The sequence below is a fragment of the Pseudomonas sp. PDM26 genome (assembly GCF_019219185.1).
GTDB lineage: Bacteria > Pseudomonadota > Gammaproteobacteria > Pseudomonadales > Pseudomonadaceae > Aquipseudomonas.
The window spans coordinates 686,351-880,000 of sequence record NZ_JAHUWC010000001.1 but is presented as its reverse complement, the minus strand read 5'-3'; the positions used below and the strand labels follow the sequence as shown (position 1 = coordinate 880,000).

Here is a 193,650-nt window from a genome sequence, read left to right as displayed (position 1 = left end):
CCCGCTGGGCATCGCGGTGGCGCTTGAATTCACCGGCCCACTGGCCGTGGCGATCTATGCCTCGCGTCGCGCGATCGACTTTTTGTGGATCGCCCTGGCTGCCGTCGGCTTGCTGTTACTGATACCAACGGGAGAAGCGACCACAGGAATCGATCTGGTAGGCGCCGGTTATGCCTTGGGTGCAGGGGTCTGCTGGGCACTGTACATTCTGTTTGGCCAAAAGGCCGGGGCCGATAATGGCGTGCAAACCGCCGCACTGGGGGTAATGATCGCTGCGCTCTTTGTAGCCCCTATCGGTATTGTCCATGCTGGCTCCGCATTGCTGACCCCGTCACTGATCCCCGTGGCCCTTGGCGTCGCCGTCTTGTCCACTGCCCTCCCCTACACCCTGGAGATGGTCGCTCTGACCCGCATGCCGGCCAGAACCTTCGGCACATTGATGAGCATTGAGCCTGCCTTCGGTGCGTTATCGGGCTTGCTGTTCCTGCATGAATACCTCTCACTGTCGCAGTGGATGGCAATCCTGTGCATCATCCTGGCCTCCGTCGGCGCAACCATGACCATGAGCACTGCCGCCAGGCCAGCAGTAGCGGCAGATTGAGCGCGGATATGACACGGGTCTGGTATTTGCCGCTCAACTAGGCCATGTTTAGCCCCGCAACCCAAGGTCATGCCATGGACAAATCCAGATAGGGACATCGGTACGCGTCAAGCGAAAGCGAATGCAGCCAGACCCGGGCACAAGATCCGGGGACGCTATAAGGACAGTAATGAGACGATTTTTGATACTGGTCGCCGTACTTGCAATTGCAGGCTGCGCAGCGACCTCGGAAACACAGATCAAGCACGGCAGGAAAGGGCTGCACATCAACTGTTCCGGACTGTCTTCATCCTGGGACAAGTGCTACGCCAGCGCCGCCAATTCCTGCGCCCCCAAGGGATACAAGGTCATCGCCAAGTCGGGAGATGCCGTGGAAGAGCCCGGCGATTACCCGTTTGGCCTCAATCCTGCGGGCTATACCAGCCGTAGCATGATTGTCATCTGCAAATAGGCAGGGCCGTTGCGTCAGGTTCTCGGACTTGCGATCTGACGGCCGATTTCCTCATAGCTGGACTTCAGCACTGTGCGCTGGATATCCGGGCTAGCCAGCATGCGCGCCACGACCAGCGCGCCAATACATTGCGACAGAATCGCCCACGCCAGGCTGTCGCTTTGCAAAACACCCGCCCAACGTTCCTGAAGCCGACAAATCCAGTGCTCTGCCTGTTGGCGGACTGTCAGGTCGGCACGGGCAATTTCCGCCCCCAATGCCGGTAATGCACAACCGGTTTCCGGATTCTCGACGTGAGACATGCTCAGGTACTGTTTCAAGCAGCGCTCAAGCTTGTCACGGTCCTGCCCTTCTCCCAGTCGCGCCAGACTTTGACCCAACTCACGCTCGACTATGCTTGCGAACAACTCGTCTTTCGACGAGAAGTGGCTATAGAAGGCGCCGCCACTCAAGCCAATCGCTTTCATCAGGCCGTCCACGCCCACCGTTGAAAATCCGGACTTCTTGGCCGATACCGCACTGCTTTCCAGCAGCCTTTGCCTGGTTTCCAGCTTGTGACTGGCCGAATAGCGCATTGCCCTTCCCCTTGAATTGCTCACCTTGACGTCTGTCGAATCATAGCATAACGTTCGTTTAGTTAACGATCGTTTACCAAAAGGGATCTACCCATGAATAACAAGAAGGTCGTACTGGTTGTCGGTGCAGGTGATGCCACGGGCGGCGCCATTGCCAAGCGTTTTGCCCAGGAGGGTTTTGTCGCCTGCGTCACTCGCCGCAGTGCGGACAAACTCCAGCCATTGGTGGATGCCATCAAGGCCGATGGTGGCGAGGCCCACGGTTTTGCCTGCGATGCACGCAAGGAGGAAGACGTGATCGCGCTGGTCGAGCGGATCGAAAGCGAGATCGGCCCCATCGAGGCGTTCGTGTTCAACATCGGCGCCAACGTGCCGTGCAGCATTCTCGAAGAAACCGCCCGCAAGTATTTCAAGATTTGGGAAATGGCCTGTTTTTCCGGCTTTCTCAACGCGCGTGAAGTAGCCAAGCGCATGGCCAGGCGCCAACGGGGTACGATCCTGTTCACCGGCGCCACTGCAGGCCTGCGTGGCGCTGCCGGGTTCGCCGCATTTGCCGGTGCCAAGCACGGCATTCGTGCACTGGCGCAAAGCATGGCCCGAGAGCTCGGCCCGATGAACATTCACGTTGCCCATGTCGTCGTCGACGGCGCCATCGATACCGATTTCATCCGCGACAGCTTCCCCGAGAAATACGCGACCAAGGGTCAGGACGGCATCCTCAACCCCGAACACATTGCCGAGAATTACTGGTACCTGCACAGCCAGCCCCGCGACGCCTGGACTTTCGAACTGGACCTTCGCCCCTGGAGCGAACGCTGGTAAGACATTCCCTACAACAATAAGCAGAGCGCATCGACCATGAGCAAAACCGTGGAATTCCTTTTTGACCTGGGCAGCCCCACCACTTACCTGGCGTATACCCAGCTACCGGCAATCTGTGAGCAAACCGACAGCCAACTGATCTACATCCCGATCCTGCTCGGCGGTGTGTTCAAGGCCACCGGCAATGCTTCCCCGGCGACCATTCCGGCCAAAGGCCGCCACATGATTCAGGACCTGGACCGTTATGCCCGGCGCTACGGCGTGCCACTGAAGTTCAATCCGCATTTCCCGATCAACACCCTGGTGCTGATGCGTGCCGTGACCGGCATTCAGTTGCACCAGCCCGAGCGCTTTGTCGCCTTCATTGACTGCCTGTTCAAGGCCCTGTGGGTCGAAGGCTGCAACCTCAATGACCCGGCAACCGTGGCGGCGGTACTGAGAGGCAACGGTTTCGACCCTAATGAGGTGCTGGCACTGACCGCCGACGAAACTGTAAAGGCAACGCTCAAGGACAACACCGAAAAAGCCGTGCAGCGAGGAGTGTTCGGTGCGCCAAGCATGTTCGTCGATGACCAACTGTACTTCGGCCAGGATCGACTGGACTTCGTACTCGAGGCCCTGAGTTAAACCTCGACCACCAACCGCCCCTTTGCCGCTCCTGACAAGAGCAGTACATGGGCGGCTTCTGCCGATTCCAGCGTGAACGAGTGCGGGTCAAGCAACGGCGCGATCTTGCCAGCTTCAATCAACTGCGCCGCCTCGTGCAGAATCTCGCCGTGATGCTCACGCCCCTTGCCGGTCAGGAGCGGCAGCAAAGTGAAGACACCGGAGTAAGTCGCCCCGCGGAAGGAAAGCGGTGCCAGGCTGTGCTGCCCCCACCCCAGGCAACTGAGCACATGACCGTGATACATCCGTGCTGCCTTGAATGACGCATCCAGCGTTTCACCCCCCACTGTGTCATAGACAATGTCGAAGCCCTCACCGGCCGTATGCTCGGCCACATAGTCTTCAACCGAAGACTTGCGGTAATCGATAAACGTCGCGCCGAACCCTTCGATAATCGACTGCTGCCCGGCAGAGCCCGTGGCAAAAACTTCTGCGCCAAAAGCGCGGGCGATTTGCACCGCGACATGGCCAACGCCACCGGCGCCACCATGGATCAATACCTTCTGCCCGAGCCGAACGCGAGCCCGGTCGACCAGACCTTCCCAAGCGGTGATCAGCACCAGCGGCAAACCGGCAGCCTCACGCATGCTCAAGTTGTGTGGTTTGCGAGCCAACAGTCGCGCGTCGACCACCGCGTACTCGGCCAATGAACCTTGAATACCACCAATACCGGTGGCCATGGCATATACGTCATCCCCCGGCAGCCAGCCACTGACGCCCTCCCCTAACGCCTCTACAGTCCCGGCCAGATCCATCCCCACTATCGCCGGTAATGGTTGAGCCGCATGGGTCGCCTGCCCGGAGCGGATTTTGCCGTCCAGCGGATTGACACCGCTGGCCTTGATCCTGACCAGTACCTGCCCCGCCTGCGGCACGGGCCGTGCAATGGAAACCAAACGTAACGGCGCATTGGCCGAGTCGACCATCAGAGCGCGCATATTCAGTGAGTCAGTCATTTCGCCATGTCCCATCAGTAGTGAATGCAGGACCGATTTTGTCTTGCTCAACTCATGCCGATAAGACGCCATGCCGCTATAGTGACCATTCCATTACGGCATCAATGAGCGATCCCGTGGACAAACTCAATGCAATGGCGATTTTCGTGCGGGTGGTCGAACGGGGCAGTTTTTCCGCCGTTGCCCGGGAGTTGCAGACCAGCCAGCCGACCATCAGCAAAGTGTTGCAAACACTGGAAACCCGATTGGGCGGAAAGCTGATTGCCCGCAGTACCCGCAAGTTATCCCTGACAGACGAAGGTCAGCGTTATTACAACGAATGCCGGACCATCCTCGCCGCCGTGGATGCGGCAGAACATAGCTTCCAGTCCGGTCGGGAAAAGGTCGCCGGACCTCTGAAAATCGGCTCGTCGGTGAGTTTCGGACGCCTGCAGATCGCCCCCCGGTTGCCGGACTTTCTCAAACACTACCCTGACGTACAGATAGACCTGCAACTGAGCGACCAAAACCTGGATCTGGTCGGCGAAGGGCTGGACGTCACATTCCGGATCGGTGCCCTGAACGACAGCGGCCTGATCGCTCGCCATGTCGGCAGTACCCACCGTGTGACCGTCGCATCACCTGACTACCTCAGGCAAAACGGCCAACCGCAAACGCCGCAGGAACTGGGCAGGCACAACTGCCTGATGTTCAACCTGCTGAGCAGTCAAAACCTGTGGGTGTACACAAAAGACGCCCAACGCCACGAAGTGCGGATCAAGGGCAATGCGCAGAGCAACAATTCCGAGGCGATCCGCGAAATGGTGCTGGGGGGATTGGGGATTGCACTGTCACCGGTGTGGCTATTCAGCGAAGACCTGAGCGCCGGCCGGGTGAGCGCGATTTTGCAGGACTACAGTACGTTGTCGCTGCCAATTTATGCCGTATCCCTGGCGAATCGTCGCCAATCCGCCAGGGTCAAAGCCTTTGTCGACTATATGGCTCAGGCGCTGGATAAAGCGCCTGAGCTACACAGAAACCAATAGCTGCACCCGATCAGATCGCCGCAGTGCGAGTGTTCAGCCACTCAAGTGCAGCACCCTCGACCAACGGACTCAGACGCTCACGCACTTCGGCGTGGTAGGCGTTGAACCACTGTTTTTCCTCGTCCGACAGCAACGATGTTTCCAGACAACCTGTGTCGATCGGGCAAAGGGTCAGCGTTTCGAACTTCAGGAACTCGCCGAATTCGCTCTTGCCTGCCTCACGGTTCATCGCCAGGTTTTCGATCCGCACACCCCAACGACCCGGACGATAGGTGCCCGGCTCAATGGAGGTGATCATGCCCGGTTGCATCGCGGTTTGCGGTGCAGGTGCGGCCTGATAGGCGATGACTTGCGGACCTTCGTGGACGTTCAGGAAGTAACCGACGCCATGACCGGTGCCGTGACCGTAATCGACACTTTCCGCCCAGATGGGCGCACGGGCGATGGCATCGAGCAACGGCGACAGAATGCCTTTGGGGAATTGCGCGCGGGACAAGGCAATCACCCCCTTGAGCACGCGGGTGCAATCGCGCTTTTGCTCGTCGGTCGGTGTGCCCACCGCCACCATCCGCGTGATGTCGGTAGTGCCGCCCAGGTACTGGCCACCGGAGTCGATCAGCAGCAGGCCGTCCCCTTCGATCACCGCGTGTTCTTCTTCGGTGGCGTGGTAGTGCGGCATCGCGCCATTGGCGTTGAACGCGGCGATGGTGTTGAAACTCAGCGACACATAATCCGGACGGCGCTCACGGGCCGCGGTGAGTTTTTCGTCGATGGTCAGTTCGGTGATGCGCTCGCGCCCCAGCGCCGAGTCCAGCCAGGCGAAGAATTCGCACAGCGCTGCGCCGTCCTGCTCCATGGCCTTACGAATGTGTTCGGCATCGGCCAGGCTTTTTTGCGATTTGGCCAGGGTAGTCGGGTTCAGGCCCTCGATCAGCTTCACCCCGCTGTCGAGGTTGTCCAGCAACCCCGCCGTGACCCGCGCCGGGTCGACTTGCAGGCTCGCACCGCTCGGCACGGCACGCAGAGCGGCGGCGACCTCGCTGTAATCGCGCAAGGTCACGCCGTCCTGTTCGAGGATGGCGCGCAGTTCGGTGCTGACTTTGCTCAAGGCAACGAACAGCGTGGCCTGTTGCTGATTGATCAAGGCGAAGGAAACAAACACCGGGTTGAACGACACGTCGCCGCCACGCAGGTTGAACAGCCAGGCGATGTCATCCAGGGTGGCGATGAAATGCCAGTCGGCACCTCGCGCCTGAAGGGTTTCACGCAGTTTGGCGAGTTTTTCGCCACGGCTGACGGTCGCCTGTGGTGGCAAGTGCTGATAGATCGGTTCGTTCGGCAGGCCTGGGCGGTCGTTCCAGACTCCGCTCAGCAGGTCGATGTCGGTGCGCAGACGGGCGCCACGTTCTTCAAGCTTGCTGCCCAGGGTCCGTGCCGAAGCCACGGCCATGACCGCGCCATCGACCGCGACAACGCCACCCTCGGGGGTTTGCTCGGCCAGCCATTCCAGCGGTCCGGGTTGACCCGGTTGCAGCTTGACCAGATCAATGCCGCTGCCCTTGAGCTCCTTGGTCGCCTGCTCCCAGTAACGGCTGTCGGCCCAGACGCCGGCAAAATCCGGGGTCACGATCAAGGTGCCGACCGAACCATGGAAACCCGACAGCCACTGGCGCCCTTGCCAATAGCCCGGCAGGTATTCGGACAAGTGCGGGTCGGCCGAAGGCACCAGCAAGGCGTGAATGCCCTCCCGGCTCATCAATTCGCGGGTTTGCGCCAGGCGCTGAGGCACCGATCCATTGATCGAAAGCTGCGTATTCATCGAATCTCCTGCTAACCACTTCATCATTATTGTTGGGTGCCGATCAGCGCCGGCGCTTCGTCGCCTTATTGCCAGAATGCCGGAGCACTGGCGCAGGCTGCCTTGATCAGTTGAACCGCCTGGTCGATGTCCTGCTCGGTGGTGAAGCGCCCGAGGCTCAAGCGGATGGTGCGACTGGCCGAGCGGGAATCATGCCCCAGGGCCAGCAGTACATGAGATGGGGTATTGCTCGCGGAATTGCAGGCCGAGGTCGCGGAAAACGCGATCGAGGCCAGCAACGCTGCCGAGTTGAACTCACCTTCGTCGAAGGTCAGGCTCAGCGTATGGGGGATGCGCCGGGTCGGGCTGCCATTGAGCCGCACACCGGGAATGCTCAATAACTGCTCGAGCAAGCGTTCACGCAAACGCACGATGACTGCTTTCTCTTCATCGAAGGACGCTGCCGCCAGGGCGAAAGCCAAGCCCATGGCCACGATCTGATGGGTCGCCAGGGTGCCGGAACGCAAACCGCCCTCATGCCCGCCGCCATGGATCTGCGCCTGCAAACGCTGTTGTGCACGCGGACCGACGTACAACGCACCAATGCCTTTGGGGCCATAGAGTTTGTGCGCGGAAAACGACATCAGGTCCACCGGCCACTGCCCGAGATCGATGGCCACTTTGCCCGCGCCCTGTGCTGCGTCGACATGGAACAACGCCCCGCGATCACGCACGACCTGACCGATGGCGGGAATGTCGTTGAGGGTGCCCAGTTCGTTGTTGACCAGCATCAGTGACACCAGGAAGGTGTCTTCGCGCATGGCGCGGCTGACCGCTTGCGCCGTGATCAGTCCCTCGGCGTCCGGCACCAGATAAGTCACCGCGACACCGGCATCCTGCAGTTGCTTCGCAGTATCGAGAATGGCCTTGTGTTCGATCTGGCTGGTGATGATATGGCCGCCGCCAATGCCACGGGCCTGAGCCACGCCTTTGAGCGCGAGGTTGTTGGATTCGGTGGCGCCGGAGGTCCAGACGATCTGCTCGGGCGTCGCGCCGACCAGTTCAGCGACCTGGCGTCGCGCCTGCTCCACCGATTGCCGGGCCTGCTGGCCGAATGCGTGGGAGCTGGAGGCCGGGTTGCCGAAATTGCCGGTAAAGCCCAGACACTCGACCATCACCTTGATGACCCGCTCATCCACTGGCGTGGTGGCGGCGTAATCGAAATACAACGGACGTTTATTCATAAAAGACTCGCAGAGCGTGTTCCGGGATCAGGAAGCTCGTAACTGCAAACGGCAAAGCGCAGCCTTGTGAGCTGCGCGCTGTTTTCAGAACGTACCAATACCCGATCGGATGCCGTTAAAGAAGAACTACTTCATTTAAAAGTGCGTAGGAACGCTCCTGAAAAGTCAGCTTAACAGGCATCGGGCAACCGGTTGAAGCAATGCATCAGCTAAAGCTTTCGAGCAACAGCGGATACAGCGAACCCACGAGCAGCGCAGCCATGCCCCAATTGAACAGGCGCAGCCAGCGGCGATCCTTCAGAACGTTGCGCAACAGCGTGCCGCAAGCGGCCCAGACACCGACACTCGGCAGGTTGATGATCGCAAAGACAGCCGCGATCACGATCACATTGGTGAAGTAACCCTGCATCGGTGTGTAGGTGCTGATGGCGCCAATGGCCATGATCCAGGCTTTGGGATTGACCCACTGGAACGCGGCGGCGCCCAGATAACTGATCGGTTTCGCCTCGCCCTGCTGGCTCTCCGACATTGGCCCGGAATGGGCGATTTTCCACGCCAGATACAGCAAATACGCCGCCCCCACATAACGCAGTACGGTGTAGAGCAAAGGATAAGTCTGGAACACCGCGCCAAGGCCAAAACCAACCGCCACCACGAGTACAAAGAAGCCACAAGTGATGCCGAGCATGTGCGGAATCGTGCGGTTGAAGCCGAAGTTCACCCCGGATGCCAGCAACATGGTGTTGTTCGGGCCGGGTGTGATCGAGGTGACGAGGGCAAACAGGGCGAAGCCCAGCAGCAGGTCGAGAGAGAGCGTCATGGGTGGTAGTCCGTCAGGGTCGGTCAGGTGTTGACCCTATCGCACACCCAGGGCGAAACCCATGGACAGTTACGCGAAACTTGGAGCAGTACAGTTTCGCCTCAGCTTGGACGACCGTGAAGCTGTACAGATCGCCCGGCGTTCATTTCACCCTGGTTGTCGAAGTTGAACGACTTTTGCGGCTGGCCGAGCAGTTCGGCTTTTTTCGCGTGGTATTCGTCGAAGGACAGTCCACGGCGGTTCAGCGCTTCCAGCGCCAGTTCCTGGCTTTCTTCAGCGGTGTAAGGGCGAAGCTCGGGGGAAACATGGCTGGCACATCCGGCGAGTACGGAGACGGCGAGCATCAGCATCGTTGCGATCATCGGTTTCATTTTTGGCGTCCTGGCGACTGGGTTCGAGGCAATGAACACAGGCTACCCGCGCCTCCCGGACAGCAGAAATCAACGCTTTCAATAGTGGCTATCAAGAAATGGCGATCATTGTCGATGTGCCGGGGGAACGCGAGCCGGAGACGCACCGGTGGGAGCCGGCTTGATGGCAGTTGAATGGCATTGCTGCTCGTCGGACACTCGCTGAGTACGAAACAGGCTGACCTATATTTATTCGGTCGTATAACGGCAGAGGTACTTTCTATTCTCACAATCGGAACAGGGAGATCCATCATGAGCGTCAAACCCATTCCAGAGGGGTATCACAGCATCACCCCCTACCTGGGCATCAACAAAGCCGCCGAAGCCATCGCCTTCTACAAAAAAGCCTTCGGCGCCATTGAAGTCATGCGCCTGAACATGCCCGATGGCGGTGTCGGCCACGCCGAACTGCGCATCGGCGATTGCCCGATCATGCTGGGCACACCGTGCGATCAAGGGCCGCTGAGCAACCCGGACAATTCCCCGTCCGTGGGTCTGCATTTGTACGTGCAGGATGTCGACAAGTCCTACAAACAGGCGATCGATGCCGGCGCAACCGTTGTATCGCAGGTCAAGGATCAGTTTTACGGCGACCGTTCAGGGACCTTGAAGGATCCCTACGGGCACCTGTGGTTCCTGGCCACGCGCAAGGAAGACCTGACCCAGGCGCAGATCGAGCAACGGGCGAAGGAGATGTTTGCCCAGGGTTGAAATCCTTGGTGTTGGAGCGGGCCTCTTCGCGAGCAGGCTCGTTCCAACTGGGGCCCCGCCTTCAACAGCACCGCCGATTTGCTGATCACTTGCGCAAGCATGCCCGCCCCTGACCTGTCGGCAATGCGAAACATTTTCTTTCATTTCCCCTTTCGGGATTTCCCCTGCTCATCCGTCCTACCTAGATGCAGTCCTGTCGCGCAGGCAAAAGCCACGACCGGACCTTCAGGGCGCTCATCCCTGCGAAGCCCGCAGCCGAGCGGCCTCTCATCTAGCCAAGACCTTCAACATGTCAAAGAAGTCCCGTTCAAAAATCTGGTTCCTGGTCCATAGCTGGCTGGCATTGCCGATCTGGTTTTTCGTGCTGATCGTCTGTGTGACCGGGACCCTGGCCGTCATCAGCCAGGAAATCGTCTGGCTGGCCAACCCGCCAATGCGCGCCAGCCAGCCCTCGGACGATGCTCCGCTGCTCAGCTATCAGCAGGTCATCGAGGCCATCAACAGCGCCGAACCGCAGACCGTAGTGCAGAGCATCAGTCGCCCCGACGAATCGCACTTCGCCCTGGATGTCGAAGTCAGCTACCCCGACGGGCGCTCGGTGGTGATTTATGTCAATCCGTACAGCGGCGTGATCCAGGGTGTCGCGCCGGAGTTCAACTTCCGCGCCTTCACCCGCGCGCTGCACGCTTGGTGGCTGGTGCCTTTTACCAATGGCTATAGCTGGGGCTGGTACCTCGTGTCGTTTCTCGGTTTGCCATTGCTGGCGTCGCTGATCACCGGGCTAGTGGTCTACAAACGTTTCTGGAAAGGTTTTTTCCGCCCGACCCTGCGCATTCGCCACGGCGCGCGGATTTTCTGGGGCGACTTTCACCGCTTGAGCGGTATCTGGTCGATCTGGTTCATCGCAGTGATTTCCATCACCGGCACCTGGTTCCTGATCCAGGCATTGCTGTCCGACAACCAGATTTCAATTTCCACGGAAAAGATCATTCCGGCGATGGCCCGAGAAGCGGTACCGCTGTCGCCCGATGGCTCGCCCCCGCCGCGGATCGACCTGGACCGCGCGGTTGAAATCGCCACGCAGAAAATCTCCGGGCTGGAGGCCAGTTTCGTCAGCCTGCCGGGCAATGCCTACAGCCATCTGGATGTCGGGGGACGCGGTTGGTATCCGTTGATGTTCCAGACCGCGACCCTCAACCCGTACAACGGCGAAGTCGCCGCCTCGCGCCTGATTTCCGACCGTTCGGCCCTGGAGTTCGTCACCGAGTCCATGCGCCCGCTGCACACCGGTGATTTCGGCGGACTGTGGATCAAGCTGATCTGGGCGTTCTTCGGCCTGCTGCTGAGCATGATGGTGCTCAGCGGTCTGCTGATCTGGACCAAGCGCACGGCACTGGCCACGGCCAATGCCTTCAAGCGCAGCAACAAGAAACCGCGTGGTTCCACTGCGCAACCGGCCACGAGCAACGAAGTGTCGGAGGTCAATCTGTGAGTAAAGACACTGCGGTCTCACAACCCTCGCGCCTTAGCCTGTTCTGGCACAAATGGCGCTATCACCTGAACGTCCTGTTGCTGCTGATTCCTCTCGGCTTAATGCCCAGGTATTTCGCCGACGAGTCGCTGATGCGTGGCGACAGTGGTTTGGGCGAACGGGAAGTCGGCGAAGTCCAGGTCGGTCCCTGGAGCCTGCGCCTGGCGGAATTGCGTAACGCCGCGCCCATGCTCGATGGCCCGGCCGGTTACATGAAGGGCTTCAACGCCGCGCTGTGCGAAGCCTGCATCGGCCAGGTCAAGGCCACTTACCTGCGCATCGGCAAGCCCCGCAGCCTGCGCGCCGCCGGGGTGATTTTCTTTGGCACCCCGTACCGCATGGGCGCTTCGTTGCCCGTCCCGGAAAAGACCACGGCCGACGCCGAACTGTGGATCACCATGGAAGGCTGGGATGGCGCCATGCATCAGGCATCCATTCCTTTGAGCCAGGCCTCCCCCGCCACCATCGCCTGGTTGAACAAACCAGGAGGCAAACCATGATCAAACCTCTTCGCTCGCTCAACGCCCTGTTGTTGGTGCTCTGCGCCGGCTTCAGCGCCAGCGCCCTGGCCCACAACCCGATGTGCGAATGCAAGGCCATCGACACGGAGCAGATCAAGTGCACCGGCGGTTTTTCCGACGGCAGCGGCGCGCCGGGCGTGACTCTCGATGTGATCGGCTACGACGAAACCATTCTGCTGCCGGGCAAGCTCGGGCCTGATTCGACCCTGACTTTCAAGAAACCCGGCGCCGAGTTCTATGTGCTGTTCGATGCCGGCCCCGGTCACGTCGTGGAAATCGACCAAGCGGACATCGAGGCACCATGAGCACTCCAACGACCCAAGTCGTGCGCCCGGCGGGTGCCGGGCACGAAACCCTCTACGTTCTGCTGCTGTGCCTGATGATCCTGGCGGTGGCAGGCTCGGTGGTGCTCTGGCGCGGTGAATCCCATGAGGCGAGCAGCGTCGGCAGCCATCAACTGGATGCGCGGCGTGACCTCAGTGCCTCCGAGCAAGGTATCTACGCCGATTTGCGGGTGACGCTGGACGAAATTCATTTGCTGCGCCAGGAACAGCAAGCGCTGCCGACGCCCGAGGTGCTCGCCGAGGAAGGTCTTGCGCCGTTTGCCCGGGATGCCAGCGCCGTCAGCCGTGGCGGTCATGCCTGGCAATTGCTCGAGGCCAAGGCCTATTTCGGCCAGAGCCAGACCCCAACGGTCGCCGGTTCATTCCTGATGCGCTTGACCGCAACCGATGACGCCCCGGACATCTGGCTCAACCGCGCCGGCACGCTCACGGCACCGACCGACCTTAGCGACGCCGCGCTCGAAAGCGCTGGCTGGCAACAGATCGTCGCGCAATTCGATGCCGGCGTGACCCGCCAGCACCGGCACTGAACCCTCGCCTTAACCCGAGAGAAGCCCGCTTCCCATGCTCATTTCATCTCAACGTTCTTACTTGCGCCTGCTGCTGATCGGCCTGCTGGCGTGCCTGCTGCCATCACTGGCCAACGCCGAAGAGGCCAAGCGCCTGCGCATCGGCATCACCCTGCATCCTTACTACAGCTACGTGGCGAACATCGTCGGCGACAAGGCCGAGGTGGTGCCGCTGATTCCGGCCGGTTTCAACCCGCATGCCTACGAGCCCCGCGCCGAAGACATCAAGCGCATCGGCGGGCTGGACGTGATCGTGCTCAACGGCGTCGGCCATGACGACTTCGCCGACCGCATGATCGCCGCCAGCGAAACCCCGAATGTGCCGGTGATCGAGGCCAACGAAAACGTGCCGCTGCTGGCCGCCACCGGCGTCGCCGCCCGCGGTGCCGGCAAAGTGGTGAACCCGCACACCTTCCTGTCGATCAGCGCCTCCATCGCCCAGGTCAACAACATCGCCCGGGAGCTGGGCAAGCGCGACCCAGCCAACGCCAGGACCTACACCGAGAACGCCCGCGCCTACAGCAAGCGCCTGCGCAAGATGCGCGCCGACGCCCTGGCCAAACTGACCCAGGCACCGAACGCGGAACTGCGGGTGGCCACGGTGCACGCGGCCTACGACTATCTGCTGCGTGAATTCGGCCTGGAAGTGACAGCCGTGGTCGAACCGGCCCATGGCATCGAACCGAGCCCGAGCCAATTGAAAAAAACCATCGATCAACTGCGCGAGCTGGACGTGAAGGTGATCTTCTCGGAGATGGATTTTCCTTCCACTTACGTCGAGACCATTCAGCGCGAGTCCGGGGTGACGCTGTATCCGCTGTCGCACATCTCTTACGGGGATTACACCGCCGACAAGTACGAAAAGGAAATGACCGGCAACCTCGACACCGTGGTGCGGGCGATTCAGGAGTCGGGCGCATGACATCGAAAGAAACGCTCAACGCCAATAACGCCGAATACCCTGTAGGAGCGAGCTTGCTCGCGAAGGCGTCCGGTCAGTCAGCATCATCGTCAACTGACATACCGCATTCGCGAGCAAGTCGAATCGTCGCACCGCCGCTCCCACAGGTTTCGGGCCCGGCGCTGGATTTTGCCGATGTCAGCCTGACCCTCGGACGCACGACGATCCTCGACAAGGTGACCTTCAAGGTCCGCCCCGGCAGCGTGCATGCACTGGTCGGCCCCAACGGCGGCGGCAAGAGCTCACTGATCAAGACCCTGCTCGGGCAAATGCCCCATCAGGGCCGCTTGAGCCTGCATTGGCCGGGCGAACCCGGCACCATCGGCTATGTGCCGCAGGCGCTGGAGTTCGACCGGGGCTTGCCGATGACGGTCGACGATTTCATGGCCGCCATGTGCCAGCGTCGCCCGGCCTTCCTCGGTTTGAGCAAACACTACGCGACGGCGATTGGCGAGGCCCTCGGACGGGTCGGCATGCAGGACAAACGCAAGCGCCGCATGGGCGCGCTGTCCGGCGGCGAACGGCAACGGGTGTTGCTGGCCCAGGGGCTGATTCCACCCCCGCAATTGCTGGTGCTCGATGAGCCGATGTCGGCCCTCGATGAGGCCGGCATCCGGGTGTTCGAACGCCTGCTCGGTGACTGGCGAGCGGCGGGGATTACCGTGCTGTGGATCGAGCACGACCTGGAAGCGGTCGGGCGCCTGGCCGATCACGTTACCGGGCTCAATCGCCGGGTGCTGTTCGACGCCAAGCCGCAACAGGCGCTGACACCGGAGCGTCTGTTGACGCTGTTCTCGACTCACCCGCGGAGTCTTGCCTGATGAGTTACGAAGCTTTTCGCCTGATGGTCCAGAGCTGGGCGTCGTCGGGTTATCTGCCCGAGGCGCTGGCCTATGGGTTCGTGGTCAACGCCTTGATCGCCGGCCTGCTGATCGGCCCGGTGCTAGGGGGCCTGGGCACGCTGGTGGTGGTCAAGCGCTTCGCGTTTTTCTCCGAGGCGGTCGGTCATGCTGCGCTGACCGGCGTGGCCATCGGCATCCTGCTCGGTGAACCCTACACCGGGCCTTACGGCAGCCTGTTCGGCTACTGCCTGCTGTTCGGCATTTTGCTCAACTACCTGCGCAACCGCACCGGCCTGGCGCCAGACACCTTGATCGGTGTGTTTCTCTCGGTATCGCTTGCCCTGGGCGCGAGCCTGCTGCTGATTCTGGCGGGCAAGATCAACGTGCACATCCTGGAAAACGTGCTGTTCGGTTCGGTGCTGACGGTCAACGGCAATGACCTGCTGGTGCTGGCCATCGTCGGTTCATTGGTGATGGCCCTGGCCTTGCCGCTGTACAACCGCATCATGCTCGCCAGTTTCAATCCGCAACTGGCGGCGGTGCGCGGGGTGGCGGTGAAGACCCTGGATTATCTGTTCGTGATTCTGGTGACGCTGATCACCGTCGCCGCCGTGAAGGTCATCGGCGCGATTCTGGTCGGCGCCCTGTTGGTGATCCCGGCCGCGGCGGCACGCTTGCTCAGCCAGTCGCTGAAAGGCTTTTTCTGGTGTTCGGTGCTGATCGCCACCGTCAGCACACTGTGCGGGATTCTCGCACCGATTGTCTTCGATCTGCCGATTCCGTCCGGCGCCGCGATCATTCTGGTGGCCGGTATCGCCTTTGCTCTGGCCGCTCTCGCGCGCGGCGTTGTCCCCAGCCTGAAAGGGAACCTTGGATAAATGATTCTTTCACTGCGCCGACTGACCCTCGCCGTTGCCCTGTGCGGGTTGACCACCTCGACCTTCGCCGCTGGCAGCGGCAGATCGCTGCGCGTGCTGGCCTCCTTGCCCATAACTTATGGTCTCGGTGAGGTGCTGCTCAAAGGTACCGATGTCAGCCTCGAACGCGCTGCGCCGGCCAACCTGCCCGGCAGCCGCCAGACCGCCTACTTCACCGGCCGGGGTGCCCCGGCGCTGGCCGGACTGGCGAACGATGCCGACGCGGTGATCGGCCTGCGCTCACTGTGGCCGGATGACCCGCTGTACCCGATCTCCCGGCGCAGCAATATCCGCATCGTCGAAGTCGATGCCGCACGCCCGGTGGATGGCGCCCTGCCCGGCATTGCCGTGCAACCCGACAACAAGGTCGACGGGCTGAACAGCCAGCCGTGGTTCTCCAGCAATAACATGGGGCGCATGGCCGATGTGATGGCGGCGGATCTGGTACGCCTGGCTCCCGAATCCAAGCCGAAAATCGAGGCGAACCTGGCGGCGCTCAAGCAGCGGTTGCTCAAACTCAGCGCCGACAGCGAAGCGCGGCTGGCCAATGCGGATAACCTCAGTGTGATGAGCCTCAGCGATCATTTCGGCTACCTGATCGGCAGCCTCAACCTGGAATCGATTGGCCAGGACACACGCCCGGATGCCGAATGGACAGCCGAGGCGCTCGAGCAACTGGGCACAACGCTCAAGGACAATGACGTGGCGGTAGTGCTGCATCACCGGCAGCCGCCGGACGCGCTGAAAGCGGTGATTGCCGGGTCGGGTAGCCGGTTGGTGGTGTTGAGTACCGATGCCGAGGATCCGGTGGCGGAGCTGGAGGGGAATGTGGACTTGCTGATCAAGGGGCTGAGTGGTGCGTAATCCTGTAGGAGCTGGCTTGCCAGCGAAGGACGTTAACGAAGACAAGTACTTGATGGATGAACGCGGTGCCTATGAGCCCATCGCTGGCAAGCCAGCTCCTACAGGATTACGCGCCGCATACAAGTTTCTTGTGCACAAAACTCCAGATATGAAAAAGCCCGCTGACTGTCACCAGTCCAGCGGGCTTCTTTTTGCATGACGAATCAGCGCGCCACAGCCGCCTGCTCATCCATTTTCTGCCGCAGGCTCAATGGGCGCATGTCGGTCCAGGTTTCTTCGATGTAGGCCAGGCATTCTTTTTTCAGCCCGCTTTTGCCCACGGTGCGCCAGCCTTGTGGCACGGCTTTGTAGTCGGGCCAGATCGAGTACTGCTCTTCGTGGTTGACCACGACCTGAAAGAGGATGTCCTCGCGGTCGAATACTGACGTCATGGTGTCTCTCCATCGTTATCGGGCGGACTGCGCCGTGTGCACAGCCGTTATGTAGAAGGAACGGTCCGCAGGGCGGAAAATTTAAAGACTGATGGTGGCGGCGGTCAGGGCCCGGCCGAAAATCTCGGCCACACGATCGATTTCGACTGCGGTAATCACCAGTGGCGGCAGGAAACGCACCACCGCGCCATGGCGACCACCGAGTTCCAGGATCAAGCCACGCTTGAGGCATTCGCGCTGAACCAGCGGTGCCAGGCGGGCGAAAGCCGGCGGATGACCTTGGGCATCCAGCACGCCCGACGGGTCGACCAACTCGACACCGAGCATCAAGCCACGACCACGAATGTCACCCAGTTGCGGGAAGTCCCGTTGCAGGATACGCAGGTGTTCGGCCAGCCGATCGCCCATGGCGGCGGCATGTTCGCAGACCTTGTGTTCGACCAGATAACGCATCACTGCGGAACCGGCGGCCATGGCCATCAGGTTGCCACGGAACGTCCCCGCATGGGCACCCGGCAGCCAGGTGTCGAGCCAGTCACGGTAGACCACCACCGCCAGCGGCAGGCTGCCGCCGATGGCCTTGGACATCACCACGACATCGGGAGTGATCCCGGCGTGCTCGAAGGCGAACATCTTGCCGGTGCGAGCGAAACCGCTCTGGATTTCATCGACGATCAGCGCGACACCCGCCTGTTCGGTGATCCGCCGCACACCGCGCAACCAGTCCAGATCCGCCGGGATCACCCCGCCCTCGCCCTGCACCACTTCCACGATCACCGCCGCCGGCAATTGCACGCCGGCCTCGGGATCGTTGAGCAGGTTTTCCAGGTAACTCAGGTTGGCCTTGACCCCTTGCGCGCCGCCGAGCCCGAACGGGCAGCGGTAATCGTATGGGTACGGCATGAACTGCACGCCGCTGCCGAGCAAGGCGCCCAAGGGCTTTTTCGGCCCGAGGCTGCCCATCAGGCTCAACGCGCCCTGACTCATGCCGTGATAACCGCCCTGGAACGAGATCATGGTGCTACGGCCGGTGGCGGTGCGCACCAGTTTCAGTGCAGCTTCCACGGCGTCGGTGCCAGTGGGGCCACAGAACTGGATCTTCGCTTCGCCAGCCAGCGCTGGCGGCAACAGGCCGAACAGGTCCTGAACGAACTGGTCTTTGACCGGCGTGGTCAGGTCCAGGGTATGCAGCGGCAGTTCATCGGCCAGCACTTGTTGAATGGCTTCGATCACCACCGGGTGGTTATGCCCCAGGGCCAGGGTCCCGGCACCGGCCAGGCAGTCGATGAACGTGCGGCCTTCGACATCCTCGACGTAAATGCCCTTGGCGCGCTTGAGCGCCAGGGGAATGCGTCGCGGATAGCTGCGGGCGTTGGATTCCTGCCGGCTCTGACGCGCGAGCAATGGCGATTCGTTGAATTGATAAAGCGTCTCGGCGGGCGTCGCCGGCTGCTCTTCGATAAGGCTGGTAGCGACTGACATCTCTCGACCCCTCAATAAGGTTTTCCTGTTCTGGAAACGCATCAGCGCTTGAGGGATTTAGGCGGTAACACGGAAACCTCTGTAGGAGCGAGCTCTGCTCGCGATGGACTCAAGAACACCGCGTGCATTCAGAAAGCACGCGTTATCGTTATCGATCATCGCGAGCGAGCTCGCTCCTACAGTGGTATGTGGTGTTTTTCAGACGGGTTGCAACGGCATCGTCAGCTCAACCCGCAAGCCGTCTGGCCGGCTATCGAATTGCAACGTACAACCGCAACGCTGAACGATGGCCTGGACAATCGCCAGCCCCAGACCACAACCGGTGCTCTGGCCGTTGCGCCAGAAACGCTGGGTCAGGTGTTGCAGATCTTCTTCGGCAATCCCCGGCCCATGGTCGCGCACCACGAACTGCACACGATTGCCGGTGGTTTCCAGGCTCAACTCCACCGCTTTGTCGGCGGGGGTATGGCGCAGTGCGTTGTCGAGCAAGTTGCGCAGCGCGGCAATCGACAGCACGGCGGGCATTTGTACCGGCGCGGCGGAAACCTTGCCCGGGGCCTGAAACCTGATGCGCTGGCGATCGCCGCTCGCCGCGTCCTGGATCGCCAGTTTCGCCACTTGCTCGGCGTTGCATTGCACACCGTCGTCAAACGACAGACTGCCCTCGACGCGCGCCAGCAACAGCAATTGTTCGAGGGTCCGGTGCATGCGGTCGGCGCCCTCTTCGGCCCGGGCCAGGGACTGGTCCCGGGCGCTGCCGTCAGTCATGCGCGCCACTTGCAGGTGGGTCTTGATCGCGGTCAGCGGGCTGCGCAGTTCGTGGGCCGCGTCCCCGGTCAGGCGACGTTCGCGCTCGATGGTCTTGCCAATGCGCTGGAGCAACTGGTTCTGGGTTTCCAGAAGGGGTTGCAACTCGCTGGGCAACGGCTGGATCTGCAAGGGTTCGAGGGAGTCGGCGCTGCGGCGCATCAAGGCGTCGCGCATGCGGTTGAGCGGCGCCAGCCCCTGGCCGATGCCCAGCCAGAGCAAACACAGGCAACCGAGCAGCGCCACGCCCACCGGCACCGAAGCGGCCAGCAGGATCGACATGTTCAACGCCTCGCGCTCGATCTGCCGGTCGGCGGTGGTGATGCGCAGATCGCCCCGGGCCAAGGTGAAACTGCGCCATGGCGCGCCGTCGATCATCTGATCGTGAAAACCGAGTTTCTCGGCCTCCAGGGCCTGCTGCGGATCGGTGTGACTACGGGCGAGGATTTCACCGCGCAATGAGCTGACCTGGCACGCCATGCCACCCGGAATGTTCAGTTGTTCGGCGCTGAAATGAGTGCCCTCGCCCTTGTTCGACACAGGTGGCAATTGCTCCATCAGGCCGGCGACCATGCGTGCCGACGCCACCAGGCGCTGGTCGAGGGAAAACATCATTTGATTGCGCAGATCACTGAGCATCCAGGCCGCAGCCAGGGCCCAGATCAAGGCAAATGCGGCGCCGAGCGTCAGGCTCAGGCGCAAACGCAGACTCATCACTTCGGTTCTTCTCCGCCATCAGCCGGCCCCAGGCGATAACCCAGGCCGCGCACGGTCTCGACAATGCCATTGCCGAGCTTACGCCGCAGGTGATGGATATGGACGTTAAGGGCATTGCTTTCCAGTTCGTCGTTGAAGCCATAGACGCTGTCCTTGAGTTGCTCGGTGGACAGCACCCGCCCACGGTTGTGCAACAAGGCTTGCAGCAGCGACTGTTCGCGGCGCGACAGGTCCACCGGTTGTCCCGCGAGCGTGGTTTCGCGGCTGCTCGGGTCGTAGGTCAGGGCACCGTGTTCGATCAGGTTGACGCTGCGCCCCGCCACCCGCCGCAACAGCGTGTGCAAGCGTGCAGCGAGTTCACGCAAGTCGAACGGCTTGAGCAGATAGTCGTCCGCACCGGCTTGCAGGCCATCGACGCGGTCGGTGACCGAGTCCCGGGCGGTGAGGATCAAAACCGGCAACTCCAGGCCTTGATGGCGCAACTGTTGCAGCAGCTTGAGGCCATCTTCGTCCGGCAACCCGAGATCGAGCACCATGACATCGAACTCCGCCACCTTGAGCATCGCCCGGGCGGCGGACGCCGTGGCGACGTGCTCCACGGTCAGACCCTGGGCGGTCAGGCCGGCGACAATGCCGCTGGCAATCAGCTCATCGTCTTCGCAAACCAGTACGTGCATGGGGAGCCTCGTAGAAATAAAGCCTATTAAGCCGTTGACCGATTAAGTCGACATTATGCCGCAAGCGCCACCGCCACAAGGCCGGGGCGGTTAATCATCGGTTAATCACCATCCGCCACTGTGCACCTCATTAGCACAGGGCAAAGGCTTATCCATGCATCGTCTTTTTTTACTTTTTACCCTTTTGATCGCGGGCCTGGCCCAGGCGGGAACCAATCCGTTCGACACCAAACCTGAATTTCTCCCGGTTGATAAAGCATTCACGTTTACCTCCGAACGTCTGGAATCCGGTGAAACCCAGCTCTATTGGCAGATCAGCGACGGCTATTACCTGTACCAGAAACGCTTGAAGTACGACGGGTTGCCTGTCGGGCAGCATCCCGCGTTGCCGGAAGGTGAAGCCCACAGCGACGAGTTTTTCGGTGAACAGCAAGTCTACCGTCAGGGTCTGGAACTGAAGATTCCGGCGGGTGCCAGCGGCACGGTCAAGGTCAGTTACCAGGGTTGTGCCGATGCCGGTTTGTGTTATCCGCCGCAAACCAGAGTCGTGGACCTGGGCAATGCCAATGCGTTGAATACGGCCACTGAAGCACCGGACCAGGCGCTGGCCAGCAGCCTGCAACAACGGGCGCTGGGCTGGAGCCTTTTGCTGTTCTTCGGCCTGGGCCTGCTGCTGGCCTTCACGCCATGTTCGTTGCCGATGCTGCCGATTCTGGCCGGGTTGATCGTCGGCAGCGGCGCCACGCCCAAACGCGGTTTCGCCCTGGCCAGCAGTTACGTGGTCAGCATGGCGCTGGTGTATGCGGCGATGGGTGTGCTGGCCGCCTCCCTCGGGGCCAATCTGCAAGCCTGGCTGCAGAACCCTTGGTTGCTGGGCAGTTTCGCAGCGGTTTTCGTGGTGCTGGCTCTGCCGATGTTCGGCTTCTTCGAACTGCAACTGCCGGTGGCCGTACGCGATCGCCTGGAAAACGTTTCGCGCAATCAACGCGGCGGCAATCTGATCGGCGCCGGGGTGCTGGGGGCGCTGTCCGGCCTGCTGGTCGGCCCGTGCATGACCGCACCGCTGGCCGGTGCCCTGCTCTACATCGCGCAAAGCGGTAACGCGTTGCATGGCGGATTGATTCTGTTCGCCATGGGCATCGGTATCGGCGTGCCGCTGCTGTTGCTGGTGACCGTCGGCAATCGCTTCATGCCCAAACCCGGCGCCTGGATGAACCTGGTCAAAGGCATTTTTGGCTTTCTGTTCCTCGCCACCGCGTTGCTGATGCTGCGTCCGGTGCTGGACGAATCCCTGTGGGTCGGATTGTGCGGGGCGCTGCTGTTGATCACGGCCTACAGCGCCTGGAAACAGTCGAAAGATTTCGGCCGTATCGCGCACCTGTTTGGCGCCAGCTCGTTGCTGCTCGGTTTATGGGGTGGCCTGTTGGTGATCGGTGCGGCGGGTGGCGGCGATGATCCATTCAAACCACTGCAGGTCTACCGCGCCTCGAACCAGGCGGTGGCCGCCGTGCCGGTTGGCCACGATGCCTTCACCACCCTCAAGGATCCGCAGGCACTGCAACGGGAACTCGACGCCGCGCAGGCTCAGGGCCAATGGGTGCTGCTGGACTACTACGCCGACTGGTGCGTGTCGTGCAAGGTCATGGAAAAACAGGTGTTCGGCAAAGCCAATGTCATGGAGGCCCTGAGCGACGTGCGCTTGCTCCGACTGGACGTCACCGCCGACAATGCAGCCAGCCGCGAACTGCTCGGCCGTTACAAAGTGCCAGGGCCGCCGAGCCTGTTGTGGATCGGTGCTGACGGTGAAGAGCGGCGCAGCCAGCGCATCACTGGCGAGGTCGATGCCGATACTTTCCTGCAACGCTGGACCAACACCCGAGACGCCCGTTAATGCTGACCTTCACCCTCGGCACCTTTGCCATTGCGCTTAATCATCTGCTGCTGATCAGTGCGCTGGCACTGGCCACGTTTGTCGGCTGGCGGGTGGCCAAACGTGGCGGTGACAACCCCGAGTCGGCACTGTTCAGCCTGTTTCTACTGGGCATGCTGGCGGCCCGAGTTGGTTTCGTGGTGGTCTATTGGGCCCACTATCGCAACGATCCGTGGCAGGTCATAGACCTGCGCGATGGCGGTTTCCTCGCCTGGCCGGGGGTGATTGTGGTTTTGCTTGCCACACTGTATAGCGGCTGGCGTCGCCCGGGTTTGCGCCGTCCATTGGGCATTGGCGTGGCCAGTGGCCTGGCGTTCTGGTTGTTGGCGACGTTCTCCCTGTCGATTTATGAACAAGGCACACGCCTGCCGGAAATCGCCCTGCGCAACGCCGCCGGCGAAACCGTGCAACTGACCGACTACAAGGGCGGCCCGTTGGTGATCAATCTCTGGGCCACCTGGTGCCCGCCGTGCCGCCGGGAAATGCCGGTACTGGAAAACGCCCAGCAACACCGGCCAGACCTGACCTTCCTGTTCGTCAATCAGGCGGAAAGCATGCAAAGCGTCGCGACCTTTCTGGAAACCCAGGGCCTGAGCCTGTCCAACGTGCTGTTCGACGGCGGCGGGCGTCTGAGCCAGGCCGTCGGCTCCATGGCATTGCCGACTACTCTGTTCTACAGCCCCGAAGGTCGCCTGCTGGGCAGCCATTTGGGCGAATTGTCGGACGCCAGCCTGGCCCGCGCACTGGAAAACTTCGATACCGTACCCGCCACCTCTTCAAGGAAATTGCCATGTCCCGCCTCCGCCACCTGCTGACCCTGAGCCTCGGTGCGGCCCTGATTCACCTGCCAACGGTGCAGGCCGAAGAGTTGCCCGATGCCATCAAGAAAATCGAGGCCAAGGGCGCGAAAATCGTCGGCCAGTTCGACGCCCCCGACGGCTTGCGCGGTTATGCCGCGCAATACCAGAGCCGCGGCATGGCGCTGTACCTGACCCCGGATGGCAAACACGTGTTGCTGGGCAATCTGTATGACGCCGAGGGCAATGACCTGAGCAGCGCACCGTTGCAGAAACTGGTGTATGCCCCGATGGCAAAGGAAGTCTGGGCCAAGTTCGAAACCAGCAACTGGATCGGCGACGGCAAGAAGGATGCGCCGCGCGTGGTGTACCTGTTCAGTGACCCGAACTGCCCGTACTGCAACATGTTCTGGGAACAGGCCCGGCCGTGGGTCAAGGCCGGCAAGGTGCAGTTGCGCCACATCATGGTGGGCATCATCCGCGAGGACAGCCCGGGGAAATCCGCTGCACTGCTCGCCGCCAAAGACCCGGAAAAAGCCCTGCAGGATCACGAAGCTGCTGGCAAGGGCAGCTCGCTCAAGGCCTTGAAGGAAGTGCCGCCGGTGATTCAGGCAAAGTTCACGGCCAACATGCAATTGATGGAAGATCTGGAGTTGCAGGCGACACCGGCGATTTTCTACATGGACGACAAGGGTAATCTGCAACAGCAGCAAGGTGCACCGTCGCCGGACAAACTGGTGAAGATTCTCGGACCGAAATAAGCAAGATCAAAAGATCGTCCGAAGGCTCGGACCGCGTTCGGACGATCTTTTACGCTAACCCTGTGCCGGATTGCGCTCAGCTAAAAATGCCAGCAGCGCTTGGGTGACAAACTCCGGGTTTTCCAGACTGGAAATATGCCCCGCCTCCGGCACCAGCACACACGGGCAGCCAATCAATTCAGCCATTTCCCGGGCTTCACTCGGTGGCCGGGGCTTGTCCTGGTCACCGCACATTACCAGCGTGTTCACTGCGTCCAATTCGCCCAGACGCGATAACAGATCATCACGCCCAAATGTAATCCGCCCCATCGGCACGATGCTTTCACGCAGGCGATCCAACGGTAGAGCCGCCAGGGAAGCACGAAAATCCCGGTAGAGCGCCGACTGCGGGTCAATGCCCGCCCGGAAGAAAATCGGCACCACGATATCCAGCAGCGCCGGAGTGATGAAACCCGCCTCCTCGATCTGCTTCAACAGTGAAAAGTAATACTGGCGAGTCGGCTCCGGTTCAGCGCCAACGTAGGTGTCCATCAGCACCAGGCCGTTGATCCGCTGCTCTGCCGATAAGGCCAGGCGCGCACCCCACATGCCTCCGACCGACAGGCCGACCAGCGTAACCCGGTCGATGTCCAGATGGTCGAGCAAGACCAATGCCTGACGCGCCACGTCATCCAGCGATGCAGTACCGACAGGCAACGTCCCGGATTCACCGTGCCCCCACAGGTCCAGGGCTATCACTCGATACTGTTGCGACAGCGCGGCAATCTGCGGCGCCCACATGGCCTGGTCCCACAGGTAACTACCGGCCAGCAGTACAGCCGGGCCGGTACCTTGATCAATGTAGTGAAGGGCTTGTCCGTCTATCGTTACGAAGGGCATCGACTGTCTCCGCGAGCAAAAATTGAGCCGGAAGACTGAGTGGCTGAGGGACAGCCGTCAATCGCCAGAATGTATGCGTTTGTACAATCGCCATCGCGGGCAAGCCGTTGGAGATTACAAGCCCTCCAACTCCGCCATCAGATCATTCAAGCGATCCACCTTTTCCTCGGTGATATCACTGGCCGCCAACCCGTCGATGTACCCGGCCAATTCTTCCACCGTGCTGCACTCGAACATCGCCCGCAACGGCACATCTCGTTGCAGGGTTTTCTGCACCCGCGAGGCGATTTGCGTGGCCAGCAGCGAATGCCCGCCCAATTCGAAGAAGTTGTCGCGAACGCCCACTTGCTCGACCTTCAACACCTCGGCCCAAATATCGGCCAGGGTCTGCTCAAGTTCATTGCGCGGCGCCTGATAGTCCTGGCTTTGCAAATGGCCGATCTCCAGTGCCGGCAACGCCTTGCGATCCAGCTTGCCGTTGGCATTGAGCGGCAGCTTGTCTAGCCATAGCCAGTGCAGCGGCACCATGTATTCCGGCAGTTCGGCGCGAAGGCGTTGCTTGATGCGCTCCAGGCGATCTGCGGGATCGAGCGCTGAATCGACCGCCACCAGATAGCCAACCAAGTGCTTGCCGTTCGCCCCGTCCTGTACACCCACTGCAGCATCGCGGACTTGCGCTTGTTCATGCAGGCGAGCCTCGATTTCACCCAGTTCGATGCGGTAACCACGGATCTTCACCTGATGGTCGACCCGGCCGACGTATTCCAGCACGCCGTCACTGCGACGACGGGCCAGGTCGCCAGTGCGATACAGGCGCTCACCCGGTGCGCCGAACGGGTTCGGTACAAACACCGGTGCGGTGCGCAACGGATCGCTGACATAGCCACGGCCGACCCCGGTCCCCGCCACGCACAGTTCACCCACCGCGCCCAGTGGCACCAGTTCCAGCGCTCCGTCGAGCAGGTACAAACGGTTGTTGTCGGTCGGCGTGCCGATCGGCAGGTAGCTGCCGCGAGTCGAAGCCATATCAACGCGGAAGAACGCCACGTCATCCGAGCACTCCGCCGGACCGTAGGCATTCACCAGGCCGATCTGCGGATAGCGCAGTAACCATTGATGCGCCAGTTCCGGCGGCATCGCCTCACCCGTCGGCAGCATCCAGCGCAAACCGTCGAGGCTCATGCGCTCCTGGGCGAGCATGCCCTGGATCAGCGACGGCACGCTTTCCAGCAAGGTGATGCCCTGGCTCTGCACATGGGCCAGCAAGCCCCGGGGATCGTGGGCGATGGTGTTCGGCACGATCTCCACCTGTGCGCCGAACAACGGCGCGGCGAGGAACTGCCACACGGAAATATCGAAGCTTTGCGACGCGGTTTGCGCAATCACATCGGCGTCGCTGAGGTTCAGGTATGGCACCTTGCTCAACTGGTTGTTGAGCATGCCGCGCTGTTCGACCATCACGCCCTTCGGCAAACCGGTGGAGCCGGAGGTGTAGATCACGTAGGCCAGGTTGTCCGGGGTGCTGTAGAGACCGGGATTGTCCGCCGACAGCGCAAGGGCCTGAACTTCTTCCCAGACCAGCAGCCGTGGCCGGCTGGCGCAGGCGAACTCGTCGAGCAAGGCCTGCGCCTGCTCTCGGCACGCTTGCGTGCACACCAGCAATGGCGTGCGGCTCAGATCGATGATCCGGCTCAGACGCTGGCTCGGCAAACCCGGGTCCAGCGGCAGGTAACCCGCTCCCGCCTTGAAGCTGCCAATGATCATGCCCAGTAATTCGAGGCTGCGCTCGGCCAGCAACGCCACCGGTTGATCGCGCCCGACACCGGCGGCGGTCAACGCATGACCGAGGCGGTTACTGCGTTGGTTCAGCTCCAGATAACTGTACTGCCGGTCCAGACAGCTGGCGGCAATCCGCTGCGGGTGCCGGGCGACCCGGGTTTCGAACAATGCAACGTAGCTCTGCTCCAGCGGGTAATCCTGTTCGCTCTGGTTGCAGCCATGGATGAGGAAATCCTGCTCCTCGGCCCCCAGCAACGGCAGGTCGGCCATGTCGCCATGGAAACCCTCCACCAGCGCCAGCAGCAGACGCTTGAACTCACCGAGCATGCGCTCGACCGTGGCCTCATCGAAGTAGCGCTGGTCGTAGGACAGGTGCAAGCCCAGGTCATCCCCCGGATAGCACACCGCCGTGAGCGGGAAGTTGGTATGCGTGCGGCCCGAATCCGAGGTCGCGTTGAGGCTCTGCGCACGATCCAGCACCGAGACTTCCACCGGGGCGTTTTCGAACACGAACAGGCTGTCGAACAGCGGCTGGCCTTTGGGCAGCTCGCTTTGCTCCTGGATGTTCACCAGCGGCAGGTATTCGTATTCACGCAGTTGCATGTTGTGGTCGAGCAGACCGGTGAGCCACTGGCGCACGCTGCAACACTGGCCGTCCTCGGGCATTTTCACCCGCAGCGCGATGCTGTTGATGAATAGACCAACGGTGCGCTGCATCTGCGGCATGTCCACCGGACGCCCGGCCACGGTGACGCCGAACAGCACGTCGCGATCCCCGCTCAAGCGCCATAGCACCAGTGCCCATGCCGCCTGGGCGAAGGTATTGATGGTCAGCTGATGGGCCTGGGCCAGTTCGCGCAATCGCGCGCTGTCACGGGCATCGAGCCTTGTATAGCGGTCGCCGACGATCATGCCGCCGCTGTCGCCGGCATGTTCGCGCAGCAATGGCCGGTCGCTCGGGATCGGCGTGGTCCGTTCGAAACCCTGCAGGTTGGTTTTCCACCATTGCCGCGCTTCGGCCAGGCTCTGGCGTTGCAGCCAGCCGATGTAGTCGCGATAGCGCGACACAAGCCCAAGCTGCGCTTCCAGGCCTTCGCCGAGGGCGCTGTAGATCTCGAAGAAATCGTTCATCAGCAGCGAACGGCACCAGGCATCGATGAGGATGTGATGGTTGCTCATCACGAACCAATAGAGCGACGCGCCGACCCGGATCAAACGCAAGTGGAACGGCGCCTGGTCGAGCAGATCGAAACCCGCCTCGCGTTCGGTCTTGAGCAGGGCTTGCAGCTTCGGCTCTTGCTCGGCTTCGGCGATGTCGCTCCAGTCGAGATACTCGATCGGCGTGCCACCCGGTTTGTGGATCACTTGCAGCATCTCTTGGCCGACGTTCCAGCAGAACGACGCGCGCAACGCTTCGTGGCGGGCGATCACCGCTTGCCAGGCCTGGGCGAAACGCTGCGGGTCGAGTTCGCTGTTGATGCGGTAGCGATCCTGCATGTAGTACAGGCCGGTGCCCGGCTCCAGCAAGGTGTGCAACAGCATGCCTTCCTGCATCGGGGTCAACGGGTAGACGTCTTCAATGACGGCGGCCGGGACCGGCAGTGCATCCAGTTGCGTCTGGCTGAGATTCGCCAGCGGGAAGTCCGACGGCGTCAGGCCACCCGCGTCGTCGCGCAGGCAATGCTCGATCAGGCTGCTCAACTCACCGAGATAGGCATCGGCCAACTCGTCGATGGTTTGCGCATCGAAGCGTTCGGCGCTGAAAGTCCAGCGCAGCACCAGTTCACCGCCATACACCTGACCGTCGACGCTCAGCTCGTTGGCCAGCGGGGCATTGGCATCGTGGGCCGCGCCGATGGCTTCATCCAGCGGATGGAACAGCGCGTCCGTCCCGAAACTCTGGTCGAACTGGCCGAGGTAGTTGAAGGTGATCGGCGCCACCGGCAACTGCGCCATGCTGTGGCGACTCTGCTCATCGGCGAGATAGCGCAGCACGCCATAGCCCAGGCCTTTGTGCGGCACGGCACGCAGTTGCTCCTTGATTGCCTTGATCGACGCGCCCTGCCCGGCAGCTTCTTCGATGTTCGAGGGGGTCAGGCGCAGCGGGTAGGCGCTGGTGAACCAGCCAACAGTGCGGGTCAGGTCGATGTCGTCGAACAGTGCTTCGCGACCGTGGCCTTCCAATTGAATCAGCGCCGATGCGTGCCCGCTCCAGCGGCACAACACGCGGGCCAATGCGGTCAGCAGCAAGTCGTTGACCTGGGTGCGATAGGCACTCGGCGCCTGTTGCAGCAATTGCCGGGTGCGCTCGCTGTCGAGGCGCACGCTGACGGTTTGCGCATGGCGGATCTGCTGTCCGCCGTCGGGGTGATCACAAGGCAAGTCGGCACTTGGCCCGGCCAGTTGCGTCTGCCACCAGCCCAGCTCTTCGCGCAGGGATTCGCTGCCGGCGTAGGCTTGCAAACGTGCGGCCCAGTCCTTGAAGGCGCTGGTTTTCACTGGCAGCTTCACCGACTGCTGCGCGTCCAGTTGGCGATACACGGTTTGCAGGTCATCCAGCAGTACCCGCCACGACACGCCGTCCACCACCAAGTGGTGAACGGCGATGAACAAGCGCTGCTGACCTTCAGGACCATCGACCAGTAACACCCGCAGCAATGGCCCTTCTTCAAGGTCGAGACTGCGCTGGGCATCGGCGAACAAGGCCGCGCACTTGTCCATGGACGCAATGCGCACCTGCCACAGCACCGGTGCATCGGAAATCGGCTGGTGCAAGGCCTGCCACTGGCCGGCAACGCGGCTGAAACGCAGGCGCAAGGCGTCGTGCTGTTCGATCACTGCCAGCAGCGCTTGCTCCAGACGATGAGGTTCCAGGGCGACAGTCGGTTGCAGCAACAACGCCTGGTTCCAGTGCTGGCGTTGCGGGATGTCGGTGTCGAAGAACCAGTGCTGGATCGGCGTCAGTCGCGACTCACCCATGATCAGGCCTTGTTCGGCGCTGACCTGCTCGCTGCGGGTGGCCACGGCGGCGAGGGTCTGCACGGTCTGGTGCTGGAACAGGTCGCGGGGGCTGAAGTGAATGCCCTGCTGCCGCGCCCGGCTGACCACCTGGATCGACAGGATCGAGTCACCGCCCAGTTCAAAGAAGTTGTCGTTGAGGCCGACCTGTCCGACGTTAAGCACTTCGCACCAGATCTGCGCGAGTGTGATTTCGAGCTCATTGCCGGGCGCCACGTAGTGTTGGCGATTCAGCTCCGGGTCCGGTGTCGGCAGTGCACGACGGTCGAGCTTGCCGTTGGCAGTCAGCGGCATGCTGGCCAGCAGGATCAGGTGCGTGGGCACCATGTAGTCTGGCAGTTGCGATTTCAGATGTGCCTTGAGGTCTTCGCGCAATGCAGCCTGTTGCGCTTCGCCTTGCTCCGCGACATCGGTCAGCAGATAGCCGACCAGTTGTTTGCCGCTCGGTGCATCCAGCGCCAGCACCACCGCTTCACGGACCGATTCGTGCTCCAGCAAACGGGTTTCGATCTCGCCCAATTCGATGCGGAAACCGCGAATCTTCACCTGATGGTCGATCCGCCCGAGGTATTCCACCAGGCCGTCGGCGCGCTGGCGCACCAGGTCGCCGGTGCGGTAGATACGCCCGCCGCTGGCGACAAACGGGTCGGCCACGAAGCGTTCCGCGGTCATGCCCGGACGCTGGTGATAACCCTGGGCCAGGCCCGCGCCACCGACGTACAACTCGCCCGTCGCGCCTGGCGGCACCAACGCCAGGTCGGCGTCCAGAATGTAGGCCACACGGTCGCCGATCACACTGCCGATCGGCACGCTAGCGGCGCCCTCCTCCAGCACTTCAGGGGCAAGACCGGCCAGCGGCATGACCACGGTTTCGGTCGGGCCATAGGCGTTGAAGAACAGGCTCGGCTGGAACGCTGCACGAATACGCGCCAGGTGTTCACCCGTCAGTGCTTCGCCGCCGGTGATGATCATGCGCACCGGCAGGGTTTCCTTTTGCGTTGCCAGCCATTGCGCCAACTGGCTGCCGTAGCTCGGCGTGAAACCGAGGACGTTGATGTGATGACGACGGATCAGGCCACAGATTTTTTCCGCGTCCCATTGCCCTTGAGCCCGCAGCACCACTTGCGCACCGCTGAGCAACGGCACCAGCAAACGCTCGGTCGCGGCGTCGAAGTTGATCGAATAGAAGTGCAGCTCACAGTCGTCGGCGCGCATGCCGAAGCGCTCGATCACCGCACGGCAGTGCATGGCGATTTCGCCATGAGACACCACCACGCCTTTCGGTTTTCCGGTCGAGCCCGAGGTGTAGATCAGGTAGGCCTGATGCTGCGGCAGGCTGACCGATGGCAGCTCGGTGGCCGGGTAGCTGGCCAGTGCAGTGGCGTCTTCTTCAAGGCACCAGCGGCCGACGATCGCCGGCAACTCGCCCAAAGCCTTGAACATCGCCGCATCGCTGAGCAGCAAACCGATGCCGCTGTCTTCGATCATGTAATGCAAGCGATCCAGCGGGTACTCCGGATCCAGCGGCACATAGGCGCCACCGGCCTTGAGGATCGCCAGCAGGCCGACGACCATCTCCAGCGAGCGCTCCAGCGCCAGGCCCACGCGCACCTGCGGCCCGACGCCACGCTCGCGCAGCATCCAGGCCAGGCGGTTGGCGCGGCTGTCGAGTTCGGCGTAGCTCAAAGTCTGCCCGGCGAAGCTCAGGGCCGGAGCGTCCTGGCGCATCAAGGCCTGCTCGGCGAACAGCTGATGAATGCACTGATCCAGCCGATGTTCGCCCGGTTCGACACCAAGGCTGTCGAGCAGATGTTGTTGTTCGCCACACGCCAGCAGCGGCAGCTCGCTCAAGCGCTGCTGCGAATCGGCAATCAGCGCCTCCAGCAGATTGCGCCAATGCCCGGCCATGCGCGCAATGCGCGGTTCGTCGAACAGGTCGGTGCTGTAGGTCAGGCAGCAACCGAGGCGATGGTCGAGGTCGGTGACTTCCAGGTTGAGGTCGAACTTGGTCGCACGGGCATCGTTGGCCAGGTACTCCACCGTCATGCCGGCCAGGCTGCGGCTTTGCTGGAACTCCCAGCGCTGCACGTTGCACATCACCTGGAACAACGGGTTGTAGGCCGCGCTGCGGGGTGGTTGCAAGGCTTCCACCAGATGATCGAACGGCAGGTCCTGATGGGACTGGCCTTCGATCACCGTGTGCCGCACCTGCTCGAACAACTCGCCCACGGACATCTGTCCGTCGAGCTGGCAACGCAGCACTTGGGTGTTGAGGAACGCGCCGATCAGCCCTTCGCTTTCCGGACGAATGCGGTTGGCCACCGGCGCGCCGATGCGCAGATCGGTCTGGCCGCTGTAGCGGTACAACAGCGTAGCCAGGGCGGCGGTCATGGTCATGAACAGTGTCAGGCCATTTTGTGCGTTGAAGGCGCGGACCTTTGTCGCGAGGTCGTCGCTCAGGTCAAAACGATACAACTCACCCTGATGGCTTTGCACCGGCGGACGCGGCCGGTCGGCCGGCAACTCCAGCAGCGGGTGTTCGCGGCCCAGTTGCGTGGTCCAGTAATCGAGCTGGCGCTGACGCTCGCCGGACTCCAGCCACTGACGTTGCCACACGCTGTAATCCAGGTACTGCACCGGCAATGGCGCGAGCGGCGATTCACGGTCATCGACAAACGCTTCGTACAGTGCGCTGAGTTCCCGGGCAAAGATGTCCATCGCCCAGCCTTCGGTGACGATGTGGTGCAAGGTCAGCACCAGGTAGTGTTCCTGCTCGGCGGTCTTGACCAGGCATGCGCGCAGCAGCGGTCCGGTTTCCAGATCGAATGGCTTGTGCGCTTCGTCGTCGGCCAGTTGCCGGATCTGCCGCTCGCGGCCTTCGGCATCCAGCGCGGTGAAATCCTTCCACGCCATGCGCACACAGGTTTGCGCGTGTACTTGCTGGCGGGCGACGCCGTCGTTGCTCGGGAACGTGGTGCGCAGGGTTTCGTGACGCAGGATCAGGGCTTGCAGCGCAGCCTCGAAACGCGCCACGTCGAGCACGCCGCGCAACCGCGCCATGCCGCCGACGTTGTAGGCAGGGCTGTCGGGCTCCATCTGCCAGAGGAACCACATGCGCTGCTGGGAATAGGACAGCGGCACCGGCTGGCTGCGGTCGACTTTTTCAATCGGCGGCTGCTCGTTGGTACTGCCGCTGGCCTGGATCAGGCGAACCTGCTCGGCAAATGCACCGAGCTCGCTGTGTTCGAACAGCGTCCGCAGCGGCAACTCGACGTCGCAGGCCTGGCGGGTGCGGGAGATGATTTGCGTGGCCAGCAGCGAGTGGCCGCCGAGGGCAAAAAAGTCATCGCGCAGGCCGACTTGCGCCAGGCCCAGCACTTCGCGCCAGATGCTGGCGATGCGTCGTTCCAGTTCAGTCACCGGTTCGACGTGTTCGCGAACCTGCCACTGCGGCTCCGGCAAGGCCCGGCGGTCGAGCTTGCCGCTCGGGCTGAGGGGCATCGCCTCCAGGCGCATTAGATGCGCGGGGACCATGTATTCCGGCAGTTCGGCGGCCAGTGCGCTTTTCAGGTGTGCTATTTGATCGGCTTCGTCCCCGGCATTGCCCGCCGTGGTGTAGTAGCCGATCAACTGTGCACCGGCCACGGTTTCGCGCACCAGCACTACGGCTTGTGCAACCCCCTCCCGGGCCAGCAGCCGCGCTTCGATTTCTTGCGGCTCGACCCGGAACCCGCGCAGTTTGACCTGCTGATCGAGGCGACCGAGGTATTCGATCACGCCGTCCGCCGTCCAGCGTGCCCGGTCACCGCTGCGGTACAGGCGCGTGCCTGGCTCGCCCAGCGGATCGACCACGAATCGTTCGGCGGTCAACGCCGGACGACCGAGGTAGCCACGGGCCAGGCCGATACCGCTGATACACAGCTCACCCGGCACACCGGCCGGAACCGGATTGAGATCGCTGTCGAGCACGCGGCAGATCACATTGCCCAGCGGCCGGCCAATCGGCGAGCGTTCGCCATCGGCGCTGGAGCAATGCCAGTGGGTGACGTTGATCGCGGTTTCAGTCGGTCCGTAGCGGTTGTGCAGTTGCACCGCCGGCAGCAGCGCCAGCACCCGATTGCGCAGCTCCGCCGACAAGGCTTCGCCCCCAGAGAAAACCCGGCGCAGGCTGGTGCATTCAGCGCTGAGCGGTTCGTCGATGAACAACGAAAGCAACGGCGGCACGAAGTGCAACGTGGTCACGCCATACGCTTGCACAAGCTGCGCGATGCGATGCGGATCGCGGTGTTCGCCGGGACCGGCGATCAACAGGCGTGCGCCAGTGATCAGCGGCCAGAAGCACTCCCAAACCGATACGTCGAAACTGATCGGCGCCTTTTGCATCAGCACGTCGGTTTCGTTCAGTTGATAGGTTTGCTGCATCCACTGCAGGCGCTCGGCCAGCGCCGCGTGGGTGTTGCCGACGCCTTTGGGCTGGCCGGTGGAACCGGAGGTGTAAATCACATACGCGAGGTTGTCACCGTGCAGGCGCAGCCCCGGCGCATGGCTCGGCCAGCTCTCCAGGTGCAAGGCATCCATGGCGATGACGCTGACGCCGTCGCTGGCCGGTAAACGGTCGAGCAATTCAGTCTGGCTCAGCAGCAGTTCAACGCCGCTGTCGCTGAGCATGTAGGCCAAGCGGTCAGCCGGGGAATCCGGGTCCAGCGGTACATAGGCGCCACCGGCCTTGATGATCGCCAGCAGGCCGATCAGCAGTTGCGGCGAACGCTCGCAGGCGATCGCCACGCAGACGTCCGGACCGACGCCTTTGTCGCGCAGGTAATGGGCCAGACGATTGGACTGAGCGTGCAGTCCGGCGAAGTCGAGGCTGCCGCCGTCCCACAGCAACGCGGTGCGTTCCGGGGTCAGGCGTGCCTGTTCGCTGAGCTGTTCCGGCAGCCATTGTTGTGCTGGAGCGCACGGGGCAACACTCCAGACTTTTTGCTGATCGTGCTCGTTGACGGTGAGCAGTTGCAGGTCGCCGATGGCTTGTTGCGCACGCTCGCAGACTTCACGCAAGAGGTTGGTGAAGTGCTCGGCCAGACGCTCGATGGTTGCGGCGTCGAACAGCTCGCTGGCATAGTCGAAGGACAGCGTCAGACGACCGTTTCGGTCTTCTTCGCTGTGCAGTTGCAGATCGAACTTGGCTTCGCGACTGTGCCACGGCAGCTCTTCGGCGAGCAGGCCCGGCAGACGTTTTAGCGCACTCAGGTCACGTTGCTGATGGTTGAACATGACCTGGAACAGACCTTGCTCGCGCGCCTGGGGGAAGGCTTCGAGCAGTTGTTCGAACGGCAGGTCCTGATTCGCTTGCGCACCCAACGCGGCCTGCCGGGTCTGCGCCAGCAACTCAACGAATGGCAGGCGTGAGTCCACCTCGGCTCGCAGCACCTGGGTATTGATGAAGAAACCGATCAGGCCCTGGGTTTCCAGGCGCGGACGGTTGGCGTTGGGCACGCCGATGCGGATGTCGCGCTGGCCGCTGTAGCGGTGCAGCAGGCTCTGGAGTGCCGAGAGCAACAACATGAACGGTGTCGATTCGTGGGCCTGCGCAGTGTTGTGAATCCTATCGCTGAGGCTGGCGCCCAGGCGCACAGTGTGTCGTGCGGCGCTGTGAATTTGCTGGACGGAAAGTGGATGATCGGTGGCCAATTCCAGCGTCGGATGTTCTTCACCCAACTGTGCTTTCCAGTAGGCCAGTTGCCGCTCGCCCTCACCTTGCGCCAGCCATTGGCGCTGCCAACTGCCGTAGTCGGCATATTGGGTCGACAGCGGCGCGAGATTGGCCGGCGCGCCTTGCGATGCAGCGGCGTACAAACGCGAGAGCTCATCGATCAGCACATTCAGCGACCAGCCGTCCGCAATGATGTGGTGCAGGGTCACCAACAGTTGATGGTCTTCGTTATCGAGGCGTACGAGTGTCACCCACAGCAACGGACCTTTTTCCAGATTGAACTGAGTGCGGGCTTCGTCTTCGCGGATCTGCTGCGCGCGGGCTTCTCGCTCGGCAGCCGGCAGGTCGCTGATGTCGATCATTTGCAAATTGAACTCAGCGGCCGGATCGACCTGTTGCAACGCCACGCCGTCACGCTCGAAGAACCGCGTACGCAGGGATTCATGGCGCTCGATCAACTGCTGAAAACTGATGCGCAACGCCTCTTCATCCAACTCGCCGCGCAGACGCAAGCCACCGGGAATGTTGTAGGCGCTGCTGTGCGGGTCGAGCTGCCAGGTGATCCACAGACGGTTTTGTGCCAGGGATTGCGGCATCGGTTGCTGGCGCGACAGCGCAGTGATCCCGCCCTGGGCCAGGCCACCGTCCTGTTGCTGGCGGGCCACGACATCGGCGAATGCGTCGAGGGTCGGGGCTTCGAACAGCAAGCGCAGGTTCAATTCCAGACCCAACTCTTCCCGCAGGCGCGCCACTACCTGCGTCGCTGCGATAGAGTTACCGCCGAGCAGGAAGAAATGATCGTCGGCGCCGACGTGCCTCACTTGCAACTGCTCACGCCAGATACGCGCGATCAAGCTTTGCAGTGCCGATCCCGGCGCGCTATTACTCGTGCTTTCATTGGCGGCCGACGGGAACACCGCGTAGCTGTCGAGACTGCCGTCCGCCAGGCGATTGCGACACGCCGAGCGTTGCAATTTGCCGCTGGACGTCTTGGGCAGCGCGCCCGGATTGAGCAGCGCCACCACGCTCGGTGCCTCCTGATAAACCTCGGCGACGGCCTGGCGAATGGCTTTGATCAAGGACTCCGGTGGCAGGATTTTCTGCACGCTGCGGCTGATTTCGGCGGCGATGCCGATGCCATCCTGACCCTCGACCGTGACGGCGAAAGCGGCGACGCGGCCCTTGCGCACCACTTCCACTTCACGTTCGACGGTCTGTTCGATGTCCTGCGGGTACAGGTTGTGCCCGCGCACGATCAGCATGTCCTTCAGGCGCCCGGTGATGAACAGCTCGCCGTTGCGCAGGAAGCCCAGGTCCCCGGTGCGCAGCCAGGTCTGGCCGGCGTGCTGGACGAAGGTCTTGGCGGATGCCTCGGGGTTGCGCCAGTAGCCTGAGGCGATGCTCGGCCCACTGGCCCAGACTTCGCCGACGACATTGTCGGCCTGTTCGCTGAGCGAGACCGGGTCTACGATCAGCACCGCGTGATCCGGTTGGCTGATACCACAGTTCATGATCGGGCTGCCCTCGCCTGCTTCGACACGGTTCTGCGCCAGGGCCTGATCGTTTACCCGCAGGTTGCCGATGCCTTGGCCGCGGGTTGTGCCGGCCACGAATAGCGTGGCTTCGGCCAGGCCGTAGGAGGCCATGAAACTGTCCGAAGTGAAGCCGCAGGTAGCGAACTTCTCGGCGAAGCGTTCCAGGGTGTCGAGGCGAATCGGTTCGGAACCGGAATACGCCACGCGCCAGCCACTCAGGTCGAGCCGTTCCAGGGCTGACTCGCTGACTCGCTCGCTGCACAAGCGATAGGCAAAATCCGGCCCGCCGCTGATGGTACCGCCGTATTCGCTGATCGCTTCCAGCCAGCGCAACGGCCGGCCGAGGAAGTATGAAGGTGACATCAACACGCAAGGCACGCCGCTGAAAATCGGCTGTAGCAGACCGCCGATCAGGCCCATGTCGTGGTACAGCGGCAGCCAGCTGACGATGACGTCGTCGGGGTTCAGGTCAATACCGAAACCGTGGCGGATCAGCAATTCGTTGGCCACCAGATTGCCGTGGCTGATTTGCACGCCTTTGGGCAGCGCGGTAGAGCCGGAGGTGTATTGCAGGAAGGCGATGTGATCGTTCTGCAAATCCGCCGCGACCCAGCGCTCGGCCAGTGCACTGTCGAGGGTATCGACACACAGCATCGGCGGCGCCCCTTCGATTTGTTGCAACGCATCGCGCAGCCCGGCGCTGGTCAGCAGCAAGCGCGGCTGGGCATCGCTGATAATCGACAACAGGCGTTCCTGGTGATGACGGCGTGTCGACTCCGGCGGGTAGGCCGGCACCGCGATCACGCCCGCGTACAGGCAACCAAAGAATGCCGCGACGTAATCAGGGCCACTGGGGAACAGCAACACGGCGCGGTCGCCGAAATCCGCTTGAGCCTGCAACGCGCCGGCAATCGTCCGCGCCCGTTGATCCAGCTCGCGATAACTGAGCACTACAGCCTGATCCAGGGTCTCGGCGAGAAAACGCAGGGCCACCCGATCCGGCGTCAGGGCCGCGCGGCGCTGAAGGGCTTGGACCATTGTGCTGGGGAGTTCGAACGCGTCGGTCATGAGGTTTCCTGCCTGATTTCGGCTGTAGGAGCGAGCTTGCTCGCGATGGACGTTAACAATGACGCGTTGTCATTGGAGAAACGCGGCGCCAATGAGCCCATCGCGAGCAAGCTCGCTCCTACAGGGTTATGAGAATTGCGCTGTTCCATTCACCAATGAGAACGGATGACGTCTTGAAATAATTAGGCGTCGACAGGAACACAAGGCGCACTGAAGTGAGTCAGCGTGTCGCCGCTCTCACTCTGCACCGTTGCGACGAATTAGTTATTTTTCTCATTTGACAATAATTATCATTAAGCCTAATTTGTCGCTCGATCTGTAGGACGGTTCCCCCGGTTTGTCCACCGTCCCACTAACCTTTTGGCAGCAGGGTGATTTCCATGATGGAACCAGTATCCACAAGCAGGTGCGATACACCGCTACTTCAGGCATTCGTCGACAATCGATTGATTCTGGTGAAGATCGCCGCCCGAATTACCGGTTGCCGCTCACGTGCCGAAGATGTTGTGCAGGACGCATTCTTCCGGTTGCAATCGGCCCCACCCATCACCAGTTCGATCAAGGCTCAGCTGAGCTACCTGTTCCAGATCGTGCGCAACCTGGCGATCGACCACTACCGCAAGCAGGCGCTGGAACAGAAGTATTCCGGTCCTGAAGAGGAAGGGCTGAATGTGGTGATCCAGGGTGCGTCACCGGAAACTTCGCACATCAATTTCTCGACACTCGAGCACATTGCCGATGCGTTGACCGAGCTGCCGAGCCGCACCCGCTACGCCTTCGAGATGTATCGCCTGCATGGCGTACCGCAAAAAGACATCGCCAAGGAGCTCGGCGTCTCGCCGACCCTGGTGAACTTCATGATCCGGGATGCGCTGGTGCACTGCCGCAAGGTGTCGGGCAAGCGTGGGGATACGGCTGCTCGCCACTAAGATCCGAGATCTGCAGCGCTCCCATCGCGAGCAAGCTCGCCCCCACAGGGTCCTGCGAACACAGGGAAAATGTGGGAGCGGCGGTGCGACGATTCGACTTGCTCGCGAAGAGGCACTCAAGACCGCCAAAGATCTTGAGCCTCAAGCCTCAGGTCAGCCTGCAACGATCAAAAAACCGCTCCCGCCCCAACACCATCAACGCCGCGCGCTTGTGCGGGAAGTCGAACTCTTTCTCGCAGTGAAAGCGCTGCGCCTGCATGTACCCGATCATCTTCGCGTTATCGGCACGCGGTTCGGCCACCACCCGCTGCGTGCGCGGATCATCGAGAAACAGGTAATGCACCAGCGCCGATAACCAGCTCGCCACCTTGTGCGGACCGCGGTAGTTTTCTTCGCCCACCAGCATGTGGATGCCACGGTCGTAATCGCCTGCCTCATAGAACGGTGCGATGCGATCTTCCCTGGCCCAGTAGGCTTCGAAGTAAGCGAACGGCTGATCGTCGAAACACCCGATCAACGTCAGGGTGTGCGGGTCGGCTACGAGTTTGCTCAGGTATTGGCGATGCTGTTGGAGGCTGCCCTCCTCCTGCCAGGAACTCGCGACCCGCGGGTTGTTTTGCCAGCGGTTGAAGCGTGCCAGGTCTTGCTCGATTTCCACGGTACGCAGGGAAACCCAGGCGCCCAGTCGTGCATCGAAGCGTCGATACACTTCACCACCAGGTTTGACCGGCCGCCGTGGATGACGCTTGCCGTCGGTCATGAGCATTTGCTGCGGGTACCTGCCGGTCAATGAATGCCCCAGCCACGGCTGCGGCAACTGCCAGAACAAAGTGCGCTCGCAGAGATACTGGCCGCTGACGTGAGTCGCAATCAGCAGGCCGCTGAACAAGGCTTCGGTTGGCACGTCTTGCAGTTGCCAGACCAGGCGCTGACAGTCGGGGTCGCGAGCGAACAGCCAGTAACAGGCCGCCCACAATGCCTGCCCTTCAGGGCGACTGAAACGCTCCTCCAGTTGCACGTGCAACTCTGGGCCACGAGTCAGCCACAGGGCGGGCAGCGGTTGCCCTTCCAGGCTCAAGCTCAGGCGGCAATCGGTTTCATCAGCGGCAAGACGACTGCCTGTCGGCAGACACAGGGCAGTCAGGTCATTCAGATTGGACATGGGTCGGGCTCACGATAGTCGTCGACAGTTCAACGAAGTGACGTGAGCCGTGGCAGGAAATTTAGCAAAAGACCGTCAATTGGCGAGTTGTGGCGCCGGTTTGTTGTGCGGGATCGGCACCAACGCAATCTTGTACGGATCGAAAATCTTCAGCATCTGGCCGTTGTCCCGCAAGCCTTGCAACAACTTGCCGAAGGCCTCACCAGTGATGGGCGCGGTCGGACGGAGAATGGCGTAGTGATGATAAATCTGGTCAACGCGCTGGGACACCAGCAACTCGTCAGCGACTTTTTTATTGCGTAACAAGTAGTCGAACAGATAAGAGCGCGTGACCAGGGCAATGTCGGCCCGGTCGCGTAACACCATCAGCAGATTGCTGTCGTGGGAATAGGTCAGCGTGGCGTTGTAGTTTTTCGCGAGGTACTGGGGGTCGGCATTGAAATTGGCGAACTCGTAGTGATAGCCACTGAACAACGCCAGACGCTTGCCGCTCAGGTCGGCAAAATAGCTTTGCTGTCGATCGGGCAGGCGTTGCGCGACAAAAATCTCGGCGTCTTCCAGCCCCATGTCGACGGCAGTATGGGGAATGTCTTCCCAACCCCAGGCCGGATTTTCGAAGATGGCCATATCGACCCGGCCCTGCTTGAAGTCACCGAAGCGCCGGGGAATGGAGGTGGGCACCAGGACAAACTGGTAGTCAGTTTGCGACGCATTCAGAGCCTCGACCAGTTGCGGCAGCAACCCGGTATCGGCCCCGGATTCCGGGCGCACGGTATAGGGCGGAAAGTGCGCGGCACCAATGCGCACCAGTTGCGCAGCCTGGGACGGCATCACCGTTGACGCTGCAAGCATCGCCAGCAAAAGCTGCGAGGCTGTCCGAATTGGCGAATCCATCAAAACAACCCCACTCCCCAATAAAACGGCATCAATGCATTCAAGCTAGGCGGTTTCGTCCAGTTAGCCAGTTTAATGCTGGCCAATACAACTTTATTGCCGGTCTTCCAGCACCAGAATCAACGCTTCATCAGCCAACTGATCGAGGCTCATGTTGCCGTCGGCGCGAAACCAGGTGGTGGTCCAGGACAATGCGCCGGTCAGGAACCGCCGAGTGATGAACACATCGCCGCGGATAAACCCGGCGGTCTTGGCTTCGCCCAGTACTTGCAGCCAGATGTCTTCGTAGATATCGCGCAGCGCCAGGACTTTGGCCTGGCCCTCTTCGGACAGCGAGCGCCATTCGTAGACCAGCACGGCCATGGCCTCGCCGCTGCCGCCCATGATCGACTGCAATTCACAGCGGATCAGCGCCAGCACCCGCTCGCGCACATTGCCGGCCTCGGCGACGGCCGCACGCATCAACGCGGTGTTGTAGCGTATGGTTTCCTCCATCACGGCGCGCAGGATTTCGTCCTTGCTTTTGAAGTGGTGGAAAATGCTCCCGGACTGAATACCCACGGCGCCAGCCAGATCGCGCACGGTCGTGCGTTCATAGCCTTTATTGCGGAACAGGTGGGCCGCGACTTGCAGCAGCTTGCCACGGGCGCTGTCCGGGTCGGTCAATTGGCCGTCGTCCACCAATTCACGCATGACCCTCAGGGCTTTTTGCTCGTCCACCCGTTATCTCCTACAGTCGATCTATCAATAACGCCGATCCCCCGAAAACACCGGAGTTGCGCGGGCAATTTAAGCTCATGGATGCAACCAAGCAAGCGCTTGGGCAGAAGATAACCAAGTCATTTACAAACCAAGCGCTTGCTTGGTAATGTCGACGCACTTCGGTTGGAGGTGGCTATGGAATGGACTGCACCTAAATCAATTCGCATCGGTTGCGCCAGCGCCTTCTGGGGCGATACCTCGACCGCTGCCGCGCAACTTGTGGAACACGGGCATCTGGACTATCTGGTCTTCGATTATCTGGCCGAAATCACCTTGTCGATCATGGCCGGCGCACGGATGAAAGATCCCCAGGCCGGCTATGCGGGCGACTTCATCGAAGTGCTCGCGCCCTTGCTGCCGCAACTCGCACAGCAGAACATCCGGGTCATCAGCAATGCCGGCGGGGTCAATCCCCAAGCCTGCGCCGCCGCCCTGCAAGCGGCCTGCGACAAGGCCGGGGTGGCCCTGAAGATCGCCGTGCTGCTGGGCGATGACTTGCAGCCGCAATTCAAGCAGCTGGGCAACCTGGGCATTCATGAAATGTTCAGCGGCGCGCCCCTGCCATCGATGTGCATCTCGACCAATGCCTACCTCGGCGCACCCGGTATCGTCGAAGCCCTGCGCCTGGGGGCGGACATCGTGATCACCGGGCGCGTGGTCGACAGTGCGGTGGTCAGCGCTGCGCTGGTGCATGAGTTCGGCTGGTCGTGGCACGACTACGACAAGCTCGCCCAGGCGGCATTGGCCGGGCACATCATCGAATGCGGCGCCCAATGCACCGGCGGCAACTTCACGGATTGGCGCGACGTCCCCGACTACGAACACATCGGCTTTCCCATCGTCGAAGTCAGCGCCGACAGCCAGTTCATCGTCAGCAAACCCGAAGGTACCGGCGGGCTGGTCACGCCACTGACGGTGGGCGAGCAGATGTTGTACGAAATCGGTGACCCCCGGGCGTATCTGCTGCCCGATGTGGTGTGCGATTTCACTCAGGTCAAACTGCTGCAACAAGGCAGGAACGCGGTGCAGGTGCACGGCGCCAAAGGCTTGCCGCCGACCGCTCAATACAAGGTCAGCGCCACCTGCCCCGATGGTTTCCGCTGCACCGCCAGTTGCCTGATCGCCGGTATCGATGCCGTCGACAAGGCGCGGCGGGTCAGCGATGCGATCATCAACAAGACCTCGGAAATGTTCCGCCTGCGTGGCTGGGCGCCCTACAGCGACGTGAGTATCGAGTTACTGGGCAGCGAGGCCACCTACGGCCCCCACGGCCAGCGTCAGGACACCCGCGAAGTGGTGATCAAACTCGCGGTACGCCATCCGGACAAGCAGGCCTTGATCGTGTTCTCCCGGGAAATCGCCCAGGCCGCCACCGGCATGGCGCCGGGGCTGACCGGCATTGTCGGTGGCCGGCCGACGGTGTATCCGCTGATCAGGCTGTTCTCGTTCCTGATCGACAAAACCGCCTGCACGCTGGACATTGATTGCATGGGCCAGCGCCACCGGTGTGCCCTGCCCGCCCTCGATGTGCTCGACCCGCTGGACCTGCCGGCCCCGCTCGCGCCACCGAAACCGACGGGCCTGGCCGACGCCAGCGTGGCCCTGGTCAAACTGGCGGTCGCTCGTTCCGGCGACAAGGGCAACCACGGCAACATCGGCGTCATGGCCCGCGAGCCCGGGTTCCTGCCATGGATCGCCGAAGCCTTGACCCCGGAAGTGATCGTCGACTGGATGGGCCACGTTCTCGATCCCATCCACGGGCGAGTCGAACGCTGGTACTTGCCCGCCAGCCACAGCCTGAATTTCCTGCTGGAAAACGCCCTCGGCGGCGGCGGTGTCGCCAGCTTGCGAATCGATCCGCAAGGTAAAGCCTTCGCCCAGCAACTGCTGGAAATCCAGATTCCGGTGCCGCAGCGCATCGCCGACCAGTTCACCTAGAGGATTGCCGCCATGGCCTACGATTCGATTTTCAAAGCCGATTTGTTTGCCGGCAAAAACATCATCGTCACCGGTGGTGGCAGTGGCATCGGCCGCTGCACCGCCCACGAACTGGCGGCCCTCGGCGCCCATGTGCTGCTGGTCGGGCGCAAGGCCGACAAGCTCAAAACCGTTGCGGCAGAGATCGCCGAAGACGGCGGCAAGGCCGATTGGGCGGTTTGCGACATCCGCGAGGAAGAACCGGTGGAGCACCTGGTCAGCGAATTGATTCGCAAGCATGGCCCCATTCATGGCCTGGTCAATAATGCGGGCGGGCAGTACCCCTCGCCCCTGGCCTCGATCAATCAGAAGGGGTTTGAAACCGTGATGCGCACCAATCTGGTGGGCGGTTTCCTGATGGCCCGGGAAGTGTTCAACCAGTCCATGAGCAAGCACGGCGGCGCGATCGTCAACATGCTCGCCGACATGTGGGGCGGCATGCCCGGTATGGGCCACTCCGGCGCGGCACGTTCGGGCATGGACAACCTGACCAAGACCGCCGCGTACGAATGGGGTCATGCCGGGGTGCGGGTCAACGCCGTGGCACCGGGCTGGATTGCCTCCAGTGGCATGGACACCTACGAAGGCGCCTTCAAGGCGGCGATTCCGACGTTGCGCGAACACGTACCGCTCAAGCGCATCGGCACCGAATCGGAAGTCAGCGCGGCGATTGTATTCCTGCTCAGCCCGGCAGCGACGTTCGTCAGCGGCGCCACCTTGCGCATCGACGGCGCCGCCAGCCTTGGCGGGCGCGCCTGGCCGATTCACAAGGCGACCAACAGCGAGTCGTATAACGGCTTTCACCGCGCCTACGTACCAGACGTGTTGAAGGACAAGGAATAACCCATGCCGGTGATTCAGTCGTTGCTCGATCCCCACAGCGAGCCGTTCACCCGGAACCGCGCGGCGATGCTGAACGCCATCGAGCAGGTTCGCGTGCTCGAACAGAACCTGCTGAACAAGGCTGCCGAAGCCAAACCCAGGTTCGAAAAACGCGGTCAGTTATTGCCCCGTGATCGCCTTAATCTACTGCTGGACCCCGGCGCGCCGTTTCTTGAACTGGCGAGCCTGGCCGGCTACAAGCTGCACGACGACAAGGACGGCAGCTGCGCCGGTGGCGGTTTGATCGCCGGCATCGGCTATGTCTGCGGCGTGCGGGTGCTGGTGGTGGCGAACAACAGCGCGATCAGGGGTGGAACCATCTCCCCCAGCGGTTTGAAGAAATCCCTGCGCCTGCAACAGATCGCCATGGAAAACAAACTGCCGGTGATCACCCTCGCCGAAAGCGGCGGCGCCAACCTCAATTACGCGGCGGAGATTTTCGTCGAAGGCGCGCGCAGCTTTGCCAATCAGGCACGGATGTCGGCCATGGGGTTGCCGCAGATCACCGTGGTGCACGGCTCAGCCACGGCGGGCGGTGCCTATCAGCCGGGGCTGTCGGATTACGTGGTGGTGGTGCGCGGCAAGGCCAAGCTGTTTCTCGCCGGCCCGCCGTTGCTCAAGGCCGCCACCGGCGAAGTCGCCACCGATGAAGAACTGGGCGGCGCCGAGATGCACGCACAAACCGCCGGTACCGCCGAATACCTGGCTGAAAACGACGCCGATGGTGTGCGTCAGGTACGCGAGATTGTCAGCCTGCTGCCGTGGAACGAGCAGTTGCCCCGCCAGCCCGAACGGCATTGGGAAGAACCGCTTTACCCCATCGACGAACTGCTGGGCCTGATCCCGGATGACCCGAAAAGACCCTACGACGTGCGCGAAATCATCGCCCGTCTCGCCGACGCTTCGAACTTTCTTGAATTCAAAGGCGAGTTCGATCAGCAGACGGTGTGCGGTCACCTGAAAATTCAGGGGCGCGCCTGTGGCTTCATCGGCAACAACGGCCCGATCACGCCAAAAGGCGCGAGCAAGGCTGCCCAGTTCATCCAGCTGTGCGACCAGAGCCGCACGCCGCTGCTGTTTTTCCATAACACCACCGGGTTCATGGTCGGCACCGAATCGGAACAACAAGGCGTGATCAAACACGGCGCGAAGATGATCCAGGCAGTGGCCAACGCCCGGGTGCCGAAGCTGACCATCGTGGTTGGCGGCTCCTATGGCGCCGGCAACTATGCGATGTGCGGACGCGGCCTCGACCCGCGCTTCATCTTCGCCTGGCCCAACAGCCGCACCGCCGTGATGGGCGGTGCACAAGCGGGCAAAGTGCTGCGCATCGTCACCGAGGCCAAACAGGCCAAGGACGGCCTGGTGCCCGACCCGAAAATGCTCGACATGCTCGAACAGGTCACCGCGCAGAAACTCGACAGCCAGTCCACGGCGCTCTACGGCAGCGCCAATCTATGGGACGACGGATTGATCGACCCGCGCGATACCCGGACTTTGCTGGGTTACTTGCTGGACATCTGTCACGAGGCCGAGGTGCGGCCATTGCAAGCCAACAGTTTTGGCGTAGCCCGCTTCTAAGGGCGATCAGAGGAGAACAATAAAAATGATCTTCACCCAGGAACACGAAGCACTGCGCCGCACCGTTCGCCAGTTCGTCGAGCATGAGATCAACCCGCACGTTGAGGAATGGGAAAAGGCCGGGCGCTTCCCCATCCACGACATCTTCCGCAAGGCTGGCGACCTCGGCTTGTTGGGTATTTCCAAACCGGAAAAATTCGGTGGCATGGGGCTCGACTACAGTTATTCGATCGTCGCCGCCGAAGAGTTCGGCACCATTCATTGCGGCGGCATCCCGATGTCCATCGGCGTGCAGACCGACATGTGCACCCCGGCCCTGGCACGGTTCGGCTCCGATGAGTTGCGCGAGGAATTCCTGCGCCCGGCCATCACCGGTGAGCAGGTCGGCTGCATCGGTGTCTCCGAAGTCGGCGCAGGTTCTGACGTTGCCGGATTGAAAACCACCGCCCGCAAGGACGGCGACGACTACGTGATCAACGGCAGCAAAATGTGGATCACCAACTCGCCGAGCGCCGACTTCATCTGCCTGCTGGCCAACACTTCGGACGACAAGCCGCACATCAACAAGTCGCTGATCATGGTGCCAATGAACACGCCGGGCATCAGCTTGAGTTCACACCTGGACAAGCTCGGCATGCGCAGCTCGGAAACCGCACAGGTGTTTTTCGACAACGTGCGCGTACCGCAGCGCAACCGCATCGGTCATGAAGGCGCGGGGTTCATGATGCAGATGCTGCAGTTCCAGGAGGAACGCCTGTTCGGTGCGGCCAACATGATCAAAGGCCTGGAGTACTGTGTCGACAGCACCATCGAATACTGCAAGGAGCGCAAGACCTTCGGCAACGCGCTGATCGACAATCAGGTGATCCACTTCCGCCTGGCGGAACTGCAAACCGAAATCGAATGCCTGCGGGCACTGGTCTATCAGGCCACCGAGCAGTACATCAAAGGCCAGGACGTCACGCGCCTGGCCTCCATGGCCAAGCTCAAGGCCGGGCGGCTGGGCCGCGAAGTCAGTGACAGTTGCCTGCAATATTGGGGCGGCATGGGTTTCATGTGGGACAACCCGGTGGCCCGCGCCTACCGTGATGTGAGGCTGGTATCGATTGGCGGCGGCGCCGACGAAATCATGCTGGGGATCATCTGCAAACTCATGGGCATTCTGCCGGGGAAAAAGAAATGAACAACCTGCCGGTTTGCCAGACCTTACTGCTGGAACTGCACAACGGCGTGTTGCACATCACCCTCAACCGCCCGGAATGCCGCAATGCGATGAGCTTGCAGATGGTCGCCGAGTTGCACTCGGTGCTGGCAGCCGTGCGCGATGACCGAGGCGTCCGGGCGCTGGTGATCGGCGGTGCCGGCGGTCACTTTTGCGCTGGCGGCGATCTCAAGGATATGGCCAACGCCCATACTCAGGGTTCGAGCGCACACCGCGACTCGAATCGGTTGTTCGGTGCGCTGCTGCAAGAGGTGCAGAACACACCGCAAGTGGTGATCACGATACTGCAGGGCGCGGTGCTCGGAGGAGGTCTCGGCCTGGCTTGTGTCAGCGATGTCGCCCTGGCCGATCACCAGGCGCAATTCGGCCTTCCGGAAACCAGCCTCGGATTGCTACCGGCGCAGATCGCACCCTTCGTGGTGCAGCGCATCGGCTTGACCCAGGCCCGGCGCCTGGCCCTGACGGCGGCGCGTTTCGACGGTACCCAGGCGCGCCGCATGGGGCTGGTGCATTTTGTCGAGCATGATCCGCAGGCCCTGGCCGAGCGTCTCGATGAGGTGTTGGCCCATGTGTTGTGTTGTGCGCCCGAGGCGAATGCGATGACCAAGAAACTCTTGCTGGCGAGCGCTGGGCAGCCCTCGGATGCCCTGCTCGATCAGGCTGCCGAATGGTTCAGCGAAGCGGTGACCGGGGCGGAAGGCGTCGAGGGAGCGATGGCTTTCGTGCAAAAACGCAAACCGGGGTGGGCCTCTTAAAAGCTTCGCTGGCAAGCCAGCTCCTACAGTGGATTTATGCACACACAATCCCTGTAGGAGCTGGCTTGCCAGCGAAGAGGCCCGACCAGACACCGCTAAAAACCAGAGAACCTACCCATGCCCGGACTCAAGAAAATCCTCATCGCCAACCGCGGTGAAATTGCCTGCCGTATCCAGCGCACGGCCCAGGCGCTGGGCTATCGCACGGTCGCCGTGTTCAGCGACGCCGACGCCGATGCACTCCACGTGCAGATGGCCGACGAGGCCGTCAACATCGGTCCGGCCCCGGTGCACCAGTCTTATTTGAACGTCCAGGCCATCCTCGACGCGGCCCGGCGCACGGGCGCGGATGCGATCCATCCGGGCTACGGCTTCCTCTCGGAAAACGCCGGGTTTGCCCTTGCGTGCCAGGACGCCAGCATCACCTTCATTGGCCCCAGCCCCGCGGCCATCGAACTGATGGGCAGCAAGCGCCTGTCGAAGCTCGCCATGCTCGAAGCCGGAGTGCCCTGCATCAAAGGCTATCAAGGCGCCGAACAGGACGACGCCACCCTGAGCCGCGAAGCCGGGCGCATCGGCTATCCGTTGATGATCAAGGCCAGCGCTGGGGGCGGTGGACGCGGCATGCGCCTGGTGCACAACGCCAGCGACTTGCTGGAACAGATTCGCACCGCACGCTCCGAAGCCCTGAACGGTTTTGGCAGCGGCGAGCTGATTCTCGAACAGGCATTGGTCGAACCCCGTCACGTCGAGGTTCAGCTGTTCGGTGACCGGCATGGCAACCTGATTTACCTCGGCGAGCGCGACTGTTCGGTGCAGCGCCGGCATCAGAAAGTCATCGAGGAAGCACCCTGCCCGGTGATGACGCCGGAACTGCGGCAAGCCATGGGCGAAGCGGCGCTCAAGGCCGGGCGCGCGGTGCAGTACGTCGGTGCGGGCACGGTGGAGTTTTTGCTGGATGCACGCGGGCAATTCTATTTCCTGGAGATGAACACCCGGCTGCAAGTGGAGCACCCGGTGACCGAACTGATCACCGGCCTGGACCTGGTGGCCTGGCAGTTGAACATCGCCGAAGGGCAGCCGCTGCCCTTGCGCCAGGAGCAGGTGCAACTCCACGGGCACGCCATGGAAGTACGCCTGTATGCCGAAGATCCGGCTCGGGGTTTTCTGCCGCAAACCGGGCGCGTCGTGGCCTGGGAACCGGGGTTGCAGGACGGCGTGCGGATCGACCACGGCCTGATCGAAGGCCAGATCATCAGCCCCTTCTACGACCCGATGCTCGGCAAGCTCATCGCCCACGGCGCCACCCGCGAGCAAGCCCGACGCAAATTGCTGCGGGCGGTACAAGACAGCGTGCTGCTGGGCGTGCAAAGCAATCAGCGCTTGCTCGCCAGCCTGCTGGAACACCCGCAGTTCGCCGGCGGGGACTTCAGCACCGGGTTCATCGCGCAGCATTTTTCCGAGCATGCCTGCCTGCAATCCCATGCCCCGGGCGCGCATCACCTGGCCATCGCCACCGCCCTTTTCTATCAGGCCTCAGCGCAGGCTCATCCGGCCGCGCTTTGCGGTTGGCGCAACAACGCCAGCGTGCCGCTGCACTATCGCATCGGTCTTGAGGATCAGGATTGGCCGGTAGCGTTGCGGGCAATCCCCGGCGAGCCGTTGCACATTCAGGTCGCCGGGCACAACCTCGCGCTGCAGATCATCCACAACGACGGACGCTGGGCCACCCTTGAGATTGATGGCATCCGTCAGCGCCACGCTTATCGCCTGGAGGGCGGGCAGCTCTGGCTGTTTACCCGCCCAGGCAGCCTGCAGTTTGAGGATCGCACCCAGGCACAGGTGACCGGCCAGGCCGGTGTCAGCTCCGGCACCCTCAAGGCACCGATGGACGGGGCGATTGTCGACGTCCTGGTCAATGAAGGCAGCCCCGTGAGCAAGGGCCAGTTGCTGGTGGTACTGGAGGCGATGAAAATGGAGCACCCGTTGAAATCGGGCATCGACGGTGTGCTCAAACGCCTGCAAGTCAAAGTCGGGGATCAGGTAAAAAACCGGCAGATTCTGTTGGAGGTCGAATAAGCCGCTAGGCGGAACCGCCGGGTTTGGCTACGCTCAAACCCTACAGGACGCGGATACCAGGAAACCTGCAATGCCTCACTGGCTGGTCATCGATCTGGAGGCCACCACCGATGAAGGTGGTTGGCCCGTAACGGATATGGAAATCATTGAAATCGGCGCCACCCTGGTGGACCGCAAGGGACGCGAACTGGACCAGTTCCAGCGTTTCGTCCGGCCCTCGCGACGGCCGTTGTTGACGCCATTTTGCCGCGAGCTGACACACATCACCCAAGCCAACATCGATGCCGCGCAACCGCTGGGCGAAGTCTGGCCGGCATTTGAACGCTGGCTCGGCCAACACCACACACGACTTGAGGGCTGGGCCAGTTGGGGCGATTACGATCGCAAACAATTGCTTCAGGATTGGCAGCAACTGGGACTCGCCAGCATGCTGGCCAACGTGCCGCACATGAACCTCAAACAGCGCTTTGCCAAGGCCCGACGCCTGGAACGTCCGCTGGGGTTGAACGGCGCCTTGCAACTGGCCGGCTTGCAGTTCACCGGCCAGCAACACCGGGCGCTGGAAGATGCGCGCAATACCGCACGCCTGCTGCCGCTGGTTCTGCCGCTTTAGACAGGTGACGACGCCAAGAGCCTTGTGCATACTGGCCGGCCCTTTTTAGCCCTTTTCGAGGAATCGCCCATGTTTAAAGTCAACGAGTACTTCGACGGCACCGTCAAGTCGATCGCCTTTGGCACCGCAGAAGGTCCAGCGACCATCGGCGTCATGGCTCCGGGCGAGTACGAATTCGGCACCAGCCAGCGTGAAATCATGCACGTGGTCAGCGGTGCACTGACCGTCAAGCTGCCGGACAGCAGCGACTGGGAAACCTTCGCCGCCGGCAGCCAGTTCAATGTGCCGGCCAACAGCAAGTTCCAGCTGAAAGTAGCCGTCGACACTGCCTACCTGTGCGAATACCGCGGCTAAACCTGCGCGACCTCAACCAAAAAAAGTCGCCGCAATAAAAATGCCCGTGTTTTTCGACACGGGCATTTTTATTGCGGCGCAAAGTTACTCGAGGATCTCCACCGGCATGCCGACTTCGAGTCGACCGTTGCCGTCGTTGACCAGGTTCTGGCCGAACATGGCGCCGTCCGCCTGGGCACGGTATTTCTGCAAGGTGGCCAAGGGTTCGCGGTCGTCGCTGCGCTCCCCTGTCTGCGGGTCGATGGTGGTCAGGATGCAGCGTGAACAGGACTTGACCACGCGGAACTCGACCTCGCCGATTCGGATACGCTTCCAGTCGTCCTCGGCGAACGCTGCACTGCCTTCGATCACCAGGTTGGGCCGGAAACGCAGCATCTCCAACGGACGCCCGACCCGTTGCGACAGGTCCTCGAGAGAAGCCTGGCCGATCAGCAACAGCGGATAGCCATCGGCGAACGCCACCTGATCGTCATCCTTGCCGTAGCCAGCCTCCGTCATCCGCGCCCGATCGAGCGGCACTTGCACCAGGCGTGTCGGTTTGCCGATGAACTGGCTGACCCAGGCCCCAGCTTCATCGCCTGCATCGGGCACTCGCAAGGTATCGCGCCAGATCGTCACGCCTCGCAGTTGTGCATCGCTACCTGGCAAGGCAATGTCGATCGGCGAATGGCCGGGCGCACTGAGGGTCAAGCCACCTTCGACATTCCACAACGCCGACAACTGGCTCATCTGCGCCACCGCACGCTGGGTCAGGAAACGACCGCTGGCCTCATCCACCAGCATCCAGCGGCGATCGCCGTCCAGCCCAAGTTTATCGAGACCGGTCTGTTGCAGCGTCTCGCCCCTGGCGGACTTCAACGGATAACGATACAGCGCGCTCAGACGCAACATGGCCAGCTCCCTGTTAGGCAAAACGCCACCCTATACGAGCTTGATCACCGAATCAAAGAGCAAAAAAACTGACCGTGGTCTTGATCAGGCCGGCACTTCGTCAAGCATCAGGCGCTGGCGCACCACGTCGACGAGTTTGTCCGGCTGGAATTTGGAGAGGAAATTGTCGCAGCCGACCTTTTTGACCATCGAGTCGTTGAAACTACCGGACAAAGAGGTGTGCAGCACCACGTACAAGCCGCGCAGGCGCGGATCGTTGCGAATTTCGGTGGTCAGGCGATAGCCATCCATTTCCGGCATTTCCGCATCGGTGAAGACCATCAGCAGTTTGTCGGTCATGTCCACGCCGGTATCGGCCCAGGCCTTGAGCATGTTCAAGGCCTTCAGCCCGTCGCTGGCGATGTGCATCTTCACGCCGAGCTGTCCCAGGGTATCGCGCAATTGCGCCAGGGCCACGTTCGAATCATCCACCAGCAGCACCTCACGGCCACGGGCACGTTCCAGTACCGGATCTTCGAGCTTGTCGCGGGAGACTTTGGCGTTGTACGGGACGATTTCGGCCAGGACCTTTTCGACATCAATGATTTCCACCAGTTGATCATCGACTTTGCTGATGGCCGTCAGGTAGTGCTGGCGGCCGGCACTGCTCGGTGGCGGCAGGATGGCTTCCCAGTTCATGTTGACGATCCGGTCCACACCACCGACCAGGAAGGCCTGCACCGAACGGTTGTATTCGGTGACGATAATCGTGCTGCCAGGCCCCGGCACCAACGGGCGCATACCAATGGCCTGGGACAGGTCGATCACTGGCAGGGTCTGGCCACGCAGGTTGACCACGCCGCACACAAAAGGATGACGCTGCGGCATCAGCGTCAACTTTGGCAGTTGCAAGACTTCCTGTACTTTAAAGACGTTGATCGCGAACAATTGCCGTCCGGCGAGCCGGAACATGAGAATTTCCAGGCGATTCTCACCCACCAGTTGCGTGCGTTGGTCTACCGTGTCGAGAATGCCGGCCATCAATGACTCCTGGTCTTGTTCGGATGAATTCACTCAAGGAAGGTTATCGGCTGTTTTTGCCGAAGCTTGACCCTCTCTAAAATGCCACGCTCGGCCATTGATGTCACATTAACATCATGCTTTACTGGCTCCGTGATGACATCCGCCGCACTTCTGCGCCACACGACCTTTGTTCGTTCGAAAGGTTCCCCTGTGTAAGGGATTCCCCTATCAACAATCAGGCGCAACCTGATATTCGCAATATCCAATAGCCATTAATGTGACGCCATTCTCATTGCATGAACGGAGTCAGGCTTGTGTGTGCGATCGCAAGTAAGTGGCCAACCACCCTCCCGTGTTCCCCGGCCTGCCTGCGAGCCAGCCGCAGTTCGTTCACCCGACGACTCGACAATGCCGGGGCCCCGACCGCCCTCGTCGACACACTCGATATCCCCTCATTTGACATGACGTTGTGGAGATAAGTATGCCGAACGACCGTAAAGAGTGGGCCCGGCGGCTCCCGGAATTCCTCGTCGAGGCTGAAACACTCCTGGCTAAAACCGAGGAATGCCTGAGTCATCTGCAGCTGATCAGCAATGACAAGGACGCCATCGACTGCCTGCTCAGCACACTACTCAAGCTGGCCAACAAGGCCGATGCCCTGGCGTTGGCGACCGTGTCTGAATTCTCCCTGCATATTCATGGCCTGCTGAACCACGCACAGAACACCATGAGCCTGCACGACGAGGCACTGGGCGCCCTGAAAGACTGCCTGACCCTGATTGCCTGGCAACTCGAACTCATCGACCAGACCACCGGACAGCTCAGTCTCGACGACAGCGAACAGGCCACCCTGATCGAAGCCTTTGCCTTTCAGGTCGGGCAAAGCCGGTTTCAACCACCGGTCAACTCCAGGCCGTTCACCCTCGTGTCCTATTCGCAGCGACAGGCCTGAACTTGCCGAACCATGCCCCATGGCGTGTTTCGGTTATCAATACCGCGCTGTAACTTGAGTGCGCACGTGTCGCAATTGATTTTCTCATCGCTATAAACGACCTCATTTAACAAACACATCAACCAACTTGTTCCTTTATGGAACCATCGCCGAACGACTGGACTCCTGACTTTTCGGACATATATGCGGACGCGACCAACGGTATCTTAAGTGCTACTATGCCGCCTGTTAGTTGACGCCAATTAGTGGCAGTGTGGTTGCAGCCGGACGGTTTGGGGCTGATTTCTCCAAAAAAGTACACCCCGTTGAAGTCGACGCTCCAGATTAAAAAACAGGGGCCTGTCAGTCAGCATGACCGGTCTGCCCGCAGCGAACATCCATTGGCTCCATCCGCTATGCACGCCAGCCTCAAGTCAATCGCCACGTGGCCACCTTCTCGAGAAAGTGCACGCACATTCACGCTGTTGTTATGCGCCTGCTCGACGCTCGGCAGTCTTTTGGCCTATGGCTTGTCCATCCCGTTGCCCCTGTCATTGCTGGTGCTCAACGTTGCGGCGCTGACCAGTGCGGCCGTGCAGTACTGCCTCTCGCGCAAATCCATCAAATTCCAGCCCCAGGAACTGGCCGACCGGCTGTTGCAGGTTCAGGAAAACGAGCGTCACCGGCTGAGCCGGGAACTGCATGACGACATCGGTCAATTGCTGACCGCCGCAAAACTGCAAAGTGACTGGCTCAAACGCCGAATGCCCGAAGAACTCCAGGAGCAATGCTCGGTCCTCTGCGACACGCTGGAAGAAACCCTGACCAAAGTTCGTGACGTATCCGCCATTCTCAATCCCCGGCAGTTGACCAGCCTCGGGCTGGAGGCCAGTCTGCGCGCGCACCTGCTCAAGACCCTGACCAACACCTCGGTGCACTGGAGCCTGGAATGCCAGCAGCGCCTGACCGGCATACCGGAGGAAATGGCCGTGGCGGCTTTCCGTATCACTCAGGAAGCGGTCACCAACATCCTGCGACATGCCCAGGCCAAGAACCTGGTGGTATGCCTGCAGCGCCTGCCACAAGGCCTGAAGTTGCAAATCAGCGATGACGGTCAGGGCTTCGCGCCTGCAACCGACCCCGGTCGTGAAGGGCAACGCGGTATGGCCGGGATGTCGGAACGGATCGATCAACTGGGCGGCACGCTGACCGTGACCAGCGAGCCGGGCAAAGGCACCCAGATCGAAGCTCTTTTTCCCTGGGCGCCCCGTGCGCTCGAACGGGCCAGTTCGAATAAGGTTATGCATTGACTTGTAATTTACTACTGGTGGATGACCACTCGCTGATCAGGGCTGGCGTGCGCGCTCTGGTAATGGATCTGCCGGGCTATGCCGTCATCGGTGAGGCCAGTGACGGCTCGCAGTTGCTGGAAATGGTCGGGCAGCTGTCGCCGGATATTGTCCTGCTGGATATTTCGATGCGCCAGACCGGCGGCCTCGAAGCCTTGCAGCAACTCAAGCGGGTGCGCCCGCAGAGCAAGGTCCTGATCCTCTCGATGCACACCGACCCGGCCCTGATCATGCAGGCGCTGGAATCCGGAGCCCATGGCTACCTGCTCAAGGACACCACGGCGACCGAACTCGAGCACGCGCTGGAGGCCTTGCGCAACAACGAGCGCTATCTGAGCCCGGCCATTGCCCACACGGTGATCACCCAGGCGCTGACCCGAAACCAGAAGCACCCACCCGAACCTGCCGGCTCGCACAACCTGACGGCACGTCAGCTGGAAATCCTGCGGTTGATCGTTCGCGGAAAATCCACTCGAGAGATCGCAAATGGCCTGGGGCTGAGCGTCAAGACCGTAGAAACCCACCGTTCGCAGATCATGAAGCGTCTGCAGATCTACGACGTGGCCGGCCTGGTGCTGTTTGCCGTGCGCGAACAAATCATCAGCCTTGACGACTAGTTCGTACCAGCGGCGAATCCTCAGGCAGATGCACGAGTAACGCCGCCGGGCGAACCGAGAAACGCAAGTTGTCCCCTTCCAGGGCAGGCGCGCACGAATAAACATGCTGTCGACGCCAGAAGCCCCCCCGTTAAAAGTCGCAAGAAAACGAATGACTTCCAGTCGGACAGTCTTGATCCCCCCCACACGGCAGGATTTTTCTTACAAAACGTGAGGAATCGGCTCAATTGACCGGAAACCTGAATTGGTAGACTTTTGGGGGCTAGAGCAGGACACCACAAGGACGTGCCATGCAAAGCCAAAACCTCGGATCACCGGCCATTTCGGTCTTGCCGCTCACAGATAATAAAAATGCAGGCCTTCGAGCTGAATACCGCAACAGAACAAAAGCCACGGGAGAAGTTGATATGGAACCTCGCGTCACCGAGCTGGAAACACACCTCAAGAGCTTACGCAGGGACATGGACGAAGTCCTGGATGACGTCAAATCCATCAAGCACAGGCTTGCCTATTCCGCCTGCGGAACAGCCGTGATCCTCGGCCTCCTTGGCTGGATCGCCAACAGCCGTTTCGAGCAGGTTATTTCATTGCTTCTGGCGCATTGAGTGGCCTTCAGCACAAAACCCGGTTCAATCAACCGGGTTTTGTGTGACCAGCCGCTGAAACTATCAGCTCAGAACTTCACTCAGCGGAATGAAGAAAACGCTATCGCCCTGAACCAGCGTGCGACCTTCCAGTACTTCTACCAATCCATCAGCCCAGGCGGCGCTACGCAGTACGCCAGAACTCTGGTTTTTGTAGATCGTCGCCCTGCCGTTTTCCAGCCGTGCGCGCAAATACTCACGCCGATTACCGGGTTTGAGCCAGTCAAACCCGGCCGGCACCTGCACCTTCAGCGGCTCGACTTCTTTTACACCCTGACGGCGCAGGAGATAGGGCCTGGTCAACAATGCAAAAGTCACGAGGGTCGATGCCGGATTGCCCGGCAAGCCAATCACCGGCACACCGCGAAAATGTCCGAAGGTCAGCGGTTTACCGGGCTTGATGGCAAGTTTCCACAGCGTCAATTCGCCCTCTTCGCGCAAGGCGATACCCAGAAAATCGGCTTCCCCTACCGATACGCCACCGGTCGAGAGGATCAGGTCGACATCCTTCAACTCACCCAATCGGGAACGAGTGGTTTGCAGATTGTCAGGAAGAATGCCCGCGTCGACGACCTCACACCCCAAACGCTGCAACCAGCTGCACAACAACACCCGGTTGCTGTTGTAGATCTGTCCCGGCCCCAACGTCTGCCCGGGCTCAATCAATTCGTCGCCGGTGGACAGCACAGCCACTCGCACCTTGCGAACCACCTCCAGTTCAGCGCGCCCCAATGAGGCAGCCAATCCTTGCTCGATCGGCCCCAACCGCGTACCTGCCGGCAGAATCAGCTCGCCGACGGTGGTTTCCTGGCCTTGCGGACGGATGTTCTGACCTTGGGTCAAGGTTTCAGTGAAACGTACTCGCTCATCCGCCTGAACCTCGACATTTTCCTGCATCTCGACGCAATCGGCACCGGCGGGAACAGGCGCCCCGGTGAAAATGCGCGCACAGGTTCCTGGCTGCAACGGATCGGGGGCCTGGCCGGCAAACACCTTCTGACTGACCACCAACGGCTCTCCCGTCCAGTCAGCCATGCGCAAGGCAAAACCATCCATGGCACTGTTGGGCCAGGGTGGCAGATCAAGGGTCGACACCAGGTCTTCAGCCAGTACACGCCCCTGTACCTGTGCCAACGGCAAGCGTTCGCGCTCGACAATCCTTGAGGCCTCGGCCATTTCCAGCAAGCGTGCCAACGCCAGCTCGACGGGCATCAGGCTGCCAGTCTTGCCAGGCTTACCCACGGGATTCACAAGGCGCTGCCTGTTTCAAGTGAGGCACGAAATTGCACGGGCGATGCCGCGAATCCAGCTGCTCGGCCAGTATGCCGTCCCAACCGGTGCGCACGGCATTGGTCGAGCCCGGCAAGCAGCAAACCAACGTGCCGTTGGCCAGACCGGCCAACGTCCGGGACTGAACGGTCGAGGTGCCGATATCGGCAACCGAGATCTGGCGAAACAGCTCACCAAATCCATCAACCTGTTTGTCCAGCAGGCAACTGACGGCTTCCGGCGTGCTATCACGCCCGGTAAAACCGGTTCCGCCGGTGATCAGCACAACCTGCACGACATCATCGGCAATCCAGTTGGCGACTTGCGCGCGAATTTTGTACAGGTCATCTTTGAGCAACACCCGGGCTGCCAGGTTATGACCGGCAGCGGTCAAGCGGTCGACAAAGAGCTGGCCTGAGGTGTCGGTTTCCAGTGTGCGGGTATCGCTGACAGTCAGCACTGCAATGTTCAGCGGTGCGAAAGGTACATCAGCCTTGGCTTTCATAGGCTCGTCCAGTTGTAGGAGAAACAGCCCGGTGTTATATCACAGCGCTCGGTTTTTTCGCCGCTCCCATGGAGACCTGCCATGACCTCGAATTCACAATTGCCACCCTGCTCCATTCTGCTCCTGGCGGGCGGGCGCGGCCAACGTATGGGCGGGCGGGATAAAGGATTGCTGGACTGGCACGGCGAACCGCTGATTGCACACTTGCATCGCAAGACCCGTCCACTGACCGATGACCTGATCATCTCCTGCAATCGCAACCTTGAAAAGTACGAGCCCTACGCCGACCAGTTGGTCCACGATGATGAAGGTGACTTCCCCGGGCCGCTGGCCGGTATTCGCGCAGGCCTGAAAGCGGCTCGTCATACCCATCTGCTGGTCCTGCCCTGCGACGTTCCCGGCATTGATGCGGCGCTGATCGGCAATATGCGCGAGGCCGCCAACCTGCATCCGGACAAGCCGCTGATGGTGCGGCATGATGGCCACTGGGAACCGTTGTTGTGTGTGATTCCTGTGCTACACAGGGCAGCATTTGAAAACGCCTGGAACGAAGGTGAGCGCAGCCCTGGCCGGTTGATGCGCAAGCTCGGTGCGACCGCACTGCAATGCCCCGACAAGGACCCTCGGCTGGCCAACCTCAACACGCCGGAACTGTTAAGCGGTCATAACACTGTGTCAGACTGAGATTAATCAGGAACTTGCGCGAACGGTGCACGTCTCAAGTTCAGTAACCAAAGATTTCTTTTTCGGAGATACACACTCATGACTCAACGGACCCTCGCCACTTTCATGCTCGCACTCGGTCTCGCCACCCTCGCCGGTTGCGCATCACCTACGGTGATCACCTTGAATGACGGTCGCGAAATCCAGGCCGTCGACACGCCAGATTTCGACAAGGATTCCGGTTTCTACGAATTCGAACAGCTCGACGGCAAACAGACCCGTATCAACAAAGACCAGGTTCGTACCGTTAAGGAGCTGTAATCCTGGCACCGCCGGATACAGAAAAGCCCGCTTGATGCGGGCTTTTTCATGCCTGAAGAACAATGCTTCAGGGTAGCTTTGTGATCACCATTGCAGGGTGATTTCACTCTCGAACTCTCGCGCCCGGCCTGTGACCGGATCGATAAATTTCAGCCCCTGAGCTAGCAGTTTCAAAGGATTGGCGTAGTCATCCTGCGCATCCTTGAGCACCTCGGGGTAAAACGGGTCGTTGCAGATACCGGCTCCCAACGCTGCCATATGTACCCGCAGCTGATGTTTCTTGCCCGTCACCGGGTAAAGACCGTAACGCCAGAGATCCCCCTGTTTCTCCCTGACGTCCACCGCAGTCTCGGTGTTGCTCGCCCCGAGCCCCTCCTGCATACGGAAGAACGGTTCGCCATCGACCAGCCGGCTTTTATGCACCAGCGGGAAAGCAAGCTCAGGCAACGCCGCTGCGATGGCCTCGTAACGCTTTTCGATCTGCCGGGTTGGAAACAACGACTGATAAGCCGAACGACTCTGAGGATTGGCGGAAAACAGTACCAGCCCTGCGGTATGCCGGTCGATGCGATGCAATGGCACCAGATGCGGATTGTCCAGGCGACGGATCAAGCGCCTGAGCAGCGTCTGTTCGACGTATTCGCCAGCCGGCGTCACGGGCAGAAAGTGCGGTTTGTCGGCCACCACCAGATGCTCGTCCGCGTACAGGATCGACTCGATCACCGGGATCGGCTTTTCATCCGGCACTTCGCGAAAATAATGAATCCGCAAACCTTCCTTGTAGGCCAGATCGAGGGCTATCGGCATGCCCTGCCCATCGAGGACCCGGCCACGGGCGATTCTGTCCAGCCATTGTTCACGACCGATGGCGCTGAAATGCTCGCACAGGCAATCGACAACGGTGTGCCACGGGCCGGGTGGCAGGTAGAGCGTACTGGCCTGACTGTGTGCCGCGGAAAAAGAAGAAGTGGACATACGAAAGCTCTAACCCTCAGTGCAGATTGGCATTATCCAACAGCAAGGGGAATGAACCTAGGGGGCGTTATCAATTAGTGTTCCCGTGAAAACTAATCGGGAACGCCCCTGGAGGAGATTCCTCAAGCCGGGATCTGCGTGCGCGCCGCCGCTTCGGTGTACTCCTTGAGCCAGCGCAGTACATCGACCGCTTCCCAGCGAGCGGGGTCATACAGGGCGTACAACAATCCCTGATAACCCACGACATCGAGTTGCCGGTGATAACCCGCGCGTTGAAACAAGGCTTCGATTTCTGCGAAACAGGTATTGAAATGAATTTTGTTGAAGGGTGTTTTCCCTTCGGTCACCAGACCATCCAGACGCAACTCAAGGACGGCCTCGCGCACGACGTCTGCGGACATCCGGTTCACGCTGCTCTTCAACTGTTCGACATTGACCACGATGCATCCCTCTCACGCCCGGGCTTGCCGGCTCACTCCCGAAAATCAGGAACGGCAAGGCAGGGCCGCGAATAACTGTATGAGCATACAGTATCCGATCAACACCGATTAAGCCAAGGGGATCAATCGCAAAGTTCGACAGGCGGGACATGCCAACAGCGCAAAAACCGCTTAACGCAGGAATTTCACCACCTGATCGGCACTGAACGGCCAGCCCAGTTCAGCGCCGGTATCGACTCGTCGCAGCACTGGAATTCGCAGGCTGTAAGCGGCGAACCACACTTCATCGTCGGCGATATCCACCAGTTCCACCAGCAGGCCGCGCTCGACGAACTCCATCAACATGGCTTCGGCTACTTCACAGAGATGGCATCCAAGGGTGCCGAACAGCTGACATTCGGGAAGCATGAGCGCTCAACCAGATAATGAATTGACCATTCTAGGCCTGCCCCGAAAAACCGTCGAGCCATTGAGCTCCCTGCCCTGATGCCACAGACGATGAAAAGACCTGAATCAGTCCTGGCTCACGGCACCGATCTTGTGGATCGACAGGTCCGCGCCGTAATACTCCTCTTCCTGACTCAGGCGCAATCCATGCAACGCCTTGATCACGCCATACACGGCAAACCCGCCGGCCAGGGCCACAGTGACGCCCAGTGCAGTACCGATCAACTGGCTGATCAAACTGACCCCACCCAGCCCGCCCAAGGCGCTCTGACCGAAAATGCCGCAGGCAATGCCGCCCCACACGCCGCACAAGCCATGCAACGGCCACACACCCAATACATCGTCGATGCGCCATTTGCCTTGGGCCGCGGTAAAGCACCAGACAAACAGGGCCCCCGCGATGGCACCGGTGACCAGCGCCCCCACAGGATGCATCAGGTCGGAACCGGCACAGATTGCCACGAGGCCCGCCAACGGACCGTTATGCAGAAAGCCGGGGTCGTTGCGCCCGACAATCAACGCCGCCACCGTACCGCCCACCATGGCCATCAGCGAGTTCACCGCCACCAGTCCGCTGACACCTTGCAGGGTTTGCGCGCTCATGACGTTGAAGCCGAACCAGCCAACGATCAGGATCCACGAGCCCAACGCCAGAAACGGAATGCTCGATGGCGCGAACGCAACCAGGCGACCTTCGCGATAGCGGCCATTACGTGGCCCGAGCAACAGCACCGCCGCCAGTGCCAGCCAACCGCCCATGGCATGCACCACCACGGAGCCTGCGAAATCATGGAAACCGGCGCCGAAGCGCTCCAGCAACCTGGCTTGCAAACCCAGGTTGCCATTCCAGACCATGCCTTCGAAGAACGGATAGATGAACGCGACAATCAACGCGGTTGCACACAATTGCGGGGCAAACCGGGCGCGCTCGGCGATCCCGCCGGAAATGATCGCCGGGATCGCCGCCGCAAAGGTCAGCAGGAAGAAAAACTTCACCAGTCCATAGCCATGGTCGGCATTGAGCACGGCCGCTGGCTGCATGAATGTCACGCCATAGGAAATCCAATAGCCTATAAAGAAGTAGGCCAGTGTCGAAACGGCGAAGTCACTGAGGATTTTCGACAACGCATTGACCTGGTTTTTCTGTCGCACGGTTCCGACTTCGAGAAAGGCAAAACCGGCGTGCATGGCCAGAACCATGACCGCACCGATCAGAATGAACAGCGTGTTGGAGCTATGGACCAGGGTGTCCACAGCGCTTTGCAGGTTTTCCATGGGATGGGCAGACCTTATGGCAGAAAAAAGCACCAAAGCAGTTCGCGATGACTGTCCGTGCACCAAGTTGCGGCTTCCAAGCATCAGCGTACTGATCTCGTTGAACCACTTTGGCGCACGGACGCCCTCCAGGAAAAACGCGCCCCGGACGTTTACGCGAGTTTTTGATTGTTGGTCCTACGGTTTTACTGAAATCATGCCCGGCCATAGCGCAATGGTGCCGACCGGCGCACCACGACAAAGCAAAAGTTGTACCAGTCATTTGTACTGAACCTTCGCCGAAGGCTCATACTCGAACGCATCAGAAAGCCACTTAAGGAGATCCACCATGGCCCGCACCCAGGCAAAGACCGCCCAAGAAATCCTGATGAACGATTTTCAGACACTGGTCAGTGACACCGAACGGTTGCTGGAGCACACCGCGACCCTGGCCGGCGATCAGGCCGACGAATTGCGCGAGCAGATTCACGACAGTCTCTTGCGTGCCCGTGAAACCCTGAAACTGACCGAAGACTCCCTGCGCGAACGCGGCAAGGCAGCTGTCACCGCCACTGAAGACTATGTCCAGGCCAACCCTTGGCAATCCGTCGGGATCGCGGCCGGCGTGGGGTTCCTGATCGGCCTGCTGGCCAGCCGGCGCTGATATGTCGATCGGTGAATCCGGCCCGTCTGTAGCGGGTACCAGCAGCTCCTCATCGCGGCGCCTGGGCGCGGCCTTCCTTGGGTTGCTGCACAGCCATGTCGAACTGTTCGGCATCGAATTGCAGGAACAAAAAGCCCGCACCGTCAGCCTGTTGCTGTTTGCCGGCCTGGCACTGGTGTTTGCATTGCTGCTGTTGGTGGGGTTGTCGACGCTGGTGCTTATCGTGTTCTGGGACACCTATCGCCTGACCGCCATCATCGGGCTCTGTGTGTTCTACACCCTCGCCGCCATATTCTGTGCAATGCGTTTGAGAGCAGCGATTTTCGATGAATCCTCGCCCTTCCACGGCACACTGCAAGAGCTGGCCAACGATCGGGAGCGCCTGCTGCCATGAGCCTGCCTGAATTGCCACACAACAGCTCTCGCACGGAAATGCGCAAGGCCCTGATCCGCTTGCGCATGGAAATGCATCGTCAGGAAATCCGCCACGAATCCGCGCAACTGCTACAACCTTTGCAGCGGGTGCGCGGGATCACACAAAACCTGCAGGACGGTTTTGGTATCAAGCACGCGCCACTCTGGGGCGTGGCCGCCGTCACCTTGCTGGGCTTTCTGAGCGGCAAGGGTGCAAAAAACGGTGGCGGCCTCAGCAGCCTGACCCGGTTGGTCCGGCTCGGTGCCACACTGGCGCCGCTGATCAAGCTGATCACGCAGGGCTCTTCGCGCAAAGACTGACCAGTTTTTTCTGGCTGTATTCTTGCCATGCCGACGGGATGCGCCCCTCTATCGAGGGGTGCAATCCTGTGTGCCTATCCGGTCAACAGGCACCCTCCAAAAAAAGATCTTACAAGGAGGCCTCGATATCGACGCCGCCGAGTTGTAGTTCCGCTTGCAGGTCATGGCGCGAAACGGGAAGCTAGGCCATCAGTCACCTGACGGAGAGACCCCGCCTTGGATTGGCACACTCTGCTTACCCGCGAACGCCTCGGAAAGCCTCTGCACAGCCCTGAAGAACTCGGCCGCAGCCCTTTTCACAAAGACCACGACCGCATCATTTTCTCGGGGGCTTTCCGCCGCCTCGGGCGCAAGACCCAGGTCCATCCGGTGTCCAGCAATGATCACATTCATACGCGCCTGACCCACTCGCTGGAAGTCAGTTGCGTGGGTCGTTCACTGGGCATGCGGGTCGGCGAAACCATCCGCAATGCCCTGCCCGACTGGTGCGAACCCAGCGACCTGGGAATGGTGGTGCAGTCGGCTTGCCTGGCACACGACATCGGCAACCCGCCGTTCGGCCATTCCGGTGAAGACGCGATCCGGCACTGGTTCCAGCAAGCCGCCGGCCGTGGCTGGCTGGATGCAATGAGTGAAGCCGAGCGCAATGACTTCCTGAATTTCGAAGGCAATGCCCAGGGCTTTCGGGTACTCACTCAACTGGAGTATCACCAGTTCGACGGCGGCACCCGACTGACCTATGCAACGCTGGGCACGTACCTGAAGTATCCATGGACGGCCAGGCACGCCGACTCGCTGGGCTACAAGAAACACAAGTTCGGCTGTTATCAGAGCGAGCTGCCGCTACTCGAGCAGATCGCCCATAAACTCGGCCTGCCACAACTGGAGGAGCAACGTTGGGCGCGACATCCTCTGGTGTACCTGATGGAGGCTGCCGACGACATCTGCTATGCACTGATCGACCTGGAAGACGGCCTGGAAATGGAGTTGCTGGAATACGCCGAAGTCGAATCCCTGCTGCTGGGCCTGGTGGGCGATGACTTGCCGGAGACCTATCGCCAGCTCGGCCCCGGCGATTCGCGCCGACGCAAACTGGCGATACTGCGCGGTAAAGCCATCGAGCACTTGACCAATGCCGCGGCCCGGGCGTTTGTCGAGCAACAGGATGCGCTGTTGGCCGGTACGCTTTGCGGCGACCTGGTGGAACACATGCACGGTCCCGCCAAGCGTTGCGTGCTGAATGCCAAGGACATGGCCCGCAAGAAAATCTTCCAGGACAAACGCAAGACTCTGCACGAGATCGGTGCCTACACCACACTGGAAATCCTGCTCAACGCCTTTTGCGGCGCAGCGCTGGAGCAACACAACGGACGTACGCCGTCGTTCAAGAGCCGTCGTATCCTTGATCTGCTGGGCAACAATGCACCCGACCCTCACGGCCCATTGCACACTTCGTTTTTGCGCATGATTGATTTCATCGCCGGCATGACCGACAGCTATGCCAGTGACATGGCCTTGGAAATGACCGGACGCGCCAGCCACTGAGGTCTATCGATTGATCAGCCATTACGGCATTCGTAATGGCTGATCCCCCCTTCAAACTCCAACAGCACTCAAGTTTCGTCGAATCGCCCTACAGCACCTGTCGAGCAAACTGATCGCTTGTCCGGCACTCTCGCGAAACAATCGCCCTCCCTTCTGTTCGACAGATGAAGTGCGCCCATGGCCGAAGACGATCTACGCATCCTCGTGGTGGAAGACCATCCCTTCCAACTAATAGCCACTCAGTACTTGCTGGAAAGTTATGGTTTCACCCGACTGACTACCTCCGATAGCGCCAAAAGCGCCATGCAGCAAATGCTCGGGGCCGACCAACCGTTCGACATTCTTTTATGCGATCAATGCCTGCCCGATCTGACGGGACTCGATCTGGTCCGGTTCGCCAGCCAGCGAGGGCTGATCAGACAGGCGATCATTCTGAGTAGCCTGACAACGTCTGAATTGGATGAGCTTGTAAAAACGGCCACTGATTACGGGCTGCCATTATTGGGATACTTGATAAAACCGCTGAAACAATCTGAATTTAGAGACTTGTTGACCTCAGCACCACTATAGAAAAAAGAGACATATAAAAGCCGGAAAACATACAGCGTAAAACTTACAGACAACTTCCTTCCAAAGTGCACCAAAGCGCTGGACTTTCTTAGCCTTCCTAATAAGAAACCTAGTTGATACGTAGTCCCATTCCTTTTAATCTGTAGGATTTCTCCTATATTGCTGCTACAGCTCGGTCAGTTCATGCGGCCCTTCAAGTATCTGAGCTAAGGTGCGCGCTTTATTTGAGCTCGCATGGGACTTGATTATGAACTCCGTTTTTATTGTCGACGATCACCCGGTTATCCGCCTTGCCGTTCGAATGCTGCTGGAGCATGAAGGTTACAAAGTCGTCGGCGAAACTGACAATGGGGTCGACGCCATGCAGATGGTTCGCGAATGCATGCCGGATCTGGTCATTCTCGACATCAGCATTCCAAAACTGGATGGCCTGGAAGTGCTATCCCGATTCAACGCAATGAATACACCTATTAAAACACTGGTACTGACAGCACAATGCCCGACACTTTTCGGCATTCGTTGCATGCAATCCGGTGCCTCGGGCTATGTCTGCAAACAAGAGGACATCAGTGAACTGGTCAGCGCCATAAAAGCGGTATTTGCAGGTTACAACTATTTTCCGAGCGAGGCCTTGAACCCCATCCGCGGAGATGAAACACGCTGCATCGAACTGGAACTGTTCAAATCCGTAAACGACCGGGAACTGATGGTCTTGCAACTTTTTGCCCAAGGTCGCACAAACAAGGAAATCGCCAAGGGGATGTTTCTGAGCAACAAGACCGTGAGCACCTACAAAAAGCGCCTCATGCAGAAGCTCAAAGCCAAATCCCTGGTTGAACTAATCGAGATGGCTAAACGAAACGCGCTAGTGTGAGATCCTCGATGCCCAGCCGTTTGAAGGTTTATCTGATACAGGTGACTGCAGGTCTATGCGTGAGCACCTCGTTGTTTGGGGCACCGAACAGCGAACACTACACGCTGCTCAGCCGTTCGAAGGCCGGAGCAATGGAGGTTCGACTGGATGAATCCCAACGACAATGGATAAAGCAAAAACAAGAACTGACGCTCGGGACGTCGGCCCCGGACTACCCCCCTTTCGACCTGACCACCAGTGGGCAGGACTATGAAGGGTTTACTGCCGATTACGCGGGTCTTCTGGAAAAAATAACCGGTTTGCCCGTCAAGGTTCAGCGTTTCGATTCCCGAGGGGCCGCGATCGCCGCACTGGAAAGCGGCGAAGTCGATCTGCTAGGCACCGCGAATGGATTCGAAGCTGGCAATGCCGACATTGCACTGTCGATACCCTATGCCGTCGACCAGCCCGTATTGGTGACCCGCGAAGGGGAAACCCGATCCCTCACCGATGGCCTGGCCGGATTGCGCCTGAGCATGGTGTATCACTACTTGCCGCTGACGGAAGTCAGGGCGTTGTACCCGAAGGCGATCATCACGTCCTATCCCTCCTACCAGAATGCAATCAACGCCGTTGCTTTCGATCAGGCGGACGTGTTTCTCGGTGACACCATTTCAACTCACTACATGATCAACAAGGGATACTTGAACAATATCCGGATGGCCAACTTCGGCAAACATGAAGCCTATGGTTTCAGCTTCGCCGTTAACAGGAACAACCCCGAGCTGCTTGGCATCATCAACGCGACGATCACGGCCATCCCCTCCAGTGAACGAGAAAACATCGCCAAACGCTGGAGCGCCGGCAGCGACATTCTGCTGACCGATCAAAAATTGCAACTCACTGAACGGGAAGAACGCTGGCTGGCACGCCACCCGATAGTGCGCGTCGTCGTCAACGAAGCCTTTGCGCCACTGACGTTTTTCGATAGCAACGGCAACTTTCGCGGGGTCACCGCAGATTTGCTTGAGCTGATCAGACTGCGCACCGGCTTGCGCTTTGACATCCGGCACAGTCGGAGCGATGACGAGATGATCAAACAGATCAAGGACAACAAGGCCGATGTGATCGCCGCGTTGCTTCCCAGCGCGCAACGTCAAACCCAACTGAACTTTACCCGACCCTTTCTGGAAAATTCCTACGTCCTGCTGACCCGCAAAGCCGCCGACAGCCCGACCAACCTCGTGCAGTTGCAGGACAAGCGCCTGGCCATTGCCCGCGGCAATCCACTCATGGACTACCTGCGCAGAGAATTTCCCCGGATCAAGTTGATCGAAGCCCCGGACACCTTCAGCGCCGTAGAGTTACTCGCCGGAGGCCAGGCCGAGGGCGCGGTGAACTCACTGATCATTGCCAATTACTTCATTTCGTCGCGACTGTTCGAGCACACACTGCAAATCAGCACCACCATCGGCACCGAGCAGGCAGCGTTTTCCCTTGCCACCGCTCAGGGCGCCAAAGAGCTGAACGCGATTCTCGACAAGGCGTTACTCAGCATCTCGCCGGAAGAGCTGGGCATCATCAACAGCCGTTGGCGCGGCTATTCGGCGTCTTCGCAAAACACCTGGCGCAACTATCAACGACTGTTCTATCAGATCGTCATCGGTGCCGGCGCGCTGTTGCTGATTTCCATTGCGTGGAACGACTACATGCGACGCCAGATCAAGCAACGCAAGGCCGCCGAGCGGGCGTTGAACGATCAGTTCGAGTTCATGCGATCGCTGGTCAATGGCACGCCCCATCCGATCTACGTACGTGATCGCCAGGGGCTACTGCAAAGTTGCAACGACAGTTACCTGCAAGCGTTCAGTGCCAGGCGTGAAGATGTCATCGGCAAAAGTGTCATGCAGGGCTCGATGAGCAATGTATTCGAAGCCCGGGAGTACCAGGCTGACTACCAACGCGTGGTGGCCGAGGGCAGGCCTTTGATCGTCGATCGCGAACTGCACATTGGCGGCCGGCGGCTGACGATCTATCACTGGATTCTTCCCTATCGGGATTCCAGCGCAAAAGTGCAAGGCATTATCGGTGGCTGGATCGATATCAGCGAACGGCGGCAACTGCTCGATGATCTGCGTTGCGCGAAAGAACGTGCCGATAACGCAAACCGGGCCAAAAGCACGTTTCTGGCCACGATGAGCCATGAGATCCGCACGCCGATGAATGCAATCATTGGCATGCTTGAACTGACACTCAAGCGTCTTGATCATCAGCACCCGGAGCGTGCGGCCATTGATGTCGCGTACAACTCGGCGAAAGGGTTGCTGGAGCTGATTGGCGACATTCTAGACATTGCCAGAATCGAATCAGGACGCTTGAGCCTGAGCCCGGAGCGCGTTATTGCGGGTGAACTCGTAGCCTCGGTCGTGCGGATTTTCGATGGCCTGGCCCGACAGAAGGAGCTCGAGCTGGTACTGGAGTTCTCACCGGCCAACCCGACCTTCGATGTGTTGCTGGACCCTTTGCGCTTCAAGCAAGTGCTGTCCAACCTGATCAGCAATGCCATCAAGTTTACCGAGCAAGGTCAGGTCCGGGTCATTGTCGATCTGCAGCCGGCAACGCAATCCGGGCGCGTGCAGATGCAGGTGCAGGTTCACGACAGTGGTATCGGGATCAGCGAACAGGATCAACAGCACCTGTTCGAACCCTTCGCCCAGGCCGACAACGCCATGCAATCGGCCAGGGGGGGCGCAGGGCTGGGGCTGGTGATCAGCCGCAACCTCTGCGAGATGATGGGCGGCAGTCTGCAATTGCGCAGCGAGCCGGGCGTCGGCACTCAAGTGGAGGTGTTGCTGCTGCTGGAAACGTTGCCGCTGCAACAGTCAGCCCAGGTGGCCGAAACGCAAATCATCGTCGCCACAAACCCGTTGAGTGTGCTGGTAGTCGACGATCACCCGGCCAATCGCTTGCTCACGTGCCAGCAACTGGAGTTTCTTGGACATCGATTTACCGTCGCGGCCGATGGCCAGGAGGGACTGGATGCATGGAAAGACCAGCCGTTTGATCTGGTGATCGCCGATTGCAACATGCCGGTCATGAACGGTTACGAGCTGGCCCGCGCCATTCGCCAGCATGAACGACAAAACCATCGTCCTCCTTGCACCGTTCTCGGCTTTACCGCCAACGCGCAACCGGAAGAAGTACAGCGCTGCAAACAGGCGGGAATGGACGACTGCCTGTTCAAACCCCTCAGCCTCGGTGCCTTGAGTCAATGGGTGGAAGGCATTGGGCCCACCCAGACAACCCCGGCGTTCAACCTGCACGGGTTGAAACTGATGACCGGAGGCAACCCGATGTTGAACCGGCGATTGCTCAACGAGTTAGTGAATAGTAACCGCCAGGATCTGCAAACACTGTTGGCACTATCCAGCTCAGGGGATACGCAGGCGCTGCAGGACATTGCCCACAAAATCAAAGGCGCAGCCCGGATAGTGCAGGCATCCCGCTTGATCGACCGCTGCGAGGCACTCGAAGCAGCCTGCCATGAGGATTTCGATCGCGAAAAAGTGGCTGCATGCTGCAAATCCATGGAGTGCGCCATGCTTGAGCTGGAGGACGCGTTACTACGTCAGATCGAGCACTACGACGAAGGCAAAGTGACAGAGCCTTGACGATGCCTGGCCCCTCGGCAGTGCGTTGACCGTCATGGAGAAAACCGGCGTCAGGCCTGCTGCTCAAGGCAGGCCCGGGGTCTTGATCAGCAGTCGGTCAGCCGCAGGAAAATCGCCGCCAGCTGTTCGATTCCTGCCTGGTCCTGTGCAGTGAAACGCGCCAGTTTCGGACTGTCGAGATCGAGCACGCCGATCAATCGGCCGTCCTTGACCAGCGGCACCACCAGTTCGCTGTTCGAGGCGCTGTCGCAGGCAATGTGACCGGGAAACGCGTGCACATCTTCGACCAACTGAGTCTGCAAGGTGGCTGCCGCTGTCCCGCATACGCCGCGACCGAACGGAATCCGCACGCAAGCAATCTGCCCCTGAAACGGCCCCAGCACCAGTTCTTCATGGCGGTTGAGGTAGAAGCCGGCCCAGTTCAAGTCATCGAGCTGATTGAACAGAAACGCCGAGAACTGCGCGGCATTAGCGATGAAATCCCGCTCGTCCGCCAGCAAGGACTCCAGTTGCGCGTGCAGCATGCCGTAGCCCTCGAGGCCCTGGCCGCTCTTTTGTAAATCGATCATGCCTTGTGCTCCAACAGTTTCAGCCCGACCCAATAACGGGCAAATTGATAAGCGCAACGTCCATTGCGATTGCCCCGGCCGGTGGCCCAGCGTACCGCCAGAATGTCCAGTTCCTCGGTGCGCTGCCACGCCAGTCCGGCCTTGCCGGCCAACTGGCCGATCCAGTGTTCGACGACGTCGAGGAAGTGTTCCTGGGTAAACGGATAGAACGACAGCCACAGGCCGAAGCGGTCCGACAGCGCGATCTTGTCTTCCACCGCCTCGCTTGGATGCAATTCGCCGTCGACCCGTTTCCAGTTTTCGTTGTCGCTTTCCTTTTCCGGCACCAAGTGGCGACGGTTGGACGTGGCGTACAGCAAAACGTTGTCCGGCGCCTGTTCCAGCGAGCCATCGAGGACGCTTTTGAGCACTCGGTAATCACCCTCGCCCGACTCGAAGGAAAGGTCATCGCAAAACAGCACGAAACGCTGGGGCAGTTTGCCGATCTGTTCGACCACTCGCGGCAGGTCTGCCAGGTGATCACGCTCAATCTCGATCAAGCGCAAACCGGCTTGAGCGTGCTCGGCCAACAAGGCGCGCACCAGTGACGACTTGCCGGTGCCGCGCGAGCCCCAGAGCAAGGCGTGGTTGGCCGGCATGCCATCGAGAAACTGTCGGGTATTGCGCCCAAGCTGCTCGACTTGCCGGTCGACGCCGATCAAGTCCGACAGGCGCATGTCGAGGCAAACCTCCAGCGGCATCAGATAACCGCTGCGCGACTCACGCTGCCAGCGCGCGGCCAGGCATTGCGTCCAGTCGATGGCTGGCCGGGGGGCCGGCAGCAACGGCTCGATGCGGGCCAGAACGGCATCGGCGCGTTCAAGAAAAGCATTCAATCGGGAATCCACGACTTCTCCTCGGGCACGTTCACGGTAATGATGGTGATACAGCGACGAAACACAGCGTCACACAAGCGGCGGCCCCCGCAGTACTGGCCTCGCGAGAACATCAACAGGCAGGCATGATCGACTATGCTTGAGCAGCGAAAGGAAACGGAAGTGGTTCACCCCTCCATGGACATCAAATTCACCAACCGGCTGTCATTCAAGCAAGCCCGGCTTACCGTGCTGGTCGGTTTCATTCTGGGCACGCTGCTCAGCCTGCTGCAAATAGGCATCGATTATGCCAGTGAAGACGCCTCCATCAATCGTGAAATCCTTTCATTACTGGAAATCAGCCACAACCCGGCCTCGCGAATTGCCTACAACATCGACGCCGAACTCGCCAAAGAACTGACTCTGGGCCTGCTGCGCTCGCCAGCGATCACTGGTGTGAAACTGACCGACAACAACGGCACCGTGCTGGCCAGCGTCAAGCGACCCGGTGTGGAAAACGGATACCGGATGCTTAGTGACTTCCTGTTCGGTGCCAACCGACAGTTCGAAGACCGGCTTTACCTGGATCATTTACCCAACGAATCCCTGGGTACGCTGCGACTGAACGTCGATACTTACGCTTTCGGCGACCGGTTCCTGCGCCGGGCCGAAGTGACCCTGCTCAATGGTTTCGCCCGCAGCCTGCTGCTGTCCGGCATCCTGCTGGCGCTGTTCTATGTGATGCTGACCAAGCCCCTGGTGCGGGTCATCCGTGAACTCAGCGGTCGCGACCCGAGCAGCACCGAGCCGACCTCACTGGAGTGTCCCGCCGGGCACGCCGACGATGAGATCGGCGTGTTGGTCAAGGTTGCCAACCAGCAATTCAAAAACATCGCCACCGAAATCCAGCAGCGGCGCAATGCGGAAAACCGCCTGACCGAGTATCTCGGCCAACTGGAAAATATCGTCTCGGCCCGCACTGCCGAACTCAACGCGATCAATGCCCGGCTGAGCCAATCCAACGAGGAACTGGAAGTCGCTCGCAGCACTGCACTGGACATGGCCGACGCCCGCTCGGTGTTCCTGGCCAACATGAGCCATGAAATCCGCACGCCCCTCAATGGCTTGCTCGGGATGATCGCGCTGTCCCTCGACGGGCCGCTGACTGCCGAACAACAGCAACAGCTGTCCATCGCCCATGACTCGGGCAAAGTGCTGGTGGAATTGCTCAACGATATTCTCGACTTGTCGAAGTTCGATGCCGGTCAACTCGAACTCGAACACATCCCCTTCGACCTCGGCTCGCTGATCGAAGACACTGCCAACCTGTTATCGCAGAACGCCGCCCCCAGCGTCGAACTGACCTGCCTGATCGATCCGAATTTCCCGACACTCGTGCTCGGCGATCCGACCCGGGTGCGGCAGATCGTCAGTAATCTGCTGTCCAACGCCCTCAAGTTCACCCGTTTCGGGCGTGTCGACGTGCGCCTGTCGACGTTCGGGGACGGCGTCAGAATCGAAGTGTGTGACACCGGCATCGGAATCCCTCTGGATGCCCAAGTGAAAATTTTCCAGCCTTTCACTCAGGCCGGCGCCGGTATTACCCGCCAATTTGGCGGCACCGGGCTGGGCCTGGCACTGACCTACAACCTTTGCGAAGCCATGCAAGGGCGCCTGACGATCGACTCCGAGCCGGGTTTTGGCAGCCAGTTCTGCGCGGACTTGCCATTGCCCAGCCATACCCGTGCAATGCCTGCTGTTTCGCTCAAGGGCAAAGTCATCGCCATCACGGCCGCCAGCAGCGGGCTGGGCGAACTGCTGAACGGCCTGTTGCCTGGCTGGGGCCTGGACTACGAACGACGCTCCATGGATGACCCACTGCTTGGCCTGGCGGCCGACGTGCTCATCACCGACTGCCCCGAGTGCCTGTTCAATTTGCGCCCCACCCTCAGCGCGCCGATCCTGCTGGTTACCGCTTATGGCAATTTCATGCCCAGCGAAGAGGTCAACGCCCTCGCCCCCTTGCAACAGCAGGCCCGCCCTCTGGCACGCAATACGCTGCATCAGTTGCTGCGGCGAATCCTGCAACCGCAAACCCACCCGATCAACAATGCCCCACTCGACGCGCAAAGCCCGCCGCGCCGCGGGCGCGTGCTGCTGGTGGAAGATAATCCGGTCAACCAACTGGTGGCCAAGGGCATGCTCGGTAAACTCGGCTGCGAGGTGACCACCGCGGCCCATGGTGCCGAAGCCCTGGATCAACTCGAACAACGGGAGTTCGATCTGGTGCTGATGGACTGCAACATGCCGGTGATGGACGGCTATGAGGCCAGTCGGCAAATCCGCCGCAGCGGACGCTGGCCCCAACTGCCCATCGTCGCCCTGACGGCCAACGCCATGTCGGAAGAGCGCGAACGTTGTCGTGCCGCGGGCATGAGTGACTACCTGGCCAAACCCTTCCGGCGGGAAGAACTGGCCGCCCTGCTGGATTTGTGGATCTGCGCTACGTCAGCGCCTTGATCTGTCCCAACAAGTGATCGAGACCATCGCGCAAATCGTTGAGACGGTTCAGATCGACCCCGCTGTCGCACAACAGGCGGGCCTTGAGTGGCCCTACCTGATCGCGCAGGGCCGTGCCGGCTGGCGACAGGCTCAGATGCACTTCACGCTCATCGCGCGCCGAACGCTGACGCTGCACCAGTTGCAGTTGTTCGAGGCGCTTGAGCAACGGTGTCAGCGTGCCGGAATCCAGGGCCAGGCGCTCGCCCAGCGCCTTGACGGTCGGCTGCTCCGGGGGAGCTTGCTGCCACTCCCACAGCACCAGCATCGCCAGGTACTGAGGGTAAGTCAGGCCCAACTGATCGAGCATTGGCTTGTAGGCGCGAATGACCGCCCGGGAAGCGGCGTACAGCTTGAAACACAGCTGGCTGTCGAGCTTCAGGGAATCGACTGACAAGGTATTCATTTGAGCAGGGCTTCGATCTCGCGGGTCAGGTCCTGCGGCTTGGTCGCCGGGGCGAAGCGCTTGACCAGTTGCCCGTCCTTGCCGATCAGGAACTTGGTGAAGTTCCACTTGATGCCTTGGGAACCCAGCACACCCGGTGCGCGCTTTTTCAATTGCACGAACAGCGGATGGGCGTCGGCACCGTTTACGTCGATCTTTTTGAACAACGGGAAGCTGACACCGAAGTTCAGTTCGCAGAATTCGGAAATCGCCCCTTCATCTCCCGGCTCTTGTTTACCGAACTGGTTGCAGGGAAAACCGAGCACCACCAGGCCCTGGTCCTTGTAGGTCTGCCACAGTTCTTCCAGGCCTTTGTACTGCGGAGTGAAACCGCATTTGCTGGCCGTGTTGACCACCAGCACGGCCTTGCCGGCGAAATCCGCCAGGGTCTTTTGCTCACCCTTGATGGTGGTGCAAGGGATGCTCAGCAGGTTGTCGCTCATGTTTGAGGGTCCGAGTGGATGGGAGATATAACAAAATAGCGAGCAATTGAATTGAGTGCAATTTAATTAATCAAAACGCTGACTAGCTGTAGGAGCTGCCGAAGGCTGCGATCTTTTGATTCTTGGCCTCAAGAAAGACCAGATCAAAAGATCGCAGCCTTCGGCAGCTCCTACAGGGCTTGCATTACGCGCGGGGCACCAGGTCCAGGCACACCGAGTTGATGCAATAGCGCAGACCGGTCGGCGGCGGACCATCGGGGAATACATGCCCCAGGTGCGCGTCGCATTTGGCGCAGACCACTTCGGTGCGGATCATGCCGTGGCTGACATCACGGATTTCGGTCATGGCGCTGTCGCCGATCGGCGCGTAGAAACTTGGCCAGCCGCAGCCGGAGTCGAACTTGGTCCGGGAGTCGAACAACGGCTCGTTACAGCAGATGCAGTGGTAGATACCGTCGGTCTTGGTGGCGTTGTATTTGCCGGAAAACGGACGTTCGGTGCCTTTGAGGCGGCACACGTTGTACTGCTCTGGATCGAGCATCGCCTTCCATTCTTCCAGGGTTTTTTCCAACTTTTCCATCATCACACCTCAGCGGCTGAAAAAGCCCGATCTGTACCTTTTCCACGGATCGGGCGGCACGTATGATTGCGCCTCGTCAAACGCCAGTCTGGCAGCCAGTCCACGCGCATTCAAACGGAAATATGGGTGCTGCATCTCAAGGCGTCAGGCCTGTGTGAATACGCAGGATTCCCAGCACGGTTGTCCAAACGCCGTCTGGATCGTTCATTTTCGGGAACACATCGCCATGCAGGTCAGCAAATCGAACAAGCTCGCCAACGTCTGCTACGACATTCGCGGCCCGGTGCTCAAGCACGCCAAGCGCCTGGAAGAGGAAGGCCATCGCATCCTCAAGCTGAACATCGGCAACCCGGCGCCCTTTGGTTTCGAAGCACCGGATGAAATCCTCCAGGACGTGATCCGCAACCTGCCGACCGCCCAGGGCTATAGCGACTCCAAGGGCCTGTTCAGTGCGCGCAAGGCCGTAATGCAGTACTACCAGCAAAAGCAGGTGGAAGGCGTCGGCATTGAAGACATTTACCTGGGCAACGGCGTTTCCGAACTGATCGTGATGTCGATGCAGGCCCTGCTCAACAATGGCGACGAAGTGCTGGTACCGGCGCCGGACTATCCGTTGTGGACCGCAGCCGTGAGCCTGTCCGGCGGCAATCCGGTGCATTACCTGTGCGACGAGCAAGCCAACTGGTGGCCGGACCTGGCCGACATCAAGGCCAAGATCACCCCGAACACCAAGGCCCTGGTGATCATCAACCCGAACAACCCGACCGGCGCGGTGTATTCGAAGGAAGTGCTGCTGGGCATGCTGGAACTGGCCCGCCAGCACAATCTGGTGGTGTTCTCCGACGAGATCTACGACAAGATTCTCTACGACGATGCGGTGCACATCTGCACCGCCTCCCTGGCGCCGGACCTGCTCTGCCTGACCTTCAACGGTCTGTCCAAGTCCTATCGCGTGGCCGGTTTCCGTTCCGGCTGGATCGCCATTTCCGGCCCGAAACACCACGCCCAGAGCTACATCGAAGGCATCGACATGCTGGCGAACATGCGTCTGTGCGCCAACGTGCCGAGCCAGCATGCGATCCAGACCGCCCTGGGTGGCTATCAGAGCATCAATGACCTGGTGTTGCCGCAGGGCCGCCTGCTGGAGCAACGCAACCGCACCTGGGAGTTGCTCAACGACATTCCGGGCGTGAGCTGCGTCAAGCCGATGGGCGCGCTATATGCATTCCCGCGGATCGACCCCAAGGTCTGCCCGATCCATAACGACGAAAAATTCGTCCTGGACCTGCTGCTCTCCGAGAAGCTGTTAGTGGTACAAGGCACCGCCTTCAACTGGCCATGGCCAGACCACTTCCGCGTCGTGACCCTGCCGCGTGTCGATGAACTGGAGGTGGCCATCGGACGCATCGGCGGCTTCCTCAAGTCCTACCGCCAGTAAGCGATCTGTCACCGTGCGACGCCCCCGAACGTCGCATGGTGATTCATCCGGCAACATTTGTTTGCATTGCGCCACTGGCAGTCGCTTTGTTGCTGCCGGACAGTGCCTTGCCTGCTCGCGCCTAACAAAGGCGGGGCCTTCGACACGAATTGACTGACAAACACTTCCCGCATACTTGTCGGAAATGCCCTGCAAGCAGCTAGACTGTTGCCGTAGGACACAGTTTGAAATAGTCACCCGGTTGAATACCCCAGTGCAGCACCTTATATACCCCGCAGTACGCTACATCTTTAGCATGAGGAGATTTCTACAACCATGATGCGCATCCTGCTGTTCTTGGCCACTAACCTGGCGGTCGTGCTGATTGCCAGCATCACCCTGAGCCTTTTCGGCTTCAACGGGTTCATGGCGGCCAATGGGGTTGACCTCAACCTCAATCAGCTGCTGATTTTCTGTGCGGTCTTTGGTTTCGCAGGTTCCTTGTTCTCGCTGTTCATCTCCAAGTGGATGGCGAAAATGAGTACCAGCACCCAGATCATCACCCAGCCGCGCACCCGTCACGAGCAATGGCTGCTGCAAACCGTCGAGCAACTGTCCCGTGAAGCCGGGATCAAGATGCCCGAAGTCGGTATCTTCCCGGCCTACGAGGCGAACGCCTTCGCTACCGGCTGGAACAAGAACGATGCATTGGTCGCGGTCAGCCAGGGATTGCTCGAACGCTTCTCGCCTGATGAAGTGAAAGCCGTCCTGGCCCACGAAATCGGTCACGTGGCCAATGGCGACATGGTTACCCTGGCGTTGATTCAGGGCGTGGTGAACACCTTCGTGATGTTCTTCGCACGGATCATCGGCAATTTCGTCGACAAGGTGATCTTCAAGAACGAAGAAGGCCAGGGCATTGCCTACTACGTGGCGACCATCTTCGCCGAACTGGTTCTGGGTATCCTGGCCAGCGCCATCGTCATGTGGTTCTCGCGCAAGCGCGAATTCCGTGCCGATGAAGCCGGTGCAAACCTGGCCGGCACCGCCGCGATGATTGGCGCCCTGCAACGCCTGCGGGCGGAACAGGGGCTACCGGTGCACATGCCCGACACCCTGAACGCCTTTGGCATCAACGGTGGCATCAAGCAAGGGTTCGCTCGCATGTTCATGAGCCACCCGCCGCTGGAAGAGCGTATCGACGCACTGGCTCGTCGCCGGGGCTAAGAGGCTCCACAGCAAACAAAAAAGGCCCGCAGCGATGCGGGCCTTTTTTTGTCGGCTAATTATTGGTATGTGTGAGGGCCTCATCGCGAGCAGGCTCACTCCTACAGGTGATTTGTGAACGATGCAGACCCCTTGTAGGAGCGAGCCTGCTCGCGATGAGGCCAGAACTGTCGCTACAAATTACCGCGTGGAAACCCGATACACCCGCTCCTCAAGCCGCGTAACACCCGCCTCCAGGAATTTCCCGCCTTCACTCAACACATCCTGATCCTCGAGGATCTTCAGCGTCCACGAGTCCCCGAACAACCGCCGCACCTCATCATCGAGCACAGCAAACGGCGGGCCGGGCATTTGCGCCTGGTCATAGTCCAGGGTAATCACCAGGCCAAGGGACTCCTTCGGCAGTATCCGCTTCAAATGGGCGGCGTAGCGCTCGCGCATTTCCGCCGGCAACGCGATCAACGCCGCGCGATCATAAAGCGCGGAGCAATCGGCAACATCGCCTGCCGTCAGCTCGAAGAAATCGCCGCACCACAGCTCAATGGAACCTGCCCGATAAACCTTGAACGGCCCCTGCTCGCTGACGGCCGGATCAAAGCCATGTTCGCTGAAAAACTCCTCGACGGCTTTTTCCGACAGTTCGACTCCCAAGACCTCATGGCCTTGATGGGCGAGCCATAGCAAATCCAGGCTTTTTCCACATAACGGCACCAACACGCGTGCGCCTTCTTCAAGGCTTAACGCTGGCCAGAACCGCTTCAGATGAGGGTTCACCTGCGGCAGGTGAAAGCCGATCTGGTTCGCCGCCCACTTTTTGTGCCAAAACTCCGGCTGCATAAATAACCCCGAAAATTCGATCAAAACACCCTAAAACTTATATTAGATTTAGATTAATGATCTGACTGAAGATGTTGCATCTTAACTCTCAGGAGCTCATTCATGTTCCCCAGCCTGTACATATCCCACGGCTCCCCCATGCTCGCCCTGGAACCCGGCGCCAGCGGGCCGGCACTCGCCCGCCTGGCCGCCGAGATACCGAAGCCAAAAGCCATCGTGATTGTTTCCGCACACTGGGAAAGCAATGAGCTGCTGGTCAGCGGCAATCCACAACCGGAAACCTGGCATGACTTCGGTGGCTTTCCCAAAGCTCTGTTCGAAGTGCAGTACCCAGCCCCAGGCGACCCACGACTCGCCGCAGAGGTTGCCGAATTATTGAAAACCGCTGGCTTTCCAGCACGCATCGACAGCAATCGGCCTTTCGACCATGGCGTCTGGGTACCTTTATCGCTGATGTACCCGCAGGCAGACATTCCGATTGTCCAGGTTTCGCTGCCCACCCGCGGCGGCCCCACCCTGCAGACCCGCGTTGGCCACGCGCTGGCCAGCCTGCGCGAGCACGGAGTCCTGCTGATCGGCTCAGGCAGTATCACCCACAACCTGCGGGAACTGGATTGGCATGCCGGCCCCGAGAGTGTTGAGCCCTGGGCCCAGGCATTTCGCGACTGGATGATCGAGAAGCTCGCAGCGAACGACGAAGCTGCGCTGCACGACTATCGCGCGCAAGCACCGAATGCTGTGCGTAACCATCCCAGCGACGAGCACTTGTTGCCGCTGTACTTTGCCCGTGCCGCCGGGGGGCAGTTCGGGATTGCCCATCAGGGGTTCACCATGGGTGCGCTGGGGATGGACATCTACCGCTTCGGCTGACAGACAGACCGCGTCGCGGGCTTGCTCGCGAAGGGCGGCGACACAAATCAGCAGGCAAAAAAAATCCCCGAACCAGTCGGGGATTTTTTATGTTCGATCAATCAGCCCAAGAGCGGATCAATCTTCGCGATAACGACGCAGCTTCAACTGCTTGCCGGCAACGCGAGTGTCCTTCAGCTTGGTCAGCAACTTCTCAAGACCATCTTCCGGCAGCTCGACGAGGCTGAAGCTGTCACGCACCTGGATGCGACCGATCGCTTCACGTGCCAGACCACCTTCGTTGAGGATGGCGCCCAGCAGGTTCTTGGCAGCGATACCGTCACGCGCGCCCAGCGCGGTACGGCAACGTGCACGGCCTTCGCCCAGTGGCATCGGAGCACGACGCTCGCGGTCACTACGCTCAGGACGATCACCGGAACGCTCTGGACGATCGCCACGCGGTGCATTGTTCGGCACCAGTGGACGCTCTTTCTCGATTGCAGCCAGGGTCAGCGCTTGAGCGTTGGTTGCCTTGCGCAGCAGGGCTGCGGCCAGGGCACGCGGGCTGCAACCGATGTCGGCAGTCAGGCGATCGAGCAGATCACCGTGAGTCGATTCGGCATCGGCCACCAGCGGCGACAGGCTGTTGGTCAGTTTCTTGATGCGCGCATCCAGAACAGCTTGAGCGTCTGGCAGGCGAACTTCAGCAACCTTTTGACCGGTTACACGCTCGATCACTTGCAGCATGCGGCGCTCACGCGGAGTCACCAGCAGCAGTGCACGACCTTCGCGACCGGCACGGCCGGTACGGCCGATACGGTGAACGTAGGACTCTGGATCGTACGGCATGTCAACGTTGAATACGTGAGTGATGCGCGGTACGTCCAGGCCACGAGCAGCAACGTCGGTCGCCACAACGATGTCCAGACGGCCATCCTTGAGGGAGTCGATTACGCGCTCACGCTGGTTCTGGGCGATGTCACCGTTCAGCGCAGCGGCTTTGTAGCCTTTGGCTTCCAGGGCACTGGCCAGATCCAGGGTCGCTTGCTTGGTGCGCACGAACATGATCAGGGCGTCGAAATCTTCCACTTCCAGCAAGCTGAGAACGGCCGAAGTCTTCTGGTCAGCGTGAACCAACAGGTGAGCCTGTTCGATCGCGGTAACGGTCTGGGTCTTGGTCTGGATCTTCACGTGTTGCGGATCGCGCAGGTGGCGTTCAGCAATGGCACGGATCGACTGCGGCAGGGTGGCCGAGAACAATACGGTCTGACGGGTGACAGGCAGGGCCTTGAAGATAACTTCCAGGTCGTCCATGAAGCCCAGCTTGAGCATTTCGTCGGCTTCGTCGAGAACCAGGTGGTTCACGGTCGCCAGTACTTTTTCGTCGCGACGCAGGTGGTCGCACAGACGGCCCGGAGTGGCGACAACGATCTGTGCGCCATTACGGATTGCTTTCAGCTGTGGGCCCATCGGCGCGCCGCCGTAGACAGCCACAACAGTCACGCCCGGCATTTGCTTGGCGTAGGTTTCGAAAGCGGTTGCAACTTGTAGCGCCAACTCACGAGTTGGCGCCAGGATCAGGGCTTGCGGTTCGCGCTTTGCAGGATCGATGCGATGCAGGATCGGCAGGGCGAACGCAGCGGTTTTACCCGTACCGGTTTGCGCCTGACCAATCATGTCGTGACCGGCCATGATGATCGGGATCGATTGCTGCTGAATAGCCGATGGCTCTTCGTAGCCAGTCGCGGTGACGGCTGCAAGAATATTCGGATTAAGATTAAAAGCGGCGAAGCCGCCGGTTTCCTGGGTCATGGGTCTGCCTCTAAGTGCATCCGCAAAGACCCATGCTCCAAAGCTGCGCGTGCCGTGTTGAGACTCAAGAGTCGCCCTGGCAGCTTTGTCGGCGGGGATTTGCGAAAACGAATGAATGAAAAGAATCGTCAAGGGAGAGTCCGCAGTACGGACGTGCAGCCGAAGCTGACTTCGGGGAATTGCTCTACCTAAACGCGGCCCGGCTAAAGGCCGGCGCGCACTATACCGGAATTTGCCCAAAAAGGGAGCTTTTTTTATCGGAAATCCACCTGATACACCGTTGTGTCACAGGCTTTGCGAATAATCGGTCAGCCGTCTACTTTTCAAAGGCCCGGCCTTGCGGATGATGGCGCTAAAACGGTTCACCCTTTGCCGTGCAGACCGCCGGTCCGGCACGCCTTTCCCACCCCGAGGATCACTCCATGAATCAGCCCAGCACCAGTCGAGTCAGCCGCGAACGGCATGGTCATGTGTTCATGATCGGTCTGGATCGGGTGACCAAGCGCAACGCCTTCGATCTCGACCTGCTCAACGCATTGAGCCTGGCTTATGGCGAGTTCGAAGCCGACAGCGAGGCGCGCGTGGCGGTGGTGTTCGCTCATGGTGAGCACTTTACCGCCGGGCTCGACCTGGTCAATGCCAGCGTTACACTCGCCGAAGGCTGGCAGGTCCCCCCTGGCGGCTGTGATCCGTGGGGGGTGTTCGCTGGCCCCAGGGTCAGCAAACCGGTAATCGTCGCCGCCCAGGGCTATTGCCTGACCATCGGCATCGAGTTGATGCTGGCCGCCGACATCAACCTGTGCGCCAGCAATACCCGGTTCGCGCAGATGGAAGTGCAACGCGGGCTCTTCCCGTTCGGCGGCGCCACCCTGCGCCTGCATCAAGTCTCCGGTTGGGGGAACGCCATGCGCTGGCTGTTGACCGGTGATGAATTCGACGCCCGTGATGCCTTGCACCTGGGTCTGGTGCAGGAAGTCATGGCCAGTGAAGACTTGCTGCCCCGGGCGATTGAACTGGCCGAGCGGATCGCCCGGCAGGCGCCGCTCGGCGTTCAAGCGACGCTGATGTCTGCGCGACAGGCCCGGTATGAAGGGGAAACCGCTGCTGCACAAGCCTTGCCTCTGCTAGTCAAGAAGTTGATGGCTAGCGAGGATGTCAAAGAAGGTGTGCGGTCGATGGTGGAGAAGCGGCCTGGAGTTTTCAAAGGTTGCTGAAAGTCTGTGTAGGAGCTGCCGAAGGCTGCGATCTTTGATATTGCTTTTGAAGATCAAAAGATCGCAGCCTTCGGCAGCTCCTACAAGGGGATCTGTGCTCCTCAGGTCGCCGGGCGAATGCACTTGATCAACGATTGCAACGAATACCCCAAGCGCGGCCCCAGCGCTTCGGCGCGGGCGATCAGGCCGTCCATGTCCAGTTCCTGATCCAGCTCCGACGGCACGATCAGAATCACGTTGCCCTCCTTCACCGGCAGCTCCCAGTAATGTCGGTGGTACAAACCACGCAACAACGCGGCGCCCAAGGGTTTGCCATCGTCGGTAGCCCACTGATTGATGACCAGCCATCCCCCCGGATTCAATCGCTTCTGGCAGTTTTCCAGAAAGCTCCAGGCCAGATGCCCGACACCCGGGCCGACATCGGTATAAAGGTCGACGAAAATCAGGTCGGCCGACTCAGCCGTGTCGAGCAGTTCCAGGGCATCGCCAACGCGGATGTACAGGCGCGGATCGTCATCCAGCCCCAGGTACTCGATGGCCAGACGCGGTACGTCCGGGCGCAGTTCGATGGCTTCGACATCTTCCAGCGGCAGGAACTTGAGGCAGGCCTGAGTCAGAGTACCGGCGCCGAGACCGAGAAACAGCGCACTTTCCGGTTGCTCGTGGCACAACGCGCCGATCAGCATCGCCCGGGTGTAGTCGTACTCGAGCCAGCTCGGATCGGCCGTGAACACGCAGCTTTGCTCGATGGCATCACCGAACTCGAGAAAACGGTAATCGGCCACTTCCAGCACACGAATCACGCCGAACTCGTCCTGTACCTCGGCGAGCAGATGCTCGACGCGCTCCTCAGTCATTTCATCTCCTGATCGTCACCGGGGCCGGTAACGCAATAACACCGCGTATAGAGAGCGGCAAAGGCGAGATTGTCGGCGAAGCGACGGGAACAGGTCACGCACTAATTTGCTGATAACATGGAGGTCCGAGCGAAAACACTAGAGACCGTGATGAGCCAACCCTGGAGCCCTGACAGCTGGCGCGCCCTGCCGATCCAGCAACAACCCCAATACCCCGACGCCGCGCATTTGCAGCAGGTCGAACAGACTCTGGCCAGCTATCCACCACTGGTGTTTGCCGGTGAAGCCCGGGAGTTGCGCCGTCAGTTTGCCGAGGTGACCCAAGGCCGCGCGTTTCTGTTGCAGGGTGGCGACTGCGCCGAAAGCTTCGCCGAATTCTCCGCGGCGAAAATCCGCGACACCTTCAAAGTGTTGTTGCAGATGGCGATCGTGATGACTTTTGCCGCCGGCTGCCCGGTGGTCAAGGTCGGGCGCATGGCCGGGCAGTTCGCCAAGCCCCGCTCGGCCAACGACGAAACCATCGATGGCATGACCCTGCCAGCCTATCGTGGCGACATCGTCAACGGCATCGGTTTCGACGAAAAAAGCCGCGTGCCGGACCCGGAGCGCCTGTTGCAGTCCTATCACCAGTCCACTGCCACCTTGAACTTGTTGCGCGCGTTCGCCCAGGGCGGTTTTGCCGATCTGCATCAGGTGCACAAGTGGAACCTGGACTTCATTGCCAACTCGGCACTGGCAGAAAAGTACAGCCATCTGGCCGACCGCATCGATGAAACCCTGGCGTTCATGCGCGCCTGCGGCATGGACAGTTCGCCGCAGTTGCGCGAAACCAGTTTCTTCACCGCCCATGAAGCGCTGCTGCTGAACTACGAAGAAGCTTTCGTGCGTCGCGACAGCCTGACCAACGATTACTACGACTGCTCGGCCCACATGCTGTGGATCGGCGACCGTACGCGCCAGCTCGACGGCGCCCACGTCGAATTCCTGCGCGGGGTGAACAACCCGATCGGGGTCAAGGTTGGCCCGAGCATGAACCCCGACGACCTGATTCGCTTGATCGACGTGCTCAACCCGGACAACGACCCGGGTCGCCTGAACCTGATCGCGCGGATGGGCGCGAACAAGGTCGGCGATCACTTGCCGCAGCTGATCCGCGCCGTCGAGCGGGAAGGCAAGCAAGTGCTGTGGAGTTCCGATCCGATGCACGGCAATACGATCAAGGCCAGCAGCGGCTACAAGACCCGCGACTTCGCGCAGATCCTTGGCGAGGTGAAGCAGTTCTTCCAGGTACACGAAGCCGAAGGCAGCTATGCCGGTGGTATCCATATCGAAATGACCGGGCAGAACGTCACCGAATGCATCGGTGGTGCGCGGCCGATTACCGAGGACGGCTTGTCGGATCGCTACCACACCCATTGCGACCCGCGGATGAATGCCGATCAGTCGCTGGAGCTGGCGTTTTTGATTGCCGAGACACTGAAGCAGGTTCGGCGCTAGTTTTTGACTGCCTGATATATCGCCTTCGCGGGCAAGCCCGCTCCTACAGGGTTCGCGCCGTACACAAAATCCGTGATCGGCTCGATCACTGTAGGAGCGGGCTTGCCCGCGAAGGGGCCTGCTCAAACACCGCCAATTTGTGAGAATGCCACCCGCAACCTTACCGCACTCGCTCGTGGGCAATTCAGCTGAACCTGCGCCAACCCCAGCCAATCCGCCATCTGCCGCAGATTGACCGCCAACACCAGCATCCCCTCGTCATCCAGCCCCGCTTCCTCCTCATGCACTGCATGCACCGCCAAACGTCCAGCCTCCCGCTCGGCGCGCAGATCGACTCGCGCGGCAATCCGTTCGTTGTGCAAAAAAGGCAGGACGTAATAGCCATAAACGCGTTTGTCCTGTGGCGTGTAGATCTCCAGCCGATAACGGAAATCAAACAGCCGCTCAGTCCGGCTGCGCTCCCAGATCAGCGAATCGAACGGTGAAAGCAAGGCACTGGCCGTGACTTTGCGCGGCACTTTTGGCTCGGGCAGACAATAGGCCGGTTGCCGCCAGCCCTCAACTTCGCAGGTCAGCAATTCACCGGCCTCGACCAACTCGGCCAATCGCGGGCGACTGTCCGCAGGGTTCAAGCGGAAATAGTCGCGCAAGTCCTTCTCCGTACCGACACCCAGGGCCGTTGCCGCATGCCGCAACAGGCCGCGCAGGGCTTCGTCTTCGCCCAGAATGGGTTGTGCAAGCACCACCGAGGGAATCACCCGCTCCGGCAGATCGTAGAGCCTTTCGAATCCCCGCCGTCCGGCAACGGTCACCTCACCGGCAGCGAACAACCATTCCAGCGCATGCTTTTCCGCGCTCCAGTCCCACCAGGGACCGGCCCGTTCCTGACGGGTCGACAGGCTCCCGGCACCCAGCGCGCCCCGCTGCTCAACTGAAGCCAGCACCCGGCGAATGGTGTCTTGTTGTTCGCGACCAAAACGCGCCAGTTGCTCATAAATGTCTTCGCCACGGCTCGCACGCTGCATGCGCCAACGCATCAACGGGTACATGGAAAGAGGCAATAACGAGGCTTCATGGCCCCAGTACTCGAACAACGTACGGTGCCGGCCCTGACTCCAGGCAGCCTGGTCGAGTAAACCGGAAGAATAGTTACCGAGGCGGGAAAACAGCGGAAGGTAGTGCGAACGCACCAATGCATTGACTGAATCGATCTGCAGAATGCCCAGCCGTTCGATCAGGCGATTGAGCGCAGCAGCCTTGATCGCCGCTGGCGGCTGCCGCCCGTTGAACCCTTGGGCGGACAGCGCCAGACGCCGAGCCTGTTTGAGGGTAAAGGACAATGTTGCGGGCATGGGCGTCTCCTTGTCTGCTCGCAACCTACCTCACCGGTAAGGGGTTTGTGTAGCTTGGGACTCATCATTTATGCATCGGGTCATTCCAGAACGGTTTGATCGACTCGTTCTCCACATCCGCACGGCTCATGCCGATGTCCTTGAGTGCTTCGTCGCTCAAGCTCGCCAGCATTTCGCGCTCGCGATGCAGTTCGTACCAGCGGCTGACCTTGTGCAGCAGATCGGATATCACGTGAATCGAGTGTTTTTCTGCACCGTGGAATTCATGTTGACCTTTCATCTTGTTGCCCTCCGTTTGGATGGCTCCAGTCTCGCGCCGGGTCTAAGATCAATCCAACGAATGTTTCTGATGTCACATATCTCGGAGATTGATGGATGTCTGCCTACCCGAGTATCGATACCGAAGTGTTGCGCACCTTCGTCGCCATCGCCGACCAGGGCGGCTTTACCCGCGCCGGTGAAATGGTCAACCGTACCCAGTCAGCCGTCAGCATGCAGATGAAACGGCTGGAAGAAGATGTGCTGCAGCGCCAGTTGTTCCAGCGCGACGGGCGGCAGGTGCGGCTGACGGCCGAAGGCCAGGTGTTGCTGGGCTATGCGCGACGGATCCTCAAGCTGCATAGCGAAGTGTTCAACACCCTGCGTGAACCCGACATGGTCGGCACTGTGCGCATCGGCACGCCGGACGATTATGTGATGCGGTTCCTCCCGGGGATTCTGCGCCGATTTGCCCAGTCCTACCCGCTGATTCAGATAGAAGTGCACTGCGAATCATCCAAACAACTGCTGATGCGCCAGGACCTGGACCTGTCCATCGTGACCCGCGAACCGGGCAGCGAAATCGGCCAGCTTTTGCGCAAGGAGCGTTTTGTCTGGGCCGAGGCGCAATGCTACAGCGCCCATGAACAGACGCCGTTGCCGCTGGCGATGTTCAACAGTGATTGCTTCTGCCGCCTGTGGGCCTGTAATGCACTCGATGCCATGGGTCGCGATTACCGGGTGGCGTACAACAGCGACAGCCTGTCGGCGATCATGGCGGTGGTCAGCGCCGGCCTGGCCGTCACCGCGCAACTTGAAAGCCTGATTACCACGGACATGCGCATCCTCGGTGAGGCCGAGGATCTGCCGCTGCTGCCCGAGGCCAGCATCATGCTCGTGCGCAACCTGCATAACCCGTCGCCGATCACCGAGTGTCTGGCCGAGCACATTGTCGAAGGTTTCAAACCTTGAAGGCGAGCATCGCCGCACAGAACACCAGGAACCCGCAAAACAGCCCGCGCAGCAGCCGCTCCGACAATGCGTGGGCAACCTTCACGCCCCAACTGATGCTCATCAGCCCGCCGACCGCCAAGGGTAAGCCGATCACCCAACTGACCTGATGGTGCACGGCGTAAGTCACCAGCGTCACTCCGGTACTCGGCAAGGCCAGCGCCAACGACAACCCCTGCGCAACCACCTGGCTGGTGCCGAATAGGCTGGTCAGCACCGGCGTTGCCACCACCGCGCCCCCCACGCCGAACAACCCGCCCATCGTGCCGGATGCAGCGCCAAGCACGCCCAGCCAGGGCCATGAGTAGTTCATCTGCGAAGCCGGCGCTGCGCTGGCGGCGAATAGGCGAAGCAAGTTGTAGGCCGCAAGTGCAATTAGAAACGCGACAAAACCTATGCGCATGGTTTGCGCATCAATGCCCACCGCCCAGATCGACCCGAGCCAGGCGAAGCAGAACCCCATGATGGCCAGCGGTAGCGCGTGGCGCAGTTCGATCCGGTTGCGCTGATGATAGCGCCACAGCGCCAGCATCACGTTCGGCACCACCATCACCAGCGCTGTGCCCTGGGCAATCTGCTGATCGAGCCCAAACAGCACGCCCAACAGTGGAATGGCGATCAGGCCGCCGCCGATGCCAAACAACCCGCCGAGCGTGCCCAAGGCAGCGCCGAACGCCAGATACATCAAGAACTCAATCACAGCATTTTCCCCGTTGCCGTCAGGCCTTTGATCCTACGCAGTTGCTTGTGGCGCGGAAACGCACAGCGACGCACAATGGCTGTGCCAAATTCGCACAAGCGCAAACCTGCCATGAACCCCAATCAACTGACCGACCAACTGGCTTTGTTCCTCGACGTGCTGGAAACCGGCAGTTTTTCCGCCGCCTCGCGCCGTCATCCGCTGACCCCTTCGGCCGTGGCACGGCGCATCGACAGCCTGGAAAACGCGGTCGGCAGTCAGTTGTTCACCCGCAGCACGCATGCGGTACGCGCCACCCCGGCGGGATTGGCCTTTGCCGAGCGAGCACGGCGGATCGTCGCCGAGTTGCGCCTGGCTCGAGCCGAGGCGGTGTCCCTGAGCAGCGTGCCGGAAGGTCTGATTCGTATCGATGCACCAGCAGCCTTTGGGCGCCGGCATCTGGCACCGGTGATTGCCGATTTCCTCATGCTCTATCCCGGGCTCGATGTGCAATTGCACTTGATCGACAGTTTCGTCGACATGCAGGGACAGAACCTCGGCAAGGTCGATCTGGTGCTGCGCGCCGGCCAAATGGCCGACACCCGACTGGTGGCCACGCCGCTGGCGAGCATCGTGCGCATCGCCTGCGCCAGCCCTGAGTATTTGCGGTGTCGCGGCGTACCGACCGATCCGTCACAACTGAATGAACACGACGGACTCGATTGGGATGGCCTGGCCCCGCTATTCGCCTGGCGCTTCGAGCGGGATGGGCAAATGCAGCTGCACCGGCCGGCGCGGGTCCGCATGAGCGCCAACAATGCCGAGGCACTGGTCTGCGGCGCGCTGGCCGGACTGGGTATCGCGCACCTGCCAACCTGGCTGGCCAGCGAGTACCTGTTGCGGGGTGAGTTGCTGCCGTTGTTCTGCGAAAGCGGCCTGCCGAAACCTGAAAGCGCCGGCATCTATGCCTTGCGCCTGGAACAACAACCCAACTCCCGCAGTCGCTTGTTGCTGGAGTACCTGAAAACCCGCTTCAGCCCGGTTCCACCCTGGGATCTGCTGCTGCAAACCCATTTGCAACAGCACTGATCAAATTTATCTGGCGCATTAAAGATTCGCCCGCTAGATTCCTAAGATCACAGATCAAGGCTTCGACATGACCACCGAGCGCAACACCCCGGACAACTGCGAAAACCTGCTGCTGGACAATCAGGCCTGCTTCGCCCTGCATTCCACTTCACTGATGATGACCAAGGTCTACAAACCCTTGCTGCAAGCGCTGGGCCTGACCTACCCGCAATACTTGGCGATGATGGTGTTGTGGGAACGGGACGGTTTGACCGTAGGCGAAATCAGCACGCGGTTGCTGACCGATCCAGGCTCGTTGACGCCGCTGCTCAAGCGCCTGGAAGCCGAAGGCTTGCTCAGCCGCACCCGCAGCCGCGAGGACGAGCGCGTGGTGATCGTCGAACTCACCGAGCAGGGCCGAGCCTTGCGCGACAAGGCCCGGGATATCCCCCAGTGCATCCTCGGCGCTAGCGGAATGACGCTGGAGCGCCTGCAAAACCTGCAAGCGGAGCTGCAAGAACTGCGTCGTCACCTGCAAGACAGCCTGTAGTCTCCAATTCACCACAAATCCCCCTGTGGGAGCGGGCTTGCTCGCGAAGGCGATAGATCAGTCGACTCTTGTGTTGACTGATACACCGCTTTCGCGAGCAAGCCCGCTCCCACATTTGTTTTGTGCTGTACCGAAAAATCGGGCTCACCGCTTGTTTCTGAAAAAATCCCTGCCGAAAAAACTCTCCTCGATAGCTCTAGCTCAACACTTCCAGCCAAAACACCCCCGCTGCCTTTTCGTTTTTTCAAATTTCTTTGAAAATTTATCTTGCGCGCAAAATATTAGCGATATACATTTATTTCGCACTTACTTAGCGCGCAAACATTTAGCGCAAAAAAACAAACCCCGAACGAGGCCTTCACCATGCAAACTCTCTACACCGCAATCGCAACTTCCACCGGTGGCCGTGACGGTCGTGCGGTTTCCAGCGACAACATCCTCGACGTCAAACTCGCCACCCCGAAAGAACTCGGCGGCGCTGGCGGCGCAGCCACCAACCCTGAGCAACTGTTCGCCGCCGGCTACTCCGCCTGCTTCATCGGCGCCCTGAAATTCGTGGCCAGCCAGACCAAGCGCAGCATCCCGAACGACGCCTCGATCACCGCCCATGTCGGCATCGGCCAGATCCCCGGCGGCTTCGGTCTGGACATCGACCTGCACATCAGCCTGCCGGGTCTTGAACAAGCCGACGCACAAGCACTGGTCGACGCGGCCCACCAGGTCTGCCCGTACTCCAACGCCACCCGTGGCAACGTCGATGTGCGTCTGCACGTAACCGTCTAAGCGCTGACTACCCAGGCCCGAACAGGAAACGAACATGAACACTTTCAGCAAAGTCTTGACCGGCACCCTTCTCGCCTTGTCCATCAGCAACGCGTTTGCAGGTCCCGGGGTTGAACACAACACCCAGGCGTTCCTCGACGTTCTGAACGCCGGTACCGGCAAGCCGATGGAGCAAATGACGCCCGCCGAGGCCCGCGCCGTTCTGGTAGGCGCGCAGGCCGGGGTGAAGCTGACACTGCCAAAAGCCGATGTCAGCCAGAAGACCATTCAAGTCGACGGCCAACCGATCAGCCTGACCATCGTCCGGCCGGCCGGGGTCAAGGGTGAGCTGCCGGTGTTCATGTTCTTCCACGGCGGTGGCTGGGTACTGGGAGATTTCCCGACCCACGAGCGGCTGGTACGTGACCTGGTGACAGGTTCGGGTGCAGCAGCCGTCTTCGTGAACTACACGCCGTCGCCGGAGGCGCATTACCCGGTGGCGATCAACCAGGCTTACGCCGCGACCCGTTGGGTGGCCGAGCACGGTAAAGAGATCAACGTCGATGGCAAGCGCCTGGCGGTAGCCGGCAACAGTGTCGGCGGCAACATGGCGGCGGTGGTTGCCCTGATGGCCAAGGACAAGGGCACACCGGCGATCAAGTTCCAGGTGCTGCTGTGGCCGGTGACTGATGCCAACTTCGAAACGGCGTCCTACAACCAGTTTGCCGAGGGGCACTTCCTCACCAGGAACATGATGAAGTGGTTCTGGGACAACTACACCACCGACGCCAATCAACGAAACGAGATCTACGCCTCACCACTGCGCGCGACCACCGCCCAGTTGAAAGGGCTGCCTCCAGCGCTGGTGCAGACCGCCGGAGCCGATGTGTTGCGCGACGAAGGTGAAGCCTACGCCCGTAAACTCGATGAAGCCGGTGTGCCGGTGACCTCGGTTCGCTACAACGGCCTGATCCACGACTACGGTTTGCTCAACGTAGTGAGCCAGGTGCCGGCGGTGCGCTCGGCGATGTTGCAGACGTCTGAAGAACTGAAACAACACCTGAAGAAATAACACCGCCCCCACCCTGTAGGAGCGAGCTTGCTCCGGGCGGCGTTCCGACGATGGACTTGAAGGCGACGCGTTTCATCGAGAAATACGCGTTATCGTTAACCTCCATCGCGAGCAAGCTCGCTCCTACAGGGGGCGTGTTCCAGCATGCACAAAAAAGCCCGACTCAATGGTCGGGCTTTTTCATTCCTGAAGCTGTGCTTATTTGGCACGGCCTTTGTAGGAACCGCCTTCGCGGGTATCGATCTCGATCATGTCGCCGATTTCGATGAAGTCAGCAACCGACAGCTCGGTACCGTTCTTCAGTTTGGCAGGCTTCATTACCTTGCCGGAAGTGTCGCCGCGAGCGGAACCTTCGGTGTAGTCAACCTGACGCACGATGGTGGTCGGCAGCTCTACGGAAACCAGACGCTCTTCGAAGAAGATCGCTTCGCAAACATCGGTCATGCCTTCTTCAACGAAAGGCAGAACGGCTTCGATGTCTTCAGCGTTCAGCTCGTACATGGTGTAGTCGGTGGTGTCCATGAACGTGTAGGTATCGCCGCTGATGAAGGACAGGGTCGCTTCTTTGCGGTCGAGGATTACGTCGTCCAGTTTGTCGTCGGCGCTGTAAACGATCTCGGTCTTGTAACCGGTCAGCAGGTTCTTCAGCTTGGTCTTCATGATCGCGCTGTTACGACCGGACTTGGTGAATTCAGCTTTCTGAACCAGCCAAGGATCGTTTTCGAGACGAATCACGGTCCCGGGTTTCAGTTCTTTACCAGTTTTCATTGCGAATATCCGAATTTGGATGGGATTTACAAAAATCTAGGCCGCGTATCATATCCAATTTCCATAAAACTGTACCAGCGCCGTGGCAAGATCGGCCTGCAAGGCCTGCTCCAGACACCACGCCTCGGCGTGTTTTTCCAGCTCTGGCCAGTGTTTACGGGTGAATTGCCAGTGGTCGGCCATTTTCTCACCGGCGTTCCACGCGCGCCAGAGACCGCTGATCGCCTCCCGTGCAGGTTCAGAAAGCCCCTTTATATAGACTTCGAGGAAGGCCTCGAGTTTGTCCAGATGGATATCTTCTTCCTGCCGGTAGATGTGCCAGAGAAATGGCCGGCCGGCCCATTGAGCGCGCACAAAGGAGTCTTCGCCGCGCACGGCATTGAAATCGCAACACCACAGCAACAAGTCGTACTGGTCCTGGCGGACGAACGGCAGCACTTGCACGGTCAAGGCTTCACGCACATGCACGGCACCGGCCGCCAAACCCTCCATACCGAGCCAACGTTCTACGTCGCCGAGAATCCGCCCTTCCGGCACCAGCAGATGAGTGGTCGTCGAATCGCCTGCCATCCCATCGAGCCAACTGCTCAAACCGGTATTTTCGTAGGCGAACAATGAGATCATCTGTGCGCCGGGTGCAGGATCAATCCCCAAACCTTGCAGGAATTCTCTTTGAGCCTGCGGGTTTTGCTGAAATTGCCGACGACGCTCAAGCAACCCGCGCTCACGTAACAACCCCCCAGTGCCCTTCTGGAACCCCGGAAAGAAAAAGAACTTCTGCACGCTTTTGTATTTCACCGAGGGCAAACCGTGGCAGCCGATGACCCAGTCCTCGGCACTCAGGTAATCGAGGTTCATCCACAGCGGCGTTTTTTCCCGCTCGGCCATGGCCTCCATATAGGCGCTCGGCAACTGGCAGGCAAATGCAGCAATCACCACATCGGCGGCTTCGGTCGGCTGCCACTCGGCGGGCCATTGGCGCACTTCGACGTCTTGCTGCCACTGCTGCGCAGCATGGATGTCGATTTCCGGGCACAGGCGCTCGAACGCTCGCAGATCATCGACCCACAGACGCACCGCCACTCCATGCTCGGCCACCAGTTGCCGGGCCAGTCGCCAGGTCACGCCGATGTCGCCGAAGTTGTCGACCACGGTGCAAAAAATATCCCAGCGGGTTTTTATTTCAGGCATTGCAGGCTCCCGTTGGCAAAGGCGCCGATTGTCCGCATAAATTACCCCGTACAGAAGAGCCGACGGCGATTATTCTTCATGCGACAATCGCCACTCGCCAGTGACCTTTCGCCAAGAGGCAACCATGCCCCACCGCCCCACTCCGCGCCGTTCTTTCCCGATCAGCCTCAACGCCCTGCAACTGACCGGCAGCATCGCCCTGGGCATATGGCTGGGATTCATTGCCATTGTGCTGACCTGCTGGCTCGCTTCGCGCCTGCTTTTCAGCGAACAATTGGCATCTGTGGCGGCAGCTGTGGAACAACTGGCCAAACCACCGGTGGTGACTCAACCAGTGCCGGACATCGCGCCACAGAGCCCGCTGTTCGAGCAATATGAAGAAAATCTGCGCAAGAACGAGCAGCAGCAACGGCTCGATCAGGCGCGCAGCAGCGGTCGCAACCTGTCCAACCCAAGCTGTCAGTTCTGGCTGCAACAGGACCGGACTGCACCCAGCGAAAAAAGCCGCGCCAACGTCCAGCAATTCTGCGATTGATCATGAATAAGCATACCGTCCACCAACTGATTCTCGATAAGCTGCGGATCGATCTCGACATCTCTGAACGGGCCGCACAAACCGCCTACGAAACGGCGACCCATGAAGAAAACATCGCCGAGAACAAATACGACACCCTGGGGCTGGAAGCCTCCTATCTCGCGGCAGGACAAGCCAGGCGGGTCGAGGAAATTCGCCAGTCACTGAGCCTCTGCCAGAACCTGGCCCTGCGCCCGTATGACGATCAGCGGGGCATCGAAGTGGGCGCGCTGCTCGGGCTCGAGGACGAGAAGGGGCGCGAACAATGGCTGTTTCTTGCCCCCGATGCAGCCGGATTGAAGGTCGATCTGGTGGGGCAACTGATAACCGTCATCACCCCGCGCTCACCGCTGGGCAAAAGCCTGCTGGGCAAGTTCGAGGGCGATGAGGTAGAGATCATGGTGGCGGGCGCTCGGCAACAGTTCGCTGTCACCGAGGTGATTTGACCGGCAGGAAACGCTATCAGTGAACGGGCAGTTCGACGCCGTCGAACAGCTCTTCCAGTTCCTGCTTGTTGTGGCATTGAATGGCCTTGGCCATGACTTCGCGGGTCAGGTGCGGCGCGAACTTCTCGATGAAGTCGCACATGAAACCCCGCAGGAAGGTGCCGCGACGGAAGCCGATCTTGGTCACGCTGGACTCGAACAACTCACTGGCATCGAGCACCACCAGGTCGCTGTCGAGTTTGCTGTCGACGGCCATTTTCGCCACGATGCCCACGCCCAGACCCAGGCGAACATAGGTCTTGATCACGTCGGCGTCGGCGGCGGTGAACACCACTTTCGGCGTCAGGCCACGATGGCTGAACGCTTCGTCGAGTTTCGAACGACCGGTAAAACCGAACACATACGTCACGATCGGGTACTCGGCCAGCGCTTCGAGGGTCAGTTTCGACAGTTTGGTCAATGGGTGCCCTTGAGGCACGACCACGCAACGGTTCCAGCGGTAGCACGGCATCATCACCAGATCACCGAACAGCTCGAGCGCTTCGGTGGCAATGGCGAAATCCACGGTGCCATCAGCGGCCATTTCGGCGATTTGCATGGGCGACCCCTGGTGCATATGCAGGGCAACGTCCGGATATTGCTTGATGAAATTGCTGATCACCGGCGGCAACGCATAACGCGCCTGGGTGTGGGTGGTGGCGATCGACAGGGTGCCTTTCTTCTCGTTGGAGAATTCCTGGGCGATCTGCTTGATGCTTTCAACTTTGCGCAGAATTTCGCCAGCGGTGGTGATGATGCGCTCGCCGGCCGGGGTAACGCGGGTCAGGTGCTTGCCGCTGCGGGCGAAAACCTCGACGCCCAGTTCGTCTTCCAGCAGACGGATCTGTTTACTGATGCCCGGTTGAGAGGTGTAAAGACTTTGGGCTGTAGCGGAAACGTTGAGGTCGTGGTGCGCCACTTCCCAGATGTAGCGCAATTGTTGAAGCTTCATATGAATCCCTCAAAGCAGGTAGACGCCACGGGCATCAGCGACGGTATATAACTATATTAATGGTACGAAGAATAAATCTAGAACTTTTTTATCAAATTGCCATTATTCTGTTCTAGCGATCCCCTAGCCGACGACGTTGCATCAGCGGCACCAGATAGACCGGTACCTTGGACAGTTGCAGCACACGGGCGGCGGTTCGCCCCAGAGGCGTTTCCGCACCCGCACCGTGGCTGTGACTTCCTACGATCAACAAATCCACGGAGAGTTTCTGCGCCTGGTCCAGAATCACCTGCGATGGGTCGCCCTGCACCACCCGTACTGCCTGAATCCGCTCCAGATCGTGCTCCCCTTCATCCCCCAACTCCTCACGAAAACTGTCGAGCACACGCTGCTCGATACTGGCAATCACAGTATTCAGGCCCTGGCTGTGAAACTCGTTCAGCGCCTGTTCATCGAGATAACTTTCGAGCACCGATTCAGCAAACAACCCCATGGGTTCAACCGCATGCACCACATACAAATCGGCATTGAAGATCCGGGCCAGCTCCAGGGCATGCTGCATCACCACGGGCGCGTACAGGCCAAGGTCAGTGGCATACAGCATCGAACGAATCATATGACCTCCTCGACTGCCAACATGGCGGAGATTTGATTCAGCTTAGCAGTGCCTTGGCGACTGCGACGTGCGGCGCAACGCATTGAACGGTGGGCTTAAACCTTTTGCTCGTTGCTTATGCCATGGGGCACATGACCGGTGGCGACGACTTCACGGGCCAATTCGCAGTGGCCGGCCTGATCGTCGAAAAACACATCGGCCGCGAAGGCTTCGAGAAAGGCTGACTTGGTCAGGCCGCCGAGGAACAGCGACTCGTCGAGACGGATGTCCCATTCGCGCAACGTGCGAATCACTCGCTCATGAGCCGGCGCCGATCGCGCCGTGACCAGCGCAGTACGGATCGGACAGGCGTCCTCCGGGAACTCACGCTGCAAAAGATTGAGGGCGGCGAGAAAGCCCTTGAACGGTCCGCCGCGCAACGGCTCACGGGCGGCCTCACGCTCGCTGGCCTGGAACGCCTCCAGACCACCGGCCTGATAAATGCGCTCCGACTCATCGGAAAACAGCACCGCGTCTCCGTCGAAGGCGATGCGCAATTCGTCGCTGGCCGCACGACTGGCACCGCCCGAAAGAATGGTCGCCGCGGCGAACCCGGCGTCCAGTGCATTGCGTACGTCTTCGGCGTGGGTCGAGAGAAACAGGTCGCAGCCAAAGGCCTTGAGGTAGGGATACGGACTGCGCCCGCCGACAAAGGCCGCGCGCGAGATTGCCAGGCCGTAATGGTCAATTGAGTTGAATACCCGCAGCCCGGTGTCGGCGCTGTTGCGCGACACCAGAATCACCTCGACCCGGGCACGGCCAAGGCTATTGTTGAGGTTCAGGAGTTTGTGCACCAACGCAAAGGCATCGCCGGGTTGGAGGATTTCGTCTTCGTGTTCGATCTGATACTGCCGGTAGGCTTCGACGCCGCTCGACAGATAGACCTTGTGGCTTTCGCTCAGGTCGAACAGCGCCCGCGAAGAAATCGCCAGCACCAGTTTGTCGTCAATTGCCTTTGGCATGCCCTTCCCCCTCAGGTCGGTCGACTCAGGTGTTTCGTCGATCAATGAAACTCAAACTGCGATACAAGGCCTCGATGCGCGGCATCTCACACCCCGCGGCCCTGGCGGCCGCCAGTGGCCGGGCGTAGATCGCGGCCAGCTCCAGCGGTCGCTTGTGCAGGAAATCGTGGTACATGCTCGGCCAGTAGTCAGGCATTTTTTCGGTCACCATGAACAGGTGCTCGGCATACCCCGCCGGTACACCGTGCCCGCACGCGACTGCGCCTTGCACCACTTCAGCCATCAGCGCCTTGATCAGTTCACGACTGTCGGCATCGGCCATCAACGGTGTGGTGCTCGATCCCAGCAACACCGAGAGACCGTTGTACGGGATATTCCAGACCAGTTTTTGCCAACGCGCCTGATACAGATTCGCCATGGCCTGGGAATCGAGGCCGGCGTTGCGAAACAGCCCGACCCCCTCCTCGACAATCGCAGTGCGTGCCGGCCCGTCGGCGGGACCGCTGTGATAACCAACGTGCACTGCGCCCAGCGCCTGATGGGTAATGACGCCCGGCGCCTCGCGATGAACGCAGATGTAGCAGAGCCCGCCGAGCACATGCAGCGAATCGGGGAGCAACTCACGCAGGCTGTCCTCGACGTCCAGGCCATTTTGCAACAGCAGTACCTTGGCGTTCGGTGCCGCCGCTTGCAGGATGGCGGGTGCCAGGCCTGCATTGCTGGTGGTTTTCGCGCCCACCAGCAGCCAGTCGCAGGGCGGCATGTCTTCGGCGTTCGAATAAGCCTGCACCGGGTTCAGTTTCAGCGCACCGTGGGGCGCGCTATCGACTTGCAACCCGTGCTCGGCCACGGCGCAAAACTCGCTGCGCAGCAGAAAATGCACATCAAAACCGGCACGCGCCAGCATCACCCCGTAGAAACCGCCGATTGCGCCGGTCCCGATAATGCCGATTCTCGGCCTGGCAACTGTCCCCATCATGGCAACTCCTCTGCTGTTCGACTCAACGCCTGGCGCACCGCCCGATTGAGCTCGGTGTCGGTCAGGCGGGATTTCAGTGCTCCAAAGAATTCGCCGTCGCGAACAACAAACAGCGCCGGCAAGTGAAAGACCTGATAACGCTCGACCACCCCGCCGTTGTTGCCGGCATCGATCCAGCACAGTCGATCGACTGCCAGATCGAGTGCCGGCAATTGCTCACGGGCAAAACGGCAACCGGCGCAGCCGACACTGGTGAAAATAACCAGCGATACGCCGCTCATCGCCAGCAGCCGTTGGTCGGCGTCAAAATCGGTCAGTTCCAATTCGACCACTATACTGGGGAGAACAATGTCAGATGGCCGACACATGGAGTCTGTGTTCATGGGACGTTTTATTCCTCACCCTGACGATGTGCCCGTCGAATTAACGTTGCTGAAACCTGAGTGTATTTCGCGACGACAGCTGCACACTATCAGTCTCGGGGGCATGGCTTGCAATTATCACCGTGCGTGGCGCTACGGCACGGCGCTGGAGGTACGCATGCCGAGCGTGAACCCGGACATGCGCTATCTGGGCTATGTCGCCTGGTGCCTGCGGCGCAAACACGGTTATCTGGTGGGCATCGCCTTTGTCGACGAGCAAACGCTGTTCAGCGCCCGAATGGGCGAGCAGGTGTGCCAGATCGAACACTACTGCCGCCTGCATGACACCCATGACGACTTGCAGGATATCCAGGCCCTGGCCCTCGAATGGGTCCAGGAGCATGCCGACGAGTTCTCCCACGATTCGGTGCAAAGGGCTTTTGCCGAGCCTGTGCCGGATTAGCGGTATTGCCGAAGCGTTTGCCGGTCACGTTGGGGGAAACTCACTGAGAATGGCCCCTAAACCGGTGTCTGCCCATTGTCGAGCCACGGTGTAACGCGCTAAGGTTCGGCTTCCCGACGCGCTTAATTTGCTGTGCTCCGCCGCGCGGGTTCGCTGGCGGCCGGCACCCGTGACCTGACGAGTAAACGATGGCTGATTTACCGATCAACGACCTAAACGTCGCCTCCAACGAGACGCTGATCACTCCCGATCAGCTCAAGCGCGATATTCCCCTGAGCGACGCCGCACTGCGCACCGTCACCAAGGGCCGCGAAGTCATCCGCAACATTCTGGATGGCACCGACCACCGCCTGTTCGTCGTCATCGGGCCTTGCTCGATCCACGATATCAAGGCCGCCCATGAGTATGCCGAGCGCCTGAAGGTTCTCGCTGCCGAAGTGTCCGATACCCTGTATCTGGTCATGCGCGTTTATTTCGAGAAGCCACGTACCACCGTCGGCTGGAAAGGCTTGATCAACGACCCGTACCTGGACGACTCGTTCAAGATCCAGGACGGCTTGCACATCGGTCGCCAGTTGCTGCTGGACCTGGCCGAAAAAGGCCTGCCGACCGCCACCGAAGCCCTCGACCCGATCTCCCCGCAATACTTGCAGGACCTGATCAGCTGGTCGGCCATCGGCGCGCGCACCACCGAATCCCAGACTCACCGTGAAATGGCCTCCGGCCTGTCCTCGGCCGTCGGCTTCAAGAACGGCACCGATGGCGGCCTGACCGTGGCGATCAATGCCCTGCAGTCGGTTTCCAGCCCACACCGCTTCCTGGGCATCAACCAGGAAGGTGGCGTGTCGATCGTGACCACCAAGGGCAATGCCTACGGTCACGTGGTATTGCGCGGCGGCAACGGCAAGCCAAACTACGATTCGGTCAGCGTTGCGCTCTGCGAACAGGCGTTGAACAAGGCGAAGATCAAGCCGAACATCATGGTCGATTGCAGCCACGCCAACTCCAACAAGGATCCGGCCCTGCAACCGCTGGTGATGGAAAACGTCGCCAACCAGATCCTCGAGGGCAACAAATCGATCATCGGCCTGATGGTTGAAAGCCACCTGAACTGGGGCTGCCAGGCGATCCCGAAAGACCTCGCCGACCTGCAATACGGCGTGTCGATCACCGACGCCTGCATCGACTGGACCGCGACCGAAAACACCTTGCGCAGCATGCATGCCAAGCTCAGGGATGTGCTGCCTAAACGCGATCGCAACTGATCGCTTTTAGCGAACACACAAAAACGCCGGACTAAACCCGGCGTTTTTTTATGCGTTCGTTTTATTGAAGGTCACTGACTCAGCTTGGCCGCATGCCGTTGGTGACGCTCCATGTAGCGCTCGACGTAGGAACACGATGGAATGACGGTGTAGCCCATTTCCTCCGCGTACTCCAGCGCCTTCTCGGTCAAGGCTGCCGCAATACCGCGACCACGCAACGCGTTGGGCACGAAGGTGCGATAGATATCCAGGGTCTGCTTCCCCAGATCCATATAGGTCAGATAGGCACGATGACCGTCCACAATGGTCTCGAACTGATGACCAGCCTGGTCATGGTGGATGGACAACGCCTCGCTCATCACTACTCCTCGCGGGTCTGGAATTCCGACCCCTACCTTACCGATGTTTTTCCGACGAAGGAACATCTACGCCACCCCGTGCCTGAATGGACACCGAGAAGAGCTGCACCGATCTCGCGCTACCGAGCACGTACAAATAGTAGGCACCATTGACAGAAATGCTCAAGGTGCGCTCGTCATCATGCAGGTTGGCGGGTGCTGCTCCGGATCACGCAGGAATGGCTCGACCGAAGATCACTCCGGGTCGATAGCCTGAACATTGCCGGATGTTGAGACTTAAGACGAGCGCCCATTGTTAAAGTCACCTGAACATCGAGAAAGATATTGAGAGGCGCCACGCAAAAGCCGAACAAAAGTGTAGACGAATCCATGTAGGCGGCTCTAGCCAGACTGGAAAAAGTGCGGTATGACGAAGGAACTTTTTCTCGCCAGCTAGCTCAGCCACGGGCCTTGCAGCTGGATGTTTTTTAATCAGTTCAGTTAAAAGTTGCTCGAAAAAGAATCAACGCCTACAATTTTTTTTGCTTCTTGCGTCACGTCAGTTTTACTTACTACAAGTAATAGGTAGTATGTACGCCGGCTATTTCCTCAATCGGAGGAGATAGCTACTTAATAGAAAGTCCTTGAAGGGGAACACGATGAACAACGTTCTGAAATTCTCTGCTCTGGCCCTGGCCGCAGTTCTGGCTACCGGTTGCAGCAGCGCATCGAAAGAAACCGAAGCACGTCTGACCGCTACTGAAGACGCAGCTGCTCGCTCCCAGGCTCGTGCAGACGAAGCTTACCGTAAAGCTGATGAAGCTCTGGCTGCTGCTCAAAAAGCACAACAGACTGCTGACGAAGCTAACGAGCGTGCTCTGCGCATGCTGGACAAAGCTAGCCGCAAGTAATAGTCCTTCGGGATTGTTATCAAGCCGACCCATTTTTTGGGTCGGCTTTTTTATTGCCCGACGTTTCTCCAGGACAATAAAAAACCCGTCGACGCGGTCCGCGCCGACGGGCTCTTTACAAGCTTACTGCATCAGGTCGACCGGAGTGCTCGACACCATCGGTGCGGCATTATTGCCCGGCACAGCAATCTCCACCGGCAGGCCGTCTTCAGCGGCAACCACATCACGCACCACGTCCCAGTTCATGCGCAGGTTGTTAGTGATGTCTTCACGCTTGAGCATCGCGTTGATGACCGCGGTGTGCTTGTCGACCACCGACGGGTTGCCCTTGTCGTCCAGCGGCGTATGCGCCTCCAGATAGACCTTGCCGCCACTCAAACCAAATTTGTACGGGTCGTTGATGATCCGCACCGACGTCCCGACCGGCACCATGCCCGCCATTTCCAGCACGTTGTTGTTGAACATGCGGAAGCAACCGTGGCTGGTGCGCATGCCGATACCGAACTTCTTGTTCGAACCGTGGATCAGGTAGCCCGGCGTGCCCAGGGTGAACTTGAACGGCCCCAGCGGGTTGTCAGGGCCGGCCGGCACGACGTTGGGCAGCGGATCACCGTCGGCTGCGTGTTCGGCCTTGATCGAAGCCGGCGGCGTCCAGGTCGGGTTCGGCGTCTTGGCGGTGATGCTGGTATGGGCAATCGGCGAGCCCCAGCCTTCACGACCGATACCCAGCGGGAACGTGTACACCACGTTCTTGCCTTTCGGGTAGTAGTAGAGGCGGTACTCGGCCAGGTTGATCACGATGCCTTCACGCGGGCCTGGTGGCAGGATGAAGCGGGTCGGCAGAATGATTTCCGTGCCGGCGCCTGGCAACCACGCATCGACACCCGGGTTGGCCGCGACCATTTCCGTGTAGCCCAGATCGTAGGCGGTACCAAGGTCGGCGAAGGTATCTTCGTACTTGGCCTTGATCACCTGCACCTGGCCGATGATGTCTTCACCGGGCGGTGGCAGGGGAAACTCCAATGCTGCAACGGGACCGGCCACCAAAAGGGCGGCAAGTGTCAGGCAGCGGGTGACGGCAGGAAAGCGCGACAACATCCGGAAAATCCTTCGCATGATCAACTGAGAGTATAAGAAAGTGATTGTACACCGCTGTCCGTTATTTCGGGGAGGTGGCCCGATTGCAGGTTATGCAAGGAGATTTTGCGATTGTCCTCGATTCCGTGTGGGTGTGAGCCTGCTCGCGATGGCTGTTTGCTGGGCGATGAGTGTTTTGTAGGTGTACATATCCGTTGCTGCGGTAACGGCTTCTGGCGGCTGCGCTCTTACAGCGGGTCACTTTGAAAAGCCTTCGCGGCCCGGCGCAAAGTAACCAAACGTTCTTGCCCCTGACATTCGGTGCCATCGGCCATCCATGGCCGGCGGCGGCTAACCCGGCATCCATGCCGGGTTGCCCACTGCGCAGAACCTCCTCTCGGCCTCATGAAGGGGCGTACACCGCAACAGCGCCCGAGGCGGCCTACCGGCCCGCCTGGTTCTTCATGCGTGCGCATTTCCCTGTAGGAGCTGTCGAGTGCAACGAGGCTGCGATCTGTTGGCGTTATTACTGACCAACAAGGTCAAAAGATCGCAGCCTTCGGCAGCTCCTACGGCGTGACCCATCCGCAAAATCAGGTCGACCGGCCGGCCTGGTTCGTCACGCGTACGCATTTCCCTGTAGGAGCTGTCGAGTGCAACGAGGCGGCGATCTGTTGGCGTTATTACTGACATACAAGATCAAAAGATCGCAGCCTTCGGCAGCTCCTACAGTTGAGCTGGGTACATTCGAAAGAAATGGGTCGGCTATCAGGCCGCCTCTATTCCCGACGGATCAAAGCTCAAACCGCAATTCAGGCCAGATCGGCGACGTACCCCGCTTCTGCGACTCAAGAATGGCCCGACACAACGAACACAGCCGCTGGTCCTGAAACACCCGGCGATCAACACTCGACCAGCGCGGCTGTGCCGGCAACAGGCTGCCACACAAGGTACGGTCCGCCGAACCGCCCAACTCCAGCTGACGGGTCACCAGATGCACCCGCACTTCCTGGCAGGCGAACAGATCCAGCTGTTCGTCAGGCTCGATCAGTTGGTAGGCAAAAAGTGACCAGGCGGGACGCGGCATCGGGGGCTCCAAATCGGGGGCGCCACCTTAGCCGAAAGCCTGCTTCTAGAAAAGTGTCATAACAGTGGTTTTAGAGTAGGCCAGACATTTTCCAGCAACTTGTCCTGGGCCCCGGCCGCCGGGTGTATGCCGTCGGCCTGCATCAAGTCCGGATGGCCGCCCACGCCGTCGAGGAAAAACGGCACCAGCGGGATTTTTTTCTCATCGGCCAGGTTGCTGTAGACCTCGGCGAAGGCCTTGGTATAGCGGGCACCGTAATTGGGTGGCAGTTGCATGCCGAGCAACAGCACCTTGGCACCGCTGGCCCGGGAGCTGTCGATCATCGAAGCAAGATTTTGTTGCAATTGAGTTGGCAGCATCCCGCGCAGGCCGTCATTGCCGCCCAACTCGAGGATCACCAGTTCCGGTTTATGCTCTGCAAGCAGCGCGGGCAGGCGCGCCTGGCCTCCAGCACTGGTGTCGCCACTGATGGACGCATTGATCACTTTATCGTCGAAACCTTCGCTCCTGAGCCGTTGCTCAAGCAGCGACACCCACCCCAGCCGGGTATCCAGCCCGAAACCGGCGCTGATACTATCGCCAACAATCAGGACGGTACCCGCCGCTGCGTTTTGGGCCATGCACATCAAGGCCAGGCCAGCACTCAAAAACCACACACGCATCGGACTCTCCATGGGCGCAAGCATTCTCATCGCGAAGGACCTTAGCAAAGTGGTTCCCAGCGCGGAAGGTGAACTGACCATCCTGCACCAACTCAGCCTGGAACTGAACAAGGGCGACAGCCTGGCCATCGTCGGCGCTTCGGGCTCCGGCAAGTCCACCCTGCTGGGTCTGCTCGCCGGCCTCGATCTGCCGAGCAGTGGCGAGGTCACTCTCGCCGGGCAAGGCCTGAGCAACCTCGATGAAGACCAGCGTGCGCGCATCCGCGCAGAGCACGTGGGTTTTGTCTTTCAATCGTTTCAGCTGCTCGACAGTCTCAATGCCCTGGAAAACGTCATGTTGCCACTGGAGCTCGATGGCCGCAAAGACGCCCGCGAACGCGCCACCCAATTGCTGCAACGGGTGGGACTGGGCCAACGCCTGACTCACTCGCCGCGCCAGCTCTCCGGAGGCGAACAACAACGCGTGGCGATTGCCCGCGCGTTTGCCGCCGAGCCCGATGTGTTGTTCGCCGACGAACCGACCGGCAACCTCGACAGCCACACCGGCGAACGCATCAGCGACTTGCTGTTCGAGCTCAACCAGGAACGCGGCACGACCCTGGTGCTGGTGACTCACGATGAACGCCTGGCCCATCGATGCCGGCGCCTGATCCGTCTTGAAGCCGGCCTGCTGGTCGCCCCTCTGGAGCCTTGATGGCACGCCTGCCGCTGTTGCGCCTGTTCAGCCTCGCCATCCGCCAATTGCTGCGCGACGCCCGCGCCGGTGAGTTGCGCGTGTTGTTTTTCGCCTTGCTGGTGGCCGTGGCCGCCAGCACCGCCATCGGTTACTTTGGCGCGCGCCTGAACGGCGCCATGCTGCTGCGCGCTACCGAGTTTCTCGGTGCCGACCTGCTGCTCGAAGGCAGTTCGCCGGCACGCCCCGAACAGATAAGAAGCGGCACCGAACTGGGTCTGGAACACGCTCAGGTGGTGGAGTTCTCCAGCGTCATCGCCACCGATAACGGCATTCAGCTGTCCAGCATCAAGGCGGCCGATGACACCTACCCGCTACGCGGAGAATTGAAAAGCGCACCCGCCCCCTTCGCCGCGGAAACAGTCGGTGGCGGACCGCAGCCCGGTGAAGCCTGGGTCGAGGCACGCCTGCTGACCGCCCTGGACCTGAAGATCGGCGACACCATCGATGTCGGCATGAAAACCCTGAAACTGGCGCGGGTGCTGACTTACGAACCCGATCGCGCCGGCAATTTCTACAGCCTGACGCCGCGGGTGCTGATCAACCTCGACGACCTTGCGGCCACCGGCGTGGTGCAGCCCGGCAGCCGGGTCAGCTATCGCGAACTGTGGCGAGGCAACGCTCAGGCACTCGAGACCTATCGGCAACTGATCAAACCGGGGCTCGCCGCCAACCAGCGCTTGCAGGACGCCCGTGACGGCAATCGACAGATCGGTGGCGCCCTGGGCAAGGCCGAACGCTACCTGAACATGGCCAGCCTGGTGGCGGTATTGCTCTCCGGCGTGGCGGTGGCGCTGTCGGCAACCCGCTTCGCCACCCGCCGATTCGATGCCAGTGCATTGCTGCGCTGCCTCGGGCTGTCGCGCCGGGAAACCATGGTGTTGTTCAGCCTGCAACTGACTGTGCTCGGATTGCTGGCCAGCATCAGCGGCGCCCTCCTCGGCTGGCTCGCACAACTGGGATTGTTTGCCCTGCTGCATGACTTGTTGCCGACCGATGTGCCTCCCGGCGGGCTGTTTCCAGCCGTTGCCGGGATCGGAACCGGACTGGTCGCGCTGGCCGGTTTCGCCTTGCCGCCGCTGGCGGCCTTGGGCCGGGTTCCGCCATTGCGCGTGCTGCGTCGGGATATGCTGCCGATCCCTTCCAGCACCTGGATGGTCTACGGTGTAGCGCTGGGCGCCCTAGGTCTGATCATGTGGCGCCTGAGCCTGGACCTGGTGCTGACCTTTGCCCTGCTCGGCGGCGGCGTGATTGCAGCGCTAGTGCTGGGCGGCTTGTTGTTGCTGCTACTGAAAAGTCTGCGGCGCATGCTCGCGCGTGCATCCTTGCCTTGGCGTCTTGGACTCGGGCAATTGCTGCGTCATCCGCTCGCTGCTGCAGGCCAGTCCCTGGCGTTTGGCCTGATTCTGCTGTCGATGGCGCTGATCGCCTTGCTACGTGGTGAGTTGCTGGATACCTGGCAAAACCAGTTGCCGAAAAACGCCCCCAATTACTTCGCCCTGAACATCCTGCCCGCAGATAAACAGGCCTTCACCGACCACCTGATCGCGGTGTCGGCGCAATCGGCACCGTTGTACCCGGTGGTGCCGGGGCGCTTGATCAGCATCAACGGCGAGCCGGTGCAACAGATCGTCACCAAAGAATCCGCGGGTGATCGGGCGATTCAGCGCGACCTGAGCCTGACCTGGGCCGCGGACTTGCCGTCAGGCAACAAACTCACGGCCGGCAATTGGTGGAACGAACAAACGCCGGACGATGTTCCTGGCGTGTCGGTAGAAGGCAAGGTTGCCGAAAGCCTGAAAATCAAGCTCGGCGACCACCTGATTTTCAGCGTTGGCGGGGTCAATCGCGAGGCGAAAGTCACCAGCCTGCGGGAAATCGACTGGGACAACTTCCAGCCGAACTTCTTCATGATCTTCCAGCCCGGCACCCTGAAGGATCTGCCGGCGACTTACCTGACCAGTTTCTACCTCGCACCTGGTCACGACCAGCAGATCGTCGACCTGTCCCGGGCCTTCCCGGCGGTGACGATCCTGCAGGTCGAAGCCTTGCTGGAGCAACTGCGCAGCATTCTCGCCCAAGTGACCCTGGCGGTGGAGTACGTGTTGTTGTTTGTGTTGGCAGCGGGGATGGCGGTGCTGTTCTCCGGCCTGCAAGCGACGCTGGATGAACGAATTCGCCAGGGCGCGTTGCTGCGTGCGCTGGGGGCGGAACGGCAATTGCTGGTCAAGGCGCGGCGCATCGAGTTCGGTTTGCTGGGCGCCGTCAGTGGTTTGCTGGCGGCATTGGGATCGGAACTGGTGAGCCTGGTGCTCTACCGCTACGCCTTTGATCTGCCGTGGCATCCGCATCCATGGCTGATGTTGCTGCCACTGCTGGGTGCCGTGCTCATTGGTGGTGCTGGGGTGTTCGGCACCCGTCGGGCGTTGAACGCCAGCCCGCTGACAGTCCTGCGCGAGGGTTGATAGACTCCTGTCATCCTCACCACAAGAAGCTGTCATGAGCCGTTACCGCCCTCCCCGCACTGCCGGCACCGCGCTGATCACCCCCGAAGGTGAAGCGCGGATGCGCGCCGAGTTCCATGAGCTGTGGCATGTACGTCGGCCCCAGGTTACCCAGGCTGTCAGCGAAGCCGCGGCCCAGGGTGATCGCTCGGAGAACGCCGAATACACCTACGGCAAGAAGATGCTGCGAGAGATCGACAGCCGCGTGCGCTTTCTCACCAAACGCCTGGAGGCGCTGAAAGTCGTCAGCGAAAAACCCAGCGATCCGAACAAGGTCTATTTCGGCGCTTGGGTCACGATCGAAGACGAGGATGGCAAAGAGTCGCGCTACCGCATTGTCGGGCCCGATGAACTGGACCTCAAACTGGGCCTGATCAGCATTGATTCGCCGTTGGCCCGCGCCCTGATCGGCAAGGCACTGGACGCCGAAGTTCGAGTCCAGACACCGACCGGTGAGCAGTGTGTGTATATCGTGGCAATCGACTACCCATAAAACTCAACGGCGGGTGATCAGCCCTTGCCGGGCAACGCGGGTCAGTTGCCGGATCACTTCAGGAGCATCTTCGAGGCTGGGGGACTGAATCACTGCCAGATCGAAACTGTCGTCGGCGAATCGAGCGAGCGACTCACCGTCTTCGACAAACTGGATCAGGAAGGCAGCGGGACCGCCGGTTCGACGTGGCCAGCCGTCGAGATAACGCAGGAGCGTCGGCTGATGTTTGCCGCCAAGCAGGATTTTTGGATTGCGCTGGGTGAGATGTGCCGTGATCGGCGCGGGACGTACAACGGGGTTTAGTGCATTCATTGTGTCGTGTCTCTGCCTCAAAAGTCTGCATGGCAGGTGAGAGGCAACACCGAACCAGCGCTTTAGCGGTATTTCGAAGCCTGTCCGGCTTCTATCGGCAACTGAATGAGTCACCTGGCGCCCCGCAAGTAGCTGTTTAAATCGGCGCATGAGCAACATCCTAGAGAAGCTGACTGGACAGTGTCAAGAATGACGCTCAACAAAAAAGGCCCGCACAATGCGGGCCTTTTCGTTGAACCAGAGCGGTCAGCCGGCGATGACACGGTCTGCCGAGAGTTTACCCGCACCCTCGATCAATACCGCGATACTGCCACCGAGCAACGCCAGGGCGAATTCATAACCGTTGTTGGCCATGAACAGACCATTGCTGATGTGCACCGAGAAAATTGCAACCAGTGACAGGAAGATCAGGCCGAGCGCGGCTGGGCGAACCAGCAAGCCGACGATCAGGGCCAGGCCGGCGAAGAACTCGGTGCCACCCGCCAGTGCCGCCATCAGGTAACCCGGCGTCAGTCCGATGCTTTCCATGTACTGCGCGGTTCCAGCCAGACCATAGCCACCGAATGCCCCAAAGAGTTTCTGCGAGCCGTGGGCGGCGAAGACGATACCGACAACGATACGCAGAACCGTCAGGCCGTAGCCAGCGCGGGTAGACAGTACCTTGTTGATCAGAGTGCTCATGCTGTTTCATTCCTTGTAAGTGTGTGTTGGTTGGCCGCTATATTAATCAGTTAATTGCATGTTAAAAGCGCAAAAAACCCACCATTACAATCAGATTAGTTGATCATTTGCGTGAAGCAACCTTTTGCTCCTGGGGCTCCAACGACTCTCGCTCCCGGTCGAATGCCAGGTAATACTTGTTCACGCTATTAACATAGCTGACGGGCCCCATACCCACTTGCTCCATGGCAACGCGTTCGACCTGGAAGAACCACTGGTTGGGATTCAATCCTCGCCGCCGGGCTTCTGCGCGCATGCCCTGAACCCGCTCCGGCCCGATGTTGTAGGCTGCCAGCACGAAGGCCATGCGTTCGCGCTCGTTGAGTTTCGGGCTGGCAAAAAACTTGCGCCGGATCATCGCCAGGTACTTGGCCCCGGCCTGCACATTGCCGTCTACGTCCTGAATATTGTTGACCCCCACCCGCTGCGCCGCAGCAGGCGTGATCTGCATCAGCCCGGTCGGGTCACCGCCACTGCGTGCTGCGGGCTGCAATGCTGATTCCTTGAAAGCCAGCGCCGCCAGGTTCAGCCAGTCCATGCCCTGGGCATCGGCGTGTTTTTGCAGCACCGGGCGAAGCTTTTCCAGGCGCTGCCGGTCCGCCTTGGCCAGCGGATAGTGCACTTGATAGAGACGCCGATAGATCCGCAGGAACGCGGCGTCCTGGTCCGACGGTTTTTTGTAGGCGGTGAGGAAGCGATCGATGCTGGCCCGCAGCATCGAGGCATCACGGCGCACGAACCAGAACTCTTCCCCCGGATCGCTGATGAGTACCTGTTTGTCGAAACGCAGCCTGGGCAGGATCTTGCCCCAGCGTTCGGCAATCGGCTGCTCGACGATGGTCAGGTGGTAGATCCCGCCCTGCACCATCTCCAGTACGTCCTCGACGGCAAGGCTCGGATCGACCCACTCGATTTTGACCGGTGGCAGTTTGTGCAGGGCAAGCTTTTGATTGATCTGGCTGACAGCATCCCCGGCGGCGCTGCCGGCGGGTAACGCCAGGGTCTTGCCGGAAAGCTGTTCAAGCCGTGTGTAGCGGCGCTCGCCCTTGATGCCCACCAGGACCAGCGGAATGTTGCTGGCAATCGGCTCGCTGGTGCTGACGGCGAAACCCGCTTGCAGATCGAGCAACTCGCCTGGCGCCACCAGATCGCCCTCCCCGCGCTGCAATGCGCCGAGCAATTGATCCTTGGCCTTGGGAATGATCTTGAGGGTGATTTCCTGACCGTCACGGGCATGGCCGTTGAGGTATTGCTCGAACGCTCTCAAGCGGTGATATTCAACCCCGATCGCCTGCCCCTGGACTTCCCCGGAACTGTTGCGGCTCTGGTTGACCAACACCCGCAGTACACGACTGCTGCGGATTTGCACAAGGTCCCGTACCTCGCTGGCCGGTACGGCTTGCAGTGGCCCGGGCAGACGCGCAACCGCCGACATCGGCAGTAGCAGCGAACAGCACAGCAGTAGCAAAACCGAGGGACGAATCATCCACTCTCCGGAAAGAATATGAGGCGCGCTTCAATGAAGAATGGCATCAAGCGCAGCCACAAAAACAGAGCGCCCAGGGCGCAGGCAACGTGTGAAAGACTGGCACAATGATGGCAAAACTACCAACCCGGCCTGCCCCGCGGCTCAAGAGACAGCGTTAACCCGTTGTAGTTCTTGGCTTTTCTTATAAATCCACGGCTCTGATATGCTTTCCGGCCTTTGGGCCGAGGTAGCACCATGCAACTCATCGATATCGGCGTCAACCTGACCAACGCCAGTTTTGCCGACAAACACCAGGCCGTACTCGACCGTGCCTACGCGGCCGGCGTGTGCCAACTGGTGCTGACGGGCACCAGTGTCGAGGGCAGTGAACAGGCTCTTGAGCTGTGCCAACAACTGGACGAAAGCGCTCAACGCCTGTTCGCCACCGCCGGTATTCACCCTCACTGCGCCAGCGACTGGAACGCCGACAGCGCCCGACGGTTGCGCAGTTTGCTCAAGGAGCCGAATGTGGTGGCCGTGGGCGAATGCGGGCTGGATTTCAACCGTGATTTCTCGCCGCGCCCGCAGCAGGAGAAGGTCCTCGAAGAACACCTGGCCATGGCCGTCGAATTGCAGTTGCCGGTTTTCCTGCACGAACGCGATGCCAGCCAGCGTTTGCTGGAGATCCTGCGCGACTTCCGCGATCAACTGCCGGCTGCCGTGGTGCACTGTTTCACCGGAGAACAGAAGGCTCTGTTCAGCTATCTCGACCTTGACCTGCACATCGGCATTACCGGCTGGATCTGCGACGAACGCCGGGGCACGCATTTGCATCCGCTGGTCAAGGAGATCAAGCGCGGGCGCCTGATGCTCGAAAGCGACGCACCGTATCTGCTGCCGCGCAGCCTGCGCCCCAAGCCGAAAAACGGGCGAAACGAGCCGGCGTACCTGACCGAAGTATTGCGTGAAGTGGCGCTGCATCGCGCAGAAAGCCAGGAAGATCTGGCGGCGCATACGACAGCCTGCGCGCGGGCGTTTTATGGGCTGCCCACTATCGACCTGTAAACATTACCCCTGTAGGAGCGAGCAGGCTCGCTCCTACAGGGGTAATGGTGCAGCCCGTTGATCTGCATCAAGAATCAGCCACCTGAGTAGCGGCACAATGATGGCACCTTGCCAAAACTGTTTCCGCTATCAGAGAAAACCTCCATGGGTGCCTGGCTTAGCAATATTTCGCTGAAATACAAATTCTGGGCGGTCAACGCCGTCGCTTTCGTCACCACCCTGTTGCTGGTGCTATACGCGGTGCAGCTCGAACAGCAGGCCCGCAGTCATGCCAACCAGGCTTCGGCCCAGGCCCTGGCGCGACTGCTCGAAGCCTGGCCCGCAGGGCAGCCGCTGCCCAACGCCGCAAATCTGCTGACGTACAGTCGAGGGCAGGCGCCCACGCTCGATGGGCAACCCGTGCCGGAAGCGAATGGCTGGGTCGAGATCAACGCGATGCCGCTGTTCGGTGACAACCCGCTGATGGGCGCCGAAGTCTTTACCCGCATTGGTGGCCAGCAGGTGGCCGTGATTGCCCACGGCCCAAGTCTCAGCCAGGTGTTCAGCGAACGTTTTGCCAACTACGCGTTGGCCGTGTTCATCCTGATGCTGGCAATGCTCGGCGCATCGCAGTTATTGATCCGCTTCCTGCTCAGCCAGCTCAACACCTTGAAAGACGTCATGTTGCACGTGGAGAAAACCGGCGACCTGTCGGCCCGCGTGCCGTTGGCTTGCAGTGACGAAGTCGGGCAGATGGCCAATGCTTTCAACGCCATGCAGGCCGGGTATCAACGAGTGGTCAATACTGTCGCCAGCACCGCCCGGCAACTGGATGATGGTGCCGCGCGGCTGGCGGCCAGCATGAATGAAGTGCGCCACGGCATGCTGGGCCAGCAAAGCGAAACCGATCAGGCCGCCGCGGCGATCAATGAAATGACGGCCACGGTCTATCACATTGCCCAACATGCAGGTGCCACCCGTGACCTTTCACAATCGGCCGATACCCTGGCCGGCAGCGGCCAGGAGGTCGTGACTCGGGTGCAGCGGTCGATTGCCGGACTGTCCACCGGCGTCCAGCAGACTGCCGAGATGATTCAGCGTCTGGCCAAAGACAGCCAGAAGATCAATAGCGTGGTCAACGTGATTCACAGCATCGCTGAGCAGACCAACCTGCTGGCACTGAACGCCGCCATCGAAGCGGCCCGGGCTGGCGAGATGGGGCGCGGGTTTGCAGTGGTTGCCGATGAAGTGCGCCACCTCGCCCAACGCGTGCAGGCCTCCACGGACGAAATCACGATCATGGTGTCGGCGTTACAGGCCGGCACACGGGACGCGGTGGATTTCATGCAAGAGAGTTCGTTCAAGGCCGACGATTGCGTGCAACAGGCGCAAGAGGCCGGGGCCGCTTTAGCCGAGATCACCGGCGCGGTGGCGCAGATGCGTGAAAGCAATACGCAGATCGCTGTGGCGGCCGAGCAGCAAAGTCAGGTGGCGCAAGAGATGAACCGGGCGGTGGTGAGCATCCGTGACGTGACCGAGAACACGGTGCAGCAGACGGTGACTTCGGCGACCACCAGCAATGAACTGGCGGCATTGGCCGGGGAACTGAGCAAGGCCATCGGTCAGCTCAAGCTTTGAGGCCGGAACCGGCAACATCAATCCAGACCATGCCACCTATCAAGCCAATAGCCAGCCTTGATTCGCCGCCAGCATTGACCGGGCCTATTCTTTATCACATGAGTTCAACATGGATCGAGGATCAGCATCATGGGCAAACGTCACCCCAACCTTCCCGCCTGGCAATGGCGAGCGTACCCGAACAATCATCAGCACCCGACCAATCTGGTGCTGCACCTGATCGCGGTGCCGTTGTTCATCGTGGCGTTTCTGCTGATTGTGTCCGGGGTGTTCAGCCTGACCCTTTCGAACATCGCCATCGGCGTGATCGGTGTGATTGCGGCGCTGGCCTTGCAACGCCACGGCCACAGCCTGGAGACCCAAGCCTCCGAGCCGTTCAGTGATCGCAAGGATGCGATATCGCGCTTGTTGGTCGAGCAGTTCCTGACGTTTCCGCGGTTCTTCCTCAGCGGTGGCTGGTGGCGCGCCTGGCGTGAGCGCCACCGCCGTCACTGATCAGGCGAACACTGTCACCGTCTGCCGGCTCATGGCGATCAATTGGCCATCTGCGCTCCACATTTTCGCGGCGGCATGTCCGTAGCCGTCGGCGGCGTGCTCGGTTTCGACGAGGTACTTGCACCAGTCCAGGGTGTTCAGCTCCAGCAGCGGTTGTACGAATTCGATGGTCCAGGTCAGCGTGCTGCCCATCGCCGGCTTCTTCAAAAACGGCATCAGGGCCGGCGGCCAGGCGTCCACCAGCGCCAGGATGTGCGCCTCGCTGATGGCCTCTTCCTTTACGTCCCCGCGCAAACGCACCCAGCCGCCCATTTGCCGGGATGTGCTACCACTGAACGGCAGCCCGCCGACACTCCAGCGCATCGCCAGATGCCGCATGAATTCCGGGATGACGCCCTCGACAAAAGGCAGCTCCTGGCACTCGTCCCAGTGCTTCATTTCCGGTGCCGGCTCAGCGGCCACCACCACTTCCGAGGGGCGTGAGGCGCCAAAACTGCCCTGGATCAATGTCACCACCTGCCCCTTCTGCATCACCCGGCCCAACACCTGGCTGACCGCCTTGCCTTCGCGCAGTACGTCGACTTCAAAACTGACTGGAACCTCGGGTTCAACCGGGCCGACGAAGGTGATTGCCAGCGAGCGCACCGGACGATCCGCTGGCACCCGGGCACGCATGGCTTCGTACTGCAGGGCGGCCACCAGGCCACCGAAACTGGCGCGTCCCTGGGCCCAGGAGGCCGGGATAGAAAGCTCCCGCGGATGGCTGCGGACAGCGTCGAGCAGTTCGGAAAAGCGCATGAAAACCTCAGGGATCGAAAAAAGACGAAGGGATCTTACCCAGCCGGAGAAGGCTATACAGCACCCATTCCGGCCAAATTGACTGACAGATGAGCCGTGCTCGGTTCTAACACAAAATCCATGCCCAACATTGAGCTCATGTGGGAGCGAGCCTGCTCGCGATAGCGGTGTAACAGTCACGATGTGCGCTGAATGTTAATCCGCTATCGCGAGCAGGCTCGCTCCCACAATGGATCTCCGGTGTTTTCAGGATTTGAAGCAATCGCGGCTCAGCTTTTCCAGCACAAGGTCCGCACGCTGTTCAGCCTCGGCCATGGTAGTTTTCCAGACCGCAACACAGGGCTGCAAATCCGCTTCCTGTTCAGCCATGGCCAGCCATTGCACGCAATCGTGCCAATCGCCCAGTGCGCCCTGGGCCGATTTCAACCGGGGCATGGCCGCTTTCGGCAAACGGTTCAGCTCGGGGTAAGCATCGATGCCATAGCGCACACGCTTGATCAGCAGGCGCAGCCGATGACGGTCGTGGGCTGGGTCGTGCAGTGCCTCGTCGAGTTTCTCCCACTGCTTGCCCAGGCGTTTTTCGATGCGCTTGCGTAAGCCCTTGAGCAATCCCTGGCGCTGGGCGGCGCGCAGAAAACGCGGAAATGCATCGAGGACGATCAGCAATTGCGCAAGTTCAGGGCTGGCCGCCACGGCCGGATAGGCCTTGGCCATTTGCGCCGTGCGTCGCCGCGCGGCTTGGGGTTGATGGTGCTGGAGCAGGTACGCCGCCAGCACTTCGCGATCACGTAAAGGCGTGGTCAGGCCACCCACCCGGGAGGCGGCCGCTTCCAGTTGCTCGACACCGGGCTGCCCGCGCAAGGGGCGCAACAGGCTGCGTAACCGACGCGTGGTTGTGCGCAGATCGTGTAACGCTTCAGGGTCTGTACGGTCTTTCAAGCGGGCCTGACAGGCCAGCAGGCGAACTTCCAGGCCCAGAACACGAGCCACCAACCGGTCGATCATGGGGGTTTACTCCGTAAACAGCGCCAGGCTGCAAGCTACGAGCTGTAAACCCGATGAGTCTTGCAGTTCATAGCTTAGAGCCTGCAGCTGCTTTTTGCCTTCAACGCCCCGCGCGCGACTCACGAATATAGAAACGGGCTTTCTCGGCTTTGTGGGAGCAGCCTTCGAACCCCTCGAATTGCTGCTGCGTCTTGGCCGCGGTCAACAGCGACAAGGCTTTGGAGTAGCTGACGGTCCCGGCGAATCCTTCGGCCTTGGCCAGGTCCAGTTCATGCCATGCAGCATCCAGGTTACTACCGCAACTGTCGCGATAAGCGGTTTTGCCGGCACAACCGGCGAGTGCCAGGGCAATCAATGGCACGCAGATCCAGGCTTTCATCACTCACTCCTCAAAGATAGGTCAACAGTCGTGCAGATAAGACGGTGCGGCACCTGAAAAGTGCCGTTGGTCCGCTGTGCAAACTATAGCGCTGACGAGAATAACCATGTGCCGCCATGGAGTGTCGAAAATACGACGCTCTTGCCCCATCGAACGACCATGGCGATTGAAGCATGACCCTCGATGGGTGCATTGTTGAACCATTCGAACGAGGGCGATTCATGAAAAAGCGTGTCGCGCTGGTATTGGGCTCGGGTGGAGCCCGGGGTTATGCGCATATTGGGGTCATCGAAGAGATCGAACGGCGCGGCTATGACATTGCCTGTATCGCCGGTTGTTCCATGGGCGCGGTGGTGGGAGGGATCTACGCCGCCGGCAAACTCAATGATTACCGCGACTGGATCGAGAGCCTGGATTATCTCGACGTCTTACGCCTGGTGGACGTCAGTTTTCGTCTGGGGGCGATTCGTGGCGAGAAAGTCTTCGGGCAGATCCGCAAGATCGTTGGCGAGATCAACATCGAAGACTTGCGTATCCCCTACACCGCGGTTGCCACGGACCTGACCAACCAGCAGGAAATCTGGTTCCAGGAAGGTTGCCTGCATCAGGCCATGCGCGCCTCGGCAGCGATTCCCAGCCTGTTCACGCCGGTGATGCAGGGCAACCGCATGCTGGTGGACGGCGGCATTCTCAACCCGCTGCCGATCGTGCCCGTCGTGTCGAGCCATTGCGATTTGATCATCGCGGTCAACCTCAACTCCACCAACCAGCGCCACTATCAATTGCCGGTCATCCAGCGTCCCGCCGCCTTCAAGACCCGCTTCGACAGCTTGATCAACTCCGTCGGCTCGAAGTTGCCGTTCCGGCGCAAACAGGCTGAACAATTGTTGGTTCTGGAACAGGAAGCCTTGAAGGCCGAAGGTGCGGACTTCAACCCGTGGATCGAATCCGCCGAGCCCGAGGCGCAGCAACCCACGGCAACTGCGCAAACCAGTGGCGCGCCCCGCTCCGCCACCGGTTCGTTCATCATCGACAACGTCGGGCCGGCGTCCTTACTGGATTTGATCAACCAGAGTTTCGAGGTGATGCAGACGTCGCTGGCGCAGTACAAGATTGCCGGGTATCCGCCGGACATCCTGATCAACGTGCCCAAACGCGTGTGTCGGTTTTTCGAGTTCTACAAGGCGCCGGAGCTGATCGCGCTGGGACGGGAGATTGCGCGGGATACGCTGGATCGGTATGAGAATGAGCAGAACTGAATGTCTGAAAGTTCTCGGGTGAATGCAATGCCCTCTTCTCGAGCAAGCCCGCTCCCACATGGAAATGCATACTCCTGTGGGAGCGGGCTTGCTCGCGAAGGCGTCAGAACAGACAACAAAGAACTAAAGGCTACCCTCACTCAACAACCGATATCCCACCCCCGCCTCGGTCACGATGAACCGCGGCCGGGTCGGGTCATCCGCCAGTTTCTGGCGCAAGTGCCCGACCACGATGCGCAGGTAGTGAGTGTCTTCGGTGTGAGTCGGCCCCCAGATGTCCTTGAGCAATTGTTGCTGGGTGATCACCCGCCCGGGATGCCGCGCCAGTTGCGCCAGCACGGCGTATTCCTTGCGAGTCAGGGCGACTTCGACATCGTCGAGCAGCACCCGGCGATACGCCAGGTCGACCGTCAACGGCCCAAAGGTCAGCGCCGCTTGTTGCACCTCGCCGAAGGGCGCCTGACGCAACAACGCACGAATCCGTGCCAGGAATTCCTGAATGCCGAACGGCTTGGTCACGTAGTCATTGGCACCGCCATCCAGGGCTTCGACCTTCTGCCCTTCACCGGCGCGCACCGAGAGCACCAGCACTGGCACCGTCGACCACTCGCGAAAATCGCGCAATACCTGTTGGCCGTCCATGTCCGGCAAGCCGAGATCAAGCACCAGCAAGTCCGGTTTGTTCAATGCCGCTTGTGCCAATCCTTCACTGCCGGTGCCGGCCTCCAGCACTTTATAGCCCTGGGAAACGAGGCTGATGCGCAGGAATTTGCGAATTTGCGGTTCGTCGTCGATGACCAGAATGGTCGCGGTCTGGCTCATGAATTCACATCAACACAAAGAAGTGGCAAGAGAGTAGCGCAAGCACGATCAGGCTTCACTCTCGTATCCCGGCTGAGCCTGTAGCGGCAGGTGTAACGTGATGCAGGTGCCGCGCCCCTCGATACCGTCGGCAACGCTGATGCGCCCGCCATGGGCACCGACCATGCCCTGACAGATCGCCAACCCCAGCCCGGTACCCTGCCCGCCACGATCACCCCGCGCCGCGGTGTAGAACATGTCGAAAATCTTCGCCCGTTCCGCCTCCGGAATCCCCGGTCCCTCATCGCAGACCGAGAAAAACAGCTCACGGTCATCGGCCCCGGCGCGCAATTGCAAACGTCCGTGGTGCGGCGAAAACCGCGCGGCGTTTTCCACCACGTTGACCAGTGCCTGTTCGATCAGCGCGGCATGGACGAACAGCAGCGGCAATTGCGCCGGTACTTCGGTGCTGACCTGCAGCGACGCGAGTACCGCGCGCAAGCGATTGAGCGCACTGCCGATGATATCGGCCGGCGACACCCAGTCCCGTGCCAGCTTCAGCGCGCCGTGGCCGAGCCGGGTCATGTCGAGCAGGTTTTGAATGTAGCGGTCGAGGCGCTCGGCTTCATCGCGCGTGCCTTCGAGCAGTTCACGTCGATCCTCCAGCGGGATCGCTTCACCCAGGGCCAGCAGGCTGTCGATACTGCCGCGCATGGACGTCAGCGGAGTGCGCAAATCATGGGACACCGAAGCCAGCAAGGCGCTGCGCAGTTGCTCGGTTTCGCCGTGCAGCCGAGCCGCTTCCAGATCATCAGCCAGTTGCGCCCGGGCCAGCGCCTGGGCCAGCGGCTGGCTCAGCGCGGTTAACAAGCGTCGGCGCTGGCCACTCAGGGTCTGGCCTTCCCTGGCACATACGCCGAGCAACGCCAGCGGGCCGTCCTCCACCGATAACGGCCACCACCACCAGCGGCCGAACGGCAAGGTGCCGGTGCCCGCACCCGCCGGTTGATCGTGCTGCCAGGCCCAATCGGCGGCGGCACGTTCGGCTTCGGAGAACTCCAGCGGACCACCGGTTTCGACTTTCCAGCCACTCTGCCCGTCGCGATTGAGCAGGCACAGTTGCACATCGCTCCATCCGTTGAGGTGTTGGGCAGCCGCGCTGACCACGGCCTGGCGGTCGGTGGCGGCGGTGAGTTTGCGTGACAGGTCGAGCAATTCGGTGGTCTCTTCCTGGGTATCGCGCAGGGCCTGCAATTGCCTGCGCTGGCGCGCCGCGAGGTTGCCGGTGAGGGCTGCCATCAGCAGGAAGAACAACAAGGTCAGCACGTCTTCTTCGCGTTGGATACTGAAAGAGAAATTCGGTGGAATGAACAGAAAGTCATAGGTCAGAAACGACAGCGCCGCACAGGCCAGCGCCGGCCCGAGACTGCTGCGCACCGCCACCAGCAAAACGGCGGCGAGAAACACCAGCGAGATGTTCGGCAACGGCAAAACACTCGCCACGGCCCACGCCAGGGCGCTGGCCAGAACCGTCGCCACCACCGCCAATGCGTAGTCGAACCAGACCAGTGAATGCATCGACCGCTGGTGGGGTTGATGCGGTTGGTGATCGCTGTCGAGTACGTTTATTTCCAGTCCGCGCGCATTGCGCAGCAGCCGCGCCGCCAGCCCGCCCCCGAACAGACGCCGGCGCAATCTCGGCCGGGACTGACCGACCAGCACCAGGCTGGCGCGGCGTTCGGCGGCATGCTGGATCAGGGTCTTCGCCACTTCACCGGCCCGCAGCAACACCACTTCCCCCCCGAGGCGTTCGGCCAGTTGCTGGGCGCTCTGCAGGCGCAGGCGCGACTGTTCGTCACGCACGCTGCCGTTGTCCACGTGCACCAGACTCCAGGGCAGGTGCCGCCGCTGGGCCACGCGGCTGGCATGACGCACCAGGCGCTCAGCCTGGGCATCGCCGTCGACCCCTACCAGCAAACGCCCGCGTACGGCTGGCGCCGCTTGCCCCAACTGACGATACCCTTGGGCCAGATCGTTATCGACCTGAGCCGCCGCGGTTTGCATCGCCAGTTCGCGCAGGGCCGTGAGGTTGGTCTGGGAAAAGAACGCGTCGATGGCCGCCCGCGCCTGCTCCGGCACATAGACCTTGCCGTCGCGCAATCGCTCCAGCAACTCGCGCGGCGGCAAGTCGATCAGCAGCAGTTCGTAGGCTTCCTGCAACACCCAGTCCGGGAGGGTTTCGCGGACCTGCACGCCGGTAATGCCGCGCACCTGGTCGTTGAGGCTTTCCAGATGCTGGACGTTGACCGTGGTGTACACGTCAATGCCGGCGGCGAGCAGCTCTTGAATGTCCTGCCAGCGTTTTTCGTGACGGCTGCCGGGGGCATTGGTGTGTGCCAGTTCGTCGACCAGCACCAGTTTCGGTTTGGCTTTGATCAGACCGTCGAGGTCCATTTCTTCAAGCAACACGCCACGGTATTGCGAACGCACCAACGGCTGCTGCGGCAAGCCGCCGAGCAAGGCTTCGGTTTCGGCCCGGCCGTGGGTTTCGACGACGCCGGCAATGACTTTCACCCCTTGGCGTAACTGGGTGTGGGCCGCTTGCAACATGGCGTAGGTTTTGCCGACACCCGGCGCGGCGCCGAGAAATACCTTGAGCCGGCCACGGCCATCGCGGGGCAGGTCTGCTAACAGCGCGTCGGCGCGGCCGGAGTTGCTCATTTTCATTGCCTTGTTTGACTTGATATATGGGTGTGGCATTAAAAGATCGCAGCCTGCGGCAGCTCCTACGCCAGATGGCGTAAATCCTGTAGGAGCTGGTGAAGCCTGCGATCTTTTGATCTACAGGTTTTCCAGCGCCAGATTCAACTCAAGCACATTCACCACCGGCGGGCCTACCAATGGTTGCTCGATGTGCGCGTCCAGCAGTTGTTGCAGTGTCGCTACCGGCAGGTTGCGCGCCGCCGCGACACGCGCCAGTTGATAGGCAATCGCTGCCGGTGGCAAGTGCGGATCAAGACCGCTGCCGGACGTAGTGACCAGCGCCAACGGCACCGGCCCCTGGCCTGGCACCAGCAGTTTGTTGGCATCGTCGATCACACGGGTCGCCAAGGCCGGGTTGCTCGGCGACAGGTTGCTGGCGCTGCTCGACACGGTGGCAAAGGCACCGGCCGAAGGACGCGGGTGGAACCAGGCGTCGCCAACGAAATCCTGGGCGATCAGCGAGGAACCGCGGACCTTGCCCTCGGCATCACGCACCAGGCTGCCGTTGGCCTGATCCGGGAACGCGATCTGGGCCACGCCGGTGACCACCAGTGGATAAGCGACGCCGGTGATCAGTGTCATCAGGAAGAGCAGGCTCAGGGCCGGGCGTATCAATGTGGACATTTCAAAATCCTCGATTCAGAGAACACTGACTACTTGAGATTCACATAGCACTTGTGGCGAGGGAGCTTGCTCCCGCTCGGGTGCGAAGCAGCCGCCTGACCAATGAATGCGGTATGCCTGAAAAACATGGCGGTTGGTTTGGGGCTGCTACGCAACCCAGCGGGAGCAAGCTCCCTCGCCACAAAAACCTGCACCGGCCATCAAACCAGATGCAACGCCGTCAACAGCATGTCGATGGCCTTGATGCCCACGAACGGCACCAGGATCCCGCCCAGGCCGTAGATCAGCAGATTGCGTCGCAGCAACGCCGCCGCACTCGCCGCGTGAACCCGCACACCGCGCAGCGCCAGCGGAATCAGCACCACAATGATCAGGGCGTTGAACACAATTGCCGAGAGAATCGCGCTCTGCGGACTGCTCAGGTGCATCACGTTGAGCACGCCCAGTTGCGGGTAGATCGCAGCGAACAGTGCCGGCAGGATCGCGAAGTACTTGGCCACGTCGTTGGCGATGGAAAAGGTCGTCAGCGCACCGCGGGTGACCAGCAATTCCTTGCCGATCTGCACCACGTCCAGCAGCTTGGTCGGGTCGCTGTCGAGGTCGACCATGTTGGCCGCTTCACGGGCTGCCTGCGTGCCGTCGTTCATCGCCATGCCGACATCTGCCTGGGCCAGTGCCGGGGCGTCGTTGGCGCCGTCGCCGCACATGGCGACCAGGCGACCGTCGTTTTGCTCGTGACGTATGCGCGCCAGTTTTTTCTCCGGCGTGGCTTCGGCCAGCACATCGTCCACCCCTGCTTCAGCGGCGATGGCAGCGGCGGTCAACGGGTTGTCGCCAGTGACCATGACGGTACGGATCCCCAACTTGCGCAGCTCGGCGAAACGCTCGCGGATGCCGGGTTTGACCACGTCCTTGAGGTGGATCGCGCCGAGCAACTTGCCGTCGGCACACACCAGCAGCGGGGTGCCACCGCTTTGGGCGATCTTGTCGACTTCACGGGACAACGGTGCAGCCAGATCAGCCCGCTTGAGGCCGACAAAGGCCAACAACGAATCCACCGCGCCTTTGCGGTACACACGGCCCTGATAGTCGACACCGGACAGGCGGGTTTCGGCGCTGAACGGCACGGCGGTCAGCACGTCAGCGGACGGCTCCGGTTGCGGATGAGTGCCACGCAGGTACTCGACGATCGACTTGCCTTCGGCGGTGTCGTCGGCCAGCGAAGCCAGCAATGCGCCTTCGGCCAGTTCCCCGGCTGTCACACCTGGTGCGGCATACACCGCCGAGCAACGACGGTTACCGAAGGTGATGGTGCCGGTCTTGTCCAGCAGCAGGACGTGCACGTCCCCCGCCGCTTCCACCGCGCGACCGGACTTGGCGATCACGTTCAGACGTACCAGGCGATCCATCCCGGCGATACCGATGGCCGACAGCAAACCGCCGATGGTGGTCGGAATCAACGTGACCAACAGCGCCACCAGGAACACCAGCGGCAGGCTGCCATTGGCGAAGTGGGCGAACGGTTGCAGGGTCACGACCACCAGCAGGAAGATCAGGGTCAGGCCGATCAGCAGGATGTCGAGCGCCACTTCGTTCGGGGTTTTCTGCCGTTTGGCGCCTTCGACCAGGGCAATCATGCGGTCCAGGGTCGACTCACCGGGGTTGGCAGTAATCTTCACCAACAGCCAGTCAGACACCAGCCGCGTGTTGCCGGTGACGGCCGAGCGGTCACCGCCGGACTCACGAATCACCGGCGCCGATTCGCCGGTAATCGCCGCTTCGTTGACCGCCGCGATGCCTTCGATCACCTCGCCGTCACCGGGGATCATCTCCCCGGCTTCGACGCGCACCACATCACCTTTGCGCAAGCTGGCGGCGGGCACCACCTGAAAGCTGCCGTTGCCGGTCTTGCGCCGGGCGCTCAGGCCCTCACTGCCAGCCTTGAGGCTGTCTGCACGGGCTTTGCCGCGGCCTTCGGCCAGGGCTTCGGCGAAGTTGGCGAACAGTACGGTGAACCACAGCCACACAGCGATTTGCGCGGCGACGAAGGTTGGCACGGCCGTGTCGGGCACGAAGCACAGGACGGTCGTCAGGATCGCGGTCAGTTCGACCACCAGCATCACCGGCGCACGTTGCAACTGCCGAGGGTCGAGCTTGACGAAGGCTTGCACCAGCGCCGGGCGCCAGAGGGCCGAGATTGCGGTTTTCGGTTGCTCCGCTGCCTTGACGGCAGCAGGCTTGATTGCAGGCATATTCATGATGGTTTCCTTAGAATCCCATGCTCAGATGTTCAGCGATTGGTCCCAATGCCAAAGTCGGCAGGAAGGTCAAACCACCCACCAGCAAAATGGTCACGGTCAGCAGGGTCACGAACAGTGGACCGTGGGTCGGGAAGCTGTTTTGTCCGATCGGCGCGGTTTTCTTCATCGCCAGGCTGCCGGCCAGGGCCAGCACCGGGAGGATGTAGCCGAAGCGACCAATCAACATCCCCAGGCCCAGCATCAGGTTGTGGAAGGGGGTGTTGGCGCCGAAGCCACCGAAAGCCGAACCGTTGTTGGCACTGGCCGAGGTATAGGCATAGAGCAACTGACTGAATCCGTGAGGCCCTGGGTTGCTCACGGCGGCCACTGGACCTGGCAGGCTGGCGGCGATCGCACTGAGCACCAGTACACCGATCGGCATGACCATCAGGGTCACCACCAGCAATTGCACTTCCCTGGCCTGCAGTTTCTTGCCGAGGTATTCCGGGGTGCGGCCGATCATCAGGCCGGCGAGAAACACCGCGATCAACACGTTGAGCAACATGCCGTAGAGCCCGGCGCCAACGCCGCCGAAGATCACTTCGCCGACCATCATGTTGACCAGCGCCACCATGCCACTCAGCGGGTTGAGGCTGTCGTGCATGCCGTTGACCGAACCGTTGGACGCAGCCGTGGTGGTCACCGACCACAACACCGTGGCGGTGGTGCCCAAGCGCGCTTCCTTGCCTTCCAGCGGTGCGGTCTGTTCGACGGCGACGTTGTTCAGGGCCGGGTTCGGTTGGTATTCAGCCCACAGCGAGGTTGCGCCGCCGATCAGGAACAGCGCCAGCATGCAGGCGATGATCGCGCGGCTCTGGCGCAGGTCCTTCACGTAATGGCCGAAGGTGAAGACCAGCGCGACGGGGATCAGAATGATCGAGGTCATTTCGAACAGGTTGCTCCATGCCGTCGGGTTCTCGAACGGATGTGCCGAGTTCACGCCGAAGAAACCGCCACCGTTGGTGCCCAGTTGCTTGATCGCAATCTGACTGGCCGCCGGGCCAAGGGGAATGACCTGGTCGACGCCTTGCACCGTCACCGCATTCACATATTGCGCGAAGGTTTGCGGCACGCCCTGCCAGACCAGATACAGCGCCAGCAGCAGGCACAGCGGCAGCAGGCCATAGAGGGTGGCGCGGGTCATATCGACCCAGAAATTGCCAAGCGATGCAGTGGATTTGCGACCGATGCCGCGGCACAGCGCAACCAGGACAGCCAGACCGGTGGCGGCGCTGACGAAGTTCTGCACGGTGAGGCCGACCATCTGGCTCAAGTAGCTCAGGGACGCTTCGCCGCTGTAGGCCTGCCAGTTGGTGTTGGTCATGAAGCTGACGGCGGTGTTGAACGCCAGCGTCCACTCCTGGCCCGGCAGATTTTGCGGGTTCAGCGGCAAGTGGCCCTGGAGCAACAGGATCGCGAACAGCAACAGGAAACCCGCGAAGTTGAAGGCAATCAAGGCCAGGGCGTATTTCTGCCAGCTCTGTTCGGCTTGCGGATCGACGCCGGCCAAACGATAACAACCGCGTTCGACCGGGCCGAGAATCGGCGTCAGCCAGGTGCGCTGCCCCTCCATCACCTTGTAGTAGAAGCGCCCGAGAAATGGCGCCGGGACCAATACCAGGGCGAAAAACCCGAGGATCAGCCAATAGTCATAACTGTGCATAGCCGCTCCTAGTTCCGGTCCGCGCGCAGCAGCGCAACCAACAGATAAATGAACAGCCCCACTGCCAGCAGCAGCGACACCCCGTCCAGAACGCTCATGGAAGTTCTCCGTGTTACGGCGTATTGCCGCGTGTGGAGTCATTGTCGGAAAGGAGGCTGTAAAGGAACGAGATCGAGGGTGCGGGCGGGGCATAAAGAATGCGTAAAGAGTGAAATCCCGAGTCACTACTCGCTTAGGAGTGCACTTTGCGCAAGAATGTCGACCATTGATGCCCATTGCTGGAGAAACACCCCATGAATGTAATCACCACTGATCTGCCCGGTGTTCTGATCATCGAACCGAAGGTATTTGGTGATGAGCGAGGCTTCTTTTATGAAAGCTTCAATGCCAAGGCTTTTGAAGATGCGACTGGCCTGAATACACAATTCGTCCAGGACAATCATTCGCGCTCGCAAAAAGGTGTATTGCGCGGCCTGCACTACCAGCTGGAAAACACTCAAGGCAAATTGGTTCGTGTCACCGTTGGTGAAGTACTCGACGTTGCCGTCGATATCCGCCGCAGCTCGCCACATTTCGGCAAGTGGGTCGCTGTACGACTGTCCGCCGAAAACCATCGCCAGCTATGGGTTCCGGAAGGTTTCGCCCATGGTTTCGTGGTGCTGAGTGACTTCGCCGAGTTTCTCTACAAAACCACCGACTACTACACCCCTTCCGCCGAGCGCAGCATTCGTTGGGATGACCCGGACCTGGCCATCGACTGGCAGCTGAGCGAAGTACCGCAACTGTCGACAAAAGACCAGGCCGCCGCGTACTTCAAGGATGCCGAGGTTTTTTCCTGAGCCTGGACTCCCAGACTTCATGATGGTGGGTCCAGTGAACCTCATGTTGTCCGGGCAATTGCGCGCCGGAGCACCGACGGATGCGATGTTGACCGGACATTGAAAGCGTTCGGGTGGATCTTGAACAACAGGCATAGAATGGCGGTGATAGCGATGGAACTGCGATAAAACCCCATTACTCAAAGTGATATGCACGAACGGTCGGCGAACCCTCGCCCACCTGCTTTCAAGGAGAGCCCTATGCCCTGGTATGCTTGGCTGATTCTGGTCGTTGCCATCGGCTCGATCGTTGGTGGTCTGATGCTGCTGCGCGACACCGCCAATAAGGTCGAACTGACCGAAGAGCAACGTAAGCGCGTCGCCGAACGCAATGCGGAAATGGACGCCAAGGAAGCGCAGGACCGCTGACTGAAAACCCCGCCTGTAACGGCGGGGTTTGTTTTTGTGTGGAATCTCCTTAAATCATGCTGCTTTGTAGCCATATCGAAGCATCTGCATGCTTTTTAGAAGTAGAAGTACAGTCACCATGCAATTTTCATTGGTTAATATGGCCGCATTGATGCGGAGATATCAGATGCGTTACTCGCAGGACCATAAAGCCCAGACCCACCAACGCATAATCAGGGAAGCTTCAGCGCGATTTCGACGCGACGGTATCGGCGCGACCGGGCTGCAACCTCTGATGAAAGCACTGGGCTTGACCCACGGTGGCTTTTACTCACACTTCAAGTCCAAAGACGAACTGGTGGAGAAAGCCTTGCAAGAGGCTGGCGTACAAGTCGACCAGTTGTGCGCGCAAATCTTCGCCGGGGAACACCCACTCGAAACCTTCATCGACACCTACCTGTCCGAATGGCATCAAACCTCGCCTCACGAGGGCTGCCCGCTGCTGACCATTTCTTCGGAACTGGGGCTGCGTGGCCAACCGAGCCCAACCAGCGACGTCGTGCTCCAGGCGCGACTCGATCAGATCCAGCACACCCTTGACGGAGAGCGCACCGCCGACCGCAGCATCGTCATCATGTCGACGCTGGTCGGCGCCTTGCTGTTATCCCGCAGTGTCGCTGACACCGAGTTTGCCCAACGGATCCTCGACGTCGTACGCGATCACCTCAAACATTCACAGGATTAATCCTGCCAACGCTTGAACAGCACACTGGCATTGACCCCGCCAAATCCGAAGCCATTGGACAGCGCATATTCAATGGCCATTGGCCGCGCTTTGCCATGAACGATATCCACTCCTTCAGTGGCTGGGTCCGGGTTCTCGAAATTGAGAGTGGCCGGCACGATCTGGTCACGAATCGCCAGCAGCGTAAAGATCGCTTCGAGCCCACCCGCGGCACCGAGCAAATGCCCGGTCGCCGACTTGGTCGATGTCACGGCGATGCCGTTTTGCGCACCGAACAACGCCTTGATTGCCGCCAGCTCACCCAGATCACCCACCGGAGTCGAGGTTGCATGAGCATTCAGATGCTGAACCTGAGCCGGTGAAACACCGGCCTGTGCCAATGCCAACGACATCGCTCGCCGCGCACCGCTGCCATCTTCGGGGCCTGCGGTCAGGTGAAAGGCGTCAGCACTGGTGCCATAGCCGACCAACTCGGCTAAGGGTTGAGCCCCGCGTGCCAGGGCATGCTCCAGGGACTCAATCACCAGAAGTCCCGCCCCCTCCCCCATCACAAAGCCGTCGCGATCACTGTCGAACGGCCGAGAAGCCCGCTCAGGCGTTTCGTTGTAACCACTGGACAAGGCACGCGCAGCCGCGAACCCGGCAAGACTGACCCGATCGATCGCTGCTTCCGAGCCGCCACACACGGCAATATCCGCTTCGCCACAACGAATCAGCCGCGCCGCATCTCCAATCGCTTGCACCCCGGCCGCACACGCAGTCACCGGAGCACCCAACGGGCCCTTGAATCCGTACTGGATCGACACATGGCCCGCCGCGAGATTGACCAGGAACGACGGAATAGTGAAGGGCGACAGTCGCCGAGGTCCACGGCTGTCAGTGGTGCGCACCGCATCGGCAATCGCGCCGAACCCACCGACCCCAGAACCGATAATGGTTGCCGTGCGTTCCTGGGCTTGCGGGTCCAGCGCTTGCCAACCGGCCTGCTCCAACGCCTGCCGCGCGGCCTCCATGGCAAACAGAATGAAGCGGTCCATCTTCTTCTGCTCTTTGGGTGGCGTTGCTCGATCCGGGTCAAAACCCGCCTCGGGATCTTCCGCCACGGTGAGTACCGTGCCGCCAACCTTGGCCGGCAGATCGGCGACCACCTCTTCAGGTAAATTACGCAGCCCGGAACGCCTGGCCAGCAAACGCTCCCAGACAGCTTCAACACCGCTACCCAGCGGAGACACCAGGCCCATACCGGTGACAACTACTCGACGATCACTCATATCGCAAATACCTCAAGCCGATGGAAGGCGCCTCATTTGTAACGTGCGGCGGCCGTACTTTTGGAAAGATTCGGCGCCATGACATGACGCGCTGCAACGAAAGCATCCCACTCACCGGCATCCGGCAACGAAGGAATGGTGATGAGCTCTCCCTGGTCCAGACCCGAGAGCGCCGCGTCGACCATTTCATCCGTTTCCATGACCATGTCCACCGGAATCTGGCTAGCGTCGATACCGGAGCGTTCCCAGATCTCGGTGCGCGTCACGCCTGGCAACACAGCTTGAACCTTGACCCCGGTGCCATCCAGTTCGGCATTCAAGGACTGCGTCAGGCTTAACACATACGCTTTACTGGCGCTGTAGGTCGCATTGAAGCGCTCGGGAAACAACGCCACCGCCGACGCTATATTGATGATAGAACCCCGGCCTGCCTTGGCAAAACTGGCGGCTGCCGCCGATGCCAGGCGTGTGACCGTGGTGACATTCAGTTGAATCAGGTTTTCCATCTGCTCCATGTCGGCATTCGCCAGCAAGCCATCCGCCGCGACGCCGGCGTTGTTTAGCAACAGGCTGATACTCGAATCGCTGCGAAGACGCTGTTCGATCTTCAGTACATCATCCCTTTGTGTCAGGTCTGCCTTGAGCACTTCCACCTGAACACCGTGCTCGGCGCGCAATTTGGTCGCGGCCGCCTCAAGCCGCCGCTCGTCACGAGCAACCAACAACAAATCAAAACCACGCGCTGCCAACCTCTCCGCGTAAATCGCACCGATACCGGAAGATGCACCGGTAACGAGGGCTGTACCTTGGGACTGGGTGGAAGTCATGATTGTGCTCCTGGGGGATGTTTAGGGGAAACGAGCGCCTGAATGCCTGTACGCTTTAGCGAACCAAAAATGGATTATAGGCATAATCCAAGAAGAATATGATAGACATAATTTTTTGTTGCCCGATAGAAGGCGCTGCACTGCCCCTTTCGCCACAAACAAAAAGACCGGTCAATGACCGGCCCTTGGCGTTGAGATACAAGCTTAGTTCACGTGGAGCTTCTCGCGGTTCTTGTCCAGAATCGCTTTACCTATCCCCTTCACTTCCAGCAGTTCGTCTATGGAGGAAAATGGCCCATTACTTTCACGATAAGCAACAATCGCCTTGGCTTTGGCCTCTCCGATACCGGTCAACTCGCGCTGCAGTGTCGGGGCATCGGCTGCATTGAGATCGACTTTGCCGGACTGTGTCTTAGGAGACACCTCCAGCACCGGAGGCGCGCTGCCTGATTCGGGCTTCGCCCCAGGTGCGGCAATTGTGGCAACAGAGGCGCTGGTGAGCAGGGCAAAAACCAGAGAATAAAAATAGCCAATACGCATAATTGAAGCTCCATGACATCGTTTTAGAAGGCAGCTTTTCCGAAGCCGCCTTCCAAACCTAGGCGATGGCTAGATCTTGTCAAAAAAGTGTCTGTTGCACGATGTGAAACAATCATATGCAATCCATAAAGTACACGTACCGCCAGGTGCGCTCCTCGTCTCCCATGGCATTTCTGGTGAGCAGTTCCACGGCAGTAGCGCTTCGTAGTCGGCCACCGACTGCGCATGTGGCAGTCGCTCCAGTTAGTGGCGCAGCCACGTATAGGGTTCCTGGCCGTTGACCTTTGCGGTCTCGACCAAGCTGTAGATCTGGGCACAGGTCGTAGCGCCTTCAGGCCTATCGCTGAACAGCCATGCCTTGCGCCCGATCAGGAACGGCTTTATCGCTCGTTCGGCGGAGTTGTTGTCGATCGGTAAAAAACCAGCCTCCATGTAGCGTTCCAGCCGGCTCCAGTTGCTGGCCAGATAATTCACGGCCTTGCCCGGCACACTTTGTGGCATCACCTGTGGCTGCGTTTTCTCCAGCCAGCTTTTCAACTGACCCAGGATCGGCAAGCTCTTTTCCTGACGGCCAATAAAACGCGGTTCATCGCTGGCGTCCTTGAGTTCGCCCTCGATGCCATACAACCTGTTAATCATGGTCAGCACGATATCGGCACGCCCCCTCTTGCCCTTGGGCTGCACTTTTTGCGCATCGACGAACTCGCGCCGGACATGGGCCATGCACGCCAGGCGTTCCACCCCCGGTTGCAACGCCAGCGCGTTATAACCTGCGTAATCGCGGCTACCTCATTTGACATTCCGATCTATATGAGCATCGAGAGCCTCATAAAATCTCCGCTCTCCATCTCCTCTATCAGTACCCAAAGCTTCGGAAATCACATTTTGATAGGGCACATATGAGACAAAAGCAGGATCCAACAAAAATTTCGCCAAAACCAATAACGAAATAAGCATGAGGACCAAGGTTTCCAACATAAACCCACGCCTTACAAAATTAAATGAAATATAAACAGCCTGAATTAAAACCGTGACAACTTGATATCTATTCCAAAAAACAGGTAAAAACCACATACCAACTTGAAGAGCAAGCAGTATAAGCGTGCTCCACCTGGCAAGATTCAACAACAGTGACTCAAGTCGATCCCTAAACAAGCAAATCATAAAAAAAACATTTAACGCCACATAAAACAAAGAACCGATAGAAATATCAGACTGAGCAGACTTTTCAGAATAAAATAACAGTTTCTCAGAGAAAGGAATGTAAGCAAAGAGTCCCGAATCTAACAAATAATTAAAGCTCAAACCAAAAACAACGCCAGCTGACAAGATCAGAAAGGCCATGCGCGCCTTTAACTCAACCCCCGACAATAGCAATAAAGGCATAAAAGCAAGCGAAAAGGAATGAAAGCCAACAGACAAACAAGTGTAAAATATAGATTTAAACTTATCCTTTTCAAGCCAAAACAACACCGCAAGTAACACCAATGAAATCGAAAGCGAAAACCTTATCGTCGCCATATTTGTTGCCAAGTACGTCCAACAAAAACAAACAGCTCCAACACCAGAAAAGCCTGCACCAAAAAACCTACAAAACCTGTAAAGAATAAAGCCATTAAAAACAGACACTAAAAACAAGAACACTTGAAAGCTTACAACCTGGCTACATATAAATGTGACGGCCAAATATAGCGGCTCAAATGACGACTCATGAACAAATGCAAAAAAATCAGAAACCTCAATACTCTCGTAATCCTGCTTGTATATAAGCCAATCATTACCAGTCTCAAACCTGAGACCCGAAAATAAAACAAACAATAACAACGCACAAAAATCCAGAGCCCGATTATCCCGGCTATCCTGACCCAAGCTTATAGACATAAGAAACAAAATCCACAACACCAAGCTTACTGAAAAATATGCAATCACTTCACTCGCCCCGCCTTACACTTGACAATATACATCGAAAAACAAAGTAAAAAATAGAACAAATCAACAAGCCAGATCATCAATTCAAGCTCTCAAGATTTAAGAAATTCTGCATATACAAAATAAAACACTGAAAATCCAACAATCAGAGAATAGTAAACTGAGTATTTACTGCCTAATCCACTACGCCTTTATGGTTCACATGGGCCGAATAGCCGCCTATGGTATGGACTTGTGCTCGGATGTCATAGCGTTGTTTGTGCAGTTCCACGTAACCACCGTGCAGGCCGTAGGCTTGAATGGCCCGACCCAGTGTGCCTTAGGCTCGGTAACCGACGAAGAGAACATTGTGTCGCAGGTCGTGCAGCATGGCTATCAGATAATTGACGATTCGACCGCTGCTGCACATTCCGTTCCCTGCGATGACGATGGCCGGACGAGCGGTTTCCGTCAAATGGCGAACCTTCTTCAAATTTGCTTGATGGCTATCGACGGTCAGCAGTTGCTCGAAGCTCAGCTGGCAACGGCCTTGTTTGACCGGCTTCAGTGCTTCTTTATCCCAAAGGGGTATAGGCCTGACGCGGTCAATTCGGACATCGGTGGCGATCAGTGCCTTGACCGTATCCAGGTGAAACTCGATGGACAGGCGATCGACGCCGGATCTGCCTTTAGCGGAGGTTTCCGCGCCCTGGAACGGCCGTAGTCGATCAACAGGCTGGGCATCAATAGGCGTTGGCAGCAGGAGCCAGTTCTTGGCGCCATGATGGTGCAGGATGTCGGGGTATGACATTGAGTCATTCCTTTGGTGGCGGCAGGAATGGCAGTTACCTGCCCCCCCCCCCCCCCCGCATAGATCCGTACGTGCGGAACTAACGCATGCAGCTCCTGCCTCAGGTATGTGACGCGAAGCGATCTTCCGGGTACGGGCGTACATTCTTGGGACTTGGAATATAGAGGTCAGCAAGGCGTCCGCAGCGTGACCATTGAAGCCGATTACGCTGGCTGCGACGTTTGAGGGCTTGCCGCCATAGAGGGCATACCGCCAGACGAAAACCACCAGGACGGATCAGGTTTCCCGACACTGCGTGGTGATTGAAGTATAAGCAACCCGGCTCACACGCCTACAAAAAGGCGACGGTGGAGCGGTTGTTTCGCAGCCTGAAAACGCAATGGGTACCGGCCGTGGGCTACATCAATTCAACGGCGGGCTGCCGCCCGCTGTTGCCGAGGAAAAACTTAACGCAGTGTCCGGAATTAGTTGACCACCACATCTTGATTGATAGGCATATTGTATATTCGAAGCGAGTTGCACACGTATAAATGAATGCCTCTACTTTGAAAATTCACCATGGCTATACAAGCTTATTCCCTACCAGGATCAAAGCATTCTTATTTCCCCTCTCCCAGGGCCGTCTCGTTTGGCCCATCTGAGGTTCCCTCGGGTTTTCGCCTTCCAAAGGACGGTGGTTGTGCTACTCTTTTCTCCGTTTGTTGCTCAAGGCGCCAGTCGCGGAGCAACTGACAGGGAGAGCGGTAGCCCAAGGTCGAATGCAGGCGCTTGCGGTTGTAGAAAACCTCAATGTACTCGAAGGCCACGGCCCGCATTCCATCGCGCGTCTGGAATCCAGGCGTATCTACTAGGTCGGCGGTAGAGATAAAAATTTTAACAAATGAAAATTCGAGGACTTATTTCCGTCTTTCTTCTCGCGGCCATTCTGTGGTTTTGTACTGTTACATTAAGTGCCACGGAGACCGTGAAAGTTGAAAGCGTTTCTATCGAAAATGCCAACGCTTCGCTTGGCATTGACACTCCGACCCCAAGATTCAGCTGGGTGATTGCATCGAACGAGCGTAACCAGAAACAGACCTTCTATCAAATCCGAGTTGCATCAAGTCCAGAGAAACTCCGTGACGCGGATGTTTGGGATAGTGGCAAGATCGCCGACGAGCGATCACAATTTATTCCGTATGACGGTGCCCCCCTACGTTCACGTACAAGGTATTTTTGGACGGTCCGTGTCTGGGATGTTCATGGCCGGCCATCTGCCTGGAGCAAACCTTCTTGGTGGGAAATGGGATTGTTGACCGCTACCGATTGGAAAGCCCAATGGATCGGCCGTGGTGGCGTGGTGCCCATGCCTCCGGATCTTATCAAATCGCAACTTCCCGCCACTCCGGCCCAACTCAAGCCAGGTGAAAGTCAAGGTCAGAGTTTCACTACCGATCACTCTATCGCGTCAGTCAGCGCAGAGGTTCCGACCTTCAAGACTAGAAATACCAGCTTTACCCTCTCGTTAAGAAAAAGCGGGCCCGACGGTGAACTAGTGGCAAAACGGCGCATCGAGAACCACACGGATAATGAATGGGCAACCCTGAAGCTCGACAGCCCACTCCCACCTGGAAAATATTATCTCGAACAATCTGAGGTCGTCGGCGACGCGGGATGGTACACATACCCAGACAGCACTTATACGTTTGGAGAAGCCTACGCCAATGCGATGGAAATTTCGGGAGACCGCAAGACAAAATGGGAAATCAGCGGTTCGCGAGAACCCGATGGACTGACATCCCGATTGCGCCGAAACTTTGATGCCAGCAAGGAAATCAAACAAGCCAGACTGTATATCACTGCACTCGGGCTGTATCGAGCTCAAATTAATGGCAAAACTGTAAGTACTGACTACTTCGCACCGGGCTGGACCGACTATCGGAAGCGGGTTCAATACCAGACCTACGACGTGACAAAACTGATCCATGCGGGCGGGAATGCAATTGCAGTCGACTTGGGTCCCGGCTGGTACGTCGGGAATGTTGGATCATTAGGTCCGAACCAGTATGGCCAGTTGCCTTACCTGCTCGCGCAACTCGAATTGCACTATACGGATGGCAGCAGTGAACTGATCGCTACGGATGACAGTTGGAAGAGTGCACTTGGGCCAATAGTTAATTCCGATCTGATAATGGGTGAACAATACGATGCCCGATTGACAACGCCCGGCTGGAATTTACCCAACTACGATGATAAGAACTGGAAGCAGGTACTGGTAGGTCCTAATGTGGGAGCCGCCCTGGTTGCGCAAGTCGACCCTCCAATTCGCGTTGACCATGAGATCAAGCCCATAAAGGTTACGCAAATCAAGCCCGGCACCTACATTTACGATATGGGTCAAAACATGGTGGGCGTCGTAAGATTGCGCACCCGAGGGAAGACTGGGCAAGTTCTTACGCTTCGGCACGGTGAAGTCTTAAACACGGATGGCACGTTGTATACGGAAAACCTTCGTACTGCAAAAGCGACGGATCAGTACATCATGAGCGGGCAGGGAATGGAGAAATTTGAGCCCACATTCACGTTTCATGGCTTCCGATATGTCGAAGTTAGCGGCGCAACGTCTCAGCCTGAAATTGTCGGTCGTGTATTGCGGACAGCTTCACCATTGACTATCTCCTTTGATACCAATGTGCCGATGCTGAATCAGCTACAACAGAATATCTTATGGAGTCAGCGCGGGAACTTTCTCTCGGTTCCAATGGACACACCTGCACGAGATGAGCGCTTGGGGTGGACGGGGGACCTCGCAGCATTTGCGGGTACAGCCGCCTACAATATGCAGACGTTATCTTTCCTGGAAAAATGGCTGACTGATCTTCGTGATACTCAATCGCCAACCGGGGCCTTTGCCGATGTTGCACCTACTCTCCAGGGAATCAAAAACGCTGACGCTGGCTGGGGTGACGCCGGTGTATCTGTGCCTTGGACCTTGTATGAGCGCTATGGAGACCTGCGCATACTCGAGCAAAACTTCAGTGCAATGGACAGTTGGCTTTCGTATCTAGAAAAGACCAGTACAGACTATCTTCGTCCCAGTAGCGGGTACGGTGACTGGATGAACGTGGATGATGAGACGTCAAAAGATCTCATTGCGACAGCATTCTTCGCGGATAGCGCGCATACCCTCGAAAAAGTTGCTCGCGCGCTCAATAAGGATTCCCGTCGATATGCAGATCTTTTTGCGAATATTCAAAATGCATTTAATCGTGCGTATGTCCTTCCAGATGGCAGATTGAAGTCTGACACGCAAACTGCCTATGCACTTGCGCTGACGATGGATCTCTTGCCGGCAGCATCACGCAAGCCCGCTGCAGATCGATTGGTTCAATTGATCAAGGACAAGAACTGGCACCTGTCCACAGGATTCCTCGGCACACCTCGTCTGCTACCCGCACTATCGGAAACGGGTCATGCAGACGTGGCGTACCGGCTGCTGCTTCAAAATAGCTATCCATCCTGGGGCTACCAGATCAGCAAAGGTGCAACGACGATGTGGGAGCGTTGGGACGGAATTCGGCCAGATGGGAGCTTTCAAGACAAGGTGATGAATTCATTCAACCACTACGCCTACGGGTCGATTGGAGAATGGATGTACCAAAACATCGCCGGTATCCGTCCCGTGGAGCCCGGATTTCGACGATTTGTCGTCAAACCTATCCCAGGGGGCGAGGTGCACTCGGCCAATGCCCGTTATAGATCGGGTTACGGGACGATTGCCGTGCGCTGGAATGAAGGAAGTGATCAAGGGGAGCTTTTTGTCAGTATCCCAGTGAACACGAGCGCGGAAATCTGGGTACGAAATAGGGGAGGTAGCGTTCAAAGCGACGGTGCAAATTTCGTCCGTACCGAGCCAGGCTATTCGGTCTATGAGGCCGGTTCTGGGAACTACCGTTTTAACATTCATTGAATTGCCAGAGCTTCAACAGGCGCGGCTTCAGAACTCCTTTGCCCAGCAAGCTTGATTAGCTTGCCGCATGAGCAAGCTGCTGTCAGGCAAGTACCGATCGGCCGAATCAGGTCTGGGCCATGGATACAACCTACATCCCGATGCACCGGGATTTCGTCTATCTGAGCGCGGTTCTCGACTGGGCCACTCGGCGGGTGCTGGCTTGACGCCTGTTGAATATCTGTAGTGGTCAACTAATCCGGACACTGCGTCAAGCTTTTCCTCGGCAACAGCGAGCGGTAGACCGCCATTGAATTGATGTGGCCGTTTCCAGTTGTAGCGTTGCATCAAAAACCGACCAATATCCGCAACCGCTCCACGCCCCCCCACATTCAATGCCGCGATATGACGGCTTTGAATGTAGGGTTCATGGATCCGTTACGTCGTAACCAGGTAGTAAGGCTGAATGAAACGTTAAGGAGAAGCAGCTTCTCTGAAGCTGCCTTCCAATCTCTGGAAATGCCACTCATAGTCCAAGTGGCAGGGCCATGACATAAGTCCGATCAGGGCTCGAGGCGTCGTTGTTGATAGATCCAGTCGACAATTTCACCATCTGGAGCATATCCGCTGACCGTGTCGCGCAGCAATTGACGTACTCGTGCATAGTCATCCTGCTCAACTGCTGCGAGCAGTTCCGTCAGCTTGCCCTTGAGCACCTCCCAAGTCAGATGATCTTCATTGGCACTCATGATCATGGGATGTTGGGTGGAGACTACGTTGTCACCGATCAATAACTCTTCATAAAGTTTCTCGCCCGGACGCAGACCAGTAAACTCAATGGAAATGTCACCGTGTACATTTTTTTCAGAGCGAACACTCAAGCCGGAAAGATGAATCATCTTTTCCGCCAACTCCACAATTTTCACCGGTTCGCCCATGTCCAGAACAAATACGTCCCCACCCTGCCCCATTGACCCAGCTTGAATCACCAGCTGTGCCGCTTCGGGAATGGTCATGAAATAACGGGTAATTTTAGGGTGCGTAACGGTGAGCGGCCCACCCGACTTGATCTGCTTGTGAAATAACGGAATCACCGAACCCGATGACCCCAGCACGTTACCAAATCGGACCATGGTAAATCGGGTTTTATTGACCCGCGACACATTGCCCGTATCACCAAAGAGTACCGGAGCCATCTCGCGGCTCAGTGCCTGCAGTGTCAATTCCGCAAGCCGCTTGGTGCTACCCATCACATTGGTCGGACGCACGGCTTTGTCCGTGGAGATCAATACAAAGTTGGCCACACCGGCTTGGAGAGCGGCCTGGGCGGTATTGAGCGTGCCGATCACATTGTTCAGAACGCCTTCGGCAATGTTGTGCTCTACCATGGGTACGTGTTTGTAAGCAGCGGCATGGTAGACAGTGTCTACGTGCCAGGTTTTCATCACGTCCAGCAACTTTTCTGGATTGCGTACGGAACCGAGAATAGGCAACAGATGAACCGGTAGTGATTCCCGTGCGATGCGCTGCTCTAGTTCAGACAAAATGCTGTAGAGATTGAATTCACTATGATCTAGCAGTAACAACGTTGTTGGCCGCAAAGCCAGGATTTGACGACAAAGTTCTGAACCGATTGAACCACCTGCTCCAGTAACAAGAACCGACTGCCCCTTGATACAGTGCTCGAGCAACTCTCCCTGGGCAGGTACGGAGTCACGGCCAAGCAAGTCAGCAATGTCTACTTCCTGAATATCGTCGACCTTGACTCTACCACTCGCCAGATCCATGAAACCCGGCACACTTCGAACATGCAGCGGAAAACCTTCAAGGAAGGTGAGGATCTCACGGCGACGGCCTCTGTTGGACGACGGAATCGCAAGAAGGACCTCTTGAGCACCAGTAACGTCGATCATTCGCTGGATTTGCTTGGGATTGTAGACATGCAGGCCTGAGATTATCCGATCGGCGATGCCTATATCATCATCAATGAATGCTACCGGGCGCATGGCCCGCCCAATGCGTAATGCCGCAACAAGCTGATTCCCTGCGGCACCGGCACCATAAATTGCCACTCTCGGGAGACCATTATCTCGGCTCGTGAAGGGCACATGCTGAACAGCTGTAAACCAGTCTCCCAAGAAGTACTGACGCATTGCCAAACGCAAACCGCCAATCATGATCAGACTCAACCACCAGTAATTGAAGATGATCGAACGCGGGATGATATTTTGGTGGTTGCTGTACCAGTAGACGATGACCCCAAGAATCAGGGATGACAAGCTCACAGCCTTGATAATGGCGATCAGTGCGTCATTGCCGAAATAGCGCATCACAGCACGATACATGCCAAAGCGGATGAACAACGGTATTGCAACCACTGGAGCAATCAGGAATAGCCAGGGGTTAGCAATAAACGGATTTGCCATCTCATCAATGCCAAGACGAACAACAAACGCCAGCCACAGGGCGACCCAAACCAGAACGACGTCGGCCGAAACCTGAATCAGTCGCTTCTGGCGGCGTGGTAGCCCTAGTAAATGAGCTCGTAACCTCTCCATAAACGCTTCAAACACCTTGTCCTGCTCCTAAACTGGATATGACTCGATCATTGTACCTATTCGGGCACCCACGACACCTGCTAAATCAGTATCCAAAGCTCAACCGGTTGATGTGGAGACTGAGCTTTCGAGTTCTCCTGCATGGAATTTCACAGCGAGAATGATCAGCGGGATGTACGCCATTACCAGACCAATTGCACCATCGAGCCCCCAGTAAATCACGCAGAAAGCAATGGGGAACAACCAGAACATATTGATTGCGCCTACTGCCAGAGTTACCGGTAGATGCTTGCCGAATTGCCGTGAAGCGAACTGGTAAGCGTGACTGCGATGGGCTTCATAAACCTTGTCGCCTCGGAGCATGCGACGTAATAGAGTGAACGTCGCATCGACGATGAAGACCCCTAATAGAATCAACCATGCCCAGAATAGCTCTGAAGACGTCCATGCTGCCTGGAGTGACAGCACGCCCAGTGCAATGCCCAGGAACCCACTTCCCGCATCCCCCATGAAAATGCGTGCCGGGGGAAAGTTCCAATATAGGAAACCAAGGACCGCCATAGCCAAGACCATCGGTCCCCATATCAGCGCTGGAGTCCCATTGATCCAATAGAGGAAACACGCGCCAAGGCACACACACAAAGATTCTACGCTGGCAATTCCGTCAATCCCGTCCATGAAGTTATAAAGGTTGAGGACCCAGACCAGATAAATTGCCGCCAGAATATAGCCAAACCAGTGAAGGTCCACGCTCATTCCAAAAACGACTATAGGAGGAAAGCCTCCAGTCCATAACAGTGCCCATATACCCGCACCGAAATGACCGAGCAATCGCCAACGCGCTGCTATATGGCCATGGTCATCCATAAAGCCAATCAGGGCGACCAACATCCCCGCTCCGCCTACAGCAATGAGCTGCGACCACGCAACTAACCCCGCATAACCAAGAACAGGCAGCGATACGAGAAAAGCGATTACGATGGCCACTCCACCACCCCGTGGGGTTGGGATGGAGTGAGAGCTTCGCGCATTGGGGATATCGATAATGTTTCGACTCAGAGCATAACGACGTAACGCCGCAGTCAGCCCCAAGGAAAGAACGGCAACAGCTGGTATGAGCCACAAGTAAATCATTGTTATTGATGTTCCCGAAAATGTAATGCAGTTGCTGCCAAAGCATCATCAGTACTGACTGGCGGCGTCCAGCATAAAAGAGTGCGAGTCTTGGTAATATCGACTTGCAGCGATCCACATAGACGCTGGGAGAGTGCTTTTTTACCCAATAAAGCCGCACCGCCCTGGAGCACCCAACTGGGTACAGGAATGAGTCGAGCCGGCTTGTGAAGCGCTTTCGCCATCTTGTTTAGCAGTGCGGTAGTGGATAAATCCTCGCCATCGCTCACGAGAAAGGTTTGATTGCCGGCTGCCGGGTGATCTATACAGGTCACTACCAGATCTACCAGGTTATCCAGCGCAACGAGACTCCGATTATTGTAAATCGCGCCGAAAGGCAACGGAACGCCCTTGTCCAACCAGCGCATCATATTTAGAAAGTTCGCCTTGACTCCCGGTCCGTACACCAGGACCGGGCGGATAATAACCACCTCCATCGCGGTTTCCGCCGAAAGCTGGCGAAGTCCCTGCTCAGCCTCCATTTTCGAAATACCGTAGGGATCTACCGGAGCGGGAGTATCATCGCTTGTATAGGGAGTACCTGCGGCCGTCCCCTCTCCGTTGACCTTGATCGAACTTATAAAAATGAACCTTCGCACACCAGAGGCGGCCGCCTGACGAGCCAGGTTCAAAGTACCCTCAACATTCACTTTGCGAAACGCCGCCAACGGATCGGACTCGGCATCATTCATGACATGAACTCGTGCCGCAGAGTGAATAATCACATCAAAGTTTCTGAGGTCTTCTTTCCACTGGGTTTCGCCATCAAAGCTGCCGATGCGTACCGTCCGAACGTCCTGAACCTCAAGCTGGGATTCGCCTCGGACAACAGCAACAACAGTATATTTTTTTTCGGTGTATAAACGCTTGAGAATAGCGCCACCGACGAAGCCCGTCGCCCCGGTCAACAAAATAGAATTCTGCATCAATAGCTGGCCTTTCTTAAAGTGGCGTTTCTGAAAAGATCTTCCAGCAGGGATAGAAGGCGAGATTTTGAATAATTACTCAAGTAATACTGCCGACCGAATTCACCCATCGCCCTCAATTGACTTGCGTCAGATTGCGCCAGCGCCAACGTGATCTCTGCCAAACCCTTCGAATCACCGGAAGAGCATGTGAGACCGGCCCCCGAGTCGCTGATCACTCTTGCTGCCTCTCCGTTGATCATCCCTAGCAGCGGCCTGCCGGAGGCAAGATAAGCCTGTACTTTTCCAGGTATTGTCTTCTCAAAAACGTCGTTGGTCTTCAATGACACAAGCAAAGCGTCTGCACAAGCGAACAGAGCTGGCATCTCATCCAAAGGATGTCGACCTAGTAGCAGCACGTTATCAAGTCCTCTGGACTGGACTTGTTGACTTAGCCAATCGCTCATACGCCCGTCACCGACAATCACCCAGCGCACAGATACCTTGCCAACCAATGCTTCGGCCGCATCTAACACGGCGGGAAGATCTTGAGCTTCTCCGAGATTACCCGCGAACAATACAGTAAAGACAGTATCGTCACGTGCCAACAACGTTGAGGCTCGATTTTCGTCTGTAGAGAAATCATCTTCAGCCCAACTTGGAAAATAAACCAGTCGTTGGGGAGATATGTCTTTCGTACAATACTTTTGAACGTTTTCAAAAAAACCATGCGATTGCAAAAGTAAATAGTCAGTACGATTATAAATCCACGAAACCATTTTACCGACCATCGACAGCAGCACAGGTTTCTTCAAAACGCCGACAGCTCTGAGCGTTTCAGGCCAGAGATCAAGCACCCACACAAAAACGGGTGCTTTTTTCAATCGACCAATCACCAATGCCGGAATAGCGGCCATGATCGGTGATACAGCATATACGAAGATTGCGTCAAACTGCTCGCCACGCAGTTTGTAGGCGCCAACAACTGAGGCGCTAGTAAAGAAACTGAGATAATTCAATGCCAAATTAATGCTGCGTTTACCTCGCGGAAGCATTGGCACCCGGACAATTCTGGCATCAAAGTATTCATTGAAACGCTCAGGCGCCGCCTGGAATTCATCGAATACTTCGCCTTCCGGATAATTTGGCAGACCCGTCAGTACAGTGACCGAATGTCCCTTCTCGGTAAAGTCACGAGCCAAATCGTTTATACGCATATTTTCTGGCCAAAAATATTGCGTAACCAGCAGGATTCTCAGTTTCTTCTCAGGCATGATAACAACTCAAATTAGTAGCGTTTCCAGACGATTCGATTTACATAATCGGTATAACTGTGAACAATCCGGGCTACTTTTTCCGACACATTGGGCATGCTGTAATCTTCGACCAGGCGCAGGGTACGCTCCGTACCGGAAGCTTGCGTATCCAGAACCATCAGTCCTTGCAGTACTCGCTCGACTTCGAGCCCCACCATCATCACCGCAGCCTCCTCCATCCCCTCTGGACGCTCGTGAGCCTCACGGATATTCAATGCAGGAAAATTGAGTATCGAAGACTCTTCGCTGATGGTACCGCTGTCAGAAAGCACCGCTTTGGATTCCAACTGCAGTTTGTTGTAATCCTTGAAGCCCAAAGGTTTTAGAAGTTTCACGTTTTCGTGAAATACAATTCCCATCGCATCTACACGCTTTTGAGTGCGTGGATGAGTGGAAACTATCACCGGATAACCGAAGGTTGTCGCGACGGTATTGAGGACATCAACCAACTTCAAGAGATTTTTGTCAGAATCGATATTCTCTTCGCGGTGTGCGCTTACTACAAAAAATTTACCAGCCTCAAGTCCCAAACGTACCAGCACGTCCGAAGATTCGATCCCTTGGCGATAATAATTCAGGACTTCGAACATCGGGCTACCCGTCTTGATCACCATATCAGGTGACAGACCTTCTTTGAGCAAGTAATCGCGTGCAATTGTGCTGTAAGTAAGATTAATGTCAGCAGTATGATCAACAATCCGCCGATTGATTTCTTCAGGTACTCGCATATCAAAACAACGATTACCAGCTTCCATGTGGAAAGTTGGAATCTTGCGACGTTTGGCAGGAATAACAGCCATGCAACTATTGGTATCACCCAAGACAAGCAAAGCCTCTGGTTGAACAGACGCGAGTACTCGGTCCACAGAAATGATCACATTTCCTATGGTCTCAGCACCACTGCTGCCCGCGGCGTTGAGAAAATGATCCGGTTTGCGGATCCCGAGATCCTGGAAAAATATTTCATTCAACTCGTAATCGTAATTTTGACCTGTGTGGACCAGTACGTGATCGCAGTACTTATCCAGCGCAGTGATGACACGCGACAAGCGAATGATTTCAGGACGGGTGCCTACTACAGTGACAATTTTCAACTTTTTCATTGTGATTCTCATTCCTAATACGATCAGGCTTCGGTGCCCACTGGCATAGTGTAGGTGTCCGGAAGCTCACGATCAAAAATCTCGTTCGCCCACAGCATGACGATCATTTCACTTTCACCAACGTTGGTAATGTCATGACTCCAGCCGGGCACGGTCTCTACAATTTTCGGGGCTTCTCCATCTGTGAATAATTCATAGAACTCACCCGATGTTATATGACGAAATCGGAAGCATGCCTTGCCGGAAATAACCAGAAATTTTTCTGTTTTCGTATGATGATAATGACCGCCACGAGTAATACCCGGGTGCGCAGTGAAGTATGAAAACTGACCTGAATCCTTGGTCTTGAGCATCTCCACGAAAACGCCGCGAGCATCTCCGTACTTAGGAACTTCGTAAGTGAACTCTTCGGGCGGCAAGTAGCTGAGGTAGGTCGAATACAAAGCCCGCACGAGGCCAGTGCCGACCCGTTCGGAAATCATGGACCGCCGACTCTCTTTAAAGGCATACAGTTGTGCCGATAGATCACCTACAGTTATCGAGTAATTTTGTTCTATCTTTACAAACGGATTACCTGTCTGTTTACCGTCCATTACAGAAATAAAACTGCTTATGACGTCGTCGATGTAAACAAGTGAAATTTTAGCGTTGGCGTCGTTGATACTGACAGGCAAATTATTTGCTATATTATGACAGAACGTCGCTACAGCCGAATTGTAGTTAGGCCGAGCCCACTTCCCAAATACGTTTGGCAGCCTGAACAAATGCACATTATTGCCAAATGTCGTAGAAAGGCTCAGCAGAGCCTCTTCAGCTTCGCGCTTACTGTCGCCGTACGCATTCGCCAACTCAGCTTGAATTGAGGAGGTATAAAGTATTGGAATTTTACGTCCACTCGCCGCGACCGCTGCGCATAACGCCTGAGTCAAATCGGCGTTGCCAACCTTAAACTCTTCGACATCCCGAGGACGATTGACACCGGCTAAGTGGAAAACGAAGTCCACCTCAGATACGAGCGAATGCAGACTGGCGATATTATCTTCGCGACAGAATCGCAGCACCTCGACGTCTTTTCGCTCACGCAGATGAGCTATAAGGTTTTTACCAACGAATCCGTTAGCACCGGTGATCAATACTTTCATGCTTTATTCCTCGGGTGTCGCATATTCGCCGCGCTGAATTGCACGCATAAAGTCAAGTTTCAGTAGCAAATCCTGCATCCCCTGAACATCCAGGCGCTCGGTATTGTGCGAGTTGTAGTCCACCATGGTGGAAATTTTTTCTTCGCCTTGCTCGACAAATTTACTGTAATTCAAATCTCGAAGATCCGGCGGCACTCGGAAATAATCGCCCATGTCCTCTGCGCAGGCCATCTCTTCTCGACTCAAAAGCGCCTCGTAGAGTTTCTCGCCGTGGCGTGTACCGATAACCTGAATAGGATGCTCAGGCTGCCCTAGCATCGATGTCAGGGCGAGAGCAAGAGTCTCCACAGTCGCGGCAGGAGCCTTCTGGACGAATAAATCACCGTTGTTGCCATGCTCAAAAGCATACAGAACCAAATCAACAGCATCCGCGAGAGTCATCATGAAGCGCGTCATGTTTGGATCTGTAATCGACAGCGGTTGGCCAGCTCGAATCTGACCAATGAACAAAGGAATGACGGATCCACGCGAAGCCATGACATTGCCGTAGCGTGTACCGCAAATCACCGTCTTGGTTTCATCCACATTACGGGATTTGGCAACCATGACCTTTTCCATCATGGCTTTGGAAATACCCATGGCATTGATCGGGTACACGGCCTTGTCGGTACTCAGACAAACTACCCGTTTAACTTGATTCTGTATCGCCGCCTCAAGAACATTCTCGGTACCAAGAACATTGGTTTTGACAGCCTCCATCGGGTGAAACTCGCAGGATGGGACTTGCTTGAGCGCTGCGGCATGAAAAATGAAATCCACGCCACGACTAGCATTCAATATGCTCTGATAATCCCGCACATCCCCTATGTAAAATTTCAGTTTCGGACTGGCATAGCGCTTGCGCATGTCATCCTGCTTTTTCTCGTCGCGGCTGAAAATACGAATTTCAGTGATGTCGGTATCTAAAAAACGCTTGAGCACAGCGTTGCCAAAAGAACCTGTTCCCCCGGTTATCAATAGAGTCTTATTATCAAACACGGCCTACCCTCTTTATTAAATAATATGAAAAATAGCCAACGACCAGATAAACCGGGTTTTGATTTTATCGAAAAAACCACGGTTATTATTGGTCAGGTTACTACCATGAATACGTCTCAACGTAACCGTGTCGTTCAAATGAACAACCGAATTACGTCTATTTGCGACGAAGGAGATCCATATATCATGGCTAATCACCTTCGAGTGAAAAGGGATCAGACAGGGCTTTATCTTCTTCGACAACAGCATGGCACAGCCATAGTAAGGAACGCTACGCCCAATAAAAATGTCAAATATATTCTTGTAAGGAGTAGCATTCCTTGTATGGTCAAAACCACAGAAAAACTTACGAGAGTCAACATCATCGATAAATGACTCCATTGAGCCCACTACCAGCAAGCTATTCGAAAGCTCCATTGCAGAAATCATCTTGTCGACTCTGCCCGCTGGCCAGAGATCATCTTGGTCACTTAAAAAAATATAAGTACCCGATGCTTCACTAATTAAATTCTCAAAATTTCCTATATACCCAAGATTCGTGGTATTTCTGATAATCCTGATTCTGACATCGTGAAACTCCTCAACAATACGAATTGTCTCATCGCTCGAACCATCATCACCGATCAAAACTTCAGAATCTTCCGGAATTTGCTCGAGTATCGAACTCAGCTGATCCCTGATGAAATCAGCCCCATTGTAAGTAGCTACACAAACGCTAACTGAAAACATATATATACCTAGTTAACACCCAATAAAGAAACCAAAAAAATCCCCCCATCACCTTTAACAAGCCAGGTCGGAAGAGTTACCTTTTTTTAAACTGGGCCTCACTATTCTGATCAAATTCGCTACTGGGTGAAAGCTCACTAGTCGCTAACATTATAGCTGTAAAATGCATGAACACAAATACAGGTCCCGACAGCAAGGGATTCCCTGCTCTCGGGATCGAGAAAAAACCAATTATTATTACTCCCACCACTAAAAAAAGCGCAGTGCCAAGGTAGGAGATTCGGCTGTCAATTATCGAAAGAACGAAAATTAAAAACATACTTAGAGACATCATCCCTCATGCCCTCTCGACAACTTGAACATAAGAAAGAGATAACAAACTGCCGCATAGACCACCCCAAAACAAACAACGATCCAAATCAAACGACTAAAATCACCTACTGAAGAACTCCTCACGAAAAAGATGAAGCAGGCCATGCACACACCATAAACAATCAGAGAAGCCATATATGTCCTTGCCAAGCCAAGGAAAACAAATATAAAATTCAACACAGCATGAAAGTAAAGCACGAAATAAAAAAATGCGAAACCGATAACAAGTTCAAAATAAACCAAATACTTAGCGCCTAGAAATACTCCCAGAAACAGCTTAGGTATGACAGCGCCCGAAAACAACAAATACGACAACAAGAAGCCGCCGAGAAATACGCCCATCGATACATTAAGAAATTTCAAGGCTCCACTTCTACCCGAAACAATGAACTTAGGAAAAAAATAGTTATTAAAAGCCCCGTATAGCAGCCCTCCCCCCAGGACCAAGGTCAACATACTTGAATAGAAAGCTGCAAATGAAGCATCTTCACCAACAACAAAGTATCTGGGGATGTTTACGATGAGACTCGAAAAAAAAGCGGCCGCACCTAAAACAAATCCGCCCCATGACACCACACTTGTGTCAAAGGCAACAGAGATGAACTTTAGAGTGAGTAGCAAGAACACCAGACCTACCACCATCAAAGCGGTACTCAGACCAGTCCCAACGTATAACAAAATAAAGACAATTAGAGAAAACAGAACAAATCTAAACAATGTCGACGCAAAAATATTGCGATAATCGCCCTCTCTGATTCCTTCGCAAAGGATGGGCTCGTATAAAAACTCCGCACATCTATATAGAAAAAACCAAAATACAATTTGCGAAGAAAACAAAAGCGCACCAAGAAAGCCAAAAAGTAAAAACGGTATGACCAGCCAAATCCTCGTACGCAATGAATCTCTGTAACTTAATTTTCCGCTCAAAATGGAAATATTGTGCTGCATGGAAAAAAATAGCTGCACCGGGGCACAAATGGAGAACGCCGCCCCTAGCATTGCCGCATCATTGAAGCTTCCCAAGTGGGAACTGGCCACCACTAAAAATATAGAGGGCGCACTAAAAAAAACGTTAGCCAAAAATACAAAAACAAAATTAATCATTTGATACGGCCGCACTAAAATTTACTGCAGGAGTTTTTTTGTCACTCATGTCGCGCGACGTCTTAAACTGTTGGGCATCCAAAATCAACTCACCATTAAAAATTGATTCAGAAGCTATTTCCAGGTAGTAACTCATTGCTTTCCAAGCACTCCGATTCATGACCCAAGCACGCAAAATATCCCAAGCCACTAAAATCGACACCAAAAGCAAAGGAACAACCATCACCAATATAAAGGGACACTTACAGAGGCGCTCATAGCAATAAATGCCACCCGCCGCAAACCTGCACCGACGATACTGCGCAGGTTTGCGTGGTATTTGACTACCCGCCATCTCTACAGCTGGCGACAAACAAGTAAATAGGTGAAGGATCAAGCACGACTTTTCCTGGCAATGAAAAAATGGCGGACCAGCGCGATCATGAAACCAAGTACACAACCCAGGAATAGCCCCAGCAATATGATGAGTCCCTTTTTCGGTTTGATAGGGAGGTCGGGCTGCTCGATTGGACCATCCTGACGATAAACAGAGACAGTGCTCGGGCTAACCTGTAGATCCTTGTAAAAACTTTGCTTGATTTGAAGCGCTCTTAGTGACCCGATGAAAGGATCATCAGATTTACGCGTTTCAAGGTTCTGAATTTCCGCCTTTAGCGCTTTACTACCGCGCATATATGTGAGCTGTCCATCCATACCGGCGGAGACCTCAGCGGAAAGATTACCCGAAATGATAGGTGGATTCTCTAGACCGATGGCCACGGCAACCGCTAGCGCCTCGCGCAATCTTGTGATGGAATCCTGGCGAACTCGGTTTTCGGCTTCTTGCAGCGTAGCAATCTGCTGACCAAGATTGCGTACCCGCACTTCAGCTTCACGGGTGATATTGCTGATCATTTCTTTTTCCGCTGCGGCACCCGCCCGTGCTGCAAAATCCTTAACCCATGCCGTGGCATGTGCAGGATCCTCAGCTCGAGCGATCACGGAGTAACGATCTGGCTGTTCCTTGGTTGGTAAACCTATAGTCAATAGTTTTGAAAAATCAGAGTACAGCAGATCTTGCGATCCATTGCGCTCGGACGGCGATAGTGAAGGTAGATAAACTTGATTGAAGAAAGCACGCCGTAAAGATTCACTCTGTAAATTACGGATGAATACTTCGTATACGTCTTTGATCGTAAATGGTGTCAGTTCTGCGCCGAAAGTTCGACCATAGTTGAAATCGGCGATTCCGTTCAAGGTAGGTGGCTGCAGGTAAACACGCGCCTCATACTCTGGCTTACTCAAAAATGCATAAGCCGTCGCTGCCAATACTCCGACTAAAGCGACGCTGATTATCAATAGCTTCTGAGTCCATAACGCCGCAAGCAGTTCAAAAAGGTCAGTGCCATCGGTACGCTGCGTGGATGCAGGGGTGTTCGTCATATAAAATTTAGCCTATTCATTTTCATTGTAGATAGGACGCGAGCTTTATTTCTTTCGCACTCTATCGATACGAATCATCACAATAACCAGGCGATCCGCAGTACTACCAGCTATTAGCAGCGACTGAAATTCTCTGACGAGCGCGGGCCGAAGCGAACGATTCGCGACCATCTCACAGGGACGGTAAGACCAACAGCCTTTGCAGGTACTGACCATAGCCGGTCTTCTTCAGTGCATCAGCTTGTGATCCCAACTGCTCAGCAGTTATCCAGCCACTGTTGTAAGCAATTTCTTCCAGACAAGCCACCTTCAACCCCTGACGCTGCTCGATGGTATGCACAAAATGGCTGGCTTCAAGCAGTGAATCATGAGTACCGGTATCCAACCATGCAAACCCGCGACCGAGCATTTCAACGTTGAGGGTCTTTTTTTCGAGATAGACACGGTTGACGTCGGTAATCTCCAATTCGCCACGTTCGGACGGCTTGATATTTTTTGCTATCTCGACAACCTGATTGTCGAAGAAATACAAACCGGTCACCGCGTAGCTGGATTTAGGCTTGAGCGGTTTTTCTTCAATACTCAAGGCACGGCCAGAGGAATCAAATTCCACCACGCCGAATCGCTCGGGATCGGAAACGTGATACCCGAAAACTGTCGCACCATGAGTTTGAGCACTGGCGGAACGGAGTTTGTCCGAGAAGTGCTGACCGTAAAAAATGTTATCCCCCAAGATCAGGCAGCATGGATCTTTGCCGATGAACTCTTCACCTATGATGAATGCTTGCGCAAGACCATCCGGGCTTGGTTGTTCCGCGTAAGTAAGCTTGATGCCATAAAGACTGCCATCACCCAGCAATTTGCGGAAGCACGGTAGATCTTCCGGGGTGGAAATGATCAAAATTTCACGCATCCCGGCAAGCATGAGAACCGACAGCGGATAAAAAATCATTGGCTTGTCGTATATCGGCAACATCTGCTTGGAAACACCGAGCGTCAACGGGTGGAGCCGAGTTCCCGAACCACCGGCCAGAATAATGCCCTTACGATTTGTCGTTGTCATTTGTTCAGAACTTCCATAAGCATTCGGGTTACGCCACTTTGCCAATCCGGCAAGTGCAGTGAAAAATTATCACGCAGTTTCCGAGTATTCAGCCTCGAATTCAAAGGACGGCGTGCAGGCGTTGGATACGCGGTGGTTTCTATGGGATCTACAGCTGTGACGGCGAGTTGCTCGGCATTGGCCTTGGCAAATTCGATCACATAGCGGGCATAACCGTGCCAGGAAACCTCACCGCTTGCTGCCAAGTGATATAGACCTGACAGCTCCGGACGCTGGACGGCTTGCTGGATGGCCAACGCCGTCACATCTGCAATCAGGTCGGCACCAGTGGGGGCTCCGATCTGGTCTGCAATGACGCTCAGTGTTTCTCGATCCTTGGCCAGACGCAGCATGGTCTTGGCGAAGTTGTTACCACGAGCTCCGTAGACCCAGCTGGTACGGAAAATCAGGTGCTTACATCCGGAGGCAGTTATAGCCTGCTCTCCCGCGAGCTTGGTGACACCGTAATGATTTACGGGGGCGACAGCATCTGTCTCCTGCCAAGGGGTGGAGCCCTGGCCGTTGAAAACATAATCGGTGGAATAGTGAATCAGCCATGCATTCGAGGATGCGGCCTCTTCAGCCATGACTTGGGTTGCCAGACCGTTCACTCTGTCTGCCAATTCAGTTTCGGACTCGGCCTTGTCCACGGCAGTGTAGGCCGCCGCATTGACGATGACATCGGGTTTGACCTTGCGGATTGTGGCGCGCAAGGCATCGAGATTGGAAATATCTCCCGTCAAACCATCATTCGCCCGGCGATCCAATGCGATCAGCTCACCCAAAGGTGCAAGGGAGCGTTGCAGCTCCCAGCCCACTTGACCATTTTTTCCCAACAGAAGGATTTTCATGCTTTGCTCGAGCGATCCGTGTAGTTCAAGTCGAGCCACTGCTGATAGCTGCCGCTCTTGACGTGCTCTACCCACTCGGTGTTGTCCAGATACCATTCAACCGTCTTGCGGATACCGGTTTCGAAGGTTTCTTCCGGAGTCCAGCCTAGCTCGCGCTGGATTTTGCTGGCATCGATCGCGTAGCGCTGATCATGCCCAGGTCGATCCTGTACGTAGGTGATCAGGCTGGCGTGCGGACGGTGCGGGGAATCTGGACGCAGCTCGTCAAGCAATGAGCACAGGTTGTGAACCACTTCGATGTTTTGCTTTTCGTTGTGGCCGCCGATGTTGTACGTCTCGCCAATCATGCCTTCAGTGACAACTTTGTAGAGTGCCCGTGCGTGATCCTCGACGTACAGCCAGTCACGAACCTGGTTACCTTTACCGTAGACAGGAAGCGGCTTGCCTTCCAGAGCATTGAGGATGATCAGCGGAATCAGCTTCTCAGGGAAATGACAGGGACCATAGTTGTTTGAGCAGTTGGTCACCAAAGTTGGCAGGCCGTAGGTACGGCTCCATGCGCGGACCAGGTGATCGGAACTGGCCTTACTGGCGGAGTAAGGCGAGCTTGGCTGATAAGGCGTGGTTTCGGTGAAGAGGTCTTCCGGACCTTCGAGGTCTCCGTAAACTTCGTCAGTCGAAATGTGGTGAAAACGGAAGTTGGCTTTATGCGCATCATCCAGCGCCGCCCAATAGTGGCGCGCAGCTTCCAGCAACGTGTAGGTACCGATGATGTTAGTCTGAATAAATTCAGACGGGCCAGAGATCGAGCGATCGACGTGGGACTCTGCTGCCAGGTGCATGATGGCATCTGGCTGGTGATCACGCATGACGCGGTCGATCTGCTCACGATCACAAATGTCGACGCGCTCGAACACGTAACGCGAGCTCTGGCTAACTTCGGCCAACGACTCAAGATTACCCGCATAAGTGAGCTTATCGACATTAACGACAGAATCGGAGGTGCTGGAGATGATATGGCGGATGACCGCCGAACCGATAAATCCGGCGCCGCCGGTAACTAGAATTTTCACGCGAAACCATACCCTTGAGTTACTGACAGGGCCGCCAAACCGAGCACTGTCTAATCCATGAATGCAAAAGCCGGCACCCGAGGCTGCCTGCAGAGTCAGTCCGGCCGACCTCGGAACCAGCCGTTTTCGGACAAGCAAAGCATTTTACAGCTTAATGACGTTTTTACTAATGGATGCAGACAAGCAGTGGCTAACGCCAAACATGTAACCCAGCATGCGCTGCAATCAGCCTGGGTATTTGGACCTCGAAGATGTGCGACCCAGGAGCCAATGCAACATAGGCCCGATCACCATACCCACCATAAGCGCCGACAGTACCGCCAATGAAACGGGTAGCTGCGGCCCCGACCAGCCAAGGAATAATAATGAAACAGACTGCTGGTTCTCGAGCACGAACGCGAGAATCGCCAATACCAGTAACAGTACGAATACCACGAGCATGACGCGCTTTAGGTTACGCATTGCCAACTCCTTGAAATCAAAGACCGCAATGCCCATCCTCTTCTTCTTCATTCACCCGGTCACGCAGCTCTTTACCTGGCTTGAAGTGAGGAACGAACTTGCCGTCGAGACTGACAGACTGCCCGGTTTTCGGATTACGGCCAACCCGTGGTGCGCGGTAGTGCAGAGAGAAACTGCCAAACCCCCGGATCTCGATACGATCCCCGGTAGCCAGACATTGGGACATTTGCTCAAGCATGGTCTTGATGGCCAGCTCCACATCCTTGGATGAGAGCAGCCCTTGATGGGTGACAATTCGTTCGATCAACTCCGACTTCGTCATATTTTTCCCTTCTTTTTCAAGCAGCTAGATCAGCGCTTCAAAGGTTTTAGCACGCCGGCATGATTTTGAACAGCCCGAGTTTTGCCATCCATTCCCCAGCCCCAAAATGCTTGATTTCTGAAAGACGCAAGACCTCTGAACGGTTACCAGCTCATCGGCAAATCACCAACATAGTGCGCGTCAGGAAACCTGCCGGGTTGAATCCAAAGAGGAAGCTTTCCTCCTCTTCCTTGAAATCATCAGATCTCGCGACGACTTTGTAGGCTGCCCCTCTGCACTCCTTGGCCGCGCGTTTGTAACACCTCTCCCATCTCGAACCGAGCCCCGAACAATCGACCTCTATGCCGCTGACCCCGCGCACCACATGAGTTTTGGCACTGGTGGTACAACCCGCTAGCGCCAGCACTGCTACTGCGACAATTAGCTTGTTCATTCACGTCCTTTTGCCAGAACGCCCACCGGGCGATCATTAGTCTCAGGCTAAAGACTAGCTGCAAATAAGCGCTTGATCCGACTAAACAATCAGACATTTTTTCAGCACCTTTGGTTCACGACTCGAGCAGCTACAGCCGAGCGAAACTCACCAAACTCCAGGCACAAAAAAGGGCGACCGAAGTCGCCCTTTTTTACAGAAAGTCAGAACTTAGTTCTGTTTTTCCATTTGTGCACGCAGCAGGTCACCCAGAGTGGTGGCCACAGGAGCATCAGTAGCTACTGGCTTGTCGCGCAGGCTCTGAATTGCTTCTTTCTCGTCTTCAACGTCTTTCGACTTGATCGAGAGCTGAATTACACGGCTCTTGCGGTCAACGCTGATGATCTTGGCTTCTACTTCTTCGCCTTCTTTCAGAACGTTGCGCGCGTCTTCAACGCGGTCACGGCTGATTTCAGAGGCTTTCAGAGTCGCTTCGATATCGTCGGCCAGAGTGATGATGGCGCCTTTAGCGTCAACTTCCTTCACGATGCCTTTAACGATGGCGCCTTTGTCGTTCTCTTGAACGTACTCGGAGAACGGATCGCTTTCCAGTTGCTTGATACCCAGGGAGATGCGCTCGCGCTCTGGGTCAACCGACAGGATAACGGTGTCCAGCTCGTCGCCCTTCTTGAAGCGGCGAACGGCTTCTTCGCCCACTTCGTTCCAGGAGATGTCGGACAGGTGAACCAGACCGTCGATGCCACCGTCCAGACCAATGAAGATACCGAAATCGGTGATCGACTTGATGGTGCCGGAGATTTTATCGCCCTTGTTGAACTGGCCAGAGAAATCTTCCCATGGGTTAGATTTGCACTGCTTGATGCCCAGGGAGATACGACGACGCTCTTCGTCGATGTCCAGAACCATGACTTCCACTTCGTCGCCGACTTGTACGACTTTCGAAGGGTGGATGTTCTTGTTGGTCCAGTCCATTTCAGAAACGTGTACCAGACCTTCAACGCCTTCTTCCAGCTCAGCGAAGCAGCCGTAGTCGGTCAGGTTGGTTACACGCGCGGTAACGCGAGTGCTTTCTGGGTAACGGGCTTTGATAGCAACCCATGGATCTTCGCCCAGTTGCTTCAGGCCCAGGGAAACACGATTGCGCTCGCGATCGTACTTCAGAACCTTGACATCGATCTCGTCGCCAACGTTGACGATTTCGGAAGGATGCTTGATACGCTTCCAGGCCATGTCGGTAATGTGCAGCAGGCCATCGACGCCACCCAGATCGACGAATGCGCCGTAATCGGTGAGGTTCTTGACGATACCTTTGACTTGTTGGCCTTCCTGCAGGGATTCCAGCAGAGCTTCGCGCTCGGCGGAGTTCTCGGCTTCCAGGACGCTGCGACGGGAAACGACAACGTTGTTGCGCTTCTGGTCCAGCTTGATGACCTTGAATTCCAGCTCTTTGCCTTCCAGGTGCGTGGTGTCGCGCACTGGACGGACGTCAACCAGAGAACCTGGCAGGAACGCACGGATGCCGTTAACGTCGACAGTGAAGCCGCCTTTAACCTTACCGTTGATAACGCCCTTGACCACTTCTTCGGCTGCGAAGGCTGCTTCCAGAACAATCCAGCATTCAGCGCGCTTGGCTTTTTCACGGGACAGCTTGGTTTCACCAAAGCCGTCTTCAACCGAGTCCAGAGCAACGTGAACTTCGTCACCGACGTTGATGTTCAGTTCGCCAGCGTCGTTGTAGAACTGCTCAAGCGGGATGAGTGCTTCAGACTTCAGGCCAGCGTGAACGGTTACCCAGCGAGCCTGGTAATCGATATCAACGATAACACCGGTGATGATGGAGCCTGCCTGAAGGTTCAGGGTTTTTAGGCTTTCTTCAAAGAGTTCCGCAAAGCTTTCGCTCATTTTAATTCCTGTTGATGAGGGCGAAGAATACGCCCATCTCCACACCCCAGACGGTGTGGGTTAGTTTCATTTAAAAGAAGCCACCGCAGGACTATGACTGGTCCCCTGCGGCCTTCTTGGTCACCCGGCGATATCGCGAATGGCGATCTCGCTCATGATGCGTTCCAGCACCTGGTCGATGGATAATTCCGTGGAATCCAGCTGTATGGCGTCAGCCGCCGGTTTGAGCGGGGCTACCGCTCGCTGGGTGTCACGCTCATCGCGCGCACGTATCTCATCTAGCAGACTCGACAGACTAACACCCTCGACTTTGCCCTTCAACTGCAAATATCGACGGCGTGCCCGCTCCTCGGCGCTGGCGGTCAGAAAAATCTTCAGCGGCGCGTCAGGAAAAACCACGGTACCCATGTCGCGACCATCCGCCACAAGACCCGGCGCTTCCTGAAAAGCTCGCTGGCGCTGCAGCAGCGCCTCGCGTACAGCGGGCAGCGCAGCCACCTGGGATGCGCCGGAACCGACGCTTTCGGTGCGAATGACATCGCTGACTTCATCACCTTCCAGAATGATGCGTTGCAACTGACCGTCCGTCGCCGCGATGAACTGCACATCCAGATGAGCGGCGAGTTTCTTCAGCAGCTCTTCGTTGGTCAGGTCGACACCATGGTTATGCGCGGCGAAGGCCAGCAATCGGTACAACGCACCGGAGTCCAGCAGGTTCCAGCCCAGGCGCTTGGCCAGAATCCCGGCGACCGTGCCCTTGCCCGAACCGCTTGGCCCATCAATGGTGATGACCGGTGCAATGCTGATCACGACTGTGCCTCTTGTGCCACGCGAATACCGACCTGTGCGCACAGCGCCAGGAAATTCGGGAACGACGTCGCGACGTTGGCGCAATCATGAATGCGGATCGGGGCACTGGCGCGTAGCGAAGCAACGCTGAACGCCATGGCGATACGGTGATCGCCATGGCCGTGCACTTCACCGCCGCCGATCTGACCGCCGTCGATGATGATGCCATCCGGGGTTGGTTCGCACTTGACGCCCAGCGCCAGTAGACCATCGGCCATGACCTGGATGCGATCCGATTCCTTGACCCGCAGCTCTTCGGCGCCACGCAACACGGTGCGCCCTTCGGCACAGGCAGCAGCGACGAACAGCACCGGGAACTCGTCGATCGCCAGCGGAACCAGCGCTTCGGGAATCTCGATACCTTTGAGTTTAGCTGCACGCACGCGTAAGTCAGCCACCGGTTCGCCACCCACTTCACGCTGGTTTTCCAGGGTGATGTCGGCGCCCATCAGGCGCAGGATGTCGATCACTCCGGTACGGGTCGGGTTGATGCCGACGTGTTCGAGCACCAGCTCCGAACCTTCGGCGATCGAGGCCGCCACCAGGAAAAATGCCGAGGAAGAGATATCACCCGGGACTTCAATGTGGGTCGCGGTCAGTTTGCTGCCAGACTCGACCGATGCGGTAGCACCGTTGACCGTTACCGGATAGCCGAAACCGCGCAGCATGCGCTCGGTATGGTCCCGGGTCGGAGCAGGCTCGGTAACCGTGGTCTTGCCTTCGGCATACAGGCCGGCCAACAGCAGGCAGGACTTAACCTGGGCACTGGCCATCGGCATGGTGTAGGTCAGGCCCTTGAGCTTGTTGCCACCACGAATGGTCATCGGCGGACGACCTTCCGCGGCGGTTTCGATCACGGCGCCCATTTCACGCAGCGGATTGGCCACGCGATTCATCGGGCGCTTGGACAGCGAAGCGTCGCCGGTCAGGGTGCTGTCGAAGTTCTGCGCAGCCAGCAGACCGGACAGCAGACGCATCGAAGTACCGGAGTTGCCCAGATAGATCGGGCCCGGTGCCGGCTTCAGGCCATGCAGGCCAACACCGTGAATGGTCACGCGACCGTGGTGCGGACCTTCGATGACGACGCCCATGTCACGGAATGCCTGCAAGGTTGCCAGGGCATCTTCACCCTCGAGGAAACCTTCGACTTCGGTGACGCCTTCAGCCAGGGAACCGAGCATGATCGAACGGTGGGAAATCGATTTGTCACCTGGTACGCGAATCCGACCGGACAGGCGGCCACCAGGTTGAGCCAGGAAAATCAGATCGTTGGAATTCATAGCGTCCACATAGGCCCTGCGGGCCAGGATTTTACTGAAATGCTCGCGGGCAACCCGGGCGCGAGTGAAAACGCCCAACAATTGGTGCCCATCCCCTGCATCGACCGCGTCGCGCAAGGCGTCGAGGTCGCTGCGAAATGTATCGAGTGTGCGCAGGACAGCTTCGCGGTTGGCGAGGAAGATGTCGTGCCACATGACCGGGTCGCTTCCGGCGATTCTTGTGAAATCGCGGAAACCGCCCGCAGCGTAACGGAAGATCTCAAGATTTTCATTGCGCTTGGCCAACGAATCGACCAAGCCGAACGCCAGCAAGTGCGGCAGATGACTGGTCGCCGCCAAGACTTCGTCGTGACGTTCGACCTGCATGTGCTCGACATCGGCGCCTAATTCGCGCCACAAACGGTCGACTACCGACAGGGCTGCCGGATCGGTTTGCGCCAGCGGTGTGAGGATCACTTTGTGGCGACGAAACAGCTCGGCATTGGAGGCTTCCACGCCGCTCTGCTCGGAACCGGCAATCGGATGACCCGGCACGAACCGCACCGGCATGCCGCCGAACGCCTCGGTTGCCGCACGCACCACATTGCCCTTGGCGCTGCCGACATCGGTCAGGATCGCTTGCCCCAGATCCATGCTCGCCAAACGCGCGAGCACTTTTTCCATGGCCAGGATCGGCACCGCCAGCTGAATGACGTCGGCACCCTGACAAGCAATGCCCAGGTCTTCCTCACAGCGATCCACCACACCCAATTCGACCGCGAGTTTGCGCGATTGCGGATCGAGATCGACCCCGACCACTTCACGGCATATGCCGCTCTCACGCAAACCCTTGGCAAACGAACCACCAATCAACCCAAGACCGACCACCACCAGGCGACCGATCATAGGTTCAGCAGATTGCAGCGCAGTGACATCAACCACGAGCCAGAACCTTGGTCAGCGCCTCAAGGAAGCGGCTGTTCTCTGCCGGCAGACCAATGGTGACGCGCAGGTGATTCGGCATGCCGTAGTTCGCTACCGGACGCACGATCACGCCTTCACGAAGCAAGCCCTGGAACACCGGGGCCGCGACCTGACCGAGATCGACGCAAATGAAATTGCCCTTGGACGCAATCCAGCTCAGCCCCAGCTCACGGAAACCGGCTTCCAGTTGCTGCATGCCGGACTCGTTCAACTGACGGCTTTGCGCCAGATACTCTTCATCCTTCAACGCCGCACAGGCCGCGGCCAGCGCCAGGCTGTTGACGTTGAACGGCTGGCGTACACGGTTCAGCACGTCCGCGACCACCGCCGTGGACAAGCCATAACCTACGCGCAGCGCCGCCAGGCCATAGGCCTTGGAGAAGGTGCGGGAAACCAGCAGGTTCGGATAAGCCGCCAGGAAGTCCAGGCCGTCCGGCAGATCGCTGCCTTCGGCGTACTCGATGTAGGCCTCGTCCAGCACCACCAGCACATGCTCCGGAACATCCTGCAGGAATTCGTCCAGCGCCTCGGCGTCGAACCAGGTCCCGGTCGGGTTGTTAGGGTTGGCGATGAAGACCACACGGGTATTGGCATCGATCGCCGCCAGCATGGCGGGCAGGTCATGCCCCCAATCCTTGGCTGGAACCACCTTGGCCTGCGCGCCGACCGCCTGAGTGGCAATCGGGTAGACAGCGAACGCATGCTCGCTGAATACGGCATTCAGGCCCGGTGCCAGATAGGCGCGCGCCACCAGCTCAAGAATGTCGTTGGAGCCATTACCCAGCGTCACTTGATTGAGCTCGACACGGCACTGCTCGGCCAGCAGGGTCTTGAGCGCAAAACCGTTGCCGTCCGGATAGCGGGTCAGCTCGACCAGCGCATCGCGGATGGCCGCCAGCGCCTTGGGGCCGGCGCCCAGCGGGTTTTCGTTGCTTGCCAGTTTGACGATGCTGGCTGGATCGAGATTGAGCTCACGAGCCAGTTCGTCCACGGGCTTGCCCGGAACGTAAGGCGAAAGTTCTTGCACGCCCGGCTGCGCCAGAGCAAGGAAATTGCCACTCATTTGCTACCGCCCCTTAGAGAACTGCTTTCGGGTAGGAACCCAGCACTTTGAGTGCCACCGCTTCCTGACTGATCTTTTCCAGCACACTTTTGACCAGCGGGTCGCGGTGGTGGCCAACGAAATCGATGAAGAACACGTAGGTCCACTTGCCGCTGCGCGACGGACGAGTCTCGATTCGCGTCAGGTCGATGCCATTGTCGTGGAACGGCACCAGCAACTCGTGCAGCGCACCCGGTTTGTTGCTCATGGAAACGATGATCGAGGTCTTGTCGTCGCCGGTCGGAGGCACTTCCTGATTACCGATCATCAGGAAGCGCGTGGAGTTATCCGGGCGATCCTCGATCTTCTCGGCCAATCGCGTCAGCCCGTACAGGCCGGCCGCCATGTCGCCGGCAATCGCCGCCGAGTTCCACTCACCCTTGACCCGCTTGGCCGCTTCGGCGTTGCTCGACACCGCCACGCGCTCGACATTCGGGTAGTGGGCGTCCAGCCACTTGCGGCACTGGGCCAGTGACTGGGCGTGGGAGTAGATACGGCTGATGCTGTCGGTCTTGGTGTTTTCACCGACCAACAGGTGATGGTGGATACGCAGTTCGACTTCGCCGCAGATCACCATGTCGTGTTCAAGGAAGCTGTCGAGGGTGTGATTAACCGCGCCTTCGGTGGAGTTTTCCACCGGCACCACGCCGAAGTTCACTGCACCGGCCGCCACTTCACGGAACACTTCGTCGATCGCCGCCATCGGCTTGCTGATCACCGCATGACCGAAGTGCTTCATGGCCGCTGCCTGGGTGAAGGTGCCCTCAGGGCCGAGGTAAGCTACTTTCAGCGGCTGCTCGAGCGCCAGGCACGAAGACATGATTTCACGGAACAACCGCGCCATCTCTTCGTTGCCCAGCGGCCCCTGGTTACGCTCCATGACACGCTTGAGCACCTGAGCTTCGCGCTCAGGACGATAGAACACCGGCACTTCGCCTTCGGCCAGCGAGGCCATCTTTACTCGCGCGACTTCCTGGGCGCAGCGCGCACGCTCACTGATCAGCTCCAGGACCTTTTCGTCCAGGGCATCAATGCGCAGGCGCAGTGCCTTGAGTTCTTGCTCAGACATTAGCCGTGTTCCTTCTCGAACTCTGCCATGTACGAAACCAGCGCGTTGACGGCGTTGATGTCGACGGCGTTATAGATGGAGGCGCGCATGCCACCCACGGAACGGTGCCCCTTGAGGTTCAACAGGCCACGCTCGTCGGCACCCGTCAGGAACGGCTTGTCCAGACGATCATCCGCCAGGCGGAACGGCACGTTCATCCACGAGCGGTCCGACTTGTTGATCGGGTTGCTGTACAGGCCGCTGGCATCGATGAAGCTGTACAGCGTGCGCTGCTTGACTTCGTTGAGCTTGCCGATGGCCTCGACGCCGCCCTGCTCTTTCAGCCACTCGAACACCAGGCCGGACAGGTACCAGGCCAGGGTCGGCGGGGTGTTGTACATCGAACCGTTATCGGCCGCGACCTTGTAGTTGAGCATAGTCGGGCACAGGGAACGGGCGTGGCCCAGCAGGTCTTCGCGAACGATGTTGACGACGATACCGCTCGGACCGATGTTTTTCTGGGCGCCGGCGTAGATCATGCCGAAACGTGAAACATCCACCGGACGCGACAGGATGTCCGAAGACATGTCGGCGACCAGCGGTACATCACCGGTTTCCGGAATCCATTGGAATTCCAGGCCGCCGATGGTTTCGTTCGGCGCGTAGTGGACGTAGGCTGCGTCTTTCGACAGTTTCCACTCGTTCTGGCCGGGAATGGCGAAATAGTCGTAAGGCTTGGCGGTGCCGGCAACATTGACGTGGCCGTAGCGCGAAGCTTCTTCGATGGCTTTCTGCGACCAGATACCGGTGTCGATATAGTCGGCAGAGCCGTTTTCCGGCAACAGGTTCAGAGGAATCTGAGCAAATTGCTGGCTGGCACCACCCTGCAGAAACAGCACTTTATAGTTCGAGGGGATATTCAGCAGATCACGCAGATCCTGCTCGGCCTTGGTGGCAATGGACACGAACTCATCACTGCGATGGCTCATTTCCATGACCGACAGGCCCTTGCCGTGCCAGTCGAGGAGTTCACCCTGGGCGCGCTGCAGGACAGCTTCGGGAAGCGCCGCAGGACCGGCACAGAAGTTATAGGCTCTCTTGCTCACATCCAATCTCGCTCTGATTTGGTGGTATCACGCAATAAATCAAACACTGTAGGAGCGAGCTTGCTCGCGAAAAACTTGAGAGCGCAAGGGTGCACCAGACGCCCCGCGTTATCGTTAATGACCTTCGCGAGCAAGTTCGCTCCTACAGGGGTGTCGATATTTTCAACGGGGACAAACAACAAGGGGGCGAATTTTCATCCGCCCCCTGCTTACCCGCTTATTCCTGTGGTTCTTCGTCAGCGGCGGCGTCGAGTTGCTGGTCTTCGGCAACGTCGTCGATCACGACTTCACCGACAAACCCTTCACCCTCTTCACCTTCCAGCTCTTCGCCCTCGACTTCCGACGGCTCCTGAACCCGCTCCAGACCGACCAGCGTTTCATCGTTGGCCAGTTTGATCAGGGTCACGCCCTGGGTGTTACGACCCAGGCTGGAGACTTCGTCGACACGGGTGCGCACCAGAGTGCCCTGGTCGGAAATCAGCATGATTTCCTCGCCGTCGAGCACCTGCACTGCGCCGACCAGACGGCCGTTACGCTCGTTGCTGACCATGGCGATAACGCCCTGACCGCCACGCTTGTACTCAGGGAACTCGGTGATCGCCGTGCGCTTGCCGTAGCCACGCGCCGAAGCGGTGAGGATCTGACTGCCTTCTTCCGGGATCAGCATGGAAATCAGCTTCTGGCCTTCCGGCAGACGCATGCCGCGCACACCGCGGGCGGTACGGCCCATGGCGCGAACGTCGGTTTCCTTGAAGCGAGTGACCTTGCCACCGTCGGAGAACAGCATGACTTCACGCTCGCCATCGGTGATGGCGGCGGAGATCAATACGTCGCCTTCATCCAGTTCCAACGCGATCAGGCCGACGCTGCGTTGACGGCTGAAGGATTCCAGCGGGGTCTTCTTCACGGTGCCTTTGGCAGTCGCCATGAAGATGAAATGGCCTTCGGTGTATTCCTCGACGGGCAGCATGGTGGTGATGTATTCATCACTGTCCAGCGGCAGCAGATTGACCAGCGGACGACCACGGGCAGCGCGGGACGCTTCAGGGATTTCGTAGGTTTTCAGCCAGTACACCTTGCCCTTGCTGGAGAACAGCAACAGCGTGGTGTGGCTGTTGGCAACCAGCAGGTGAGCGATGTAGTCCTCATCCTTGACGCCGGTCGCCGACTTGCCTTTGCCGCCACGACGCTGGGCCTGGTACGCAGCCAGCGGCTGGGTCTTGGCGTAGCCACCGTGGGAAATCGTCACGACACGCTCTTCTTCCGGGATCATGTCACCCAGGGTCAGGTCGAGACGGGCGTCGAGGATTTCGGTACGACGTACGTCACCGTACTCGGCGCGAATCACTTCCAGCTCTTCGCGGATCACTTCCATCAGGCGCGTGGCGCTGTTGAGGATGCGGATCAGCTCGCCGATCTGATTGAGGATCTCTTGATACTCGGCCAGCAGTTTTTCGTGTTCCAGACCGGTCAGACGGTGCAGACGCAGTTCCAGAATGGCTTGCGCCTGTTCTGGCGACAGGAAGTACTTGCCGTCACGCAGGCCGTATTGCGGATCGAGGTTTTCCGGACGGCACGAATCGGCACCGGCACGCTCGACCATCGCCACCACGGCCGAGGATTCCCAAGGGGTGCTGATCAGCGCTTCCTTGGCTTCCGACGGCGTTGGCGACGCCTTGATCAGGGCGATGACCGGGTCGATGTTCGACAGGGCAACCGCTTGACCTTCAAGGATGTGACCACGCTCGCGCGCCTTGCGCAGTTCGAACACAGTACGACGGGTAACCACTTCGCGACGGTGACGGACGAAGGCTTCCAGCAGATCCTTGAGGTTCAGGATCCGCGGACGGCCGTCGATCAGCGCGACGATGTTGATACCGAACACCGCTTGTAGCTGGGTCTGGGCGTAGAGGTTGTTGAGGATGACCTCTGGCACTTCGCCGCGACGCAGCTCGATCACCACGCGCATACCATCCTTGTCGGACTCATCGCGCAGCTCGGTGATGCCTTCAAGCTTCTTCTCTTTGACCAGCTCGGCGATCTTCTCGATCAGACGGGCCTTGTTCAGCTGGTAAGGGAGTTCGGTGATGACGATCTGCTGGCGACCACCGACCTTGTCGATGTCTTCGATCATCGAGCGGGCGCGCATGTAAATGCGCCCGCGACCGGTGCGGTAGGCTTCGATGATGCCGGCGCGACCGTTGATGATCGCAGCGGTCGGGAAGTCCGGACCGGGAATGTATTGCATCAGCTCGTCGACAGTCAGCTCTGGATTGTCGATGAGCGCCAGGCAACCGTCGATGACTTCACCGAGGTTGTGCGGCGGGATGTTGGTCGCCATGCCCACGGCGATACCGCTGGAGCCGTTGACCAGCAGGTTGGGAATACGGGTCGGCATGACCGCCGGGATCATTTCGGTGCCGTCGTAGTTCGGCACCCAGTCCACGGTTTCTTTATGCAGGTCGGCCAGCAGCTCGTGCGCCAGCTTGGTCATGCGCACTTCGGTGTATCGCATGGCCGCGGCGTTGTCGCCGTCCACCGAACCGAAGTTGCCCTGGCCGTCTACCAGCAGGTAGCGCAGGGAGAATGGCTGCGCCATCCGAACGATGGTGTCGTACACCGCGGTATCACCGTGCGGGTGATACTTACCGATCACGTCACCGACAACACGGGCAGATTTCTTGTACGGCTTGTTGAAGTCGTTGCCCAGCTCGCTCATCGCGAACAGCACGCGCCGGTGCACGGGCTTCAAGCCATCGCGCGCATCCGGCAGTGCCCGCCCGACAATTACGCTCATCGCGTAGTCGAGGTAGGACTGCTTCAGCTCGTCTTCGATATTGACCGGGAGGATTTCTTTGGCCAGTTCGCCCATGAGAAGCCTGATTCCTTTTTCTGGTGAAACCTCGTCACATCCATATGGGACGAACGAAGCTCGCCGATGCAGACTGAGTGCCATGCACCGACTTACGACAAATCAACGAGTTATGCCATGGATCTGCGCAGTACGGGTCGCCACTTCGGGCAACCCTGGAAACCGCCGGATGTTATCACAAGAGCCGCCACGCACCTATCCCCCAGATGCGCATGGAGAGTAGTTAGTTGACCGGTGACAGGCTTGAAGGGGACGAGAGGGGCTTAGAGGTGTGATCAACCGGCATTCAACCGTATTTTTCACTTGTAAACACCGACCTGTAGGAGTTGCCGAAGGCTGCGATCTTTTCGGGACCGTTACCGACTTATGCCGGGAAGATCAAAAGATCGCAGCCTTCGGCAGCTCCTACAGGGATTTCGTGCAACCCGAATGACTTAATGCAGACGCTTGCGGCACATCAACTGCGCCATTTTCGCCGTATCCGGGCGCTCGACGATGCCTTTTTCGGTGACGATCGCATCGATCAGGTCCGCCGGCGTCACGTCGAATACCGGGTTAAAGGCATGGACGTCGGCCCCGACGCGCTTGCCGCCAACCTCCAGCAACTCGCGACCATCACGCTCTTCAATCGGGATGTCATCGCCACTGGCCAGGTTCATGTCGATGGTCGAACTCGGCGCCACCACCATGAAGCGCACGCCGTGGTGCATGGCGTTGACGGCCAGTTGATAGGTGCCGATCTTGTTGGCCACGTCGCCATTGGCGGTGATCCGGTCAGCGCCGACGATGACCCAGGTAGGGCCTTTGGTCTTCATGATATGCGCCGCGGCGGAATCGACATTGAGGGTCACGGGAATGCCTTCATTGGCCAGTTCCCACGCGGTCAGCCGCGAGCCCTGCAGCCAAGGGCGGGTTTCGTCGACATAGACCTGCTCGACCATACCCTCGATGAATGCCGCACGAATCACCCCCAGCGCCGTGCCAAAGCCGCCCGTGGCCAGCGCTCCGGTGTTGCAGTGGGTCAGGATCGCCTGGGCGTTGCCCTGATGCTTGCGGATCAGGTCGACACCCAGTTGCGCCATGGTCAGGTTGGCTTCACGATCACTTTCGTGAATGGCGATGGCCTCGGCCTCCAGCGCCGCCAGCGGATCGGCATTGTCTTTCAGGCGATCAAGCCGATCATGCATGCGACCCAGCGCCCAGAACAGGTTGACGGCGGTAGGACGGGAATCGGCCAACAGCATGAAATCCTCTTCCAGCGCAGCGTACCAGTCGCCGCCTTCGGCAATCCGGGCCCGGGCCGCGAGCACGATGCCATAAGCTGCGCTAATGCCGATGGCCGGCGCGCCACGCACCACCATCGAGCGAATGGCCTCAGCCACACCGGCCGCACTGGTGTAGGCAATCCAGGTTTCCTCGAACGGCAAAATACGCTGATCCAGCAGATGGAGAGCGCCATCACGCCAATCGATGGCCTTTACCTTTTCCGCAGCCAACAGTCGATCGCGCATCCCTCACCCCGCACTCATGAACAAAAGCCGCCGATTATAGCGATCCCCCCGCGAAGACGCTCGGGTATACTTCGCCATCCTATACAAAAGCACAGGAACCCACCCTCGATGCCGAACACTGCCGCTGCGCTCGACTTGTTATTGCTGCCGACCTGGCTGGTACCCGTCGAACCCGCTGGTGTTGTCCTCAAGGAACATGGCGTGGGCATCCGTGATGGACGCATCGTGTTTATCGGCCCACGTTCTGCCGCACTGAAGCTTAACGCAACCGAAATCCGTGAATTGCCCGACATGTTGCTCAGCCCCGGCCTGATCAATGCCCACGGGCACGCGGCGATGACGCTTTTCCGTGGCCTGGCCGATGACCTGCCATTGATGACCTGGCTGGAAAACCATATCTGGCCCGCCGAGGCCAAATGGGTCGATGAAGATTTCGTGCGCGACGGCACCGACCTTGCCATCGCCGAGCAAATCAAAGGCGGCATCACCTGTTTCTCTGACATGTACTTCTTCCCGAAGGTTGCCAGCGAGCGCGTGCACAACAGCGGCATTCGCGCGCAGATCGCGATTCCGATCCTTGATTTCCCGATTCCGGGGGCCGCCACGGCGGACGAAGCCATTCGTCAGGGCGTTGAACTGTTTGGCGATCTCAAGCACCACGAGCGCATCAAAATCACCTTCGGCCCCCATGCACCCTACACCGTGGGCGATGAAAGCCTGGAAAAAATCCGGGTGATTGCCGAAGAACTGGACGCCTCGATCCACATGCACGTGCATGAAACCGCGTTTGAAGTGCAGCAATCGGTCGAGCAGCACGGTGAACGACCGCTGGCCCGACTGGCGCGCCTGGGTTTGCTGGGGCCGCGCTTCCAGGCGGTTCACATGACCCAGATCAGCGAGGAAGACCTGGCGCTGCTGGTAGAAAGCAACAGCAGTGTGATTCATTGCCCGGAGTCGAACCTGAAGCTGGCCAGCGGGTTCTGCCCGGTCGAGCGTTTGTGGCAGGCCGGGGTCAATGTCGCGGTCGGCACCGATGGCGCAGCCAGCAACAATGACCTGGACCTGCTCGGCGAAACCCGCACCGCGGCCTTGCTGGCCAAGGCTGTCGCCGGCTCGGCGACCGCGCTGGATGCCCATCGTGCCTTGCGCATGGCCACCCTCAACGGTGCCCGGGCACTGGGCATCGAGGCCGAAACCGGCTCACTGGAAATCGGCAAAGCCGCGGACATGGTCGCGTTCGACCTCTCCGGCCTGGCCCAGCAACCGGTCTACGACCCGGTTTCGCAGCTTATATACGCCACCGGCCGAGACTGCGTGAAACACCTTTGGGTTGCCGGCAAGCAGTTGCTCGACGACCGTCGCCTGACACGCCTGGATGAACAACAGCTTGGCACTGTCGCAAAGGCCTGGGGCCAGCGCATCAGCGGCCGTACCGAATCGTAAGCACCCTGGAGCACAATCCGGGGCAACAGGATTTTTCAAGTTTTAGAGGACTAGACCATGAGCAACGTCGACTACGCCGAAATCGCCAAATTCGAGGCCCTGGCCCATCGCTGGTGGGACCGCGAAAGCGAATTCAAACCGCTGCACGATATCAACCCGCTGCGGGTCAACTGGATCGACGAACGCGTCAACCTGGCCGGCAAGAAGGTCCTCGACGTCGGTTGCGGCGGCGGCATCCTCAGCGAAGCCATGGCTCAGCGCGGCGCGACCGTGATGGGTATCGACATGGGTGAAGCGCCGTTGGCGGTCGCGCAATTGCATCAGCTGGAGTCGGGCGTCAACGTCGAATACCGGCAGATCACCGCCGAAGCCCTGGCCGAGGAAATGCCCGAGCAGTTCGACGTGGTCACCTGCCTGGAAATGCTTGAGCACGTGCCGGATCCGTCGTCGGTCATCCGCGCCTGCTTCCGCATGGTCAAGCCCGGCGGCCAGGTGTTCTTCTCCACCATCAACCGCAACCCGAAAGCGTATCTGTTCGCCATCGTCGGCGCCGAATACATCATGAAGTTGTTGCCGCGCGGCACCCACGACTTCAAGAAATTCATCCGCCCGTCCGAACTCGGCGCCTGGAGCCGCATGGCCGGCCTGACCGTCAAGGACATCATCGGCCTGACCTACAACCCGCTGACCAAGCACTACAAACTGGCGGCTGACGTGGACGTCAACTACATGATCCAGACCCTGCGCGAGGAGTAAGCCGATGCCAATCAGAGCAGTTCTTTTCGACATGGACGGCACCCTGCTCGACACCGCGCCGGACTTCATTGCGATCTGTCAGGCGATGCGTGCCGACCGCGGCTTGCCGCCGATGAACGTCAAGCACATCCGCGACGAGATTTCCGGCGGCGCCCGCGCAATGGTCGCAGTGACCTTCGCCATGGACCCGGAATCGCCGGGGTTCGAAGCGTTGCGCCTGGAGTTCCTGGAGCGCTACCTCGTGGGTTGCGCCGTTCATAGCAAGCTGTTCGACGGCATGGCTCAATTGCTCGCCGACATCGAGAAAGCCAACCTGCTCTGGGGCGTGGTCACCAACAAGCCACTGCGATTCGCCGAGCGGATCATGCAACAGCTGGGGTTGGCCGAGCGTTCGGCACTGCTGATCTGCCCCGATCACGTGAAAAACAGCAAACCGGATCCCGAGCCGCTGATTCTGGCCTGCAAGATGCTCGACCTGGACCCTGCCAGCGTGCTGTTCGTAGGTGATGACTTGCGCGACATCGAATCGGGCCGCGATGCCGGTACCAAGACTGCTGCGGTGACCTTCGGCTATATCCACCCGGATGACAACCCGCGGCATTGGGGTGCAGATGTGGTGGTCGATCATCCGCTGGAGTTGCGCAAGGTGCTCGATAGTGCGCTTTGCAGCTGCTGATTAAAGTCAAGAGATCGCAGCCTGCGGCAGCTCCTACAGGGGACCGCGATCGGCGTAGGAGCTGCCGCAGGCTGCGATCTTTTCCAGCTTTGTTATGGATTGAGGTTATTTATGTTTGATTATTCCTCCCGCCCCGAACTGCTCAAGGATCGGGTCATTCTGGTCACCGGCGCAGGACGCGGTATTGGCGCCGCAGCGGCAAAAACCTACGCGGCCCACGGCGCAACCGTGCTGCTGCTGGGCAAGACCGAAGCCAACCTGACCCAGGTCTACGACGAAATCGAAGCCGCCGGCCATCCACAACCGGCAGTCATCCCCTTCAACCTCGAAACCGCCCTGCCCCATCAATACGATGAGCTGGCGGCGATGATCGAAAGCGAATTCGGGCATCTCGACGGCCTGCTGCACAATGCTTCGATCATCGGCCCGCGCACGCCGATCGAGCAGTTGTCAGGCGAAAACTTCATGCGGGTCATGCAAGTCAACGTCAATGCCATGTTCATGCTCACCAGCACTCTGCTGCCGCTGCTCAAGCTGTCGCAAGATGCTTCGGTGGTGTTCACGTCCAGCAGCGTCGGCCGCAAGGGACGTGCGTACTGGGGCGCTTACGGCGTCTCAAAATTCGCCACTGAAGGCCTGATGCAAACCCTGGCCGACGAAGTCGATACCGTGGCCCCGGTACGCTCCAACAGCATCAACCCGGGCGCTACCCGCACCAGCATGCGCGCCCAGGCTTACCCGGGCGAAAATCCGCTGAACAACCCGACGCCCGAGGAGATCATGCCGGTCTACCTTTACCTGATGGGCCCGGACAGCACCGGTATCAACGGCCAGGCGTTCAACGCCCAGTAGCGACCGTACGTCGCTTTTAAGTGCCGCGCCAGCTTACTGTCACGGCACTCGAAGGCTCCCGGACTCGAGCCAGGCACCTGTCAAACAAACGTCACACGCTGCGCTACACAGGCAACAGACAAACAACAAGTCTTTGATTTAACACAGTTTTTATTCAGATGAACCGAATGGCACGACTTTCGCTCTAAGTTTGCTCAGATACGAAACGTGAAAGCAGACGGGACGAAGCTTGAGTGCAGCGATTACTTATCTTCTACAAAGCAGATTAAACTTGTACGAAATGTCCTACGGGACTGACGGACCAGTACGACGCGCAGCCTAAGCCGCTCTCACCCTGCTTGTAAGACAGCCTTACCGCTTAGGGGCGCACGCCTTATGAAACCACCTTCCCAGACCAACGCAATTGACTTCGATAGCGCCAAATTGCAGCGCCTGGGCTTTGGTCAGCAGCCGCCTCCTCTGACAAGGCCTGTCAGTCTTGCGCAATTGCGCCAGCAACTGAGCCTGCAGCTGCAAACCAGTCTGGAACCGCAACGCATTCTTGGGACGTTCTATCGCGAGATTCAGCGATTGGTGCCACTGGACGCTTTGTGCTACTTGCACAAGAGCAGTGACTTGCGTCTGGAGTTCGGCCAACGCGGCCACCATTCCATCAGTTACAGCCTCAGCCACGAAGGCGAACACCTGGGTGAGCTGATTTTCCGCCGCAATCAGCGCTTCAGTGAACAGGAACAGGGCAATCTCGAATCACTGCTGGCCGCGCTGCTTTTCCCGATGCGCAACGCGCTGCTTTACCGTACCGCCACCCAATGCGCACTGCGCGACCCGCTGACGGGCACCGGGAACCGCATCGCCATGGACCAAACGCTGCAAAGGGAAATCGAGCTATCCCGGCGTCATCTGCAACCGTTATCGGTGCTGATGCTGGACATCGATCATTTCAAGCAAGTCAATGATACCCACGGCCACAGCACAGGCGATGATGTGCTCAAGGCGGTCGCTGCCTCGATCAAAAACCAGCTGCGCAACGTGGACATGGTGTTTCGCTATGGCGGTGAAGAGTTCCTGATCCTGCTGTCGAACACCACCCGCGAGGCCGCGGCCATGGTCGGGGAACGACTGCGGCTCGCCGTGCAGTCGCAAGAGTACCTGGCCGATAGTCATATGATCATGCTGACAGTCAGCCTCGGCTGTTCGACACTGTTACCCGGAGAGTCTGCCGAAAGCCTGTTGCGACGGGCAGACAGCGCATTGTATGTAGCCAAGCGCGAAGGTCGTAACCGGCTGAAGATGGCGGGCTGATTTTTCAGTCACGACACAAACCAATGTGGGAGCGAACTGTGGCGAGGGGGCTTGTCGGAACGCCGCACCGCCCCGTTGGGCTGCGAAGCAGCCCCAAAATGTCCGATGTTTCGAAGATCTTGTGAGTGCTGCGCACTCAAACGGGGGCAAGCCCCCTCGCCACAGCTCGCTCCCACAGTTTTTTCAAGCAGCGATTGAATCAGCCTTCAGCCAGTGCCATCCGCTCACGCGCGACTGGCGCTCTTTCTGCGTGCTCCAACTGCATGCAACACTCGAGAAACAGGTACATGTAGTCGTAGCTCTTGCACACAGCCTGGCGCAACTCCACCTGCAGGGATTTGCTCGGGTTGGTGCCCGCCAATGTGCAGATGATTTCCAGGGCTTCCCATGGATGGGCATCGTCGTACTGGGCATGCATCTTCAGCCACTTCATCGCCCGCTTGCGATCTTCCTCTGGGAACGAGGCGGCGTAGATACCGCTGGAACAAACGATCGCCGACCATTCCCCGGTCGCCCCTTCGATGGCGTAGTTGGTAGCGGCAATCGCAACGATCAGCGAGTCGGCTGAACTGGTGTGCCAGCACCAATGGCTCAAGGCGTGAAGCTCCGGTGCAACCTGCTGTGCCTGCAGGTCTTCCAGGCTGACGCCGTGCGCGCGGCTCCAGTGCACCCAGTAATCGGCGTGGTTCAATTCGACGCGGATATTACGCATCAGCCAGCGACGGGCCATGTCTTCGCCGGGATGGCGGGCAAAGCGTGTCTTGGTGAGGTTTTGTGCCATATACAACGCGAACTGTTCGACCACAGGCCAGCCACCGATCAGGTATTGGCGCATGGTCTTTGCACTGAGTTTGTTGTCTCGCATGCGTTGATACAGTTCGTGTTCGACAACCCGGCGCTTGCTCTCGCTGCAATCCTGGATCAGGCGCTGGGCCCAGGCGGGGTAACTTGCAGCTTCCATGAGCGGTCCGGTTCGGTTGAATGTGTCGATCACTGTCGAGCTCCTTTTGATTGTGATTGTAAGACCGGCAGGAGTTTCAACGGAACGTGCCAGGGGCCTTGAACAACAGCGGCCGAGGCCTGGCGGGACGTCTTAACAGGCTATCAAAGGTAAACAAATGCGGGCGTTCAATCACATACCCTTGAGCGTAATCCACCCCGATCTCCAGCAATGCCTGCTCGATCTGGGGCGTTTCGACAAACTCGGCAATCGTGCGCTTACCCATGACATGACCGATGTGATTGATCACTTCGACCATGGCGCGGTTAATCGGGTCGTCCAGCATATCCTTTACGAAACTCCCATCGATCTTCAGGAAGTCTACAGGCAAATGTTTCAGGTACGCGAATGAGGACATTCCGGCACAAAAATCATCCAGTGAAAAATAGCATCCTAAGCCTTTGAGTTCATTAATGAATCGAATGGCGCTGCCAAGATTTGAAATAGCACTGGTCTCAGTAATTTCAAAACAAATCATTTCAGGCGGAATCGAATACGTCACAAACTGTTCGCGCAGGAAGTCCAGGAACGCCTCATCCCCGATGGTCGTGCCTGACAGATTGATCGCACACATGGCCAGCGGCCCACGGTGTGGCTCGGCCCGGCATAGGGCAATGATCTTGAACACGTTCTGCACAACCCAACGATCCAGCGAACTCATCAGGCCATAGCGTTCAGCTGCCGGAATGAAGCTGTTGGGCAAGATCATCCGCCCGGCTTCGTCATGCAATCGCAGCAGAATCTCAATGTGCCCGCCGCCCTGTTCGACATGACCCAAGGGTGCAATTTCCTGGGCATACAGGCAGAAGCGATCCTCCTCCAGCGCCATGTGCAAACGCTGCACCCAGGCCATTTCGCCGAAGCGCAGGGACAATTCCGAGTCATCCGGATGATAGACCTGGACCCGGTTCCGGCCCTTTTCCTTAGCCATGTAGCACGCCATGTCGGCAGCACGCAGCGAGGCTTCGAGCGTCGTCGGATTCTGTGCAACATGAACCAGCCCGATACTGACAGTGGTCACGAAAGGCCGGCCCTTCCAGACAAAATGCAGATTCTGCACAGTCTGACGCAGGCTCTCGGCAATTTTCTCCGCCGCTTCCGGTGCGCAGTTTTCCAGCAGGATACCGAACTCGTCGCCGCCAAGGCGCGCCAGGGTATCGCCTTCGCGCAACCCGGATTGCAACAAGGCACAGATATGCCGCAACAGTTCGTCGCCCGCCGCGTGACCGCAGGTATCGTTGACCAGCTTGAACTGATCCAGATCGAGGAACATCAGGGCATGGCGACCCGAATGGCGGGTCAGGTTGTGCAGCGCCTGTTCCAGGCGATATTCGAATTCGCGGCGGTTGGCAAGCCCGGTCAAGGCGTCGTGGGTCGCCTGCCACGACAGATTGGCGATGTATTGCCGCTCCTGGGTCATGTCATGCAGCACCAGCACCGTTCCGCTGACTTTGCCGGCATTGCGGATCGGAGCACCCACCAGCGTGACCGACACCGTGCTGCCGTCCAGGCGTTGAATCAACTTGGAGTGCTCACTGCCACCACTGAGTTGGCCGCTCAGAATATGCTCGATCAGGGTGAAACCGTCGGTCTGTGCATTTTCATCCAGCAGGTTGAACAGCGCCGCCAGCGGCAACCCTGTCGCCTGCTCGGCCTTCCAGTGGGTCAATGCCTCGGCCGCCGGATTCATGTAGGCAATCGCACCGGAAACATCCGTAGTGATCACGCCGTCGCCAATCGATTGCAGAGTGATCTGCGCCCGTTCTTTCTCCAGTTGCAGCGCATCGGCGAAGGCATGGCGCTGCTTGAGCAGTTTATGGGTACGCATCAAGGCCAATGCAATCAAGCCCAGGGCGGTGGCGAGGTTGATCACCAGCAACAGTCGCAGGATCATCCGCGAGCCTTCGCCCAAGGCATCGCTGAAGGCCTTCGCCGCCGGTGTCACACTTTCGTTGATGACGAATATCTGATCCTTCCAGCGTTTGATATCGGCATCGGTGGCCTGTCTGGTGGTGATGCGCTGATGCATCTCCCGCGCAATGGCATCGAGTTGCACCAGATACGCGTCGCCCACCATCCAAAGGTCGATGGCTTTCTCGTGGTAACTGAAGTGCCGGAAATTCAGGTACAGCCAGATCACACTGGTGATGTCATCCGGATGGTTGCCGCCCTTGAGGATCGCCACACGTGCGGCCTCGATGTTCGGCGGCCGATGATCCAGCGCCACACGCAACTCATGCCCACCCTGAGGCACGGAAATGGCGTTCTGGTATTTATGAAAAATCGCTTCGTCGCCGTTGTCGGCGTAGAGATTGAGGTAGTAGATGGCGTCTTTCTGGCCCTTGGACCACAGGCTCTCACCGGCGACATAACCACGAACAGCCGACAGTACATAAAGGCTGACACCGCCCAAGAGGGCCTGAAACACCACAACGGCGATAAATGGCCAGACGATGCCCAACAGCCGTGGCGTTCCGAGAGTCCGCTTTTGATTCATGAGGTCCCTTACATTAGAGCTGCTCGATTGTCGTCCGGACGAAAATCGCTACAGCTAGACTAGGGTGCGATCCCGGTCCCGGCAAGCGACAAGCTTTGCCCGGGGGGAACATCGCGGCCGCTGAATTCGGTCGCGATCATGTTTTTTTTATCGTATTGAATTGGCAGCTTGCTACAACTGCTGCAAATGCCCATACAGCTTGGCGTATAAACCACCGTCGGCGATCAGTTGCTGGTGGTCGCCGTCCTCGGCAATTTGCCCGCCGTCGAACACCAGCACACGATCGGCTTGTTTTACCGCCGAAAGACGGTGGGCAATGATCAGTGTGGTGCGGTTGCTCAGGAACCGCGCCAGTGCCTGGTGCAGGTTGTATTCGGTGGCGGCATCGAGCGCGGAGGTGGCTTCGTCGAGGATCACCACCTTGGGCTCGGCCAAGACCATCCGGGCGATGGCCAGGCGCTGGCGCTGCCCGCCGGACAAACGCACGCCGGAGCGCCCGACGATGCTGTCCAGGCCATTGGGCAAATCCCGGACCGTAGCGTGCAACTGGGCGATTTCCAGTGCCTGCCAGCAGGCCTCGTCACTGCGTTCGCGGCCCATGGTCAGGTTGGCGCGGATGGTGTCGTTGAACAGCGCCGGATGTTGCAAGACCACGGCGACATTTTCCCGCACGGTTTCCAGGCCGATCTCTTGCTGGGTTGAACCACCGAAGCGAATGGTGCCGGCCAACGGCGTATACAAGCCCAGCAGCAGTTGAACCAGCGTGCTCTTGCCGCCACCACTGGCACCGACGATCGCGACCTTTTCACCGGGGGCGATGGACAGGTTCATCTGGTTCAAGACCAGTTCATCACCGTAGCCGAAACTCAACCCCTGTACTTCCAACCCGACCGTCTCGCGACCACTGAACGGGTCGACTCCACCTGAGTACTCGGGCTCATCGTCACGGGACAGCAGTTCGTTGATCCGCGACAGCGCACCATCGGCTGCGTAGTAGGCATATTGCAGGTTCAGCAGTTGTTCCACCGGACCGATCATGAACCACAGGTAGCTGAACACCGCGAGCATCTGGCCGATTGAAAGGTCGGAAAACAGTACGGTGAGCATCGCCGCGGCACGGAAAATATCGATGCCGAACTGGAACAGCAAGCCGCTGGCGCGGTTCGACGCATCGGTTTTCCATTGTGAGTTCACCGCGTAGTCGCGCACGTCCCGGGCGCGCTGCCCCAAGCGACCAAGGAAAAACCCCTGGCGGTTACCGGCGCGAACTTCCTGGATCGCATCCAGGGTTTCGGTCAAGGCCTGGGTGAAGCGCGAAGTGCTGTCGTTCTCGAGTTTCTTCAGGTGCTTGACCCGCTTGCCCAATTGCACCGTGGCGTAGATCACCAGGGGGTTGAACAGCAGGATCAGCAGCGCGAGTTTCCAGTGCATCCACATCAGGATGGAGGCGGTGCCCACCAGCGTCAGCATGGCCACGAGGAAACGGCTGAGGGTTTCACCGACGAATTTGTCCAGGGTGTCCAGGTCGGTGACCAGATGCGTGGTCACCGAGCCGCTGCCCAGGCTTTCGTATTCACCCAGCGAGATACGCTTGAGCCGTTCGATCAGGCGTATGCGAATGCGATAGACGATGTCCTTGGCCAGCCCGGCGAACAATTTCGCCTGCACTACGTTGAACATCAACGCCGCGCAGCGCAGGGTCAGGGTCACCAGCAGCATCAGTGCGATGTAGCCCGCGGCTTTCTGCCAGCCGTCGGGCAGCGCGAGGTTCATGACCTTCAGCGCTGCATCACCGTGCCCCAGCAACACCTCGTCCACCAGCAATGGCAGGAGCAAGGGAATCGGCACGCTGCACAAGGTCGCCAGCACGGCCACGCCGTTGGCGATCCACAGGGATTTCTTGTGATGCAGGGCCAGGCGGCGGATTTCCGCCCAGCTCAGACGGTCGACACGTTTAGCGGGTGCAACATCATCGGGCAGGTCATGCACAGGCAGCACGCTCCAGCCAGCGGCCGAGCAGCGCAGACAACTCGCTCAATGGCTGATAGCCGTTGGTCAACAGCGCCAGTTGGCCGTTACGCTCAGCCAGCAGGGTGGGGAAACCGGCAATGCCCAGGTCCTGGACCCAGGTGAAATCAGCTGCCGTCGCGGTGTGCATATCGGCGCGGTCAAACGCAGCGGCGAATTCGATGCGCGGCAGACCGGCCTGTTCGGCCAGTTCCACCAGAACGCTGGCGCGGGTGACGTCGCGTCCTTCGGCATAAAATGCGTGCTGAATCAGCCCGAGCAGTTTCCAGGCACAATCCGGCGCCAGTGTGCGCGCCGTCACCAGTGCCCGACAGGCAGGCTCGGTGTCGTAGACAAAGCCATCGGGTAACGCGCCGTCAAGCTTGAAGGGCTGGCCGGTGGCCTCGGTGACCGCCTGCCAGTGCTCAAGGATATAGCGCCGGGTACTGGGCTCCAGCGCGGCACCGCTGCCGGTGCGCAGACCGCCCACAATCAGGTGCACGTCCACGCCTGCGGCTTGCGCCTGCTCGACCAGTGCATTGGCCACCGGAGCAAACCCCCAGCACCAGGAACACATCGGGTCCATCACATAGAGCAGGCGCGCAGACATGGTTCAGGCCTCGGAGGATGCTTGCTTGTAGTTGTAGCCGATCGGGTGAGGCTGGTTTCGAGCCTTGGCCAGCTCGATCTGCTTCTGCCGGTCGATCGCACTGCGACGAGTCTTCTCACTCAGCTTATCCCAGCAATGCGGGCAGCTGATGCCGGCTACGTAATGCTCGGACGCGCGGTCTTCCACGCTCACCGGCGTGCGGCAGGCATGACATTGATCGTAGTCGCCTTCGCTGAGGTCGTGACGAACGGTCACGCGGTTGTCGAACACGAAGCAGTCGCCCTGCCACTTGGTTTCTTCCTGCGGCACCTCTTCGAGGTACTTGAGGATGCCGCCCTTGAGGTGAAAGACCTCACCGTACCCCTCGCTGAGCATGTAGCTCGAGGCCTTCTCGCAGCGGATGCCACCGGTGCAGAACATCGCGACCTTCTTGTGCACGGCCGGGTCGAAGTTGGCTTTGATGTAATCGGGAAATTCGCGAAAACTGGTGGTTTTCGGGTCGATGGCGCCTTCGAAGGTACCGATCGAGACTTCGTAGTCGTTACGGGTGTCGATCAACAGCACTTCGGGGTCGCTGATCAGCGCGTTCCAGTCCTGCGGATCGACGTAGGTGCCGACCTTTTTGTTCGGGTCCACGCCTTCCACGCCGAGGGTGACGATTTCTTTCTTGAGTTTGACTTTGGTGCGATAGAACGGCTGATCGTCGCAGTACGACTCTTTGTGATCGATGTCGTCCATTCGCGGGTCGTTCTTGAGCCAGGCCATCAGCCCGTCGATGCCTTCGCGGCTGCCGGACACGGTGCCGTTGATACCCTCTTCGGCAATCAGCAACGTGCCTTTGATGCCGTTGTCGACCATCGCTTGCAGCAGGGGCTCGCGCAGGGCGACGTAATCTTCCAGTGTGACGAACTTATACAGTGCCGCCACGACAATCTGTTGTGTCATGGGTAAATCTCCAGGTGGCTACCCTCGTAAGGGGTGAACCGGATGCGAAAAAAAACGCGCCGGGTTAGCGGCGCGTTGGGCATTCTAACAAAAAAGATCGCAGCCTGCGGCAGCTCCTACATGGGAATGCGTATTCCTGTAGGAGCTGCCGCAGGCTGCGATCTTTTGAGCTTAATGCTTGCTGCCGCCGGCACAGGTCGGCGAGGCCGGGGCCGCGTCGATCTGTGCCCATTCCTCTGGCGTGTAAGTATGCAGCGCCAACGCATGGAACTCGCCCATCAGCTCGCCGAGCGTGCCGTAGACCTTCTGGTGGCGCTTGACCCGGTTCAGGCCTTCGAACTGCGCGCTGACCACCACAGCCTTGAAATGGGTCTGCAACCCACGGCTGTGCATATGGCTCTCATCCAGCACTTGCAGATGCTCGGGCTGAAGCAGGGCCAGTGTCGATTCGATGCGTTGTTGCATGGTCATACCGAACTCCGCTCAAGGCTTTTTCTTGGCTGGCGCAGCCGCGTCTTTCGGCGTCAGCTCGGCGGTCATGTCAGCCAACAGCTTGTTGACCACCGGCACCGCGCTTTCCAGCTTGGCCTGGGTCATCTGGGCCGATTGCTGGGTCAGCTGGGGCATTTTTTCCAGGACTTTCTTGCCCAGTGGCGACTGGTAGAACGCAACCAGGTCCTTGAGCTCGGACTCGGTGAAGTTGGTGGTGTAGAGCTTGATCATGTCCGGCTTGAGCTTGTTCCAGCCAATGGCCTGGTCCAGAGCGGCGTTGGCCTTGGCCTGGTAAGTTTCCAGCACGGCTTTTTTCGACTCAGGGGCTTTGGTCTGTTCGAAACGCTGGGCAAACATCTGCTGTACTTGCATGTACACCGGGGTGCCCAGTTTGTCAGCGTGCGCCATGGTCAGGAAAGCCTCGGCACTGGCGTTATGGCTGGCGGTGTCGGCAAGAACCTGGCCGCTGGCGCAGACCAAAGCAACGGCGGTACAGATGGCACGAAGACGAGTCATCGAGTTTCCTTATCTAGCTGGCGAGGTAAGACCCCAAGGGCGTCCATTCTGCGCCTAAAAAAGTCTGTCGCTCAACCCCAAGCCTTGTCGTGCCTGATTTAGAGGGCTTCAATGGTTGAAATCGAGACAGATGGAACCCCGGCCGTCGATCACGGCCTAAACTGCGCAATCGGACCTACAGGAGTGAGCAAGATGAGCCGTATCGAAACCGACAGCCTCGGCGAGGTTGAAGTCCCGGATGAAGCCTACTGGGGCGCTCAGACGCAACGCTCGCTGATCAACTTCGCCATTGGCAACGAACGCATGCCGCTGGCGGTGTTGCATGCCCTGGCGCTGATCAAGAAAGCCGCGGCACGGGTCAACGATCGCAACGGCGACGTGCCCGCCGACATCGCCCGCCTGATCGAGCAGGCAGCCGACGAAGTGCTCGGCGGCGACCACGACGACCAGTTTCCGCTGGTGGTCTGGCAAACCGGCAGTGGCACCCAGAGCAATATGAACGTCAACGAAGTGATCGCCGGTCGCGCCAACGAGCTGGCAGGCAACCCGCGCGGCGGCAAGTCCCCGGTGCACCCCAACGATCACGTCAATCGCTCCCAGAGTTCCAACGACTGCTTCCCCACCGCCATGCACATCGCCGCCGTCCAGGCCGTGCAACAGCACTTGCTGCCGGCGATCAGCGAACTGTCCGGCGGGCTGGCCGAGCTGGCCGCCCGCCATATGAAACTGGTCAAGACCGGCCGCACCCACATGATGGATGCGACTCCGATCAGCTTCGGTCAGGAAATCTCGGCCTTCATCGCGCAACTCGATTACGCCGAGCGGGCGATCCGCAGCGCACTGCCCGCGGTCTGTGAGCTGGCCCAGGGCGGAACGGCCGTCGGCACCGGGCTCAATTCACCCCACGGCTTCGGTGAGGCCATCGCCGCAGAATTGGCCGCCCTCTCCGGCTTGCCGTTTATCACCGCACCGAACAAGTTCGCCGCACTGGCCGGCCATGAGCCGCTGACCACGCTATCCGGCGCGCTGAAAACCCTTGCCGTGACCCTGATGAAGATCGCCAACGATCTGCGCCTGCTGGGTTCCGGTCCGCGCGCCGGCTTCGCCGAAGTCAAGCTGCCGGCCAATGAACCGGGTAGTTCGATCATGCCAGGCAAGGTCAACCCGACCCAGTGCGAAGCCTTGTCGATGCTGGCCTGCCAGGTGCTGGGCAACGACGTCGCCATCGGCTTTGCCGCCAGTCAGGGCCACTTGCAGCTGAACGTGTTCAAACCGGTGATCATCCACAACCTGCTGCAATCGATCCGTTTGCTGGGTGATGGCTGCAGCAACTTTCAGCAGCACTGCGTGGCCGGTCTGGAGCCGGATGCGCAAAAGATGGCTGAACACCTGGAACGAGGCCTGATGCTGGTGACGGCGCTCAACCCGCACATTGGCTATGACAAATCGGCGAAGATTGCCAAAAAGGCCTACAGCGAAGGGCTGACCTTGCGCGAGGCGGCGTTGCAGCTTGGATACCTGACCGATGAAGAGTTCGATGCTTGGGTGAGGCCGGAGAATATGCTGGAGGCCGGGGCCAAGGGCTGAGACTTGCAGTGAAGCGAAAAGATCGCAGCCTGCGGCAGCTCCTACGGGAATACGCGTTTACACGTAGGAGCTGCCGCAGGCTGCGATCTTTTGATCTTCAGGCCACCCGCATCTTCCTTGCCTTGAGCCCGGCAATCAACGAAGGCCCCAACGCCACCAGCGCCGACCCCAGCACCACCAGCACCGCGCCGCCATATCCCAGACCATTGATCGTCTCTGCATGCACGTAGTCGGGCCACAGCCACGCAGCCATGGCAACCGCCACAAAGGTCACCAGCGGCGTGATGGCCAGCGTTGCGCTGACTCGGGAGGCTTCCCAATGGGCCAGGGCCTCGGCAAACGCGCCATAGGCAATCAGGGTGTTGAGGCAGCACGCCAGCAGCAACCAACCCTGCAACGGGTTCAATTGCAACGCTTCGAGCGGATGCACCCACGGCGTCAACAGCAGCGCGCAAAACAGGTAGATCACCATCATCACCTGCAGCGAATTCCACACCGTCAGCAATTGCTTCTGCCCCAGGGCATAGAAGGTCCAGACCGTGGACGCCAACAGCACCAGCAGCACGCCGGCGGTGTAGTCGGTCAGCGACGTGAGCAACTCACTCAAGCGCTGGTTGAAAAACAGCGCAAAACCGATCAGCAGCACCAGCAGGCCAATCCCCTGCCCCAGGCTGAAACGCTCCTTGAACACAAACAGACTGGCGATCAGCAGCATGATCGGGCCCATCTGCACCACCAGTTGCGCCGTGCCAGGGCTGAGCAGGTTCAGGCCCATCAGATACAGCACATAGTTACCGACCAGGCCGAGCACCGCCATCAGTACCAGCCAGCCACCGCGAGGACCGAGCACTTTGCGGCTGGGCAGACGCCTGGTGGTCGCCAGATAAATGAACAGGCAGCCGCCAGACACCAACAGGCGAAACCAGGTCACCGTCACCGGGTCCATCACCAGCAGCACTTGCTTGAGCTTGATCGGCAGGATTCCCCACAACAACGCGGTCAACAAGGCCAGGAACAGACCGTAACCCCAGCGACCCGATGAAATGTGCATGTGAACCCCAACGCCAACTGACAGGAGCCGTCATTCTAGGCTCGCAGCGATGGCGTACACAGGCACAGTTTCGGACTGGCCGCGAATGAAACTGTGCGGGTCGTAATCTTTGGGAGACTTTTTAAAACCGAGGTGCGCCCATCGCGAGCAGGCTCGCTCCCACAGGTTTTGTGGCGTACACAACATTTGTGATCGCAGCTGAACACTGTGGGAGCGAGCCTGCTCGCGATGGCTATCTAACTGACAACGAAAAATATCGAGGCTTAACGCACCGCCTCAAACAACCCCGTAGCCCCCATCCCGCCCCCCACGCACATGGTGACGATGCCGTAACGCAGACTGCGTCGCTGCAATTCACGAACCAGATGCCCGACCTGACGCGAACCGGTCATGCCGAACGGGTGACCGATGGAAATCGAGCCACCATTGACGTTGTACCGGGCGTTGTCGATTGCCAGTCGGTTGCGGCTGTACAGGCACTGCGAGGCGAAGGCTTCGTTGAGTTCCCACAGGTCGATGTCGTCAATCTGCAAGCCTTTGGCCTTGAGCAGTTTCGGTACCGAAAACACCGGGCCGATGCCCATCTCGTCCGGCGCGCAACCGGCCACGGTAAAACCGCGAAAGAACGCTTTCGGCTTGAGCCCCAGTTCCAGCGCTTTTTCCAGGCTCATCACCAGGGTCATTGACGCGCCGTCAGACAGTTGCGACGAGTTGCCGGCTGTGACCGAGCCATCTTCGGCGAACACCGGTTTCAACCCGGACAGACTTTCCAGGGTGGTGTCCGGGCGGTTGCAGTCATCACGATCAACGACACCGTCGACGATCTGCACCTGACCGGTGCTTTTGTCTTCGACGCGATACTTCACCGCCATCGGCACGATTTCATCAGAGAACAGCCCGGCGGCCTGCGCCTCTGCGGTACGCTGCTGGCTTTGCAGCGCATACAGGTCCTGCTCTTCACGGCTGACGCTGTACCGACGCGCAACAATTTCAGCGGTCTGGCCCATCGGGAAGTAGATGCCCGGCACCTGCTCCTTGAGCAGCGGGTTGATCAGGTTGTCGGTGTTGACGCTCTTCATCGTCAGACTGATGGACTCGACACCGCCGGCGACGATGATGTCGCTGCAACCCGAAGCGATCTGGTTGGCGGCAATGGCGATCGCCTGCAAGCCCGAGGAACAGAAGCGGTTGAGGGTCATGCCGGCCGTGCCGATGCCCAGGCGCGACAGCACCGCGACATTGCGACCGATATTGAAACCCTGGGCGCCTTCGTTGGAACCGGCGCCAACGATGCAGTCCTCGACGCTCGCCGGATCGATACCGGAGCGCGCCAACAGTGCATCGACACAGTGTGCCGCCATGTCGTCCGGGCGGGTCATGTTGAATTTACCGCGAAAGGATTTGGCCAGGCCGGTCCGCACGCTGTCGACGATCACCACTTCACGCATGACATACCTCATTGTTGTTATCGGTTGAGAGTGGACCGAGCATAAGTCCAGCTCTTCACCGACCGCGACAATCATTCACCTCGCGTATGCGTAACCATCGCTTCAATCCTTGTCCTTACGTTTCTTGTTCTCACGCCGGTCGGATTTTTCGAAAGCCTCCTCCAGTGCGCGATTGATGGTGCGCAAGACTTTGACCCGTGCCCAGCGCTTGTCGTTGGCTTCCACCAGGGTCCATGGCGCAATCTCGGTGCTGGTACGGTCGACCATGTCGCCAACCGCCGCGCGATAATCATCCCACTTTTCACGGTTGCGCCAGTCATCGTCAGTGATCTTGAAGCGTTTGAAGGGAATCTTTTCGCGCTCCTCGAAGCGCTCCAGTTGCGTCTGTTTGTCGATGGACAGCCAGAACTTGACCACGATCACCCCGGCGTCGGTGAGCTGCTCTTCGAAATCGTTGATTTCACCATAGGCCCGCAGCCAGTCCGCCGGGCTGCAAAAACCTTCGATGCGCTCCACCAACACCCGGCCATACCAGGAGCGGTCGAACACTGTGAACTTGCCCCGGGCCGGCAGGTGCCGCCAGAAGCGCCACAGATAGGGCTGCGCCCGTTCTTCTTCGGTGGGCGCGGCAATCGGCACGATGCTGTACTGGCGCGGATCAAGCGCCGCCGCCACCCGACGGATCGCCCCGCCCTTGCCCGCCGCGTCGTTGCCCTCGAACACCGCCACCAGTGCATGGCGGCGCATGCGCTTGTCGCGCATCAACCCGGAAAACCGCGCCTGCTCGGTGATCAGCTGTTCTTCGTAATCCTCCTTGTCCAGGTTCAGGGTCAGGTCCAGGCTGTCGAGCAGGTTCACTTGATCGACGCTGGGGAACACTGGCGCGGCGCTGACCTTTTCCGGGTGGATCGTCGGCCGCTGCAATGCGCCGTGCAGGCCCGCCAGCAGAATCCGCCCCACGGCCAGACTGCGATAGTGCGCATCCGCCCCGGCGATCACATGCCACGGCGCATAGTCACGGCTGGTGCGCCGCAGCACCCGCTCACCATATTTCACGAACCTGTCGTAGGTTTGCGACTGCTGCCAGTCCAGCGGGCTGATGCGCCAGCTGTGCAGCGGGTCGTCGGCCAGCGCCTTGAGTCGCGCCTTCATTTGCTTCTTGGAGAGGTGAAACCAGAACTTGAAGATCAGTGCACCTTCATCGCAGAGCATCTTCTCCAGGCGCTCGGCGCCGTTGATCGCCTGGTCGAGGCGCGGATCCTTGAACTCGCCATGGACCCGCCCCTGCAGCATCTGGCTGTACCAGTTACCGAAGAAAATCCCCATGCGCCCCTTGGCCGGCAGCATCCGCCAGTACCGCCAGGCCGGTGGTCGCGCCAGCTCTTCGTCAGTTTGCTGATCGAACGTGCGAACCTCGATCAGACGCGGATCCATCCATTCGTTGAGCACCTTGATCGTCTCGCCCTTGCCCGCACCTTCGATGCCATTGATCAAAATGATCACCGGAAAGCGGCGTTGCTGCTGCAGTTCGAATTGCGCTTCGAGCAACGCTTCGCGCAGGGCCGGGACTTCGGCGTCATAGGTGTCTTTGTCGATGGCGTGACCGATTTCAGCGGATTCAAACATGAGCGGCTCCCTTCCGGATGTGAGCAAGACTAGCGGATTGAACTGAAGGCCAGCAGGGATTTTCCCAGCCCTGACCAATGCATGCCTTGCCACGGATCAAGCACCACGCCGTCGATCGGCTAGAATGGCGACCTTGCCGTTGCCGAGCCTGCCATGAAACCTGAATTGCCCCACGCCCAGCTCGACTGGGACGACCAAGGTCGCCCCTATTCGCGAGTGTTCGACGATGTGTATTTTTCCGACCAGTCGGGGCTGGACGAAACCCGCTATGTGTTTATCGAGCAGAACCGCTTGGCGGAGCGCTTCGCTGCCTTGCCGGAGGGCGCACGTCTGGTCATCGGTGAAACGGGCTTTGGCACGGGACTGAATTTTCTGTGTGCCTGGCAGGTGTTCGAACAACACGCGGCGGCCGGAGCGCGGCTGCATTTTGTCAGCGTCGAAAAGTACCCGTTGAGCCCGGCCGACTTGCAACGTGCCCTGGCGCTGTGGCCCGAACTCAAGGTGTTTGCCGATCAATTGCTGGCGCAGTACGTGGCGATCCATCAGGGTTTTCAGCGCCTGACGCTGGATAACGGTCGCGTGACCCTGACATTGCTGATCGGCGACGCACTGGAACAACTGCCGCAACTCGATGCCCGAATCGACGCCTGGTTCCTCGACGGTTTCGCTCCGGCGAAAAACCCCGACATGTGGACTGCCGAACTGTTTGCCGAACTCGCACGCCTGGCCGCCCCCGGTGCATCCATCAGCACCTTCACCAGCACCGGTTGGGTGCGGCGCCTGCTCAACGCCGCCGGTTTCAAGATGAAACGCACCCCAGGCATCGGCCACAAATGGGAAATCCTGCGCGGCGAGTTCCTCGGCTGGCCCCAGGACGTGCCCGCCCCGGCGCCCGATAAACCCTGGTTTGCCCGCCCGGCTCCACTGACCGGCGAACGCCAGGCACTGGTGATCGGGGCCGGGCTGGCCGGTTGCGCCAGCGCCGCCAGCCTCGCCGCGCGGGGCTGGCAAGTGACATTGCTGGAGCGCCACGAAGATATCGCCCAGGAAGCCTCGGGCAACCCTCAGGGCGTGCTGTACCTGAAGTTATCGGCCCATGGCACGGCGCTGTCGCAAATGATTGTCAGCGGGTTCGGTTACACCCGACGGCTACTCGAACATTTGCAACGGGGTCGCGATTGGGACGATTGCGGCGTATTGCAACTGGCCTTCGATGCCAAGGAAGCCGAACGCCAGATGCAATTGGCGCAGGCGTTTGCGGCAGACTTGCTGCACCTGCTGGATCAACCCGAGGCACAGGCCGTGGCCGGTATCGGGTTGGCACAGGGGGGCCTGTTCTATCCCGAAGGCGGCTGGGTTCACCCACCGGCGCTGTGCCAGTGGCAGGCCGCTCATCCGAACGTTCAGGTGCATTTGCATCATGATGTGCTCGAACTGCGCAAGGCCGATGGCCAGTGGCAGGCCTGGGATGGCGAACGCCTGCTCGCCAGCGCCCCCGTGGTGGTGCTCGCCGGCGCAGCCGAAATCCGGCGTTTCCCCGAGAGTGCCGAGTTACCGCTCAAACGCATTCGCGGGCAAATCACCCGCCTGGCGCAAACCCCGCAAAGCCAGGCCCTGAGCACCGTGGTGTGTGCCGAAGGCTATGTCGCCCCTGCACGTTTGGGCGAACACACGCTGGGGGCCAGTTTCGACTTCAAGAGCGATGACCTGACGCCGACCACGGCCGAACACCTGGGCAACCTGGCCATGCTCGAAGAGATTTCCCACGATCTGGTCGAGCGTCTACAGGCCGATAAACTTGCTCCTGAAAGCCTCCAGGGTCGCGCTGCATTTCGTTGCACCAGCCCCGACTACTTGCCAATCGTCGGACCTTTGGCCGACACCCAGGCGTTCACCCAGGCCTATACCGCGCTGGGCAAGGATGCCCGACAAGTGCCGGACGTCGAATGCCCATGGCTTGACGGTTTGTACATCAACAGCGGCCACGGCTCGCGCGGCCTGATCACCGCCCCCTTGTCCGGGGAACTGCTGGCGGCCTGGCTGGACAACGAACCCCTGCCGTTGCCCAGAAGCGTGGCCGAAGCCTGCCATCCCAACCGGTTTGCCCTGCGGCGCCTGATCCGGGGCAAGTAGTCGATACCCTAGCCGAAGTCGCCCTCACGGGGCGATTCGGCCGTGGTCTGTCACGCATATAACTCATCGATCTAAAACTCCCCTTACCGAGGAGGGTCACTTTCTGAGTACCCGCCGTTTTGGCGCGGTATCGATTGACCCTCCCCAACGGAAAAACCGGTAAGGAATTTATGTGCGGATTAGCTGGCGAGTTACGTTTTGATCATCAACCTGCAGACCTTGCAGCCGTTGAACGAATCACCCATCACCTGGCCCCTCGCGGCCCCGACGCTTGGGGTTTTCATAGCCAGGGGCCGGTTGCCCTGGGCCATCGGCGCCTGAAAATCATGGACCTGTCGGACGGCTCGGCGCAGCCGATGATCGACCCGCAACTAGGCTTGTCCTTGGCCTTCAACGGGGCGATCTACAACTTTCCGGAACTGCGCGCGGAACTGGAAAGCCTGGGTTACGCCTTCTATTCCGGTGGCGACACCGAAGTGTTGCTCAAGGGCTATCACGCCTGGGGTGAAGCCTTGCTGCCGAAACTCAACGGCATGTTTGCCTTTGCCGTTTGGGAGCGCGATGCCCAACGCCTGTTCATCGCTCGCGACCGTCTCGGCGTGAAGCCGCTGTACCTGTCGCGCACCGGCCAGCGCCTGCGCTTCGCCTCGGCGCTGCCGGCATTGCTCAAGGGTGGCGACATCAACCCGATCCTCGATCCGGTGGCGCTCAATCACTATCTGAATTTCCACGCCGTGGTCCCGGCACCGCGCACCTTGCTGGCGGGCATTGAAAAACTGCCGCCGGCCACCTGGATGCGCATCGAAGCCGATGGCCGCTCCGAGCAGAAAACCTGGTGGACCCTGCCCTACGGCCCTCACGACGATGAGCAGGACCTGACCCTCGAAGACTGGCGCGACCGTGTGCTCGACAGCACCCGCGAAGCGGTAGCGATTCGTCAGCGTGCGGCGGTGGATGTCGGAGTGCTGCTGTCCGGTGGTGTCGATTCCAGCTTGCTGGTGGGCCTGTTGCGGGAAGTCGGCGTGGACAATCTGTCGACCTTCTCCATCGGCTTCCAGGATGCCGGCGGCGAGCGCGGCGACGAGTTCCAGTATTCGGACCTGATCGCCCGGCACTACGGCACGCAGCACCATCAACTGCGCATCGACGAAAAGGAAATCATCGAACAACTGCCCGCCGCGTTCCGTGCCATGAGCGAGCCGATGGTCAGCCATGACTGCATCGCCTTCTACCTGTTGTCCCGGGAAGTAGCCAAACACTGCAAAGTCGTCCAGAGCGGCCAAGGCGCCGATGAACTGTTCGCCGGTTACCATTGGTATCCGCAAGTGGACGGCGCGAATGATCCATATGCCGCGTACCGCGAAGCGTTTTTCGACCGCAGCTACGACGACTACGCCGCCACCGTGCAACCGAAATGGCTGACCGCGAATGACGCCGCCGGTGACTTCGTCAAAACCCATTTCGCCCAACCCGGTGCCGATGCGGCGGTGGACAAGGCCTTGCGTCTGGACAGCACGGTGATGCTGGTGGACGACCCGGTCAAACGCGTCGACAACATGACCATGGCCTGGGGCCTGGAAGCGCGCACGCCGTTTCTCGACTACCGCCTGGTGGAGCTGTCGGCCCGGATTCCGGGGCGTTTCAAATTGCCGGACGGCGGCAAGCAAGTTCTGAAAGAAGCTGCGCGACAAGTGATTCCCAGTGAAGTGATCGACCGCAAGAAAGGTTACTTCCCGGTGCCGGGCCTCAAGCATTTGCAGGGCGATACGCTGGAGTGGGTGCGCGAGTTGCTGCTCGATCCCAGCCAGGATCGCGGCCTGTTCAATCCCGCGATGCTCGACCTTCTGCTGACTGACCCACAGGGACAACTGACGCCATTGCACGGCTCGAAGCTGTGGCAACTGGCGGCCCTCAACCTGTGGCTCAGCGAACAAGGAATCTGACCGATGAAACCTCATGCCACAGCGATCAACCAACGCCTGTTGCGCGGCCAGTCGCCCTCCTACGAACGCCTGCAGGCACGCCTGGCCGAAGACGGCAGTGCGCTCGGCGCGGCACCGATTGCCGTGCATTGCGGCTGGGGCCGCTTGCTGATCGGGCACACCTTCGCCGATGCCGCGAGCCTCGCCGGGGAGTTGCTCAACGAGCGGCCCGGCGAACGGGATATTGCCCTGTACGTCGCCGCGCCCCAACAAGTGCTGGGGCTGGAGCCGACGCAGCTGTTCCTCGACCCGTCCGATACCTTGCGTCTGTGGTTCAGCGATTACCGTCAGGCGACCCGGGTGTTTCGCGGTTTCCGCATTCGCCGCGCGCAAAGCGATGCCGACTGGCAGGCGACCAATCAGCTGTATCAGGCGCGCGGCATGCTGCCGATCGACGCCACCCTGCTCACTCCGCGTCACCTGGGCGGCCCGATGTACTGGCTGGCCGAAGACGAGGACAGCGGCGCGGTCATCGGTAGCGTCATGGGCCTCAACCACCACAAGGCCTTCAACGATCCCGAACACGGCAGCAGCCTGTGGTGCCTGGCGGTCGACCCGCACTGTGCGCGACCGGGTGTCGGAGAGGTGCTGGTGCGGCATCTGATCGAGCACTTCATGAGTCGCGGGCTCGCCTACCTCGACCTGTCCGTGCTGCACAATAACCGACAGGCGAAAAACCTTTACGCCAAGCTCGGTTTTCGCAACCTGACGACCTTCGCCATCAAGCGCAAGAACGGCATCAATCAGCCGCTGTTTCTCGGGCCCGGTCCGGAAGCCGCGTTCAACCCGTACGCACGGATCATTGTCGAGGAAGCACACCGTCGCGGCATCGATGTGCACGTCGATGACGCCGACGCCGGACTCTTCACCCTCAGCCATGGCGGGCGCCGGGTACGCTGCCGTGAATCCCTGAGCGACCTGACCAGCGCCGTCAGCATGACCCTGTGCCAGGACAAAAGCCTGACCCACAAAGTGCTCAAGGCAGCCGGGTTGAACCTGCCGGCGCAGCAATTGGCGGGTAACGCCGATGACAATCTGGCATTCCTCGATGAACACCAGCGCGTGGTGGTCAAGCCACTGGATGGTGAACAGGGGCAAGGGGTCGCGGTGGATTTGCGTACCCTCGAGGAGGTGCAGCAAGCCATAGAAGCCGCTCGCCACTTCGACAGCCGCGTGCTGCTGGAAAGTTTCCACGAAGGCCTGGACCTGCGCATTGTGGTGATCGGTTTTGAAGTGGTCGCCGCCGCCATTCGCCGGCCGGCCGAAGTGGTCGGCGACGGCCAGCACTCCATTGGTGCATTGATCGAAGCCCAGAGCCGGCGGCGACAAGCGGCCACAGGTGGCGAAAGCAAAATCCCGCAGGACGGGGAAACCCTGCGTACCTTGCGTGCCGCCGGTTACGACTACAACAGCATTCTGCCGGCCGGTGAGCACCTGTTCGTACGGCGCACGGCGAATCTTCATACAGGCGGTGTTCTTGAGGATGTAACGGCGATCCTGCATCCAACGCTGGTGGACGCCGCCGTGCGGGCCGCGCGGGCGCTGGACATTCCCATGGTCGGCCTCGACCTGATGGTGTCCGCCGCTGACCAGCCGGAGTATGTATTTATCGAAGCCAACGAACGGGCCGGGCTGGCCAACCACGAACCGCAGCCGACGGCGGAGCGGTTTGTTGATTTGTTGTTTCCGCATAGTCAGCCGGTGGTCTCTTAGTGATGTGTTGCCTGGGCTGGCCCATTCGCGAGCAAGCTCGCTCCCACAGCGAAGGGGCCAGCCCAGGAAACAAAAATCCCTCATCGAAACCATCGATGCGTTCAACTCATCAGGAGTTTCCATGACCAGCAAAATCCCCGAACCGGACCTCGGTTACCTGCAAAAAGTCCTGCTGGAAATGCTCGCCATTCCCAGCCCCACCGGGTTCACCGACACCATCGTGCGCTACGTCGCCGAACGCCTTGAAGAAATGGGCATTCCCTTCGAGCTGACCCGGCGCGGCACCATTCGCGCCACGCTCAAGGGCAAGAAGAACAGCCCCGACCGCGCCGTTTCCGCCCACCTGGACACCATCGGCGCGGCGGTGCGGGCGGTGAAGGACAACGGCCGCCTGGCCCTCGCGCCGCTCGGCTGCTGGTCCAGCCGCTTTGCCGAAGGCAGCCGGGTCAGCCTGTTTACCGACAACGGCGTGATTCGCGGCAGCGTCTTGCCGCTGATGGCGTCCGGGCACGCGTTCAATACTGCCGTGGATGAGATGCCGATCAGTTGGGATCACATCGAGTTGCGCCTGGATGCCTACTGCGCCACCCGTGCCGACTGCGAGTCGCTGGGCATCAGCGTCGGCGATTTCGTCGCCTTCGACCCGCTGCCGGAGTTCACCGAAACCGGCCACATCAGCGCCCGCCACCTCGACGACAAGGCCGGGGTGGCCGCGCTGCTGGCGGCGCTCAAAGCCATTGTCGACAGTGGCCAAGAGTTGATGATCGACTGCCATCCGCTGTTCACCATCACTGAGGAAACCGGCAGCGGCGCCGCGGCGGCGTTACCCTGGGACGTCAGTGAATTCGTCGGCATCGACATCGCACCGGTCGCGCCAGGCCAACACTCCAGCGAGCATGCGGTGAGCATCGCGATGCAGGATTCCGGCGGGCCGTATGACTATCACCTGTCGCGCCACCTCCTGCGCCTGGCCAGCGACAACGAGTTGCCCGCCCGCCGCGACCTGTTCCGCTACTACTTCAGCGACGCCCATTCGGCGGTGACCGCCGGCCACGACATTCGCACCGCCCTGCTCGCCTTCGGCTGCGACGCCACCCACGGTTACGAACGCACCCACATCGACAGCCTCGCCGCCCTGAGCCGCCTGCTTGGTGCATACATCCTCAGCCCGCCCGTGTTTGCCAGCGATGCGCAACCGGCCAAGGGCTCACTGGACCGCTTCAGCCATCAGCTTGAACATGACACGCAGATGGAAAGCGATACACGGGTGCCGTCGGTGGACAGCCTGGTGGGGCAGCGGTCGGAGAACTGAGTTGAAACACTGAGATTTCGGTGTCTGACCTGACGTCTTCGCGAGCACGCCCGCGCCCACATTCGACCGCATTTTTCTGGAGTAACTCGGTCAACTGTGGGAGCGGGCTTGCTCCGGGCGGCGTTCCGACGAAGGCAATCTGTCAGACAACACAAGATCCCGGGCTGGCCGTCCTCGCCCAATCGCCGTAGCATCCCGACATTGATCCAACCGAGGTGCCTATGCTGATCCCCTACGACCAACTTCAAGTCGACACTCTCACCCGCCTGATCGAGGATTTCGTGACCC

General features: G+C 59.1%; 173 protein-coding genes and 6 pseudogenes (2 of these 179 only partly in view). 78 read left to right on the top strand and 101 right to left on the bottom strand.

Going from position 1 to position 193,650, the window contains the following annotated elements:
• Both rhtA and KW849_RS04045 read left to right on the top strand, forming a co-directional pair.
• On the top strand, window positions 1–601 hold the 3' portion of the coding sequence (gene rhtA, locus KW849_RS04050) for a threonine/homoserine exporter RhtA (protein ID WP_218427840.1). It extends 287 nt beyond the left edge of the window; the window shows 601 of its 888 coding nt (coding positions 288–888); its start codon lies off the left edge, out of view; the stop codon is at window positions 599–601.
• 169 nt (window positions 602–770) lie between these two features.
• Window positions 771–1,052: a hypothetical protein gene (locus KW849_RS04045; protein ID WP_218427838.1), complete on the top strand. Its 282-nt coding sequence runs from the start codon at window positions 771–773 to the stop codon at window positions 1,050–1,052.
• A 14-nt stretch (window positions 1,053–1,066) separates the two neighbouring features.
• On the opposite strand, the gene KW849_RS04040 is transcribed toward KW849_RS04045, so the two are convergent.
• Window positions 1,067–1,627: a TetR/AcrR family transcriptional regulator gene (locus tag KW849_RS04040; RefSeq protein ID WP_218427836.1), complete on the bottom strand. Its 561-nt coding sequence runs from the start codon at window positions 1,625–1,627 to the stop codon at window positions 1,067–1,069.
• 93 nt (window positions 1,628–1,720) lie between these two features.
• Between KW849_RS04040 and KW849_RS04035 the strand changes: the two genes are divergently transcribed.
• Together KW849_RS04035 and KW849_RS04030 are read left to right on the top strand one after the other, a co-directional pair.
• Window positions 1,721–2,449 carry an SDR family oxidoreductase gene (locus KW849_RS04035; RefSeq protein WP_218427834.1) on the top strand — a complete coding sequence of 243 codons (729 nt, stop codon included), beginning with the start codon at window positions 1,721–1,723 and terminating at the stop codon, window positions 2,447–2,449.
• Window positions 2,450–2,485: 36 nt separating this feature from the next.
• Entirely contained in the window at window positions 2,486–3,076 is a 591-nt protein-coding gene (locus KW849_RS04030) for a 2-hydroxychromene-2-carboxylate isomerase (RefSeq protein WP_218427832.1), read from the top strand.
• On the opposite strand, the gene KW849_RS04025 is transcribed toward KW849_RS04030, so the two are convergent.
• Window positions 3,073–4,071: a zinc-dependent alcohol dehydrogenase family protein gene (locus KW849_RS04025; protein WP_218427830.1), complete on the bottom strand. Its 999-nt coding sequence runs from the start codon at window positions 4,069–4,071 to the stop codon at window positions 3,073–3,075. The two genes, KW849_RS04030 and KW849_RS04025, sit on opposite strands and share 4 nt — an antisense overlap.
• A 104-nt stretch (window positions 4,072–4,175) precedes the next feature.
• On the opposite strand from KW849_RS04025, the gene KW849_RS04020 reads away from it, so the two are divergent.
• Window positions 4,176–5,096, top strand: a complete 921-nt coding sequence (locus tag KW849_RS04020; RefSeq protein ID WP_218427828.1) for a LysR family transcriptional regulator — start codon at window positions 4,176–4,178, stop codon at window positions 5,094–5,096.
• Window positions 5,097–5,106: 10 nt separating this feature from the next.
• Here the strand turns inward: KW849_RS04020 and KW849_RS04015 are convergent, their stop codons facing one another.
• The 4 genes from KW849_RS04015 to KW849_RS04000 form a co-directional block, all read right to left on the bottom strand.
• On the bottom strand, window positions 5,107–6,915 hold the full coding sequence (locus KW849_RS04015; protein WP_218427826.1) for an aminopeptidase P family protein: 1,809 nt from the start codon (window positions 6,913–6,915) through the stop codon (window positions 5,107–5,109).
• Between the two features lie 65 nt (window positions 6,916–6,980).
• Window positions 6,981–8,138 carry a cysteine desulfurase family protein gene (locus tag KW849_RS04010; protein ID WP_218427824.1) on the bottom strand — a complete coding sequence of 386 codons (1,158 nt, stop codon included), beginning with the start codon at window positions 8,136–8,138 and terminating at the stop codon, window positions 6,981–6,983.
• A gap of 205 nt (window positions 8,139–8,343) precedes the next feature.
• Window positions 8,344–8,958, bottom strand: coding sequence for a LysE family translocator (locus KW849_RS04005; protein WP_007993943.1), 615 nt, complete (start codon window positions 8,956–8,958; stop codon window positions 8,344–8,346).
• 101 nt (window positions 8,959–9,059) lie between these two features.
• Window positions 9,060–9,329, bottom strand: a complete 270-nt coding sequence (locus tag KW849_RS04000; protein WP_218427822.1) for a hypothetical protein — start codon at window positions 9,327–9,329, stop codon at window positions 9,060–9,062.
• A 291-nt stretch (window positions 9,330–9,620) separates the two neighbouring features.
• On the opposite strand from KW849_RS04000, the gene KW849_RS03995 reads away from it, so the two are divergent.
• From KW849_RS03995 to KW849_RS03955, 9 genes are all read left to right on the top strand, one after another.
• The gene (locus KW849_RS03995) at window positions 9,621–10,079 is read left to right on the top strand and encodes a VOC family protein (RefSeq protein WP_116264831.1); all 459 of its coding nucleotides are present in this window, start codon (window positions 9,621–9,623) and stop codon (window positions 10,077–10,079) included.
• A gap of 289 nt (window positions 10,080–10,368) precedes the next feature.
• Window positions 10,369–11,571, top strand: coding sequence for a PepSY domain-containing protein (locus tag KW849_RS03990; protein ID WP_218427819.1), 1,203 nt, complete (start codon window positions 10,369–10,371; stop codon window positions 11,569–11,571).
• A complete protein-coding gene (locus KW849_RS03985; protein ID WP_218427817.1) occupies window positions 11,568–12,110 on the top strand; it encodes a thiamine pyrophosphate-binding protein in 543 nt (180 codons plus the stop codon). The genes KW849_RS03990 and KW849_RS03985 overlap by 4 nt, the downstream gene beginning before the upstream one ends.
• Window positions 12,107–12,436, top strand: coding sequence for a hypothetical protein (locus KW849_RS03980; RefSeq protein ID WP_218427815.1), 330 nt, complete (start codon window positions 12,107–12,109; stop codon window positions 12,434–12,436). The genes KW849_RS03985 and KW849_RS03980 overlap by 4 nt, the downstream gene beginning before the upstream one ends.
• On the top strand, window positions 12,433–13,005 hold the full coding sequence (locus KW849_RS03975) for a DUF6162 family protein (protein WP_218427813.1): 573 nt from the start codon (window positions 12,433–12,435) through the stop codon (window positions 13,003–13,005). The genes KW849_RS03980 and KW849_RS03975 overlap by 4 nt, the downstream gene beginning before the upstream one ends.
• A gap of 34 nt (window positions 13,006–13,039) precedes the next feature.
• On the top strand, window positions 13,040–13,966 hold the full coding sequence (locus KW849_RS03970) for a metal ABC transporter substrate-binding protein (protein ID WP_218427810.1): 927 nt from the start codon (window positions 13,040–13,042) through the stop codon (window positions 13,964–13,966).
• On the top strand, window positions 13,963–14,826 hold the full coding sequence (locus KW849_RS03965; RefSeq protein ID WP_256357028.1) for a metal ABC transporter ATP-binding protein: 864 nt from the start codon (window positions 13,963–13,965) through the stop codon (window positions 14,824–14,826). The genes KW849_RS03970 and KW849_RS03965 overlap by 4 nt, the downstream gene beginning before the upstream one ends.
• On the top strand, window positions 14,826–15,725 hold the full coding sequence (locus tag KW849_RS03960; protein ID WP_218427807.1) for a metal ABC transporter permease: 900 nt from the start codon (window positions 14,826–14,828) through the stop codon (window positions 15,723–15,725). The genes KW849_RS03965 and KW849_RS03960 overlap by 1 nt, the downstream gene beginning before the upstream one ends.
• Window positions 15,726–16,628 (top strand): metal ABC transporter solute-binding protein, Zn/Mn family, encoded by a 903-nt coding sequence (locus KW849_RS03955; RefSeq protein WP_218427805.1) that lies wholly within the window; start codon window positions 15,726–15,728, stop codon window positions 16,626–16,628.
• 203 nt (window positions 16,629–16,831) lie between these two features.
• On the opposite strand, the gene KW849_RS03950 is transcribed toward KW849_RS03955, so the two are convergent.
• From KW849_RS03950 to KW849_RS03935, 4 genes are all read right to left on the bottom strand, one after another.
• Window positions 16,832–17,059: an MbtH family protein gene (locus KW849_RS03950; protein ID WP_108219585.1), complete on the bottom strand. Its 228-nt coding sequence runs from the start codon at window positions 17,057–17,059 to the stop codon at window positions 16,832–16,834.
• An 81-nt stretch (window positions 17,060–17,140) separates the two neighbouring features.
• Window positions 17,141–18,541: an aspartate aminotransferase family protein gene (locus tag KW849_RS03945; protein WP_218427803.1), complete on the bottom strand. Its 1,401-nt coding sequence runs from the start codon at window positions 18,539–18,541 to the stop codon at window positions 17,141–17,143.
• Window positions 18,542–18,739: 198 nt separating this feature from the next.
• Window positions 18,740–20,065 carry an ATP-binding protein gene (locus KW849_RS03940; protein ID WP_218427800.1) on the bottom strand — a complete coding sequence of 442 codons (1,326 nt, stop codon included), beginning with the start codon at window positions 20,063–20,065 and terminating at the stop codon, window positions 18,740–18,742.
• On the bottom strand, window positions 20,062–20,742 hold the full coding sequence (locus KW849_RS03935; protein WP_108219588.1) for a response regulator: 681 nt from the start codon (window positions 20,740–20,742) through the stop codon (window positions 20,062–20,064). The genes KW849_RS03940 and KW849_RS03935 overlap by 4 nt, the downstream gene beginning before the upstream one ends.
• Before the next feature lie 154 nt (window positions 20,743–20,896).
• Here KW849_RS03935 and dsbD point away from each other — a divergent pair, with 154 nt between their 5' ends.
• From dsbD to dsbG, 3 genes are read left to right on the top strand one after another with little or no spacing between them, the layout of a single operon-like run.
• A complete protein-coding gene (gene dsbD, locus KW849_RS03930) occupies window positions 20,897–22,633 on the top strand; it encodes a protein-disulfide reductase DsbD (RefSeq protein WP_218427798.1) in 1,737 nt (578 codons plus the stop codon).
• Window positions 22,633–23,487, top strand: a complete 855-nt coding sequence (locus KW849_RS03925) for a TlpA disulfide reductase family protein (protein ID WP_218427796.1) — start codon at window positions 22,633–22,635, stop codon at window positions 23,485–23,487. Before dsbD ends, KW849_RS03925 begins: the two co-directional genes overlap by 1 nt.
• Complete coding sequence (gene dsbG, locus KW849_RS03920; RefSeq protein ID WP_218427794.1) at window positions 23,463–24,230, top strand: thiol:disulfide interchange protein DsbG; 768 nt, start codon at window positions 23,463–23,465, stop codon at window positions 24,228–24,230. The genes KW849_RS03925 and dsbG overlap by 25 nt, the downstream gene beginning before the upstream one ends.
• 54 nt (window positions 24,231–24,284) lie before the next feature.
• Here the strand turns inward: dsbG and KW849_RS03915 are convergent, their stop codons facing one another.
• Entirely contained in the window at window positions 24,285–25,109 is an 825-nt protein-coding gene (locus KW849_RS03915; RefSeq protein ID WP_218427791.1) for an alpha/beta fold hydrolase, read from the bottom strand.
• A 114-nt stretch (window positions 25,110–25,223) separates the two neighbouring features.
• Window positions 25,224–38,222, bottom strand: a complete 12,999-nt coding sequence (locus KW849_RS03910; protein ID WP_218427789.1) for a non-ribosomal peptide synthetase — start codon at window positions 38,220–38,222, stop codon at window positions 25,224–25,226.
• Between the two features lie 380 nt (window positions 38,223–38,602).
• Between KW849_RS03910 and KW849_RS03905 the strand changes: the two genes are divergently transcribed.
• Entirely contained in the window at window positions 38,603–39,151 is a 549-nt protein-coding gene (locus tag KW849_RS03905; RefSeq protein WP_218427787.1) for an RNA polymerase factor sigma-70, read from the top strand.
• Window positions 39,152–39,299: 148 nt separating this feature from the next.
• Here the strand turns inward: KW849_RS03905 and KW849_RS03900 are convergent, their stop codons facing one another.
• The 3 genes from KW849_RS03900 to KW849_RS03890 form a co-directional block, all read right to left on the bottom strand.
• The gene (locus KW849_RS03900) at window positions 39,300–40,313 is read right to left on the bottom strand and encodes a GNAT family N-acetyltransferase (protein ID WP_218427785.1); all 1,014 of its coding nucleotides are present in this window, start codon (window positions 40,311–40,313) and stop codon (window positions 39,300–39,302) included.
• Between the two features lie 75 nt (window positions 40,314–40,388).
• Window positions 40,389–41,207, bottom strand: a complete 819-nt coding sequence (locus KW849_RS03895; protein WP_218427783.1) for an ABC transporter substrate-binding protein — start codon at window positions 41,205–41,207, stop codon at window positions 40,389–40,391.
• A 93-nt stretch (window positions 41,208–41,300) separates the two neighbouring features.
• On the bottom strand, window positions 41,301–41,927 hold the full coding sequence (locus tag KW849_RS03890; RefSeq protein ID WP_108219597.1) for a TetR/AcrR family transcriptional regulator: 627 nt from the start codon (window positions 41,925–41,927) through the stop codon (window positions 41,301–41,303).
• 177 nt (window positions 41,928–42,104) lie between these two features.
• Here KW849_RS03890 and KW849_RS03885 point away from each other — a divergent pair, with 177 nt between their 5' ends.
• The 8 genes from KW849_RS03885 to KW849_RS03850 all read left to right on the top strand — a co-directional run bounded on the left by KW849_RS03885 (window position 42,105) and on the right by KW849_RS03850 (window position 51,432).
• Window positions 42,105–43,907 carry an acyclic terpene utilization AtuA family protein gene (locus KW849_RS03885; RefSeq protein ID WP_218427781.1) on the top strand — a complete coding sequence of 601 codons (1,803 nt, stop codon included), beginning with the start codon at window positions 42,105–42,107 and terminating at the stop codon, window positions 43,905–43,907.
• A gap of 12 nt (window positions 43,908–43,919) precedes the next feature.
• Entirely contained in the window at window positions 43,920–44,789 is an 870-nt protein-coding gene (locus tag KW849_RS03880) for an SDR family oxidoreductase (protein ID WP_218427779.1), read from the top strand.
• 3 nt (window positions 44,790–44,792) lie between these two features.
• Window positions 44,793–46,409, top strand: a complete 1,617-nt coding sequence (atuC, locus tag KW849_RS03875; RefSeq protein WP_218427777.1) for a geranyl-CoA carboxylase subunit beta — start codon at window positions 44,793–44,795, stop codon at window positions 46,407–46,409.
• Between the two features lie 25 nt (window positions 46,410–46,434).
• Window positions 46,435–47,592: a citronellyl-CoA dehydrogenase gene (atuD, locus tag KW849_RS03870; protein WP_218427774.1), complete on the top strand. Its 1,158-nt coding sequence runs from the start codon at window positions 46,435–46,437 to the stop codon at window positions 47,590–47,592.
• Window positions 47,589–48,386, top strand: coding sequence for an enoyl-CoA hydratase/isomerase family protein (locus KW849_RS03865; RefSeq protein WP_218427771.1), 798 nt, complete (start codon window positions 47,589–47,591; stop codon window positions 48,384–48,386). The genes atuD and KW849_RS03865 overlap by 4 nt, the downstream gene beginning before the upstream one ends.
• A gap of 117 nt (window positions 48,387–48,503) precedes the next feature.
• Window positions 48,504–50,465: an acetyl/propionyl/methylcrotonyl-CoA carboxylase subunit alpha gene (locus KW849_RS03860; RefSeq protein ID WP_218427769.1), complete on the top strand. Its 1,962-nt coding sequence runs from the start codon at window positions 48,504–48,506 to the stop codon at window positions 50,463–50,465.
• A gap of 70 nt (window positions 50,466–50,535) precedes the next feature.
• Entirely contained in the window at window positions 50,536–51,078 is a 543-nt protein-coding gene (locus KW849_RS03855) for an exonuclease domain-containing protein (RefSeq protein ID WP_108219604.1), read from the top strand.
• A 69-nt stretch (window positions 51,079–51,147) separates the two neighbouring features.
• Window positions 51,148–51,432, top strand: coding sequence for a pyrimidine/purine nucleoside phosphorylase (locus KW849_RS03850; RefSeq protein ID WP_007940055.1), 285 nt, complete (start codon window positions 51,148–51,150; stop codon window positions 51,430–51,432).
• Between the two features lie 84 nt (window positions 51,433–51,516).
• On the opposite strand, the gene KW849_RS03845 is transcribed toward KW849_RS03850, so the two are convergent.
• Both KW849_RS03845 and KW849_RS03840 read right to left on the bottom strand, forming a co-directional pair.
• Window positions 51,517–52,323: an MOSC domain-containing protein gene (locus KW849_RS03845; RefSeq protein ID WP_218427766.1), complete on the bottom strand. Its 807-nt coding sequence runs from the start codon at window positions 52,321–52,323 to the stop codon at window positions 51,517–51,519.
• A gap of 84 nt (window positions 52,324–52,407) precedes the next feature.
• Entirely contained in the window at window positions 52,408–53,343 is a 936-nt protein-coding gene (locus tag KW849_RS03840) for a chemotaxis protein CheV (RefSeq protein WP_218427764.1), read from the bottom strand.
• Window positions 53,344–53,806: 463 nt separating this feature from the next.
• Between KW849_RS03840 and KW849_RS03835 the strand changes: the two genes are divergently transcribed.
• From KW849_RS03835 to KW849_RS03825, 3 genes are all read left to right on the top strand, one after another.
• Window positions 53,807–54,277: a hypothetical protein gene (locus KW849_RS03835; RefSeq protein WP_218427762.1), complete on the top strand. Its 471-nt coding sequence runs from the start codon at window positions 53,807–53,809 to the stop codon at window positions 54,275–54,277.
• Window positions 54,278–54,672: 395 nt separating this feature from the next.
• Window positions 54,673–55,566: a sensor histidine kinase gene (locus KW849_RS03830; RefSeq protein WP_218427887.1), complete on the top strand. Its 894-nt coding sequence runs from the start codon at window positions 54,673–54,675 to the stop codon at window positions 55,564–55,566.
• On the top strand, window positions 55,563–56,222 hold the full coding sequence (locus tag KW849_RS03825) for a response regulator transcription factor (RefSeq protein WP_218427760.1): 660 nt from the start codon (window positions 55,563–55,565) through the stop codon (window positions 56,220–56,222). Before KW849_RS03830 ends, KW849_RS03825 begins: the two co-directional genes overlap by 4 nt.
• Here the strand turns inward: KW849_RS03825 and KW849_RS31760 are convergent.
• Window positions 56,206–56,381: pseudogene (locus KW849_RS31760) on the bottom strand (lipid kinase YegS); the annotation flags it as partial. The gene KW849_RS03825 and the pseudogene KW849_RS31760 sit on opposite strands and share 17 nt — an antisense overlap.
• Before the next feature lie 131 nt (window positions 56,382–56,512).
• Between KW849_RS31760 and KW849_RS31235 the strand changes: the two are divergent.
• Window positions 56,513–56,827: a hypothetical protein gene (locus tag KW849_RS31235; protein WP_256357026.1), complete on the top strand. Its 315-nt coding sequence runs from the start codon at window positions 56,513–56,515 to the stop codon at window positions 56,825–56,827.
• A 63-nt stretch (window positions 56,828–56,890) separates the two neighbouring features.
• Here the strand turns inward: KW849_RS31235 and glp are convergent, their stop codons facing one another.
• Complete coding sequence (gene glp / locus KW849_RS03815; protein WP_218427758.1) at window positions 56,891–58,117, bottom strand: gephyrin-like molybdotransferase Glp; 1,227 nt, start codon at window positions 58,115–58,117, stop codon at window positions 56,891–56,893.
• On the bottom strand, window positions 58,101–58,640 hold the full coding sequence (gene moaB / locus KW849_RS03810) for a molybdenum cofactor biosynthesis protein B (RefSeq protein ID WP_218427756.1): 540 nt from the start codon (window positions 58,638–58,640) through the stop codon (window positions 58,101–58,103). Before moaB ends, glp begins: the two co-directional genes overlap by 17 nt.
• Window positions 58,641–58,721: 81 nt before the next feature.
• Here moaB and mobA point away from each other — a divergent pair, with 81 nt between their 5' ends.
• Entirely contained in the window at window positions 58,722–59,324 is a 603-nt protein-coding gene (mobA, locus tag KW849_RS03805; protein WP_218427754.1) for a molybdenum cofactor guanylyltransferase MobA, read from the top strand.
• Between the two features lie 78 nt (window positions 59,325–59,402).
• Window positions 59,403–59,624, top strand: a complete 222-nt coding sequence (locus KW849_RS03800; RefSeq protein WP_108219614.1) for a YgdI/YgdR family lipoprotein — start codon at window positions 59,403–59,405, stop codon at window positions 59,622–59,624.
• A gap of 84 nt (window positions 59,625–59,708) precedes the next feature.
• Here KW849_RS03800 and KW849_RS03795 read toward each other — a convergent pair whose 3' ends face one another.
• From KW849_RS03795 to KW849_RS03780, 4 genes are all read right to left on the bottom strand, one after another.
• On the bottom strand, window positions 59,709–60,599 hold the full coding sequence (locus tag KW849_RS03795; protein ID WP_218427752.1) for a pseudouridine synthase: 891 nt from the start codon (window positions 60,597–60,599) through the stop codon (window positions 59,709–59,711).
• 122 nt (window positions 60,600–60,721) lie between these two features.
• The gene (locus KW849_RS03790) at window positions 60,722–61,039 is read right to left on the bottom strand and encodes a transcriptional regulator (protein ID WP_218427749.1); all 318 of its coding nucleotides are present in this window, start codon (window positions 61,037–61,039) and stop codon (window positions 60,722–60,724) included.
• Between the two features lie 171 nt (window positions 61,040–61,210).
• Window positions 61,211–61,447 carry a glutaredoxin family protein gene (locus KW849_RS03785; RefSeq protein WP_218427747.1) on the bottom strand — a complete coding sequence of 79 codons (237 nt, stop codon included), beginning with the start codon at window positions 61,445–61,447 and terminating at the stop codon, window positions 61,211–61,213.
• Window positions 61,448–61,552: 105 nt separating this feature from the next.
• A complete protein-coding gene (locus KW849_RS03780) occupies window positions 61,553–62,761 on the bottom strand; it encodes an ammonium transporter (protein WP_218427745.1) in 1,209 nt (402 codons plus the stop codon).
• Between the two features lie 328 nt (window positions 62,762–63,089).
• Here KW849_RS03780 and KW849_RS03775 point away from each other — a divergent pair, with 328 nt between their 5' ends.
• From KW849_RS03775 to KW849_RS03745, 7 genes are all read left to right on the top strand, one after another.
• Window positions 63,090–63,404: a YqjD family protein gene (locus KW849_RS03775; protein WP_007983472.1), complete on the top strand. Its 315-nt coding sequence runs from the start codon at window positions 63,090–63,092 to the stop codon at window positions 63,402–63,404.
• 1 nt (window position 63,405) lies between these two features.
• Window positions 63,406–63,798: a phage holin family protein gene (locus KW849_RS03770; RefSeq protein ID WP_218427743.1), complete on the top strand. Its 393-nt coding sequence runs from the start codon at window positions 63,406–63,408 to the stop codon at window positions 63,796–63,798.
• On the top strand, window positions 63,795–64,139 hold the full coding sequence (locus KW849_RS03765) for a hypothetical protein (protein WP_108219620.1): 345 nt from the start codon (window positions 63,795–63,797) through the stop codon (window positions 64,137–64,139). Before KW849_RS03770 ends, KW849_RS03765 begins: the two co-directional genes overlap by 4 nt.
• Before the next feature lie 216 nt (window positions 64,140–64,355).
• Complete coding sequence (locus KW849_RS03760) at window positions 64,356–65,684, top strand: deoxyguanosinetriphosphate triphosphohydrolase (protein ID WP_108219621.1); 1,329 nt, start codon at window positions 64,356–64,358, stop codon at window positions 65,682–65,684.
• Window positions 65,685–65,861: 177 nt separating this feature from the next.
• Window positions 65,862–66,254 carry a response regulator gene (locus tag KW849_RS03755; RefSeq protein ID WP_108219622.1) on the top strand — a complete coding sequence of 131 codons (393 nt, stop codon included), beginning with the start codon at window positions 65,862–65,864 and terminating at the stop codon, window positions 66,252–66,254.
• Between the two features lie 247 nt (window positions 66,255–66,501).
• Entirely contained in the window at window positions 66,502–67,128 is a 627-nt protein-coding gene (locus KW849_RS03750) for a response regulator transcription factor (protein WP_218427741.1), read from the top strand.
• 8 nt (window positions 67,129–67,136) lie between these two features.
• On the top strand, window positions 67,137–70,778 hold the full coding sequence (locus KW849_RS03745; protein ID WP_218427739.1) for a transporter substrate-binding domain-containing protein: 3,642 nt from the start codon (window positions 67,137–67,139) through the stop codon (window positions 70,776–70,778).
• An 86-nt stretch (window positions 70,779–70,864) separates the two neighbouring features.
• On the opposite strand, the gene KW849_RS03740 is transcribed toward KW849_RS03745, so the two are convergent.
• Together KW849_RS03740 and KW849_RS03735 are read right to left on the bottom strand one after the other, a co-directional pair.
• Complete coding sequence (locus tag KW849_RS03740) at window positions 70,865–71,347, bottom strand: GAF domain-containing protein (RefSeq protein ID WP_115948251.1); 483 nt, start codon at window positions 71,345–71,347, stop codon at window positions 70,865–70,867.
• Window positions 71,344–72,234, bottom strand: coding sequence for an ATP-binding protein (locus KW849_RS03735; RefSeq protein ID WP_218427736.1), 891 nt, complete (start codon window positions 72,232–72,234; stop codon window positions 71,344–71,346). The genes KW849_RS03740 and KW849_RS03735 overlap by 4 nt, the downstream gene beginning before the upstream one ends.
• A gap of 123 nt (window positions 72,235–72,357) precedes the next feature.
• On the opposite strand from KW849_RS03735, the gene KW849_RS03730 reads away from it, so the two are divergent.
• Window positions 72,358–74,721: a response regulator gene (locus KW849_RS03730; RefSeq protein WP_218427734.1), complete on the top strand. Its 2,364-nt coding sequence runs from the start codon at window positions 72,358–72,360 to the stop codon at window positions 74,719–74,721.
• Here KW849_RS03730 and KW849_RS03725 read toward each other — a convergent pair.
• The 3 genes from KW849_RS03725 to msrB all read right to left on the bottom strand — a co-directional run bounded on the left by KW849_RS03725 (window position 74,705) and on the right by msrB (window position 76,228).
• Window positions 74,705–75,166, bottom strand: a complete 462-nt coding sequence (locus KW849_RS03725; RefSeq protein WP_108219628.1) for a MarR family winged helix-turn-helix transcriptional regulator — start codon at window positions 75,164–75,166, stop codon at window positions 74,705–74,707. The genes KW849_RS03730 and KW849_RS03725 overlap by 17 nt on opposite strands.
• Window positions 75,163–75,648, bottom strand: coding sequence for a glutathione peroxidase (locus tag KW849_RS03720; RefSeq protein ID WP_218427732.1), 486 nt, complete (start codon window positions 75,646–75,648; stop codon window positions 75,163–75,165). The genes KW849_RS03725 and KW849_RS03720 overlap by 4 nt, the downstream gene beginning before the upstream one ends.
• A gap of 184 nt (window positions 75,649–75,832) precedes the next feature.
• Window positions 75,833–76,228: a peptide-methionine (R)-S-oxide reductase MsrB gene (msrB, locus tag KW849_RS03715; RefSeq protein ID WP_108219653.1), complete on the bottom strand. Its 396-nt coding sequence runs from the start codon at window positions 76,226–76,228 to the stop codon at window positions 75,833–75,835.
• Window positions 76,229–76,454: 226 nt separating this feature from the next.
• Between msrB and KW849_RS03710 the strand changes: the two genes are divergently transcribed.
• A complete protein-coding gene (locus tag KW849_RS03710; protein ID WP_218427730.1) occupies window positions 76,455–77,666 on the top strand; it encodes a pyridoxal phosphate-dependent aminotransferase in 1,212 nt (403 codons plus the stop codon).
• 315 nt (window positions 77,667–77,981) lie between these two features.
• On the top strand, window positions 77,982–78,872 hold the full coding sequence (gene htpX, locus KW849_RS03705) for a protease HtpX (protein WP_007973520.1): 891 nt from the start codon (window positions 77,982–77,984) through the stop codon (window positions 78,870–78,872).
• Between the two features lie 180 nt (window positions 78,873–79,052).
• Here htpX and KW849_RS03700 read toward each other — a convergent pair whose 3' ends face one another.
• Complete coding sequence (locus KW849_RS03700; protein WP_108219629.1) at window positions 79,053–79,709, bottom strand: thiopurine S-methyltransferase; 657 nt, start codon at window positions 79,707–79,709, stop codon at window positions 79,053–79,055.
• Window positions 79,710–79,811: 102 nt separating this feature from the next.
• On the opposite strand from KW849_RS03700, the gene KW849_RS03695 reads away from it, so the two are divergent.
• On the top strand, window positions 79,812–80,579 hold the full coding sequence (locus tag KW849_RS03695) for a class III extradiol ring-cleavage dioxygenase (RefSeq protein WP_218427728.1): 768 nt from the start codon (window positions 79,812–79,814) through the stop codon (window positions 80,577–80,579).
• A gap of 117 nt (window positions 80,580–80,696) precedes the next feature.
• On the opposite strand, the gene KW849_RS03690 is transcribed toward KW849_RS03695, so the two are convergent.
• Window positions 80,697–82,370, bottom strand: coding sequence for a DEAD/DEAH box helicase (locus KW849_RS03690; RefSeq protein WP_218427726.1), 1,674 nt, complete (start codon window positions 82,368–82,370; stop codon window positions 80,697–80,699).
• Between the two features lie 422 nt (window positions 82,371–82,792).
• On the opposite strand from KW849_RS03690, the gene KW849_RS03685 reads away from it, so the two are divergent.
• Window positions 82,793–83,584: a crotonase/enoyl-CoA hydratase family protein gene (locus KW849_RS03685; protein ID WP_218427724.1), complete on the top strand. Its 792-nt coding sequence runs from the start codon at window positions 82,793–82,795 to the stop codon at window positions 83,582–83,584.
• 101 nt (window positions 83,585–83,685) lie between these two features.
• Here KW849_RS03685 and KW849_RS03680 read toward each other — a convergent pair whose 3' ends face one another.
• On the bottom strand, window positions 83,686–84,441 hold the full coding sequence (locus KW849_RS03680; RefSeq protein WP_218427722.1) for a spermidine synthase: 756 nt from the start codon (window positions 84,439–84,441) through the stop codon (window positions 83,686–83,688).
• A 150-nt stretch (window positions 84,442–84,591) separates the two neighbouring features.
• Between KW849_RS03680 and KW849_RS03675 the strand changes: the two genes are divergently transcribed.
• Window positions 84,592–85,938: a class II 3-deoxy-7-phosphoheptulonate synthase gene (locus tag KW849_RS03675; RefSeq protein ID WP_218427720.1), complete on the top strand. Its 1,347-nt coding sequence runs from the start codon at window positions 84,592–84,594 to the stop codon at window positions 85,936–85,938.
• A 122-nt stretch (window positions 85,939–86,060) separates the two neighbouring features.
• Here the strand turns inward: KW849_RS03675 and KW849_RS03670 are convergent, their stop codons facing one another.
• The gene (locus tag KW849_RS03670; RefSeq protein ID WP_218427718.1) at window positions 86,061–87,290 is read right to left on the bottom strand and encodes a winged helix-turn-helix domain-containing protein; all 1,230 of its coding nucleotides are present in this window, start codon (window positions 87,288–87,290) and stop codon (window positions 86,061–86,063) included.
• A gap of 64 nt (window positions 87,291–87,354) precedes the next feature.
• Window positions 87,355–87,570 (bottom strand): DUF1127 domain-containing protein, encoded by a 216-nt coding sequence (locus tag KW849_RS03665; protein ID WP_108219636.1) that lies wholly within the window; start codon window positions 87,568–87,570, stop codon window positions 87,355–87,357.
• Between the two features lie 95 nt (window positions 87,571–87,665).
• On the opposite strand from KW849_RS03665, the gene KW849_RS03660 reads away from it, so the two are divergent.
• Window positions 87,666–88,520 (top strand): LysR substrate-binding domain-containing protein, encoded by an 855-nt coding sequence (locus KW849_RS03660; RefSeq protein WP_108219637.1) that lies wholly within the window; start codon window positions 87,666–87,668, stop codon window positions 88,518–88,520.
• Here the strand turns inward: KW849_RS03660 and KW849_RS03655 are convergent.
• A complete protein-coding gene (locus KW849_RS03655; RefSeq protein ID WP_218427715.1) occupies window positions 88,510–89,259 on the bottom strand; it encodes a sulfite exporter TauE/SafE family protein in 750 nt (249 codons plus the stop codon). The genes KW849_RS03660 and KW849_RS03655 overlap by 11 nt on opposite strands.
• Window positions 89,260–89,370: 111 nt before the next feature.
• Between KW849_RS03655 and KW849_RS03650 the strand changes: the two genes are divergently transcribed.
• From KW849_RS03650 to KW849_RS03635, 4 genes are all read left to right on the top strand, one after another.
• Window positions 89,371–90,327, top strand: a complete 957-nt coding sequence (locus KW849_RS03650) for a LysR family transcriptional regulator (RefSeq protein WP_218427713.1) — start codon at window positions 89,371–89,373, stop codon at window positions 90,325–90,327.
• A gap of 67 nt (window positions 90,328–90,394) precedes the next feature.
• Complete coding sequence (locus KW849_RS03645) at window positions 90,395–90,856, top strand: MarR family winged helix-turn-helix transcriptional regulator (protein ID WP_218427710.1); 462 nt, start codon at window positions 90,395–90,397, stop codon at window positions 90,854–90,856.
• Window positions 90,857–91,219: 363 nt separating this feature from the next.
• Window positions 91,220–91,639, top strand: a complete 420-nt coding sequence (locus KW849_RS03640) for an organic hydroperoxide resistance protein (protein ID WP_046031808.1) — start codon at window positions 91,220–91,222, stop codon at window positions 91,637–91,639.
• Window positions 91,640–91,673: 34 nt separating this feature from the next.
• Entirely contained in the window at window positions 91,674–92,690 is a 1,017-nt protein-coding gene (locus KW849_RS03635) for an alpha/beta hydrolase (RefSeq protein WP_218427707.1), read from the top strand.
• A 198-nt stretch (window positions 92,691–92,888) separates the two neighbouring features.
• On the opposite strand, the gene KW849_RS03630 is transcribed toward KW849_RS03635, so the two are convergent.
• A complete protein-coding gene (locus KW849_RS03630) occupies window positions 92,889–93,458 on the bottom strand; it encodes an elongation factor P (protein WP_007943632.1) in 570 nt (189 codons plus the stop codon).
• Window positions 93,459–93,506: 48 nt separating this feature from the next.
• Window positions 93,507–94,649: an elongation factor P maturation arginine rhamnosyltransferase EarP gene (gene earP, locus KW849_RS03625; RefSeq protein ID WP_218427705.1), complete on the bottom strand. Its 1,143-nt coding sequence runs from the start codon at window positions 94,647–94,649 to the stop codon at window positions 93,507–93,509.
• Window positions 94,650–94,773: 124 nt separating this feature from the next.
• Between earP and KW849_RS03620 the strand changes: the two genes are divergently transcribed.
• On the top strand, window positions 94,774–95,184 hold the full coding sequence (locus tag KW849_RS03620; RefSeq protein WP_218427703.1) for a hypothetical protein: 411 nt from the start codon (window positions 94,774–94,776) through the stop codon (window positions 95,182–95,184).
• A gap of 2 nt (window positions 95,185–95,186) precedes the next feature.
• On the top strand, window positions 95,187–95,669 hold the full coding sequence (locus KW849_RS03615) for a GreA/GreB family elongation factor (RefSeq protein ID WP_108219643.1): 483 nt from the start codon (window positions 95,187–95,189) through the stop codon (window positions 95,667–95,669).
• A 16-nt stretch (window positions 95,670–95,685) separates the two neighbouring features.
• On the opposite strand, the gene cysB is transcribed toward KW849_RS03615, so the two are convergent.
• The 5 genes from cysB to KW849_RS03590 form a co-directional block, all read right to left on the bottom strand.
• Entirely contained in the window at window positions 95,686–96,660 is a 975-nt protein-coding gene (cysB, locus tag KW849_RS03610; protein WP_007998136.1) for an HTH-type transcriptional regulator CysB, read from the bottom strand.
• A gap of 112 nt (window positions 96,661–96,772) precedes the next feature.
• Window positions 96,773–97,276, bottom strand: coding sequence for a universal stress protein (locus KW849_RS03605; RefSeq protein WP_218427701.1), 504 nt, complete (start codon window positions 97,274–97,276; stop codon window positions 96,773–96,775).
• A gap of 95 nt (window positions 97,277–97,371) precedes the next feature.
• Window positions 97,372–98,277 (bottom strand): 5'-nucleotidase, encoded by a 906-nt coding sequence (locus tag KW849_RS03600; RefSeq protein ID WP_108219645.1) that lies wholly within the window; start codon window positions 98,275–98,277, stop codon window positions 97,372–97,374.
• Window positions 98,278–98,302: 25 nt separating this feature from the next.
• Window positions 98,303–99,256, bottom strand: a complete 954-nt coding sequence (locus KW849_RS03595) for a putative 2-dehydropantoate 2-reductase (protein ID WP_218427697.1) — start codon at window positions 99,254–99,256, stop codon at window positions 98,303–98,305.
• On the bottom strand, window positions 99,253–99,639 hold the full coding sequence (locus KW849_RS03590; protein ID WP_095966396.1) for a co-chaperone YbbN: 387 nt from the start codon (window positions 99,637–99,639) through the stop codon (window positions 99,253–99,255). Before KW849_RS03590 ends, KW849_RS03595 begins: the two co-directional genes overlap by 4 nt.
• Here KW849_RS03590 and KW849_RS03585 point away from each other — a divergent pair.
• Window positions 99,638–100,081: a PilZ domain-containing protein gene (locus KW849_RS03585; RefSeq protein ID WP_218427695.1), complete on the top strand. Its 444-nt coding sequence runs from the start codon at window positions 99,638–99,640 to the stop codon at window positions 100,079–100,081. The genes KW849_RS03590 and KW849_RS03585 overlap by 2 nt on opposite strands.
• 188 nt (window positions 100,082–100,269) lie before the next feature.
• Entirely contained in the window at window positions 100,270–101,346 is a 1,077-nt protein-coding gene (locus KW849_RS03580) for a 3-deoxy-7-phosphoheptulonate synthase (protein WP_218427693.1), read from the top strand.
• 71 nt (window positions 101,347–101,417) lie between these two features.
• Here KW849_RS03580 and KW849_RS03575 read toward each other — a convergent pair whose 3' ends face one another.
• Complete coding sequence (locus KW849_RS03575) at window positions 101,418–101,705, bottom strand: GNAT family N-acetyltransferase (RefSeq protein ID WP_057397257.1); 288 nt, start codon at window positions 101,703–101,705, stop codon at window positions 101,418–101,420.
• 638 nt (window positions 101,706–102,343) lie between these two features.
• On the opposite strand from KW849_RS03575, the gene oprI reads away from it, so the two are divergent.
• A complete protein-coding gene (gene oprI, locus KW849_RS03570) occupies window positions 102,344–102,595 on the top strand; it encodes an outer membrane lipoprotei OprI (protein ID WP_003199355.1) in 252 nt (83 codons plus the stop codon).
• 123 nt (window positions 102,596–102,718) lie between these two features.
• Here oprI and KW849_RS03565 read toward each other — a convergent pair whose 3' ends face one another.
• The 3 genes from KW849_RS03565 to KW849_RS03555 all read right to left on the bottom strand — a co-directional run bounded on the left by KW849_RS03565 (window position 102,719) and on the right by KW849_RS03555 (window position 105,421).
• A complete protein-coding gene (locus KW849_RS03565) occupies window positions 102,719–103,693 on the bottom strand; it encodes a L,D-transpeptidase family protein (protein WP_218427691.1) in 975 nt (324 codons plus the stop codon).
• 772 nt (window positions 103,694–104,465) lie between these two features.
• Window positions 104,466–104,759, bottom strand: coding sequence for a hypothetical protein (locus KW849_RS03560; protein ID WP_003226812.1), 294 nt, complete (start codon window positions 104,757–104,759; stop codon window positions 104,466–104,468).
• Window positions 104,760–104,815: 56 nt separating this feature from the next.
• Complete coding sequence (locus KW849_RS03555; protein ID WP_218427689.1) at window positions 104,816–105,421, bottom strand: arylesterase; 606 nt, start codon at window positions 105,419–105,421, stop codon at window positions 104,816–104,818.
• A 10-nt stretch (window positions 105,422–105,431) separates the two neighbouring features.
• Between KW849_RS03555 and KW849_RS03550 the strand changes: the two genes are divergently transcribed.
• From KW849_RS03550 to greB, 3 genes are read left to right on the top strand one after another with little or no spacing between them, the layout of a single operon-like run.
• Window positions 105,432–106,115, top strand: a complete 684-nt coding sequence (locus tag KW849_RS03550) for an ABC transporter ATP-binding protein (protein WP_046043370.1) — start codon at window positions 105,432–105,434, stop codon at window positions 106,113–106,115.
• Entirely contained in the window at window positions 106,115–108,619 is a 2,505-nt protein-coding gene (locus KW849_RS03545; RefSeq protein WP_218427687.1) for an ABC transporter permease, read from the top strand. The genes KW849_RS03550 and KW849_RS03545 overlap by 1 nt, the downstream gene beginning before the upstream one ends.
• Window positions 108,620–108,653: 34 nt before the next feature.
• Window positions 108,654–109,151 (top strand): transcription elongation factor GreB, encoded by a 498-nt coding sequence (greB, locus tag KW849_RS03540; protein WP_115947228.1) that lies wholly within the window; start codon window positions 108,654–108,656, stop codon window positions 109,149–109,151.
• 3 nt (window positions 109,152–109,154) lie between these two features.
• Here the strand turns inward: greB and KW849_RS03535 are convergent, their stop codons facing one another.
• From KW849_RS03535 to KW849_RS03525, 3 genes are all read right to left on the bottom strand, one after another.
• Window positions 109,155–109,463, bottom strand: a complete 309-nt coding sequence (locus KW849_RS03535) for a hypothetical protein (protein ID WP_008001428.1) — start codon at window positions 109,461–109,463, stop codon at window positions 109,155–109,157.
• A gap of 246 nt (window positions 109,464–109,709) precedes the next feature.
• Window positions 109,710–110,144, bottom strand: coding sequence for a DoxX family protein (locus tag KW849_RS03530; RefSeq protein WP_108215458.1), 435 nt, complete (start codon window positions 110,142–110,144; stop codon window positions 109,710–109,712).
• 103 nt (window positions 110,145–110,247) lie between these two features.
• Window positions 110,248–111,669 (bottom strand): transglycosylase SLT domain-containing protein, encoded by a 1,422-nt coding sequence (locus KW849_RS03525; RefSeq protein WP_218427685.1) that lies wholly within the window; start codon window positions 111,667–111,669, stop codon window positions 110,248–110,250.
• A 237-nt stretch (window positions 111,670–111,906) separates the two neighbouring features.
• Here KW849_RS03525 and KW849_RS03520 point away from each other — a divergent pair, with 237 nt between their 5' ends.
• The 3 genes from KW849_RS03520 (at window position 111,907) to KW849_RS03510 (ending at window position 114,828) form a co-directional block, all read left to right on the top strand.
• Window positions 111,907–112,716, top strand: coding sequence for a TatD family hydrolase (locus tag KW849_RS03520; protein WP_218427682.1), 810 nt, complete (start codon window positions 111,907–111,909; stop codon window positions 112,714–112,716).
• A gap of 144 nt (window positions 112,717–112,860) precedes the next feature.
• Window positions 112,861–114,333, top strand: a complete 1,473-nt coding sequence (locus tag KW849_RS03515; protein WP_218427680.1) for a methyl-accepting chemotaxis protein — start codon at window positions 112,861–112,863, stop codon at window positions 114,331–114,333.
• A gap of 129 nt (window positions 114,334–114,462) precedes the next feature.
• A complete protein-coding gene (locus KW849_RS03510; RefSeq protein WP_108215454.1) occupies window positions 114,463–114,828 on the top strand; it encodes an Mpo1-like protein in 366 nt (121 codons plus the stop codon).
• Here the strand turns inward: KW849_RS03510 and KW849_RS03505 are convergent, their stop codons facing one another.
• The 3 genes from KW849_RS03505 to KW849_RS03495 form a co-directional block, all read right to left on the bottom strand.
• Window positions 114,829–115,626: an acyl-CoA thioesterase II gene (locus tag KW849_RS03505; protein ID WP_218427678.1), complete on the bottom strand. Its 798-nt coding sequence runs from the start codon at window positions 115,624–115,626 to the stop codon at window positions 114,829–114,831. It lies immediately after the preceding gene.
• A gap of 246 nt (window positions 115,627–115,872) precedes the next feature.
• Window positions 115,873–116,631: a CHAD domain-containing protein gene (locus KW849_RS03500; RefSeq protein WP_218427676.1), complete on the bottom strand. Its 759-nt coding sequence runs from the start codon at window positions 116,629–116,631 to the stop codon at window positions 115,873–115,875.
• Window positions 116,632–116,731: 100 nt separating this feature from the next.
• Window positions 116,732–117,010, bottom strand: a complete 279-nt coding sequence (locus KW849_RS03495) for a hypothetical protein (RefSeq protein ID WP_007991739.1) — start codon at window positions 117,008–117,010, stop codon at window positions 116,732–116,734.
• A gap of 221 nt (window positions 117,011–117,231) precedes the next feature.
• On the opposite strand from KW849_RS03495, the gene KW849_RS03490 reads away from it, so the two are divergent.
• Complete coding sequence (locus KW849_RS03490; protein WP_218427674.1) at window positions 117,232–118,269, top strand: patatin-like phospholipase family protein; 1,038 nt, start codon at window positions 117,232–117,234, stop codon at window positions 118,267–118,269.
• Window positions 118,270–118,392: 123 nt separating this feature from the next.
• On the opposite strand, the gene KW849_RS03485 is transcribed toward KW849_RS03490, so the two are convergent.
• The 6 genes from KW849_RS03485 to kdpF all read right to left on the bottom strand — a co-directional run bounded on the left by KW849_RS03485 (window position 118,393) and on the right by kdpF (window position 126,518).
• Window positions 118,393–119,091 carry a response regulator gene (locus KW849_RS03485; protein WP_218427672.1) on the bottom strand — a complete coding sequence of 233 codons (699 nt, stop codon included), beginning with the start codon at window positions 119,089–119,091 and terminating at the stop codon, window positions 118,393–118,395.
• Between the two features lie 48 nt (window positions 119,092–119,139).
• Window positions 119,140–121,791, bottom strand: coding sequence for a sensor histidine kinase KdpD (locus tag KW849_RS03480; RefSeq protein WP_218427669.1), 2,652 nt, complete (start codon window positions 121,789–121,791; stop codon window positions 119,140–119,142).
• 120 nt (window positions 121,792–121,911) lie between these two features.
• A complete protein-coding gene (gene kdpC / locus KW849_RS03475) occupies window positions 121,912–122,457 on the bottom strand; it encodes a potassium-transporting ATPase subunit KdpC (protein WP_218427667.1) in 546 nt (181 codons plus the stop codon).
• Between the two features lie 200 nt (window positions 122,458–122,657).
• On the bottom strand, window positions 122,658–124,715 hold the full coding sequence (gene kdpB / locus KW849_RS03470; protein WP_218427665.1) for a potassium-transporting ATPase subunit KdpB: 2,058 nt from the start codon (window positions 124,713–124,715) through the stop codon (window positions 122,658–122,660).
• 10 nt (window positions 124,716–124,725) lie between these two features.
• A complete protein-coding gene (kdpA, locus tag KW849_RS03465; RefSeq protein ID WP_218427663.1) occupies window positions 124,726–126,420 on the bottom strand; it encodes a potassium-transporting ATPase subunit KdpA in 1,695 nt (564 codons plus the stop codon).
• Window positions 126,421–126,428: 8 nt separating this feature from the next.
• Window positions 126,429–126,518, bottom strand: a complete 90-nt coding sequence (kdpF, locus tag KW849_RS03460; RefSeq protein WP_007899818.1) for a K(+)-transporting ATPase subunit F — start codon at window positions 126,516–126,518, stop codon at window positions 126,429–126,431.
• Between the two features lie 195 nt (window positions 126,519–126,713).
• On the opposite strand from kdpF, the gene rfbC reads away from it, so the two are divergent.
• The 3 genes from rfbC to KW849_RS03445 all read left to right on the top strand — a co-directional run bounded on the left by rfbC (window position 126,714) and on the right by KW849_RS03445 (window position 128,391).
• Window positions 126,714–127,259, top strand: a complete 546-nt coding sequence (gene rfbC, locus KW849_RS03455) for a dTDP-4-dehydrorhamnose 3,5-epimerase (protein WP_218427660.1) — start codon at window positions 126,714–126,716, stop codon at window positions 127,257–127,259.
• 240 nt (window positions 127,260–127,499) lie between these two features.
• On the top strand, window positions 127,500–127,667 hold the full coding sequence (locus KW849_RS03450; RefSeq protein ID WP_007985427.1) for a DUF2897 family protein: 168 nt from the start codon (window positions 127,500–127,502) through the stop codon (window positions 127,665–127,667).
• Between the two features lie 166 nt (window positions 127,668–127,833).
• Complete coding sequence (locus KW849_RS03445; RefSeq protein WP_218427658.1) at window positions 127,834–128,391, top strand: TetR/AcrR family transcriptional regulator; 558 nt, start codon at window positions 127,834–127,836, stop codon at window positions 128,389–128,391.
• Here the strand turns inward: KW849_RS03445 and fabF are convergent.
• From fabF to KW849_RS31225, 6 genes and pseudogenes are all read right to left on the bottom strand, one after another.
• Window positions 128,388–129,662 (bottom strand): beta-ketoacyl-ACP synthase II, encoded by a 1,275-nt coding sequence (gene fabF / locus KW849_RS03440; RefSeq protein WP_218427656.1) that lies wholly within the window; start codon window positions 129,660–129,662, stop codon window positions 128,388–128,390. The genes KW849_RS03445 and fabF overlap by 4 nt on opposite strands.
• 32 nt (window positions 129,663–129,694) lie before the next feature.
• The gene (locus tag KW849_RS03435) at window positions 129,695–130,489 is read right to left on the bottom strand and encodes an SDR family oxidoreductase (RefSeq protein ID WP_218427654.1); all 795 of its coding nucleotides are present in this window, start codon (window positions 130,487–130,489) and stop codon (window positions 129,695–129,697) included.
• A 204-nt stretch (window positions 130,490–130,693) separates the two neighbouring features.
• Complete coding sequence (locus tag KW849_RS03430; RefSeq protein ID WP_218427652.1) at window positions 130,694–131,029, bottom strand: ComEA family DNA-binding protein; 336 nt, start codon at window positions 131,027–131,029, stop codon at window positions 130,694–130,696.
• Between the two features lie 165 nt (window positions 131,030–131,194).
• Window positions 131,195–131,809, bottom strand: a pseudogene (locus KW849_RS31230) (IS66 family transposase); the annotation flags it as partial.
• A gap of 9 nt (window positions 131,810–131,818) precedes the next feature.
• Complete coding sequence (locus KW849_RS03415; protein ID WP_218427649.1) at window positions 131,819–132,910, bottom strand: EpsG family protein; 1,092 nt, start codon at window positions 132,908–132,910, stop codon at window positions 131,819–131,821.
• Window positions 132,911–133,139: 229 nt separating this feature from the next.
• Window positions 133,140–133,526: pseudogene (locus KW849_RS31225) on the bottom strand (MBL fold metallo-hydrolase); the annotation flags it as partial.
• Between the two features lie 548 nt (window positions 133,527–134,074).
• On the opposite strand from KW849_RS31225, the pseudogene KW849_RS03405 reads away from it, so the two are divergent.
• Window positions 134,075–134,220, top strand: a pseudogene (locus tag KW849_RS03405) (IS3 family transposase); the annotation flags it as partial.
• Window positions 134,221–134,482: 262 nt separating this feature from the next.
• On the opposite strand, the pseudogene KW849_RS31220 reads toward KW849_RS03405, so the two are convergent.
• A pseudogene (locus KW849_RS31220) lies at window positions 134,483–134,581 on the bottom strand (IS3 family transposase); the annotation flags it as partial.
• Between the two features lie 47 nt (window positions 134,582–134,628).
• On the opposite strand from KW849_RS31220, the gene KW849_RS03395 reads away from it, so the two are divergent.
• Entirely contained in the window at window positions 134,629–137,697 is a 3,069-nt protein-coding gene (locus KW849_RS03395; protein WP_218427645.1) for a glycoside hydrolase family 78 protein, read from the top strand.
• Window positions 137,698–138,239: 542 nt separating this feature from the next.
• Here KW849_RS03395 and KW849_RS03390 read toward each other — a convergent pair.
• The 26 genes and pseudogenes from KW849_RS03390 to mtnA form a co-directional block, all read right to left on the bottom strand.
• A complete protein-coding gene (locus KW849_RS03390) occupies window positions 138,240–140,234 on the bottom strand; it encodes a nucleoside-diphosphate sugar epimerase/dehydratase (RefSeq protein WP_218427885.1) in 1,995 nt (664 codons plus the stop codon).
• Window positions 140,235–140,333: 99 nt separating this feature from the next.
• Window positions 140,334–141,368 (bottom strand): glycosyltransferase family 4 protein, encoded by a 1,035-nt coding sequence (locus KW849_RS03385; protein ID WP_218427643.1) that lies wholly within the window; start codon window positions 141,366–141,368, stop codon window positions 140,334–140,336.
• Window positions 141,369–141,370: 2 nt separating this feature from the next.
• On the bottom strand, window positions 141,371–142,333 hold the full coding sequence (locus KW849_RS03380; RefSeq protein WP_218427641.1) for an SDR family oxidoreductase: 963 nt from the start codon (window positions 142,331–142,333) through the stop codon (window positions 141,371–141,373).
• Entirely contained in the window at window positions 142,333–143,586 is a 1,254-nt protein-coding gene (locus tag KW849_RS03375; RefSeq protein ID WP_218427638.1) for a glycosyltransferase family 4 protein, read from the bottom strand. Before KW849_RS03375 ends, KW849_RS03380 begins: the two co-directional genes overlap by 1 nt.
• 14 nt (window positions 143,587–143,600) lie before the next feature.
• Window positions 143,601–144,731, bottom strand: coding sequence for a non-hydrolyzing UDP-N-acetylglucosamine 2-epimerase (wecB, locus tag KW849_RS03370; RefSeq protein ID WP_218427636.1), 1,131 nt, complete (start codon window positions 144,729–144,731; stop codon window positions 143,601–143,603).
• 23 nt (window positions 144,732–144,754) lie between these two features.
• The gene (locus KW849_RS03365) at window positions 144,755–145,873 is read right to left on the bottom strand and encodes an NAD-dependent epimerase/dehydratase family protein (protein WP_218427633.1); all 1,119 of its coding nucleotides are present in this window, start codon (window positions 145,871–145,873) and stop codon (window positions 144,755–144,757) included.
• Between the two features lie 3 nt (window positions 145,874–145,876).
• Window positions 145,877–146,911, bottom strand: a complete 1,035-nt coding sequence (locus KW849_RS03360) for a polysaccharide biosynthesis protein (protein WP_159390319.1) — start codon at window positions 146,909–146,911, stop codon at window positions 145,877–145,879.
• Window positions 146,912–146,926: 15 nt separating this feature from the next.
• Complete coding sequence (locus KW849_RS03355; RefSeq protein ID WP_218427630.1) at window positions 146,927–147,640, bottom strand: glycosyltransferase; 714 nt, start codon at window positions 147,638–147,640, stop codon at window positions 146,927–146,929.
• A gap of 330 nt (window positions 147,641–147,970) precedes the next feature.
• Window positions 147,971–149,116 (bottom strand): hypothetical protein, encoded by a 1,146-nt coding sequence (locus KW849_RS03350; protein WP_218427628.1) that lies wholly within the window; start codon window positions 149,114–149,116, stop codon window positions 147,971–147,973.
• Complete coding sequence (locus tag KW849_RS03345) at window positions 149,109–149,492, bottom strand: hypothetical protein (protein ID WP_218427625.1); 384 nt, start codon at window positions 149,490–149,492, stop codon at window positions 149,109–149,111. The genes KW849_RS03350 and KW849_RS03345 overlap by 8 nt, the downstream gene beginning before the upstream one ends.
• Window positions 149,489–150,538, bottom strand: coding sequence for an LPS O-antigen chain length determinant protein WzzB (locus tag KW849_RS03340; RefSeq protein WP_218427623.1), 1,050 nt, complete (start codon window positions 150,536–150,538; stop codon window positions 149,489–149,491). Before KW849_RS03340 ends, KW849_RS03345 begins: the two co-directional genes overlap by 4 nt.
• Before the next feature lie 172 nt (window positions 150,539–150,710).
• Window positions 150,711–151,601, bottom strand: coding sequence for a glucose-1-phosphate thymidylyltransferase RfbA (rfbA, locus tag KW849_RS03335; protein WP_218427621.1), 891 nt, complete (start codon window positions 151,599–151,601; stop codon window positions 150,711–150,713).
• Entirely contained in the window at window positions 151,598–152,491 is an 894-nt protein-coding gene (gene rfbD, locus KW849_RS03330) for a dTDP-4-dehydrorhamnose reductase (protein WP_218427619.1), read from the bottom strand. The genes rfbA and rfbD overlap by 4 nt, the downstream gene beginning before the upstream one ends.
• Window positions 152,488–153,564: a dTDP-glucose 4,6-dehydratase gene (gene rfbB, locus KW849_RS03325; protein WP_218427617.1), complete on the bottom strand. Its 1,077-nt coding sequence runs from the start codon at window positions 153,562–153,564 to the stop codon at window positions 152,488–152,490. Before rfbB ends, rfbD begins: the two co-directional genes overlap by 4 nt.
• Window positions 153,565–153,789: 225 nt before the next feature.
• The gene (locus KW849_RS03320; protein WP_218427615.1) at window positions 153,790–154,026 is read right to left on the bottom strand and encodes a lipopolysaccharide assembly protein LapA domain-containing protein; all 237 of its coding nucleotides are present in this window, start codon (window positions 154,024–154,026) and stop codon (window positions 153,790–153,792) included.
• A 16-nt stretch (window positions 154,027–154,042) separates the two neighbouring features.
• Window positions 154,043–154,348, bottom strand: a complete 306-nt coding sequence (ihfB, locus tag KW849_RS03315) for an integration host factor subunit beta (RefSeq protein WP_150753943.1) — start codon at window positions 154,346–154,348, stop codon at window positions 154,043–154,045.
• 151 nt (window positions 154,349–154,499) lie between these two features.
• On the bottom strand, window positions 154,500–154,781 hold the full coding sequence (locus tag KW849_RS03310; protein WP_218427613.1) for a hypothetical protein: 282 nt from the start codon (window positions 154,779–154,781) through the stop codon (window positions 154,500–154,502).
• Between the two features lie 210 nt (window positions 154,782–154,991).
• On the bottom strand, window positions 154,992–156,683 hold the full coding sequence (rpsA, locus tag KW849_RS03305; RefSeq protein WP_007973639.1) for a 30S ribosomal protein S1: 1,692 nt from the start codon (window positions 156,681–156,683) through the stop codon (window positions 154,992–154,994).
• A gap of 120 nt (window positions 156,684–156,803) precedes the next feature.
• A complete protein-coding gene (gene cmk, locus KW849_RS03300) occupies window positions 156,804–157,493 on the bottom strand; it encodes a (d)CMP kinase (RefSeq protein WP_008049002.1) in 690 nt (229 codons plus the stop codon).
• Window positions 157,490–159,697 (bottom strand): bifunctional prephenate dehydrogenase/3-phosphoshikimate 1-carboxyvinyltransferase, encoded by a 2,208-nt coding sequence (locus KW849_RS03295; RefSeq protein ID WP_256357066.1) that lies wholly within the window; start codon window positions 159,695–159,697, stop codon window positions 157,490–157,492. The genes cmk and KW849_RS03295 overlap by 4 nt, the downstream gene beginning before the upstream one ends.
• Window positions 159,698–159,725: 28 nt before the next feature.
• On the bottom strand, window positions 159,726–160,838 hold the full coding sequence (gene hisC, locus KW849_RS03290; RefSeq protein ID WP_218427608.1) for a histidinol-phosphate transaminase: 1,113 nt from the start codon (window positions 160,836–160,838) through the stop codon (window positions 159,726–159,728).
• Window positions 160,839–160,851: 13 nt separating this feature from the next.
• Window positions 160,852–161,946: a prephenate dehydratase gene (gene pheA / locus KW849_RS03285; RefSeq protein WP_218427606.1), complete on the bottom strand. Its 1,095-nt coding sequence runs from the start codon at window positions 161,944–161,946 to the stop codon at window positions 160,852–160,854.
• Window positions 161,946–163,031, bottom strand: coding sequence for a 3-phosphoserine/phosphohydroxythreonine transaminase (serC, locus tag KW849_RS03280; protein WP_218427603.1), 1,086 nt, complete (start codon window positions 163,029–163,031; stop codon window positions 161,946–161,948). Before serC ends, pheA begins: the two co-directional genes overlap by 1 nt.
• A 32-nt stretch (window positions 163,032–163,063) precedes the next feature.
• Window positions 163,064–163,189: pseudogene (locus KW849_RS31215) on the bottom strand (outer membrane lipoprotein carrier protein LolA); the annotation flags it as partial.
• A gap of 59 nt (window positions 163,190–163,248) precedes the next feature.
• Window positions 163,249–165,903 (bottom strand): DNA gyrase subunit A, encoded by a 2,655-nt coding sequence (gene gyrA, locus KW849_RS03275; protein WP_218427600.1) that lies wholly within the window; start codon window positions 165,901–165,903, stop codon window positions 163,249–163,251.
• Between the two features lie 434 nt (window positions 165,904–166,337).
• A complete protein-coding gene (gene mtnA, locus KW849_RS03270; protein ID WP_218427598.1) occupies window positions 166,338–167,414 on the bottom strand; it encodes an S-methyl-5-thioribose-1-phosphate isomerase in 1,077 nt (358 codons plus the stop codon).
• A 108-nt stretch (window positions 167,415–167,522) separates the two neighbouring features.
• On the opposite strand from mtnA, the gene KW849_RS03265 reads away from it, so the two are divergent.
• From KW849_RS03265 to KW849_RS03245, 5 genes are all read left to right on the top strand, one after another.
• Window positions 167,523–168,857, top strand: coding sequence for a TRZ/ATZ family hydrolase (locus KW849_RS03265; RefSeq protein ID WP_218427595.1), 1,335 nt, complete (start codon window positions 167,523–167,525; stop codon window positions 168,855–168,857).
• Between the two features lie 57 nt (window positions 168,858–168,914).
• Window positions 168,915–169,613 carry a bifunctional 2-polyprenyl-6-hydroxyphenol methylase/3-demethylubiquinol 3-O-methyltransferase UbiG gene (ubiG, locus tag KW849_RS03260; protein WP_007985381.1) on the top strand — a complete coding sequence of 233 codons (699 nt, stop codon included), beginning with the start codon at window positions 168,915–168,917 and terminating at the stop codon, window positions 169,611–169,613.
• A gap of 4 nt (window positions 169,614–169,617) precedes the next feature.
• The gene (gene mupP / locus KW849_RS03255) at window positions 169,618–170,289 is read left to right on the top strand and encodes an N-acetylmuramic acid 6-phosphate phosphatase MupP (RefSeq protein ID WP_218427593.1); all 672 of its coding nucleotides are present in this window, start codon (window positions 169,618–169,620) and stop codon (window positions 170,287–170,289) included.
• Window positions 170,290–170,400: 111 nt separating this feature from the next.
• A complete protein-coding gene (locus tag KW849_RS03250) occupies window positions 170,401–171,141 on the top strand; it encodes a YciK family oxidoreductase (protein ID WP_218427591.1) in 741 nt (246 codons plus the stop codon).
• 375 nt (window positions 171,142–171,516) lie between these two features.
• A complete protein-coding gene (locus KW849_RS03245; protein WP_218427589.1) occupies window positions 171,517–172,443 on the top strand; it encodes a GGDEF domain-containing protein in 927 nt (308 codons plus the stop codon).
• Window positions 172,444–172,642: 199 nt separating this feature from the next.
• On the opposite strand, the gene KW849_RS03240 is transcribed toward KW849_RS03245, so the two are convergent.
• The 7 genes from KW849_RS03240 to KW849_RS03210 form a co-directional block, all read right to left on the bottom strand.
• Entirely contained in the window at window positions 172,643–173,404 is a 762-nt protein-coding gene (locus KW849_RS03240; RefSeq protein ID WP_256357024.1) for a TenA family transcriptional regulator, read from the bottom strand.
• 76 nt (window positions 173,405–173,480) lie between these two features.
• A complete protein-coding gene (locus KW849_RS03235; protein WP_218427584.1) occupies window positions 173,481–175,940 on the bottom strand; it encodes an EAL domain-containing protein in 2,460 nt (819 codons plus the stop codon).
• A gap of 171 nt (window positions 175,941–176,111) precedes the next feature.
• Entirely contained in the window at window positions 176,112–177,929 is a 1,818-nt protein-coding gene (locus tag KW849_RS03230) for an ABC transporter ATP-binding protein (RefSeq protein ID WP_218427582.1), read from the bottom strand.
• Entirely contained in the window at window positions 177,922–178,524 is a 603-nt protein-coding gene (locus tag KW849_RS03225) for a DsbA family protein (RefSeq protein WP_218427883.1), read from the bottom strand. Before KW849_RS03225 ends, KW849_RS03230 begins: the two co-directional genes overlap by 8 nt.
• Before the next feature lie 36 nt (window positions 178,525–178,560).
• Window positions 178,561–179,502 (bottom strand): rhodanese-related sulfurtransferase, encoded by a 942-nt coding sequence (locus KW849_RS03220; RefSeq protein WP_115947235.1) that lies wholly within the window; start codon window positions 179,500–179,502, stop codon window positions 178,561–178,563.
• A 171-nt stretch (window positions 179,503–179,673) separates the two neighbouring features.
• Window positions 179,674–179,973, bottom strand: a complete 300-nt coding sequence (locus tag KW849_RS03215) for a BolA family transcriptional regulator (RefSeq protein ID WP_218427580.1) — start codon at window positions 179,971–179,973, stop codon at window positions 179,674–179,676.
• Between the two features lie 12 nt (window positions 179,974–179,985).
• Window positions 179,986–180,510, bottom strand: a complete 525-nt coding sequence (locus KW849_RS03210) for a DUF2059 domain-containing protein (RefSeq protein WP_108215400.1) — start codon at window positions 180,508–180,510, stop codon at window positions 179,986–179,988.
• Between the two features lie 192 nt (window positions 180,511–180,702).
• Between KW849_RS03210 and KW849_RS03205 the strand changes: the two genes are divergently transcribed.
• Window positions 180,703–182,097: a class II fumarate hydratase gene (locus KW849_RS03205; protein ID WP_218427578.1), complete on the top strand. Its 1,395-nt coding sequence runs from the start codon at window positions 180,703–180,705 to the stop codon at window positions 182,095–182,097.
• A 97-nt stretch (window positions 182,098–182,194) separates the two neighbouring features.
• Here KW849_RS03205 and KW849_RS03200 read toward each other — a convergent pair whose 3' ends face one another.
• The 3 genes from KW849_RS03200 to pap all read right to left on the bottom strand — a co-directional run bounded on the left by KW849_RS03200 (window position 182,195) and on the right by pap (window position 186,222).
• The gene (locus KW849_RS03200; RefSeq protein WP_218427575.1) at window positions 182,195–183,148 is read right to left on the bottom strand and encodes a DMT family transporter; all 954 of its coding nucleotides are present in this window, start codon (window positions 183,146–183,148) and stop codon (window positions 182,195–182,197) included.
• Between the two features lie 263 nt (window positions 183,149–183,411).
• On the bottom strand, window positions 183,412–184,596 hold the full coding sequence (locus KW849_RS03195) for a thiolase family protein (RefSeq protein ID WP_218427573.1): 1,185 nt from the start codon (window positions 184,594–184,596) through the stop codon (window positions 183,412–183,414).
• A gap of 102 nt (window positions 184,597–184,698) precedes the next feature.
• Window positions 184,699–186,222, bottom strand: a complete 1,524-nt coding sequence (pap, locus tag KW849_RS03190) for a polyphosphate:AMP phosphotransferase (RefSeq protein ID WP_218427570.1) — start codon at window positions 186,220–186,222, stop codon at window positions 184,699–184,701.
• A 153-nt stretch (window positions 186,223–186,375) separates the two neighbouring features.
• Between pap and mnmC the strand changes: the two genes are divergently transcribed.
• The 5 genes from mnmC to KW849_RS03165 all read left to right on the top strand — a co-directional run.
• Window positions 186,376–188,355, top strand: coding sequence for a bifunctional tRNA (5-methylaminomethyl-2-thiouridine)(34)-methyltransferase MnmD/FAD-dependent 5-carboxymethylaminomethyl-2-thiouridine(34) oxidoreductase MnmC (mnmC, locus tag KW849_RS03185; protein WP_218427568.1), 1,980 nt, complete (start codon window positions 186,376–186,378; stop codon window positions 188,353–188,355).
• A 170-nt stretch (window positions 188,356–188,525) separates the two neighbouring features.
• A complete protein-coding gene (locus KW849_RS03180; protein WP_218427566.1) occupies window positions 188,526–190,298 on the top strand; it encodes an N-acetylglutaminylglutamine amidotransferase in 1,773 nt (590 codons plus the stop codon).
• Window positions 190,299–190,301: 3 nt separating this feature from the next.
• Window positions 190,302–192,050, top strand: coding sequence for an N-acetylglutaminylglutamine synthetase (gene ngg, locus KW849_RS03175; RefSeq protein WP_218427564.1), 1,749 nt, complete (start codon window positions 190,302–190,304; stop codon window positions 192,048–192,050).
• Window positions 192,051–192,171: 121 nt separating this feature from the next.
• Entirely contained in the window at window positions 192,172–193,362 is a 1,191-nt protein-coding gene (locus KW849_RS03170; protein ID WP_218427562.1) for an osmoprotectant NAGGN system M42 family peptidase, read from the top strand.
• 221 nt (window positions 193,363–193,583) lie between these two features.
• Window positions 193,584–193,650: the 5' end (the start) of a YheU family protein gene (locus KW849_RS03165; RefSeq protein WP_008017754.1), read on the top strand. The gene runs 161 nt beyond the window's last position; the window shows 67 of its 228 coding nt (coding positions 1–67); the start codon lies at window positions 193,584–193,586; its stop codon lies off the right edge, out of view.

Coding starts and splice junctions, on each gene's coding strand:
- KW849_RS04045 (WP_218427838.1), top strand. CDS start 771: ATGAGACGATTTTTGATACTGGTCGCCGTACTTGCAATTGCAGGCTGC.
- KW849_RS04040 (WP_218427836.1), bottom strand. CDS start 1,627: ATGCGCTATTCGGCCAGTCACAAGCTGGAAACCAGGCAAAGGCTGCTG.
- KW849_RS04035 (WP_218427834.1), top strand. CDS start 1,721: ATGAATAACAAGAAGGTCGTACTGGTTGTCGGTGCAGGTGATGCCACG.
- KW849_RS04030 (WP_218427832.1), top strand. CDS start 2,486: ATGAGCAAAACCGTGGAATTCCTTTTTGACCTGGGCAGCCCCACCACT.
- KW849_RS04025 (WP_218427830.1), bottom strand. CDS start 4,071: ATGACTGACTCACTGAATATGCGCGCTCTGATGGTCGACTCGGCCAAT.
- KW849_RS04020 (WP_218427828.1), top strand. CDS start 4,176: ATGAGCGATCCCGTGGACAAACTCAATGCAATGGCGATTTTCGTGCGG.
- KW849_RS04015 (WP_218427826.1), bottom strand. CDS start 6,915: ATGAATACGCAGCTTTCGATCAATGGATCGGTGCCTCAGCGCCTGGCG.
- KW849_RS04010 (WP_218427824.1), bottom strand. CDS start 8,138: ATGAATAAACGTCCGTTGTATTTCGATTACGCCGCCACCACGCCAGTG.
- KW849_RS04005 (WP_007993943.1), bottom strand. CDS start 8,958: ATGACGCTCTCTCTCGACCTGCTGCTGGGCTTCGCCCTGTTTGCCCTC.
- KW849_RS04000 (WP_218427822.1), bottom strand. CDS start 9,329: ATGAAACCGATGATCGCAACGATGCTGATGCTCGCCGTCTCCGTACTC.
- KW849_RS03995 (WP_116264831.1), top strand. CDS start 9,621: ATGAGCGTCAAACCCATTCCAGAGGGGTATCACAGCATCACCCCCTAC.
- KW849_RS03990 (WP_218427819.1), top strand. CDS start 10,369: ATGTCAAAGAAGTCCCGTTCAAAAATCTGGTTCCTGGTCCATAGCTGG.
- KW849_RS03980 (WP_218427815.1), top strand. CDS start 12,107: ATGATCAAACCTCTTCGCTCGCTCAACGCCCTGTTGTTGGTGCTCTGC.
- KW849_RS03975 (WP_218427813.1), top strand. CDS start 12,433: ATGAGCACTCCAACGACCCAAGTCGTGCGCCCGGCGGGTGCCGGGCAC.
- KW849_RS03970 (WP_218427810.1), top strand. CDS start 13,040: ATGCTCATTTCATCTCAACGTTCTTACTTGCGCCTGCTGCTGATCGGC.
- KW849_RS03965 (WP_256357028.1), top strand. CDS start 13,963: ATGACATCGAAAGAAACGCTCAACGCCAATAACGCCGAATACCCTGTA.
- KW849_RS03960 (WP_218427807.1), top strand. CDS start 14,826: ATGAGTTACGAAGCTTTTCGCCTGATGGTCCAGAGCTGGGCGTCGTCG.
- KW849_RS03955 (WP_218427805.1), top strand. CDS start 15,726: ATGATTCTTTCACTGCGCCGACTGACCCTCGCCGTTGCCCTGTGCGGG.
- KW849_RS03950 (WP_108219585.1), bottom strand. CDS start 17,059: ATGACGTCAGTATTCGACCGCGAGGACATCCTCTTTCAGGTCGTGGTC.
- KW849_RS03945 (WP_218427803.1), bottom strand. CDS start 18,541: ATGTCAGTCGCTACCAGCCTTATCGAAGAGCAGCCGGCGACGCCCGCC.
- KW849_RS03935 (WP_108219588.1), bottom strand. CDS start 20,742: ATGCACGTACTGGTTTGCGAAGACGATGAGCTGATTGCCAGCGGCATT.
- dsbD (WP_218427798.1), top strand. CDS start 20,897: ATGCATCGTCTTTTTTTACTTTTTACCCTTTTGATCGCGGGCCTGGCC.
- KW849_RS03925 (WP_218427796.1), top strand. CDS start 22,633: ATGCTGACCTTCACCCTCGGCACCTTTGCCATTGCGCTTAATCATCTG.
- dsbG (WP_218427794.1), top strand. CDS start 23,463: ATGTCCCGCCTCCGCCACCTGCTGACCCTGAGCCTCGGTGCGGCCCTG.
- KW849_RS03915 (WP_218427791.1), bottom strand. CDS start 25,109: ATGCCCTTCGTAACGATAGACGGACAAGCCCTTCACTACATTGATCAA.
- KW849_RS03910 (WP_218427789.1), bottom strand. CDS start 38,222: ATGACCGACGCGTTCGAACTCCCCAGCACAATGGTCCAAGCCCTTCAG.
- KW849_RS03905 (WP_218427787.1), top strand. CDS start 38,603: ATGATGGAACCAGTATCCACAAGCAGGTGCGATACACCGCTACTTCAG.
- KW849_RS03900 (WP_218427785.1), bottom strand. CDS start 40,313: ATGTCCAATCTGAATGACCTGACTGCCCTGTGTCTGCCGACAGGCAGT.
- KW849_RS03895 (WP_218427783.1), bottom strand. CDS start 41,207: ATGGATTCGCCAATTCGGACAGCCTCGCAGCTTTTGCTGGCGATGCTT.
- KW849_RS03885 (WP_218427781.1), top strand. CDS start 42,105: ATGGAATGGACTGCACCTAAATCAATTCGCATCGGTTGCGCCAGCGCC.
- KW849_RS03880 (WP_218427779.1), top strand. CDS start 43,920: ATGGCCTACGATTCGATTTTCAAAGCCGATTTGTTTGCCGGCAAAAAC.
- atuC (WP_218427777.1), top strand. CDS start 44,793: ATGCCGGTGATTCAGTCGTTGCTCGATCCCCACAGCGAGCCGTTCACC.
- atuD (WP_218427774.1), top strand. CDS start 46,435: ATGATCTTCACCCAGGAACACGAAGCACTGCGCCGCACCGTTCGCCAG.
- KW849_RS03865 (WP_218427771.1), top strand. CDS start 47,589: ATGAACAACCTGCCGGTTTGCCAGACCTTACTGCTGGAACTGCACAAC.
- KW849_RS03860 (WP_218427769.1), top strand. CDS start 48,504: ATGCCCGGACTCAAGAAAATCCTCATCGCCAACCGCGGTGAAATTGCC.
- KW849_RS03855 (WP_108219604.1), top strand. CDS start 50,536: ATGCCTCACTGGCTGGTCATCGATCTGGAGGCCACCACCGATGAAGGT.
- KW849_RS03850 (WP_007940055.1), top strand. CDS start 51,148: ATGTTTAAAGTCAACGAGTACTTCGACGGCACCGTCAAGTCGATCGCC.
- KW849_RS03845 (WP_218427766.1), bottom strand. CDS start 52,323: ATGTTGCGTCTGAGCGCGCTGTATCGTTATCCGTTGAAGTCCGCCAGG.
- KW849_RS03840 (WP_218427764.1), bottom strand. CDS start 53,343: ATGGCCGGCATTCTCGACACGGTAGACCAACGCACGCAACTGGTGGGT.
- KW849_RS03835 (WP_218427762.1), top strand. CDS start 53,807: ATGCCGAACGACCGTAAAGAGTGGGCCCGGCGGCTCCCGGAATTCCTC.
- KW849_RS03830 (WP_218427887.1), top strand. CDS start 54,673: ATGCACGCCAGCCTCAAGTCAATCGCCACGTGGCCACCTTCTCGAGAA.
- KW849_RS31235 (WP_256357026.1), top strand. CDS start 56,513: ATGCAAAGCCAAAACCTCGGATCACCGGCCATTTCGGTCTTGCCGCTC.
- moaB (WP_218427756.1), bottom strand. CDS start 58,640: ATGAAAGCCAAGGCTGATGTACCTTTCGCACCGCTGAACATTGCAGTG.
- mobA (WP_218427754.1), top strand. CDS start 58,722: ATGACCTCGAATTCACAATTGCCACCCTGCTCCATTCTGCTCCTGGCG.
- KW849_RS03800 (WP_108219614.1), top strand. CDS start 59,403: ATGACTCAACGGACCCTCGCCACTTTCATGCTCGCACTCGGTCTCGCC.
- KW849_RS03795 (WP_218427752.1), bottom strand. CDS start 60,599: ATGTCCACTTCTTCTTTTTCCGCGGCACACAGTCAGGCCAGTACGCTC.
- KW849_RS03785 (WP_218427747.1), bottom strand. CDS start 61,447: ATGCTTCCCGAATGTCAGCTGTTCGGCACCCTTGGATGCCATCTCTGT.
- KW849_RS03780 (WP_218427745.1), bottom strand. CDS start 62,761: ATGGAAAACCTGCAAAGCGCTGTGGACACCCTGGTCCATAGCTCCAAC.
- KW849_RS03775 (WP_007983472.1), top strand. CDS start 63,090: ATGGCCCGCACCCAGGCAAAGACCGCCCAAGAAATCCTGATGAACGAT.
- KW849_RS03770 (WP_218427743.1), top strand. CDS start 63,406: ATGTCGATCGGTGAATCCGGCCCGTCTGTAGCGGGTACCAGCAGCTCC.
- KW849_RS03765 (WP_108219620.1), top strand. CDS start 63,795: ATGAGCCTGCCTGAATTGCCACACAACAGCTCTCGCACGGAAATGCGC.
- KW849_RS03755 (WP_108219622.1), top strand. CDS start 65,862: ATGGCCGAAGACGATCTACGCATCCTCGTGGTGGAAGACCATCCCTTC.
- KW849_RS03750 (WP_218427741.1), top strand. CDS start 66,502: ATGAACTCCGTTTTTATTGTCGACGATCACCCGGTTATCCGCCTTGCC.
- KW849_RS03745 (WP_218427739.1), top strand. CDS start 67,137: ATGCCCAGCCGTTTGAAGGTTTATCTGATACAGGTGACTGCAGGTCTA.
- KW849_RS03740 (WP_115948251.1), bottom strand. CDS start 71,347: ATGATCGATTTACAAAAGAGCGGCCAGGGCCTCGAGGGCTACGGCATG.
- KW849_RS03730 (WP_218427734.1), top strand. CDS start 72,358: ATGCTTGAGCAGCGAAAGGAAACGGAAGTGGTTCACCCCTCCATGGAC.
- KW849_RS03725 (WP_108219628.1), bottom strand. CDS start 75,166: ATGAATACCTTGTCAGTCGATTCCCTGAAGCTCGACAGCCAGCTGTGT.
- KW849_RS03720 (WP_218427732.1), bottom strand. CDS start 75,648: ATGAGCGACAACCTGCTGAGCATCCCTTGCACCACCATCAAGGGTGAG.
- msrB (WP_108219653.1), bottom strand. CDS start 76,228: ATGGAAAAGTTGGAAAAAACCCTGGAAGAATGGAAGGCGATGCTCGAT.
- KW849_RS03710 (WP_218427730.1), top strand. CDS start 76,455: ATGCAGGTCAGCAAATCGAACAAGCTCGCCAACGTCTGCTACGACATT.
- htpX (WP_007973520.1), top strand. CDS start 77,982: ATGATGCGCATCCTGCTGTTCTTGGCCACTAACCTGGCGGTCGTGCTG.
- KW849_RS03700 (WP_108219629.1), bottom strand. CDS start 79,709: ATGCAGCCGGAGTTTTGGCACAAAAAGTGGGCGGCGAACCAGATCGGC.
- KW849_RS03695 (WP_218427728.1), top strand. CDS start 79,812: ATGTTCCCCAGCCTGTACATATCCCACGGCTCCCCCATGCTCGCCCTG.
- KW849_RS03690 (WP_218427726.1), bottom strand. CDS start 82,370: ATGACCCAGGAAACCGGCGGCTTCGCCGCTTTTAATCTTAATCCGAAT.
- KW849_RS03685 (WP_218427724.1), top strand. CDS start 82,793: ATGAATCAGCCCAGCACCAGTCGAGTCAGCCGCGAACGGCATGGTCAT.
- KW849_RS03680 (WP_218427722.1), bottom strand. CDS start 84,441: ATGACTGAGGAGCGCGTCGAGCATCTGCTCGCCGAGGTACAGGACGAG.
- KW849_RS03675 (WP_218427720.1), top strand. CDS start 84,592: ATGAGCCAACCCTGGAGCCCTGACAGCTGGCGCGCCCTGCCGATCCAG.
- KW849_RS03670 (WP_218427718.1), bottom strand. CDS start 87,290: ATGCCCGCAACATTGTCCTTTACCCTCAAACAGGCTCGGCGTCTGGCG.
- KW849_RS03665 (WP_108219636.1), bottom strand. CDS start 87,570: ATGAAAGGTCAACATGAATTCCACGGTGCAGAAAAACACTCGATTCAC.
- KW849_RS03660 (WP_108219637.1), top strand. CDS start 87,666: ATGTCTGCCTACCCGAGTATCGATACCGAAGTGTTGCGCACCTTCGTC.
- KW849_RS03650 (WP_218427713.1), top strand. CDS start 89,371: ATGAACCCCAATCAACTGACCGACCAACTGGCTTTGTTCCTCGACGTG.
- KW849_RS03645 (WP_218427710.1), top strand. CDS start 90,395: ATGACCACCGAGCGCAACACCCCGGACAACTGCGAAAACCTGCTGCTG.
- KW849_RS03640 (WP_046031808.1), top strand. CDS start 91,220: ATGCAAACTCTCTACACCGCAATCGCAACTTCCACCGGTGGCCGTGAC.
- KW849_RS03635 (WP_218427707.1), top strand. CDS start 91,674: ATGAACACTTTCAGCAAAGTCTTGACCGGCACCCTTCTCGCCTTGTCC.
- KW849_RS03630 (WP_007943632.1), bottom strand. CDS start 93,458: ATGAAAACTGGTAAAGAACTGAAACCCGGGACCGTGATTCGTCTCGAA.
- earP (WP_218427705.1), bottom strand. CDS start 94,649: ATGCCTGAAATAAAAACCCGCTGGGATATTTTTTGCACCGTGGTCGAC.
- KW849_RS03620 (WP_218427703.1), top strand. CDS start 94,774: ATGCCCCACCGCCCCACTCCGCGCCGTTCTTTCCCGATCAGCCTCAAC.
- KW849_RS03615 (WP_108219643.1), top strand. CDS start 95,187: ATGAATAAGCATACCGTCCACCAACTGATTCTCGATAAGCTGCGGATC.
- cysB (WP_007998136.1), bottom strand. CDS start 96,660: ATGAAGCTTCAACAATTGCGCTACATCTGGGAAGTGGCGCACCACGAC.
- KW849_RS03605 (WP_218427701.1), bottom strand. CDS start 97,276: ATGATTCGTTCGATGCTGTATGCCACTGACCTTGGCCTGTACGCGCCC.
- KW849_RS03600 (WP_108219645.1), bottom strand. CDS start 98,277: ATGCCAAAGGCAATTGACGACAAACTGGTGCTGGCGATTTCTTCGCGG.
- KW849_RS03595 (WP_218427697.1), bottom strand. CDS start 99,256: ATGATGGGGACAGTTGCCAGGCCGAGAATCGGCATTATCGGGACCGGC.
- KW849_RS03585 (WP_218427695.1), top strand. CDS start 99,638: ATGGGACGTTTTATTCCTCACCCTGACGATGTGCCCGTCGAATTAACG.
- KW849_RS03590 (WP_095966396.1), bottom strand. CDS start 99,639: ATGAACACAGACTCCATGTGTCGGCCATCTGACATTGTTCTCCCCAGT.
- KW849_RS03580 (WP_218427693.1), top strand. CDS start 100,270: ATGGCTGATTTACCGATCAACGACCTAAACGTCGCCTCCAACGAGACG.
- KW849_RS03575 (WP_057397257.1), bottom strand. CDS start 101,705: ATGAGCGAGGCGTTGTCCATCCACCATGACCAGGCTGGTCATCAGTTC.
- oprI (WP_003199355.1), top strand. CDS start 102,344: ATGAACAACGTTCTGAAATTCTCTGCTCTGGCCCTGGCCGCAGTTCTG.
- KW849_RS03565 (WP_218427691.1), bottom strand. CDS start 103,693: ATGTTGTCGCGCTTTCCTGCCGTCACCCGCTGCCTGACACTTGCCGCC.
- KW849_RS03560 (WP_003226812.1), bottom strand. CDS start 104,759: ATGCCGCGTCCCGCCTGGTCACTTTTTGCCTACCAACTGATCGAGCCT.
- KW849_RS03555 (WP_218427689.1), bottom strand. CDS start 105,421: ATGCGTGTGTGGTTTTTGAGTGCTGGCCTGGCCTTGATGTGCATGGCC.
- KW849_RS03550 (WP_046043370.1), top strand. CDS start 105,432: ATGGGCGCAAGCATTCTCATCGCGAAGGACCTTAGCAAAGTGGTTCCC.
- KW849_RS03545 (WP_218427687.1), top strand. CDS start 106,115: ATGGCACGCCTGCCGCTGTTGCGCCTGTTCAGCCTCGCCATCCGCCAA.
- greB (WP_115947228.1), top strand. CDS start 108,654: ATGAGCCGTTACCGCCCTCCCCGCACTGCCGGCACCGCGCTGATCACC.
- KW849_RS03535 (WP_008001428.1), bottom strand. CDS start 109,463: ATGAATGCACTAAACCCCGTTGTACGTCCCGCGCCGATCACGGCACAT.
- KW849_RS03530 (WP_108215458.1), bottom strand. CDS start 110,144: ATGAGCACTCTGATCAACAAGGTACTGTCTACCCGCGCTGGCTACGGC.
- KW849_RS03525 (WP_218427685.1), bottom strand. CDS start 111,669: ATGATTCGTCCCTCGGTTTTGCTACTGCTGTGCTGTTCGCTGCTACTG.
- KW849_RS03520 (WP_218427682.1), top strand. CDS start 111,907: ATGCAACTCATCGATATCGGCGTCAACCTGACCAACGCCAGTTTTGCC.
- KW849_RS03515 (WP_218427680.1), top strand. CDS start 112,861: ATGGGTGCCTGGCTTAGCAATATTTCGCTGAAATACAAATTCTGGGCG.
- KW849_RS03510 (WP_108215454.1), top strand. CDS start 114,463: ATGGGCAAACGTCACCCCAACCTTCCCGCCTGGCAATGGCGAGCGTAC.
- KW849_RS03505 (WP_218427678.1), bottom strand. CDS start 115,626: ATGCGCTTTTCCGAACTGCTCGACGCTGTCCGCAGCCATCCGCGGGAG.
- KW849_RS03500 (WP_218427676.1), bottom strand. CDS start 116,631: ATGATCGACCGGTTGGTGGCTCGTGTTCTGGGCCTGGAAGTTCGCCTG.
- KW849_RS03495 (WP_007991739.1), bottom strand. CDS start 117,010: ATGAAAGCCTGGATCTGCGTGCCATTGATTGCCCTGGCACTCGCCGGT.
- KW849_RS03490 (WP_218427674.1), top strand. CDS start 117,232: ATGAAAAAGCGTGTCGCGCTGGTATTGGGCTCGGGTGGAGCCCGGGGT.
- KW849_RS03485 (WP_218427672.1), bottom strand. CDS start 119,091: ATGAGCCAGACCGCGACCATTCTGGTCATCGACGACGAACCGCAAATT.
- KW849_RS03480 (WP_218427669.1), bottom strand. CDS start 121,791: ATGAGCAACTCCGGCCGCGCCGACGCGCTGTTAGCAGACCTGCCCCGC.
- kdpC (WP_218427667.1), bottom strand. CDS start 122,457: ATGTCCACATTGATACGCCCGGCCCTGAGCCTGCTCTTCCTGATGACA.
- kdpB (WP_218427665.1), bottom strand. CDS start 124,715: ATGAATATGCCTGCAATCAAGCCTGCTGCCGTCAAGGCAGCGGAGCAA.
- kdpA (WP_218427663.1), bottom strand. CDS start 126,420: ATGCACAGTTATGACTATTGGCTGATCCTCGGGTTTTTCGCCCTGGTA.
- kdpF (WP_007899818.1), bottom strand. CDS start 126,518: ATGAGCGTTCTGGACGGGGTGTCGCTGCTGCTGGCAGTGGGGCTGTTC.
- rfbC (WP_218427660.1), top strand. CDS start 126,714: ATGAATGTAATCACCACTGATCTGCCCGGTGTTCTGATCATCGAACCG.
- KW849_RS03450 (WP_007985427.1), top strand. CDS start 127,500: ATGCCCTGGTATGCTTGGCTGATTCTGGTCGTTGCCATCGGCTCGATC.
- KW849_RS03445 (WP_218427658.1), top strand. CDS start 127,834: ATGCGTTACTCGCAGGACCATAAAGCCCAGACCCACCAACGCATAATC.
- fabF (WP_218427656.1), bottom strand. CDS start 129,662: ATGAGTGATCGTCGAGTAGTTGTCACCGGTATGGGCCTGGTGTCTCCG.
- KW849_RS03435 (WP_218427654.1), bottom strand. CDS start 130,489: ATGACTTCCACCCAGTCCCAAGGTACAGCCCTCGTTACCGGTGCATCT.
- KW849_RS03430 (WP_218427652.1), bottom strand. CDS start 131,029: ATGCGTATTGGCTATTTTTATTCTCTGGTTTTTGCCCTGCTCACCAGC.
- KW849_RS03415 (WP_218427649.1), bottom strand. CDS start 132,910: ATGTCTATAAGCTTGGGTCAGGATAGCCGGGATAATCGGGCTCTGGAT.
- KW849_RS03395 (WP_218427645.1), top strand. CDS start 134,629: ATGAAAATTCGAGGACTTATTTCCGTCTTTCTTCTCGCGGCCATTCTG.
- KW849_RS03390 (WP_218427885.1), bottom strand. CDS start 140,234: ATGGAGAGGTTACGAGCTCATTTACTAGGGCTACCACGCCGCCAGAAG.
- KW849_RS03385 (WP_218427643.1), bottom strand. CDS start 141,368: ATGATTTACTTGTGGCTCATACCAGCTGTTGCCGTTCTTTCCTTGGGG.
- KW849_RS03380 (WP_218427641.1), bottom strand. CDS start 142,333: ATGCAGAATTCTATTTTGTTGACCGGGGCGACGGGCTTCGTCGGTGGC.
- KW849_RS03375 (WP_218427638.1), bottom strand. CDS start 143,586: ATGCCTGAGAAGAAACTGAGAATCCTGCTGGTTACGCAATATTTTTGG.
- wecB (WP_218427636.1), bottom strand. CDS start 144,731: ATGAAAAAGTTGAAAATTGTCACTGTAGTAGGCACCCGTCCTGAAATC.
- KW849_RS03365 (WP_218427633.1), bottom strand. CDS start 145,873: ATGAAAGTATTGATCACCGGTGCTAACGGATTCGTTGGTAAAAACCTT.
- KW849_RS03355 (WP_218427630.1), bottom strand. CDS start 147,640: ATGTTTTCAGTTAGCGTTTGTGTAGCTACTTACAATGGGGCTGATTTC.
- KW849_RS03350 (WP_218427628.1), bottom strand. CDS start 149,116: ATGATTAATTTTGTTTTTGTATTTTTGGCTAACGTTTTTTTTAGTGCG.
- KW849_RS03340 (WP_218427623.1), bottom strand. CDS start 150,538: ATGACGAACACCCCTGCATCCACGCAGCGTACCGATGGCACTGACCTT.
- rfbA (WP_218427621.1), bottom strand. CDS start 151,601: ATGACAACGACAAATCGTAAGGGCATTATTCTGGCCGGTGGTTCGGGA.
- rfbD (WP_218427619.1), bottom strand. CDS start 152,491: ATGAAAATCCTTCTGTTGGGAAAAAATGGTCAAGTGGGCTGGGAGCTG.
- KW849_RS03320 (WP_218427615.1), bottom strand. CDS start 154,026: ATGCGTAACCTAAAGCGCGTCATGCTCGTGGTATTCGTACTGTTACTG.
- ihfB (WP_150753943.1), bottom strand. CDS start 154,348: ATGACGAAGTCGGAGTTGATCGAACGAATTGTCACCCATCAAGGGCTG.
- KW849_RS03310 (WP_218427613.1), bottom strand. CDS start 154,781: ATGAACAAGCTAATTGTCGCAGTAGCAGTGCTGGCGCTAGCGGGTTGT.
- rpsA (WP_007973639.1), bottom strand. CDS start 156,683: ATGAGCGAAAGCTTTGCGGAACTCTTTGAAGAAAGCCTAAAAACCCTG.
- KW849_RS03295 (WP_256357066.1), bottom strand. CDS start 159,697: ATGATCGGTCGCCTGGTGGTGGTCGGTCTTGGGTTGATTGGTGGTTCG.
- hisC (WP_218427608.1), bottom strand. CDS start 160,838: ATGAGTGGCAATTTCCTTGCTCTGGCGCAGCCGGGCGTGCAAGAACTT.
- pheA (WP_218427606.1), bottom strand. CDS start 161,946: ATGTCTGAGCAAGAACTCAAGGCACTGCGCCTGCGCATTGATGCCCTG.
- gyrA (WP_218427600.1), bottom strand. CDS start 165,903: ATGGGCGAACTGGCCAAAGAAATCCTCCCGGTCAATATCGAAGACGAG.
- mtnA (WP_218427598.1), bottom strand. CDS start 167,414: ATGCGCGATCGACTGTTGGCTGCGGAAAAGGTAAAGGCCATCGATTGG.
- KW849_RS03265 (WP_218427595.1), top strand. CDS start 167,523: ATGCCGAACACTGCCGCTGCGCTCGACTTGTTATTGCTGCCGACCTGG.
- ubiG (WP_007985381.1), top strand. CDS start 168,915: ATGAGCAACGTCGACTACGCCGAAATCGCCAAATTCGAGGCCCTGGCC.
- mupP (WP_218427593.1), top strand. CDS start 169,618: ATGCCAATCAGAGCAGTTCTTTTCGACATGGACGGCACCCTGCTCGAC.
- KW849_RS03250 (WP_218427591.1), top strand. CDS start 170,401: ATGTTTGATTATTCCTCCCGCCCCGAACTGCTCAAGGATCGGGTCATT.
- KW849_RS03245 (WP_218427589.1), top strand. CDS start 171,517: ATGAAACCACCTTCCCAGACCAACGCAATTGACTTCGATAGCGCCAAA.
- KW849_RS03240 (WP_256357024.1), bottom strand. CDS start 173,404: ATGGAAGCTGCAAGTTACCCCGCCTGGGCCCAGCGCCTGATCCAGGAT.
- KW849_RS03235 (WP_218427584.1), bottom strand. CDS start 175,940: ATGAATCAAAAGCGGACTCTCGGAACGCCACGGCTGTTGGGCATCGTC.
- KW849_RS03225 (WP_218427883.1), bottom strand. CDS start 178,524: ATGTGTTCCTGGTGCTGGGGGTTTGCTCCGGTGGCCAATGCACTGGTC.
- KW849_RS03220 (WP_115947235.1), bottom strand. CDS start 179,502: ATGACACAACAGATTGTCGTGGCGGCACTGTATAAGTTCGTCACACTG.
- KW849_RS03215 (WP_218427580.1), bottom strand. CDS start 179,973: ATGACCATGCAACAACGCATCGAATCGACACTGGCCCTGCTTCAGCCC.
- KW849_RS03210 (WP_108215400.1), bottom strand. CDS start 180,510: ATGACTCGTCTTCGTGCCATCTGTACCGCCGTTGCTTTGGTCTGCGCC.
- KW849_RS03205 (WP_218427578.1), top strand. CDS start 180,703: ATGAGCCGTATCGAAACCGACAGCCTCGGCGAGGTTGAAGTCCCGGAT.
- KW849_RS03200 (WP_218427575.1), bottom strand. CDS start 183,148: ATGCACATTTCATCGGGTCGCTGGGGTTACGGTCTGTTCCTGGCCTTG.
- KW849_RS03195 (WP_218427573.1), bottom strand. CDS start 184,596: ATGCGTGAAGTGGTGATCGTCGACAGCGTGCGGACCGGCCTGGCCAAA.
- pap (WP_218427570.1), bottom strand. CDS start 186,222: ATGTTTGAATCCGCTGAAATCGGTCACGCCATCGACAAAGACACCTAT.
- mnmC (WP_218427568.1), top strand. CDS start 186,376: ATGAAACCTGAATTGCCCCACGCCCAGCTCGACTGGGACGACCAAGGT.
- KW849_RS03180 (WP_218427566.1), top strand. CDS start 188,526: ATGTGCGGATTAGCTGGCGAGTTACGTTTTGATCATCAACCTGCAGAC.
- ngg (WP_218427564.1), top strand. CDS start 190,302: ATGAAACCTCATGCCACAGCGATCAACCAACGCCTGTTGCGCGGCCAG.
- KW849_RS03170 (WP_218427562.1), top strand. CDS start 192,172: ATGACCAGCAAAATCCCCGAACCGGACCTCGGTTACCTGCAAAAAGTC.